Genomic DNA, 182,764 nt, shown 5'->3' with positions numbered 1-182,764 from the left:
GACACTCTCAAGGCCGGTCGCACCGACGACAACGTGCCGCCGCAACTTCAGGTGATTTTTCGCCCGAGCGTGCAGCCGTACCTGATTTCGCTGTTCCGCCAGGACCCGGCGGCAGCCTTCGCCAAATTGCACATGCCGGCGCTGATCATCCAGGGCAGCAACGACATTCAGGTGGGTGTCGATGACGCCAGGCTGCTCAAGGCTGCCAAACCCGATGCCGAACTGGCCTTGATCGACGGTATGAACCACGTCATGCGCATCGTGCCCAACGACGTCAAACGGCAATTGGCCTCCTATAAAGATCCGCAACTGCCCCTGGCGGCCGAGCTCGGATCGCGAATTCTGCGGTTTATTGACGGACTTCGCTCCAGTTAAGCGCTGTTTGGCCGATAAGCCTTTGTCGCCAGCGCCAAGACTGGCGGCAAGCAGAGCCTGACAGGACCGCGCCGTTATGATTGATACCCCGACTTCACCCGACACCACCGCTGAACAAGACGCACCGCCAGTGGTCGAGCTGCCGTGGGCGGACGTCCACGTCGAGCATCACAAGATGCTCCGTCTGGCGCCGTTGCAGACCGACCGCAACACTGGTGCGCGGCCACTGCGCTTTGTCGAATTCGGTTATGCCGAACGTAACGACAAGCAGCGCAGTCTGATGCGCATGAGCCTTTCACTGCCGGGCCAGCGGGTGCGCAAGGAACAGAATCACCTGGACGTGTGGGTCGATCACATCACCAAACGCGTGCGTTTCGGACCTGACAGCGGTTTACAGATCGAGCCGATGAACCGGGGTATCGGGCGGTATATGGCGGCTCAGGGCATTGGCTGGGCGAAAAAACGCTGGCCGGGTTACACCGTCGACGGCACCGACCTGAACAACAAGGATGCGCTGAACGAAAGCACGCGCCTGCGCCGCGATCACTTTCTGAAGGCGCATGGTTTTGAAGTGGCATACGCCGACGCCCAGCATCTCAAGGGCAGCGTCAAGGCGGTCACGGTCGGCGACCTGTTGGCGGAATGGAACACCGAGAAATTGCAACAGGTGGAAATTCTCGAGGCCGCGCAAATGCTGCAGCAGGCTGAGCAGAATCTGGCCGAGCAGGAAGTGAAGCTGAAGAAGCACGAAGAAAAGGTCAGCAAGTACAAGCGTGAAGACGCCGGCTTACGCTTCACCATCACCTGCCTGGTGGCGTTTTCGGTGTTTCAGGCGGGGTTATTGATCTGGATTGCCACGCACCGGTAGATCAAAAGATCGCAGGCTTCGCCAGCTCCTACAGGAATACGCGTTTCAACTGTAGGAGCTGACGAAGGCTGCGATCTTTTGCTTTAAGGGTCAGACGCGCGAAGCAAACAGTGCCTGATGCGCGCGGCACTGTTCTGCGCTCAGCATGAACACCCCATGCCCACCGCGCTCGAAGTTGAGCCAGGCGAAGTCGACTTCCGGGTACAACGTCTCAACGTGAACCTGGCTGTTGCCCACTTCGACAATCAGCAAGCCCTTCTCGGTCAGATGATCCGCCGCTTCGGCCAGCATGCGCCGCACCAGGTTCAAACCGTCGTCGCCGCAGGCCAGGCCCAGTTCCGGTTCGTGCTGATATTCCTGGGGCATGTCGGCGAAATCTTCGGCATCGACGTACGGCGGGTTCGACACGATCAGGTCGAAGCGCTGACCCGGCAAACCGTCAAAACCATCGCCCTGCACCGTGAAGACCCGCTCATCTACGCCATGGCGCTCGATGTTCTTGTTGGCCACTTCCAGCGCTTCGAACGACAGATCCGCCAGCACCACTTCGGCGTTCTGGAACTCGTAGGCGCAAGCGATGCCGATGCAGCCGGAACCGGTGCACAAGTCGAGAATCCGCGCAGGCTCGGCGTTCAGCCACGGTTCAAAACGCTTTTCGATCAGCTCGCCAATCGGTGAACGCGGAATCAACACGCGCTCGTCGACGATGAACGACATGCCGCAGAACCAGGCTTCACCCAGTAGATAAGCGGTCGGAATGCGTTCCTCGATTCGGCGCTTGAGCATGCGCTGCAGCTTGACCAGCTCATCGTCTTCCAGATTGCAGTCGAGGTAGCTGTCAGCAATTTCCCACGGCAGGTGCAACGCACCCAACACCAGTTGACGGGCTTCGTCCCAGGCGTTGTCGGTCCCATGGCCGAAAAACAGATCCTCCCCATGGAAGCGGCTGACGGCCCAACGGATATGGTCACGCAGGGTACGAAGTCGGGAAGTGATCACGAGGCAAACTCCAAAAAAAACGACTGGCGATTCTAACAGCCAAATCGCTCGACGACGACGCAGGAAAAACGCCGGCCCGAATGTAGGAGCCATCCATTTTTTGCGTTGGCTATTGAACAAAACGAGTATCTTGACAAAGCTACGGGCCAGCAACGACGGCCCCTGCGATGGTAGCGATTCACAGAAGCGCTCAGCCAGAGGACAATGTCGCAAAAGCCCCACTCCAAGGAGCCCCAGAATGTCCGTTCCAAAAACGATGTTTCAACTCAGCGGCCGCGGTTATGCAGCAGCCAATCTGAGCCATGCGACGCTTGTCATCATCGATGCCCAGAAAGAATACCTCAGTGGTCCATTGGCGCTGGTTGGCATGGACGCTGCCGTCGCGAACATCAAACAGCTGGTGAACGCTGCCCGCGCTGCCGGCCGGCCAATCGTGCATGTACGCCACCTGGGCACTGTGGGCGGGTTGTTCGACCCGCAAGGCGAACGCGGTGAATTCATTCCGGGCCTCGAACCGCTGAGCGACGAAACCATCATCGGCAAACTGCTACCGAGCGCGTTTCACGGTACCGAACTGCTGGAGCGCCTGCAAAACCTCGGCTCGCTGGACCTGATCGTCTGCGGTTTCATGAGCCACTCCAGCGTCAGCACCACCGTGCGCGCCGCGAAGAACCTGGGCTTCCGTTGCACCCTGGTTGAAGACGCCTGCGCCACCCGCGATTTGCCTTACAAGGGCGGTGTGTTGAGTGCCGATCACGTTCAACAGACCGAAATGGCGATCATGGCGGACAACTTTGCCACCCTCGCCCTCACCCACGATCTGATCTGATCGATGGCGGATGAGCGGTGCAGGCCGCCGCTCATCCGCAAAAGCCTCTCATTAGCTGTAATTGACTTAGCCTCAGGAACAACCCGGACAACTCCCGGTCGAAGGGCCGATACCCATTGAGGAAGGTCGGAATGAAGTTATCCGATGGTTTTGACGCACGCCGCTTGCGGCCCAAAGGCCAAAGCAACTGGCGTTTTCGATTCGGCGCAGCGTTCGCTGCCCTCCTGGCAACGCTTGGCGTGTTGCTGGCGATGGCCGGTGCCGCCAGCCTGCTGGGTCGCCCACCGGCGCTCGGCGAGCTGAACGCAAGCCCGCTCGGGTCGGCGATCATCTTGGCGGTCGGCCTGTTCCTGCTTTACCTGGGCGTGTGGTTGTGGCGCCGTTGCCGCCGCCGTGCGCGCCAGTCGCGAGCGTTGAACATGTCCCCGCACCTGATGAAAAAGCACGACTGAATTGAGGCCTGGCGTTTAGCCGGGCCCTCAATTGTTATCGATCATGTCCCGACTTGGGTAAACTGGCCGCCCTTCGCGGAGGCTGCCATGCAAGACGACGATTTTTCCCTGTTCAAAAGCGCCATCCAAGGCGTCAAGCCGATCAAGCACGATCGCGCCGAAACCGGTAAACCCAAAGCTGACCGCGCCCAGATCGCCAAGCTGCGCCAGGCCGCCACCGTGCGCACCGACGCCACCACCGTTGACGGGCTGTCCGATCAATTCGTTATCGACGTCGGCCCGGAAGACGAGTTGATGTGGGCCCGCGACGGCGTGCAGGAAAGCCAGATGCGCAAGCTGAAGATCGGGCAGATCCCATTCGAAGGCAGCCTCGACCTGCACGGCATGACCGTGGAAAAAGCTCGGGAAACCCTCTGGGCCTTCCTCGCCGAAGCGACCAAATTCGAAATCCGCTGCGTGCGCGTCACCCACGGCAAAGCCGTGCGTCTGGACGGCAAGCGGCCGATGATCAAAAGCCACGTCAACACCTGGCTGCGCCAGCATTCACAGGTACTTGGCTTCACCTCGTGCCAGGCCAGACATGGCGGTGCCGGGGCGGTTTATGTGATGCTCAAACGCACCATGATGGAAGGCCGCGACGAGTAAAGCTGTTGCGTCACGCTTGCAGCGCCGTGTTTGCCACCGTACCCTTGCCCTTTGCGAAAATCCCCACAGGTAGTTTCATGTCCCTGGAACAGAATTACACCGCGATTCTAAAGGGGTAAGGCAAAGTAACAATAGTCAATGAATCCGGGCACTTGCCTACTTAGGCATACCCGGTTTTCACCTGCTTTACACGGTAATTGGTACAAAAATTGGTACAAGCTTTACCCCCTCCCCCGGCTTCCTGCCGACCGTTCGTCACTTCAAAATTTACTGCTACGCTTTCCTCCATCCCCGGAGGAATTCCATGCCCAGCTCTGACCTACTCCCTTCCCTGCTCTACAAGATCAATGAAAATCAGCTAGCCCTCGAAGCCGCCATCCTCGAACTCTCCAATTGGGTCGAGCAGCGAGGCGGCGTCGAAGTCGCTGACAACGTGCGCGGCGCCCTGGAAGCCATCGACCGGAATGAGGAATTCATAAAGCTGACGCTGGCTGTGCTTATGTCGCCCGAATGAGCGTTGCAGGGCGCAATTTGGACCAAAGTAACCGAGCGCCAGCAGTTCTGTTCTTGTCCAAAGATCCGATTCTGCTTGCGCTAACCAGAAGTCTCATTTCGCCCTCACCTTGCAGCCTTATCAAAACTCCTTCGTTATGCGTTGCTCGAAAGCGCTTACACTGGAAGCCCTGCGCCCCCAGAGAAGGATTTCAAAGTGACTGTAAGTTTGTCTGAGTTTAAACCCCTTCCTGAGCCGGTAATCATCGTTGAGGATGAGCCGCTAATTCGGATCCTCTTGGAGGAAACGCTGGAGGAAATTGGCATTTCATCGACGACTTTCGATAACGCTGGTTCAGCTCTGATCCACCTCAAAAGTATTGATGGTAAGTGCTCCCTAATAATCGCGGATCATGGGCTTCCAGGAGGAATCCAAGGAATTGAATTTATTCGCCTGGCACATGAACGATGGCCATCGATTCCATCAATCCTCACCTCGGGTTATTCCATTGATAAGCAAGAGCTTCTGCCCGCGACAGTTTTTCTGCCTAAACCGTATACGCTTGTCGAATTAGAGGAAACCATCACTAACGCTCTTCGTCAGCGACATTCACCACCTCAACAATGACGAACGGCCGCTCACGTGGACCTGGCGAAAGCCGCGTGGGATCGATTCCAACCGTCTTCTTACCTCAATATCATGCAGCTCGTCGCCCTACCCTCGCCCCGTCGGCGCGCCTCGATTACTGTATATTCAAACAGTACCGATAAGGCATCACCGTGGACCCGTATGAAATCGAAGACACCAGCGACTGGCTTGGCTCACCGACCGAGCTGGAAACCTGTCGCCAGTTCCTGCGCATGACCGAGAACGAAATCCAGGAGCTCACCTTGCAAGTGCGCAAAGCCCGGCAGGACATCTTCGGCCTGGTGCAGATGCACGCCGAGGTGTCGGCGGAGCGCGACCAGCTTCGCGCCGAGTTGAGCCCCGCGCGCGCGGAGGCCGCCGATGCCAACCGCAAGGCGAACAGCATCGAGACGAAATCAAATTGGGAGCTGATGGCGCAGAACAAAGTGATCAGCGAGCTTCACGGAAAGCTTCGCGAGCTCACCGGCAAAGATCCGTTTACGAAGATTGAGTCGGCCTGATTGATCGGGCGTTTACCCCGGCGCCAGCTCTTTCAGGCGTTTTTCAAGCGCCGCCTCAAAGATCATGTAAAGGTTTTCCGCGTCTCCCGACCTCAGAGCGCCCACGGTTTCCATCCCCAAAACGAAACCGTCGGCCCGCGCGCCAGCCTTGACGGCGATGATCATCGAGTCCGCCTGGGCGATATGCGCAAGGAGCCGATCAGCTTCCCGCTTCATTTTTCCGTCTAAGACCACTTCTTCCACGATATTCACCTTCACTACGACAGCCAATACATCAACAGAACCACCAATGTCACCCATGCGACAGGCAAAAGGAGGGAAAGACCCGCTAGCCGCTTTTCCATATTGCCTCTTCATTCTGACGAATGCGGAAATGAATCAACCGCAATTTACCGACAAGAATAGCTGACGGCCAGCATCAACTGGATCACGGCACATTCTTGAAGAAGACGTGCCCGCCAAGCTTCAGCGTCTGTGTGGCCTTCGCCGCCCAACCCGGCGCCTTCTTCATTGCGATCGCGTAATAGTGCGTGGCGCCGCCGGTAGGGTCCGACACATGGCCGTCGATCACCTGGTCAGCGGCGATGCGCGCTCGGGCCAACTCGCGGAACGGGATCTGTCGAGCACCCGACAACTGGGGGTAGTTCGGGTCGTTCTTGTTCCAGCAGCTGAACTGCCAAGGCTTTAGGCACACGCCGGCGTAGCCCTCCCCCCACCATGATTTATCCTTTCCATCATCCACGCGGTTGCGGATGGTCCAAGCAACGGCGATCTGTCCGGTCAGACCTTCGCCGCGGGCCTCGCCCCACAGAGTGCGGGCGAAGATGTCACGGTCTTTTTCAGTGACGGTCATACTTTTCTCCAGGCAAAAAAAACCCCGAACTTGTCGGGGTTTGAAGTAGCTAAATAATCAATGGACTTTGACAAACCTCTTATAGTACTCGAGGGAGTCAGCCACCATATCTACATGACAATAATAGTTAGTCAACGCCAACCTTTCTTTGCCGCCAGCCTTTGGAGGTTGCCCAGCATGAACTGTAGAGGTATCAAACAATATCAGCGTGCCCGCAGGCGCAGAGAACTTAGCAACTCGACCTGGAGACAGAACATCGAACCTATCACCCGCGTCCTTCAGTCGCGTAGAAGCGACGCCCGACACCACCTTGTCTGATATCCAGCTGCCGATCTGTCGGACATCTCTAATGATCTGGCTAAATTTGTGCGATCTTGAGAGCACCGAAAACGGACCATCCATTGCGGTGACGTCAGTGAGGTAAATCATCGCCTTCATCTGCCGACGAAAGCCGTCACGGTGCCACTCACCGCCACTCCCGTAGGATTCATCATTTTTATATGAAACTCGGTTGGCCATGCAAAATAACAGGCGCTCATCAGATCTTGCATATTCCGAAGACAGTTTTTTCAAAAAAGCGTCTTGGGCGAATTCTTCGGCCCTTCCAGAAACTTTTTCAATTCCAAAAACTCTGTCATCTTCATCAGTGCGGGTCGCACGGTTTTCGTTACTCAAGGCCGACTTTAACTCTACAGCTGCCAACTCACACCAACCTTTATCTTTGAAATTAGGAATCATCACGAAACCGTTCTTTTCGATTTCGTTCAACAGACTCCTTTCAAGGTCATCAGCTGCTTTTGCCCTCGCCCAAAACCTTTTGGAGCGTAAATCAAAAAGAAGTCTCTGATTAAAAACAACATAAGCACTTTCAATATAAAAAGAATATTTACTAGGAATATGCTTTAGCCACTTTCTAATTAGAGTCTTCACCACCTTGTTACTCCTTTTCAGCTTCATGCCGGAAATTTAGGTAAATCGTATCATATACTAAAACTTTCAGAGGCGATCCTCTTCGTGCTGGATCTCAGAAAAAAATCCGATGCACCAACCCCAATCATGTAAGCCAACGCCCTCGCCGCCCTTTAATAGGAGGCGATTCCAAATATTGGAACTGGCCTACATCCCGGATAACTTCTCTTTGAGATAGCTAGATCTGATTGCTCTCCCTTCAATATTAAGGTGAGAGTCCGTATCAAAAAAGTACTTAGGATCAAAGAACACTGCGCTAGGGTCATCAACAAAAGACACCCCGTGCATCGCCGCGGTGGAGACCAGAACCGACAAATTACTTTTCACGATATCGATGTTATCCGTGATTACACCGCTTTTCATGATAGGAGCAAAGCCAAACAATAATTTTATATTATTGCTATCGCAGTATGCTTTGAACTCGCTGATCGCATCCCATGCTTCTGGACTCTGATGTAGGTTTCCTGTGAGTCCGTAATCGCTTGAAGCAGGAAAGTCAGAGCCAACGGTATTATTCATATCTCCATGGTCATTTAGATTATTATAGTAATACTGGAAAACCCTTCGCTCCGGAAAATTGGCGTCTCTTACGCCGATCCATCCAGCGCGAAACACTCCCATGGCCTCGGCTTCATTTACCGAAACCCTATGCGGAATTTTTTCAAGTATGCGCGCTTTAAGTATCTTCGCGGATAGCGCATTGTATAATTGAGAAACCGGGGTGTCTGCAACGAAAGTGAGTTTTTCACCCAGGCCGGCACTTCGATAAAACTCTGCATCCCATGCCATTACCTGGTTGATAAACCACGCTGTATTAGTATTGTCTCGCTGATAGTATCCATACTCTGGGATAACTATTGCAATGTCACCAGGGCGGAGAGCCTTTTTTGCAAAATTGAAATGATATTGAAGTGGCAGACCCGCATGCAGACCCATGTTGAATACCGGGCGGCCAAGATCTTTACTTATCTTCGCAGTGTCGATACTAAATAGAGTGCTGGACCCGCCTACAAAAAGAATTTTCGGCTCGGCCGACTCATTTGCCAAATTAAGCTTAACCAAAGCTGTACCCCGAAGCCAATACTCCGCGGCGATCGGAGAGCCCATAAGGAAGCTGAAGGCGGCTAAATATGCTAGCGCGAGGACAGCGGTAAGGGCACCAAAGCCCACGATAAACGATCGAGGAGACATAATAGGCCTTAGAAGTTAAAGTACAAAAATTCACCGGGCGGGGCGGCAATTAATGCAGCCAATCCCACCAGCAACGCCGCACTCGACAGAGGGAGCAAAATCCTCCGAGATGTCCATTCCAACGGTGCAGGAGCATCTTCCAGAGCAGAATCCCAAGGAGATTTTCTAAAAACCAGTTCCTGTGCGTTGCGAAACCCCCAAACGATTACAAACCCTGCAATTAGAGTGGCTACGGCGACATAGCTAGCGGATACCGACACACCAGCATCAATGGCCGCCTGAGGAACCATGATACTTGCCACCGATTTCGCGACAAGCGGTGAAAGGGTTTCCGGGACCGACGCCATCGCCGATAGCATTGATAATGCTGATGCCACTGAATCGGACCTAAAGAAGACCCAAGCAACGACAACGCATAAAAACGTCAAAATACGCCCCGCCCACTGCCCAATTAACGATTCACTGTTGCTCTTGAATAAAGTTCTCCAGAAGTGATTTATCATCAGGTATAGACCATGGAGCCCGCCCCAAATAATAAACGTCCATCCGGCCCCATGCCACAAACCCCCAATTAGCATGGTCAGCATTAAATTTATATATCTGCGGTAGTTGCCCCGTCGATTACCGCCAAGCGCTATGTATAAATAATCTCTGAGATACCGTGACAATGTCATATGCCATCTACGCCAGAACTCGATAATGCTTCTCGACTTGTATGGCGAATTGAAATTCAAGGGAATGTAAATTCCAAACATCAGAGACACACCAACTGCCATATCGCAATAAGCCGAAAAATCGAAATACAGCTGAAATGTGTAAGACAGCGCCCCCACCCAGGCATCCATCCCCGTTAGGGATTGATCTCCACTTGCGTATGCGGCGAAAATCGGCCTGGCAATGGCGCCAAATGTGTCCGCTATTACTACTTTTTTGAAAAGCCCAATTGCAAACATAGCAAGACCCGGGGCTATCCAGCACGCTTGAAGCTGAGTTCCTCGTTTGAATTGTGGAATGGTTTCATGGTGATGAAGGATAGGTCCCGCTATCAGATGGGGAAAGTAGGTTACAAACGCGAGGTATTGCACAAAATCAGGTTCGTCTGACTTGCCCTTGTAAGCATCAACTAAAAATGCTGTCTGTGTGAATGTGAAAAAAGAAATACCTAAGGGAAGAATTATATGCAACGCAAGAAATTGGGAATCAAAGACTTCGTTGATATTTTCTATAAAAAAATCAGCATACTTATAATACCCAAGTATTACCAAGTTTATTGAAATGCCGGCGATAAGTAGGAGCTTGGCCACCTTAGGTTTAGACAAGCATTTTGAAATAGCTCGACCGACAATGAAATTGAATAAAACCGAACCCAGCAGAAGCGGTAGGTATCTAAGATCCCACCCGCAATAAAAAATCAAAGACGCCAATGCGAGAATCGCAACTTGCGGTCGGGGGCCGAATCTGCTCGCAGCGTAGTACGCGACAAGGCAAAGGGGGAGAAACACACATATGAAAATGTACGAATTGAAAAGCACGTGATACAGCTCCAGTCCCTGAGATTTTGCGAGCATTTAACCACGTATTGCCGATTCACGCCTAATCCATATAGCAGCAGGATCTACCGCATGGACGCGATCAGCCGATGCTGAAGCGCTCTAAAGCTCCAGCTCCGGCCAAGAGGCCCTTAGGCCTGATCCGCCAGGTGGTAATTGTGCCCCCACTCCCAGGATAGATAGGCTGCACAAGCATTTTAGATGTTGTCTAGATCAGTTTTTCCAAGTCTCTGACTCTGTCGGACAACTGCTTTACCGCCTCAATGAGCACAACCGTCAAACGCTCGTAGTGCAGCCCCTCGACGTCACCATCATCGCCGTAGCTGATCAGGGGCCGCAATCCGTCGACATCGAAGTCATCGGCCGCCATGCCCACAAACAACCGCGCACCATCGCCGCCGTGTTTTTGTTGGTACATGAAGCCTGACAGGCCCATGACTTGATCAATCATATCCTGCGGAATCGGGCCTTTAACATCCTTGTACTTGAGTGCTGAGGTGCTTCGAGAAAAAGACCCATCAGAACCGATCGCGCAATTCGCTGGGCTTGCTGTGGTGAGCGCGTATATGGCGGGGGAAAACAGAACACCGTCGTTGCGACCTTCGAGCAACAATGTTCCTGAACCGCCTGCGAGGAAGCGAAAACAGGAACTAGCGCTGGTTGACCCTAAGCCCTGCGCACTGATCGAGCAGTTAGCTGCTCCGACCGCCGCACCGAATCCTGCTCTCAGAATTTTGTCTGGCATCGCGACACTGATCACCCCGGAGTTGTCTTCTTTGACGCAGCCGTAACTGGAATAAGTGCCAGGGCCTGTGATGCCAAGACCGGGGTCATCCGAAAAACGGCTCCCGTAGAACTTGGTGTCGTTGCTTGACGCCTGGAGGCGCACCGCTCTCAGGTTGCCGCCTTTGAATATCGTCCCTTCAGCATCCTGAACGTCATAGTTGAAGGAAGAACCAGACGACAGATTCTGGTTATTGTCGAACACGTTCCCGCGACCGTTGATTACCACGTCGCTATTGGCGCCGTTGTCTTCGTAGTCGATGTTGATGAACTGGTTAAAGTCGCAACCGACGTTGATGAAGATGCCGCGCGGATTACCTTCTGATGTGCCCCCAAGGAAGACGTTACCCGTCGCTGAGTTCAGACGGATGCCGTTACCTGTAACGTTTTCGGAAATTACGTTGATGAATGTACACCATGCCACGTAATCGCCGACACTTTGCTGGTCTAGGACAATCCCTTCGGCAGGCGCAAGACCAGGAGCACCGACGATACCGCCGACAGAAGTAGCGCGGATATTATCGTAGGTGTTGCACACGCCCGAGTTGATACGGATCCCCGAGTGGACGCAGTCCCACGACCGAACATTTCGGAGAGTCGAGTGGGAAATAGCACGCGTGTACAGACCTTCCTGTACCTGCGCGTTACCTTGAATGTTGAAGTTTTCGAAACCTATCCCGTAACGTCCGCCGCTAATCGACTGGTCAAGCGATACGACGGCGAGTACCGCACTGTCGCCGATGTACTGGATCGTCGGGAAACCTACCCCGAGGATCCTCATGTTATCGACAATTGGGACTTGCATCATCTGCCCGACCGCGTAGGAAACGGTAGGTTTAGGGAAGATAATGGTTTTACGGCCCGTCAAATTGGCAAAGGTGAAAGCCGCCATGATTGCCGCATAGTCGTCAGTTACACCGTCGCCTTTAGCGCCGCCTAGGGGTGCACCGTGGTCGTCAGTAACGTATACGGTATCGTCGAGCCGGTCGTTAACGTGGCGCCCCCGATACCCCACCACTGCTGAGTCGACTAGGGCAGTGGTTCCGTTGGCGAGCGCTTGGCGCAATGCAGCATCCCCAACCGCCTGGAGCTTTGGCGCATCCGTTGCCCAGGTGCCAGTCAACGTCAGTGGGGTATCCGAGGCGTTCATGACGCGATACAGCTCGCCGTCGCGCTGAACCAGCTGAGTTTGGCGTTCTACGACAACGCCAGCCCCGTAGGTCAGATAGATCGACTCGTAGCCTTGCGCAATCAGGTAGTCAGTCACCTGCTGCTCAATTCCGCGCCAGGTTTTGCGCGGCACACCCAAGCGATCCGGGGAAGACAGTTTGGTACGGTCAGTTGTCCAAACGTCGATGATCTGGGAGTTGTCGTACAGGTCGCGCGGATCGTCAGACCCATCATCACCAACCGCATTGCCGGTATTGAATCGCATGTTTTCTCCAGACACAAAAAAGCCCGCGCGGTGGCGGGCAATTCGTGGAATTGATTATTTAGGCGGGCGCTGAAGAGTCGTCGTATAGGTAGACCCTTTCGTCGTAGTTGAATCCTTGCACAGAGACGCTTTCGCTTCCCTTAGGTGAAACCTTACTGACCAGAACTCGGTGGCATTCTCGGCTGACCGGCCCGAAGAGCAGATGTGGAGGCTCCCTGCTCCAGCTGGTGTCAGGGACGAAATCAATGGCCGGGATGCTCAGGTGGTATTCGTTTACTCGTGTCGCTGGCCATGGTCCGCTGAGCGTGCCGTCGAGCCGGCGGATACCTACTGTGTGGCCAACGCCATCTGCCCAGATGAAGGGTTCAGAGCTTTCGAGGATGATCGCGCCAGCTACCGTTGTGTATTTCAGCATTAGCGCGCTCTGCCCTCTGCCCGGAGTGTCGTCAGAAACGCCAGCGAGGCCGAGGTAGTCGCTGTTGTTGCCATCGAGCTCTGTTTCAAATGAGTAGCTCCAGCGGCGGTATCGGGCCTCACTTGCTCGACGCATGCCGAGGCGATAGGCGCGGTCCCTGTCGCTTATCCCTACGGCCTGAACCTTCTCGGCCTTTAGACCGAGCTGGCCCGGCAGCCTGCACTTCACCGTTTCCGTCTGACGGGTGCGACGATCCTTGTACTCAACATCCACGCCGTCGTGATCCATCGCAGGATCTGGCGACTTAAAGCTGATCTTTAACGGGCCAAGCATGTTCTGCGCCGAGTAGCCCTGGGTTCCGGCTGGGAAGTACTCGCTGTCGAAACCGTCACGCTTCTGATCGCGCACGGGCCGTAACCGGCCACGACTGATGGTGAACTCTGCAAAGCCAGCGGCCAGCGCAGTGTTCAGCCCCTCCTTCACCGTCATCAAGGAATCAGCGGACAGGTCGAACTTGTCACCGCGGGCCTTGCAGATATTGTCAAACGCGATCAGCTCATCCAGATCAATATCGGCGGCTTCGTAGCCTGGCGCCTTGGCGATGTAGTTGAAGGCGGGAGCGATATCGCGGGTCACTCGGTTGTCTGCCGTCCAGGCGCCATCTACCAATATCGGTAGCTTTCGCGTGGCCACCACCGAAACCTTGTTCTCGCTCTGACTGGAAAGCTTGCCGCTGCCCGCCGCCGATATGGCGATGGTCGTCCACGGGTAGCTGGCAGGACTCGGCAGCAGCGCCCTCACGTCATACCACTGGACGTTGTCCAGAATGTTGGTTTCGGTGGACTTCGCGCCGATGCGGCGCATGCGCCCCTCGGGGCGAATCGCAGTGCCGGTGCTTACCTCCCTGGTAAATCCGACCTGATCCAGCGTGGACTGGGTTATCGTCTCCACGTAAGACGTCCATGCCCCGGCCGCGGCCATGTCCCTGAATTGGAATTCATAGGTTACGGACCACGGTACAATCACGCCTTTTTGCGTTACACCGGCGAGGCCGCTGGGGAACATTACGGTGAAGGAGATCTTGGTCGTCTTCTCCGCTGGCGGGCATAGCGCATATGGACCAGCCCAGTCGCCCTCAAGGTTCGAGTTGTCCAGTTTCAACAGCGCAGAGTTGCTCTCAATGAAGTCGTAGCCCGGCCAGTCGGCGTCGGTTGCTCCCGAGTGGGTAAGCCTGTCCACGCTGATCTGCGACGTGTTGGTCGCGGTGATCCGATAACGAAGGCCTGCATACCCAATGCCGGCCCAGCCAATACCCGACAGCAGTCCGGACACGGGCGCGCCGCTGGTGGTGTTCAGCGTCATGTGCGCGGGATCGCCACCGGCTGGTGGCGTGTAGTCGTTGACGATGTATAGCCCCGAGTTCGCCCCTACCACTTCGATCTGCATTCCAGGGAAAGCGCCAAGCTGCGCGAGTGGTCCCGATATGACATCCCGGCCGCCCGCACCGCCACCTGCCGTGACCATGTACTGGTACAAAACCTCAATTCTGATAATCATGCCGATCGCCCAGCCGGCCGGGAAAGACCCGGCGCCGGCGGGGATCGTTATCAAGTCTCCATTGAATTGGTAGGCCTGGGCCGTGGGAGCTTGGGGCACGGTCGTCGTGGTCTTGAGATCGATACCGGAAGTGCCCGTGGCCGTGACGCCAACTTCGGGCGCTTGATACCACCATTGCGCGGCTGGCTCGGCGCTCAGGTCTTCGCCGGGCCCGTAGACCCTGTAAGTGGCATTACTGCCCAGGGCAATCAGCGGCGTGTTGCCAATCTTTATGTCGCTCGGGTTGATCTGGCACTCACCGCGCGTCACGCACAGCATCATGTACTGCCATTCATCTCGCGGGCCTTTGAATACTCGGCGCGGCTCAACGATGTAGTCAGGGAATATCTCATCCTCGCCAAACAGCTCGCGCACTGGGTCGCCGTACCGTACCTGGTTCGCCTTGGCGTTGCCCCCCGAGAGGGAGTTGCCTTGCTTCTGAGTTCCCGTTTTCGGCAACTTGACGCGCGGAGTGATGAGTTTCATCACCGCCTGCAAGCCTTTAACCGCGGCGATGGTGATTGAGATGGGGTCGGTGCCTTTCGGCTCGACCCAGATTTGCACGCGCTCATCCGCGCCGAACTTCGCCTCAGGCCATGACTCTGGATTGGTCAAGCAGCCATTGATGGCGACGCTCATCGGCGGCACTTCGCGGCGCTCATAGCCTTTGACGTTGTCGATGAGCCACTGCTCTACAGTGGTCTCGGCTGTTACGCGGTACTCGCGCAACACATCCTGATCAAGCTTGTTCGCATAGATCTCGATCACGATAAAACACCACCGTCATGTAGTTGTCTTTGAATTCCTGGAGTCGAACGATCCGCGCCCCGCTGCCGGGGTTGATCTCCAGCACCTGAAGCCGGTCATCCTTGAGAACCACCAGCGCCACGTGCGCACAGATCCCGCCCTTCATGGCTGCGGCGATTGCGCCGGGGAACGGCTCACACCGTTCCAGCGCCCTGCCCACCTCGGCCTTGTAAGATCGTTGAACGGCGTGGATGCCGTGTCGCGTCACCTCTCCGAATGCGGAAAGCTCCGACATCCCGTACAGCTCGGACCTAGCGATAGTTGTCAGGCCCCAGCAATCCACGGACGGCAGTTCGCGCCCGCCGTCTTGGTAGATGGCAGTGAGGTATCTCGAAGGCATGGTTAGAGGTACTTAATGCAGGGGGCGTTGAGTGCGTTGAAAGTTTCGCGATTGAAGTTCGTGTCGATGAGGTTGAAATATCCACCGTCGATGCGAACCGTTGCGCCTTCAAAGCTTCCGCCGGAGGTTATGAGGTAGTACGGCCTTTGAGCTGGCTGGCTGAGGTCCGTGCTCAAATACAGCCGTAGCGTGGCGCGGATAACTGCGTCAACGTCCATCGCCTGTCTGATCAGGTTCTGAGCCTGCCCGGTCACGCCGTCGATCGCGAACGTCACTGACTGGCTGCCGGTGTTGTCCTTGGTCGGATATGAAACATCAATCCCGCCAGCCATAAACGTCACCACACGGCCGTCTTCAGTCCCGCATGTCTGATTTTCAAACCCGGCGCAAATCAGGATTGATTCGCTCCAGGCTGCACTGAAAATCTCGAATGTCGGGATAAGGACTTCCGTGCCCGGCGATGCGTAACAAATGTCGAGTGGATTCATGCCTCGGGCCACTCCTTGTTAATCGCCAGATCGATGATGTTTTTGCCGAACCATAGCTCGGGGAAATTCTCCCAGCCCGGCGCGATGAGCGGCCGATCGCGAAGCATGAGCGTGGCGGAGATTTCGAACCTGTTGAACTGCACCAGCTCCGGCCCGTCATACATGCCCTTAATCTTGCACTCATATTCCTTGATCCCGAGCGGCGTCTGAAGCGTCGCTTCAAACCACAGAGTGCCGTCCACCAACGTCCTGGCAAACCAGGACTCGAAGAACGCCATCTGCGCCGCATCCATGTTCCAGCGAGCCCTGATAGTCGTTGGAACAAAAGTGAATTTTCGCCGCTCTCTGAATCGGCCAGACTCAAACTGAGTTTCCATCTTCGGGTTTTCAGTGTTGAACTTGTAGCCATCCTGAAGAGGTCTAGGGAGCTGTTTTGGATACTTGATCATGAGCCCACCGTCGATAAGCCGTATTTTTCAACCATGAGCTGGTGCGCAGATCCATCATTGCTGACGTTTGCCACCCAAACATCAACGTCCACCTGATTCCCCTCGCGCCGACTTTCGGAGCGTCCCGCCTTCGAGGCGTCTTCATGAATGTGCACGGCAACGCTGATCTGTGATCCACCGCTTGATGATTCTGAGGTTTCTGCGCTCCTCTTGGGTCCGGTTGTGCTGAGCCCGGCAGGCATGGCATCGCCGCGGCGCATAGCCTCGACTGCTGCAACACCGCCTGACCGGCTGATGTCGGCCTGAGACCAGACCACCTCGCCTTTGTGGACGATGCCGGCCGGCTGATTGACGCCGCCGGGTCCGGTGTAACCACCCTCGGAGAATCCTTTGATCAGCGCGAAGGCTGCGAGCAGCGCCCCGCCACCGACAACAGCCGCTGCGCCGAACGTACCGATGGAAGCCACCAGAGCGGCAGGCAGCCAGGACGCCAATGTGGTTCCGGCGGCTGCGACTTGTGCCGTGGTTGTTGTGGCAGTAGCGGTCAGAGATGACGCCGTTGCGATGCCGTCTGCTGCGACCTTGGCTGCTGTGACGGTGCTGGTCGATGCGACTTCAGCGGTTGTCTCGGTGGCGATGCCGGCCATACGAGCAATGTGCATCGCCTGCTCGGTTTGTCCGAAAGCCATCTTAATGCCCTGCAGCACGAGCCACTGGACGCCCATCTGGCCAAGCCCATCGAGGACCGTCCGGGCAAGGCTGTCGAAGACGCCGCGAGTCACCTCGCCGAAGCTCTGTCCGTCCAGCGCCATCTTGCTGAATGCGCTTCCGTATCCCGCTGTGACCGTGTCCAGCGAGTCGGTCATGATCGTTTCGGTTTGGTAGGCCACGTCCGCGACCTTGGCCTGATAGTTCTCCCAGCCGGCCGTGATCCCGTTCATCCAGTTGGCTTGGGCGGCATCCACCTGGGCCCAGCCGTTCTCCATGATGGCGATCTGCTGGGGGAACATCTCGTTGGTGATGTCGATCTGCGCTTGTAGGGCTTGGCGCTGCTTCTCGCCTTGGGCGTTCGCCAGCTCGGTGCGAAGCTGGAGCAGGCGGTCGTTCGTGTCCTTCTCGAGCTTCAGCCGTTCTTGTGCTCTGGCTGCTTGTTCGCCTCCCATACCAACGGCTGCGGCCTGGGCGTTCGCTGCGTCCTGCTGATTCTGCAGCTGCTTCTGGATCTGGAGCCGGTACTGCTCAGCCTGGGTGAGTTCGCCGGTCTTGGAGATCACTGCGGAATAGTTGCGCGATGCCTGGGCCAGCGCCTCGCCGTACTGTTCCTGCGTGATCTTGCCCTTGCTGAGTGCGAACTCGAGCTGTTCCTGCTGCTTGGTCAGCTCACGCGCGGCAGCCGCTGCGGGGTCTGCCAACTTGTACAGGCTGGCGAACGTGGACTCAGCAGCACTCAGCGCGCCGGTGTCACTTTTCGGCTTGTTTTTCTTCCCTTCCCGCTCCTTGATATCGGCAATCTTCTGCTCGTATCCGGCCCGGGCCTTGGCATATTCCGCCTGCTGCTTTTCGCCAAATGCACCTGCATCGGTAGCAGTTTTTTTCGCGACGTCGAGCTCTTTCAACTTCTTCTGCAGCCTGTCCATCTCGGACATTGATTCAGAAGTGGCGGCGCGCAGCGTGTCCATAGCCGCTTTCGCAGCTGACTCGCGGGTGTTGGCGTAGGCTTTATCGAGTGCCTCAGCTCCATTTGTGGCAATGGATAGTTGTAGCCGGGTGATCTCAGTTTGTACGCCAGCCATCTGCTTCTTGAAGTCAGCAGAGTTTCCAACGATAGAGTTTTCGCCCTGCTTGTTCAGTTTTGACAGGGCCTCATAGGCGCTAGCGAGCTGCTGCCCAGGAGACTGCTGCCGCCCGATGTCAGCCATTGCATCCCAGGCTCCGCGAGCCTTTGCCCACACTGCATCCCAAGCAGTTTCTAAATATCCGAGGCTCTGTTTTATTTCTTCAGCGCGACGGCTTATTGCGCCAGAGTAGGCTTGTTCGGCCACCATGGCCGCCTGCTGCTTATCCCCTCGATCCTGAAGCGCTCGGATTTCCTCATACTGGGTTGCTGTGAGGATATTCAATTCTTTGTCCAGTTCACGAATAGCGTTCACTGGGTCTTTAGCGATTTTGTTGAAGTTGGCGATCACGTCATCTATTGATTCGCCCGTAGCACTCGACCACTTGACCGCCGCTGCGGCCATGCCCGAGTACATGATTGTGACCGGGTTGCCCGATGCTGCCAGCTTGACCAACGCATCTGCTGCTGCACCGACCGTAACGCCCATGCGCGAGGCTTGCTCGGCGGCATTGATCAGTTCGTCAGCGTTGGTGTTGGCCGCGTTTCCATTGGCAATCAATGCCTTATTGAAGGCTTCCGCCTCGCTGGAACCTTTGTAGTAAGCCAGGCCCAATGCCGCTGTTGCAGCGGCAGCCACAGTAAATGGGGTGACCAGGCCAGCGACGTAGCCGCCCACTGCCTTCAGTGCCGGCACCGCTCCGCCGAAGATGTCCTTCAGTTGTCCACCCTGCTGAAGGAACACCGTAAAAGGTGCCTGTCCGGTGGCAAGACCAACAGTGATGTCAGTGATCTGCGCGGGCAACATGTGCAAATTGTTTGCCGTTTGCGCTGCAGACATTCCTGTCTTCGACAGGGCCTGCGAGGTCTTATCAAGCGGCGCTGTAGTTTTCCCGGCAGACTTGCCAAGCTGCTCGACGCTTGTTGTAGCACCGCCAATAGATGCAGCGGCAGTCTCCCCGCTTTTGTCTACTCGCTTCAGAGCATCGCTCAGGCCGTCGGCATTCTTCTCGGCAGCTCGCGAATCAATGGTTATGACGAGGCGTGATTCTTGCGCCATTGCTTTTCTCCAGGCGTAAAAAAACCGCCAGGAGGCGGCTTCTTAAGATTATTTCCTCATCACTTTTCTAAATCAGATCCGCAATGTTTGCACTTGATCGCGGCCAATAGCACGTCCTCAGCGCAGAATGGACACACCTTGAACTTCTTTGCTTCGGCAGTGGCAAACATCGGCTCGTAAGGCTTCGTGAGTGGAGGAGTGACTTGCGGTTCAGCCTTTTTGAAAGCCCATACGACCGCGACAACCCAGCCAACGAGTGTCCAGCCAAGAAAGAAGTTTACTAGCGCTATGGATGCAATATTCGGATGGCTTTTGAGCCATGCCTCAATCGTTGGGAGCATGTAAAGGGCAGGCACGAAAACCACTGCAGCCATAGAAATGAAAACGCCAAATGCGTTCAGCTCATGAGACGGGATTTTCCCCATTGAGACGCTATAAGCCGCCAAAAACGAAAGGACCAACAGCCTCACCACAAACATGCGAATTTCCTTTTCTATAGCTGCAGCGCTGTAAATACGCGGCCTGAAGGAGGCAATTTACCATTGTCTGAACATATGCGCCAAAGCCCAAAAAACAGCCAGGAAAGTGCGGACCTAGGCTTACCCCTTGTCCTTCTTCCTTTCCTGCTCTTCTTCCCAGTGTTTGCGGAACACATCGTCCAGGGCGAAGATCGCCTCGTCGAATTCACGCCGATCGACTGAAGATCCGTAGGCCAGCAGGTACTCGGTGATCGCGCCCAGGGAGAGTGGAGCGGGCGCAGCGGCCATTCCAACATACTGCCGGCCACGACTGATCGAGTAGTAGGCGGTCAGCAGTTCGTCTCCCACCACATCGATCTCTGGCTGATCCGGTACCGCTACCCTCAGGCGCTCGCGGACTTTTCTTTTGCGGTCGTTCGACTCGCCCGCCCATTCGATCGCCCACCGGTAGGCTTCGATGGCTTTCCCAGGGTTTCCGCTGCCTGCTCCTTCTGGCGCATAGCAATGGCTTGGGCTGCCTGCATGACGACGAAATAAATCTCTGGCAGCTGTTCCATCAGCAGCACGCCTCGCTCCGGGGTGTACGGCGCTGGCTTGTCCGGGTCGTCAAACTCGGCAACGCCTTCCCATTCAATGACCAGGTGCTTGCACGCCAGCTCGACGAACAGCTTGTCCGAATCCAACGGCGGCAGGTCGCCCATTTTCAGCACGCTGAACCCTTCGGTACCGATGCCGTGCTGGCCAGACAGAGCCTGTACATGACGCATGATGACGCGGAAGTCGTTCTTGTAGCCTTCCTTCGCCGCCGATGCCACCTTGATGCGCAGGCCTGCAACCGGCTCAATCCAGCGGGTGCTGATCGCGTCGAGCAGCTCTTTCTTCTGCAGAATAAAGGTCATACGAATCCTTGTTGCCGCCCCGATGCAGGGCGGCGGTCGTGAGGTTTAAACAGTGACGGTGATGTTGCGGGTTACCGTCTTGGTCGGATCGGACACGCTGGTGGCAGTCGCTACGGCCGAGCCGGCGGCAATGCCGGTGACCAGTCCGGTAGGCGAGATGGTTGCCTTGGTCGGATCGCTGATCGACCAGGTGACAGCTTGATTCGCACCGGCCGGGCTGACAGTTGCGCTCAGCTGCTGAGTAGCGGCCACAGCAATCGACACGGAGGCAGGTGTGATCGACACGCTGGTAGGTGCCACATACGGCGCCCGGGTGATGGTTGGCGGCGTGCGGCGGGCTGCGACGTTCAGCTCAACCTCGATCACGTCGGTAGCGGCGCCGTCCGGCCAGTCACCGTTCACTTCCATTTCCGGAAGGCTGAAGGTGTATCGACCATCACTGTTTTCAAGCGTGAAGCTCAGCGCGATTGAGCCGCCGGTCTGCTGCTTGATCCACAGGGCATACGAGGCAGCGGACCACGCGACGGTGATCGAGCCGGTAGCACCGAAAATTGTCGGGATGACGTTGCCCACGAACGCGCCGTTGTTGATGCACCGCTGGGTCTGGACGTTGTTGTCGAACGTCAGGTCCATGGCGCTGATGCAGGTGCCGCTTTCCGGAGTGGCCTCGACGCCGTCCAGGGTCAGGCTGGTGAAGTTTTTGAAGTTGAACCGGTCGGCATTCGCCTCGGGCGCGGCGCTGGCGAAATACGGGGTAGCGTCAACCTTCCCTTCCCAGCCGATCGCCGTCAGGTTGGTGGCGATGGTGATGTCGTCGTCGGTACCGAAGGTGAAGGCCATGCTGGCGACTTGAGCTCCGCGAGCGATCGAGGACACCAGCACGTCACTGGCAAATGATGCCAGGGAGTAGCTGATGCGCTCATCACCCATCGTCAGGACGTTGCCACTCCAGCGGCTGCCAAAGCACGACTCGAGGAAGTCATCGATCGCACCGCCGTAGCGCCACTTCTGGCCGATCTCGCCGGCGACATCGACGGTGGTCGCCGACGTGCCTTGCGACATGCGGTTCTGCGAGATCTCGTTGTTCTCGGCGGTATTCTGGGTCGGGCCCAGACCGTACGAGGTGCGGATCAGTTCTTTCCAGCCGGTGGCCGGGGTAACGCCCTGCGTCACTTCTTCGACGTAGGCCGTTCTGTTCTTGGCGCCTGAACTCATTGGGTAGCTCTCCTGAAAGGATGTGGTGCTGGGCTCAGTGCGCCCGGTATGGGATCGAAACGTTTACTTGCCAGAAGCCGAGGCCGTCATCGCCGATCAGTGCCGACGATGCCGCGAAGCACTCGAATGCGCCCTGGCTGAAAAATTGGAAGTGCTCGACCAGCGTGTCAGCGGCCTTGGTGATGGCCAGCGTCCCCCTGTAGGTCGGAACAAACAGCTGAATCACGATGATCCCGGTCTTGCGTACATGAGGCGTCAGTCCGATCTCAGGCGTACTGGACAGGCCAGGGATGTTCGCCAACCGAGCCCAGATCGGCTTGCCGGCCGGGTCGAATGGCACGTTGTTGTTCGGGTAATCGACGCTGGCAGCTGGGATGCCGGCCCACTGCGTCATGCGGGTGATGACGATGCTGCGGATCTGTTCGAAGGTCATGAGCTATAGGCCTGTGAGACGCCGTGAAATGCAACCGCATAGATGCCGGCGGGCGCCTGGGTCGAGTGACCCTGCTCCAGCCTTTCAGCGTATGGGAGGTTGTTTTGCAGGTAGATGACCGAGTAAGGCGCTGCCGACCTGATGGCGGCACTCGCAGCAGCTATGGTTGCCGACCCGTTGGCGTCTACTCGATTCAGCTGGTAGTAGCCCGGCTCATCAATCGTGACGAAGTTGTTCCCGCGAAATGTGCCACCCACATAGCCGCGACCAGCAGCAAGGTCATTGACGTAGTAGTTCTGATCTCGCTCTTTCTTGGTCAGCTTCTTGTTGCCAAGGGTCGCCGCAATGGCGTCGTAAGCGTCGGCCGCCGCGACATTGCTGGACTTTCGCTCAAGGTTGGCTTTCCAGATGCTTGGGTTGCCGACCGGCGACTTGTAGACAATCTCCTGCATCATGGCCATGGCGATAACTCGCTGGCGGGTAGAAACAGAGTCGTCAATTTCTTGTTTGAAATCGCTCGGAGGCTTGCTCCACCCTCTGCTCTTGGCCATGTCACTTCCTCATCTGGATCTCGTAATGAGCAACTGCAGGGTCCACCCCTGGATTCACGATGGTGTAAACCGCAGGCTCGCCCGTCAGCAGGTCGGTGGTAGTGACCTTGTGGCCGATGGCAGGCTTGTCAGTGGTTTCGTTCGCGAGGCAGATCAGCAGCACGTCACCGACCTTGATGTTCACGTTGTCGATGCGCCGACTGTCGTAGTTGTCCAGCACGCCGCGCCCCGTATAGGTGACGGGCTGGGCGGTTGTCTCTTCGGTCACTGGGTCGTAAACGCCGGGTCCCAGGTACTCGCCTGTGAATGCCTGCACCGCATCGGCCAGGTCAGTGTCGAAGGCCTCGGCCAAGTCGCTCTGGATCTCGTCACGTAATCCCATGGGTCACCTGTACACGTCGAAGCTGTATGCGCTGCGCATCCATGGGTTGAGGAGTGCCAGTGCGAACTGGACATCACCCGGCTGCGCGATGAGTCTGCTGGTGTCGATCGAGGCGAACGTCTTGCTGGTGCTGACCGATCCGGCTTTCACGGTCTTGGCTTCCAGCGACCCTTCGGTCTTCTGCTGGTAGAGCTTTCCGTCCGCCGCCGTCTTGGCGAGCTCGGCGCCGGCCTGCTTCACCTCATCCGGAATACAATCCATATCAATGCACTCCAAGTTCAGCGAAGTCATGTACGCGTTGGCCTGCACGACCGCGCGCGCCTTCTTGTCATCGGCAGCCCATGTCGGCCCGAGGATGGCGTCAACGTCCGCCACGGTGATGTAGGTAGCCATCAGGCCTCCGCTTGAATGAATGGGGCCGAAGCCCCGGGTGTTACTGAGCTGCTTTCAGCAGTGCCAAGAGTTCAGGCTTCAGATCGCCCGACTTGTAGGCGATGCCCTTGGCGTCCAGCTGCTCCTTGAGTTGGGAGGCTGTCAGTTCAGCAAGGGAATCGGCGCCTTCATCGGCAAGCTTGGTCGCGGCAGCCTTGAGGCTCGCAATCTCGCCGCGCAGACCTTCTGCTTCAGTGGCAAGGCCGTCACGTTCAGCCTTCAGGCTGGTGATGCCCTGGTGAATGCCACTCAACGCATCGAACAGGCGGATCGGCAGCTCACCGGCCTCTGGCTGCACAAGCGGAGACAGGCCCTCCGCTGACTCGATCAGGGTGACGATCAGGTCACGCTCGATATTCAGGCGAGCGATCAGCTCTTCCAATTGGCCAGGGTCGCCGCCACCGACAATCACCACCTGGTGAGAATCGACATCGCGCAGCGTTACATCAGGCACATCGGCAGACTCGCCTTCACGACTTTCGGTTGCGTTCGCGTCGATGATGCGCAGCCCTGCTGCTTTGGCCAGCGCCTTCACGTCTTCCTGATACTGGTGAAAAGGTCCTGGCAGATACCAGATTTTGTTGCTCATGGACACGTCCTCGCCAAGCCGGGCGCGCTGCCCGGCTCAGCCTTCAGGGGTTACTTGGAGGCGTCACCGATCAGAGCGACACCGGCGGTGTGCTTGATGCTGGTGGCGGTCTTGTCCCAGTTGGTACCAGTCGCCAGTTCGGCGTCGGTTGGCGACTTGCCGCCAGTGGTGGTGTCCCATGTGTAACCTTTGAGGCCCAGACCGAAGGTGTAGTCGGTCTGCAGCGTGGTCTCGATGCGCTCCTTGCCGTTGACAGTCTGGACGTTGCTGATGATGTCGCGGCCGTCGTGGACCAGAGCGGCACCTTGCACCAGAGACAGGATGATTTCCTTGTTCGGGGTGCCAGCCTGCATCAGTGCAGGAGCGTCCGTAACAACGGAAATCTTGCCGAGGATGTCGACTACGCGAACGTTACCGGCTTGGAACAGCTGCTGCTGGTTCGCCAGGTTCTGGCCGACCAACTTGTGATAGCTGGTGCCCTGCATCACCTGGGTGACCAGGTTCTGGCTTGCGTCGCCGAACTTCGCGTGCGCGTTGTTCAGGCCAGCGTAGGTGATGCCAGCGGTAGCAGAGACGTCGTTGACTGCTGCAGCCTGGGAGGTGATAGCGGCCACCAGCGCAGCGATCGCAGTATTCAGCTGATCCTTCAGAAGGATTTCAGCGAACGCGCGACTCGCAACCTCGATGCCTTGTGCGGTTGGACGCTCAAGCCAGGTCATTTGCGATGGTTCGTAGCGGATCGGACCGAAGCCGCCGGCGACCTTCACCGAGGTGTTCTTCAGCTCGGTCAGGTCGGTGGCAGCGACAGCCGCGTTTGCGCTGTAGCGATCCACTCGACGCTGGGCGGCCGCGAGAGTTTGGAAGAACGACTCTTGCAGGAAGTCGCCAGTGAAGCCGTCAGGGGACAGCACGATTGCGCCGCGGCTCGCGGCGTTGAACGCGGCAAGATACTGATCCAGCGTCTCAAGAGTCGCCGGCATGATGTATTCGTTGAAAACCTGCATTTGCGACAGGGACATGGGTTATTTCCTTACGATTGAGGGAGATCTGGGAACCGGCTCGCGATTGCTGCCTGTCGTTCCTCTTTGGTGCCGCCGATTTTTCCTTTTGCGGCCCCGCCGCCTTTCCCAGCACCGCCAGCCCCGCCGCCCGATGCCTTGCTGCCAGCGATCAGCGGACCAAAGGCCGGATCGTTGGTGAACTCTGCTTTCAGCTCGTCCAGCGTTGCCGCCGAGAGCTTGCCGGAGGCGTCCAGCACAACGACGGTAGGTTTGCCGTCTCGTTGCTCGACGCTCAGTCGGCGTTCGATGTGAGGGAGCAATGCCTTGGCGCTTCCAGGGACGGCCAGAGTGGTCGCGATGTCAGTAGCGGTACGGCCGACAGTCAGATCCCGGATCTGCCCGCCCAGGCTGCCACGCTCCTGTTCCAGCAAGCCGTTCAGCTCAGCTTCACGACGGGCGTACTTCTCGGACCAGGAGCGTTCGAGCTCTTCGACGTTGCCGGACTTGCGGGCCAACTCTTCACGCTCCAAGCGTGCAGCCTCTTCAGCTTCGCGAGCTTTTTTCTCAGCAGCCTTCTTCTCGCCAAGCAGTTCGTCGACCTTGGCCTTGAGGCCTGTCACGTCTTCCGGCTGCGGCAAGCCTTCGATGTTCAGGACGTACTTACCGCCCTTCTCGACGTACATGGCTTGAGTGGCTTCGTCGACGCCTTCGAGGGTGTCCAGTTGGAATTTCAAGGTCATTGCTGTCTCCCAGAGACGTGGTGCAGGCCCTGCCTGCGGACATAAAAAAACCCCGCACCTGGCGGGGTTTGCATTGAAAGCGACTGCTGGAGTGCAGCCTTACTTCGGCTTGATCTGGCTCAACTCTTCATTCAGCCGCTCAACAAAGTAATCTGGAAGCGGAAACTTGAACTTTCCTACTGGCGTTGGAATTACCAGCGAAATTGCTCTCAGATCACGATTGCAGACAACGTGCACCCAAGACGCAACATTAAGCATTAGATGATCACCGTAGAGAAATGTTGTCATTTCACCAAAAGCCAATATGGTTTTCTCTTGCCTCTCGTCTTGGAGATCATGGCCTAACTCAAAGTCTCCATACTTGGATGATAGGTACAGCCACAGACCGCTAACCTCAACCGGCAAGCGTCCATAGTTCACCAACGAAATCTCATACAATCCGTCGATGCCTACCTTTAAATTTGGAAGGTCCTCTCGCCGCTGCCTGTCTGCTAGGTAGAGGGCGACTGCCGCGGCCGCTAAGGTCCCCAAACCAGAAACCCAATCACCGGTGGAACCCATCAGCTCCTTCAACGATTTGGCAGGATTCTCGTCGGCAGCCATATCCAGACTGAACACAATTCCGGCAGTAAACGCGATTGGCAAACCAAGTACACCAATCACAATCGCGGCGATCTTCCATTTCATAACAGCCATCCTGCAAAAAGCTGCAGATTCTACCTTAGAGACGTAACTTCACTCGCTAAGGCTTAATCCGGCTCGCTCAAACGCCATCGCCTCACGCTCGCGAAGTTGCTGAAGCGTCAGCGTCTTGCCGTTGTCATCGATGAATTTATCGAGGGTCAGCTCGCCCTTGCTGAACAGCGCGTACCGGTTCGGCCCAAGGATGTCGCGCTGAAACGATGCTGGCTGGCGAGCAAGCCATTCCTGATAGCTCGTCTTGCTCGATACCAGCGCCACCCCATCAGGACCGATTGAGGGCCGGGTTGAGCCAGCTATCTCGCGCGCAAACTCATCCTTCAGCACCGGCACGATTGTCGTGCGGCACCCCCAGTGATACGGCGGTCGCGGCCCATCCAGCGGGATGATCGTCTGATCAATGCTCATGCAGAACAGCGTGGTCTTGGAATCGAGCGTGGCAACCCGGCGCATTCCCTGAAGAATGTCGTCGTTGGCCTTGAGCGTTTCGACCCTCGCCGTGCTGGCGATGTGGTTGGTCATGGTGCGAACCAGCGACGACGCCTGATCATGCTGTAACTGATGAACGCTGGTGAGGCGCCGACCGATCTGCTGACTGGTTTCGCCCAGGCTTGAACCGATCTGGATCTCGCCGATGATCTCGGCGGCCTTCTTGGTCCCGAACTGGTCGAGCGCGCCGGCGATGCTGTTGCGCTGCACACCCTTGCGGGCTTCGAGCTGCAATGGATCAGCCAAGGCCGCAGCCGCGACCATCTCCGCCGATGGCACGCTGAGCTGAACAACGGCCTTCACAACCTTGCCCAGCATCGTGGCGTTGAACTCAGCCTCGTAGACCGCGAACTCGCCCAGGTCCAACTGTGCCCTGCCCTTCAGGTCGTCGTAGATGCCCCGCAAATCGCCTTGGAGCGTTTCTATCTGCGAGGTGTACCGTTGAGACCCGTATGCGCTCAGACCTGCTGCAACGCGAGCCTTTGCCGTGTTGATGGCTTTGCTGAGAAAGACCGCCACCCGCTTCAGGTTTCCGCCGGCATATCGCTGGACATAAATCTGGTGGCGAGTAGCCGCATCCTCAAGAAAGCCTTCATTACTCATCGTTTCCACCTACAGGAGGCGCATCCGCCAGCTCTTGATCGATCTTGTCGTCAGTACGATCAGCCTCAAGGACACCGCCCTGGCGCAGATTGGTCCGAACATCTGACTTCGCAATGAAGCCCTGCTGCCAAAGCTGGACTTGAGCAAGGATGTCTTGCGCGGTCATGGTCTCGTCGAAGAACGACTGGTTGAGCCAGAACACAGTGCCCTTTTCGTCGAACTCGCCAATCATGAAACGCTCAGCGTCGAGAATTGCTCGCTTGAGCGCCTCCGACACGTTGCCGGCGATGGTGCTCAGGACTGAGTTGTCAGAGCTGTATCGGATGCGAACAGCCTCTGCCGTCTCCGCGCCGCCGCCCTGCTGGACGATACGGGCACCGATCATAAGCATCTGCTCTTCCTTGTCCTTCATCAGGGTGCGAGCCAGCTGGCTTTCGTCTGCCTGAACCAAGGTTGCGGTACCGGATTTGCCGAGGTTGTAACCCCGTGTAGAGCCGATATGCATGCCGTTTGGGTTCAGCTTGATGAAGCTGTCCGGATCGATGTCGGTGGTGATGAACAGCGTTGGCTGGCTGCTGATAAACCCGCTTTCTTCAACCGTGGCGCTGTTGCCGTAATGCAAGATGTTCACGTCTGCCAGGTCTTCCAGCGGCGCCTTGTCGATACTGGCGTCGTTGTTCTGGGACCCGAAGAAACTGAACGGAATATGGTCGAAGGGTTGGCCAGACTTGTCAGTTGGCTGGGCTTCCGTGTAATCGGCCTCACCTTCCTTGTACACCCGCTGGTAGTAAACCCCATCAATCAGCAGAAGTACGCGGTTCTGGTTGTAGGTTTCCCTGGACAACTCAGCCGGATCGAACTCAGTTACGCGCTCTTGCAAGTTCACATATATCAGGCGCTTTACACCGTCGATAACCTGCTCATCCCAGTCGATAACCGAGAGAGCGTCGTAGAAGTGGATCAGGGCCCGCTTGGTGGCCAGATCAGCCATCGACGAGACACCGCTCTCAGCGACGACCGTCGGGAAGTCAACGAGAAACCCGCCGCGCCCAGTGTCCAGGCACTCGCCTACCGCCTCTTTCGAAAGCTGCTCAAGGCTTGTTCCGTCGCCGCTGGCGTTCTCTTTGAGGTAGTCCACTCCGGTCGGGATGGTCAGTTCAGCCGTCTTGCGGAACACCGCACCCAGCAGACCGGTACGAGTTCGCCCGGTCACATTGAGGAACATCGCTCGCTTCTTGTACTGCTTGTACCGCGACTGGTTCTCCGGCGATTTGTTCTCCGGGTCTGGCTGCGGCAGGTAATCGTCGTGCTTGCGGATTTCCCGGGCACCCGCCACGCAACGCTTCACCAGCAACCAGCCCGGCAAAGCATCTGCGTACTCTTTTCGAGTGTCGCTGTAATTCGCCATGAAAGGCCTCAGAAGGTGAAGGTGACAGGAATGTGGGTCATTGCTGCGCGCTTAGTTTTAGCGACAGCGAAGTAGCGGAAGGCGTCCGCCGCGTGGGACGACCAGTCATGAAGCGGCCGGTCTTTCCAGCAGCCCTTCTTGTCGTCCCACTCTTTGCGGTAGTTCTCCAGGCACGAAATCCCCTCTTCGCACTTGGCCTCATCGAAGGCGCAGTGCTGCAGGATCTCCCGGGCCTGATCGATACCGTCGTCTACGCCGATCTTTGGCACCACCGAGAAAGTCATCCGGTAATGCACGCCGTCGATCTCGTAGCCTTCCCGAGCCATCTCCCGCCGCGTCTTCGCATCACTGCTGAACTCGCGGTTGTCGATGTCGTGAGGCCCCCAATGGTCCGCGTATTGATAGTCGCGATCCTTCAGGACCTTCATGTAGTGCCTCAACCCTTCCCCGCTGTTCTGGTAGAAGTCGATGACGTGGTATTCCTCGCCGACGATCCGGACAAACCAGATCGCGGTGGAGTCGCCCACACCGATATCCCAGAACGTGTGCACCGGAAGGTGGCTGTTGTCTGGAAGCGGGCCGATGCGCTGGGCTGCATAGAGCTTGGTGAACTGGCGCGCGTAGTACGCACCCTCAATGGATTGTTGGAACGCTTCGGCAGGCAGAGACGGGTATTCCCGCTTCATATCGTCGCCGAGCGTCTTCTCCTTGGCCGCGTACCAGGCGCGCTGGCCTGGGTTCGTATCGATGCCGTGCTTGGCGAACAGCTCGTTGAAGTAATCGGTCAGGCGCTGCGGGATGACCGCCTCGGTCGGATCGAGCCAGTAGGCCTTGTTCTTCCACCAACTGAAGAAGAAAAACTTCCAGTCCAGCTTGCCGAGCGGCGTGCCTGACAGCAGTTGCTTCTCCGCGCTCTGCGAGTAATCGAAGAAGTAGCCGGCCCGGCCCTCCGCCGTCGACTCAATCGTGACGAAACAATCGGTGGCCACAGCCTCGAAGGCGCCGGTGACGATCTCTCTGGCTTTGTGGGGAAACTTAGCGCAGATCTTCCCGAATTCGGATACGTGCAGATACCGTAGAGTCCCGCCCCGAAAGGACGTGGACACGTAGAGCGATCCGCCCTTGCTGAACACAAGTTCCCCAGCAGCATCGTTAGAAGCAGGGTTGGCAGCGCGTATCTCAGTAGGCAGGTTGTCATAGGCATACTTGACCTTCTCCCGGAACAGGCGCTTGGCGTCGTTAAGGGTATGAGCGATCAACGCGCACTTGGCCGACTCAAACAGCGCCGCGTCCAGCTGGATGATGCAGCACTCAGTGGTGAAGCCGAGCTGCCGAGCCTTCAGGATGATGTTGCGCGTGTGCATCCCGTCGAAGTACTCGATCTGCTCGTCCGTCATCCGGAAGCGGACCTTCTTGCCCTGCTTGTCGGTGATGAAGTAGAGATTGTTCAGCCTCCAACGCTTGTCCCGGAGCAGCTTCAAGTGCTCGGGCTTCATGTCAGGCTTCCTTCGATAGATCGTCCATCAGGCTTGCAAGGTCGGAAACTGTCTTGTCGCCTTCCTCGGTGTCGAGGTTGTAGGCCTGTCGCTCGCCCTTGATGACCTTGAGCTGAGCGTCGACGCCTGCGTTCAGTGATCGAGCGAAGTCGCCAGCATTGTCAGCGTTCACATCCATGGCGACCAAAGCATCACTCAGCTTGTCAGCAATGCTGCGCCACTGTGCGAGTCCAGTGCGATGAGCCAGGATGACAGCAGCTGCTTGATCGGACGCCTCTTCGATGATCTCGGCATCAGTAACCACTTTCGACTGGTTACTTTTAGTGGTTACCGCCGTGGTTACTTTCTGCTTGGTTGCCGCTCGAACCCGATCAGTCAGGTCGCGCTTCCAATCTTCTTTCTTTGCTCGCTTCAGGATGGTCGCGTGGTTTACACCATGCGTCTCACCTATGGCGCGAACTGAAAGCAACCCGGCCCGGTAGGCTCGTTCGATCGCCTCCCAGTCGGGTTGCTTCGTTGTCATGGGGAATCCTTATGTTTCCAAACTGGCCTCATTCAGCGCTACTGGTCTATGGTTAGCAGTCTGATCAACTCAAAGAGGATATTAGAATGATCTCGCCCGTCACTGAGGGGTTGGTAGTGCAGGCAGCCAGAGAATGGGCGGCACGAAAAAACAAAAGCGATGCGGCTGCCGTAGCAAACGCTGAGGAAACGATGGTCGCTCTCAAGGCCAAGCTCGACGCTGAAGAATACGGTCACGCATTAGAAAAGCTCTATCGTGAATATAACGAGTCGTAGTGGCTCCTAATTCAACTCACCATAATGTTCGTTTGCATATGGGCGTGCCCGTGCAGGAGCGACACAACCAAGCCTTGAGGCAGGCCGGATGCTTTGGCGGCGTCTACAGCTTTGGCGATGGCGATATCCAGATCGGCGATGGCCTTGTTGATGTCCGGGCTCATCGGCAGCGCGTGGCGCAGGCGGGTCACATTGCTCATGCGGCCCACCCCAGGCTGACGTGTGAGAAAACCCAGATCGCGCCCTTGATGAGTGCCCACCATGCCAGCCCGGAACAAACGCTGAGCACGATGAAGCCCCGAGTGACACCAGGTAGTTGATTCATGGCGGCCCCTCGTCGCAGGTCGCGACACAGTTTGCTGATTCGCGAAACGTGTCGCGACCTACTTCGACTTCTGCGCGGCCGCATATGCAGCCTCACACGCGAAGCCAGCTATTCGACTTCGGTCAAGCGCTTCTGCCAGCCTTCCCGCTGTTTCGTCAGCGCTTCTACGCAGGTCGGCGAGCAGAACGGTAAGGCCTGCTCTTGCCTTGCTTCCGCTGGCAACCTCGGCAGTACAGGATTTTCGTTTGGCAATGAGGTCGGTGATTTGCTGCTGCAGGCTGCGAGCCCGGCCATCAGCAATAGCAACGGCAGCCGTAACGCTTTTGGTCTTGGCTTTCGCATCGTCGGAGACTCGGTTGATGTCTTCAGTGAGTTCGCGCTGTAGTCGCAGCGTGTTGGTGAGCGAGGCGACTCGGGCCGAGGCTGTATCGCGCTCGGTCGTCACCTGGTCCAGCGCAGTGTTCGCACTCTGGAGCTGCAACCACATCACCCCGAACGATATGGCCACCGCGAGCGCTACCCATACCCAGGCGGGCACCAGCTTGAGGGCGGTGATCACTCTGGATCTCCGTCATTCAGCTTCGGCTGCTTGATCACTCGCGATACCGCAACGGCGATGCCGAGCACCATGTTTACCGAGGCGTATACCAGGGGATCAACAGACCCTTGGAAGGACGACCAGCCAGCAGCGGCGGCATTCAGAACCACGCCGGCAATCGCCCATTGAACACTGGTCATGCGCCAGAACTTTCGCCATTCAGGGATTAAGGTCATGAACTTTCTTCGCTGCAGGTAGTTGCTCGAGGCTTTCGGCATAGCGCTTCCACTCATCGCGACTTTTCAGGGCCTGTCGCAGTGCCGCGCCTTGGTTATCAGCGGGAATGCATTGCCCGCTGGTGTATCGATAGACGGTTGTGCGTTGAACCTTCGGAGGCTCCTGGATCGTTTCTTTCTGCGCGCAACCAGTGAGCAGCATGAGGACGATCAGGAGAATCTTCATTTTGGCCTACCCATCTGGGCGAGCCCCTTGAGGCCGTCACCGAGCTGATTGATCTGAAACTCTTGGCGCTGGACTGAGGTGCGAAGGGAATCGACGAACTTGTCTGTCGACTCCCTTGAGCGCTCCAAAGAGTCAACCCTCTGGCCGATCAGGGCCTGATTGGTTTGGTAGGCGGCCAGCTGTACTTGAAGCGAGCCGAGTAATCCGACTACGTACACAAACGCGCCAATGGCACCGGCCGACAGGATCGTTTGCAGTATCGGGACAGCGACCTTGAATGTGGTGCTGTCTGCAACGCGCGAGACTTCAGTCATGGGCGGTACCGGAATAAAAATGGCCTGCGTGGCCTGGGCAGAGCCCAAAACGAAAAAGCCCCAGCAGATGCTGAGGCCCTCAATAGGTGCGCAGTCTTTCCCGCTGTCTGCCAAAGACCTTCGCTGCGTCGACGCCTTAATGCATCGATCTCGCTGATCCAGTCTCGCGCTACCCCATAAGCATGGTGAGGACGAGGTACGCGGGCTGCCGGTGTTTTGTCGTAGCACTGCACTTGCCGGCTTATCAGTGTCCAGGCCTTCCGTGAGGCCGCCCTGGCTGCGGTGAATCAGAAAGCTGGCGAGATAACGAAGTAGTAGTCCTTCCCTTCCTCGAAATGCTCAGCTCGATCGGCAGCCACGTTCACGGCGTATTCGCCGTACGGGGTGTACTTGCCGTAGATCGCATCCTCTTCGGCAGGATTGGCCGACCACACCGCACCAAAGTGCAAACGGGTCAGTGATTCCGATGAGCCCTGAACAGGCCCTTTGGAGCGAAGAGTTATTTTGCAGCGGGTGATGTGAGACATTGGCAGATCCTCTGGCGTCGATATGGCAGGAGGGTCTTTCCGGTCTTTCGCCTGCGGTGATGGAGTCGGCGACAGCAGCACTCCCAGCTCGGAGCGATGGGTGTGGTGGAGCCGAAAACGAAAAAACCCGGCGCGAGGGCCGGGTTCGTGGAGCAAGTTGCCGTAGGCAAAATACTCAATATGGCAAAATGATGCCCTCAGCCGCACGGGAAGTCAAGCGGCCTTTTTCATCTCGTAGATCACCGCTCCAATTGGGCTGAGAGCCATCCTGTCGACGTCTTCGCAGCAGTCGAAAGTGAGGCGCACACCCGTCTCCCAATCACGGTCCCAATTGAATGATTCGAGGCGTACGCCGTACTCGGCGAGCAGCCATGCTCGGAACGATTCCGGCTTGATCATCGGGTCATCGTTTGCCGACTGGCCGCCCTGGTGCATGTACCGGTACCGGCGCATCACCCCCTTCACCACATACTCCAACTTTTCCCGCTTCGCCGCGGTCATTCGCTTGGACTTCGAAATCACCATGCCAAAGATCATCTCCTCGGCCGCTTCCCGGATATCGTCGTCGCGATTTGCCGCGTACATGTACTCGCCGAACAGGCGGACCTGCGGGTGGAGCTTGGCGATTGCCGACTGGATGTGCCCGGCCAGCGCACTGTGCATGGCATGGTTCGCTGTCGGTCCGCGCTCCGTCGATTGAACTACCACTCCAAGCTGGACAACGTCCGATGTCTGGCCTGGTGCTGGGTTGTAGGTGCAGTCGTGCCACGCTTGACGTGCAGAGTTGATATTCATGCTGCTCTCCCCTTCAGCTCTCTTGTTTTTGCCCGGTAGTCGGCGGTCATCGCCTTCAACTCTTCGACGGTGTACTTCATGGCCTCATGAGGGCCTTCCAGCCAGTCCACGGCTTCGGCGCCGATCCGCTTCACCAGTGCTATGCGGTAGTTCACGATGTTCCCGGACAGCTGGGTGTTGCATGGCGAGCACTGGCGGTGGCAATTCAGCGGCTCGAAGCGCAACGCCGGATTGCTCCCCACAGTGCGGTAATGCCCTGCGTCGTACTTGCCTTGGTGGTGGCGGCCGCAGCTGATGCATGGAAGCTCGGCGTCACGCTCGCGCACCCAAGCGTTGAACGCCTGCTGCGTGTCCTTGAGATGCTCGGCCCGGCTCTTCAGCTTCTCCTTGCGGACCCGAATCTCCCGCCGTTCGACTTGGGCCAGCGACTTGCGCGCCTTCTCCTGATTCACTTCCTTGATGGCCAATCCGCAGGTGTAGTTGCACACCGCTTGCCCGAGGCGCTGAGGCACGAAAGAGACCCTGCATACTGGGTTCTTGCAGGTCTTGGCCTTCGGTTGTTTGGTGGCGAGCATCAGTAGCGGCCCTCCCACAAATCCTTCTGCGTCCAGCGAACATCGTGCTCGGCACCAAACGCGGCGATCCACTCCAACAGGCTTGCGCACTGCTTCACGGTTAGCTTCGACGTACGCTCGTAGATCACGTCGAACCCGTGGCCGTCGACTGCAGGAATCATCTGAGGCTGATCGCCGGCCTCGCGCAGCCACGCAGCAGTAAGCAGACGTTTCCAGATGAGCACGTCCCACTTGCGGCCGGCGTGCTCCACCTGGTTGGCGATGTCGGTCAAGCTGGCGTGGAGCTTCTTGTTCTGCTCCCCGCTGCGGTCGAGATCCTTGATGATGATCTTCTTCGGCTTGGTAAAATCCGTGCCGTCGAGGAAGCCATTAAGGCGGCTGGTGTCTGTGCGGTGACGCATGACTATCTCAACCATGGGAGCTCTCCTTGCCAATCGGCGCCATCGGCGTGATTCCCGGGATCATATTTGCGCGGCGGATCAGGACATTGGCGCGCTCATGCGGCACACCAGTCGCATCAGATACGCCATTGCGGTACCCGTGCATGTAGGCCGCGCTATGGCGCTGGGGCGGAAGGGAGTCTTTGCCACGCATGTAGCCTTGGACCATTTCCCAGTCGGCGGTGGTGTAGCTTTCCGGCTTGGCGTAGGTCATGACTGCTCTCCCTTTCCGATGGCGGCGCGATACCCTGAAATCTCCGCAACATCTCGGTCGTATTCACGGCGCGTGACCGGATGCATATCCTCCGGCAGTTGGCCGCCGAACTTCTGGAGCATTTCCCCTTGGAGAGAGTCGACGCACTCCATCAGCGCATTGCGCAGCGCCTCGTTCTCAGCCTTGAGCCCCTGCACTACCTGCTCATAGGCTTCGTAGCCGGTCTTGAGGCCTGCGTTCTCGGCCTTGATCTGGTCGCGCTCCCCTTCAAGCCTCTCGATCTCCTTCTTCAGGCGAATCGCACTCGAATGCTTCATGCCATTGCGCGCTTCGTCGAGATCAGTGATCAGGGCTAGGACTGCGGCAGGGTTCGCAGCGGCATAGAAACGAGCCAAGCGCCCAGCATCTTCAAGGGCGTCGTACTGCGCAGTGTTCACCTCAAGAACTGGGTATTTGTCATCATCATCGATGACCGCGCCGACGAACCAGTTCACCTCAAGGTCGCCATCTTCGGTTTCTTCAGGCCAGCAGCTCTTCAGGTTGTCCCAGCCTTTGGTGTCCTCCGCCAGCCGCTTCAATTCGCTGTAATCGCTCATGCCGTCACCGCCATTGTGATCAGGACGCAGAAAATACCGATGCCGAAGCCTGCAAGGGTTCCAATAGTTCCAGCCAGGAAGACTGCGCTCATGTCCGCTGCTCCGCTGCTTCTGCCATCAATGCCATGCGCTCAAGTCGCTCGGCGGCCTGGCTCGACAGGTTCACGCCGTCTGCCTCGTCCACCACCGGCATGCACACGAAGCGGATTCCGTACTTGACCAAGGAGTTGGCCACTTCTAGGGATTGGCGTAGCTGTGCTGGGTTTGCTCGTTTCATGATCGTGACTCCAATTCCTGCGCCTGCTTGATCAGCAACGCCCGGCGATCCGCCAACTCATTGGCCGCTTCAATCCGCATCTCAACCTTCCGTTCTTCGCTGGCCTTGCGCATCTCCAGCGTCGAGCTCTTCACCAGCTGCAGTTTCTTGCGGAGCACTGGGGTCGGCTGAGTGACGGTCCCTGTGAGCAGTCCTGCAATGGCTCGGCCGTCCTCCGTAATTGGCACGGCGCTCAGGTCGGCCAAGTACTTCTGTGCGTGCTCACGCGGGATGCGCTTGAGCTCCATGGCCTTGGTCACCGCTTGGATGCGGCGGCTTGCATCGAAGCCCACAGACACATACCAGTTGACCGCCTTGGCGTCCTCGCGAGCCCGGCTAACAAAACGCTCGTAAGCGCTGATGAAAGCCATGCGGGCGCCGATCTTGTCGCCGGCATCCAGCACCGGCTTGGCAGCGGCGAGGGCGAGCTGAATCTCGTCGGTCAGAACAACGGTCTCGAACTCGTCGTTCGTGGTCATGGCGATGGCCCATGCTTCGTCCTTGCCCGGACGCCCGTCGGCTGCCTGAACCCGTTGCAGGATGGCGGCCAGAGTCAGCTTGCCTGTCAACTCGCGGCGGCAGGCCCAAAGCGCATTGGCGATCACGTCCATAGGGTGCTCAGCCAAGTCTTCGGCCATCAGCTTGGCAGCGGGTGCGCTCAGCGTTTGCCCAAGGGTTTCAGCTGTGGCGCAGATAGCCATGCTCAGTTCAGCGGTTTCGGCGTAGGAAAGCATTGCTCTCACCCCTTTCCAAAATGCTGCGGCTGGCTTCTTGGGCGGCGTTGATGTTCGCCTGAGTGTTTTCCATCTGGCGTGCGGTCACGGCGTTGACTTGGCGGCCGGTGAGCCACTGGGTGCGAATGCCTTCAGCGCGAGCAACGAGAAGGCCCAACTCGTGCGAACTGCGGATGAAGAACGAGTCGTTGATAGTCACGTAGAACATCGCGACCTGCGGAGCCTCATCAGCCCCCAGGCGCTGAACAAGCTGGGCTATCTGGGCGTTGACCTTGGCATTACGCACAGGCTCGACGCCGTAACGCTCAAGGTAGGCAATTGTGTAGCCGTCCCATGTGGCAATGTTGGCGATCTGCGCGTCAGTCTTCTGCTTTGCCTTGGGTTTGAAGACTTGAACATTCGACGGCGCGGCCGGAGCTTCAGCGACTGGCAAGGGCTTTTGATCTTTGATCGGGAGATCAGAAGAGAGGGAATCAGGAATCAGGAATCCGGAATCAAGAGAGAGGGAATCAGCCGGGAAAGAACTGTTCTTGTCTGGTGCTTGCATGGTGCTAGCACCACTCTTTTCCGGGCAAGGCTCTACTGCGGGCTTTTCAGGGATAGTGCTCTTAGCTTCCTTGAGGTGTGGGTTCTGGTGCTTCGCCCAATTTACGACTTGGATGTAGTTCCGGCCATTGACGCTGTAACGGTCGATGAACTCCAAATCATGGAGGCTGTAGAGCATCGCATCGATGTCCACATTGTCTGCTGGGAACAAAGCCATCTTCAGCCGGCGAGGACGATCCTCAAGCCGCCCTTCGCGGTCCGCCTCGGTCCACATGCCAATGAAAAGAAGTCGTGTTGCAAAGTCGAGCTCGGCCAGGTGTTCGTTCGAGAAGAACCCCGGTTTAATATTTCTGGATCTGGCCATCATGCGGCCCCCTTGAGTGCTTTGTCGTGAGTGAACAGGCCATCCCACGTCTTCTTCATTGGAAGCTCGCCTGCGAGGTACAGGTCGTACAGCCGGATCGCGCCCTTCTTCAGCAGAACAGGCGTGAACGATACGAATGACTCTTTGCCGTGCGGAGTGACTTCGTGCTGGTGTTCAGTCATGTACTTGTCGCGAGCGTACGAGGCCACGCGAAAGCGCAGGCCGGACTTGCTCTCGTTGAACAGCCAGTTGCGGCCTTCGAGGAATTTGCCCACCTGCATGACGTTGACCCCATTGAGGCCCTTGCAGAATTGGGTATGGGTCATCCCTTCCTTGAACAGGTTCTCCAGGGAGTGGATTTTTGAAGCTTGCTGGTGGTTCTCGATCCGCAGGACTGCTGCCTGTTCGATCTGGTCGGCGTACAGCCTCAGCGCCTCCGCGTAGGAAGGCATCAGCGCAGGTTGAGCAGCTTGGATCTCCAAGTCCTGCCAGCGATCGATGACGCGGGCCCGGTGCTCGTCGCTGTATCCGGCGACCACTAAGTGCGTGTCACGCTCAATTAGGTCGTACACATCGACCGGCCGCCCACCTGTAGCCTCTCTTCGGGTTTTACGAGTTGATCGTAAAAGTCCTTTGCTGAAGAGACGCTCGATGGTGACGATCACGTCGTTATGGCGCGCCTCTACCAGATCGGCGATCTCGCGAGACGACATGGTTTTTTGCGACACGTTTTCAGAACCAGAAAAACGTGTCGCGACATTGGCCGAGGGGGTATTGATGTTTGTTGTGGTTTGCATATAATCGGTCCCACAGAGATGTTTAAGAGAGCCGGGTCACTACCCCGGCTTTTTTTCGTCTGGAATTTGGCAGAGGCCCTCCGTGTTACCCGGAAGAGTCCCTGCCTGAGGCCCTCATTGGGGTCACCAGTTGAAGGACCTTGGCCTTCTTGCGGCCTACTTCTGAGAGAGCTCCACTGGCAATGGCGAGCTCTGTCATTTCGTTGATGGTTTGGCTGAAGGTCCAGCCGTTGGCATGCATCAGTTCTTCCACCCTCTTCCGCGTCTGCGGGGGCAGCCTTTCAAGCTCTACGGTCATTTGGCCCTCCAAAGGGGCTTCAGCCCGCGATATCTTCTTGTTTGTCCTGCATGAGTTCCTCGATCACGCCGTTGGCAACTGCCCACTCGATGATTTCGTAGAGATACGTGGCGTGCTGCATACGAGTCTTCGTCGCAGCTCGGCGGAGAATCCGATCAAGAACTGGTTCGAAACGAACCTTCACCGGAATGGCGCGCTTTTGATTGGGGTCCATGTACATGCTTCGATGCTCCTGGCTTATGAATTGGGTTAAGCGGCGGATTTTTGAGATGGGAATGGGCGCTGCTCACTCGCGGAGTAAGTTCCGTCTTCATGGCACGCCACCGTTACGTCCCGGCCAGCACGAATTGCCTTGCTGAGGCCGCCTTGAGTCAGGCCGAGCAACTCCGCAGCCTTCGTATGGCCGTGTTTTTCAGCGAATTCGGTAAGGGTTAAATGACGCATGGGTGCGCCCTCAAAAGTGATTACACAACAACAGTATGACCGCCGGTATTGTTCGCAGTCAATACCGGCGATATTGGTTGATGGAATACCGCAGGTAATATGATTTGAGGATGACTAAAGACTCTCGAAGACTCCCTCTTGCCGATTGGCAATTGGAGGACAGTGACCGCCTGAAAGAGATCTTTCAGCGCAAGCGCGCGTCGCTAAAACTAACCCAGGAAAAAATTGCCGCCGAACTGGGTGATGGCGTGACGCAAGGCGCGGTCAGTCACTTCATGAATCGCCGTACAGCCTTGAGCCTGAAAGCAGCAGTGGTCTTTGCCAGAATGCTGCAGGTTCCTGTATCAGAGTTCAGTCCCGAGCTTGCTAAGCAGCTGGAATCGATGACGCTTCATTTGCCGCCTACCGACTACGGGCGGCTGGGGACCGAGGCGCAGGCAGTGCTGCTCAGGGGGCAGACTGATAACTCCCCTCTTCCAGCGGAAGGCGAGATTGGAAACGACCGCTATGCGTTCATTCCGCAGTATTCCGCGAAAGCCGCAGCCGGATTCGGCCATGAAAACCCTCACGTCGAATCAGTCGCTACCCTGGCATTCAAGCGGGAGTGGCTGCGCATCAAGGGCGTGAACCCGAAGAACCTGATCGTCATCTATGCAGACGGCGAAAGCATGTGGCCGACCATTGATGACCACGACGTGCTGCTGGTGGACAAGTCACGTGCGGAGCCGGCTGACGGGCAAATCTTCGTGATGGCGAGCGCGGATAAAGGTGCAATTGTTAAGCGCCTGGTGCAGAGCCCTCTGGGCGGTTGGATCATCCGCAGCGATAACGAAGACAAGGACGAGTATCCCGATCTACTGCTATCACGCAGCGAGATCAACGAGCACCGGATCATCGGCCGCGTCATATGGCGCGGTGGTGATCTCTAATGACCCCACCTCCGCTTGCTTTGATAACAGCGATGAACGGCACTGCTCGCCGAGCTAAACAGCTCGTGACATCCACACTGACTATTGACAAGTAGAAAACAAGCATGGAATGCATAGAAAAAACCAAGCAACCTGACTGTTTATCCTCTATACCCAAGTTAACCTATAGGTTAATGTTCGGTCCGGTCCTGTAGAGCCGTGAATCTCAAAATTCACTTCTCTCACCGTTGGCAGATCACGTCACCGATGGAACAGGACGGCCGGTCACAGGTCGAAATTTTCATGGATGAGGTAGGCCCGGGATTCGAGGCCAACATTAATGGCCTGATCGTCATGATGGAGCGGCACAGCAAGCTTGGTCCAGAAGCATTCAACACAGCTCAATGCCATTACGTCGATCAGGGTGAGAAGATTTACGAGTACATAAAGGGTCGGCTGCGGTTTTTTTGGTTTGAAGACGACGACAAAATCATCGTCTGCACCCATGGAGTCGTAAAGAAAAGCCAGAAGACCCCAAGGCGAGAAATTCAGAGAGCGATACGCGTCAAAGAGACTTACGCGCGGAGCAAGGCTCTGAATAGCCTTAAGTTCATTGAGGAGGAATAGAGATGGGCAAATCGTTCAAGGAAAGAATCGCTGAGCTCAGGAAGACCCGACTGTTCTGCCAGGAGCAGGCCAAGCTCGAATTCGTAGGCGGCATTACTCGCCTGATGAACGCGAAGGGCGTTAACAATGCCATGCTGGCCGAGCGCATGGAAACTAGTCCGGCGTACATTACAAAGGCAATGAGAGGCGATGCTAATTTCACCATCGAATCGATGGTTAAGATCACTCACTCTCTTGGCGGAAGGATACATATCCACGTGGCTGATGCTGAGGCAAGCGTACGGTGGCTCGAACATTTCAACTGTCTTCCTCAAGCACAAGCAGTACCTAAGCCCGTAGTACGGCCACAAGAGAGAATTGATATTTCAAGTTTTCTGGATGAGATGAAAAATGAAGCGCGCGAAATTTACGCTTAACCACTTGTTTTACCCAGAAATATCAATCAACTCGAATCCAGAATTTGATCCAAGGGCACTGGAATCACCTACTGAGCCCACCATCAAGATGCTGCTTCACAAGACTGACGATAACCAGTATCAGCTTGGGATGAGACTTAACTTGGATGGCGAGATTGCTGCAGATCGGTACACCATCTCTGCCTTTGGGGTTGCCAATTTCAGCGTAGACGCCGATCTCGATGAGGATGAGCAGGCGAGATTGATAACCCAAAGCGGGCCAAATATTGTGTACGGCGCAATGAGGGATCACCTTGCCACGGTTACTGGACGGTGCCCTTGGGGCGAATATTATCTCCAGCCGAAAATCATTGAGCCTGAAGATTACGTCCCTGACGGTGAGCCTTCTGATCTAGAGCTCGACTGATCCCATCGCCCGGCCAAGTGCCGGGCTTTTTACTGCCTGCGATTCGAAAGAGTACATATGTACTCTTTTCAGCTTGCCCTTCCGATGAGCATGAAATACTGTTTATCCGTACAGTTCATCAAGGAGGGTTACCCATGGCAAAGCAGAAGTCCCAGGCACCGAAAGAACCAACATCCTACGAATTGCTGGGCATGCGCATTCAGCGCGTGATCAACAATCCACGCTCGCAGGTGGCCAAGTCAGCCCTGCTGGAGCGATCAGCAAACGATTCACCAGAGGACTGGGATCAAATGCTTGCTGAGATCGCCGAAAACGACAACGTCACCCTCGCCCATCGCGACGACGGCCACGTCCACATCTTCTGGACCGTCCCCAAAGAAGATTAAGAACGCGCTGAGAGAGCCCGCCCATACGCGGGCTTTTTTACGCCTAATCAAAAATAAATTACCGGAGGTATTGACCTACTATCAATACCGGCGGTAATGTTCACCCATCGCAGCGACACACAACCACTGCGAAGGGCCTCGAAAGGGTCTGCGCTCTTTAACAGCTCAGCGAAATACAGAAATACCAACAGACCGCATTGCCTCTACCGGCGACCGGCGATCAGACGGGTCAGAAAGCCCGCCCACGACAGGAACACCCTGTACGGCTGATCGATGGTGAAACGCCTTAACCGAGTGAGTGACCCGGCAAGCAATGCAAACCGCGAATCCCAGCGGCAGAAGGGAGAGGCAACGAATTGAATTAGCGATCCCGATAGCCTCGGCTGGGAACGCCGGACCTCATGCACCCTGCCCACCTAACCGGGCAAACGAGCTGCAGCGTGCATGTTGTAGGGACCCGTGATCCAAGGCGAACAGATGCTGATTGACGCCATGGGGAGGAAGCTCACCGCCAACCAACGAAGACGATCGGCCAGCCCTGCAATCAGTAGCGGGCAACGGGCCAACACCGCTAACGCAATATCCCGACCTGTCGCCAGTAGCGAGGCCGGGCTCCACAGATTTACTGATGCCGCTTCGATGAGGCGGCATTGGAAATCAAAGGAGACAACAACATGCCCAAGTACATGCTCGACTACATCCGACTCTGCCGGGAATGCAGCCTTGATCTGCGCACGATCGGCAATATGCACAGCATCGTGATCCCTTCCTTGCAAAGCGAAGCAGGCGCGCTTCGCAGCGCTATTAGTGAGCTTGCAGGCAACTGCCCAGAGTTGGAGCAGGACGCCAACCTTCTTGAGTCAGCCATTGGCGCAGGCATCCAGCGCTGCACCCCTCAGCCGGGTCAGCAAGAGCTGTTCGCAGCATGACGGACCTTTTCCTGATGCACCTGGTGACGGGTGCATTGGGAAAACAACCGAGGGCAAGACGATGGGATTGGATATCACGGCTTACAGCAAGCTTGTGGAGGCGCCTGACGCCGATCGCGATAGCGATGGCGAGCTGGTCGATTATGACAACCACACCACGTTCTACAGCAACGAGGACTTTCCAGGGCGGACTGAAGGCCTTACTGAAGGAATGGCTTACCGCACCGACGGCGAGTGTTCAGGCCTCAGCACTGGCTACGGCACCTACAGCGCTTGGCGCGAGGATCTGGCGAAGCTCGCGGGTTACCCAGCTGAAATGCGCGAGCAGTACGGGAGTCAGGTTGAAAGCCACTGCGTTTCTTGCTGGGGTGGCGGCGAGGGACCTTTCGCTGAGCAGATCAACTTCAGCGACTGTGAAGGCACGATCGGCCCGGTGGTAAGTGCGAAGCTTGCCAAGGATTACGCCGAGTTCGCCGAAAGGGCTGAGGCAGTAGGTGGCTACTTCTGGGAGAAATACCAGGAGTGGCGAGTTGCTTTCGACCTCGCCGCAGATAACGGCGCCGTCGTATTTCACTGACCAGCCAGCGCCACGTCCGCCTGACGAAAACTGCCCTTATGCAGCGATGGTTGAGAGCGTGGGTGGTCACGCTGAAAGCTGCCTTGAACCCACCCGATCCTCTCTGAGAGAGCGCATCGGTCTGCACTCAGCGTTACTGCCATAACGTGGCTGGCAGGCCGCCCATAAGTAGCTTGGGTGAGTGCAGACCGATGCGGACGAATTCTGCACCGCGCAACGCGGCCCCCTGCATCAACGATTAAACGCATCACGGTGAGCCTTATGAGATTTAAGGCTCACCGCTCTCAACATTACCCACCGACACAGCTCGCGCCCAACGGCAACCAGCGGGAGGCATGAGTGTTGACGAATACAGGTGAACCCACAGAGGAAATACCCATGTGCAACTGCGCCAGTGAAGTTGAAGCATCAGCAAAGGAAAAGATTCGCGCCAAGCTGCCAGAAGGCTCACGCGACTTCTCTGTCGAGCTGCAAGGGTTCGCCTGGATCTTGGGCGGCACCGTGAGCATGAAGAACAAGTTGAACCTGCACATCGAGTACGAAGTGCCCAAGAAGAAAGGCGACGGGTTCCAGCGCAAGAAGCAGGACATGTCGATGCTCGGCAGCTACTGCATGTTCTGCGGCGAGGAGTACGACAAAGACGAACCGAAAGCCGCCTAACCCCAAACACTGGAGGTCGCCATGGCCGCAACAGTTGAAGTGAGTTGCGCATGGTGCAAAGGCACCTTCAGTGCGCGAATCGCTGACCGCAAACGAGGTTGGGCAAGGTTTTGCTCAAAAGCCTGCAAGGCGAGCAAGCAGCAGTTCGGTGGAGACAAGTCCTTCTGGGAGACAGCAAACCCTAATAACAAGCGCTCGAACATCGGTAAATACGCAGATCGTCTTATTGGTCGCGCAGACAGCTACGACGGTGTGCCAGCCAGTCGGAGGTCGGATAAAGACTGGGACGATAGAAACCCGCTTGATGACATTTCCGATTGGGAGTACGGCGCCAGCGATGGCGGCCTCAATTGCTAAGCCGCCCGGAGGCGACCATGACTTACGAAGTGATCATCGAGGACTACGTCCTCCAGTGCGTTATCACCCACTGCGTTTCAGTGAAGGGCGACCCGACCTCTTGGGCGAGTCCTGACGACTACTACGGCTATGAGGAAATGGAATTCGAAGTCGTCTCTGGCAACACCTGCGACGATGACGGCATCCCGCTGGACCTTGGCAAGAATGGCTGCGCGGCGGTTGCTGAGCTGCATGCCGAATTAATCGAGGAGCGTCTGTGGGAGCAAGTTGCCGCAGCCCGCGAGGACGATTGCGACTATGACGATCGCGATTACGGCGACTGGGAGGCGGCATGAGCACCAGCAACCATGACTTGGCGATCGGCATGCTTAACGGCTACGTCGAAAGCATGATCGACCCGCAATGCGCCGCCGTTGCGGTCAAGGCTTCGGCCAATACCGCGCTTCTGATCTTCCGCACGCTGAGTGTCATCTCGGCGACAGAGGAAGCCCACTACACCGAACGCCTGCGCCGTGTTTACGAGCGCCGACAAGGAAGGCCAGCATGACCACCTCACCGGTTAAATCGCTGATCGACGAGCAAGTCGAAGCGCTGGACGGGATTCTTAAGCGCCCACGTGAAACTCTTGTCAGCGAGCTGAAGTGTCCGGTCAAGGGCGATTGGCCTCTTCACGCCCGCGATAACGCCGCATTCATGGAAGGCGACTGGGGTTCCGACCTCAGAGGCCGACTGGTCGAGTTATGACCACCGGCCAGCGGTCCCGGCGCCGCGCCATCCGCTGGACCTCAGCCTTTGTCGGCTTCCTGTTCATCACCATCGTCCTTCTGGCCCCGGCACTCGGCGGCCTGATCACCCAATAACCCACACCTTCAAACGCTGCGTGCATCGCGGCAGGGATTCCTTATGTCCGCAGAACAGCAACTGGCGATCCTGCCAGCCAAAGAAGTAGCCCTCGCAGTATTCAGCGCGCCTAACGGTCTCGACCCCTACTTGCAAAGTGTCCGGGAAGAAATCGATAAGTTCAACGCCTCGGCGCCGGACGTCACCACCAAGAAGGGTCAGGCCGCGTATCGCTCTATCGCCTACGACCTGGCCGGATCGAAGACCAAGCTCGACAACCTGGGTAAAGAGCTGGTCGCCGAGCTGAAAGATGTGCCGAAGAAGATCGATGCCGAGCGCAAGCGGGTTCGTGAGTTGCTAACTGAATGGCAGGAAGAGGTCCGCAAGCCTCTTACCGACTGGGAGGCTGCAGAGCAGGCTCGCAAAGATCGCCAGGTGGATGCTGTTCAGGCAATTGCTGACTTCGCCCTGGATCTGGCCGGCATCAACGCTGCCGTTCTGCTGGAATCCATTGCTTCGGTCGAAGCCATCCAGATGGGCGAGCACTGGGAAGAGTTTGAAACCGATGCTGCACGGACCAAGGAATCAACCCTGACCAAGCTGCGCGCCGCCCTTGTCGCTCGCCAGCAGTACGAGGCGGAGCAGGCTGAACTGGTCAGGCTGCGCGCAGAAACAGAGGCGCAGGCTCAGCGCGAGCGTGACGCCCAGATCGTCCGGGAAGCAGAAGATCGTGCCCGCCAAGAAGCTGAACAGCGCGCCCAGGCCGAGCGTGATGCAGTAGCCAGGCGCGAAGCCGAAGCAAAAGCCGCCGCAGATCGCCGCGAGCTGGAGTTGAAGCTTGCCGCTGAACAGTCCGAGCGCGCCGCCGCCCAGGCTGCGCGGGACAAGATCGAATCCGAGCAGCGTGCGGTGCAACAGAAGATCGAAGACGAGCAGCGTCATCAGCAAGCAATGGCGCAGGCCGAGGCCAATCGCATTGCCGCCGAGCAGCGCGCCGAACAGGAGCGCGTCAACTCTGAAGCTCGCCAAGCAGAAGCTGCCGAGCGCGCCCGGCAGGCTGAAGTCGCCAGAGCCAACGCCGCCGCCGACGAGATTCTGCGCCAAGCAGCGGCCCGCGAGGCCGACAAGGCACACAAGATGAAAATCAACCGTGCCGCGCTGGACGCTTTTATTGCCGGCGGAATGCCTGAGGAATGCGCGAAGCAGGCCGTCATCCTCATCGCTCAGCGCAAGATTCCAGCAATCGCAATTACTTATTGAGGTCGTCATGAACGAGATCATTCAAATGCCGGCGCGCGAAAGTGCTGGGCTCACCGCCGCAGAGACTCATCGTTTCTCAGCGGTCGAGATTCGCCAGCGGGTGAACCTGGTGCAGGAAGTGATGCACGGCATTATGAAGCGCGAAACGCACTACGGCACCATCCCTGGCACGCAGAAGCCGACGCTGTACAAGCCGGGCGCCGAGGTGCTTTGCGTGACCTTCCGGGTTGCGCAGGAATACAAAATCGAAGACCTGTCTGTGCAAGGCGTGGCGCGCTACCGCGTCACCTGCGTCGGGCGCCATCAACTGACCGGCGTGGCCCTCGGTGAAGGCGTCGGAGAATGTTCATCCAGCGAAGAGAAGTACAAGTGGCGAGGCGTGATCTGCAAGGCAGAGCTCGACGCCACCCCGGAAAACTTACGCCGGAAGAAGTACTACAAAAACGGCAACACCGCCGACCAGATCCGCACCGAGCCGGCCGATCTGGCTAACACCATCCTAAAGATGGCCTGCAAACGGGCCATGATCGCCATGACGCTGAACGTCACCGCCGCTTCGGACATCTTCACGCAGGATATTGAAGACCTGCCGGAAGAGCTGCGACCTCAAGAGTCGACGCAAACCAGTAGCCAAAAGCCCGCCCCGGCGCCGCACGACCCGGCATTGGCGGCGCACTGGATCGCCCACGCCAACGCTGCGGCCACTCCGGAAGCACTCACGGAAGTCTGGAAGGCCGGCGTCTCGGCAATCAACGAGGTCAAGGACATGACCTCCTACGAAGCGTTCAAGGTGGCAGTCGGGGCTCGCGGCGTAACTCTGAAAACCGCAGAAATGAAACCTGAACCGACCATTGAAACCGCAGCCGCTGACGATACCGTCGCGGATGACGACGTCGAATTCGAAGAGGTGTCAGCATGATCATCGTAAATTGCGCTCAAGGGTCTGAAGCTTGGCATCAAGAGCGTGCGGGAGTTATTACAGCCAGTATGTTTGGCGATGCGCGGGCCCGCCTCAAGTCAGGGCCCAACAAAGGCGAGCCGACCGCCAAGGCTTTGGATTATGCGTTCCGTCTAGCGGTTGAGCGAATCGGCGGAAAGCCACTCGACAACGGATTCGAGACTTGGCAGATGCGCCGAGGGCATGAACTAGAGCCCGAGGCGCGGATGGAGCACGAAATCCAGACCGGCCTCATGGTTACTCAGGTCGGCCTAGTAAAGACCGACGATGGCGTGTTTGGCGCCAGTGCCGACGGCTTTATTGGCGAGGATGGTGGTGCGGAATACAAATGCTTCCTCGCCCCTGAAAAGCTTCGCTCCTTCCATATCGACAACGATGCCAGCGAGATCATGGACCAGGTTCAGGGCTGCATGTGGATTACCGGCCGCAAGTGGTGGCACATCGGTATGTACTGTCCAGACCTGAAGGTGGTCGGTCGCCAGCTCTGGTGGCAGGAATTCAAGCGCGACGATGACTACATCGAAAAGCTTGAGGAAGACTTGTGGCAGTTCAAGCTGCTGGTGGATGGGTATGAGGAGAAGCTGAGGAGCAAGGCAGCATGAGATGGGACGCCCACAAGGCCGAGGAGCCGGCCATTGCCAGAGCCCTGCATCAGTTCGCTGACGCGGGAATCTTCGCCGCGTCGAAGGCGCTGCATCGCTCCACCCGCTCTCTCAGCCGAATCGCCATCGAGCATGGCGTCGAGTTCTCGACCTGCACCGCCAAGACGATGGAAACCCGTCGCCAGAAGAGGGCCTCAATGGTCGCTCAGATCAAAGCGCTGGCCGGCACTCGATCCCAAGCTGAGATCTGCGCGGCACTGGGAATGACCCGGTTCGTGCTGCGCGAGCTCGCCGAAATCCATCACATCAACATCAACAGTCGCTCGAAGGGAGACTGACATGGACCCAGCTATCGAAAAAAGCACCGAGCGGCAGAGTGCGCTGGATGTCGCAAAGGCTGCGTTCTTCGCGGCGAACGGATCAATCCAGCACATACCCCGCGGCATCGGTAAAGACAGCCTACGGCCGCCAGATGTACCGCCGCCGCGCTATGGCTACGGGCGGATCGCTCCAGTCAAATCAAAGCGCGGTCGGATCATCACCGCCGCAGAGAAAGAAGCCCTGGCAGCGCGGCTGATGGAATGCAAGGCCGCTGGAATGTCTCGCTACAAGGCGAGCAAGCATCTGAAAATCAGCGAAACGCTGTGCCGAAAACTGATCGAGGCGCACTCGCTCGACTTCCCGGCGTCAGGCTGATGCGGAGGATGGCCCGAGTTCAGCAACGCAAACGACAGACCTGGCTGGGAATCCCGGCCAGCGGAATAGAAGAGGTAAGCCATGGCCAAATCTCCAACCGAGCGCAAACGCGACCAGCGCGAGCGGGACAAGATGAGCGAGGCCGACAAAGAAGCGGCTCTGCTGTCACGCCAGATTGTCACGAAGCTCTATCACAGCGATGACGCCGCCCTGAAGCGGGTCATGTCCAGGGCAAGGATCGACGAAGAGCAAGACCTAATTTCCCGCTTCATTCGTGGCGCCGACCGCATGACTGACGAGCAATTAGCGGCGCACATTCGTATCGCGTGACATGTCGCCGTGACGTCGAATATCAGATAGGCCGACCAGATCTCGCCACCGAGCAAGATCACCGATCAACTTGAGCCCGCTTCGAGCCTGAGCCTCTAACTGATCGTCGGGGAGAGTGAGCAGCCGCACAACCTCATCGCCGATCAGGCGTATCGCTTCCACATCGGTTTTCGTGCTCATCGCAATCACCGTCGAGCCATTACAGCTTCTGCGGACACTAACCTTTCTTGCCTGACGGAGCATTGCCCCTGGCCCCGCCAGAAGGGTTCTGGGTTGTGCTTGGCCAATTACCACCTGGTCCGGGATGACTCGAAGGTCCGCGAGAAGAGCTGCCAGATCCTTTACTCGATCCACCTGAGTTACTTGAGCTTTTACCACCGCCACCTTTGGACATGATGATTTCCTCGGTAATGGGAGCAGCCCATTGAGAATAGGTCATCACGGGGTCACTTATGGCCCGCCTGTCCGCACACACCACTTCAACGTCGGCCGTTTCCTCTCTATCTGCTGAGCGATATTCAAAAAAGGCATGTCCATCTGCGCCGCGCCGCCGAGCCGGGCTTCCGCAATCCGACCTCTAAGTGGCGTTAACTCCGCGTGTATTTGAATTTGCCAAACTCAATGTTGGTGCCCTTTTGAGTAAGGCGATAAATACAGTATCCAGCGCCTGCAGCAGCAGCAACGCCCAAGGCAATTTTCGGATTGGATACGATCGCACCAACTACAGCCGTGCCGGCGGAACCAATCATCTCTTTATGCTGCGCAACTTGATTTAGTAAATGTGCAGCCGCACCGACGGCACCAACACCCATGACAACGGTGCCCGCATCAAGTGGGCGACCGGACTCATGATCAATAGTGTCACTCATGTTGCTACTCCCGCTGGTTAGGCATCAAAACGCCATCTCTATAAAACACCAATTTCACCGCTTTGGCCACTGACGCCTTCAGTCAGGTCCACTCACTTCACTCAACGAATCACGCCAGCCGGCGAGGATCCTCTATGTCCGCACAACAGAAGAAACACCAGTTCATCCATGGCCAGCCGAGCATGGGCCTGCCGTTCGAAAAGGAACTGGTGGTGGACCTGTTCGCCGGCGGCGGTGGCGCCAGCACCGGCATTGCACGGGCTTACCGGGAGCCGGATGTCGCGGTAAACCACAACCCTATCGCCCTGGCTGTGCACCGCGCAAACCACCCGGCCACGGCCCACTATGTTGCTGACGTGTTCGAGGTTGACCCGGCGCTGGCCACCGGCGGCCAGCCGGTCGGCATCCTCTGGGCCTCGCCTGACTGCCGCCACCACAGCAAGGCAAAGGGTGGAGCTCCACGCGATCGAGGTGTTCGCGGTCTGGCTTGGGTGGTGGTGCGCTGGGCCCATGCAACTCGGCCGCGCCTGATGTTCTTAGAGAACGTTGAGGAGTTCTGCGACTGGGGGCCAATCGACGAATTCGGTCAGCCGATCAAGGCAGAGCGCGGGCGCACCTTCAAGTCATTCATTGCCGCGCTGAGCACCGGCCTTGCCGCTGATCACCCGGACATGGCCGAGATTATGGAATCGATCGGCGAGTTCGTGCCGGTGGAAGCGCTGGTGCGCGGGCTGGGCTACAACGTTGAATGGCGCGAGCGCATCGCCGCAAATGCGGGCGCCCCAACCATCCGCAAACGCTTGTACCTGGTGGCCCGCAGTGACGGCAAGGCCATCGTCTGGCCGGCGGCGAAGCGTCACAAAGTCCCGACGGGCAAACAGCAGCCATGGCGCAGCGCAGCTGAGTGCATCGACTGGAGCAACTTGGGGCGCACCATTTTCCGCGACAAGCCGATGGCTGTGAACACGATGCGGCGCGTGGCCAAGGGCTGCTGGCGACATGTGCTGACCAGCATGAAGCCCTTCATTGTCCCGATGCGGGGAACCTCGGCAGCGCACACCAGCACTCACGGCACGGATGAAGCACTTTCGACCGTCAGCGCCGGCGGCACGCACCACGCTCTGGTACAGCCTGTCGCCGCGCCATTCCTCACCGAGTGCGCCAACGGCTCAGCACAACGAAACTTCAGCGCGGCCGAACCGTTGCGCACGCAGGTCGCCCAAGTCAAGGGTGGACACTTCGCGCTGGCGGCATGTCACCTGACCCATCTCACACATCACGGCGAGCGCAGCGGTTACTCCCCGGACGATGCGTTCCGCACGGTTACTGGCGCCAACCGCGGCGAGCAAGCGCTTGTCGCCGCAAACATGGTTACCCTGCGGAAAGGATCGGTTGGGGCAGACGTTGCCAACCCGCTCGGGGTGGTAGCAACCAGCACCGGGCACCATGCGATATCGACTGCGTTCTTCGAGCAGGCGAACGGTGGTTCCTACGATGGTGATGGTCGCGCCGCCGACTCGCCGCTCTCAACCATCTGCCAATCCGGCGCCAACCAGCGACTGGTGAACGCCTACCTGGTGAAGTACTACGGCAACGAAAAGGACGGCATTTCGCTCACTGAGCCGATGCACACCCTGCCCACGAAGGACCGTGTTGCACTGGTCGAGGTTGTGCAGGTGCCGGACACGCTGACGCCGGAGCAGATGGAAGGCGCCCGCCGCTGCGCCGCCTTCATGCATGAGTACTTGCCGGAGCACTTCAAAGACCCAGCCGAGATGGTCATGGTCGGCGGCTATGTGCTGGTGGACATCACCCTGCGCATGCTGCAGCCGCCTGAGTTGAAGGCGGCGCAGGGCTTCGACAAAGGCTACATCATCGACCGCGGGCTGTTCGTTGACCCGGTCACCGGCGCCGAAGAGTGGCGTGACATCAACAAGACAGACCAGGTCCGACTGATCGGCAACAGCGTCTGTCCGGACGAAGCCGAAGCATTGGTCGCGGCCAACGCCTCCGACATCATCGAGCTTTATCAGCGCCTTGCAGCTTGAGCACAGACTCCAAATGAACTTACAACATATGAAATACGGCCTTCTCTAACGCTTCTTCTGGGGAGTCTGCAACGAACCAAACCGAAACCTCAGCATCTGGCGCCTTTAATTGCTCCCTTACCTCCATGGCCTTGTCATAGCTGTATGGCCCTTTCAGTACGATATTGCTACCGCCATCCTTAAGTCGAAATCCGAACCAATAGTTGTCTTTCAAATCAATCTCCTTGAGCCGACCTCGTGCCGACCTCATGCCGGCCTTTTGCGACTTACTGAGTCAAATGATAACTCCATAGCCCGGGCATGGCCCGGCAGGGATTCTCCATGAGCGAAGTTCATCGATACAAAGTCGTGAAAATGCTTTCCGGTGATGGAAACCGCATTAGCTACGACCCTCACGGGCCAGAGGTTGTGATGGCTGCCGAATTCGACCGTGTTACCGCCGAGCGTGACGCCCTGCAGCAGCGCCTGAACGCAGCGGATCAGCGGATTGATGAGCTGACCACCAATCACCATGCAGGCTCGGTTTGCAGGGGATCTGTCGCAATGGGTACCGCGTGCGGTAGGTGTGAGCGCTGTGCCACGTTGAAGATTGCAGCGTCAGCGAAGTCCGGCGGCGAAGTGAAGTTCAAGGGCATGATCGAGACTGCGTGCGGCACGTTCGCCATCATGATCGATGAAGCTAACGTTCACTACGGCTGGACGTTTCAACGCCATCCAGATGGCATGTGGGTGTCAGGGCGCAAAGCTACTGAGGCTGAAATGAACGCCGCCCGCGCTCACGCAAAGATTCTCGCCCTTTTTTGAATCTCCGCTATCTAAAGTCAGCTGAATCCTGACAGGAGTACATCTGTACTCCATCCGAGAAAATCTTAACACCGCTGCGAAAATCTTAATTTCCGACGCCCTCCCCTAAATTTCGTTAACCAACTCAAAGTCAGCCGCTATTGCGGCAAGGAGCCCCCATGCTTGATGCAAACATCCATCACTCACTGAACACGCTCACTGCAAGCCAGACGGCCAAGCTTCTGGTGATGCATCACGGAATCGATGCTTTCGGCTACAAGTACGACAGCGTGGGCGATGCACCAAATGGCCTCGTTACGCTTGAAGATTTGGCGTCCATGTCCGGCGAGGATCTGGATCAGCTTTACGATGAGAGCTCGCACGATGATGCGGTGAACGAGGTGCGTTACAGCGCAGTGGCCGCCCCTGGAGTTCCGTCTTGGTGCCACTACAGCTGGGAGCGAAACTACGATGTCGATGTGAAGGCCTTCATTCTGCCCGATGGCCGCGCGCTCGCCTTTTGTGAGATGAGCGGCGGTGGAAAGCATGGCGAGCCAGACGCGTACCCCTGGGTCGAAGAGGCAAAATTCATCAAGGTCTCCGGCGTCGAAGAGCGCGTCATCAAGACTTACAAGTTCGAGGATATTCCAGAGGCCTCAGAGGTGACGCCATGATCGCCCTCGCCTACATGGCCTGGCTCATCTACTCGGGGCCACGGCGATGACAGAACAGCACCGCATTCTGGTTGGTGATTGCATCGACATGATGCGGACGCTGCCAGACCAATCAGTCCAAACGTGCATTACCAGCCCGCCCTACTTCGGTTTGCGCGATTACGGTGTCGACGGGCAGATCGGCCTCGAGCAAACACCGGCCGAGTTCATCTCCCGTTTGGTCGACGTGTTCCGCGAAGTGCGTCGAGTACTCCGCGACGACGGAACGGCTTGAGTGAACATGGGTGACAGCTACGCCGGAAGCTGGGGCGCCCACGGCCGCGACGATATGGGCGTCGGCGTCTCAACTATCAGCCAGCGCCAGGTGATGGCATCACAGCGAAAAGCGAAAGCTACCACCCACGCAGAGTACAAGCCGAAGGATCTGATGGGCATGCCTTGGCGCCTCGCCTTCGCGCTACAGGACGACGGCTGGTATCTGCGTCAGGACATCATCTGGCACAAGCCGAACCCAATGCCTGAGTCGACGCGGGACCGGTGCACCAAGGCTCATGAGTACATCTTTCTGCTCAGCAAGGCGCGGCGGTACCACTGCGACATGGAGGCGATACGCGAGCCGGCGATTTATGGCGCCACGCCCACCGGCGTCGGTTTCGGTCACGGGTTCGACGCCGTGACGAAGCCGCGGGCAACGGTACCGACCGGCTGGGATACCTCAACCGGTGACGGTGGACACGGCGCTTTTCACAAAGAAGGCGCGGAGCGTGCTCGGCGCGATAGTTTCAAGCGAGAGGATTCGAAGCGAGAGCTGGCGATCCCCGGCCAGAACAAAGGCACGCACCGTCCCGACCGAAAGGAAAGCACATGGGACACCGCGACGAGGAACAAACGTAGCGTGTGGACCGTGGCAACCCACAGTTTCAAAGACGCTCACTTCGCCACCTTCCCCCCGGACCTCATCCGCCCATGCGTTTTGGCTGGGGCTCCTCGCGGGGGCGTAGTGCTGGACCCTTTCGGCGGCGCCGGTACCACAGCGGTGGTCGCCATGCAGGAGGGCCGCAAGTCGATCCTCTGCGAACTCAACCCAGACTATGCCGCCATGGCTGAACGCCGGATCTCGGCGGCCTGGCTCGACGGCGCGGCACAGATGGACGTGTTTCACGATTCAGCGCCAGCCGCATAACCCCTCTTCCACCTACCAGCCTGCCGGTGAACGGCGGGCGAGGATTTCAATGACAGAAACGCGAGGTTGTAGCAGTGAGTGGTAGCCAGCGCTTACGTATTCGAGCAATTAAGTGCCGGCTACCGATTAATTTTAAGCTGCAGATGTTCTCTGGGTCTGAGGAGTCAATGGAAGACCGGCACTTGGCGCACCTCCTATTACTACATTGCCGGACGCAACTGCACGTGCTCGACCAACACCCCAAGCAAGCGCAGTAGTCATAGTGTCGTTCGGCAGATGGTCGTGTGCTTCTTCAAATATCGCTAATCCACTTTTATCGTAAATTCCGATAAAAAGCTGTGTTCTTCCTCTCCTGGAAACCCTTGCCTGAACATCAATGATGGTGCCGTCACTAAGCACTTCGTCATGCATGCGGCAATGCAGCTCGCAGTCCGCCCAGATCCAATATTTGGAGCCTCTACGCATCATCTTTGCGGCCTCCTTCTGTTCGAGTTTCGATAAATCAGAGAAGAAATAATTAGTACAAAAACCAAGCAGTGTCAATTTCCAAAAGCGCCATTCGTCTGGCGCCTTTTGGCACGCAATTTCACCTTCTCCCCCACCTTCTGCCGCCACGCGCGGCATGGAGCATCATCATGGCATCAGCAGAACAGATACCGGTTGAGTACCTGTCCGACAAGGTCGCCGAGAAAAACTTCGCGGAGATGGTCGGGACCACCAGGCGCGCCCTCCAGGGTAAGCGCCAGCGCAACATCATCCCGAAAGGGGTGTGGAACGAAATCGACGGGCAAATCTATTACAGCATCAGGAGATATGAGGCATGGCTAGAAAGCCTATGGGATTGCCCGCCGGAGTTGAATTCGCAGGTCAATCAGTCCGCATTCGCTTCACCTGGCAATTCCGGCGGTGCGAGACCCTCGCCTATTCCCAAACGCCAAAAGGCATTAAAGCGGCCGCAGATCTACGCGCTACAGTAATCAGCCTCATTAAGCACGGCGTGATGGACGATCAGCGTTACGCCGAGCTTTTCCCGAACTCCACTTACTCAACCTACTCCGCGACGCCGTTGTTCGGTGGCTACGCGCAAACCTGGCTGGACAGTCGGGAAGTCGTCGGGGGCACTCGGAAAAACTACCGGATATCCCTAAACCTTTACTGGATGCCGCACCTGGCACTGCTTCCGATCGACCAGATCAATTCGGCGATGATCCGAAAGATCGCCGGCGAGACGAAGTGGAAGTCGTCGACCGTGAAGCGTTCGGCGATTCAACGGCTGCACACCATGTTCGAATGCGCTGTGAACGATGAGTTGATTACCCGGAATCCGGTCGGCTCGATTGAGCTGCCGGCGAAAGCGAAGAAACCGGTGGATCCTTTCGCGGTGGTAGAGGCGGACGTGATCATCGCGCACCTATATAAGGAGCTGACCGGTTCGATGCAGGTATACGCGGCCTACTTTGAATTCGCGTTTTATACCGGCATGCGGCCAAGTGAGATAGCGGCGTTGCGCTGGGATGAGGTGGATACAGAGGGGCGTGTCGCCAACGTATGCAGAATCGTGGCTGACTACAAAATAGAGGAGCGCACGAAAACCCGCGAGGCGCGGCGAGTCATGCTGAACAGCAGGGCATTAAATGCGGTTGAGGTGGCCAAGGGTGTGGCCGAATTGAGGGGTAAACAGAGCCGGCGCCAGCACAAACAATCGCCGTACGTTTTCCCACCGACCAAGAACTTTGAGTTCATCCAGCAGGCCAGCGTGACGGACAAACATTTCAAGGCGGCGCTGGTCGCCTTGAAGATCAGGGGTAGACGGCAATACAACTGCCGGCACACTTACGCTACCATGTGCCTAATGGCAGGCATGAACCTTGGGTTCATTGCGAATCAGCTCGGCCACAGCGTGCAAATGCTGCTGTCGACATACGCCCGGTGGATCAATTCCAGTGAAGACTGGAGCGAAGTCGGGAAGCTCGAACAAAGCCTGATTGGTACAAAATTGGTACAGACCGAAACCGTACCCCTCTAGAACCCATACGGAATAAAGCTCTGTGACATTGGAACAGAATTACACCGCGATTCTCGGCCAATTGGGCGAGGACGTTTCCCGCGAGGGCCTGCGCGACACGCCAAAACGTGCCGCCAAAGCCATGCAATACCTCTGCCGCGGTTACGAACAGACACTGGAAGAAGTCACCAACGGTGCCTTGTTCAGCTCTGACAACAGCGAAATGGTGCTGGTGAAGGACATCGAGCTGTACTCGTTGTGCGAACACCACCTGCTGCCGTTTATCGGCAAGGCGCACGTCGCTTACATTCCGAGCGGCAAGGTGTTGGGCCTGTCGAAAGTCGCGCGGATTGTCGACATGTACGCGCGCCGCCTGCAGATCCAGGAAAACCTCAGCCGCCAGATCGCCGATGCGGTCCAGCAGGTTACGGGTGCCCTGGGTGTTGCAGTGGTGATCGAAGCCAAGCACATGTGCATGATGATGCGCGGCGTGGAGAAGCAGAACTCGTCGATGATCACCTCGGTGATGCTCGGTGAGTTCCGCGAAAACGCCGCCACCCGCAGCGAGTTTCTCAGCCTGATCAAGTAATTCGCGACACAAGGAAAAACCGGCATTCATCGCCGGTTTTTTTTCGCCTGCGAAAATCAGGTAAGCTGCGCGCCTTCTTTCGCCCCGTGAGGCTTGTCCCGTGTTCGTTAAAGCGCTTCGTGTCGGCCTTGGCCAACTGATCATTCTCATCGACTTCATCACCCGCCCTGGCAAGAAGCAGCGCCCCGCTGCCGCCCAGGCGCAAGTGGAAGCGGCCGCCAGGGACCTGACGCTGTATCAGTTCCACGCCTGCCCGTTCTGCGTAAAAACCCGCCGCACCCTGCGCCGTTTGAATGTGCCGGTGGCGTTGCGTGATGCGAAGAACAATGAACAGGATCGTCAGACCCTGCTGGAGCAGGGTGGCAAGATCAAGGTGCCGTGCCTGCGCATTGAAGAGAATGGCCAGACGACCTGGATGTATGAGTCCAAAGTGATCATTGATTATCTGGATAAGCGGTTCGCGGCGGCCTGAGGTTTTTGCGGCGCTTGAACTGACGCTATCGCGAGCAAGCTCGCTCCCACAGTAGTTGGGTGTGTTCACAAAACCTGTGGGAGCGGGCTTGCCCCGGGCGGCGTTCCGACGATGGCCAGCACCCCCATTGCAAACCCCGAACAGAAGACAAACCGGCCGATCGCCGGTTTTTTTTCGTCCACAAACCGGCGGTAGACGGCTCGCCAAAGCATCCCACCCGCCGATATATCCCTATCGCCGAACTTATCGTCAACAATATCAAAAACATTATTTGCATTTTTTGTATACAAAAGCATAATCCACTGCGTGCGAGTTTCTGACCGTGCAGTCAACAAATTCGCAAATGCCTCAAAGGGTCGCTGCCACCCTCATGGGTCCGGCCCTGGAAATAACAATAAAACTCTTGAGGAGTATTCGCTGTGGAAAGCCGCAAATCCGAAGCCCCGACGCTCGAACTCTCGCCGCCGTTACGCAATGGCTGGCTGGAGCGCATCTTCAAATTCAGCTTGCATGGCACCACGGTGAAGACCGAGTTGATTGCCGGCCTGACCACCTTCATCACCATGGCTTACATCATCTTCGTCAACCCCAACATCATGGCCGACGCCGGGATCGATCACGGCGCCGCATTCGTTGCGACCTGCATCGCTGCCGCGCTGGGTTGCCTGTTGATGGGCCTCTACGCCAACTGGCCGGTTGGCCTGGCGCCGGGCATGGGCTTGAACGCGTTTTTCACTTACACCGTGGTCGGCACCATGGGCTACAACTGGGAAACCGCCCTTGGCGCGGTGTTCGTTTCCGGTGTGCTGTTCATGATCCTGACCTTTTCGCGGATTCGCGAGTGGCTGCTCAACAGCATTCCGGTGAGCCTGCGCTACGCCATGGGCGCCGGCGTGGGTTTGTTTCTTGGGCTGATCGGCTTGAAAACAGCCGGCATCGTCGTCGATAGCCCGGCCACGCTGATCAAGCTGGGCTCGTTGCGCGAACCGGGGCCGTTGCTCGCCGCCGTCTGTTTCCTGATGATCGCCGTGCTCAGCTACCACAGGGTGTTTGGCGCCATCCTCATCAGCATCATCACCGTGACTCTCGCCGGTTGGGGCCTGGGCCTCGTCCACTACGAAGGCATCATGTCGGCCCCGCCGAGCCTGGCGCCGACCTGGATGGCGATGAACGTTGCCGGCGTGTTCAACGTCAGCATGATCAGCGTGGTGCTGGCGTTCCTCTTCGTGCACATGTTCGACACCGCCGGCACCCTGATGGGCGTCGCCCAGCGCGCCAATCTGGTCAACGCTGACGGCCGCATCGAAAACCTCTCCCGCGCGATGAAAGCTGACAGTGCGTCCAGCGTATTCGGGGCCGTGGTCGGTGTGCCTCCCGTCACCAGTTACGTGGAAAGTGCCGCGGGGGTTGCTGCGGGGGGTCGCACGGGTCTTACTGCCGTGACCGTCGGTGTGCTATTTATCGCAGCCATGTTCTTCGCACCGCTCGCCGGCATGATCCCCGCCTACGCCACCGCCGGCGCGCTGATTTACGTGGCGATGCTAATGATGGGCGGCATGGCCCACATCGAATGGGACGAAGCGACCGACAGCATTCCGGCGATCGTCACCGCGATCATGATGCCGCTGACATTCTCGGTCGCCGACGGTATCGCACTGGGCTTTATCACCTACGTGGTGCTGAAGGCCTTCACCGGTAAGCACAAGGAAATTTCTGTCAGCTTGTGGGTGCTCTGCGCGATCTTCATCGCCAAGTTCATCTTCCTGTAAGCCGTCTACGATTTAAAAACAGTGATTCAAAACAGCCTCACCCGGTCGGGTGAGGCTTTTGTGCAAATGGAGGAAAGTGATGAGTCTGGAAACCTGGCTGCTGTTCAGCGGCGCTGCGCTGGTGGTGATCCTGATCCCGGGGCCGCTGTCTTTGCTGATGATCAGCAACAGTCTGAATTACGGTTTGCGCCGCTCTTATCCGGCGTTTCTCGGCGGCGTGGTTGCTTCGATCTGCTTGCTGAGCGCCTCGGCCCTGGGCCTGGGCGCGTTGTTGCTGGCGTCGGAACAGCTGTTCAGCGCGCTGAAAATCGTCGGAGCGCTGTACCTGTTCTATCTCGCCTGGCAGAGCTGGCAGCAATCGCGTCAACCCTCGGTCGGCGCTGAAGTACCGCAGGCTGCGCCGGTGCCGCGCTTTCGTGCGCTGTTCGGCCGCGCTTTCGTGCTGGGCGCGAGCAACCCGAAAGACATTCTGTTTTTCGCCGCATTCCTGCCGCAGTTCCTGAGCGCGCAACAGCCGTTCCTGCCGCAGCTGCTGGTGATGATTGCGACCTGGACCGTGCTGGATCTGCTGTGCAAATTGGCTTATGGACTTGGCGCGCATGGTGCGGCGCGGTATCTGCGCAGTGGCAAGGGTCAGAGTTGGTTCAATCGGGTGAGTGCGGGGTTGTTCAGTGGCGCGGGCGCTGCATCTTTGTTGAGCCGCTAACGGCAAGATCAAGAGATCGCAGCCTTCGGCAGCCCCTACAGGTGGACCCAAAACCGTGTAGGAGCTGCCGCAGGCTGCGATCTTTGGCTTTCCACAGGGCAAAAAAAAGCCCGCAGTGTGAGCGGGCGAAAGACCAAAGAAGCTATATGCGCAGTCGCTTCTCGGAGGGGGCAGCTGCTGGGGGATCAGCTGCCCCGGTACGTGGAATAGCTGTACGGCGAAATCAGCAGTGGCACATGGTAGTGATCCTGTTCCGCAGAGATGCCAAAGCGCAGCACCACGACGTCCAGAAACGCCGGTTCCGGTAGCTGAACGCCACGGGCGCGGTAATAGTCGCCCGCATGAAACTGAACCTGATAAACACCGCTGCGGTAGTCATCGCCTTGCAGCAGCGGTGCGTCGACACGGCCGTCGCTGTTGGTGATTGCGCTGGCGACCAATTCCAGCTGCGAGCCTTCAACGCGGTACAGCTCGACCTTGATCGAGCTGCCCGGGCAACCGTGTGCAGCGTCCAAAACGTGTGTTGTCAAACGTCCCATTGATTCTGCGCGCCTGCCTGCGTGGAGCAGTCAGGCCTCGCGCCTCCCGAAGTCAGTTGAAAGGAGACCGCACCGATTCGGAGCACGAAAAGCTGCGGCAAGCGACTGATTAAGACACTTTTACAAAAAATTGTACACAATAAAAACGACATTTTTACGGCAAGTGTCGTCATTCGAAGATTCCCATTGAATCTGATGCCAAACCATACGGTCAGCGGACCTTCCATCTATTAGCTGACCAGTCAGGCAGATTTCTTGCAATGGCGCTCTAAGATGACGGCTGATGAAAAATGCGAAAATTCAGGCTTACAAAGTTGATATAAAGTTGTATACAATCAGCCCATCGCTGTGACGCCAGCCTGTCTTCCCACTTCCAGGCACGCCACACAACCTGTTAACGAACAAGAAGGAAGACTGCAGTGAGCGCTGACTACCCACGCGACCTGATCGGTTACGGCAGTAACCCTCCTCACCCCCACTGGCCGGGCAATGCCCGCATCGCGTTGTCCTTCGTGCTCAATTACGAAGAAGGCGGCGAGCGCAATATCCTGCACGGCGATAAAGAATCTGAAGCCTTCCTCTCCGAAATGGTCTCGGCGCAGCCGCTGCAAGGCGCGCGCAACATGAGCATGGAATCGCTTTACGAGTATGGCAGCCGTGCCGGCGTCTGGCGGATTTTGAAGCTGTTCAAGGAGTTCGACATTCCGCTGACCATCTTCGCCGTGGCCATGGCCGCCCAGCGCCACCCGGACGTGATCCGCGCCATGGTCGATGCCGGCCACGAGATCTGCAGCCACGGCTACCGCTGGATCGACTACCAGTACATGGACGAAGCGCAGGAACGCGAGCACATGCTCGAAGCGATCCGTGTGCTCACCGAGATCACCGGTGAACGTCCGCTGGGCTGGTACACCGGCCGCACCGGCCCAAACACCCGTCGGCTGGTGATGGAAGAAGGCGGTTTCCTCTACGACTGCGATACCTACGACGACGATCTGCCCTACTGGGAACCGAACAACCCGACCGGCAAGCCGCATTTGGTGATCCCGTACACCCTGGACACCAACGACATGCGCTTCACCCAGGTTCAGGGTTTCAACAAGGGCGACGATTTCTTCGAATACCTCAAAGACGCGTTTGACGTGCTGTACGCCGAAGGCGCCGAAGCGCCGAAGATGCTCTCGATCGGCCTGCACTGCCGTTTGATCGGCCGTCCGGCGCGTCTGGCTTCGCTCAAGCGCTTTATCGAATACGCTAAAAGTCATGAACAGGTGTGGTTCAGCCGTCGCGTCGACATCGCTCGCCACTGGCATCAAACCCACCCGTACCAAGGGCCTGCACAATGAGCACCTTTCAAACCCTGAAACCTTCAAGCCTGAGCCGCGATGCCTTCGTCGCCGCTTTTGCCGACATCTACGAACATTCGCCATGGGTGGCCGAAAAGGCCTTCGACCTGGGCCAGGACGCTTCGATCGACCAGATTGAAACCCTGCACCAGCGCATGAGCGACATCCTGTTGAGCGCCGATCACGCCAGCCAGCTGGCACTGATCAACGCTCACCCGGACCTGGCCGGCAAAGCCGCCGTCCAGGGCCAACTGACCGAAGCCAGCACGAATGAACAGGCTGGCGCCGGTATTCACCAATGCACGGCCGAAGAGTTCCAGCGCTTCACCGAGCTGAACGACGCCTACAAAGCCAAGTTCAAGTTTCCCTTCATCATGGCGGTAAAAGGCAGCAACCGGCATCAGATCCTCGCAGCGTTCGAAACGCGCATTCACAACTCGGCAGACACCGAATTCAAATGCGCGCTGGCAGAGATCAACAAGATCGCCCTGTTCCGATTACTGACCCTATAAGCAAGCCTGGCCCGAGTGCTTTCGAACGCCAATAGCACCCAGGGCCTGGCAAGCATCCCAAGCCAACTTATTAAAGGCAGACAAGAAGAATGAAAGCTTACGCCGTACCTTTCGAGAAGTTCGTCAACCTGGCCGACGCCCGCCTGGGCACCAAAATCATCTCGGTCACTGATGACTGGTTTGCCGACGCCAACCGTCTGTTCCAGCCGACCCCGGCCGTATGGAAGGAGGGCGTGTTCGATGACAACGGCAAGTGGATGGACGGCTGGGAGTCGCGCCGCAAGCGCTTCGAAGGCTACGACAGCGCGGTGATCCGTCTGGGCGTTGCGGGTTCGATCAAAGGCGTGGACATCGACACTTCATTCTTCACCGGCAACTTCCCGCCTTCGGCTTCGCTGGAAGCCTGTTTCCTCGCGTCGGGCGAGCCGGACGAAAACACTCAGTGGACTGAAGTTTTGTCGGCCGTCGAGCTGCAAGGCAACAGCCATCACTACCACGAAATCAGCAACGAGCAGTCGTTCAGCCACCTGCGTTTCAACATCTACCCGGATGGCGGCGTGGCGCGTCTGCGTGTGTACGGCATTCCGTTCCGCGACTGGTCCGCGGTCGGCGACAACGAGCAGGTTGACCTGGCTGCAGCCCTGAACGGTGGCCGCGCCCTCGCCTGCTCCGACGAACACTTCGGCCGCATGAGCAACATCCTCAACCCGGGCCGTGGCATCAACATGGGCGACGGCTGGGAAACTGCACGTCGTCGCACCCCGGGCAATGATTGGGTGATCGTCGCACTGGGTCATGCCGGCGAGATCGAAAAAGTCATCGTCGACACCCTGCACTTCAAGGGCAACTACCCGGATACGTGCTCGATCCAGGGCGCCTTTGTGAAGGGCGGCACCGACAGCCAGATCGAAACCCAATCGCTGTTCTGGCGCGAACTGCTGCCGGCGCAGAAACTGGAAATGCACGCCGAACACACCTTCGCCGAGCAGATCAAGGCCCTGGGCCCGATCACCCACATCCGCCTGAACGTGTTCCCGGATGGTGGTGTAAGTCGCCTGCGGGTTCTCGGCAAGGTCGCGAAGTAATGCTGAGCCCGTAGGAGCTGCCGCAGGCTGCGATCTTTTGATGTTGATCTCGAAAAACAAGGTCAAAAGATCGCAGCCTGCGGCAGCTCCTACGGGGTATGCAGTGAACTGAACATACATTTCCAGGTAAGAAGACCAGCATGCGCACACTAACGATTGAACCGCTGACCAAAGAAGCCTTCGCCCCTTTCGGTGACGTCATTGAAACCGACGGCAGCGATCACTTCATGATCAACAACGGTTCGACCATGCGCTTTCACAAACTGGCGACGGTGCAAACCGCCACGCCAGAGGACAACGCGATCATCAGTATCTTCCGCGCCGACGCGCAGGACATGCCGCTGACCGTGTGCATGCTGGAGCGTCACCCGCTGGGCAGCCAGGCTTTCATTCCGCTGCTCGGCAACCCCTTTCTGATCGTGGTCGCGCCACTTGGCGATGAACCTGTATCAGGCTTGGTCCGCGCCTTCGTTTCCAACGGCAGGCAGGGCATTAATTACCATCGCGGCGTTTGGCACCATCCGGTGCTGACGATCGAAAAGCGGGATGACTTCCTGGTGGTTGATCGCAGTGGCACAGGCAATAACTGCGATGAGCATTTTTTCAAAGAGGATGAGCGGTTGATCCTTGCCCCCCACCAATAAGAGAAGGTCTGATCACTCGACAACAGAGTGACAGGCGAGAGGTAAAGACTGTGGAAGCACATCTGTTTGAATGGCTGAACCTGAGCGTGCGCTGGGTTCACATGATCACTGGCGTGGCCTGGATCGGCGCGTCGTTCTATTTCGTCTGGCTGGAAAACAACCTCAATCGGGTCAACCCGAAAAGTGGTCTGGCCGGCGATTTGTGGGCGATCCACGGCGGCGGTATCTACCACCTGGAAAAATACAAACTGGCCCCGCCGACCATGCCGGACAACCTGCACTGGTTCAAATGGGAAGCCTATTTCACCTGGCTGTCGGGGATCGCGCTGCTGTGCGTGGTGTTCTACTCCAACCCGACGCTGTACCTGCTGGCACCGGGCAGCGGCCTGACCGGCCCTGAAGGCGTGGCCCTGGGCATCGCCTCGTTGTTCGTCGGCTGGTTCGTCTACTCCTTCCTGTGCGACTCGGCTTTGGGCAAACGCCCTGCCCTGCTCGGTTTCATCCTGTTCGTGCTGATCATCGGCGCCGCTTACGGCTTCAGCAAAGTGTTCAGCGGTCGCGGTGCGTACCTGCACGTCGGTGCGATCATCGGCACCATCATGGTCGGCAACGTGTTCCGCATCATCATGCCGGCGCAGCGCGCACTGGTGGCGGCGATTGCCGAGAACCGCACGCCGGATCCGGCCCTGCCGGCCAAAGGTTTGTTGCGTTCGCGGCACAACAACTACTTCACCTTGCCCGTGCTGTTCATCATGATCAGCAACCACTTCCCGAGCACTTACGGCAGCCAGTACAACTGGCTGATCCTGGCCGGGATCGCGGTGCTGGCCGTGTTGGTCCGTCACTACTTCAACACCCGTCATGACAGCCACAAGTTTGCCTGGACCCTGCCCGTGGCAGCCGTCGGCATGATCTGCCTGGCGTACGTTACCGGCCCGGCGCAAATGCCGAGCGCACCGGAAGTGGCCAAGGCACCTGGCACCATCGAGTACCAGCCGCTGCCGGAAACCGCTGTCGGTGGCGGTGCCAAACCTGCCGCTGCGAAACCTGCCGAAGCACCGGTTCAGGCGTCAAACGCCGGCCCGAGTTTCGACAAGGTCCACAGCGTGATCCAGGAACGCTGCTCGGTGTGCCATTCCGCCAAACCGACCAGCCCGCTGTTCAGCGCGGCACCGGGCGGTGTGATGTTCGATACCCCCGAGCAGATCCGCCAGAACGCCGCCCGGATTCAGGCTCAAGCCGTCACCAGCCAGATCATGCCACTGGGCAACATCACCCAGATGACCCAGCAGGAACGTGACCTGATTGGCGCGTGGATTGTGCAGGGAGCTCCGACCAACTAGGCAACAAAAGCATCGCGAGCAAGCTCGCTCCCACAAGGATCACCTAAATCCTGTGGGAGCGGGCTTGCCCGCGATTGGCCGCACTGCGGTCTCCCCCTGATACAAAAATCACAAGAATAAAAAAGATCCGAGGTGTTGCATGTCCGAGCTATCCGAAGCGCGCATCCCCGACGCACCCGCCATTCAGCGTTTGCCCCTTTTGCAACTGATCCTGGTCGGTCTGCAACACGTACTGCTGATGTACGGCGGAGCCATCGCGGTGCCGCTGATCATCGGACAGGCCGCTGGCCTGAGTCGTGAAGAAATCGCCTTCCTGATCAACGCCGACCTGCTCGTGGCCGGCATCGCCACCATCGTCCAGTCACTGGGCATCGGCCCGATGGGCATTCGCATGCCGGTGATGATGGGCGCCAGTTTCGCGGCCGTCGGCAGCATGGTCGCCATGGCCGGTATGCCGGGCATCGGCCTGCAAGGCATTTTCGGCGCGACCATCGCTGCCGGCTTCTTCGGCATGCTCATTGCGCCGTTCATGTCCAAAGTCGTGCGTTTCTTCCCGCCGCTGGTGACGGGCACGGTCATCACTTCGATCGGTTTGTCGCTGTTCCCCGTGGCCGTCAACTGGGCCGGCGGCGGTGCGGGCGCCACGCAATTCGGTTCACCCGTTTACCTGGGCATCGCCGCGCTGGTGCTGGGCACCATCCTGCTGGTGCATCGCTTCATGCGCGGTTTCTGGGTGAACATTTCGGTGTTGATCGGCATGTGCCTGGGCTACGTGATTTGCGGGTTGATCGGCATGGTCGATCTGAGCGGTATGGCTCAAGCGCCGTGGGTACAGATCGTCACCCCGCTGCACTTCGGCATGCCGAAATTCGAACTCGCGCCGATTCTGTCGATGTGCCTGGTGGTGGTGATCATCTTCGTCGAATCCACCGGGATGTTCCTCGCACTGGGCAAGATCACCGGCCAGGAAGTCTGCCCGCGCATGTTGCGGCGCGGTCTGCTGTGCGATGCCGGCGCGTCGTTCTTCGCCGGCTTCTTCAACACCTTCACCCACTCTTCGTTCGCGCAGAACATCGGCCTGGTGCAGATGACTGGCGTGCGTTGCCGTTCAGTGACCATCGTAGCCGGCGGTTTGCTGATCGTCCTGAGCCTGTTGCCGAAAGCGGCGTTTCTGGTCGCCTCGATTCCACCGGCGGTACTGGGCGGCGCGGCGATTGCGATGTTCGGCATGGTCGCCGCCACCGGGATCAAGATTCTCCAGGAAGCCGACATCGGTGACCGTCGCAACCAGTTGCTGGTGGCGGTGAGCATCGGCATGGGGCTGATCCCCGTGGTGCGCCCGGAATTCTTCGCGCACCTGCCGTTGTGGATGAGCCCGATCACCCACAGCGGCATCGCCATGGCAACGTTGAGCGCCCTGGCGCTGAACCTGCTGTTCAACATCCTGGGTGGCAAAGAACGCGCCGCGATCAACAACTGCACCGCCCACCCGCACTGACTCACCAACGCCACGGACCCTGTGGGAGCGAGCTTGCTCGCGATGGACGCTAACGATAACGCGTGTTTGCTGGATAAACGCGGCGCTCTTGCGACCATCGCGAGCAGGCTCGCTCCCACAGGAGAACGGTTACCTGCGCCTCGCAAAAATAAAAACAAGAGGGAGCAACAGATGATTCGGACTCGGACAACCCTGCTGTTGAGCGGTGGTCTACTCGCCGCCAGCCAAGCCATGGCCGGCGATTTACTGCTGTGGCAGACCAACAGCCTGAGCTATTTGTACGGCAAGGATTTCGCGGTCAACCCGTCGATTCAGCAGACGATCACCTTCGAGCACGCTGATCGCTGGAAGTACGGCGACAACTTCCTGTTCGTCGACAGCACCTACTACAACGGCGAGCAAGACCGCAACAAAGGCGTTCACGCCTATTACGGTGAATTCAGCCCGCGCCTCTCCTTCGGCAAAATCCTCGACCGCCGTTTCGAATTCGGTCCGATCAAGGACGTGTTGCTGGCCATGACCTACGAGAATGGCGAAGACGACAGCGAGGCTTATCTGATCGGTCCCGGTTTCGACCTTGCGATTCCGGGCTTCAACTTTTTCACTTTGAATTTTTACTATCGCCAGACCGAAGGCTCGCGCCCCGGCGATGATGTCTGGCAGATCACACCGGCCTGGTCCTACACCGTCCCGCTGGGCAATTCGAGCCTGTTGATCGACGGCTACCTCGACTGGGTCGTGGACAACGACCAGAACTCGCGCGGCACCTATCACGCCAACTTGCACTTCAACCCGCAGATCAAATATGACCTGGGCAAAACCCTCGGTTGGCGGGAGAAACAGGTGTATGTCGGCGTCGAGTACAGCTACTGGAAAGACAAGTACGGCATCGAAAACAACGCCAACCTCGACACCCATGAAAGCACCACCAGCCTGCTGGTGAAGGTGCACTTCTAAGATGGCCCGCAACCGTGCCCCAAACCTGTCGTCGGTGCGCTGTTGCGGGGCACTTGAGAACGGGCCCTGGAGTCAGTATTCTCCGCGCCCGCCTGAATCCGCTTTAAAAAAAAGCCCGGATTTAATTCCTGACCAGAAAGCCAACTTATCCCGGCCCTGGACGGTACCAAGGCACTCCGACACTCCTCTCAATCGACGGTTCTTGAGCCGCCGAACGGGAGTTTTTTGGTTTTCGAAAGCCTTGGCGCAGCGCTTGCTATTAGCACTGAAGCTGACCGATTGGATGATTTTCTACCGCTACAGATAAAGGCGCCACACCAGAGCGCCGACCTTAAAAAAATAACGTGGAACACCTACTTTTTGGGAGCAACCGAATGAAACGTACGTGCACTAGCCTGATGCTGGCCGGATCCTTGCTGGCCGGGGGCCAGGCCATCGCCGGCGACTTGCTGCAATGGCAGAACAACAGCCTGACCTACCTGTATGGCAAAGACTTCCAGGTCAACCCGCGCATTCAGCAAACCGTGACGTTCGAACACGCCGATGCCTGGAAATACGGCGACAACTTCTTCTTCGTCGACAAGATTTTCTACAACGGCGAGAAGGATTTCAACGCCGGCCCGAACACCTATTACGGCGAGTTCCAGCCACGTATTTCCCTGGGCAAAGTGCTCGACCAAAAGATCGAGTTCGGCCCGATCAAAGACGTGTTGCTGGCGATGACCTACGAGTTTGGCGAAGGCGATACCGAGTCCTACCTGATCGGCCCGGGTTTCGATTTGGCGATCCCCGGTTTCGACTACTTCCAGCTGAACTTCTACCAGCGCCACACCGAAGGCCCGCGCGCGGGTGACAACGTCTGGCAGATCACCCCGGTCTGGTCCTACACCATCCCGGTCGGCGATTCGGACATCCTGATCGATGGCTTCATGGACTGGGTGGTCGACAACGACTCCAACTCCAAAGGCGACTACCACGCCAACCTGCACTTCAATCCGCAGGTCAAATACGACCTTGGCAAGGCGCTGAACCTGGGCGAGAAGCAGCTGTATGTCGGTGTCGAATACGACTACTGGAAGAACAAATACGGTATCGAAGACAGCCAGGGCTTCAAGACCGATCAGAGCGTGACCAGCTTCCTGGTCAAGGTTCACTTCTGATTTAAAGTCAAAAGATCGCAGGCTGCGCCAGCTCCTACATTGAAATGAGTTCCCCTGTAGGAGCTGCCGAAGGCTCCTACATTGGAATGAGTTCCCCTGTAGGAGCTGCCGAAGGCTGCGATCTTTGCTTTAGGTCAACCCCAGAAACCGGCGCAACTCAGCCTTCTTGGCCAACGCATCCCGCCGCCCCAGATCAATCAACTCGCTGCAATACCCCGCCTCGAACAGCAAATAACTCAACACCCCCGCCCCACTTGTCTTCGTCGCCCCCGGCCCACGCAGGAATAGACGCAGTGCCGCCGGCAATTCCTGGCGATGCCGCGCGGCAATTTCATCGATCGGCTGGCTCGGTGAAATCACCAACACCTCCACTGGCGCCACGCCGAGCGTGCGGGTTGGCGTTCCGTCGGGCAGCAGGTGGCTGAACTGATTGAGCCGCTGCAGTAATTCGATGTCGCTTTCCAGGCTGTCAATGAACGTGCTGTTGAGCATGTGCCCGCCGATCTGTGCAAGCGTCGGTTGCTGCCCGGTGTAGGCGCGTTGCAGCGGTTGTTCCGGATCGACCCCGCGCGGGTTGCCGCTGACGCCCACCACCAGCACGCGACTCGCGCCCAGGTGCAGGGCCGGGCTGATCGGCGCGGATTGGCGGACGGCACCGTCACCGAAATACTCTTCGCCGATTTTCACCGGCGCAAACAGCAGCGGGATGGCCGAGCTGGCGAGCAAGTGGTCGACGGTCAATTGGGTGGGCACGCCGATGCGCCGGTGACGCAGCCAGGCGTCGATGGTGCCGCCGCCCTGGTAGAACGTCACGGCCTGACCGGATTCGTAGCCGAACGCGGTGACCGCCACGGCCTGTAACTGCTTTTGTGCGATGGCTTCGGCAATGCCGGTCATGTGCAGTTTGTCGTTCAGCAACCCGCGCAACGGCGAGCTATTGAGCAACGCCACGGGCACCTGCGCGCCGATGCCAAGCAAACTGCGGCTGACGAATCGGCTCGCCTGATGAATCACGCCTGGCCAGTCGCTACGCAACACCAGATGACTGCGAAAACCCTGCCAGAAGGCGGTCAGGCGCTCGATCGCGCCCCGAAAGTCCATCGCGCCGCTGGCGAGGCTGACTGCGTTGATCGCGCCGGCCGAGGTGCCGACGATCACCGGAAACGGATTGTCGGCACCTTCAGGCAGCAGTTCGGCAATTGCCGCCAATACACCCACCTGATAGGCCGCCCGAGCCCCGCCGCCGGAAAGTATCAACCCTGTAACCGGTTCGCCTGGACTCATGCACAACGCTCCATGGTGCTGGATGGGATTTCATTGCCAACTTCTTCCCATGTGGGAGCGAGCCTGCTCGCGAAGGTCGTCAACGATGACGTTTGCAGCCTGATACCCCGCGGAGGTCTCAAGTTCTTCGCGAGCTCGCTCGCTCCTACAGGGGATAGGTGTTTCAACCGCGTTTTGCGTACAGCTTCGGTTCTCCCGGCGGACGGCTCTTGAAGCGGCGATGGGCCCAGAGGTATTGCTCCGGGCAGTCGCGCAAGACGCCTTCGACCCATTGGTTGATCCGCAGGCAATCCGCTTCTTCGCTCTCACCGGGGAAACCTTCGAGCGGCGGGTGGATCACCAGCCGATAACCGCTGCCGTCCGCCAGGCGCTCCTGGGTGAACGGCACCACCAGCGCCTTGCCCAGCCGTGCAAACTTGCTGGTGGCGGTGACGGTCGCGGCCTGAATGCCGAACAGCGGCACGAAAATACTTTGCTTGGCGCCGTAATCCTGATCCGGCGCGTACCAGATCGCGCGGCCGGCCCGCAGGAGCTTGAGCATGCCGCGCACGTCTTCGCGCTCCACGGCCAGTGAATCGAGGTTGTGCCGCTCGCGGCCACTGCGCTGGATGTAATCGAAGAGCGGGTTCTTGTGCTCGCGGTACATGCCGTCGATGGTGTGCTGTTGGCCGAGCAACGCCGCGCCGATTTCCAGCGTGGTGAAATGCACCGCCATCAGAATCACGCCTTTGCCGTCGCGCTGGGCTTTCTTCAGATGCTCCAGACCTTCGACATGCGCCAGTTTCGCCAGACGCTCGCGTGACCACCACCAGCTCATGGCCATTTCGAAAAAGGCGATGCCGGTGGAGGCGAAGTTTTCCTTGAGCAGGCGCTTGCGCTCGGCAGCGGACTTTTCCGGGAAGCACAGTTCCAGATTGCGCCGGGCAATGCGCCGTCGGTCGCCCGCCGCGCGATACATCAATGCGCCGAGGGCACGGCCAATAGACAGCAACGCCGGATACGGCAGCTGAACGATCAGCCACAACAGCCCCAAGCCACACCACAGCGGCCAGAAACGCGGCATAAGAAATGTTTTTCGAAAACGCGGGCGGTCCATTAAAGGTTCCGGAAAGACAATGGCCGCGCATTCTACATCGTTCGACCCGGCTTGCGGCTGGCGAGCGTTCTCGTTATAAGTCTCGGCACTTTTAGTGACAAGCCGTTGTATGCCGACCATGAGCCAAACCGAACCGCAAGACCAGGATCCCGTGTTCCAGTTGAAGGGCAGCATGCTCGCCATTACCGTGCTGGAACTGACCCGAAACGACCTCGAGTCCCTTGATCGGCAACTGGCCGCCAAGGTCGCCCAGGCGCCTGGCTTCTTCAGTAATGCGCCATTGGTGCTGGCGCTGGACAAGCTTCCGGCCAGCGAAGGCGCGGTCGATCTGCCCGGACTGATGCGCGTCTGCCGCCAGCACGGTCTGCGCACCCTGGCGATCCGTGCCAGCCGCATTGAAGACATCGCCGCCGCCATTGCCGTCGACCTCCCGGTGCTGCCGCCGTCCGGCGCCCGCGAGCGTCCGCTGGAAGCGCCCGTCGTGGCGAAGAAGCCGGAAAAACCGCCGGAAGCGACGATCAAACCGACCAAAATCATCACCTCGCCCGTACGCGGCGGCCAGCAGATATACGCCCAGGGCTGTGACCTGGTGGTGATCTCCTCGGTCAGCCCGGGGGCGGAACTTCTCGCCGATGGGAACATCCATGTATACGGCCCGATGCGCGGTCGTGTCTTGGCTGGGGTCAAAGGCGACACGAAAGCCAGGATTTTCTGTCAGCAAATGAGCGCTGAACTGGTCTCCATCGCAGGCCACTACAAGGTTTCGGAGGATCTGCGTCGCGACCCGTTATGGGGTGCGGGCGTACAGGTCAGCCTGTCGGGCGATGTGTTGAACATCATTCGGCTTTAACGGATACTGCCGCATTTTCCAAGCATCTCTAAAACGTAGCGAAAACGGCTCAAACGAAGTAGGAAAAAGGCCAAAAGCCGTGTTTACCCGAGGTAAGCGCCGTTCAGGACCGGATTCCAGCCAAGGCTGTCCGACTGCATCAGTTTTTTATAGAGATGTTTTTCAGGGGCTCAATGTCCTTTTTCCTTAGGGGTGAAACACCTTGGCCAAGATTCTCGTGGTTACATCCGGCAAGGGTGGTGTGGGTAAGACCACCACCAGTGCCGCTATCGGTACCGGCCTCGCACTGCGCGGTCACAAAACAGTTATCGTCGACTTCGACGTGGGTTTGCGTAACCTCGACCTGATCATGGGTTGCGAGCGTCGCGTGGTGTATGACTTCGTCAACGTGGTCAACGGCGAAGCCAACCTGCAACAGGCCCTGATCAAAGACAAGCGCCTGGAAAACCTTTACGTACTGGCCGCCAGCCAGACCCGCGACAAAGACGCGCTGACCGTCGAAGGCGTGGAAAAGGTGCTGATGGCGTTGAAAGAAGACTTCGAATTCGTGGTCTGCGATTCTCCGGCCGGCATCGAGAAAGGCGCCCACCTGGCCATGTATTTCGCTGATGAAGCGATCGTCGTGACCAACCCGGAAGTCTCCTCGGTACGTGACTCGGACCGCATGCTCGGCCTGCTGGCCAGCAAATCGCGTCGCGCCGAAAACGGCGAAGACCCGATCAAGGAACACTTGCTGCTGACCCGTTACAACCCGCAGCGCGTCAGCGATGGCGAAATGCTGGGCGTCGAAGACGTCAAAGAGATTCTCGCCGTGACCCTGCTGGGCGTGATTCCCGAGTCCCAAGCGGTACTCAAGGCGTCCAACTCCGGTGTGCCGGTGATCCTCGACGACCAGAGCGACGCCGGTCAGGCGTACAGCGATGCTGTCGACCGCCTGCTGGGCAAAACCGTGGAGCATCGGTTTCTCGATGTAACGAAGAAAGGATTCTTTGAGCGTCTGTTTGGAGGCCGGTAATGAATATTTTCGACTTCTTTCGTGCTAACAAGAAGCCAAGTACCGCCTCGGTAGCGAAAGAGCGTCTACAGATCATCGTGGCGCATGAACGCGGCCAACGCACAACACCGGACTACCTGCCTGCCTTGCAGAAGGAATTGGTCGAGGTGATTCGCAAGTACGTCAATATCGGGTCCGATGACGTGCATGTCGCCCTGGAAAACCAGGGTAGCTGCTCGATTCTGGAACTCAATATCACCCTGCCGGATCGCTAGTCGATCCTGCTGGAGCCACGGCGGCTCAGGCCCTTCGGCCTTTGTAGGAGCTGCCGCAGGCTGCGATCTTTTGATCTTGTTTTAACTCAAAATCAAAAGATCGCAGCCTGCGGCAGCTCCTACAGAGCGAGGAAGGCCTGAGTCGCCGTTGGCGTTTGTTACGAGGCTGTTTTAATGCCGCTGTCCAACATCCGCATCATCCATCAGGACGCCGCCGTACTGGTGGTGAATAAACCGACCCTGCTGCTCTCCGTCCCCGGCCGGGCCGATGACAACAAGGACTGCCTGATCACCCGCCTGCAGGAAAACGGCTACCCGGAAGCGCGAATCGTCCATCGACTGGACTGGGAAACCTCCGGCATCATTCTGTTGGCCCGTGACCCGGACACTCATCGCGAACTGTCCCGGCAATTTCACGACCGCGAAACCGAAAAGGCCTACACCGCACTCTGCTGGGGCCAGCCGGAGCTGGACAGCGGCAGCATCGATCTGCCCTTGCGCTACGACCCGCCGACCAAACCGCGTCACGTGGTGGACCACGAGTTCGGCAAAAACGCCCTGACCTTCTGGCGTGTGCTGGAACGTTGCGGCGACTGGTGTCGCGTGGAACTGACTCCGATCACCGGCCGCTCCCATCAGTTGCGCGTGCACATGCTTTCCATCGGCCACCCCTTGCTGGGTGACGGGCTCTACGCCCACGAGCAGGCGCTGCCCGCCTGGCCTCGACTGTGCCTGCACGCGAGCATGCTCAGCTTCACCCATCCGCAAACCGGCGAACGCCTGCGCTTCGAATGCCCGGCACCGTTTTAAGCGTTGCCTGCACGCATTCGCACGCTTTTGCATGAGGATTTCATCCGGATGAGTTGTACCGATTCCCTTGAAGCACCCGTCAAGAAAACCCGTCATCAGCTGCTTTACCTGATTTACGGCAATCAGGACGTTTACCGGCGCGAAGCCAAGTTCAGTATTTTGACGGCGCTGTCCCATGCGAAGGACGGCAAGCTGCCGAGCATCAGAATCCTCACGGATCGCCCTGAAGACTACGCCGGCTGGCCGGTTGAAACCGTACGCCTGCAACCGCAGACGTTGACCCTGTGGCAGGGCGAAAACGGCTATCACCATCGGCGCAAAGCCTGTGCCATGGCCGAGGGTCTGAAGCTCGCGGAAAAAACCCTGTTCGTCGATACCGACACGCTGTTTACCCGCGACCCGAACCAGATCTTCAAGCACATCAAGCCCGGGCACTACTTGATGGATCGCCTCGAGTATCACTGGCGGGACGTCTGCGAACGGCCTGAGTACCGCAAACTCGGCGACTGCCTGCGCGCTCACGGCGTCACGGCGGACAACGGCTTCAAGCTCTACAACAGCGGACTCTGCGGCGTGACCGACAGCGATGCGCCCCTGCTGCAAGCGTCGATCCGTCTTATCGACGAATGGACCCGGGACAGCTACGACGTCCATACGATCGAGCAAATTGCCCTGTCGTTCGCGATGCGCGACAAGCCGGTGCGCGAAGCGCGAAAATTCGTCTATCACTACTTCGCCGAAAAACGCTTCTTCCATGGCATGCAGGCATTTTTCTTCTCCCAGCACGGCGAGCAGTTCAGCCCGGAGCTGGTGGAATGGTGCCGCGACGTACCGCGAGTCAAACCGTACCCGTCCGCCTGGCAACGGCTGAAAATCAAATGGAAGCTGCGTAATAAAAAGGGCGCGTTGAAAAAAGTCAGTCGCGATTTGCTCTACGGCAGTGCAGCGCCCGATCATCCGTACTACACGGCATGCCGACACGAATGGTGGGAATCGGCCTCACGGGAAATACTCCGCTGGGACCATGACCGTCAGAAAGCGCTGCTGGGCGCTCATCAAAAAAGCTGGCCCAAGCAACTGCCCAAGCCGCAGAAGCAGGAAGATGAGCAGATCATCATGGCCTACCTGAAAAAACGCATGGCCGAGGCCCGCTGACGCCGCTTGCGAATGTGAGACCCAAAGGCCCGGACCAATACGTTAAACTGGCGCCACTGCTGTCTGGAGCTACTTATGCGCGAAGAGTTGAACCAAGGCCTGATCGATTTTCTCAAGGCCTCCCCTACCCCGTTTCATGCCACCGCCAGCCTGGTTCAGCGCCTGGAAGCGGCGGGCTATCAGCGTCTCGACGAACGCGAGACCTGGACCACCGAGGCCAACGGCCGTTATTACGTGACCCGCAACGACTCCTCGATCGTTGCCTTCAAGATGGGCCGTCACTCGCCGCTGCATGGCGGTATTCGTCTGGTCGGTGCGCATACCGACAGCCCGTGCCTGCGAGTCAAACCCCAGCCCGAACTGCAACGCCAGGGTTTCTGGCAACTGGGCGTCGAAGTCTATGGCGGCGCGCTGCTGGCCCCGTGGTTCGACCGTGACCTGTCCCTGGCTGGCCGCGTGACCTTCCGCCGCGACGGCAAGGTCGAGAGCCAGTTGATCGACTTCAAGGCGCCCATCGCGACCATTCCGAACCTGGCCATCCACCTCAATCGTGAAGCCAACATGGGCTGGGCCATCAATGCCCAGACCGAACTGCCGCCGATCCTCGCGCAATTTGCCGGCGACGAGCGCGTGGACTTCCGCGCCGTGCTGACCAATCAGCTGGCGCTGGAACATGGCCTCAACGCCGACGTGGTGCTCGATTACGAGCTGAGTTTCTACGACACCCAAAGCGCGGCGGTCATCGGTTTGCATGGCGATTTCATCGCCGGTGCGCGCCTGGACAACCTGCTGTCGTGCTACGCCGGCCTGCAAGCCTTGCTCACGGCTGAAACCGACGAAACCTGCGTGCTGGTTGCCAATGACCACGAAGAAGTCGGCTCCTGCTCGGCGTGCGGCGCTGACGGCCCGATGCTGGAGCAGACGCTGCGTCGCCTGTTGCCCGAAGGTGACGAATTCGTCCGGACCATTCAGAAATCTCTGCTGGTTTCAGCAGACAATGCCCACGGCGTTCACCCGAACTACGCCGAAAAGCACGACGCCAACCACGGCCCGAAACTCAATGCCGGCCCGGTGATCAAGGTCAACAGTAACCAGCGTTACGCCACCAACAGCGAAACCGCCGGGTTCTTCCGCCATCTGTGCATGGCCGAAGAAGTGCCGGTGCAGAGCTTCGTGGTGCGCAGCGACATGGGCTGCGGATCGACGATCGGCCCGATCACCGCCAGTCACCTGGGCGTACGCACCGTGGACATCGGCTTGCCGACATTCGCCATGCACTCGATCCGCGAACTGTGCGGCAGCCACGACCTGGCGCACCTGGTCAAAGTGCTGAGCGCGTTCTACGCCTGCCAGGAACTCCCGTAACCCTGTAGGAGCTGCCGCAGGCTGCGATCTTTTGATTCTGACTTAAAGATCGCAGCCTTCGGCAGCTCCTACCTGCATCCCCACGATGCCCAATAGACACCTAGACTTACATCATCCCTTTCGACAAGGTAGTCGCTCCATGATCACGATGTCTTCGTTTCACGCCATGCTGATCCCGATTCTGAGCGGGATGATCCTGCTGGCCATCGGCTTCAATTTCCGCGACAAGAATGCCGGTGTGTTCGCCATGTGGATCGGCATGCTGACCATCCTCGCCACGGTGGTTTTCAAGATCCTCGCCAAACTCAACGAATAAATCCTCGCCCCGGCTCGCATTGATTTTGGCGGGCTCGTACACTCGGTCGATCCGCTCCTTTGAAGGTTGACCGCCTAGTGTTCGCTCGTCTTTTCGCCCTGCCGTCTCTTTTCCTCGTCTGCCTGATGACGCTGCTACCGCTGGCGCCGGCCCAGGCAGCCGGTCTGCCGAGCCTGCTCAGCGGCTCCGCAAAAACCCAGCCCGAAGCGCAAGAACCTCTGGGGCAGTCCCTGGACGAAGTCATCAAGTCGCTGGAGAACGACCAGCAACGATCGAAATTGCTCGCAGACCTGAAGAAACTGCGCGACGCCACCAAGAAAGCCCAACCCGCCGCCGAACAAGGCGTGCTGGGTCTGATTGGCGGCACCCTGGCGACGTTCGAGAAACAGTTTTCCGGCGCCGACAGTCCGCTCACGCGCTGGTCCGACGAGTTCAATCTGGCCAGGGACGAACTGACAGCGCTGGCACTACCGGTCAATGAATGGCTGCCGATGATCTTTGCCTTCGCGATGATTCTGATGGTCTGGAGCCTGCTGGCCGCCGCGTTGATCTGGCTCGGGCACCGGGTGCGGATGCGCTTCGGCCTGACCGAGGAACTGCCGCAACACCCCAAGGCCCTCGACATGCTGCGCTTTGCCCTGCGCAAACTCGGTCCATGGCTGATTGCGCTGGTGATCACCGTGTACATGAGTTACGCCTTGCCCTCGTCACTGGGCAAAAGCCTGGCAATGGTGCTGGCCTATGCGCTGGTGGTCGGCACGTGTTTTTCGGCGATCTGCGTGATTGCCTTTTCCCTGCTGGACGGTCCGCACCGCCACCGCGCCTTGTACATCCTGCGCCATCAGGCCTTTCGGCCGTTGTGGCTGATCGGCAGTTTCGCCGCTTTCGGCGAAGCCTTGAGCGACCCGCGACTGGTTACCAGCCTCGGCACTCACCTGGCGCATTCCGCTGCCACCGTGGCCAACGTGCTGGCGGCGCTGTCCACCGGACTGTTCATCCTGCGTTTCCGCCGCCCCATCGCCCACTTGATCCGCAACCAGCCGCTGTCCCGACGCCTGACCCGCCGCGCGCTCAGCGACACCATCGATATTCTCGGGACCTTCTGGTACGTGCCGGCGCTGGTGCTGGTGGCCATTTCGCTCTTCGCCACGTTCGTCTCCGCCGGCGATACCAGCACCGCGTTGCGCCAGGCACTGATCTGCACCGTGTTGCTGGTGCTGTGCATGGTCATCAACGGCCTGGTGCGCCGTCATTCGCTGAAACCGCAACGCGGGGTGAAGCGTCATGCGCTGTATTCAGACCGCTTGAAAAGCTTCTTCTACACCCTCGTTCATTTAGTGGTGTGGCTGGCGTTCGTCGAACTGGGGCTGCGGGTCTGGGGCATGTCGCTGATTGCGTTTACCGAAGGCGAAGGACATGAAGTCAGCGTCAAACTGTTCAGCCTCGGCGGCACCCTGATTTTTGCCTGGCTGATCTGGATTCTCAGTGACACCGCCGTGCACCACGCCCTCACCCGTTCGCGCAAAGGCCTGGCCAATGCCCGCGCACAAACGATGATGCCGCTGATCCGCAACGTGTTGTTCGTGGCGATTTTCATCGTCGCGCTGATCGTCGCCCTGGCGAACATGGGCATGAACGTCACGCCACTGCTGGCCGGTGCCGGCGTGATCGGTCTGGCCATCGGTTTCGGCGCGCAATCGCTGGTGGCCGACCTGATCACCGGGCTATTCATCATCATCGAAGATTCGCTGGCCATCGACGACTACGTGGATGTCGGCGGTCACCTCGGCACTGTCGAAGGGCTGACCATCCGCACGGTGCGCCTGCGGGACATCGACGGCATCGTTCACACCATCCCGTTCAGCGAGATCAAAAGCATCAAGAACTACTCGCGGGAATTCGGCTACGCGATCTTCCGCGTGGCGATCCCCTCGAACATGGACATCGATAACGCGATCAAACTGATGCGCGACGTCGGCCAGAAGATGCGCACCGATCCGCTGCAGCGCCGCAACATCTGGTCGCCGCTGGAGATCCAGGGCGTCGAAAGCTTCGAGTCGGGCAACGCGATTCTTCGCGCCCGATTCAAGACCGCGCCGATCAAGCAGTGGGAAGTGTCCCGCGCCTTCAACCTGTCGCTCAAGCGCCATCTGGACGAAGCCGGCTTCGACCTGGCGACCCCACGCATGAGCGTGCAAGTGGTCACAGCGGGTGGCGGCCCGGCCACGGAATAACCCGCCCCTTGTAGGAGCGAGCTTGCTCGCGATGGACGTTCAGCCACCGCGCTCATTCAGGCAGCGCACGTAATCGTTCACGACCATCGCGAGCAAGCTCGCTCCCACAGGGTTCGCGGCAGTCGTGGGATGGGCAGCGCTCACAAAACGCAGGCAAAAAAAATCCCCGAACCAGTCGGGGATTTTTTATGTTCGATCAATCAGCCCGGGAGCGGATCAATCTTCGCGATAGCGACGCAGCTTCAACTGCTTACCGGCAACGCGAGTGTCCTTCAGCTTGGTCAGCAGACGCTCCAGACCATCTTCCGGCAGCTCGACGAGGCTGAAGCTGTCACGCACCTGGATGCGACCGATGGCTTCACGCGCCAGACCACCTTCGTTGAGGATCGCGCCCAGCAGGTTTTTCGCAGCGATACCATCACGCGCACCCAGCGCGGTACGGCAACGAGCACGGCCTTCGGCCAATGGAACCGGAGCACGACGCTCACGATCACCACGGTCCGGACGGTCGCCGGTACGCTCTGGACGATCGCCACGCGGTGCATTGTTCGGCACCAGTGGACGTTCTTTCTCGATGGCAGCCAGGGTCAGCGCCTGAGCGTTGGTGGCCTTGCGCAGCAAAGCAGCGGCGAGTGCACGCGGAGTGCAACCGATGTCGGCGGTCAGGCGATCGAGCAGATCACCGTGAGTCGATTCGGCATCGCCAACCAGCGGCGACAGGCTGTTGGTCAGTTTCTTGATGCGGGCATCGAGAACAGCCTGAGCGTCCGGCAGGCGGACTTCAGCAACCTTTTGACCGGTTACACGCTCGATCACTTGCAGCATGCGGCGCTCACGCGGAGTCACCAGCAACAGTGCACGACCTTCGCGACCGGCACGGCCAGTACGGCCGATACGGTGAACGTAGGACTCAGGATCGTACGGCATGTCAACGTTGAACACGTGAGTGATGCGCGGAACGTCCAGGCCACGAGCAGCAACGTCGGTCGCCACAACGATGTCCAGGCGGCCATCCTTGAGGGAGTCGATGACGCGCTCACGCTGGTTCTGGGCAATGTCACCGTTCAGCGCAGCGGCTTTGTAGCCTTTGGCTTCCAGGGCGCTGGCCAGGTCCAGGGTCGCTTGCTTGGTGCGCACGAACATGATCAGGGCGTCGAAGTCTTCGACTTCCAGCAGGCTCAATACAGCCGAGGTCTTCTGGTCAGCGTGAACCAACAGGTGAGCCTGTTCGATCGCGGTAACGGTCTGGGTCTTGGTCTGGATCTTCACGTGTTGCGGATCGCGCAGATGGCGCTCGGCAATGGCACGGATCGACTGCGGCAAGGTGGCCGAGAACAATACGGTCTGACGGGTTGCAGGCAGAGACTTGAAGATGACTTCCAGGTCGTCCATGAAACCCAGTTTGAGCATTTCGTCGGCTTCGTCGAGAACCAGGTGGTTCACGGTCGACAGGACTTTTTCGTCGCGACGCAGGTGGTCACACAGACGGCCCGGGGTGGCGACAACGATCTGTGCGCCGTTACGGATTGCTTTCAGTTGTGGGCCCATAGGCGCGCCGCCGTAAACGGCCACAACGGTAACGCCTGGCATTTGCTTGGCGTAGGTTTCGAAAGCGGTTGCTACTTGCAGCGCCAACTCACGGGTTGGCGCCAGGATCAGGGCTTGCGGTTCGCGCTTTGCAGGATCGATGCAATGGAGAATTGGCAGTGCGAACGCGGCGGTTTTACCCGTACCGGTTTGCGCCTGACCGATCATGTCCTGGCCGGCCATGATGATCGGGATCGATTGCTGCTGAATAGCCGAAGGCTCTTCGTAGCCAGTCGCGATGACGGCTGCAAGAATGTTCGGATTAAGATTAAAAGCGGCGAATCCGCCGGTTTCCTGGGTCATGGGTCTGCCTCTAAGTGCATCCGCAAAGACCCATGCTCCAAAGCTGCGCATGCCGTGTAAGACTCAAGAGTCGCCCTGGCAGCTTTGTCGGCGGGGATTTGCGAAAACGAATGAATGAAAAAGATTCGTCAAGGGAGAGTCCGCTGTGCGGACGTGCAGCCGAAGCTGACTTCGGGGAATTGCGCTACCTAAACGCGGCCCGGTTAAAGGCCGGCGCGCACTATACCGGAATTTGCCCAAAAAGGGAGCATTATTTGTCGGAAAACTGACGGATACACCGTTGTGTCACAGGCTTTGCGGATAATCGTGCAACGGTCTATTTTTCAAAGGCCCGGCCCTGCTGGCGATGGCGCTAAAACGGTTCATCGTGGTGACGCAAATCTGCACGCTGACCTGTCCCTTCCACCCCCCCTTCCCTCCCGAGGAGTTGCGCCATGAACCAGCCCGCTTGCAGTCGCGTCACCCGTGAGCGCCACGGCCACGTTTTAATGATCGGCCTTGATCGGGTGGCGAAACGCAACGCCTTCGACCTCGACCTGCTCAACGCGCTGAGCCTGGCCTACGGCGAGTTCGAGGCCGACAGCGAGGCGCGGGTGGCGGTGGTGTTCGCTCATGGCGAACATTTCACCGCCGGGCTCGATCTGGTCAGCGCCAGCGCAGCCCTGGCCGAAGGCTGGCAGGCGCCGCCCGGGGGGTGTGACCCATGGGGTGTGTTTGCCGGGCCGAGGGTCAGTAAACCGGTGATCGTCGCCGCGCAGGGCTATTGCCTGACCATTGGCATCGAGCTGATGCTGGCCGCCGACATCAACCTGTGTGCCAGCAACACCCGATTCGCCCAGAAAGAAGTGCAGCGCGGGATTTTCCCGTTTGGCGGCGCCACGCTGCGCCTGCACCAGGTAGCCGGCTGGGGCAATGCCATGCGCTGGTTGCTGACCGGGGATGAGTTCGATGCGCATGACGCGTTGCATCTGGGCCTGGTGCAGGAAGTCATGGCCAGCGAAGACCTGCTGCCGCGAGCGATGGAACTGGCCGAACGGATCGCCCGGCAGGCGCCACTGGGGGTTCGGGCCACGTTGATGTCGGCGCGACAGGCGCGCTATGAAGGGGAAACCGCGGCGGCGCTAGGGTTGCCGCCGTTGGTGAAGAAGTTGTTGGCGAGTGAGGATGCCAAAGAGGGCGTGCGGTCTCTGATCGAAAAGCGACCGGGAGTTTTCAAAGGCTGCTGAGCCATTTGTCACACCCATCACCGTGTAGGAGCTGCCGAAGGCTGCGATCTTTTGATCTTGCTCTTTTGGCGTCTTCAAATGCGCTGTAAATCAAGATCGAAAGATCGCAGCCTTCGGCAGCTCCTACGGGTGTTATCAGGTAGCCGGGCGAATCGCCTTGATCAGCGACTGCAATGAGTAGCCCAACTGCGGTGCCAGCCCTTCGGCACGCGCAATCAACCCCTCCATGTCCAACTCCTGATCCAGCTCGGAAGGCACGATCAGAATCACGTTGCCCTCCTTCACCGGCAGTTCCCAATAATGCCGGTGATACAGCCCGCGCAACAACGCCGCGCCCAACGGTTTGCCGTCGTCGGTGGCCCATTGATTGATCACCAGCCAGCCGCCCGGATTCAGGCGTTTCTGACAGTTTTCCAGAAAGCGCCAGGCCAGGTGCCCGACACCCGGGCCAACATCGGTATAAAGGTCGACGAAAATCAGGTCGGCCGGCTCGGCAGTGTCCAGCAACTCCAGCGCATCGCCAACGCGGATATACAATCGCGGATCATCATCCAGCCCAAGGTATTCGATGGCCAGGCGCGGCACGTCGGGACGCAGCTCGATGGCCTCGACGTCTTCCAGCGGCAAAAACTTCAGGCACGCCTGGGTCAGCGTGCCCGCACCGAGGCCGAGGAACAGCGCACTTTCCGGCTGTTCGTGGCACAACGCACCGATCAGCATCGCGCGGGTGTAGTCGTACTCGAGCCAGCTGGGATCAGCGGTAAACACGCAGCTCTGTTCGATGGCATCACCGAACTCGAGAAAACGGTAATCGGCCACTTCCAGCACGCGGATCACGCCGAACTCGTCCTGTACCTCGGCGAGCAGATGCTCGACGCGCTCCTCAGTCATTTCGTCTCCAGATCGTTGCCGGCCGCGCCGCAACATAAAGCGGCAAAGGCGCAATTGTCCGCGAAGCGACGGGAACAGGTCACGCACTAATTTGCTGATAACATGGCCGTCCGAGCGTAAAACAACCGAGACCGTGATGAGCCAACCCTGGAGCCCTGACAGCTGGCGCGCCCTGCCGATCCAGCAACAACCCCACTACCCCGACGCTGCGCATTTGCTGCAGGTCGAGCAAACCCTGGCGAGCTACCCGCCGCTGGTGTTTGCCGGTGAAGCCCGGGAGTTGCGCCGTCAGTTTGCCGAAGTGACCCAGGGTCGCGCGTTTCTGTTGCAGGGCGGCGATTGCGCCGAGAGCTTCGCCGAGTTCTCCGCCGCGAAAATTCGCGACACCTTCAAAGTACTGCTGCAAATGGCCATCGTCATGACCTTCGCCGCCGGTTGCCCGGTAGTCAAGGTCGGGCGCATGGCCGGCCAGTTTGCCAAACCGCGTTCGGCCAACGACGAAACCATCAACGGCGTGACCCTGCCGGCCTACCGTGGCGACATCGTCAACGGCATCGGCTTTGATGAGAAAAGTCGCGTGCCGGACCCGGAGCGCCTGCTCCAGTCCTATCACCAGTCCACCGCTACCCTGAACCTGCTGCGTGCTTTCGCCCAGGGTGGATTTGCCGACCTGCACCAGGTGCACAAGTGGAACCTGGACTTCATCGCCAACTCGGCACTGGCAGAAAAATACAGCCACCTCGCCGACCGCATCGATGAAACCCTGGCCTTCATGCGCGCCTGCGGCATGGACAGTTCGCCGCAACTGCGCGAAACCAGTTTCTTCACCGCTCACGAAGCCCTGCTGTTGAACTACGAAGAAGCCTTCGTGCGTCGCGATAGCCTGACCAACGATTACTACGATTGCTCGGCGCACATGCTGTGGATCGGCGACCGCACCCGTCAGCTCGACGGTGCCCATGTCGAATTCCTGCGCGGTGTGAACAATCCGATCGGGGTCAAGGTCGGCCCGAGCATGAATCCCGAAGACCTGATTCGCCTGATCGACGTGCTCAACCCGGACAACGATCCGGGGCGCTTGAACCTGATTGCGCGGATGGGCGCGAACAAGGTCGGCGATCATTTGCCGGCGTTGATCCGCGCGGTGCAGCGCGAAGGCAAGCAAGTGCTCTGGAGTAGCGACCCGATGCACGGCAACACCATCAAGGCCAGCAGCGGCTACAAAACCCGCGACTTTGCGCAGATCCTCGGCGAGGTGAAGCAGTTCTTCCAGGTTCACGAGGCGGAAGGCACCTATGCCGGTGGTATCCACATCGAAATGACCGGGCAGAATGTCACCGAATGCATCGGTGGCGCACGGCCGATTACCGAAGACGGGCTGTCGGACCGGTATCACACCCATTGTGATCCGCGGATGAATGCGGATCAGTCGCTGGAACTGGCATTTCTCATTGCCGAAACCCTGAAGCAAGTGCGACGGTGAATGTAGGAGCTGCCGAAGGCTGCGATCTTTTGATTCTGATTTGATTCGGGACCGCAAAAAGATCGCAGCCTGCGGCAGCTCCTACACGCGAATGCGTCAGCTCAATCACCATCGAATTGCGCCAATGCCACCCGCAACCGCCCCGCACTCTCCCGCTGACAATTCAACTGCACCCGTTCCAGCCCCAGCCAATCCGCCATCCGCCGCAAATTGCCCGCCAGCGCCAGCATCCCTTCGTCATCCAGCCCCGGTTCCTCTTCATGAACCGCATGAACCGCCAACCTGCTCAACACCCGCTCGGCACGCAAATCCACCCGCGCCGCAATCCGTTCATTGTGCAAAAACGGCAATACGTAATAGCCATAAACCCGCTTGTCCGGCGGCGTGTAAATCTCCAGCCGATAGCGGAAATCGAACAACCGCTCGGTGCGGCTGCGCTCCCAGATCAATGAATCGAAGGGTGACAGCAGCGCACTCGCTTCAACCTTGCGCGGCACTGTCGGATCGGGAAGACAAAACGCTGGTTGCCGCCAACCCTGCACGTCGCAGGTCACCAACTTACCCGCCTCGACCAGTTCCGCGAGACGCGGACGCGCATCGCCGGGGCTCAGGCGAAAGTAGTCACGCAGGTCCTTTTCAGTCGCTACACCCAAGGCCGTCGCGGCATGCAGCAACAGGCCACGTTGGGCCTCGGCCTCCGGGAGCAATGGTTGCTGGAGAATCGCCGAGGGAATCACCCGTTCCGGCAAATCATACAGCCGCTCGAATCCGCGGCGTCCGGCCACTGTCACTTCACCGGCGGCAAACAGCCATTCCAGCGCATGCTTTTCCGCACTCCAGTCCCACCATGGCCCGGCCCGTTCCTGACGGGTCGAAAGACTGCCGGCACCCAACGCACCCAGTTCCTGAACCGAGGCCAACACCCGGCGAATGACGTCCTGTTGTTCACGCCCGAAACGCGCCAGTTGCTGATAGATGTCCTCGCCTCGACTGGCGCGTGCCATGCGCCAGCGCATCAACGGGTACATCGACAATGGCAGTAACGAGGCTTCGTGCCCCCAATACTCGAACAGCGTGCGTCGCCGGCCCGAACTCCAGGCAGCCTGGTCAAGCACGGCGTGTGAGTAGTTGCCGAGACGGGAAAACAAGGGAAGGTAGTGCGAACGCACCAGCGCATTGACCGAATCGATCTGCAGAATGCCCAGCCGCTCGATCAGACGATTGAGCTGAAGCGCTTTTATCGTTGCTGGCGGCTGGCGCCCGTTGAACCCTTGGGCGGCCAGCGCCAGGCGTCGAGCCTGTTTGAGGGAAAAGGACAGCGTTGCGGGCATGAGCATCTCCTTGTCTGCTCGCAACCTACCTCACCGGGAGACGGTTTGTGTAGTTGTGGGTAACTCATTTGTGCATCGGGTCATCCCAGAATGGGCGGATGCTTTCGTGCTCGACATCCGCACGACTGAGCCCGATGTCCTTCAACGCTTCGTCGCTCATGCCCGCCAGCAATTCGCGCTCACGGTGCAGCTCGTACCAGCGGCTGATCTTGTGCAACAAATCGGACACGACGTGGATGGAATGTTTTTCGACGTCGACATAGCCTTTTTGACCTTTCATCTTGTTGCCCTCCGTTTGGGATGGCTCAAGTGTCGCGCCGGGGCTAAGATCAATCCAACGAATGTTTCTGATGCAACACATCTCGGAGATTGATGAATGTCCGCCTACCCGAGTATCGACACCGACGTGCTGCGCACCTTTGTCGCCATCGCCGATCAGGGCGGTTTTACCCGCGCCGGTGAGTTGGTCAACCGCACGCAATCCGCCGTGAGCATGCAAATGAAGCGGCTGGAAGAGGACGTGTTGCAGCGTCAGTTGTTCCAGCGCGATGGCCGGCAGGTGCGACTGACCGCTGAGGGCCAGGTGTTGCTCGGTTACGCCCGGCGCATCCTGAAATTGCACAGCGAAGTGTTCAACACGCTGCGCGAGCCGCACATGGTCGGCACGGTTCGAATCGGCACGCCGGACGATTACGTGATGCGTTTTCTGCCGGGAATTCTGCGGCGCTTTGCCCAGTCGTATCCGCTGATCCAGATCGAGGTTCACTGCGAATCATCAAAACAATTGCTGCTGCGTCAGGACCTCGACTTGTCCATCGTCACCCGCGAGCCGGGCAACGAGATCGGCCAGTTGTTGCGCAAGGAACGCTTTGTCTGGGCCGAGGCGCAATGTTTCAGTGTTCACGAGCAAACGCCGTTGCCGCTGGCGATGTTCAACAGTGACTGTTTCTGCCGGCTCTGGGCCTGCAACGCGCTGGACGCCATGGACCGTGATTATCGCGTTGCCTACAACAGTTCCAGCCTGTCGGCGATCATGGCGGTGGTCAGTGCCGGCCTGGCCATCACCGCGCAACTGGAAAGCCTGATCACCCCGGACTTGCGCATTCTCGGTGAAGCCGAGAACCTGCCGGTGTTGCCGGAGGCGAGCATCATGCTGCTGCGCAACTTGCACAACCCCTCGCCGATCACCGAATGCCTGGCCGAACACATCGTCGAAGGCTTCAAACTTTAAAGGCGAGCATCACCGCGCACAGCACCAGGAAGCCGCAGAACAAGCCGCGCAACAGCCGCTCCGGCAAGGCGTGGGCAATCTTCACGCCCCAACTGATGCTCAGCAGGCCACCCACCGCCAACGGCACGCCGATCATCCAGTCCACTTGATGATGCACGGCATACGTCACTAGCGTGACGCCGGTGCTGGGCAACGCCAGTGCCAGCGACAAACCCTGAGCAACCACCTGGGTGGTGCCGAACAGACTGGTCAGCACCGGCGTCGCCACCACTGCCCCGCCCACGCCAAACAATCCGCCCATGGTCCCGGACGCCGCGCCGAGCACCCCCAGCCACGGCCACGAGTAATTCATCTGCGTAGACGCCGGCGCTTTGGCAGAAAACATGCGCAGCAGGTTGTAGGCCGACAGTGCGACCAGGAAGGCGACAAATCCGATGCGCATGGTTTGCGCGTCAATGCCCACCGCCCAGATAGAACCGATCCAGGCAAAACAAAACCCCATCGAGGCCAGCGGCAATGCGTGGCGCAATTCAATCTTGTTGCGCTGGTGATAGCGCCATAACGCCAGCATGACGTTGGGAACCACCATCACCAGCGCCGTGCCTTGTGCAATCTGCTGGTCAAGACCAAACAACACGCCCAGCAACGGAATGGCGATCAAACCGCCACCAATGCCGAACAACCCGCCCAGGGTGCCGAGCGCTGCGCCGAACACCAGGTACATCAAAAACTCAATCACGGTCGAATTCCTATCCTTTCAGGCCCCTCATCCTACGCAGTCGAGGCTGGCGGGGAAACGCACAGCAACGCACAATGGCTGTGCCAACTTTGCACAAGCAACGGTAATAGCATGAACCCCAATCAATTGACCGACCAACTGGGCCTGTTTCTCGATGTACTGGAAACCGGCAGCTTTTCCGCCGCCTCGCGCCGTCACCCGCTGACCCCCTCGGCGGTAGCCCGGCGCATCGACAGCCTGGAAAACGCAGTTGGCAGCCAGTTGTTCATTCGCAGTACCCACGCAGTGCGCGCGACGCCGGCGGGCCTGGCATTTGCCGAGCGCGCGCGGCGGATCGTGGCGGAGCTTCAGCTGGCCCGGGCTGAAGCAGTGTCCCTGAGCAGCGCCCCGGAAGGGCTGATCCGGATCGACGCGCCGGCCGCTTTTGGCCGGCGGCATCTGGCACCGGTGATTGCCGATTTCTTGATGCTCTACCCCGGTCTCGACGTGCAACTGCACCTGATCGACAGTTTCGTCGACATGCAGGGTTTGAACCTTGGCAAGGTCGATCTGGTGCTGCGCGCCGGGCAAATGGCCGATACCCGGCTGGTGGCTACGCCGCTGGCGAGCATGCTGCGCATCGCCTGCGCCAGCCCCGAATACTTGCAACGTCGCGGCCTGCCGACCGCTCCTGCGCAACTCAATGAACACGATGGCCTCGACTGGGATGGCCTGGCCCCGCCGTTCGCCTGGCGCTTCGAACGCAATGGGCAGCTGCATTTACACCGCCCCGGACGCATCCGCATGAGCGCCAACAATGCCGAGGCGTTGCTGTGCGGCGCGCTGGCCGGGCTGGGTATCGCGCACTTGCCGACCTGGCTGACCAGCGAATACCTGTTGCGCGGTGAATTACTGCCGTTGTTCTGCGAAAACGGTTTGCCTGCCCCGGAAACCACCGGTATCTACGCCTTGCGTCTGGAGCAGCAACCCAATTCCCGCAGTCGCTTGCTGCTGGAATACCTGAAGACACGTTTCAGCCCGATTCCGCCGTGGGATCTGGCATTGCACGCCAACCTCGAACGCCACTAGTCGAGAATTATCTGGCGCATTAAACATTCGCCCGCTAGATTCATGAAATCACTGATCAAGGCTTCACCATGACCACCCAACGCAACACCCCGGATAACTGCGACGACCTGTTGCTGGACAATCAGGCCTGCTTCGCCCTGCACTCCACCTCACTGCTGCTGACCAAGGTCTACAAGCCCTTGCTGCAAGCGCTGGGGCTGACCTATCCGCAGTATTTGGCGATGATGGTGCTGTGGGAGCGGGACGGTTTGACCGTAGGCGAAATCAGCGCGCGACTGCTGACCGATCCCGGCTCGCTGACGCCGCTGCTCAAACGCCTCGAAGTCGAAGGCTTGCTCAGCCGCACCCGCAGCCGAGAGGACGAGCGCGTGGTGATTGTCGAACTGACTGAACAGGGCCGTGCGTTGCGAGAACAGGCACGCAGCGTTCCCCAGTGCATCCTCGGCGCCAGCGGCCTGACCCTTGAGCGGCTGCAGGCCTTGCAAGCGGAGCTGCAAGTGCTGCGCAGCAATCTGCAGGACAGCCTTTAACCTCGAGACAACTAAAAATCCCTGTGGGAGCGAGCTTGCTCGCGAAGACGCCGTGTCAGTCGCCATCATTGTTGAATGACACACCGCCTTCGCGAGCAAGATCGCTCCCACATTTGGTTTTGCGCTTCTCTTAAATGCCTGTCCCGGCAGTCCCGCCCAGTTGCGACGAAATAATTTGAAATTTTATCTTGCGCGCAAACTATTAGCGCGATACATTCATCTCGCCACTTACTTAGCGCGCAAACAGTTAGCGCGAACAACCAAGAACGAACGAGGCTCACATCATGCAAACTCTCTACACCGCAATCGCAACCTCCACTGGCGGCCGTGACGGTCGTGCGGTTTCCAGCGACAACATCCTCGACGTCAAACTCGCCACCCCGAAAGAACTCGGCGGTGCCGGCGGTGCAGCCACCAACCCTGAACAGCTGTTCGCCGCCGGTTACTCGGCCTGCTTCATCGGCGCACTGAAGTTCGTTGCCAGCCAGACCAAACGAACCATTCCGAACGACGCTTCGATCACTGCCCACGTCGGCATCGGTCAGATCCCTGGCGGTTTCGGCCTGGACATCGACCTGCACATCAGCCTGCCGGGCCTCGAACAAGCCGATGCGCAAACCCTGGTCGATGCGGCCCACCAGGTCTGCCCGTACTCCAACGCCACCCGCGGCAATGTTGAAGTGCGCCTGCACGTTACCGTGTAATCAAAAGATCGCAGCCTCGTTTTACTCGACAGCTCCTACAGAGATATGCAGAACCCATGTAGGAGCTGTCGAGTAAAACGAGGCTGCGATCCCTTGATTTTCAGGCACAAAAAAGCCCGACTCAATGGTCGGGCTTTTTCATTCCTGAAGCTGTGCTTATTTGGCACGGCCTTTATAGGAACCGCCTTCGCGGGTATCGATTTCGATTTTGTCGCCGATTTCGATGAAGTCAGCCACTTGCAACTCAGTACCGTTGCTCAGCTTGGCAGGCTTCATGACTTTACCGGAAGTGTCACCGCGAGCGGAGCCTTCGGTGTAGTCAACCACACGCACGATGGTGGTCGGCAGTTCTACGGAAACCAGACGCTCTTCGAAGAAGATCGCTTCGCAAACATCGGTCATGCCTTCTTCAACGAAAGGCAGAACGGCTTCGATGTCTTCAGCGTTCAGCTCGTACATGGTGTAGTCGGTGGTGTCCATGAACGTGTAGGTGTCGCCGCTGATGAAGGACAGAGTCGCTTCTTTGCGGTCGAGAATTACGTCGTCCAGTTTGTCGTCAGCGCTGTAAACGATCTCGGTCTTGTAACCGGTCAGCAGGTTTTTCAGCTTGGTCTTCATGATCGCGCTGTTACGACCGGATTTGGTGAATTCAGCTTTCTGAACCAACCATGGATCGTTTTCGAGACGGATCACGGTACCGGGTTTCAGTTCTTTACCAGTTTTCATTACGAATATCCGAATTTGGATGGGATTTACAAAAATCTAGGCCGCGTATCATATCCAATTTAGGTAAAACTGTACCAGCGCTGCGGCAAGATCTGCCTGCAAGGCCTGTTCCAGACACCACGCCTCGGCATGTTTTTGAAGTTCCGGCCAGTGATTACGGGTGGTCAACCAGTGAGCCGACACATCATGCCCGGCATTCCACGCCCGCCAAAGCCCGCTGATCGCCTCGCAGGCAGGTGCCGACAGACCTTTTGTGTACAGCGAGAGGAAGGCGTCGAGCTTGTCCAGATGAATGTCTTCGTCCTGGCGATAGATGTGCCAGAGCAGCGGGCGGCCCGCCCATTGCGCCCGAACAAAGGAATCTTCGCCACGCACGGCATTGAAATCACAGCACCAGAGCAACTGATCGTACTGATCCTGCCGGACGAACGGCAGCACTTGCACAGTTACTGAGCTGCGCACATGCACCGCGCCGGCGGCCATACTTTCAACGCCGAGCCAGCGCTCGACATCCCCGAGAATCCGCCCTTCGGGCACCAGCACATGCGTGGGCGCCGAATCCGCAGCCATAACGTCCAGCCAACTGGCCAGCCCGGCATTTTCGTAGGCAAACAGCGAGATCAGTTGCGCGCCTTGCACAGGATTGATCCCCAGGCCTCGCAAGAATAGTCGCTGAGCCTCGGGCCTTTGCTGAAATTGCCGGCGACGTTCAAGCAATCCGCTTTCACGCAGCAACCCACCTGTGCCCTTCTGGAAACCGGGAAAGAAAAAGATCTTCTGCACGTTTTTGTATTTCACCGACGGCAGCCCGTGGCAGCCGATCACCCAGTCCTCGGCACTCAGATAATCGAGGTTCATCCACAGCGGCGGCTTCTCCCGCGCGGCCATGGCGTCCATATAGGCACCGGGCAATTGGCAGGCGAACGCGGCGATCACCACATCAGCGGCGTCGGTGGGCAACCAGTCGGCAGGCCACTGGCGGACATCGACACCTTCCTGCCACTGTTGCCCGGCATGCACGTCAATGTCCGGGCACAGTCGCTCAAACGCCCGCAAGTCGTCGACCCACAGACGCACGTCCAGCCCGTGCTCGGCCACCAATTGGCGGGCCAGACGCCAGGTCACGCCGATGTCGCCGAAATTATCGACGACGGTACAAAAAATATCCCAGCGGGTGTTCAGTTCAGGCATTCCAGGCTCCCGTTGGCAAAGGCGCCGATTGTCCGCATAAATTACCCCGTGCAGAAGAGCCGACGGCGATTAATCTTCATGCGACAATCGCCACTCGCCCGCGACCACCCGCCAGGAGGCAGTCATGCCCTACCGTCCCAACCCGCGCCGCCCGCTGCCGATCCGGCTCAATGCGTTGCAACTGAGTGGCAGCATTGCCCTCGGAGTGTGGCTGGGATTCCTCGCCATCGCGCTGAGCTGCTGGATTGCCGCGCGCCTGTTGTTCAGCGAGCAATTGGCCCCGGTTGCACAAGCGGTCGAGCAACTGGCGAAACCGCCAGTGGTGGTGCAACCGGCGCCGGACATTCCTGCGCAGAGCCCACTGTTCGAGCAGTACGAGGAGAACCTGCGCAAGAACGAGCAGCAGCAGCGCCTGGATCAGGCCCGCAGCACCCGGCGCAATCAGGCCAATCCGAAATGCCAGTTCTGGCTGCAACAGGACCAGACCGCACCGAGCGAAAAAAGCCGCGCCAACGTCCTGCAATTCTGCGATTGATCATGAATAAGCAAACGGTCCACCAACTGATTATCGACAAGCTGCGGATCGATCTCGACATCGCCGAGCGTGCCGCGCAAACCGCCTACGAAACCGCGACCCACGAAGAAAACATCGCCGAGAACAAGTACGACACGCTGGGTCTGGAGGCGTCTTATCTGGCGGCCGGGCAGGCCCGGCGCGTTGAGGAAATCAAGCAATCATTGACGCTGTGCCAGAACTTGAATCTGCGGCCGTACGACGAACAGCGCGGCATCGAAGTCGGTGCGCTGCTTGGCCTTGAGGATGAAAAGGGTCGTGAGCAATGGTTGTTTCTCGCCCCTGATGCCGCAGGTTTGAAGGTCGATCTGGTGGGGCAATGGATTACCGTCATCACCCCTCGCTCCCCGCTGGGCAAAAGCTTGCTGGGCAAGTTCGAAGGGGACGAGGTGGAGATTCTGGTGGCCGGCGCCCGGCAACAGTTTTCTGTTACCGAGGTGATCTGACCAAGGCAGGACGCCCCTTAGTGGACGGGCAGTTCGACGCCGTCGAACAGCTCTTCCAGCTCCTGCTTGTTGTGGCATTGAATGGCTTTGGCCATGACTTCGCGGGTCAGGTGCGGGGCGAACTTCTCGATGAAGTCGCACATGAAGCCACGCAGGAAGGTGCCGCGACGGAAACCGATTTTGGTGATGCTGGATTCGAACAAATCGCTGGCATCGAGCATGACCAGGTCGCTGTCGAGTTTGGCGTCGACCGCCATTTTTGCCACAATCCCCACGCCCAGGCCCAAACGAACGTAAGTCTTGATCACGTCGGCGTCGGCGGCGGTGAACACCACTTTCGGCGTCAGGCCGCGGTGGCTGAAGGCTTCGTCGAGTTTCGAGCGACCGGTGAAACCGAACACGTAAGTCACGATCGGGTATTCCGCCAGCGCTTCGAGGGTCAGTTTCGACACCTTGGTCAGCGGGTGGCCCTGAGGCACGACCACGCAACGGTTCCAGCGGTAGCACGGCATCATCACCAGATCACCGAACAGCTCCAGGGCTTCGGTGGCGATGGCGAAATCGACGGTGCCGTCAGCCGCCATCTCGGCGATCTGCATCGGCGAACCCTGGTGCATGTGCAGCGCGACGTCGGGGTATTGCTTGATGAAATTGCTGATCACCGGCGGCAACGCGTAACGCGCCTGGGTGTGCGTGGTGGCGATCGACAGGGTGCCTTTCTTCTCGTTGGAGAATTCCTGGGCGATCTGCTTGATGCTCTCGACCTTACGCAGGATCTCGCCGGCGGTGGTGATGATGCGCTCGCCGGCCGGGGTGACGCGGGTCAGGTGCTTGCCGCTGCGAGCGAACACCTCGACGCCCAGCTCGTCCTCCAGCAGACGGATCTGTTTACTGATACCGGGCTGTGAGGTGTACAGGCTTTGGGCGGTAGCCGAAACGTTGAGGTCGTGGTGCGCCACTTCCCAGATGTAGCGCAGTTGTTGAAGCTTCATATGTATCCCTCAAAGCAGGTAGACGCCACGGGCATCAGCGACGGTATATAACTATATTAATGGTTTGAAGAATAAATCTAGAACTTTTTTATCAAACTGCCACCACTGCCGCGCTAGCGATCCCCGTGACGGCGACGCTCTACCAGCGGCACCAGATAAACCGGCACCCGAGACAACTGCAATACCCGCGCTGCGGTTCTGCCCAGAGGCGTTTCCGCGCCAGCACCATGGCTGTGACTTCCTACGATCAACAAATCCACGGAGAGTTTCTGTGCCTGGTCGAGAATCACCTGTGACGGATCGCCCTGAAGCACCCGCACGGCCTGAATCCGTTCCAGGTCCTGCTCGCCCTCCTCCCCCAGTTCTTCCCGAAAACTGTCGAGCACGCGCTGCTCGATATTCGCGATGACCGTGTTCAGCCCCTGACTGTGAAACTCATTCAACGCCTGCTCGTCAAGGTAGCTCTGAAGCACCGATTCGGCGAACAGCCCCATGGGTTCAACTGCATGCACCACGTACAGATCGGCATTGAATGTTCGCGCCAGCGCCAAGGCATGCTGCATCACCAAAGGGGCGTACAGGCCGAGGTCAGTTGCATACAGCATCGAACGAATCATATGACCTCCTCGTGCCAACATGGCGGAGATTGATTCAGCTTAGCAGTGCCTTGGCGAGTACGACGTCCCGCGTAACGCGTTGAACCGCGGGCTTAAACCTTTTGCTCGTTGCTTATGCCGTGGGGCACATGGCCGGTAGCGACCACCTCGCGGGCCAGCTCGCAATGACCGGCCTGGTCATCGAAAAACACGTCGGCGGCAAAGGCTTCGAGGAACGCGGATTTGGTCAGGCCACCGAGGAACAGCGATTCATCGAGACGGATGTCCCACTCGCGCAAGGTGCGGATCACCCGTTCATGAGCCGGCGCGGAACGTGCTGTCACCAGTGCGGTGCGGATCGGACAGGCGTCCTCCGGGAACTCGCGCTGCAGCAGATTGAGCGCCGCGAGAAAGCCTTTGAACGGTCCGCCGCGCAACGGCTCACGCGCACTTTCGCGCTCGCTGGCCTGAAACGCTTCAAGACCGCCGGACTGGTAAACCCGCTCCGATTCGTCGGAAAACAGCACCGCGTCGCCGTCGAAGGCAATGCGCAATTCATCGCTCGCGGCACGGCTGGCACCGCCCGACAGAATGGTCGCCGCGGCGAACCCGGCATCCAGTGCACTGCGTACGTCTTCGGCGTGGGTCGACAGAAACAGGTCGCAACCAAAGGCTTTGAGGTAAGGATAAGGACTGCGTCCACCGACAAACGCCGCGCGGGAGATCGCCAATCCGTAATGGTGAATCGAGTTGAATACGCGCAAGCCGGTGTCGGCGCTGTTACGCGACACCAGAATCACCTCGACCCTGGCACGGCCGAGGCTGGCGTTCAGGGCCAGGAGTTTTTCCACCAACGGGAATGCGTCGCCGGGCTCGAGGATTTCGTCTTCGTGCTCGATCTGATACTGCCGATAAGCCTCGACACCGCTCGACAGGTAAATCTTGTGGCTTTCGCTCAGGTCGAACAGCGCGCGCGAAGAAATCGCCAGGACCAGTTTGTCGTCAATCGTCTTTGCCATGCCCTTCCCCCTCGGTTGATCGACTCAAGTGTTACGTCGATCGATAAAACTCAAACTGCGGTACAGCGCCTCGATTCGCGGCAATTCGCAGCCGACGGCCTTGGCCGCTGCCAGTGGCCGGGCATAAATCGCCGCCAGTTCCAGCGGTCGCTTGTGCAGAAAATCGTGGTACATGCTCGGCCAGTAGTCCGGCATTTTCTCGGTCATCGTGAACAGGAAATCGGCATACCCGGCGGGCATGTCGTGACCGCAGGCCTTCGCGCCCTGAACCACTTCGGCCATCAACGCCTTGATCAGTTCCCGACTGTCGGCATCGGCCATCAACGGCGCCGTGCCCGCCCCGAGCAGTACCGAGAGGCCGTTATAAGGAATGTTCCAGACCAGTTTTTGCCAGCGTGCCTGATGCAGGTTCGGCATGGCCTGAGAGTCGATGCCGGCGCTGCGGAACAACCCGGCGCCCTCCTCGACGATCGCCATGCGCGCCGGATCATCGGCAGTCGGCCCGCTGTGGTAGCCGATATTCACCGCGCCAAGGGCTTGATGGGTGATCGCGCCCGGCCCGGTGCGATGGACGCAGATCAGGCACAGGCCGCCAAGAATATGCAGCGAATCGGGGAGCAGTGTGCGCAGGCTGTCTTCGACGTCCAGGCCATTCTGCAGCAGCAATACTTTGCCATTCGGCGCCGCGGCTTTCATGATCGCCGGCGCCAGATCGGCGTTGCTGGTGGTCTTCGCGCCAACCAGCAGCCAGTCGCAGGGCGGCATGTCCTCGGCGCACGAGTAAGCCTGCACCGGGTTCAACGTCAGCGTGCCATGCGGTGCGCTGTCGATGTGCAGTCCGCGCTCGGCGACCGCTGAAAATTCGCTGCGCAACAGAAAGTGCACATCGAAACCGGCCCGCGCCAGCATGACCCCGTAGAACCCGCCGATCGCCCCGGTTCCGATAATACCGATGGTCGGTTTGGTGATTGCAGCCGTCATGGCAACTCCTCTGCTGTTCTCGTCAACGCCTGTTCAACGGCTCGATTCAGCTCGGGGCCGGTCAGGCGGGAGTGTATTGGGCCGAAAAATTCACCGTCGCGCACCACAAACAGCGCCGGCAAATGAAACACCTGATAGCGCTCGACCACACCGCCATTGTCCCCGGCGTCGATCCAGCACAGGCGATCGACTGGCAGATCGAGCCTGGGCAATTGTTCTCGGGCAAACCGGCAACCGGAGCAGCCGACGCTGGTGAAAACAACCAGCGACACCCCGCTCATCGCCAGCAACCGTTGGTCGGCGTCGAAATCGGTCAGTTGTATTTCGACCACTATACTGGGGAAAACAATGTCAGATGGCCGACACATGGAGTCCGTGCTCATGGGACGCTTTATTCCTCATCCTGACGATGTGCCCGTCGAATTAACGTTGCTCAAACCTGAGTGTATTTCACGGCAACAGCTGCACACTATCAGCCTCGGGGGCATGGCTTGCAATTACCACCGCGCCTGGCGCCACGGTACGGCGCTGGAAGTGCGCATGCCGACCTTGAACCCCGACCTGCGCTATCTGGGCTACGTGGCCTGGTGCCTGCGGCGCAAACGCGGCTATCTGGTGGGCATTGCTTTTGTCGATGAGCAAATGATGTTCAGCGCCCGAATGGGTGAACAGGTGTGTCAGATCGACCGTTACTGTCGCTTGCACGACGCTCATGATGATTTGCAGGAAAGCCAGGCATTGGCCCTGGAATGGGTGCAACAGCACGCCGACGAGTTCTCTCATGACACGGTTCGCAAGGCCTTTGCCCAGGCTGTGCTGGACTAGGCGACGTTATCTATTAGTTGCAAATGGCCCTTAAACCGGTGTCTGCCCATTGTCGAGCCACGGTGTAACGCGCTAAGGTTCCGCTCCCCGACGCGCTTAATTTGCTGTGCTCCGCCGCGCGGGTTCGCTGGCGGCCGGCACCCGTGACCTGACGAGTAAACGATGGCTGATTTACCGATCAACGACCTAAACGTCGCCTCCAACGAGACGCTGATCACTCCTGACCAGCTCAAGCGCGATATTCCTCTGAGCGACGCGGCCCTGCGCACCGTCACCAAGGGCCGCGAAGTCATTCGTAACATTCTGGATGGCACCGACCACCGCCTGTTCGTCGTCATCGGGCCGTGCTCGATCCACGACATCAAGGCCGCCCACGAATACGCCGACCGCCTGAAGGCACTGGCTGCGGAAGTGTCCGATACCTTGTATCTGGTCATGCGCGTGTATTTCGAGAAGCCGCGTACCACCGTCGGCTGGAAAGGCTTGATCAACGATCCGTACCTGGACGACTCGTTCAAGATTCAGGACGGTCTGCACATCGGTCGCAAGTTGCTGCTGGACCTGGCCGAAATGGGCCTGCCGACTGCAACCGAAGCCCTCGACCCGATCTCTCCGCAGTATTTGCAGGACCTGATCAGCTGGTCGGCCATCGGCGCGCGCACCACCGAATCCCAGACCCACCGTGAAATGGCGTCCGGCCTGTCCTCGGCGGTCGGCTTCAAGAACGGCACTGACGGCGGCCTGACCGTCGCGATCAACGCCCTGCAATCCGTTTCCAGCCCGCATCGTTTCCTCGGTATCAACCAGGAAGGCGGCGTGTCGATCGTCACCACCAAGGGCAATGCCTACGGTCACGTGGTCTTGCGCGGCGGCAATGGCAAGCCGAACTACGACTCGGTGAGCGTCGCCCTGTGCGAACAAGCGCTGAACAAGGCGAAGATCAAACCGAACATCATGGTCGATTGCAGCCACGCCAACTCCAACAAGGATCCGGCCCTGCAACCGCTGGTGATGGAGAACGTCGCCAACCAGATCCTCGAAGGCAACCAGTCGATCATCGGCCTGATGGTCGAAAGTCACCTGAACTGGGGTTGCCAGGCCATCCCGAAAGACCTCGCCGACTTGCAATACGGCGTGTCGATCACCGATGCCTGCATCGACTGGTCTGCTACCGAGACGACCTTGCGCAGCATGCATGCCAAGCTCAAGGACGTGCTGCCGAAACGCGATCGCACCTGATCAGCGTTTTTCGCGCACAAAAAAACGCCGGGCTTAACCCGGCGTTTTTTTATGTGTACGTTTTACTGACTCAGCTTGGCCGCATGCCGCTGGTGGCGCTCCATGTAGCGCTCCACGTAGGAACACGACGGAATGACGGTGTATCCCATTTCCTCAGCGTACTCCAGCGCCTTCTCGGTCAAGGCTGCTGCAATACCGCGACCCCGCAGTGCATTGGGCACGAAGGTGCGGTAGATATCCAGAGTCTGTTTCCCCAGATCCATATAGGTCAGGTAGGCACGATGACCGTCCACATTGGTCTCGAACTGATGACCTGCCTGGTCATGGTTGATGGACAACGCCTCGCTCATCACAACTCCTCGCGGGTCTTGAATTCTGACCCCTACCTTACCGATGTTTTTCCGGCGAAGGAACATCTACGCCACCCCGTGCCTGAATGGACACCGAGAAGAGCTGCACCGATCTCGCGCAACCGAGCACGTATAAATAGTAGGCACCATTGGCAGAAATGCTCAAGGTACGCTCGTCATCACGCAAGGTTGGGCGGGTGCTGCTCCGGGTTTCGCAGGGACGGCTCGACCGAATAGCTGTGCGGGTCGATAGCCTGAACATTGCCGGATGTTGAGACTTAAGACGAGCGTCTCTCTTTTAAGTCACCTCAACTAGGAGAAAGAGTTGAGAGCTGCTGCGCAAATCCCGAACAAAAGTGTAGACGAATCCATATACACAGACTTTAGTCGAGACTGGAAAACAGTGCTGGCTTGCGGGAACTTTTTCGTGCCAACTCGCTCAGCTCGGGCCTTGCAGCTGGATATTTTTTAATCAGCGCAAGTAAAAGTTGCTCGAAAAAGAATCAACGCCTACAATTTTTTTTGCTTCTTGCTGTACGTCAGTTTACTTACGACAAGTAATGGGTAGTATGTACGCCGGCTATTTCCTCACTCTGAGGAGACAGCTACTTAATAGAAAGTCCTTGAAGGGGAACACGATGAACAACGTTCTGAAATTCTCTGCTCTGGCTCTGGCCGCAGTTCTGGCTACCGGTTGCAGCAGCGCATCGAAAGAAACCGAAGCACGTCTGACCGCTACTGAAGACGCAGCTGCTCGCTCCCAGGCTCGTGCAGACGAAGCTTACCGTAAAGCTGATGAAGCTCTGGCTGCTGCTCAAAAAGCACAACAGACTGCTGACGAAGCTAACGAGCGTGCTCTGCGCATGCTGGAAAAAGCTAGCCGCAAGTAATAGTCCTTCGGGATTATTATCAAGCCGACCCATTTTTGGGTCGGCTTTTTTATGGCCCGGTTTTTTGTCCAGGCCATAAAAAACCCGCCGATGCAGCCTGCATCGGCGGGTTCTGTGCACGTCTTACTGGAGTGGGTCGATCGGCGCACTCGATACCATCGGTGCATCCGTACCCGGCACGCCGATTTCCACCGGCAGTCCGTCTTCCGCGGCCACTACATCACGCACCACGTCCCAGTTCATGCGCAGGTTATTGGTGATGTCTTCACGCTTGAGCATCGCGTTGATCACCGCAGTGTGCTTGTCGACCACCGACGGGTTGCCCTTGTCGTCCAGCGGTGTATGCGCTTCCAGGTAGACCTTGCCGGCACTCACGCCAAATTTGTAAGGGTCGCTGAGGATGCGCACCGATGTACCCACCGGCACCATCCCGGCCATTTCCAGCACGTTGTTGTTAAACATGCGGAAGCAACCGTGGCTGGTGCGCATGCCGATGCCGAACTTCTTGTTTGAACCGTGGATCAGGTAGCCCGGTGTGCCCAGGGTGAACTTGAATGGCCCCAGCGGGTTGTCCGGGCCGGCCGGGACGACGTTCGGCAGCGGATCGCCATCCGCCAAGTGTTCGGCCTTGATCGACGCTGGAGGGGTCCAGGTCGGGTTCGGCGTTTTCGCAATGATGCTGGTGTGGGCAATCGGCGAGCCCCAGCCTTCACGACCGATTCCCAGCGGGAAGGTGTAAACCACGTCCCGGCCTTTCGGGAAGTAATAGAGACGGTATTCAGCCAGGTTGATCACGATGCCTTCGCGTGGGCCCGGCGGCAGGATGAAGCGCGTCGGCAGGACGATCTCGGTACCGGCGCCCGGCAACCATGGATCGACGCCGGGGTTGGCCGCGACCATTTCCGAATAGCCCAGGTCGTAGGTGGTACCAAGGTCAGCGAAGGTGTCTTCGTATTTGGCCTTGATCACTTGCACCTGGCCGACGATGTCTTCACCGGGCGGTGGCAGGGGCAACTCCAATGCTGCTACGGGGCCTGCCACACACAGGGCGGCAAGGGTCAGGCAGCGGGTGACGGCAGGAAAGCGCGGCAACATCCGGAAAATCCTATGATCGACTAGGTATAAGAACGCGATTGTACACTGGCGGTTCGGGATTCGGGGAGACGCGCCGATAGAGCGCTTTTTCGGCTGGGTTTTTAGGTGTACATATCCGTTGCTGCGGTGACGGCGGCTAATGGTTTCGCCCTTACGGCGAGTCACTTTGAAAAGCACAAAGTAACCAAACGCTCTTGCCCCACCACTCGGCACCTCGCTTGGGCTCGGTGTGCCCTCAACTCCGGCATTGCTCCGCGGGTCGCCGCGAAGGGCCATCCCTGGCCCAGCGCGGCTAAACCGGCATCCTTGCCGGTTTACCCGCTGCGCAATGCCTGCGTTCGGCCAGCGTGGTTTAACGGGGCGCTCAGGATCAACATCAACATCAAAACCTCGGCGGCCTCTGGGCCGACCGTGGCATCAAGCGGGCGCGCTTCGCTGGTTTGAGCGTGCACAACCTCTGACCTGATGCAAATCCCTGTGGGAGCGAGCTTGCTCGCGATAGCGGAGTGTCAGTCGCCATCAATGTTGAATGTCAGTCCGCCATCGCGAGCAAGCTCGCTCCCACAGTGGGGAATTTGGTGGGCGTGGCATTGGTGTTCAACTGCGATGACTTGGTCGAACTAACCGTCAGGTCGGCCCGAAGGCCGCCGCGGTTTTGATTTTGATGTTGATCCTGAGCGCCCCGTTAACCACGCTGGCCGAACGGAGGTATTGCGCAGCGGGTAAACCGGCATGGATGCCGGTTTAGCCGCGCTGGGCCAGGGATGGCCCTTCGCGGCGACCCGCGGAGCAATGCCGGAGTGAGGGCACACCGAGCCTAAGCGAGGTGCCAAGTGGTGGGGCAAGAGCGTTGGGTTACTTTGCGCTTTTCAAAGTGACTCGCCGTAAGGGCGAAACCAATAGCAGCCGTCACCGCAGCAATGGATATGTACACGACCCACAACCCACAACCTGAACATCCCCAATCGTGGCGCAACATGGAATCTCCCACAGGCGGAACACCGAGCCATCAAAGCTCAAACCGCAACTCAGGCCAGATCGGCGAAGTCCCGCGCTTCTGCGACTCCAGAATCGCCCGGCACAGCGAGCACAGGCGCTGGTCCTGGAACACCCGGCGGTCGACGCTCGACCAGCGCGGTTGTGCCGGCAGCAAGCTGCCACACAAGGTTCGATCAGCCGAGCCGCCCAGCTCCAGCTGACGCGTCACCAAATGCACCCGTACTTCCTGGCAGGCGAACAGATCCAGCTGTTCGTCAGGCTCGATCAGTTGGTAGGCAAAAAGGGACCAGGCAGGACGCGGCATCGGGGGCTCCAAATCGGGGGCGCCACCTTAGCCGAAACACCGCCACTAGAAAAGCGTCAAAGCAGCGGTTTCAGTGTCGGCCAGACATTTTCCAGCAACTTGTCCTGAGCCCCGACAGCCGGGTGCAGGCCATCGGCCTGCATCAGGTCCGGATGGCCGCCCACGCCGTCGAGAAAAAACGGCACCAGCGGGATCTTTTTCTCGTCGGCCAGCGTGCTGTAGACCTTCGCAAATGCCTCGGTGTAACGAACGCCATAGTTGGGTGGCAACTGCATGCCGAGCAAAAGCACCTTGGCGCCGCTGTCCCTGGAGCTGTCGATCATCGACGCAAGGTTTTGTTGCAAATTAGCAGGGGGCATTCCGCGCAGCCCGTCATTGCCGCCCAGCTCGAGGATCACCAGTTCAGGTTTATGCTCTGCAAGCAGCGCTGGCAGGCGCGCCTGGCCTCCTGCACTGGTGTCGCCGCTGATGGACGCATTGACCACCTTGTCGTCGAAACCTTCGCGTTTGAGCCGTTGTTCAAGCAACGACACCCACCCCAAGCGGGTATCCAGTCCGAAACCGGCGCTGATACTATCGCCAACGATCAGGACCGTACCCGCCGCTGCGTTCTGGGCCATGCACATCAAGGCCAGGCCAGCACTCAAAAACCACACTCGCATCGGATTCTCCATGGGCGCAAGCATTCTCACCGCGAAGAACCTCAGCAAAGTGGTTCCCAGCGCGGAAGGTGAACTGACTATCCTGCACGAACTCAGCCTGGAACTGAACAAGGGCGACAGCCTGGCCATCGTTGGCGCTTCCGGTTCCGGCAAATCCACCCTCCTTGGCCTGCTTGCCGGCCTCGACCTGCCGAGCAGTGGTGAAGTCACCCTCGCCGGCCAGGGCCTGAGCAATCTCGATGAAGACCAGCGTGCGCGCATTCGCGCCGAGCACGTGGGTTTTGTGTTTCAGTCATTCCAGCTGCTCGACAGCCTCAACGCGCTGGAAAACGTCATGCTGCCGCTGGAGCTCGATGGCCGCAAAGACGCCCGTGAGCGCGCCACAGAACTGCTGCAGCGCGTCGGCCTGGGCCAGCGCCTGGCTCACTCGCCGCGCCAGCTCTCCGGTGGCGAACAGCAACGCGTGGCGATTGCCCGTGCATTCGCCGCCGAACCTGACGTGCTGTTTGCCGATGAACCCACCGGCAACCTCGACAGCCACACCGGCGAGCGCATCAGCGATCTTCTGTTCGAACTGAACAAGGAGCGCGGCACGACCCTGGTGCTGGTGACTCACGACGAACGCCTGGCACACCGTTGCCGGCGCCTGATCCGACTTGAAGCCGGCCTGCTGGTCGCCCCTCTGGAGCCTTGATGGCACGCCTGCCGCTGTTGCGCCTGTTCAGTCTCGCCCTCCGCCAACTGCTGCGTGATGCCCGCGCCGGTGAGCTGCGGGTGTTGTTCTTCGCCTTGGTGGTGGCGGTGGCGGCGAGTACTGCCATCGGCTATTTCGGCGCCCGCCTGAACGGCGCCATGATGCTGCGCGCCACCGAATTTCTCGGCGCCGACCTGCTGCTCGAAGGCAGTTCACCGGCACGTCCCGAACAGATCAGAAGCGGCACGGACCTGGGACTCGAACACGCACAGGTGGTGGAGTTCTCCAGCGTCATCGCCACCGACAACGGCATACAACTGTCGAGCATCAAAGCCGCCGACGAGGTTTACCCACTGCGCGGCGAACTGAAAAGCGCCCCGGCGCCTTTCGCCCTGGAAGAAACCGGGGGCGGACCGAAACCTGGTGAAGCCTGGGTAGAAGCGCGGCTGCTGACCGCCCTGGATTTGAAGATGGGCGACAGCATCGACGTCGGCCTGCGCACCCTGAAACTGGCGCGGGTGCTGACCTATGAACCGGACCGCGCCGGCAATTTCTACAGCCTGACGCCCCGTGTGCTGATCAACCTCAGTGACCTCGCCGCCACGGGCGTGGTGCAACCCGGCAGCCGGGTCAGCTACCGTGAACTCTGGCGCGGACCGGCCGAAACGCTGGAAACCTATCGCCAACTGATCAAGCCTGGACTCGCTGCCAACCAGCGCATTCAGGACGCGCGCGACGGCAACCGACAGATTGGCGGCGCACTGGGCAAGGCCGAACGTTACTTGAACATGGCCAGCCTGGTGGCAGTGCTGTTGTCGGGTGTGGCGGTGGCGCTGTCGGCGACGCGCTTCGCCACCCGCCGCTTCGACGCCAGTGCGTTGCTGCGTTGCCTGGGATTGTCCCGTCGGGAAACCATGGTGCTGTTCAGTTTGCAGTTGACGGTGCTTGGCCTGCTGGCCAGCATCAGCGGTGCGCTGATTGGCTGGTTGGCGCAGCTCGGACTGTTCGCGCTACTGCACGATTTGTTGCCCACCGATGTGCCGCCGGGCGGCCTGTTTCCGGCCATCGCCGGGATCGGCACCGGGCTGGTGGCGCTGGCCGGTTTCGCCTTGCCGCCACTGGCTGCGCTCGGCCGGGTCCCGCCGTTGCGCGTACTGCGTCGCGACATGCTGCCGATTCCTTCCAGCACCTGGATGGTCTACGGCGCGGCATTGGGCGCACTTGGGCTGATCATGTGGCGCCTGAGCCTGGACCTGGTGCTGACGTTTGCCCTGCTCGGCGGTGGTGTGATTGCGGCGCTGGTACTCGGCGGTTTGCTGTTGTTGCTGCTAAAAAGCCTGCGCCGCATGCTCGCCCGCGCTTCGTTGCCGTGGCGCCTCGGTCTGGGGCAATTGCTGCGTCACCCACTCGCGGCGGCCGGTCAATCACTGGCCTTCGGGTTGATCCTGCTGTCCATGGCGCTGATCGCCCTGTTGCGCGGAGAGTTGCTGGACACCTGGCAGAATCAGTTGCCGAAAAACGCACCGAACTATTTCGCGCTGAACATCCTGCCGGCGGACAAACAGGCCTTCACCGATCGCCTGATCGAACTGTCAGCACAATCGGCGCCGCTTTACCCGGTGGTGCCGGGACGGCTGATCAGCATCAACGGCGAGCCGGTGCAGGAGATCGTCAGCAAGGACTCGGCCGGGGATCGGGCGATCCAGCGCGACCTCAGCCTGACCTGGGCGGCGGACCTGCCGACAGGAAACGCACTCACCTCCGGCAACTGGTGGAGCGAGCAGCCGGCAGATGACATTCCCGGCGTGTCGGTGGAAGGTAAAGTCGCCGAAAGCCTGAAACTCAAATTGGGCGATCACATGGTGTTTACCGTGGGCGGGGTCAATCGCGAAGCGAAGGTCACCAGCTTGCGAGACATCAACTGGGACAACTTCCAGCCGAATTTTTTCATGATCTTCCAGCCGGGCACACTCAAGGATCTGCCAGCGACCTACCTGACGAGTTTCTATCTGGCGGCAGGTCACGATCAGCAGATTGTCGACCTGTCCCGCGCCTTCCCGGCGGTCACCATCCTGCAAGTCGAAGCCTTGCTGGAGCAGCTGCGCAGCATCCTCGCCCAAGTCACCCTGGCGGTGGAATATGTGTTGTTGTTCGTGCTGGCGGCGGGGATGGCAGTGTTGTTCTCGGGCCTGCAAGCGACGCTCGATGAACGCATTCGTCAGGGCGCATTGCTACGAGCCCTGGGGGCCGAGCGACAATTGCTGGTCAAGGCGCGGCGGATCGAGTTCGGCCTGCTGGGCGCCGTCAGCGGATTATTGGCAGCGCTCGGATCGGAACTGGTGAGCCTGGTGCTGTACCGCTACGCGTTCGATCTGCCATGGCACCCGCACCCGTGGCTGTTGGTCCTGCCATTGATCGGCGCTGTGCTGATCGGCGGTGCCGGCGTCTTCGGCACACGCCGTGCCTTGAACGCCAGCCCCCTGACAGTGTTGCGCGAGGGTTGATAGACTTCAGCCTTCGCAACCACAAGAAGTCGCCATGAGCCGTTATCGCCCTCCCCGCACCGCCGGCACCGCGCTGATCACCCCGGAAGGTGAAGCGCGGATGCGCGCCGAGTTTCATGAGCTCTGGCACGTGCGCCGGCCGCAAGTGACGCAATCGGTCAGCGAGGCAGCGGCGCAGGGTGATCGCTCGGAAAACGCCGAATACACCTACGGCAAGAAAATGCTGCGCGAGATCGACAGTCGCGTGCGCTTTCTCACCAAACGGCTGGAAGCGCTCAAAGTGGTCAGCGAGAAGCCCAGCGATCCGAACAAAGTCTACTTTGGCGCCTGGGTCACCATCGAAGACGAGGACGGCAAAGAATCGCGCTACCGCATCGTCGGGCCGGATGAACTGGACCTGAAATCAGGCCTGATCAGTATCGACTCACCGCTGGCACGCGCCCTGATCGGCAAGGCGCTGGACGCTGAAGTCCGGGTCCAGACGCCGACTGGCGAGCAGTGTGTGTATATCGTGGCGATCGAGTATCCCTGAACCTCAGCGCCGGGTAATCAGCCCTTGGCGGGCAACGCGGGTCAGTTGTCTGATCATTTGCGGTGCGTCCTCGATGCTGGGCGACTGAATCACTGCCAGATCGAAACTGTCGCTGGCAAACCGGGCCAGCGATTCACCGTCTTCGACAAACTGGATCAGGAACGCTGCCGGGCCGCCGGTGCGACGTGGCCAGCCATCGAGGTAACGCAGGAGCGTCGGCTGATGTTTACCGCCAAGCAGGATTTTTGGATTGCGCTGGGTGAGGTGTGCCGTAATCGGCGCGGGGCGTACAACGGGGTTTAATGCATTCATCGTGTCGTGTCTCTGCCTCAAAAGTCTGCATGGCAGGTGAGAGGCAACACCGAACCAGCGCTTTAGCGGTATTTCGAAGCCTGTTTCAAGCTTCTATCGGTAACTGAAATGAGTCACCTGGCGCCCCGCAAGTAGCTGTTTAAATCGGCGCATGGGCAGCATCCTAGAGAAGCTGACCGGACAGTGTCAAGAATGACGCACAACAAAAAAGGCCCGCGCAATGCGGGCCTTTTCGTTGAGCCAGAGCGGTCAGCCTGCGATGGCGCGGTCCACCGACAGCTTGCCGGCACCTTCGATCAATACCGCGATGCTGCCACCCAACAGGGCCAGGGCAAACTCATAACCATTGTTGGCCATGAACAGACCGTGGCTGATGTGCACGGTGAAGATCGCGACCAGCGACAGGAATGCCAGCCCCAGCGCTGCGGGGCGTACCAGCAGACCGATGATCAGGGCCAGACCGGCGAAGAATTCAGTGCCTCCGGCCAAGGTGGCCATGACGTAGCCGGGCGTCAGGCCGAGGCTTTCCATGTACTGCGCAGTGCCCGCCAGACCATAGCCACCGAATGCACCGAACAACTTTTGCGATCCGTGAGCGGCGAAGATGATGCCGACGAAGATCCGCAGGACCGTGAGGCCGTAGCCAGCGCGGGTAAACAGTACCTTGTTGATCAGTGTGCTCATGCTGTGTCATCCATTTTGAGAGTTATGTGTTGGTTGGCCGCTATATTAATCAGTAAATCCAATCTTAAAAGCGCAATAATTCCGCCATAACGATCAGTTTAGTCGATCATTTACGTGAGGCAACCTTCTGCCCCTCGGGCTCCAACGACTCCCGCTCCCGATCGAACGCCAGGTAATACTTGTTCACGCTATTAACATAGCTGACCGGTCCCATTCCCACCTGCTCCATGGCAATGCGTTCGACTTGAAAGAACCACTGATTTGGATTGAGGCCTCGTCGCCGCGCCTCGGCGCGCATGCCCTGAACCCGCTCCGGTCCGATGTTGTAGGCCGCGAGCACAAACGCCATGCGCTCACGCTCGTTGAGTTTGGGGCTGGCAAAAAACTTGCGACGGATCATCGCCAGGTATTTGGCCCCGGCCTGCACGTTGGCATCGAGGTTCTGGATGTTATTGACCCCGACCCGCTGGGCCGCGGACGGGGTGATCTGCATCAGGCCGGTGGGCCCGCCACCGCTGCGTGCATTAGGTTGCAGCGCGGATTCCTTGAACGCCAGTGCCGCCAGGTTGAGCCAGTCCATGCCTTGGGCATCGGCATGCTTTTGCAGCACCGGGCGCAGTTTTTCCAGGCGCTGGCGATCGGCCTTGGCCAATGGGTAGTGGACTTGATATAGACGGCGATAAATCCGCAGGAATGCGACGTCCTGATCCGAGGGCTTTTTATAACCGGTGAGGAAGCGGTTGACGCTCGCGCGCAACATCGAGGCGTCGCGACGCACAAACCAGAACTCCTCCCCCGGCTCGCTGATGAGCACCTGCCGGTCAAAGCGCAGCTTGGGCAATATCTTGCCCCAGCGCTCGGCAATCGGTTGCTCGACGATGGTCAGGTGGAAGATGCCGCCCTGGACCATCTCCAGCACGTCTTCGACCGCGAGGCTAGGATCGACCCACTCGATCGTCACCGGTGCCAGTTTGCGCAGGGCGAGCTTTTGATTGATTTGACTGATGGCATCCCCGGCGGCGCTGCCGGTGGGCAATGCGAGGGTTTTACCGGACAGTTGTTCGAGACGGGTGTAGCGTTTCTCGCCTTTGATCCCGACCAGAACCAGCGGGATATTGCTGGAGATAGGCTCGCTGGTGCTGACGGCGAAACCCGGTTGCAGGTCGAGCAATTCCCCCGGCGCGACCAGATCTCCCTCCCCCCGTTGCAATGCACCGAGCAACTGATCCTTGGCTCGGGGGATGATCTTGAGGGTGACTGCCTGACCGTCACGGGCATGGCCGTTGAGGTACTGCTCGAAGGCACGCAAGCGATGGTATTCGACGCCGATCGCCTGGCCCTGAACCTCGCCGGAACTGTTGCGGCTCTGGTTGACCAACACCCTGAGCACGCGACTGCTGCGAATTTCCTGAAGGTCGCGCACCTTGGCGACCGGCACGGCTTGCAACGGACCGGCCAGACGCGCAACCGCCGGCATCGGCAGCAACAACGAACCACACAGCAGTAACAAAATCGAGGGACGTATCATCCACTCTCCGGAAAGAATACTGGGCCGAATTCAACAAACAGCGTGAAATCGAACGACAGAAACAGAGCGCCATGACCGCTGGCAAAGTGCGAAAGACTGGCACAGTGATGGCACCGTGACCACCCCAGCCTGTCTCGCGGCATCAAAAGACAGCTTTAACTCGTTGTAGTTCTTGGCTTTTCTTATAAATCTACAGCTCTGATATGCTTTCCGGCCTTTGGTCCGAGGTAGCACCATGCAACTCATCGATATCGGCGTCAACCTGACCAACCCCGGTTTTGCCGACAAACATCAGGCTGTACTCGACCGCGCCTATGCCGCCGGGGTCTGCCAATTGGTATTGACCGGCACCAGCGTTGACGGCAGCGAACAGGCGCTGGAACTGTGCCAGCAACTGGATGAAACGGGCCAACGACTGTTCGCCACCGCTGGCATTCACCCGCATTCCGCCAGCGACTGGAACGCCGACAGTGCACGGCGTCTGCGCAGTTTGCTCAAAGAGCCAAACGTGGTGGCCGTGGGTGAGTGCGGGCTGGATTTCAATCGCGATTTCTCGCCGCGCCCGCAACAGGAAAAAGTCCTCGAACAACACTTGGAGATGGCGATCGAACTGCAACTGCCGGTGTTCCTCCATGAGCGGGACGCCAGCCAGCGCTTGCTGGAAATCCTCCGGGATTACCGCGATCAACTCCCGGCCGCCGTGGTGCATTGCTTCACCGGCGAGAAGAAGGCGCTGTTCAGCTACCTCGACCTGGATTTGCACATCGGTATTACCGGCTGGATCTGCGACGAGCGTCGGGGCACACACTTGCATCCGCTGGTGAAAGAGATCAAACGCGGACGGCTGATGCTGGAAAGTGATGCGCCGTACCTGCTGCCGCGCAGTTTGCGGCCCAAGCCAAAGAATGGCCGCAATGAGCCGGCGTATCTGACGGAAGTACTGCGCGAAGTCGCGCTGCATCGCGGGGAAAGCGAGGAAGATCTGGCAGCCCACAGCACCGCATGTGCACGGGCGTTTTACGGGCTGCCAATAATCGACTGATGCCCCCAGCTACTGTAGGAGCGAGCTTGCTCGCGATGATCGTCAACGATAACGCGTGCTTGCTGGATGAACGCGGTGTCTGGGAGTTCATCGCGAGCAAGCTCGCTCCTACAATTAATGGCTGCGCAGCATTTCTTTCGGCACGTACTTGCCGATCTCGAACTTGCCAATGGCCGCGCGGTGCACTTCATCCGGGCCATCGGCCAGGCGCAGGGTGCGTTGCATCGCGTACATGTAAGCCAGCGGGAAGTCGTTGGAAACCCCTGCCCCGCCGTGAATCTGGATCGCCCGGTCGATGACCCGCAACGCCACGTTCGGCGCGACAACCTTGATCTGCGCGATCTCGCTCTTCGCCACTTTGTTGCCGACGGTGTCCATCATGTACGCCGCTTTCAGTGTCAGCAGGCGAGCCATGTCGATTTCCATCCGCGAGTCGGCGATCTTGTCGATGTTGCCGCCCAGACGCGCCAGCGGTTTGCCGAACGCCGTGCGGTTCACTGCGCGTTTGCACATCAGTTCCAGCGCGCGCTCGGCCATGCCGATCGAACGCATGCAATGGTGAATCCGGCCCGGACCAAGGCGACCTTGAGCAATTTCGAAGCCGCGTCCTTCGCCCAGCAGGACGTTTTCGTACGGCACCCGAACGTTTTCGAACAACACTTCAGCGTGGCCGTGGGGTGCATCGTCGTAACCGAATACCGGCAGCGGACGAACGATCTTCACCCCGGGAGCGTCCACCGGCACCAGAATCATTGAGTGCTGCGCATGGCGCGGCGCGTCAGGATCGCTCAGGCCCATGAAGATCAGGATCTTGCAACGTGGGTCGCAGGCCCCCGACGTCCACCATTTCTTGCCGTTGATCACCCATTCGTCACCGTCACGCACGGCGCGGGCGGCCATGTTGGTGGCATCGGATGAAGCCACGTCCGGCTCGGTCATGGCGAACGCTGAACGGATCTCGCCGCGCAGCAGCGGTTCGAGCCAGCGCTGTTTCTGTTCTTCGTTGGCGTAGCGCACCAGCACTTCCATGTTGCCGGTGTCCGGTGCCGAGCAGTTGAAGGGCTCGGGGCCCAGCAGCGAGCGGCCCATGATTTCTGCCAAAGGCGCGTATTCGAGGTTGGTCAGGCCGGCGCCGAGCTCGGACTCAGGCAGAAACAAATTCCACAGCCCTTCAGCCTTGGCCTTGAGCTTGAGTTCTTCCATGATCGCCGTCGGCTGCCAGCGGTCGCCTTCGGCAACCTGGCGCTCGAACACGGCTTCGGCGGGATAGACGTAGGTGTCCATGAACGCGGTCACGCGCTCACGCAGTTCCTGAACCTTGGGCGAATAAGCGAAATCCATGAGCAGCTACCTTCTTGGGAGAGGTTGTTTAGGTCATGCAATCGATGCTAGAACAGCTACGAAAATTTACCTAGCCTATTCTCGGCGTGTATTAACATTCATCACCGATATATGATCGACTGATTGCCAAGGCCCTCGGCCCGATCAAAAAGCCCCAACAATAAGAGTGCAGCGCAATGAATCTGAGCAAGGTCGACCTCAACCTTTTCATCGTCTTCGACGCGATCTACACCGAAGCCAACCTGACCCGCGCCGGGCAGATTGTCGGCATCACCCAACCGGCGGTGTCGAACGCGTTGGCGCGCCTGCGCGAGACCTTCAACGATCCTTTGTTCGTGCGGACCGCCCAGGGCATGGTGCCCACGCCGATGGCGCAGAACATCATCGGCCCGGTGCGCAACGCCCTCTCGCTGCTGCGGGTGTCGGTGCAGGAAAGCCGTATTTTCAACCCGCTGCAGGCGGTCAAGACCTACCGCATCAGCATGACCGACCTTACCGAAGCAGTGATCCTGCCGCCGCTGTTCCAGCGTTTGCGGCGTCTGGCGCCGACGGTGATCATTGAAAGTTTCCTGTCCAAGCGCCGTGAAACCACCAAGGAACTGGCGGCGGGCCGGCTGGATTTCGCGGTGGATGCGCCACTCAACACCGACCCGCAGGTACGGCACGTCAAGTTGATGGAAGACCGATACGTGTGTGCGATGCGCAAGGGGCATCCGCTGGCGGGCAAGGAAAAATTCTCCCTCGATGACTATCTGTCATTGACCCATATCCATATCTCCAGCCGCCGCAGCGGTCTGGGCCATGTCGACCTGGCCTTGGGGAAGATGGGCATCCAGCGCAAGATCGCCCTGCGGTCGCAGCATTACCTGATGGCTTCGCAAGTGTTGCAGCAGACTGACATGGTCATGACCGTGCCGGAGCGCTTTGCCCGGCGTAACGACCTGCACGCCTTCAGCCTGCCGGTCAACGATGTGCCTGCGGTGGAGACCCATCTGTATTGGCACGAGAGCACCGACCAGGACCCGGCCAATCGCTGGATGCGCGAGCAGATGATCGAGTTGTGCCAGCAGGTGACGGCGCATGAGAAGAAGCTCGACAAGGTGTAGGGCTTTGCACCGCGTCATCGTTTTTCGCGGGCAAGCCCGCTCCCACAGGGATCTCCAGTGAGCACGGCATTTGTGAACACCAAAAAATTCTGTGGGAGCGGGCTTGCCTGCGAAGAGGCCCGCACGAACACCGAAGAACCACGCCCCCTTGACGTAAACGTCAACCTGCCATTAGCTTAGCGCCATGACCTTTCTCGAGCGCGCCCATGAGCAGCCAGACCTATAGCATTTCCGATCTCGCCCGCGAGCTCGACATCACCACGCGGGCCATTCGCTTTTATGAAGAGCAAGGCCTGCTCAGCCCCGAGCGTCGTGGTCAGGAGCGCATTTATTCGCCTCGCGACAAGGTCAGCCTGAAACTGATCCTGCGAGGCAAGCGCATCGGCTTCTCCCTCGCCGAATGCCGCGAGCTGATCGAGCTTTACGACCCCACCGGCGGCAATCAGAAACAGCTGCAAACCATGTTGAACAAAATTTCCGAACGCCGCGAACAGCTTGAGCAGCAGATGCTCGACATCGAACAGATGAAGCTCGAACTGGACACCGCGCAGGAGCGCTGCACCCAGGCGCTGGAGCAGACGATGAAGAGTCAGGTGGTCGTTTAACGGGCAAACCCCGTCCACTGTGGGAGCGAGCCTGCTCGCGATGGCGGACGGTCAGTCAACATCTCTATTGAATGTCATGCCCTCATCGCGAGCAGGCTCGCTCCCACAGGGTTGCGTGAACATCCAGACAAACAGAAAAGGTCATTCCCATGTCCCTTCCCTCCCACGTTCGCCTGGTCGAAGTCGGCCCACGCGACGGTCTGCAAAATGAAGCCCGGCCGATCAGTGTCGCCGACAAGGTGCAACTGGTCGATGCATTGACCGCTGCCGGCCTCGGCTATATCGAAGTCGGCAGTTTTGTCTCGCCCAAATGGGTGCCGCAAATGGCCGGCTCTGCCGATGTCTTCGCGCAAATTCAGCGCAAACCGGGCGTGACCTACGGCGCCCTGGCCCCCAACCTGCGTGGCTTCGAAGATGCGATCGCCGCCGGGGTCAAGGAAGTCGCCGTGTTCGCCGCGGCGTCCGAAGCGTTCTCCCAACGCAACATCAATTGCTCGATCAGCGAAAGCCTGGAGCGCTTCGCGCCGATCATGCAGGCTGCCAAACAACACGGCGTCACCGTGCGCGGTTACGTGTCGTGTGTGCTGGGCTGCCCGTACGAAGGTAACGTCGCGCCGGAGCAGGTTGCCCGGGTGGCTCGCGAGCTCTATGCGATGGGCTGCTACGAAGTCTCGCTGGGAGACACCATCGGCACCGGCACTGCCGGCGCGACGCGCAGGATGTTCGACGTGGTGTCGGCAGATGTGCCGCGGGAGAAACTCGCCGGGCACTTCCACGATACCTACGGCCAGGCCATGGCCAATATCTATGCGAGCCTGCTCGAAGGCATCGCGGTGTTCGACAGCTCCATCGCCGGCCTCGGCGGCTGCCCATATGCCAAGGGCGCCAGCGGTAACGTGGCCACCGAAGACGTGGTGTATCTGTTGAATGGCCTGGGTATCGACACCGGGATCGACCTGGACGCGTTGATTGTTGCCGGCCAGCAGATTTGCACGGTACTGGGACGTCCCACCGGTTCGCGCGTGGCCAAGGCGCGTAACGCACAATGATTGCACCGGTGTGACAGGGTGTTACCGCTGCGGCGAAAATGTGGGGCGCAAGCGAGTAACACGGAAACAAATTGTCGGATTTTTCCTGAATGAAAAATCCTACAAAAACTCAACCTCTTGAATTTAAAGGGTTTTTAAAAGTTGGCACGGCTTCTGCTATCTCTATGGCATAACAAGAATAAAAAGCAGCAAACCAATAAAAATAAGACGAAACGACTCTGACATAACAAGAACAACACGGCAGAGACGCAGCTAACAGATTTTTTTGGAGAAGGTGTGCTTTTCAGGGTGCTTTTCGAAGTAACCCGCAACCGGGCAGAGAACAATAAAACTACCCTCAGGTAGCTCCCGAACTGGTTGGATCGCTCAGCGAAAAAGCAAATCAGCGCTCAAAAAAATACGTTTGCTCTTGATCCCGGATGGGGATCGATAAAAACAGCGGTAAAGGGTCACGGTTGCCAAAAACAAAAACAGACCGCCCCTTAATAATAAAAAAAGAGCACGCGCAACGACAAAATTAAAGGGGAGCTTCGGCTCCCCTTTGTGCTTTCTGCGATTCCTGAAAGAGCCTGAAGATGGATACAAATCCCCGTAGGAGCTGGCGCAGCCTGCGATCTTTTGATCTGAACCTTCTGCGCCAAGCCCAAAAGATCGCAGCCTTCGCCAGCTCCTACGGCATCGCTTTGAGCTCCTCGATGCTGATCTCGCGCATCCGGAATTTCTGGATCTTGCCGGTTACCGTCATCGGAAACTCTTCCACAAACTTGAAGTAACGCGGCGTCTTGAAGTGGGCGATGCGCTCCTTGCACCAGGTCTTCAGTTCTTCTTCAGTCGCGCTGTGGCCGGGGTGGAATTTGATCCAGGCGACGATTTCCTCGCCATAACGCGAACACGGAATGCCGATCACTTGCACATCCGCCACCGCCGGGTGGGTAAAGAAAAATTCTTCCAGCTCCCGCGGGTAAACATTCTCACCGCCGCGGATGATCATGTCCTTGTTGCGTCCGGCAATGCACACGTAACCCTCTTCATTCATGCTCGCCAAGTCACCGGTGTGCATCCAGCCGGCCTGATCGATGGCCTCGGCAGTGCCTTGCGGGTTGTTCCAGTAACCGAGCATCACGCTGTAACCGCGAGTGCAAAGCTCACCAATGATGCCGCGCGGTACCAGATTGCCCGCCTCGTCGATGATTTTGCTTTCCAGTTGCGGCTGGGTGCGGCCGACGGTGGTAACGCGCAATTCCAGTTCGTCTGACGGACCGGTCTGCAAGGACACCGGGCTGGTTTCCGTCATGCCGTAGGCAATCTGCACTTCGCTCATGTGCATTTCGCTGATGACCCGGCGCATCACTTCGATCGGGCAGGTTGCACCGGCCATGATCCCGGTGCGCAGGCTCGACAGGTCGAACTCGCGGCGATTGGGCTGATCGAGCATGGCGATGAACATGGTCGGCACGCCATACAGCGCGGTGGCTTTTTCTTCGGCAACGGTGGTCAGCGTCAGCAGCGGATCGAAGGCATCGTTCGGGTAGATCATGGTGCTGCCATGGGTAATGCACCCGAGGTTGCCCATGACCATGCCGAAGCAGTGATACAGCGGCACCGGGATCACCAGCCGGTCGTTGGCGGTCAGGCCAAGGCTTTCACCGACCATGTAGCCGTTGTTGAGAATGTTGTAGTGACTGAGGGTCGCACCCTTGGGGAAACCGGTGGTACCGGAGGTGTACTGGATGTTCACCGCTTGGTCGAAGTGCAGGCTGTCCTGACGTTCCTGCAACTGTTCAGCAGTGAGGCTGGCCGCCAGATCGCTCAGCTGTGACCACGGCAGAAAACCCGAGGGCGGCTGCGCATCGAGGCTGATCACACCGCGCAGGTCCGGCAGGCGCTCGCTCTGCAATTGACCGATGGACTGCTCCGCCAGCTCAGGCACAAGACCTTGCAGCATCGCGTGGTAGTTGGACGTCTTGAAAGCACCCGCGCAGACCAGCCATTGGCAGCCTGATTGCTTCAACACGTATTCCAGCTCGGAACTGCGATACGCCGGGTTGATGTTGACCAGGATCACGCCGATCTTCGCGCTGGCGAACTGGCTGATGCACCACTGGGCGCAATTCGGCGCCCAGATGCCCAGGCGATCACCGGTCTGCAAGCCCAGCGCCAATAAGGCTCTGGCGTGCAGGTCCACGGCGTCGGACAGTTGCTGCCAGGTGTAGCGCAACTGCTGATGGCGCACCACCAACGCCTCTCCGGTCGGGTACTGCGCGACAGTGTTGTCGAAGGCTTGACCGATAGTCATCGCCAGCAGGGCTTTGTCCTGAGAACCACGGGTATAGCTGCGCTGCGGGCTTGCACTGGGTTGATCCATGACGACCCCTATTGTCTTTATTGTAGGAGCGTGACTTGTATGGTGAGGGAGTTAGCTCCCTTGCCACAACGTCCGACGCTAGGCTGTAAGAACAGTCCTACTCTCGCTCAAGTTGACGTTAACGTAAAGGGTGATTGACAGCCATTCGTCACAGGCTTACGTTAACGTAAAGGTGAGAGCCAAATCGCTGCCCTCCCCGCCCAACAAAAAAGCCAAAAGGTGACCCATGAGCTACCCATCCCTGAACTTTGCCCTCGGTGAAACCATCGACATGTTGCGCGATCAGGTTCAGTCCTTCGTCGCCAAAGAGATCGCTCCGCGCGCCGCTCAGATCGACATCGACAACCTGTTCCCTGCCGACCTGTGGCGCAAATTCGGCGACATGGGCCTGCTCGGCGTTACCGTGCCGGAAGAGTACGGCGGTGCTGGCCTGGGTTACCTGGCGCACGTGGTGGCGATGGAAGAAATCAGCCGCGGCTCGGCCTCGGTCGCCCTGTCCTATGGCGCCCACTCCAACCTCTGCGTCAACCAGATCAACCGCAACGGCAACCACGAACAGAAAAGCAAATACCTGCCGAAGCTGATCAGCGGCGAGCACGTCGGCGCCTTGGCCATGAGCGAACCGAATGCCGGTTCCGACGTGGTCTCGATGAAATTGCGCGCCGACAAACGTGGCGACCGCTACGTGCTCAACGGCAGCAAAACCTGGATCACCAACGGCCCCGACGCCAGCACCTACGTGATCTACGCCAAGACTGACCTGGAAAAAGGCCCCCACGGCATCACCGCGTTCATCGTCGAGCGTGACTGGAAAGGCTTCAGCCGCAGCAACAAATTCGACAAGCTCGGCATGCGCGGTTCCAACACCTGCGAGCTGTTCTTCGATGACGTCGAAGTACCGGAAGAAAACATTCTCGGCGTACTCAACGGCGGCGTGAAAGTGCTGATGAGCGGCCTCGACTACGAGCGCGTTGTGCTCTCCGGCGGCCCGACCGGGATCATGCAGGCGTGCATGGACCTGATCGTTCCCTACATCCACGACCGCAAGCAATTCGGCCAGAGCATCGGCGAATTCCAGCTGATCCAGGGCAAGGTCGCCGACATGTACACCCAACTCAACGCCAGCCGTGCCTACCTGTATGCCGTGGCTCAAGCCTGCGAACGCGGCGAAACCACGCGCAAGGACGCTGCCGGCGTGATCCTCTACAGCGCCGAGCGCGCCACGCAAATGGCCCTCGACGCGATCCAGATTCTCGGCGGCAACGGCTACATCAACGAATTCCCGGCCGGCCGTCTGTTGCGTGACGCCAAGCTGTACGAAATCGGCGCCGGCACCAGCGAGATTCGTCGCATGCTGATCGGTCGCGAACTGTTCAACGAAACCCGCTAAACGGAGCTGTCCATGGCTATCCTGCATACCCAGCTCAACCCCCGTTCGGCGGAGTTCGCGAGCAACAGCGCGGCGATGCTCAAACAGGTCGACGCCCTGCACACCCTGCTCGCCCAAGTGCAGCAAGGTGGCGGCCCGAAAGCGCAAGAACGCCATACTTCGCGGGGCAAATTGCTGCCCCGTGAGCGGATCAATCGCCTGCTCGATCCAGGCTCGCCGTTTCTCGAGATCAGCCAACTGGCGGCTTACGAGGTGTACGGCGAAGACGTGCCGGCCGCAGGCGTGATTGCCGGGATCGGCCGTGTTGAAGGCGTCGAATGCATGATCGTCGCCAACGATGCGACGGTGAAAGGCGGTTCGTATTACCCGCTGACCGTGAAAAAGCACCTGCGCGCCCAGACGATCGCCCAGCAGAATCGCCTGCCGTGCATCTATCTGGTGGACTCTGGCGGCGCCAACCTGCCGCGTCAGGATGAAGTGTTTCCGGATCGTGAGCACTTCGGGCGGATCTTCTTCAATCAGGCGAACATGAGCGCCATGGGCATTCCGCAAATCGCGGTGGTCATGGGCTCCTGCACCGCCGGCGGCGCTTACGTGCCGGCGATGGCCGACGAAGCGATCATGGTGCGTGAACAAGCGACGATTTTCCTCGCTGGTCCCCCGCTGGTGAAAGCCGCGACCGGTGAAGTGGTCAGCGCGGAAGACCTGGGCGGTGCCGATGTGCACTGCAAGATTTCCGGGGTCGCCGACCACTACGCCGAGAGCGATGAACACGCCTTGGCCATCGCCCGACGCAGCATCGCCAACCTCAACTGGCGCAAGCTCGGCGAGGTTCAGCAGCGCACGCCGATTGCCCCGCTCTACGCCAGCGACGAGTTGTACGGCGTGGTCTCGGCCGATGCCAAACAACCCTTCGACGTGCGCGAAGTGATTGCGCGACTGGTGGACGGCTCGGTGTTCGACGAATTCAAGGCGTTGTTCGGGACGACGCTGGTGTGCGGTTTTGCCTACCTGCACGGTTACCCGATTGCGATCCTCGCCAACAACGGCATCCTGTTCGCCGAAGCCGCGCAGAAAGGCGCGCACTTCATCGAACTCGCTTGCCAGCGCGGCATTCCTTTGCTGTTCCTGCAAAACATCACCGGTTTCATGGTCGGCCAGAAGTACGAGGCCGGCGGCATCGCCAAGCACGGCGCGAAACTGGTGACCGCCGTGGCGTGCGCCAAGGTGCCGAAATTCACCGTGATCATCGGCGGCAGTTTTGGCGCCGGCAACTATGGCATGTGCGGGCGGGCCTACGATCCACGCTTCCTGTGGATGTGGCCGAATGCGCGCATCGGGGTGATGGGCGCCGAGCAGGCGGCCGGGGTTCTGGTCCAGGTCAAACGCGAGCAAGCGGAGCGCAGCGGCCAGGTTTTCAGCGCCGAGCAGGAAACTGACATCAAGCAGCCGATTCTCGATCAGTACGAAGAACAGGGTCACCCTTATTACTCCAGCGCACGGCTGTGGGACGACGGCGTCATCGACCCGGCGCAGACCCGCGACGTATTGGCTCTGGCCTTGTCGGCCTCGCTGAACGCGCCCATCGAACCGACCCGCTTCGGCGTGTTCCGGATGTGATTAGATTTTGTAGGAGCGAGCTTGTGTGGCGAGGGAGCTTGCTCCCGTTCGATTGCGAAGCAATCGTAAAACCGATATCGCTTTCGCGAGCAAGCTCGCTCCTACAAGTGCCGTGGAGACGGACGAATATGAGCGACTTCAACACCCTCGAACTGCAGACCGACCCCAGGGGTTTCGCAACCCTGTGGCTCAGTCGTGAAGAAAAAAACAACGCCTTCAACGCCGAGATGATCCGTGAACTGATCCTCGCGCTCGACAAGGTCTCGAGCGATGCCAGCCTGCGATTTTTGCTGGTACGCGGACGCGGCAAACATTTCAGTGCCGGCGCGGACCTGGCGTGGATGCAGCAGTCGGCCGAACTCGATTACCAGACCAATGTGGACGACGCCCGGGAACTGGCGGAGTTGATGTACAACCTCGCGAAACTGAAAATCCCCACCCTGGCCGTGGTGCAAGGCGCGGCGTTCGGCGGCGCGCTGGGCCTGATCAGTTGCTGCGACATGGCCATCGGCGCCGATGACGCGCAGTTCTGTCTCTCGGAAGTCCGCATCGGCCTGGCGCCGGCCGTGATCAGCCCGTTCGTGGTGCAAGCCATCGGTGAACGTGCGGCACGTCGTTATGCCCTGACGGCCGAGCGCTTCGGCGGGCAACGGGCGCGGGAAATCGGCCTGTTGTCGGAGCATTATCCAGCCGCTGAGCTGGAACAGAGAGTCGAACAATGGATCGACAACTTGCTGCTCAACAGCCCGGCTGCCATGCGCGTAAGCAAGGACTTGCTGCGTGAAGTCGGCAACGGCGCGCTGACCCCGGCGCTGCGGCGCTACACCGAAAATGCCATCGCGCGCATTCGCGTCAGCCCCGAAGGTCAGGAAGGCCTGCGCGCCTTTCTGCAAAAACGCCCGCCAAGCTGGCAAGCCGCAATCACTCCCAAGGAGCCGCGTTGATGAGCGCACCTGTTATTACCTCTCTGCTGGTGGCCAACCGTGGCGAAATCGCCTGCCGGGTGATGCGCACCGCCAAGGCCCTGGGCCTGACCACGGTCGCCGTGCACAGCGCCACCGACCGCGAAGCCCGGCACAGCCGCGAAGCGGATATCCGCGTCGACCTCGGTGGCAGCAAAGCCGCTGACAGCTATCTGCAAATCGACAAACTGATCGCCGCCGCCAAGGCCAGCGGCGCGCAGGCGATTCATCCGGGTTACGGCTTTCTGTCGGAGAACGCCGGGTTCGCCCGGGCGATTGAAGCGGCAGGCCTGATTTTCCTCGGCCCGCCCGCCTCGGCCATCGACGCCATGGGCAGCAAATCCGCCGCCAAGGCTTTGATGGAAACCGCCGGCGTGCCGCTGGTGCCTGGCTATCACGGCGAGGCGCAAGACCTCGACACCTTCCGCGACGCCTGCGAACGCATTGGCTATCCGGTGCTGCTCAAGGCGACGGCGGGCGGTGGCGGCAAAGGCATGAAAGTGGTCGAGGAGGTCAGTCAACTGGCCGAAGCCCTGGCCTCTGCCCAGCGGGAAGCGCAATCCTCGTTCGGCGATTCGCGGATGCTGGTCGAGAAATACCTGCTCAAACCGCGCCACGTGGAAATCCAGATCTTCGCCGACCAGCACGGCAACTGCCTGTACCTCAACGAACGTGACTGCTCGATTCAGCGTCGGCACCAAAAAGTCGTCGAAGAAGCACCCGCGCCGGGCCTGAGTGCGGAACTGCGTCGCGCCATGGGCGAAGCCGCCGTGCGTTCGGCACAGGCCATCGGCTACGTCGGCGCCGGCACCGTGGAGTTTTTGCTGGATGCGCGCGGTGAGTTCTTCTTCATGGAGATGAACACGCGGCTGCAAGTCGAACACCCGGTCACCGAAGCCATTACCGGCCTCGACCTGGTGGCCTGGCAGATTCGCGTAGCGCGCGGTGAAGCGCTGCCGGTGACTCAGGAACAGGTGCCATTGATCGGGCATGCGATTGAAGTGCGGCTGTACGCCGAAGACCCGGGCAATGATTTCCTGCCGGCCACCGGGCGTTTGGAACTGTATCGCGAATCCGCCGAAGGACCGGGGCGCCGGGTCGACAGTGGTGTCGAGGAAGGTGACGAGATTTCGCCCTTCTACGACCCGATGCTCGGCAAGCTGATTGCCTGGGGTGAAGACCGTGAGCAGGCACGTTTGCGCCTGTTGAGCATGCTCGATGAATTCGCCATCGGCGGGCTCAAGACCAACATCAACTTTCTGCGGCGGATCATCGGCCATCCTGCCTTCGCAGCGGCCGAACTGGATACCGGGTTTATCCCGCGGTATCAGGAACAACTGCTGCCGGCGCCCTCGGACCTCAGCGATGAATTCTGGCACGCGGCCGCACAGGCGTTTGCCCAGAGCCAGCCGAGCACCCTCCGCGCCGATGACCCGGGTTCGCCGTGGGGTATCAACAACGGTTTGCGCGTCGGACTGCCGAAGGAAATCACCCTGCATTTGAGCTGCGAAGGCCAGGACCGTGCGTTGACACTGGGCGAGGTGAGTAGCGCGCAACTCAAGGGTGAGCAGTTACTGACCGAGCACGACGGCGTGCGTCGCCAGCACCGGGCAATCCGTCGCGGTGGCATGGTGTATCTGCAATGGGACGGTGAGTTGCGCCGCATCGAGGCCTACGACCCGATCAGTGCGGTCGAAGCCAGCCACAGCCATCAAGGTGGGCTGACTGCGCCGATGAACGGCAGCATCGTGCGAGTGCTGGTGGAGGCCGGGCAAACGGTCGAAGCCGGGGCGCAACTGGTGGTGCTGGAAGCCATGAAGATGGAGCACAGCATCCGTGCGCCACACGCCGGGGTGATCAAGGCGCTGTATTGCCAGGAAGGCGAGATGGTCAGCGAAGGCAGTGCGTTGGTGGAGCTGGAAGAAGCCTGAAATGAAGATCGGTCCTACGCATTGCGAGGACCGGTCTGATCAAAATCTGGCCGTTGCCTGAACCACTACGCCGATGATTCGGCAGGCGTCAGTGTAAAGGGCTTTCGGATACGTCGGATTGAGCGGGACCAGATAACGCTGCCCGCCCTCTTCGATCAGCTTGCGAAACATCGCTTCAGCGCTATCCGGCCACTGGACGATCACCAGTTTGCCAGGCTCCGGGACAATCGCCGGGTCCACCAGAATCATCATGCCTTCGGCAATGCTGACACCGCTCGGAGCCGTCATTGCATCGCCCGTTACCCGCAACCAGAACGCCGCGCCCTGAGCGTGGTAATCGGTCAGTTCGAATCGTGCCGGGTCATACGCCGTCGCTTCGCCATCGCGCACCTCACAGCTTGCTCGCCAGTCGCTGACCGGGTAGCGGAAGTACGGGTTGTATTTTGTCAGCAGATCCTGGCTTTCGTCCGTCGAAGCGTCGGGCTCCCGGATGACCAGCGCCACTTCGAGGAAATCCAGGCCCAGCGCGTGCAGCACCCGGTTCATGTCATCGATGCCAGGCTGGCGACGTTTGTTCAGCCAATGGCCGATGCCGCCTTGGGACATCCCCAGGCGCTCGGCGAGTATCTCTTGAGTGACATTGAGTTCACTCATCTTGGCCTTGACCAATTCAATCCATTTATCCATGTGCGGCACGATACGTGGGCGCCTCCGCGCCGACAAAACACAAATTGTAGTATTTAAATTCTGGTGACAAATACAGTTCGTACTAGGATGGATTTACGGATCTGAATCTATCACGGAGTATGCCAGCGCCATGACCCTCCCCAATCTCGAACTGCTTGACCTGCAAATCGACACCTCCCTCACCTCGCCAAAAGGCTCGGCCGCTGCCCAGCGGGCGCTGGATTACTACTTGAAACCAACGGTGTCCGACGAGGCAGAAGAAGAACGTTTCTTTGAAGTGAATCGCAAGGTCAGCAGCGAGGAAGCGCTGGTGCGTGCGACCGAGCTGTTGCGTTGCGCCGCCGCCACGGCCTACGAGTCAGCCAGCCATCTGCACGGTAGCCACCGGGATCTGGCGTTTTCGACGGTTCACATGATTGATATGGCCAAGGCGTTACTGGATCGATCCCTCGACGGGGGCCAGCACGCTTAAGACAGGAAGAACATTTCGGCGGGCGCGCAGAAGACTTTTCCAATCGCGCCGATAAAATCGTTTGACTTGCAAACGAGAATGATTATTATTGCATGCAGCTGGTCGCGAGATCAGTCGATTGTCCAAGTGACCTTAGGTCGGTCTCCTGGACTATCTCCTCATCAGGCTAATCACGGTTTTTGACCCGGCTTTTTGCCGGGTCTTTTTTTGCCAGTTAATCTGGCTTGACCTTCAGGCTAATGAAGTCTTTTCGTGTTGCAAATTCGATGGCGCGGATAATATCAAAAGAATATCGGTTGGCAAGAGAAGCCCGGCAACATTGGGCCAAACTAACGAAAAATAGCACTTGAGAATCAATCGCACACTCTCTAAGCTGCCACGGCGTCAAGGAGGACGCCCCCCTTTTCCCCCGCAATTTCCCCCGGTTTTTCCCTCACCAGCGTGTAAAGTGACAGCCATAAAAATCATATTCAGGAATCGACTATGACCGTGGCTAAATCCTCCTTCGACATCAGTGCAAACTTCGACAGCGGCAACATTGAAGTACTGGATATCAGCAACCCGCTGCAAGCGCTGTTGGCGATCAGACCCGACACCCGCAGCCAGCATTTTCAGTGGTTTCACTTCAAGGCCAGTGGTTTGCACGTCGGTCAGGAGCATTGGTTCCGGCTGAACAACGCCAGCAAATCTTCGTATAACAAGGCCTGGGACGGTTATCAGGCAGTGGCGTCCTACGATCACGTCAACTGGTTCCGCGTACCGACCATCTTCGAAGGCGACTGCCTGCGTTTCAGCCTCGAAGCCACCGCCACCCACGCTTGGTTTGCCTATTTCGAACCCTACAGCCGTGGTCGCCATGACTGGTTGATCGAACAGGCGCTGACCAAGGCCGGCACCGAGCTGCTGGCCACCGGCAAAAGCGTCGAAGGTCGCGACATTCAGTTACTGCGCAAAGGCACGGGCGCTGAGGGTCAGCGCAAGGTCTGGATCATCGCCCAGCAACACCCCGGCGAGCACATGGCCGAATGGTTCATGGAAGGCGTGATCGAGCGCCTTGAAAAACACGACGATCCGGTGCTGAACAAACTGCTGACCAGCGCCGATCTTTACCTTGTACCCAACATGAACCCGGACGGTGCATTCCACGGGCATCTGCGCACCAACGCCATGGGCCAGGACCTCAACCGCGCGTGGCAGAGCGCCAGTCCGGAAGTCAGTCCGGAAGTGTTTTTCGTACAGCAGCAAATGGAAAAGTATGGCGTCGACCTGTTCATCGACGTGCATGGTGATGAAGAAATCCCTTACGTGTTCACCGCCGGTTGCGAAGGCAACCCCGGCTACACGCCGCGAATCGAAAAACTCGAAGAGCACTTCCGCAGCCATCTGAAGCACCTGACCAAAGACTTCCAGACCAAGTACGGCTACACCCGCGACGAACCAGGCAAAGCCAACATGACCTTGGCGTGCAACAGCGTCGGTCAGAAGTTTGATTGCCTGTCGCTGACCCTGGAAATGCCGTTCAAGGACAACAACGACAAGCCGGATGCGTTGACAGGCTGGTCGGGCAAGCGTTCGAAGCAATTGGGCAAGGATGTGTTGACCACCGTTGCCGAGATGATCGATACCGTGCGTTGAATGAGAGACAAATTGAAAAGATCGCAGCCTCCGGCAGCTCCTACGCAATCATGCCCGCGTAGGAGCTGCCGGAGGCTGCGATCTTTTCATCGTGAAGTCATTCAGGATCAAGCGCGATCCCTGCCCCGCAACATGCTGTCCAGCACCTCATCGCGCCGCACCCAACCGTGAAACAACGCCGCCGCCAGATGCAGCAATACGGTCAAAAACAGCAGATAAGCCAGATACCCGTGAGCCTTGCGCAGGAACGCAAACACCTGCGCATTCGCCGGCAGGATCGAGGGTAACTGCACCGAACTGCTGAGCATCACCGGATCGCCCGCCGCCGAAATCATCGCCCAGCCGAGCAGCGGCAAGACAAACATCAAGATGTACAGCAAGACATGCGAAGCCTTGGCCGCCAGTACCTGCCAACCGGGCAAGTCCGCCGGCAGCGGCGGTTGCCGGGTAGAAAAGCGCACGACCAGGCGCACGATCACCAGCAGCAGAATGGCGATGCCCAACGGTTTGTGCAGATTGATCAGCCATTCATGACGCTCTGATACAGAAGCGACCATCCCCGCGCCGATAAACAGCATGGCAATGATCATCACCGCCATCAGCCAGTGCAGCAGTCGCGCCAAGGGGGCGAAGTGATTCGGTTGAGCGCTCATTGTTGAGCCTCCTTTTTAGCGGCAGGCAACTGGCTGACTTCACTGGTGCGGCGCAAGTAGGAACTGGCGTAACCGGCTGAGCGAGCGGCGAGCAGCGGGTCGTCGGAACCTTCGATGCCGGCGGGCAATACCAGCGGGTCGTAGTTGATGTCGCGGCATTCGCCATTGAGCTGCGGCTGGGTGCTTTCGAGCACCAGCGTGCCGGCGTTCACCACTTTGCGGCCGTCGGGCCAGGCCTTGCTGGCGTCGTTGACCGGGTCACCGGCGTCGGCCAGGGTGATGTTCAACTGCCAGCGCAACGGACCGGCGGAAATCCGTTGAACCAGGTCTTTCTCAAGGAAATCTCCGCCCTCCGGCGCTGTGGCGCCTGCTGCATCCTGAGCCAGCGGAACCATGCTCCAGCGCACCGCTTGGCGTTGTCCGGCGGCGTTGACCAGGTAGAACGCATTGACGCTGTTGTAGGTTTCCGTCGCGTAACTGGCGGACGGCCTGGCGGTCTTGATCCAGGCCAGGAACGGCCCGGCTTCGGGGTGTGCACCGAAGAACGCCGGCACCGCTGCCGGGTTCGGTTTGCCGGTGGCAGGGTCCGGCGACTGGGCTTGTTGCAACTGGTAGAACGCCTCGGGCGTGCCCACCGGGAACACCGGCATGCTGTTCATCCCGGTGCGCCATTGCTGGCCGTTGGCCTGGGTGAAGCGCAGCGCCAGGCTGCGGATCGGCACGCTGCTGTCCGGCGCATACGGATTACCCGCGGGCAACGCGAGGCGTCCGACCACGGGGGTCCGCGCATCATTGAACACTTGAGCGCTGGAATAGCTGCGCGCTTCACCACTGCTCTCGAAGTGCCCGATCACGCACACGCCCTTGGAGTGATTGCGGCGAAAACCGGGGTGCACGCCGTTGTTGGTTTCCAGCACATTGATCAGCTTTTTCGGCGTCAGACGCTGTGGGTCAAAGGTGCCATTGACGTAGGCAAATGCCCCGGCCATGGCGGCAACTACCACGGCAATGCCGGCCAGACGCAACGTCAGGCTCGCGCCACTCAAGGGCGGCCGGGTGGGCGGTGATGAGCGATCTACCATGAAAGACTCCAGGGCCAGCGGCCACAAGTGAGAAGGATCAAGCAGACGAACCGCACGAAGGTTTATTCCATGGCGCGGTATTTATTTTTTCAGGCGTGGAATAACCTCGGGTGTCGGGCGTCTTCCTAGTCCACAGCGTAGTGACTAGACAGCAGTTCATGAATGATATTGACGAACAACTGAGAGAAATCATTCCCCGATTGCGCCGGTTTGCCGTGTCATTGACGCGCAACCCCAGCAACGCGGACGATCTGGTGCAGTCGTGCCTTGAGCGGGCGCTGTCGCGGTGGAGTGACAAACGCCCCGAGGGCGACTTGCGTGCCTGGCTGTTTTCGATTCTCTATCGGCAATTTCTCGACGCCCACCGGCGCTCCCGGCGCTATGCGCGGATGCTCGAGTTCTTCACCGGGCGGGACGACACCCAGCCATCGGTGGAACGCACCGTGATCGCGCAATCGACCTTGCAGGCCTTCGATCAACTCGGCACCGAGCAGCGCGCATTGCTGCTCTGGGTGTCGGTCGAAGGACTGAGTTACAAGGAGGTCGCCGACATCCTCGACGTCCCCGTCGGCACCGTCATGTCGCGTCTGTCCCGCGCCCGTCAGGCCTTGCGCCAACTCAGCGACGGCGAAATCACCCGCCCTTCCCTGCGGAGACTCAAATGATCAGCATGCCCCCCAGCGAACGTGACCTGCACGCGTATGTGGACCACCAACTGAACGACGACGACCGACATCTGGTTGAGACTTTTCTGGCGAGTAACGCGCCCATGGCTGAACAGGTTCGCGCCTGGCAGCAGGATGCCCAACACCTGCGCGCCGCACTCGGCGGCGCGTTGCAGCAACCGGCCAATCCGGAACTCGACCCGGCACTGATTCGCCAGCGCCTCAAACGCCAATCGCGGCGCCATCTGGCCAGCGCTGCGGTGTTACTGATCGCCGTGAGCATCGGCGGGTTCAGTGGTTGGCAGGCGCGGGAGATGACCCTTCTCAGCGCCGCGGCGCCGATGGCCGATGCGATGCAGGCCTATCGGCTGTTTGCCCAGCAGGGCTTTCTGCCGGCTGATTACAAGGTCAGTGACGATGGCGATATGCAGGGTTGGCTCGACCGTTATTTCACCCAGGCTAATCGCTTGCCGGACCTGTCCGGGGCAGGGTTCAATCCGGTCAGCGGGCGCTTGCTCAGTACCGAGCAAGGGCCGGCGGCGATGGTGGTTTACGAGGACCGGAGCGGGCATAAAGTCAGCTTCTACGTGCGCCCGCCGGGGCCGAAAAACTTCATGTTGCCAAGAGGCAGTCGCAGTGACGGCGAGTTGCAGGCCGAGTATTGGTCGGGCGGCGGTTACAACTATGCAATGGTCAGCCCGAGCGATACGCCGGCAGCGCAGATGCTCAAACAAACCGCGCAATTCTGACCCCACCTCGAAACCTGTGGGAGCGGGCTTGCCCGCGATAGCAATCTGTCAGTCACTACCCATGCTGGATGTACCACCGTCATCGCGGGCAAGCCCGCTCCCACAGGGATTTGAGTGGGCTTGCAGAGGGTGATTACCCCTGTCCAAACACCTGCGAAGGCCGCCTCAGCAACGGATCAAACGGATTGATTCGCGGCCCGATCAGCGCCGCTTCGCGCTTGAGCATCTCGACCACCGTCGGCAAGCGATCCGGCCCCAGGCGGTCACTCACGGTGGCAACACTCAATGCCGCCACCGCCCGCCCTTCGCGATCCAGAATCGGCACCGCCACCCCGGCCATACCTTGCAACACCCCGGTGTTACGCCCGGCGTAACCGAGCGCGCGCACGTTCTCGACTTCCGAACGCAGGAACACTTCGTCGTACAGGTGAAAATCCTTCAGCCGTGGCAGGTTGTAATGAATCACCGTTTCACGCTCTTCCTCCGGCAAGAACGCCAGAATCGCCAGGCTGCCCTGGCCCACACCCAGCGCCACGCGCCCGCCAATGTCGCCGGTAAAGGTGCGAATCGGGAACGGCCCTTCACTGCGGTCCAGGCAGATCGCATCAAAACCACAGCGCGCGAGCAAGAACAACGAATCACCCAGCGAGGCGGATAGCCGCAGCAGCGACGGTCGCACCAGTTCGCGCAAGTTTCCGCTGTTGCCGGCGCGGGCCGCCAGGGCAAAAAACTCCAGGCTCAGGCGATAGCGTTTGCTGCGTGCGTCCTGCTCGACCATGCCTTCGTCCATCAGGCTGCGCAGCAAGCGGTGCGTGGTCGGTTGCGACAAACCGATGCGCTGTGCCAGTTGCGTCACGCGCTCCCCACCCTCGACGGTGTCACCCAGACTGCGCAGCACAGCGAACAGCCTCGAGACCGCACCGACACCGACTTCATTTTTGTTTTCATTCCGCTCAGTGGAATCATTCATGTTATTTCTCGACAATTAATTTACTCATTGAATGAATCTAAAAATAACCATCGCTTCAGTGAAATAGACCATTGAGCCCATCCTAGTCTTCGTCCTAATCTGCGTCCACAGGGGCGATTCGAACAACAGCGGCAGCCGACCCACGTCGAGCGCCAACGCACCCCGCGACACCCTTTCGTATCTGCCCATACAAAAAAGCGCGACCTCAGGCCGCGTATAACAATCTCAGGTGGAGCGCAGTTATGGCTTTTGTGCAACTTGAAGGACTCGGCAAACGTTACGGCGCGATTGATGCTGTCGTTGCGACCAACCTCTCGGTCGAGAAAGGCGAGTTCGTGTCTCTGCTCGGCCCCTCCGGCTGCGGCAAAACCACCACCCTGCAAATGATCGCCGGCTTCGTCGAAGTCACTAGCGGGCGCATCCTGCTCGACGGTCGCGACATCACCCACGCCAAACCCGCCAGCCGTGGCCTGGGGGTGGTGTTCCAGAGTTACGCGCTGTTCCCGCACATGACCGTCAAGGACAACGTCGCCTTCGGCCTGCGCATGCGCAAAGTGCCCAATGGCGAGTTGCAGCAACGGGTGGATCGGGTGCTCAAACTGGTGCGCCTGGATCAGCACGCCGAGCGTTACCCACGGGAACTGTCCGGCGGCCAGCGCCAGCGTGTGGCACTGGCCCGCGCCCTGGTGATCGAGCCGCCGGTGCTGTTGCTCGACGAGCCGCTGTCGAACCTCGACGCGAATCTGCGCGAAGAGATGCAGTTCGAGATCCGCCGCATCCAGCGCGAAGTCGGCATCACCACGTTGATGGTCACCCACGATCAGTCCGAAGCGCTGTCCATCAGTGACCGCGTGGTGGTGATGCAGGCCGGGCGCATCACCCAGATCGACGCGCCGTACACCCTTTACGAACACCCGCGCACCGAGTTCATTTCCGGGTTCGTCGGCAAGGCCAATCTGCTGCCCGGTCAGCGTGACAGCGCTGGCGTTGTGCAAGTCAGCAGCGGTGGTGAGCTGACCCTGAGCCTGCGCCCGGAAAAAATCGACCTGCGAGACGCCGGCCACGGTCGCCTGCAAGGCCACATCGTCAGCCGCTTCTTCCTCGGCAGCCAATGGCTGTACAGCGTTTCAACGGCCCTCGGCGAACTCAGCGTAGTGCGCCGCAACGATGGCTCGGCACCGATGAATGAAGGCACGCCGGTCGGCCTCGACTGGGACGCGGCGCTGCTGCGAGTGCTGAGCGTCGACGAGGTGTCGGCATGAGTACGCTCACCGCCGTGCGCCAGGGACGTCAGGGTTATTGGCTGTCGGCGCCGGCCCTGGCGTTGTACGTCTGCCTGTTGGTGATCCCGTTGCTGCTGACGCTGGTGTTGTCATTCAACGTTTTCGACTACAGCTCGGGGATCAACAGCGACGCTTACACCCTCGACCATTACAGCAGCCTGCTGGGCGATCCGTACTTCTACGAAATCTTCCTGCGCACCTTCTGGATCAGTGCCCTGACCACCCTGCTGTGCGTGGTGATCGGCGTACCCGAGGCCTACATCCTCAGCCGCATGGGCGCGCCGTGGCGTTCGATTTTCCTGATTCTGATCCTCACGCCGTTGCTGATTTCGGTGGTGGTGCGCGCCTTCGGCTGGAGCCTGTTGCTCGGTGCCGACGGCCTGGTCAACCAGACCTTGCAAGCCTTCGGCGGCTCGCCGGTGAAACTGCTCTACACGCCGTTCGCGGTGGTGATTGCGCTGGTCCACGTGATGCTGCCGTTCATGATCATTCCGGTCTGGACCTCGTTGCAAAAACTCGACCCGGCCGCCGAGCAAGCGGCGATGTCGCTGGGCGCCAGTCACTTCACGGTGATGCGCAAAGTGGTGTTGCCGCAAATCATGCCTGGCGTGTTGTCCGGCACTTTGATCGTATTCGGCCTCGCCGCCAGCTCCTTCGCCATCCCCGGCCTGCTCGGCGGACGCCGGATCAAAATGGTCGCGACGCTGATCTACGACCAGTACCTGTCGGAGCTCAACTGGCCGATGGGCGCGGCCATCGCCGTCGCGCTGCTGTTGCTCAACCTGCTGATCATGCTGTCCTGGAACCGGATGATCGAAGGCCGCTACAAGAAGTCATTGGGATAACTCGTCATGTCCAAGAACGGTCCTTTCGCCCTGCTGTTCCATACCCTGGTGGTGGTGTTCATGTTGGCGCCGCTGGTGGTGGTGTGTCTCGTCGCCTTCACCCCGGAAAACACCCTGAGTCTGCCGACCACCGAATTTTCCCTGCGCTGGTTCCGCGCGGTGTTCGAGCGCGCAGACTTTGTCGATGCGTTTTACAACAGCCTGATCCTGGCGTTCACCGCGGCCAGTCTGGCGACATTGATTGCGGTGCCGGCGGCGCTGGCGATCACCCGCTTCGAGTTTCCCGGCCGGGATTTTTTCAACGGCCTGTTTCTGTCGCCGATCATCATTCCGCACCTGGTGCTGGGGGTTGCATTGCTGCGCCTGTTCGCGCTGATGGGGGTCAACGGCAGCTTCACCTGGCTGATCTTCGCCCACGTGCTGGTGATCACGCCGTATGTGTTGCGGCTGGTGCTGGCGTCGGCGATTGGCCTGGATCGCAGCGCCGAGCACGCGGCGCAATCGTTGGGCGCCGGGCGCTTCACGCTGTTCCGCCAGATCACGTTGCCAATGATTCTGCCGGGGGTTGCCGGTGGCTGGCTGCTGGCGTTCATCAACAGTTTCGACGAGGTGACGCTGTCGATTTTCGTCACCTCGCCGGCCACGCAAACCTTGCCGGTACGGATGTACGTGTACGCCACTGAATCCATCGACCCGATGATGGCGGCGGTGTCTGCGCTGGTGATCGGGCTGACGGCGCTGACGATGATTCTGCTGGACCGGGTATACGGCCTGGATCGGGTGCTGGTGGGTAAACAATGAGGGCGCCATGGCTTTGCTGAAACGACTGGCCGAGGGCGACCGCCCGGCCGTGAACTTTACCCTCGATGGCGTACCGGCCAGCGGCCTGCTCGGCGATACCCTGCTGACCGCGGTGCTGACCTGTAGCGATCACTTGCGCGGCAGCGATTTCAGCGCTGAACCGCGCGCCGGGTTTTGCCTGATGGGCGCTTGTCAGGACTGCTGGGTTCGGCTGGGCGACGGCCGACGCGTGCGAGCGTGCTCGACGTTGCTCGAAGACGGACAGGACATCAGCCGTGAACCGGGGCGCAGCGTATGACCATTATTTATCCGGTGCTCCCAAAAGATCGCAGCCTTCGGCAGCTCCTACGCCGTTCGCGATCCTATGTAGGAGCTGGCGAAGCCTGCGATCTTTTGATCTTGAAAACCAGGGTGGCGAGATGAGTTCGGTGATCATCATCGGCGCCGGCCCTGCCGGGATTCGTGCGGCGCAAACGCTGGTGGCGCATGGCGTTCGTCCGGTGCTGCTGGACGAAGCCGCACGCGGTGGCGGGCAGATTTATCGGCGTCAGCCGGCGAATTTCAAACGCTCGGCGGTCGCGCTGTATGGCTTCGAGGCGCGCAAGGCCCACGCACTTCATCAAACCATTGATGCTTTGCGCGAGCATCTCGAGTACCGTCCAGAGACACTGGTGTGGAACGCCGAAGACGGCGCGCTCGACACCTTGCATGAAGGTCACGCCGCACGGCTGGAGTTCTCCCGGGTGATTGTCGCCACGGGTGCCACCGACCGGATTTTGCCGGTGCCCGGCTGGACGCTGCCCGGCGTCTACAGCCTCGGCGCGGCGCAGATCGCGCTGAAATTTCAGGGCTGTGCCATCGGCGAACGCGTGGTGTTCGCCGGCAGCGGACCGTTGCTGTATCTGGTGGCTTATCAATACGCCAAGGCCGGTGCGAAGGTCGTGGCGGTGCTCGACAGTTCGCCGTTCAGCGCCCAGGCCCGCGCCCTCCCCGGCCTGCTGTCACAACCGGCCACGCTGGCCAAAGGCATTTATTACCGCAGCTGGCTGACCGCTCACGGCATCCCGGTGCATCAGGGCGCAACCTTGAAAAGCATCGATGGCGGACAGCGCGTTCGGTCGCTCATCTGGTCAAATTCCAGCGGCGACCATCCGCTGGATTGCGACGCCGTAGCGTTCGCCCACGGCCTGCGCAGTGAAACCCAACTTGCCGACCTGCTCGGCTGCACATTCAGCTGGAACCCGCTCAACCGTGCCTGGTTGCCGCAACGCGACAGCGCCGGTCGCAGCAGCATTCCCGAGGTGTACCTGGCCGGTGACGGCGCCGGCATCATGGGCGCGGACGCGGCGGAAATGGCCGGCGAACGGGCCGCCCTCGCGTTGCTTGAAGACATTGGTTACCTGATCCCGCCACAACGTGGCGCGCAATTGGAACAGGCGCTCGGGCGCATCAACACCTTTCGCCAAGGCCTGGAACGCGCGTTCATCTTCCCCGACAACTGGGCGGCCACTACACCTGACGACGTGATGATCTGCCGCTGCGAAGAAGTCCGCGCCGGTGACATCCGCAATGTGGTGCGCGAAGGCCATTGGGAGATCAATCGGGTCAAGGCCCATTGTCGGGTCGGCATGGGTCGCTGCCAGGGCCGTATGTGCGGTGCGGCGGCTGCCGAAATCATTGCCTGCGAAAGTCAGCGCGCCGTGTCTGACATCGGTCGGTTGCGCGCACAGGCACCGATCAAACCGTTGCCGTTTGGTCTGGAGATCGAGCCATGATCGAGGTCGACGCAGTGATCATTGGCGGCGGGATTGTCGGGGCCTCCGCCGCCCTTTTTCTCAGTCAGGCCGGCCGCCGCGTGGCGCTACTGGAGCGCGACTTTTGCGGTTCGCATTCCAGCGGCGTGAACTACGGGGGCGTGCGGCGTCAGGGTCGGCCGCTGTCGCAACTGCCGCTGTCGCAACGGGCCCACGAAATCTGGGGGCAGTTGCCGCAGTTGATCGGAATCGACGGCGAGTACCAGCGCAGCGGTCACCTGAAACTGGCGCGCAGCCTCGACGACCTGCGCGCCTTGCAGGATTACGCCGCCAGCAGTCAGGATTTCGGCCTCGATTTGCAGGTGCTCGATCGCGCTGAATTGCGCGCGCGTTTTCCGTGGGTCGGCGACGTCGCCGTGGGCGCCTCGTTTTGTCCAGACGATGGTCACGCCAACCCGCGTCTGGTGTCTCCGGCATTCGCCCGGGCGGCGCGGCAACAGGGCGCGCAGATTCATGAACAGTGCGCGGTCAGCGCGGTAGAACACGACGGCCGGCACTTTCGCGTCAGCACGCAAAATGGACTCGAATTGCAGGCGCCGTGGCTGTTGAACTGCGCCGGTGCATGGGCGGGAAAACTCGCCGAGCAATTCGCCGAAGCCGTGCCGATGCACGCCGGGCACCCGGCAATGCTGGTCACCGAGCCGCTGCCGCTGGTAATGAATGCCAGCACCGGCGTCGAAGGCGGCGGGATCTATGCGCGCCAGGTCGCGCGCGGCAATTGCGTGCTCGGCGGCGGCCAGGGGTTTGCCCTCGACGAAGCGCGCGCCCGACCCGGTCAACACGCGGTGATCGAGATCCTGCGACAAGCCGTCGAGCTCTACCCGTTTCTTCAAGGCGCCCAGGCGATTCGTACCTGGAGCGGCACCGAAGGTTACCTGCCCGACCGCCAACCGGTGATCGGCCACAGTGGCACTCAACCCGGTCTGTTGCACGCGTTCGGCTTTGCCGGCGCAGGTTTTCAGCTCGGTCCTGCGGTGGGCCAGGCGCTCACCGAGATCATCTGCAGCGGCGCCTCAACCACGTCGCTGGATGCGTTTTCCATCACCCGGTTTCACTCCATCTCCGTTGCTTGATAGAGGAAGGTCGCGCTTATGAATAACGTCAAACGCACTGCACTGCTCGGTTTGTCATGGCTTGGTTTTTCGAGCTTGGGTGCCCTGCTCCCGGTCACCCAGGCTCAGGCCGAGCCGACGCTTTATCTGGGCATGAACGGCGGGACCATGGAGCGGCTGTACGCCGACAAGGTGCTGCCGGTGTTCGAAAAAGCCAACAACGTCAAAGTGGTGATCGTGCCCGGCACTTCCGCCGATATTCTGGCCAAGGTCCAGGCGAGCAAAGGCAACCCGCAGATGCACGTGATGTTCCTCGACGACGGCATCATGTACCGCGCCATCGCCATGGGCCTGTGCGACAAGCTCGAAGACAGCCCGACCCTGGCGCAGATTCCGGCCAAGGGCCGAATCAAGGATCAAGCGGTGGCGGTCAGCCTCGGCGTCACCGGGCTGGCGTACAACACGCGGCTGTTCAAGGAAAAAGGCTGGAGCGCGCCGACCTCGTGGATGGACATGGCCGACCCGCGTTTCAAGGACAAACTGGTGTTCCAGTCGATGGCGTCGTCTACTTTCGGCCTGCACGGTTTCCTGATGTTCAACCGGATTCAGGGCGGCAGCGAAACCGACGTCGAGCCGGGTTTCAAGGCCTGGCCAAACACCGTCGGGCGCAACGTGCTGGAGTACATTCCCAGCTCGGCGAAGATTTCCGAAATGCTCCAGACCGACGAAGCGGCGCTGTTCCCGCTGACGCCGACCCAGGTCACCGCCCTGAAACTCAAGGGCATGCCGGTCGAATACGCCCAACCGAAGGAAGGCGCGGTGGTGCTCAACCTCGCCGAGTGCGCCATCGCCAACAACACCCAACCGGAACTGGCGCAGAAACTCGCCGCGTATCTGCTGACACCTGAAGCGCAAGCCGCCGCCCTTGAAGATGGAGACCAGATTCCGTCCAACCCGAACACCCCGACCACCGACAAGACCCGCGGTCAGGTCGAGGCGATGAAGAAATACCTGGAAACGGCGATCGCGGTCGATTGGGATCAGGTCAACGAACAGCGCCCGGCATGGAATGCGCGGTGGAACCGGAGCATTGAGCGGTAGGCCGCTGACACGGCACCATTAGGCAAGCAATGCACAACCCTGTGGGAGCGGGCTTGCCCGCGATGGCGGAGTGTCAGTCGAAATAATGTGGCTGATCGAGTGCCATCGCGAGCAAGCTCGCTCCCACAGGTTCTTCGACTCAACGTTGTGCAGGGCAAAAACCCCACCTCGAAAATCACTCAGTATCGACACAACTGGAAGCACATTTACCCCGTTGGTTACACTACGCCGCCGCAGCTCGGGGAGCCTGCCTGAAGATTAGGGGTGACATCAGTGGCCATTCAACCGCCCAACCGTTCGCGATTTGCACCACGCTGGGCTGCTCTGCGTCGCCTCTTTGCCAAGGCGTCGAGCGCTTCCGCCAGTCATTGCGCCACAGGACGGCTGGTGCACGACTACTTCCGCCACAAGGCGCATTCCCAGGGGTATACCCTCAGCCACAGCCAGCAACGTGTGATCGACTGCATGGCGCAACACGCGACGGCGCTGCTCGGCACCTCGGGCAAACCACTGCCCGGTCTTTACCTGCACGGCGCTGTAGGTCGGGGCAAGAGCTGGTTGCTCGACGGATTTTTCCAGGCACTGCCGATCGGGGAGAAACAGCGCCTGCACTTTCATGAGTTCTTTGCCCGACTGCATCAAGGCATGTTCAGTCATCGCGAACACCCCGATGCGCTGGCGACCACCCTGGATGAGTTGCTGGGCGATTGCCGGGTGCTGTGTTTCGACGAGTTTCACGTCCACGACATTGGCGACGCAATGCTCATTTCGCGCCTGTTCAAGGCTCTGTTCCGCCGCGGCATCCTGCTGCTGGTGACGTCGAATTACCCACCTGAAGGTTTGCTGCCGAATCCGCTCTATCACGCCCGTTTCAAACCGGTGATCGACCTGATCAACGCGCGAATGCAAGTCATGGAGGTCGGCGGCCCGCACGATTACCGCAGCCAGGCCAGAGCCCATACTCACCAACTGTTTACCCAGGGTCACTACATCTGGCCTGCCACGGTGTCACAGCGTCAGGCCTTGAACCTGCCAGAACCCGACGCGCCGGCCCTTGCCGTGCCCGTGGGCACCCGGCATCTTGCAGCCCGCTACTGCGAAGGACGAACCATCGGCTTCACGTTCGCCGATCTGTGCGACCAGCCCACTGCCGTCATGGATTACCTGGAATTGTGCCGGCGTTTCGATCACTGGATCATCGACCAGTTGCCCAACCTCGCCGACTGCTCAATTGCCGCGCAGCAGCGCTTCATCAATCTGGTCGATGTTTTGTACGATCAGGACAAGCACCTGACACTGCTGGGGCACAGGTCCCTGCGCGAAAGCCTGGGCGCAGATGCCATCGATCTGGCGCGCACTCGCAGCCGGTTGGGGCAGTTGGTGGAGGTCGATGACAGCCGCCAGCGTTGTTGACTGAACCACCGCCTCGCGGGCAAGCCACGCTCCCACAGGATTGGCGTCACTGCCCACCACACATTCCTGTGGGAGCGAGCCTGCTCGCGAAGGCGCTATCACTGCAAAAACAAATCAGCCAGCCAACCCGACAAACATGTCCTGCACGTCATCATGGTTATCGAGGCCTTCAAGGAACGCTTCGACTTCGGCCATTTGCTCATCGCTCAGGCCGCTGACCGGGTTTTTCGGTTTGTAGCCGAGCTTTGCCGACAACACGGTGAAACCCTGCTCCGGCAAGGCTTTCTGCACCGAGTCGAGGTCGCTCGCTTCGGTGATGAACAAAGTCGCGCCTTCTTCGCCCGCCTCGAAATCCTGCGCGCCAGCTTCGATAGCGGCCATTTCCGGGTCGGCATCCGGGCTGTCCGGGGATGCCTCGATCATGCCCACATGGTCAAAGTCCCAGGCGACGGAACCGGAAGCACCCAACTGGCCCTTGCGAAACGCCACACGGATTTCCGCAACAGTCCGGTTGATGTTATCGGTCACGCATTCGACGATCAGCGGCACCTGGTGCGGTGCGAACCCTTCATACGTCACGCGATGGTATTGCACGGTTTCGCCGAGCTGGCCGGAGCCTTTCTTGATCGCACGTTCCAGGGTTTCGCGGGGCATGGACGCCTTTTTCGCCTGCTCAACCACCAGACGCAGGTGGGCGTTGGTCGAGACATCGGCACCGTTGCGCGCAGCGATGGTGATTTCCTTCACCAGCTTGCCGAAGATCTTGCCCTTGGCGTTAGACGCCGCTTCTTTGTGTTTAACCTTCCACTGTGCGCCCATTACTCACTCTCTTGTCTGTGGCGCCGAGACATCTATTGGCCGGCGCTTTGTGCAAGTTTATACGGCCTAAAGTTGGCAATCGACCAAAAATTCCAACCTGCCGGATCGACATCTTCAACGGTAGTTGTAGGGCGATTCTGAAACATCAATTGAAGGTGACTATAAAGGGCCGCGGTTTCGTACCCTCTCTGCCCATTCCCATGGCAGAAGCGCGATCGATGCATAACGACAAGGAAAGTCCTTTCACCCTGACACTGCTGGACAGTGATTTGAGTTTGCAGATACTGCAGCTCAGCGGCCGTGAAGCCCTCAACCAGCCGTATCGATTCGATCTCGACGTGATCGGCCTGGCACCGGCCATCAACCTCGATCATGTGCTCCAACAGCCGGTATTTCTCAACCTCACGAATGGCCAGGGTGTCCACGGCATCGTCCACAGCGCCAGTCGCGAACATCGCGGCCAGCACCGGGTCGGCTACCACCTGGTGCTGGTGCCCTGGCTACAAAACCTCGACCGCCAGCGCACGCGCCGGGTGTTCCACCACCTCGCCGTGCCGGCGATCCTGCAACAGTTGCTCGCGGAAAATGCGTTGCCTGAAGACAGCTATCGTTTCGAACTGCCCAACGGCCGCTATCCCGTCAGGCCGTTCTGCATTCAGTTCGATGAGACTGACCTGGCATTTTTTCAACGGCTCTGCGAAGAAGAAGGCATCCACTATCACTTCGAACACCAACGCGAACGCCACGTGCTGGTGCTGGCGGATGACAGCCTGAGTTTTCCCGTGGAGCCGTTGCTGATGTCGGTGGATGCCGATGCGCCACACACGGCAAACGCGCCGGTGATCAGTGAACTGTTCCAGCGTCACACCGCGTCCCCGCTCTCCGAGCGCCCCGCAGCGCAACCCCTCGAGCGCGACCAGCTCAGTCGCCGCACTCTGGAGCGGCTGCGCTGCCGGCATCGACAGATACAAGGTCAAAGCAATCACAGCGAATTGCGCAGCGGACGCATCGTGCAGGTGTCGGAACATCCGTTGTCGAGCTTCAACGATCAGTGGTTGCTGACCGAGGTCCGCCATCAAGGCCAGCAGCCCTCGATACTCGCCCCGGACACGCCCGACCCCGCCCGGCGTTACAGCAATCGGTTTACCGCCATCCCGTGGTCAACGGTGTTCCGGCCCGCACTGACACAGGCCCGGCCCGGCATTCCGGGCTACCAGAAGGCGCGAGTGCTCGGCCCAGTCGGTGCACCGGCAGCGCTGGACGAGCAAGGCCGGATACTCGTCAGGCTGTGGCCGACGCCGGCGTCCGATAACGATCAGTCCAGCGGTTTGTGGCTGCCTGTCGCTGTTACTTCGCCGCACAGCCGGGTTGATCCTTCCAGGTTGCCGGTGGCCGGAACCGAGGTGCTCGTCAGTTTCCTCGACAGCGATCCGGACCGTCCGGTGTTATGCGCCGCTGCGAGCAATCCGCCCCCGCCCCGCCCCCGCCCACAGCCCCGTGGCGACGACCGCCTGTTGTTTGACTGGCTGATCAACCGCCAGGTCTGATCAACCCTTGTCGGCCTTGCCTGCCGCCGCCGCGAACTTCGCCAGGCGCACATCCAGATGCCGTGGCCGGTGCCCGCGATCCTCGGCGCGTTCCTTGCGGCGGATGGCGTTGCGCACCATCAACGAGCCCAGGTATCGAATCGGCTCCGGCGGAAAAAAGCCCAATGGACCGTTGACCAGCGGCGAGCGCGTCCACACGTTGTCCAGCCCCTGCACCATTGAGGCAAGAATCTGCCCGCCCATGTGGCACGGCCCGACCCCGCTGCCGGAGTAGCCGAAACCGTAAAACACATTGCCGTGGCCACTCATCTGGCCGAAGAACGGTAAACCGGTGACCGAGCGATCCGACGGTCCGTTCCAGGTCGCCTCGACCTTGATCTCGGCAAACGCCGGAAAAAAATCAGCGAGGCTGTGTTGCAACAGCCCGGCATAGGGCGAGGGTTGATCGAACACCGGCAACATCCGCCCGCCGTAAGCGAACGTGTTGCCGCCCTTGCCGAGCATGATTCGGCCGTCGGGAGTGTTGTGGTAGTAGTGCACGAAAATCCGCGAATCGAGCACCGTGACACCGCTGGTCAAACCGATGTCTTCGAGCAAATCCGGCCGTGGTTCGGTGATCAGCATGTCGCTGGAGACAATCGCCACGCTGCGTTCGAACTGCGGGAACGCGCGGGCCATCCATGCGTTCATGGCCAGCACCACCCGATCCGCACGGACGCTGCCGTGCGGCGTGTGAATCGTCGCTGGCTTGCCTTCCTCCAACCCGGTCATCGCGGTGTTTTCATGAATTCTCACCCCGAGTTGCAAGGCGACCTGACGCAAGCCGCGCACCAGTTTGCCCGGCTGCACGCTGGCGGCGGCCGGCGAAAACCAGCCTTCCAGGTGTCTGGTGGAGCCGGCCATGCGCTGCACATCCGCGACCGGCCGCTGGGTGAAGGAGTTGATGCCGTTGCGTTCAAGCGCCGCGATCACCGCGTCGGTCGAACCGCATTGCGCGCGGTTGGTCGCAGTGTAGAGCGTGCCGTCGAGGCGGTAATCGGCGTCCACGCCGTACTGTTCGCAGAAGGTGCCGATCGCATAAATACTGCGCTCGGACTCCTTGACCAGTCGCACCGCCTCTTCCACGCCGAACAACCTTTGCAGGGTGAAATATTTGGCCGACCACGACAGCGCACAACCGCCGTTGCGGCCACTGGCGCCAGCCCCGCAGATGTCGGCTTCAATCAGCAGCACATCCAGTTCCGGGTTTTGTTCCTTGAGCATGATCGCGGTCCACAACCCGGTGTAGCCACCGCCGACGATGCAGACATCGGCGCGGGTGTCCGCGGCTAAAGGTTCGCACGGCGCGCAGGATTCGGCCGCCAGCGCCTGTTCCAGCCAGAAAGGTCTCATCGGTATTTCCTCAGGTACGCAGGGGTTTGACGCTCATCGGCCGGTTCGGCACGAATGCACTTTTGGCCCGCAGGCCCGCCGGGCGACTGTTCCAGTAGGGGATCAGCACCAGCGCCGAAAACAAGGCACAGCCGGCGAAGATAATGAACACGGTGACCGAGTCGAAGTAGCCCGGCAGCAGACCGCCGAGAATCGCCCCGACCGAACCGCAGCCGTTGACGAAGCCGGCCGAGGTGGCGCCGGCCTTGGCGGTGCCGAAATCAATCGCTGCGGCGCCGCTGATCATCGAATCGGGTCCGTACAGGGTCAGGCCCATGAAGAACAACAGCGCCACCACCAGCGTCACACTGCCGGTGTTCAGGGCGCCCATGAACAACGCCAGCGAAACAGTCAGCGCCAGCAGGCTGATCACGCAGCCCGGCATGCGTCGGGCGCCAAACAGCTTGTCCGATGCCAGCCCAAGCAGGATCGGCCCGAGCAACCCGGCCAGTTCAAAAGCGGTCGGGATAATTGCCGCACCGACCTTGCCCACGGAAGGCATCTTTTCGAATACGATCACCGGGCCCCACAACAGGATCGCGTAGCGTGCCGGCTTCAGCAGAAAGTACGCGAGGCCGAGCACCAGCACGGTGCGGTTACGCAGGATTTCCTTCAGCGGCTCCAGCACACTGATCTTGCTTTGAGCGTGCGCCTCTTCAGCGGTCAGCTCAGGCTCCGGCTCCACCGCTGGCAGGCCCACATCTTCCGGTTTGTTGCGCTGGAAAATAAAAAACAGCACGGCGACCAGCCCAACCACTGCCGCACTGGAAATGAACGCCGCGTGCCAGGAACCGATGAGCGTGTACGCCCACCAACCGGCAAACGGCGAAGCCACGAGCCCGCCAAAGGCATAGCAGGAACTCCAGAGCCCGAGCACCCGCCCGCGCTGTTCGGATGGGAAGAAACTGCCGAGGTTTTTGCACAGCCCCGACCAGCCGGTGGACTGGGCCAACCCCTGAATCAGCATGCACGTGGCGAAAATCGGCAGCGTCGCAAAACTGCCCATGACCAGCGCCGCCGCTGCGGAAATCAGCAACCCGCCAAATACCACGACTCTGGGGCCATAGCGGTCGGCGAGGATGCCCCAGGTGAATTGTCCGACGGCGTAGGCCGCGAGGTAGATGGCGTCGAGGTTGGCCATGGTCATCTTGTCGAGCATGAACGAGGGGTCTTCACCGATCCCCAGTTTGGCCACGGAAAACGCTTTGCGGGTAAAGTAGAAAGCGGCGTAGGCGAGCCAGGTGATCGCGAAGATCTGCACGCGCCAACGCTTGATGGTGCCGATGTGCTTGTTCATTGTGGTTCTGACCTCAGGGTGTGAGTGTGCCGGCAGAAATTGAGAAATAACGCCTGTGTTTTTATTGTTGAGCACTTCGATACCGCTGCTTCCCTGAGGCGATACCGGTCAGATGAGTCCTGCTGTTGCACGCACAGGCTCATGGCCACCGACGCTGTTCGACTGACCAGTCACCGGGGCTGAGGCCGATAAAAACAATTACTGATTAATAAGTGAAATCGATTTATCGTATTTCCAATATAAGCCCAGCTTGTTACTGGAGGTTTCGATGTCGGTTTCCCACGCCCAGCTCAAAGCCTTCCACGCCGTGGCCGTTCACGGAAGTTTTACCAAAGCCGCCGAGCGGCTTTTTCTCACGCAACCGGCGATTTCCGACCAAGTGCGCAAACTCGAAGAGCGCTTCGGCGTGCTGCTGTTCCACCGCAATAAACGCTCGGTGCGCCTGACCGATCTGGGCGAACGCCTGCTCAGCATTACACAGCGATTGTTCGTGATTGAGGCCGAGGCACAGGAACTGCTGCACGACTCGCGGGCCTTGCAGACTGGCAGCCTGATTCTCGCGGTCGATGCGCCGGTGCATGTGTTGCCGCAAATCGCGCGGTTCTGCGAGCGCTACCCCGGCATCAGCGTGAAAATTGAAACCGGCAACACCGATGAATCGCTGTTTCGATTGTTCAACTATCAGGCTGATCTGGCGTTGCTCGGGCGCGAAGTCAGCGATGAACGCTTGATCTCGTTGCCGCTGCGCAACGACCCGATGGTGGCGTTCGTTTCGCGCAATCATCCCTGGGCGGACCGCGAATCAATCTGCCTGGCAGACCTCGACGACACGCCGCTGGTGCTGCGGGAAATCGGCTCGGTGACGCGCCAGACCCTGGAAGAGGAAATGGCCGGGGCCGGGTTCCGCATTCGTCCGGCGATTCAGGTCGAAGGCCGGGAAGCGGCGCGCGAAGCGGTGGTGGTGGGGATCGGGGTGGGGGTAGTGTCGGCCGCTGAATTCGGCGCGGATTCGCGGGTGTGCGCGTTGCCGATTACCGACTGCACACGACGGCTGACAGAGACGCTGGTGTGCTTGCGCGAACAGAGTTCACGGCGGGTGGTGGCGACGTTTCTGGAGATGGTGCGCGAGAGCCTGGACTGAACGCCCGGTCTCCTGTAGGAGCTGCCGAAGGCTGCGATCTTTTGATGTTGCTTTTAAAGGCGAAGATCAAAAGATCGCAGCCTTCGGCAGCTCCTACGGCGCCAAATCAAAAAACGCCTGGATCAAGCGCAAATCCCGCCGCCGCTCCATGCAACCGATCATGTGCCGGTTCACCAGCCCCTCGCCAATAATCGGCACCGCCGCCACTCGCGGGTCATGGCTGACCTCTACCGATGACACCACCCCCACGCCCAACTCTGCCGCCACGGCCTCGGTCACCGCCTCACGACTGTCCAGTTCGAGCAACACCCGCGGACTCACCTTCGCCTGAATACACGCCTGATCAAACGTGCGCCGGGTAATCGAGCTCGGTTCGCGCAACACCATGATCACTTGATCCAGCTCTTTTAAAGGCACCCCCTTAGATCGGTGCGCCCACGGATGACCCTCCGGCACCAGCGCGCAAATCCGCGACTCGCTCAAGGCCTGCAAATGCAAACCCTTGCGCGGTTCGACCTCGGTCAGCACCGCCACATCGGCATGCTCGGACAACAGCGCCGCGAGGGTTTCCTGTGCATTGCCCAGGCGCAGGTTCACGGTGATCCCCGGATAGCGCGCGCGCAAACTGGCGAGCATCGGCATGACCATGTGCGGCCCGTCCGCCGCCACTTCCAGTCGCCCAGTGAGCAATTGCCGATTGGCCTCGAGCATCACCTGCGCTTCTTCCGCCAGACCAAACATCGCCCGCGTGATCGCGGCGAGTTTGGTGCCCTCCTCGGTCAGTTCGACCCGACGCGCGGTGCGCCGCAGCAAGGTGATCTGGTAGTGCTCCTCCAATGCCTTGATGTGCCCGGTGACCGCCGGCTGGCTGATGAACAGCCGCGCGGCGGCACGGGTGAAGCTGCCCTCGCGGGCCACCGCATCGAAGGCGCGGAGCTGGAACAGGTTCATGAATAACCCTCACTGATGGCTGGCATAACAACAAACAATTTGATTGATAGCACGGCAAATTGCAATTTAAGCCCCGTAGCTTCATCCCATCGATTGCGAGGACACGCGAATGAGTACTGCCGAACCCATCCTGCTCACCCCCGGCCCGTTGACGACTTCGGCCCGCACCCGTCAGGCAATGATGGTCGACTGGGGTTCATGGGATGACCGCTTCAACCAACTGACTGCCAGCCTCTGCGAGCAATTGCTGGCGATCATCAACGGCGCTGCCACTCACCACTGCGTGCCCCTGCAAGGCAGCGGCACCTTCGCGGTGGAAGCGGCCATCGGCACACTGGTGCCGCGTGACGGCAAGATTCTGGTGCTGATCAATGGCGCCTACGGCAAGCGCCTGGCGAAAATCTGCGAAGTGCTCGGCCGCGCCTTCAGCACCTTTGAGACCGCCGAAGACGAACCGACCACCGCCGCCGATGTTGACCGCCTGCTGCAAGCCGACGCGAGCATCACCCACGTCGCATTGATCCATTGCGAAACCAGCACCGGCATTCTCAACCCGCTGCCGGAGATCGCCCAGGTCATTGCGCAACACGGCAAACGCCTGATCATCGACGCCATGAGTTCCTTCGGTGCGTTGCCGGTGGATGCGCAACAAGTGCCTTTCGATGCGCTGATTGCCGCCTCAGGCAAATGCCTGGAAGGTGTGCCGGGGATGGGTTTCGTCTTCGCTCGCAAAGAATCGCTGGCGACTGCCGCCGGCAATTCGCACTCGCTGGCGATGGACCTTTTCGACCAGCACAGCTACATGGCCAAGACCGGGCAGTGGCGCTTCACCCCGCCGACCCACGTGGTCGCGGCGCTGCATGAAGCCTTGCTGCAATATAACGAAGAAGGGGGCTTGCCGGCGCGGCATCAACGGTACGCCGACAACTGCAACGTACTGCTCGACGACATGGCCAAACTCGGTTTGCGCAGCTTCCTGCCCGCCGCGATTCAGGCACCGATCATCGTCACCTTCCACGCGCCGAAGGATCCGCGCTACCAGTTCAAGGAATTCTACGAACGGGTCAAGGCCAAGGGTTTCATTCTCTACCCCGGCAAGTTGACCCAGGTCGAGACCTTCCGCGTCGGCTGTATCGGCCACGTCAACCAAGCCGAGATGCACGCCGCCGTGGCGGCAATCGCCGACGTGCTACGCGAGATGGAAGTCCTGGAGATCTAACCCACACCCCCATCCCCCTGTGGGAGCGAGCTTGCTCGCGATGAGGCCTGCTCAGTCGACATCAATGTTGAATGAAAGACCGGCATCGCGAGCAAGCTCGCTCCCACAAATAAGCGGCTCTCCAACATTCAGTTATTACAGGAATTAAATCACCATGAACTACACCAATCCAACCAGACTCCAGGCCGCTATCCTCGATTGGGCCGGCACCGTGGTCGATTTCGGCTCCTTCGCCCCGACGCAGATTTTTGTCGAAGCCTTCGCCGAGTTCGACGTCCAGGTCTCCATCGAAGAAGCCCGCGGGCCGATGGGCATGGGCAAGTGGGACCACATTCGCACCCTGTGCGATCAGCCGGCCGTCGCCGAGCGCTATCGCAAGGCCTTCGGCCGCACGCCGACCGATGATGACGTTACCGCCATCTACAAGCGCTTCATGCCGCTGCAGATCGAGAAAATCGCCGAGCACTCGGCGCTGATCCCCGGCGCGCTGGACACCATCGCCAACCTGCGTCAGCAAGGGATCAAGATCGGTTCCTGCTCCGGCTATCCGAAACAGGTCATGGACAAAGTGGTCGAGCTCGCGGCCACCAACGGCTACGTCGCCGATCATGTGGTCGCCACTGATGAAGTGCCCAACGGCCGCCCATGGCCGGCTCAGGCGCTGGCCAACGTGATCGCCCTGGGCATCGACGATGTCGCCGCGTGCGTGAAGATCGACGACACCGTGCCGGGTATTCTCGAGGGACGTCGGGCCGGCATGTGGACCGTGGCACTGATCTGCTCGGGCAACGCGCTGGGTCTGGACTACGAAGGTTATCGCGCCCTCGACAGCGAGCAACTCGACAGTGAACGCAAGCGCATCCACGCGCTGTTCGAAAGCTCGCGCCCACACTACATGATCGACACCATTACTGATTTGCCGGCCGTGATCGCTGACATCAATCAGCGCCTGGCCAAGGGTGAAATGCCGCAGGCCAGCTGATCCACCTCAAAGCGCCGCTCTCCCCTGCAAGGGAAAGCGGCGTTTTTTTCTCAATCACCTGATCTAGAGCAGTGAACCTCTACTCGCCTCGGGCAAACACGGCGAAACAGGATTACAGTTAACGCACACCGTCGGCCAAGAACGGTGGCTTGACCCGACCTGTGAGGAACACTGTATGCCCTGGAAGAATTCCGACTCACGCTACAGCACCGTGTCGATCACGCTGCACTGGTTAATGCTGGTTTTGCTGGCGCTGGTTTACGCCTGCATTGAATTTCGCGGGATCTTTCCCAAAGGCAGTGGCGGACGCACGCTGATCACCGAATCGCACTTCATGCTCGGGCTGACGGTGTTTGTTCTGGTGTGGTTGCGCCTGTTCGCCCGCAGCCTCGGCCCGGCACCGCAGATCTTCCCGGCTTCACCGCACTGGCAGACGGTGCTGGCCAGGCTGATGCACTGGGCGCTGTACCTGTTCATGATCGCCATGCCGATTCTTGGCTGGCTGGTCACCAGCGCCAAGGGGCATCAGGTGATGTTCTACGGCTTCGACTTGCCGTTGCTGATCGCGGAAGACAAACCGCTGGGCAAACAAATGGAAGGCTGGCACGTGCTGGGCGGCACCATCGGCTACTGGCTGATCGGCCTGCACGCGGTCGCGGGGATTTATCACCACTATGTGGTGCGCGATAACACCCTGCTGCGGATGATGCCCAAGCGCGGCTAGACGTCTTTTATCGAAATCCGCGGCGGCCTTGCAGGCCGCCGGTGTGGATGAAAATCAGACGCGTACCCTGTGCGAAGCGCCCGGCTTCAACATGCTGTTTGAGCGCCAGCAGCGCTTTGCCGGTGTACAGCGGCTCGAGTGGAAGGCCGCTGGCTTGTTCGGTCTGCTCGATGAAGTCGAGTAGCAGTGGATCGACCTTGGCGAATCCGCCACGGCTGGCGTCGAACAGTTCGTAAGCCGGATTCTGCACACCCGCCTCGAGCACAATCGACTCGACCTGCTGCGCTACGCCATGATCGTCGGGCACCGCCAACGCGCCGTACACCGGATGATCCCCTGCCTCGGCCAGCACCAGGCCGGCCAGTGTGGTCCCGGTTCCGCACGCCAGCCACCAGCCGTCGTAATCGCTCCAGCCCAGATCGTGCAGTTGTTCGCGGACCATGGGCCGCAGTTGCAGGCAGCCCTTCGCACCCGGTAAACCGCCGCCCCCTTCCGGGACCGGATGCAGATCGGGATACTGCGCCTGCCATGGCTGCCAGAAACCCGCCTCGTGCCGCGCGCGATAACCGCCATAACCCAGCCAGTGCAACTGCATGCCAAACGCCTGCAAATCCTCCACGGTGGGGGTTTGTTGCGGATGACCGCGCAGCAACCCGACCGTGGCAAAACCGAAGCGTTTGCCGGCGGCCGCCAGTGCGTGGAGATGGTTGGAGTGAGCACCGCCCAGGCTGATGATGCCTTTGGCATTGGCGAGGTCAGCGGCTTTGAGGTGTTCGATGAGCTTGAACCACTTGTTGCCGCTGATCAGCGGGTCGATCCGGTCCAGGCGCAGGATCGCGACTTCGATGCCGGATTGGGAGAGCCAATCCAGGTGAAGGGGTTCGAGGGGGGCTGGGGGGAGCCAGTCACTGGAAGGGGAAAGCATCGATGCCGGCTCGGGGTAAGGAGCCAGCATATTAGCAGCGAACAGGACGCCTTCGCGGGCAAGCCCGCTCCCACAGGGATTTTATGTCGGTCAAAAAACCCGTGAACGGCAAGGAATCTGTGGGAGCGGGCTTGCCCGCGATGGCCATTGGCAGGCTGGACCTGCTGTTAAAGCTCAGCAGCCAACCGCGATCCCTGGTTGATCGCCCGCTTCGCGTCCAGCTCCGCCGCGACATCCGCGCCACCGATCAAATGCACATTCTGCCCCGCCGCCACCAGCCCGTCCTGCAACTCGCGCAGCGGATCCTGACCGGCGCAAATCACGATGTTGTCCACCGCCAGCACTTGCGGCTCGCCGGTTTCGCCGATGCGGATGTGCAAGCCTTCGTCGTCAATCTTCAGGTATTCGACGCTGTTGAGCATCTGCACCTGCTTGTTCTTCAGACCGGTGCGGTGGATCCAGCCGGTGGTCTTGCCGAGGCCGTCGCCGACCTTGGATTTCTTGCGTTGCAGCAGGAACACCTCACGCGCCGGAGCATGCGGTTCAGCCTTGATCCCGGCCACACCGCCGCGCGCTTCCAGATGCGTGTCAATGCCCCACTCTTTCCAGAACGCTTCGCGGTCCAGGCTGGTGGCCACACCTTGATGCACGAGGAATTCCGACACGTCAAAACCGATACCACCCGCGCCAATCACGGCGACGCGTTTACCCACAGGTTTGCGCTCCAGGATCACGTCCAGGTAGCTCAGCACTTTGGCGTTTTCGACACCCGGGATCGCCGGAGTACGCGGCGCGATACCGGTGGCGAGGATGATCTCGTCATAACCGCCCTCAACCAGTTTCGCCACATCGACGCGCGTATTCAGGCACAGCTCGACGTTGGTGGTCTGCAACTTGCGGTTGAAGTAGCGCAGGGTTTCAAAGAACTCTTCCTTGCCCGGCACACGCTTGGCGACGTTGAACTGGCCACCGATTTCACTGGCCGAATCAAACAGTGTCACTTGATGGCCACGCTCGGCCGCCACCGTCGCCGCCGACAAACCGGCCGGGCCGGCACCGACCACGGCAATTTTCTTGATCTGCTGCACCGGCAGGTAATTGAGCTCGGTTTCATGGCAGGCACGCGGGTTGACCAGGCACGTGGTCAACTTGCCACCGAACGTGTGATCGAGGCAGGCCTGGTTGCAACCGATGCAGGTGTTGATTTCATCGGCACGCCCGGCGGCGGCCTTGTTGACGAAATCCGCGTCGGCGAGGAACGGCCGCGCCATCGACACCATGTCGGCATCGCCCTCGGCCAGGATCTGCTCGGCCACTTCCGGGGTGTTGATGCGGTTGGTGGTGATCAGCGGAATGTTCACCGAACCCCGCAGTTTCGCGGTGACTTTGCTGAACGCCCCGCGCGGCACTTTGGTGGCGATGGTCGGGATCCGTGCTTCGTGCCAGCCGATGCCGGTGTTGATAAGGGTCGCACCGGCCTGCTCGATGGCTTTGGCCAGCATCACGATTTCTTCCCAGGTGCTGCCGCCTTCCACCAGATCGAGCATCGACAGACGGAAGATGATGATGAAGTTCGGGCCCACGGCTTCGCGCACACGGCGCACGATTTCCACCGGCAGGCGCATGCGGTTTTCGTAGCTGCCGCCCCAACGGTCGGTGCGGTGGTTGGTGTGGGCCGCGAGGAACTGGTTAATGAAATAACCTTCGGAACCCATGATCTCGACGCCGTCGTACTCGGCGGTTTGCGCCAGGGTCGAACAGGTCACGAAATCGCTGATCTGCTTTTCGATGCCCTCTTCATCCAGTTCCTTGGGCTTGAACGGGTTGATCGGCGCCTGAATGGCGCTCGGCGCAACTTGTTTCGGGCTGTAGGCATAACGACCGGCATGAAGAATCTGCATGCAGATCTTGCCGCCCGCCTCGTGCACCGCACGGGTCACGATCTGGTGCTTGAGCGCTTCTTCCTCAGTGGTCAGCTTGGCCGCGCCGGAATACACACCGCCTTCGTCGTTCGGACCGATACCGCCAGTGACCATCAGGCCAACGCCGCCACGGGCGCGCTCGGCAAAGTACGCCGCCATGCGCTCGAAGCCGCCGGGTTTTTCCTCAAGACCGGTGTGCATCGAACCCATCAGGGTGCGATTGCGCAGTGTAGTAAAACCCAGGTCCAGCGGGGCCAGCAGGTGCGGGTAATGAGCGGCGGTCATCGGTAACTCCACAACGATCAATCACGGAAAAGTGTGGGCACTCTTTGGCACCCCTCTGTCATGTGTAACAGACTATGAGCACTCTCTCGGCCGCTCAATGACCGAAACTGACAACTTAATGATCCAAATGCGCAACAACTCGTGCGTCGGACGCACTGAGCCCAACGAAAATTCGTATACCATATCTCCACCTCAACCCGAACGACTGCCGCCGTGACCCTACCCAAATTCAATGCTCCAGACTTGGGCAATGCGCCTTCGACGTCTGAAATCATCACCCGCCATCTGCGTGACGCCATCGTCGCCGGGCATTTCGCCGAGGACGAGCCGATTCGCCAGGACGACATCGCCCGGCAGTTCAACGTCAGCAAGATCCCGGTGCGTGAGGCCCTCAAGCGCCTGGAAGCCGAAGGTCTGGTGATGTTCCAGCGCAATCGCGGGGCGATGGTCACACGGGTGTCCGATGCCGAGCTGGCGCAGATGTTCGAAGTGCGCATGTTGCTCGAAGACAAGGTGCTTCGCCTGGCCATTCCCAACATGACCGAAGACACCTTCGCCCGCGCCGAACGCATCTGCCAGGAATTCGTCGGCGAAGATGATGTGGGACGTTGGGCCGAGCTCAATTGGGAACTGCATGCCTGCCTCTATGAGCCGGCACAACGTCCGTTTCTGGTGAGTCTGATCCGTTCGGTCAACGACAAACTGGAACGTTACCTGCGGATGCAGATGAGCCTTTCCGCGGGTAAGGAGCGCGCCGATCACGAACACCGGGAGATCCTCGAAGCCTGCCGCGCTGGTGACGTCGATCGAGCGGTGAAACTGCTCGACGAACACATCGCCGGCGTCTGCAAAACGCTGTTTGAGCACCTACCCCACCACCACTGATCGCTCGAAGCACTGTGCCGATTTCGTCATCGGCACCGGGTAAATCCATCAAGCCTGCAAGCCCCCGCACGGGCCACTCTTGCGTTCACTCATCTGAACGGACGTGGCCCATTCATGAAACGAATCACCGTGATTGACTCCCACACCGGCGGCGAACCCACCCGCCTGGTGACCTCCGGTTTTCCCGAGCTGGGCACCGGCAGCATGGTCGAACGTCTGCAACGACTGGCTGAACACCATGACCAATGGCGCACCGCCTGCGTACTCGAACCGCGGGGCAGTGATGTGCTGGTCGGCGCGCTGTTGTGTGAGCCGGTTGACCCGGCGGCCTGCGCCGGCGTGATTTTCTTCAATAACGCGGGCTACCTGGGGATGTGCGGCCACGGCACCATCGGCCTGGTGGCATCGCTGGCCCATCTGGGTAAAATCGGACCGGGCGTGCACAGCATCGAAACGCCGGTGGGTACGGTGCAGGCGACTTTGCACGACGACCGCTCCGTCAGCGTGCGCAACGTGCCGGCCTACCGTTATCGCAAAGCCGTGTCGTTGCAGGTGCCGGGGATCGGCCAGGTGGTCGGTGATATTGCCTGGGGCGGCAATTGGTTTTTCCTGATCGCCGAGCATGGTCTGCGCGTCGCCAGCGACAACCTTGATGCATTGACCGCTTATACCTTCGCCGTGCAGCAAGCACTGGACGTTCAGGGAATACGTGGCGAAGACGGCGGGTTGATCGACCACGTCGAGCTGTTCGCCGAGGATGAGCAGGCCGACAGCCGCAACTTTGTGCTCTGCCCCGGTAAGGCTTACGATCGCTCGCCCTGCGGTACTGGCACCAGCGCAAAACTGGCTTGCCTGGCGGCCGATGACAAATTGCAACCGGGCCAGATCTGGCGGCAGGCCAGCGTCATCGGCAGCGAGTTCGAAGCCTCCTACGAACAACACGGCGAGCGCATCGTACCGACGATTCGTGGCCGTGCTTTCATCAGCGCCGAGGCCAGCCTGATTATCGAACAGGACGACCCGTTCGCCTGGGGCATTCGCCCATGAACCAAGGCCTGGTGGCCGATGTCATCGTGATCGGTGCCGGCATCATCGGTGCCGCGTGCGCTCAGGCGCTGGCCCGGCGCGGCTTGCGCGTGCTGGTGCTGGACGCTGGCCTGCAGGGTGCAACGGCTGCCGGAATGGGCCACTTGCTGGTGCTCGACGACAACCCCGCCGAGCTGGCCCTGAGTCAATACTCGCTGCAACGCTGGCGCGAACAGGCGCCGGGTTTGCCGGAAGGCTGCGCTTACCGCAACAACGGGACGTTGTGGCTGGCCGCCAATGCCGAAGAAATGGCCGTGGCCCACAGCAAATATCTGGACCTTCAGACCCAGGGCGTTGCCTGCGAGTTGATCGCTCGAAACGCTTTGCGTGTCCGTGAACCTGAACTGCGCGAAGGCCTCGAAGGCGGTTTGTTGATCAACGGTGATGGCATTCTTTATGCCCCGGCGACCGCCAACTGGATGCTCGACACCGCCGGCATCGAACAACGCAGGGCGCGAGTCAGCGAGGTCGACGGCAACCGCGTGTGCCTCGATGACGGCCAGTGGCTGAGCGCCGAGGCCGTCATATTGGCCAACGGCATCCAGGCCAGCGACCTGTGCCCCGAGTTGCCGATCGAGCCGAAAAAAGGCCACTTGCTGATCACCGACCGCTACCCCGGCAAGGTCACCCACACGCTGGTGGAGCTCGGCTATGTCACCAGCGCCCACAACGCCACAGGGCCATCAACCGCCTGCAACATTCAGCCCCGGCCGACCGGGCAACTGTTCATCGGCGCCTCGCGACAATTCGGCACCACCGACCCGCAGGTCGAAGGCTGGATGCTCGCGAAAATGCTCAAGCGCGCCGCCGAGTACATGCCAGGCCTGGCTCAGCTCAACGGCATCCGGGCCTGGACCGGTTTTCGCGCCGCCAGCCCGGACGGACTGCCACTGATTGGTGAGCACCCATCACGCAAAGGTTTGTGGCTGGCGGTCGGTCACGAAGGCTTGGGGGTCACCACGGCCCCCGGCACCGCCGATTTGCTGGTCGCGCAACTGTTCAATGAGACGCCGCCATTAGCGGCGCAAGACTATCTGCCGCAACGCTTTCTCGGGGAGGCCGTGTATGCCTGATTTGGTCCTGGACGGTCGCGCCCTGCGGGTGGCCGAAGGCACGACGGTCGCCGCGGCATTGGCGTTGGCCGACGACGGGTGCACTCGCACCTCGGTCAGCGGCCAGCGGCGTGCACCGCTGTGCGGCATGGGCATCTGCCAGGAATGCCGGGTGACCATCGACGGCCGTCGCCGACTGGCCTGCCAGACGCTGTGTCAGGACGGCATGCAGGTAAGGACCCGAGCATGAACGAATACGCCGACTTGCTGATCATCGGTGCCGGCCCTGCTGGCATGAGCGCCGCCCTCGCCGCCGCACCCAGTGGCGCACGCATTATCGTGCTTGACGATAACCCGTTGCCCGGAGGCCAGATCTGGCGCGACGGGCCTCTGGCCCGCCTGCCAAATCAAGCACGGAAGATGCGCGAGCGCCTGCACACCCACAGCAATATCCACCACCACGCCGGCACTCGCGTGATCGCCTGTTCCGGCCCCAGACAATTGTTGGTGGAAGACGCCGATCACGGCTGGCTGATCGGCTACGACAAACTGATTCTGTGCACCGGAGCCCGCGAATTGCTGCTGCCCTTCCCCGGCTGGACATTGCCAGGGGTGACGGGGGCGGGAGGACTTCAGGCGCTGATCAAGGGCGGCCTGCCGGTGCAGGATCAGCGCGTGGTGATCGCCGGCAGCGGGCCGTTGTTACTGGCCACCGCGGCCACTGCGAAACACAGCGGTGCCGATGTGTTGCACATTGCCGAGCAAGCCTCGTCATCTGCGGTCGCCGGCTTCGCCCTGCAACTTCCACGCTGGCCGGGCAAACTGTTGCAATCCTTCAGCCTGTTTGACCGCCATTACCACACGGGCTCCCACATCGTGGCCGCCTTGGGTAATGAACGGCTGGAAGGTGTGCGTCTGCGCAAACAGGGCAAAATCGTCGAACTGGCCTGTGATCGCCTGGCCTGTGGTTTCGGCCTGATTCCCAATACTCAACTCGGTCAGGCGCTGGGCTGCGCACTCGATGGCACGGCGCTCGCGGTCGATGTCTGGCAAGCCACGGGCCGGGCCGACCACTACGCGGCAGGTGAATGTACCGGTTTTGGCGGCAGTGAACTGGCGTTGGTCGAAGGTGCAATTGCCGGGCATGCCGCCGTCAACAACACCGCAGCGGCACGCCACTTGTGGCCACGTCGGGCGCGCTGGCAGCGTTTCGCCACGGCATTGAACCGTGCCTTCAGCCTTGACCCGCAACTCAAGTCGCTGGCACAGGCCGACACGCTGGTCTGTCGCTGCGAAGACGTGCCCTATGCGGCATTGGCCGGGCACACTGAATGGCGCGCGGCCAAGCTGGCCAGCCGATGCGGCATGGGCGCCTGTCAGGGCCGAGTGTGTGGCGGCGCCTTGCAGTATCTGTTCGACTGGCAACCCTCGGCCCCGCGACCGCCGTTCAGCCCGGCCCGTATCGAAACCCTGATGTGCCTGGACGATACCCCGCCCGCGTAAATCGCTTTGGGGTTTCGGGGGCGCTGCCGAGTCTTTATGATCCCGGTAGTTGCCCCCAGGCCCCAGCGCTATGTTCCCCTCACTCAAACAATTCAAACCCTGCGATTTGCCGACGCTGCTGAGCAGTCTGCAACCCATCGCGACGTTGCTCGACACCTTGGCGGACGTGGTGTTCTTCATCAAGGACAGCGACGCGCGCTATGCCTTCGTCAACCAGACCCTGGCTCGACGGTGTGGTCTCAAGCACAGCGAGCAACTGCTCGGGCTGACGGCGGACCAGGTCTTCCCGGCACGATTTGGCCCGCTGTATACCGAGCAGGATCGGCGCGTGCTGGCCACGGGGCGAGAACTGGCGGATCAACTGGAACTGCACCTGTATTTCGGCAACCAGCCAGTCTGGTGCCTGACCCACAAGCTCGCTCTGCATGACGAACAGGGGCGGATCGTCGGTCTCGCGGGCATTTCCCGCGACCTGCAACTGCCCCAGTCCAACCATCCGGCGTTCCAGAAACTGGCAGCGGTGGACGCACACATCCGCCGTCATTTCGCCCGACCGATCAGCCTTGCCGAGCTGACGGCCATCGCCGGTTTCTCTGTGGCGCAACTGGAACGCCATTGCAAACGGGTGTTCCAGCTCACGCCACGGCAGATGATCCACAAGTCCCGCCTCGAAGAGGGCTCGCGTCTGTTGCTCGACACCGACCTGCCCATCACCGAAATCGCTCTACGCTGTGGGTACACCGACCACAGTGCTTTCAGCCGCCAGTTCCGCGCCCTCACCAGTCTTTCGCCCAGCCAGTACCGCGACAGCCGTCGGTAAAATGTTCCTTTAAGGGGCGCTGCGCACCGAGTGTGCTCCCTTCCGTAACACCTCATTGACCGACACCGTCGCGCTGTTGCGCCCGTCGCTTGCGCTGAGCCGCCCTGCTTCAAGGATCGGCAAAAAAAATGCGGTAAAAGCAGAATCGGCACGGCCATTGCTATGATTAATATCGTATACGAAATCCCCAATACGATATTCAACAGCACTTTCCCAGAACGAGGCCTCTATGAAAAACCCCGCATTTGCCGTAGCCCTCAGCGCTGTTCTCAGTACCTCCTTCATGGCCACCGCCCACGCTGACAAGCTCGACGACATTATCGGTTCCGGCAAGCTGCGCTGCGCTGTGACCCTGGACTTCCCGCCCATGGGTTTCCGCGATGCCAGCAACGCGCCTGCCGGTTTCGACGTGGACTATTGCAATGACCTGGCGAAGATCCTCGGGGTCGACGCCGAAGTGGTGGAAACGCCGTTCCCCGACCGCATTCCAGCGCTGATCTCCGGACGGGCTGACGTGATCGTTGCCTCGACCTCCGACACCCTTGAACGCGCCAAGACCGTCGGCCTCACCGTGCCGTACTTCGCCTTCCAGATGGTCGTGCTGACACGCGACAACACCGGCATCAACAGCTTCGACGACATCAAGGGCAAAGCGCTGGGCAACACCAGCGGCACGTTTGAAGCCATTGCGCTGGAGGGCGATGTGAAGAAATGGGGCAGCGGCACCTTCCGCGCCTACCAGTCACAAAGCGACACGCTGCTGGCGGTGGCCCAGGGTCACATCGACGCCACGGTGGTGACCAATACCGTGGCCGCCGCGACGATCAAGTCGGGCAAATACAAAAACCTGAAAATCGCCGGCAACGCGCCTTACACCATTGACTTTGTGTCCCTGGGCGCCAAACGCAACGAGTACGGACTGCTCAACTACCTCAATCTGTTCGTCAATCAGCAGGTACGCAGCGGTCGTTATAAAGAGCTGTTCGTCAAATGGGTCGGCACCGAGATCCCGCCGACCGACCTGACCGTACCGCGGGTTTACTACTAAGGTGTCCGGCATGCCTGGGTCCACTGCTCTCATCGGTCGTAACCTGGTTTCGGGCTCCGCCCAGGGCGCGCTGCTGTTTGCCGATGTCGGGCTGAGCTTCTGGGGCGGTGTCGACCCTTACACGGGTGAAGTCATCGACCGTCACCATCCGCTCAGCGGCGAACATCTGAGCGACCGTGTGCTGGCCATTCCCAGTGGTCGCGGTTCGTGTACCGGCAGCAGCGTGCTGATGGAGCTGATCAGCAACGGTCATGCACCGGCGGCGTTGGTCCTGGCCGAAGCCGATGAGATTCTGACCCTGGGCGTGCTAGTGGCGCAGACCATTTTCGAGCGTTCACTGCCGGTGCTGTGCATCGGCCAGGAGGCCTTTGCTACCTTGCGCGGCAAAGCCTTCGCCCGAGTCGAAGGCGCCTCGCTGGAGCTGTTCGATCACCTGCCCGTCGATGGCTGGCAGCCAACCGAAACACTGACGCACACAGGCGAACCCCACGCGTCGATCGAGCTCACCGGGTTCGACCGTTCGCTGCTCGATGGCGAGCACGGCAAAGCTGCGCAGGTGGCCATGCAAATTGTCCTGCGCATGGCCGAACTGCAAGGCGCCCGACAATTGGTGGACATCTCGCAGGCCCACATTGACGGCTGCATTTACACCGGACCGGCGAGCCTGCGCTTTGCCGAACAACTGGTGCACTGGGGCGCAAAGGTTCGCGTGCCCACCACCCTCAATTCAATTTCCGTGGACCAGCGCCGCTGGCGAGCGTTGGGCATCGACCCGTTGCTCGGCGAACCGGCCAGTGCCTTGGGCGATGCCTACATGGCGATGGGTGCGCAGCTCAGTTTCACCTGTGCCCCCTACTTGCTCGACACCGCACCGAAGGCCGGCGAGCAGATCGTCTGGGCCGAATCCAACGCGGTGGTCTACGCCAACAGCGTGCTCGGTGCACGCACCTTGAAGTACCCGGATTACCTGGATATCTGCATCGCCTTGACCGGCCGCGCGCCGCTGATCGGTTGTCATCTGGACGCGCCACGCAAAGCGCGCCTGCGCGTTGAATTACCGGAATTGGGCGAACTTGACGATGCGTTCTACCCATTGCTCGGCTACCACATCGGTGCCCTCGCGGGCAGCCGGATCCCGCTGGTGTTCGGGCTGGAACAGCGCCAGCCCGACCTCGACGATCTGAAAGCCTTCGGCGCGGCGTTCGCCACTACGTCGGCCGCGCCGTTGTTTCATATTGCCGGAGTCACACCCGAAGCACTCGACCCTGCCCAAGCGCTGGACGCCGACGTCCCGGTGCCTGTGGAAACCATCCGCCTGGTGGACCTGCTGGGCAGTTGGCGCGAGCTTAACAGTGCCCGTGACAGCCGCGTGGACGTGGTCTCGCTGGGTAATCCGCACTTCTCGCTCAGCGAGTTTGCTCACCTCGCACGGCTGTGTCGCGGCCGGCACAAACACCCCGAGGTGGTGCTCGCCATCACGTGCGGTCGTGCGGTGCTGGAACAGGCGCGTGACGCCGGACACATCGGCGTGATTGAAGCCTTCGGCGCCACCCTGGTGACCGATACCTGCTGGTGCATGCTCGGCGAGCCGGTGATCCCGCCGGCCGCCACAACCTTAATGACCAACTCGGGCAAATACGCCCATTACGCACCCGGTCTGGTCGGGCGCAAAGTGCACTTCGCCAGCCTCGCCGAGTGCGTTGATGCCGCTTGCACTGGCAGCGCCAGCGGGCGACTGCCGAGCTGGTTGCAACCCGCCTTGCTGATGGAGAGCCTCGCGCATGTTTGATTACACCTTCCAATGGCGCGCCACCCTGCGCGCCTTGCCGGACATGCTCGCCGGCGCCTGGGTCACGTTCGAGACGGCCGCGTTGTCGATGATTTTCGGCGTACTGATCGCCCTGGCCCTGACCGTCATGCGCGAAACCAGACACCCGCTGCTGCGCGGCATTGGCAACGGCTGGGTGTCGATTGCCCGTAATACCCCGTCGCTGTTCCAGATCTACGTTCTGTACTTCGGCCTCGGTTCACTGGGCCTGCACGTCAGTTCCTGGTTCGCGCTGCTGGCCGGGATCACTTTCAACAATGCCGGCTATCTCGCGGAAAACTTCCGCGGCGGGCTCAAGGCGGTGCCTGGCACGCAAGTGCGGGCCGCGCGTTCGCTGGGCATGAGTGCTTTCCAGACCTACCGGATGATCGTCGTCCCGCAGCTGTTGCGGATCGTGTTCTACCCGCTGAGCAACCAGATGGTCTGGGCGGTGTTGATGACGTCGCTGGGGGTGATTGTCGGGCTCAACAACGACCTCACCGGCGTGACCCAGGACTACAACGTCAAGACGTTCCGCACCTTCGAATATTTCACCATCGCGGCGGTGCTGTATTACCTGATTGCCAAGGCGATCGTCGCGACGGCCCGGCTGATGGCCTGGCGGCTGTTCCGTTACTGAGGACGTGACTATGTTTTCCACCAGTTTTTCCTGGAACGACCTGCTGTTCCTGCTTAATGGCGCCTGGATCACGTTGCAACTGACTTGCTGGGCGATCTTGCTCGGCACGTTCGCCGGGCTGGTATTCGGCCTGCTGCGAGCGCTGTTGCCACGGGCCAGCTTGCCACTGGCGTGGGTGCTGGACGTGTTTCGCAGCGTGCCCCTGCTGATCCAGTTCGTGCTGTTCAACTCGCTCAAGAGCATCGTCGGCCTGAACATCAGTGCGTTCAGCGTGGGCTGCATCGTGCTCGGGGTTTACGCCGCCGCGTACTTCACCGAGATCGTGCGCGGCGGTGTGCTGTCGGTACCGCTGACCGTGCGCCGGGCCAGCCGTTCGCTGGGCCTGAGTTTTTTCCAGGACCTGCGCTGGATCGTCCTGCCGATGGCTTCGCGGGTCGCCTTTCCCGGCTGGCTGAACCTGGTGCTCGGCGTGATGAAAGACACCGCGCTGGTGATGTGGATCGGCATCGTCGAACTGCTGCGCGCCTCGCAAACCATCGTGACCCGCATTCAGGAACCGCTGCTGGTGCTGTGCATCGCGGGCCTTATCTACTACATCATGAGCCTGGTGGTCGCACGCCTCGGCGCTCGTCTGGAAAGAAGGTGGCAAGAAAATGATTGAGATCGACAACGTACACAAATCCTTCGGCGACCTTGATGTGGTCAAGGGTGTCAGCCTGACCGTGAACAAGGGCGAAGTGGTGTCCATCATCGGCGGCTCCGGCTCGGGAAAATCGACCCTGCTGATGTGCATCAATGGCCTTGAACCGATCCAGAAAGGCAACATCCGCGTGGATGGCGTCGAGGTGCATCACCGCGCAACCGACCTCAATCACCTGCGGCAGAAAATCGGCATCGTGTTCCAGCAATGGAACGCCTTCCCGCACCTGACCGTGCTGGAAAACGTGATGCTCGCCCCGCGCAAGGTCCTGGGCAAAAGCAAGGCCGAAGCCGAGGCCCTGGCCGTGCAGCAACTGACTCACGTTGGCCTGGGTGACAAACTCAAGGTGTTCCCCGGCAAGCTTTCGGGCGGTCAGCAACAACGCATGGCCATCGCCCGCGCCCTGGCCATGTCACCGGACTACATGCTGTTCGACGAAGCCACCTCGGCCCTCGATCCACAGTTGGTCGGCGAAGTGCTGGACACCATGCGCATGCTCGCCGAAGACGGCATGACCATGGTGCTGGTGACGCACGAGATCCGCTTCGCCCGGGACGTATCCGACCGCGTGGCGTTCTTTCGCAACGGCCTGGTGCATGAGATCGGCTCGCCGGATCAGGTGATCGGCAACCCGGTGCACGCCGAAACCGCGGCGTTTCTCAAATCGGTGAAATAACTGACGGCCTCATCGCGAGCAGATGCTTACCCCCGTAGGAGCTGTCGAGTGCAACGAGGCTGCGATCTTTTGATCTTGCCTTTAAAAAATCAAAAGATCGCAGCCTCGTTGCACTCGACAGCTCCTACAGGGTTAAGCATTTGTCCACGAGAGGGCCCTGACAGATGATAGAAGGAACAGACAATGCGCTCATCGAAAGTGATTCATGTCGTCAGCTGCCACGCCGAAGGCGAGGTCGGCGACGTGATTGTCGGCGGGGTCGCACCACCGCCCGGCGCCACGGTGTGGGAACAATCACGCTGGATAGCCAAGGATGAAACCCTGCGCAACTTCGTGCTCAACGAGCCGCGTGGCGGGGTGTTCCGCCACGTCAATCTGCTGGTACCGGCCAAAGACCCGCGGGCGCACATGGCCTGGATCATCATGGAACCGGCGGATACCCCGCCGATGTCCGGCTCCAATTCCTTGTGCGTGGCCACCGTGTTGCTCGACACCGGTATTGTGCCAATGACCGAACCGCAAACCCGGCTGGTGCTCGAAGCCCCTGGCGGCCTGATCGAAGCCGTGGCCGATTGCCGTGACGGCAAGGTGGAACGGGTGGAAATCAAAAACGTGCCGTCCTTCGCCGATCGCCTCGACGCGTGGATCGAAGTAGAAGGTGTCGGCACGCTCAAGGTCGACACCGCCTATGGCGGCGACAGTTTTGTGATCGCCGATGCCATGGAACTGGGCTTTTCAATCCGCCCCGATGAAGCCGCCGACCTGGTGGAGGTCGGTTTGAAAATCACCCGTGCCGCCAACCAACAATTGGGCTTTGTTCATCCGTTGAACCCTGAGTGGTCGCACATTTCCTTTTGCCAGATCGCGGCACCCGTCGTCCACGAGAACGGCATCGCCACCGGCGCCAACGCGGTGGTGATCCAACCGGGCAAGATCGACCGCTCGCCGTCCGGCACAGGTTGCTCGGCGCGCATGGCGGTGATGCACGCCAAGGGTTTGATGCGCGTCGGCGAGCGCTTTATCGGTCGCTCGATCATCGGCTCCGAATTCCACTGTCGGATTGACTCACTGACCGAAGTGGCCGGGCGCCCCGCTATCTACCCGTGCATTTCCGGCCGGGCCTGGATCACCGGCACCCATCAATTGCTGCTCGATCCCAGCGATCCGTGGCCACAAGGCTACCGACTGTCAGACACCTGGCCCGGTGCCTGAATACACGCAATACAGAACACCCCGACCGGCGGCTGAAAAAAACCACCAGAACCTGAAAAAACCACTAGCCGATTTTTTTCATTTTACATATCGTATACGAAATACAATAAACAACCTGGAGGCAACAATGAGCAAGCGCATTAACTGGAGTGGCGTCTTCCCAGCGGTGACCACTCAATTCAACGATGACTTTTCGATCAACCTGGAAAAAACCCATCAGGTGATTTCCAACGTGATCCGCGACGGCGTGTCGGGCCTGGTGGTTTGCGGCTCGGTAGGCGAAAACACTTCGTTGACCGCTGCAGAAAAAATCGCCGTGACGGAAGTCGCAGTCGATGCCTCTCGCGGCCGTGTGCCGGTAATTTGCGGCGTGGCGGAATTCACCAGCGTGGAGGCGGCCAAGGTCGCCAATGCAGTGCGCAAGGTCGGAGTCGATGGCGTCATGCTGATGCCGGCACTGGTCTACGGCTCCAAGCCGTTCGAAACCGCCGAGCATTACCGCTATGTGGCAAAAAACGCCGACGTGCCGTTGATGGTCTACAACAACCCGCCGATCTACAAAAACGACGTGACCCCGGACATCCTGATTGCCTTGGCCGACTGCGACAACGTGGTGTGCTTCAAGGATTCCTCAGGTGACACCCGCCGCTTCATCGACATTCGCAACGAAGTGGGTGACCGTTTTGTGCTGTTCGCCGGCCTCGACGATGTGGTGCTGGAAAGCCTCGCCGTGGGCGCCGAAGGCTGGGTGTCGGGCATGTCCAACGTGTTCCCGAAAGAAGGTGAAACCATCTTCCGCCTGGCCAAGGCCGGACGCTTCGCCGACGCCATGCCGATCTACGAATGGCTGATGCCGATCCTGCACCTCGACGCTCGTGCCGACCTGGTGCAGTGCATCAAGCTGTGCGAAGCCATCGCCGGGCGCGGCAGCGCGCTGACCCGTCCGCCACGCCTGGCCCTGCCGGAAGCCGATCGCGTCTTCGTCGAGCAGATCATGGCCAAGGCCTTGGCCAACCGTCCGCATCTGCCGGACGTCGGTCTCTGAGTGATTGCCGGGCGGGCCTTTGCGGACCCCGCCCGGCTACCTGTTTTTGCGCCCCTACAGGAAACGCCAGCATGCCCAACGCTCAACACACTCAAAGCGCAACCACACCCTCGGGACTCAAGCGTGTCGTGGCCGCCGCCATGGCCGGTACCGTCGCCGAATGGTATGAATTCTTTCTTTATGGCACCGCGTCGGCACTGGTCTTCGGCCAGTTGTTCTTCCGCCAGACCGACAGTCCTATCGACGGCATCATCGCCGCTTTCGCCCTGTACGCCGTGGGCTTTCTCGCCCGCCCGCTGGGTGGCCTGGTGTTCGGTCACTACGGCGACAAATACGGCCGCAAGCGCCTGCTGCAATTGAGCCTGGTGGTGGTCGGTATCACCACCTTTTTGATGGGCTGCCTGCCCGGTTTCAACCAGATCGGCTATGCCGCCCCCGTGTTGCTGGTGCTGTTGCGGCTGATCCAGGGTTTCGCGTTTGGCGGCGAATGGGGCGGTGCGATTCTGTTGGTGTCCGAGCATTGCCCGGACAATCGTCGAGGTTTCTGGGCCAGCTGGCCGCAAGCCGGTGTGCCGGCCGGTAACCTGGTGGCGACGGTGGCGCTGTTGCTGTTGTCGTCGAACCTGTCGGAGGAGCAATTCCTCGCCTGGGGCTGGCGCGTGGCGTTCTGGTTCTCGGCTGTCGTGGTGCTGATCGGTTACTGGATTCGCACCAGCGTCGATGACGCGCCGATTTTCAAGGAAGCCCAGGCCCGCCAGGCGCAGACCAAGCAACAGCAACTGGGCGTGGTCGAAGTACTGCGCCACCACTGGCGCTCGGTACTGGTCGGGATTGGCGCGCGGTTTGCCGAAAACATCCTCTACTACACCGTCGTGACGTTTTCGATTACTTATCTGAAACTGGTGGTGCACAAAGACACGTCCGAGATTCTGCTGCTGATGTTCGGCGCGCACCTGCTGCACTTCTTCATGATTCCGTTGATGGGTTATCTGTCTGATCTGGTCGGGCGCAAACCGGTGTACCTGACCGGCGCGATCCTCACGGCGTTCTGGGGTTTCATCGGGTTCCCGATGATGGACACCGGCAACAACTGGCTGATCATGGCCGCCATCACCCTGGGTCTCGCGATCGAGTCGATGACCTACGCGCCCTATTCGGCCCTGATGGCGGAAATGTTCCCGACCCATGTGCGCTACACCGCGCTGTCCCTGTGCTATCAGGTGGCGCCGATCTTCGCCGGCTCCCTCGCTCCGCTGATTGCGATTACCTTGCTCAACAAGTATCACAGCTCGACACCGATCGCGTTCTACCTGGTCGGTGCGTCGCTGATCTCCATCATTGCGGTGGGCTTGACCCGTGAGACGCGTGGCAAGTCGCTGCACCTGGTCGACAGCGAGTCCGCCGCGCGCATCGCCGCCCTGACCGACGCCGAACCGGTGGCCGCACGCCGCAGCGATTCACTGGCCTGACACGGTTTCCTGTTGGAGCCGCCCGCAGCAAGCCGGCTCCTACAGGACATCTACATCCCAAACGGAGTTTTTCATGCCCCGGATCATCGGACACAACTACATCGGTGGTGCGCGCAGTGCCGCCGGCGAGATCACCGTGCGTAGCCACGACGCCACTACCGGTGAAGCGCTGCCCTACGCGTTCATGCAGGCCACCGACGAAGAAGTCGACGCTGCCGCCCAGGCCGCCGCAGCCGCCTACCCGACCTTTCGCACGTTGTCGGCCCTACGTCGCGCGGAGTTTCTCGACGCCATCGCCACGCAACTGGAGGCACTGGATGATGATTTCATCGCTCTGGTGACCCGCGAGACGGCGCTGCCGAACGGACGCATTCTGGGTGAACGTACTCGCACCAGCAGCCAGATGCGCCTGTTTGCCCAAGTCCTGCGCCGTGGAGATTTTCATGCTGCACGCATCGACCGAGCCCTGCCCGAGCGCAAGCCGCTGCCACGGGTTGATCTGCGCCAATACCGGATCGGCGTCGGTCCGGTTGCGGTGTTCGGTGCGAGCAACTTCCCGTTGGCTTTCTCCACCGCCGGTGGCGATACCGCTGCTGCGTTGGCCGCCGGTTGTCCGGTGGTGTTCAAGGCCCACAGCGGGCATATGGCGACTGCCGAACTCGTGGCCGACGCGATCATCCGTGCCGCCGAGCAGACTGACATGCCCAAAGGTGTGTTCAACATGATCTACGGTTCTGGCGTAGGCGAAACTCTGGTCAAACACCCGGCGATTCAGGCGGTTAGTTTCACGGGGTCACTCAAGGGTGGGCGTGCGCTGTGCGACATGGCTGCGGCACGACCGCAGCCGATTCCCGTGTTCGCCGAAATGAGCAGCATCAATCCTGTGGTGGTATTGCCCGAAGCACTGCAAGTGCGGGGCGAGAAAATTGCCAGCGAACTCGCCGCCTCCGTGGTGCTTGGTTGTGGCCAGTTCTGCACAAATCCGGGACTGGTGATCGGTATTCGCTCGCCAGCATTCAGCGCCTTTACCCAAATGCTGAGCACCTTGATGGCCGGGCAACCGGGGCAGACCATGCTCAACCTCGGCACGCTCAAAAGCTACGCCAACGGTGTGCAGGCGTTGCACGCGCACCGCAACATCACTCACCTGGCCGGCCGCGATCAACAAGGCACACAGGCGCAGCCGCAACTGTTCAAGGCTGACGTCAGTCTGTTGCTCGAGGGCGACCCACTGTTGCAAGAAGAAGTGTTCGGTCCGGCGACAGTGCTGGTGGAAGTGGCCGACAAAGCCGAACTGCAACGGGCACTTCAGCACTTGCACGGGCAACTCACAGCCACGCTGATTGCTGAAGCCGGCGACCTGCACAGTCACCCTGAGCTGTTACCGCTGCTGGAGCAAAAAGTCGGACGGGTGTTGTTCAACGGTTACCCGACCGGCGTCGAAGTCTGCGATGCGATGGTGCATGGCGGCCCCTATCCGGCCACCTCCGATGCTCGCGGCACCTCGGTCGGCAGCCTGGCCATTGATCGATTCCTGCGCCCGGTGTGTTACCAGAACTGCCCGGACGCGCTCTTGCCAGACCCGTTGAAAAACGCCAATCCGCTGGGTATCGACCGGCTGGTGGATGGCATCCACCAACGGGACCCGCTGTAAAAAAAAGCGCCACCGGTTTGCGGTGGCGCATTCTTTCACTCATTCCAATAGTGCTTTCAGATCGTTGTACAACGCCTCGGGAATCTCCACCCCCTCCACCAGGCTACGCACTCGCGCTTCATAGCGCCTTTGCGAGGGCAATCGTGCACCCTGCCCTTGAATGTTCTCGAACAAGGCTTCGGCACGCGCCAGATGTTGCTCGGTGGAGTCGCCGAGAAAACGTCGTGGATCAAGCGCGATGATCAACTCGCCATGGTACGGCGAGGATTTGCTCCCGGCGTCGTAAACCAGTGACTCGGCACTGGTCAGGTCACCGATCAGCGGTCCGGCGATCAGCTCCACCATGGCTGCCAGCGCCGAGCCTTTATGCCCACCGAACGTCAGCATCGCGCCCGTATCGAGCACCACGTTGGCATCGGTGCTTGGCTGGCCCTGCGCGTCCACACCCCAGCCCTCGGGAAGCGCTTTGCCGGCGCGCCGGTGCAACTCGATATCGCCACGGGCAATCGCACTGGTGGCGAAATCGAACACAAACGGGTCCTTGCCCCGGCGTGGCCAGCCGAACGCAATGGGATTGGTGCCAAACACTGGCTGGCTGCCGCCCGCGGGCGCCACCCAGGCATGACTGGGATTGCAGGCCAATGCCACGAGCCCGACCGCCGTCAGTTGCTCGATCTCGACCCACAGCGCAGAGAAATGCACGCAGCGATTGATTGCCAGCGCAGCAATACCGTTTGCCCGGGTTTTCTGCACCAGCAACGGCAGCCCCGCCTGGTACGCCAATTGTGAAAAACCACTCGCCGCATCCACGCGCACGATCGAAGGCGCCTGATCAATGACCAGCGGCTCGGCATCGGCCGACACTTTACCGGCCCTGAGTGAGTTGACGCAGCCCAGAATCCGATACAAACCATGGGAGGCGCAACCATCGCGCTCGCCGGCAATCACTGTGGCTGTCACCGCCTGAGCGTGGGCAAGGTTGAAACCGTTGTGCAGCAAGATCGATTCGGCCAGCTCGCGAGCTTCGGCCAGGGACAGACGGATCATAATCACCTCCTTGAACAGACCGTCCAGACTGTCCCACCCCAATCCCCACGGCTTGATCGCTTTAGGCCGCAGCGATGACGAATTCGGCACATATCGATCATGGCGACATGGCTTTGCGTTGGTTCGACGTCATTAGTCCTCATTCAGGTCAAAACCGTAAAAAAATAAAAAAACAGCCCCCCAACGGGTTGTTTTACCGTAGCCTCGTCCCCCATCCAGAACGCCAATCATGAACCCTGAACACGGCCACTAACTGTTTCCCCATGCGCAAACTTCTGTACCTGACTTTCTCCATGGCATTGATTGCCGCCCTGACGACCTACGCCATGTGGGCCGCGGATCGCCCGGCGGGCCATTACCTGTCGGACCTGCGCATCGATCTCGCCATCGATCAGGGAACGCCGGCCGATCGCGGCAACCTTCTGGGCATTCAGCCGGAACTGTTCCCCACCGACTATCAAAGCACCGAGCGCTTGCACCGCAAACTCGCGGCCTATCTGCAAAAAGCCCAGGAACAGGGGCTGTTGAACGAGAAAACCATCGTCGTGCTGCCGGAACATGTCGGCACCTGGCTGATGGTCAGCGGCGAAAAAGACGAGTTGTACCAGGCCCCGACCATCAAGGAAGCGATGAACTGGCTGGCGGTGAGCAACCCGGTGAAGTTCGTCCGCGCGCTGATCAGCGCCAGAGGCGACAACCGCCTCGACGATGCCCACCTGCGCATGAAAGCCAAAGGCATGGCCAAGGATTACCAAAGGTTGTTCGGCGGTCTGGCGAAAGAGTTTCACGTGACGCTGGTCGCGGGCTCCATCGTGCTGCCCGAACCGAGCATCATCGACGGCACCCTGAAAATCGGCCGCGGCGCGTTGTTCAACAGCAGCGTGGTGTTCGGTCGCGACGGCCTGCCGATCGGGCAGCCCCAACGGCAGATGCACCCGATTTTCGACCAGCGTGAAGTGATCCAGGCCAATGGCGAACATACCCTGAGCGTGGTCGACACGCCGGCGGGTCGCCTCGGGGTGCTGATCGGCAGCGACAGCTGGTACCCGGACAACTACCGTAAACTCGATGATCAAGGCGCGCAGCTGGTCGCGGTTCCGGCCTTTGTCAGCGGTCGCGGTACGTGGGACAAGCCCTGGCGCGGTTTCAAGGGATTGTCGACACCCGGTTCGGTCAGTCTCAAGGCGGGCGAACTCAGTGAAGGCCAGGCCTGGCATCACCTGACATTGACCGCGCAACCGCCCAGCAGCCAGGCCATCGCGGGCATGAGCGTGTTTCTGCGGGGGCAATTCTGGGACCAGGGTAGCGCCGGGCAAAGTTTTCTCAGCAGCAACGGGCAACATTTCGCCGGCGGCAACGTGCGTGGCGCGCGCTTGCTGAACATCTGGTTGTAGACCATGAAACCGCTGCCGATGCGTCTGGGTGATTTGTCGGTGGGCTTTGTACACAGCCTGGCCGATGCAGTTCGCAGCCACGGTGTAGATCCTCAGTCCCTGCTCGACCAGTATGGCCTCGACCCGGCTCGCCTGGGCGAAGCCGGCGCGCGACTGTCGATTCCGCGCTACATGCGCCTGGGCCACGGCGCCATTCAACTGACCGACGACCCGGCCCTGGGTTTACGTATGGGCCAGCTCAGCCGCCTGAGCCAGGCCGGCCTCGCCGGAGTCACTGCCGCGCAGGCGCCGACAGTGCGCGAAGCGGCGCGCTGCCTGATTCGCTTTGAAGCCTTGTACGGGTCCAACTATCGCGGCCAATCGAGCTTTCACGAAGACGCCCAGGGTGCCTGGCTGCGGTTCTACTCCATCAGCCCCTACAACGCCTACAACCGCTTCGTGGTGGATTCGATCATTGCCGGCTGGTTGCAGCAATTGTCCAGTGTCAGCGCCGCTCCGTTGCGGGCCGAACGCATCGACATCGAATTCGCCGAACCGGATTACCGTGAGGCGTATTCGGTGCTGGGCGATTGCCCGATCCAGTTCGGCGCCGAACAGAATCAACTGCGCCTGAGCCTCGCGAGTCTCGCTCAGCGCAACCCGCTGCACTGCCCCAGCACCTGGCGGCACCTGCTGCAACTGTGTGATCGCGAACTGGAGCAACTGACACGCACCCGCAGCCTGCGTGAACGCATCACTCAGTTGCTGGGGCCGTTGCTCAATGGTGGCCGGGAACCCGACCTGGAAGAAGTGGCGGCACGCCTGAAGCTGCCGACCTGGACCTTGCGTCGCAAACTCGCCGAGGAAGGCACGCAATTTCGCGCCATTCTTAATGACACCCGTCGCGATCTGGCCATGACCTACATACGCGACACCGAACTGGCGTTCGGCGAAATCGCCTACCTGCTGGGCTTTGCCTCAGCCGAAGCGTTTCAACGCGCCTTCAAACGCTGGAGCGGTCAGACACCCGGCGAGTTTCGCCGCAGTCACCGCCAATCAGCCTGACGCTTACAGCTCGGTCGCATCTTCCGCAGGTTCCAGCGGGTCCAGTTCAAACGCCTGGAACTCGAGCAGCTCTTCTTGATAATCGTCCATTTTGAATCCCCCACAGCTGATTGAAAAACGCTTGAGTAAATGACCAGCGCCTTGAGCATAAAGTGCCCGCGTGAAAGAAAAATGACGCGGGCACGACACTTCATCGCCCTGAATAAAACGTAGCAGGCGATGAGGAATTTATCAGAGGATTTTTTCGATACAGGCCGCAGGACCACGGCCCGGGTTGACACAGGTCAATCTAGAGGGCTGTTCCGGGATCGATTAGTACAAAGGCCGATCCCGGAACGTCAGGGGCTGATTACTCACCGCTGACGGGTATGGACTGAATCGGTTCGGTCGGTGGCGGCAGGTTCGATTCGGCCGGTGGCGTGCCGTTTTCCGTGGCGGGTGGCGATTCGGTAGTTTCGGCCGGGGTCACCGGGGCCGGCTCAGGTGGCGGCGCGAGCGGTTCTGCGGCAGGTGCTGGTGCAGGCTCCGCTGCGGGGGCCGGTGCAGGCGCGGCGGTCGGCGCCGGCGCAGGCACCAATGCAGCCGGTGCGGGCTTGGTTTCAGGCACGCCGAGATCGGTTTTCGGCTTCTCGACGATGTGCGCGGCTTTCTTCGCTTCCGCCGGCAGGAACAACTCAACCAACGTGAAGAAGCGCTCGTAGAATTTCGCCGACGACACGGTTTCACTCGCCACCTTGACCATCGAATCGTCAGACGAGCCGATCGGCATCGATACCGAACCCAATACGCCAACCCCCACGCTGGCAGAGTTGTTTGTCTTCTTCAGCGCATAGCGATCCTGCAGCGCGTTGGCAAACATGGTCGCGTGACGCCCATCGCTGCCATCATCGGCACAGACCACACTGAAGCTGATCTCCAGGTGAGTCTCGCCAGTCTGCTGGAAGCTCTTGTGGCCGCTGATCAGTTTCGGGTCGTTGCTGGTAATGATGTAACCCTGGCTGAGCAATGCCCGACGGGCGGCTTCACACGATTGCGCGTCGGTCACCGGGTAGCTACGCGAAAACGTTCCGGAGTCAGCGAAATTCTCATGCTCATAGATCGGGACTTTCTTCGACGAGCAACCGGCCGCAACGGCCAGCACCAACGCCAGCCCGACGACCCGCACGGGAAATGATTTAAACATTGAACATCCTGAGGAAAACGGTCCGGGGCGTATTGTGCAACAGATCGATGCTTAGCGTGGCACCGATTAGTGTCTTGAAACAGTTACAGGTGTAGTGACTGCCATTTGCCGGGAAAAGTCCCAATCGGTGAAGATCAAAAGATCGCAGCCTGCGGTGGTACTCGATCCTGTAGGAGCTGCCGCAGGCTCGGGCCGCGTTCGGACGATCTTTTGATCCTGCCCACAAAAAACCCCGGCTGTTCGGCCGGGGTTGTTTATGTCGCAGAAAACTCAGCTAAAAATCAGAAACGCTTGATCTCTGCTTCAGCTTCCAGCTGCTTGCGATACGCCGCGAAGTCTTGCTGGCCGATGCGCGAAGCGAGGAAGCGACGGTATTGCGCCTTCTCCTCTTCGGTCGGTGCAGCCGCTTCGTTGACACCGTTCAGACGCACGATCACCAGGCTACCATCGGCCAGGGTCACGCTGCTGAAGGTCGGCTTGTCTTTGGCCGCAGGCTTGGGCATGCGGAACAGCGCTTGCAGCACAGTCGGGTCGATCCCTTCCTGAGCGCGAGTCGCCGCTGCGGTGACTTTCCAGTTCTGGCCATCGATGGCCTTGTCCAGCGGTGTCTTGCCGTCGCGCAGGCTGGCGATCAGTTCATCAGCCTTGGTCTTGGCGGCAGCACTGGCGTGCTCCTTGGCCAACTGTGCACGAATGGCAGCGGACACGCTTTCAAGCGGCAGTTGCGCAGGCTTCAGGTGTTCCTTGGCGCGCAACACGATCACGGTTTCCGGATCGAGCTCGATGGCGGTGCTGTTGGCACCCTCATCCAGCACTTCAGGACTGAACGCGGCAGTGATCACGGCACGGCTGGCCGCAACACCCTCGCCACCTTCCCGGCCGAACGGCTTGGACGTGTGAACCGTAAGTTTCAGGTCCTGAGCCGGCTGGGCCAGGTCGGAGGATTCGAACGACGAGTCTTCCAGTTGCTTGGTCGCCTCGACAAAACGCTGCTCGACCTGCTGGGTTTTCAGCTCTTTGGTCAGTTTGTCTTTCAGGCTGGCCAGCGTCGGCACTTCCGGCGCTTCGACACCCAACAACTTGATCAGGTGGAAACCAAAGTCAGTACGAACCGGTGCGGAAACCTGATCCTTCGCCAAACCGTACAGCGCTGTTTCGAACGCTGGATCGTAGACGCCAGGACCTGCGAAGCCGAGGTCACCGCCGTTGTTCGCCGAACCCGGGTCCTGGGAGAATTCCTTGGCCAGGGCCTCGAACTTCTCGCCTTTGGCCAGACGTGCCTGAACGTCTTCGATTTTCGCCTTGGCTTGCGCCTCGGTCACCTTGTCGTTCACTTCGATCAGAATGTGCGCAGCCCGGCGTTGCTCGGACAGGTTCGCGATTTCTTTCTGATACGCCGCCTGCAGGTCTTCGTCCTTGACGGCAACCTGATCAAAGAAGGAGGACTTCTTCAACTCGAGATAATCAATGATCACCTGATCCGGCGTCATGAATTCCTTGGCGTGTTCGTCGTAGTAAGCCTTGACCTCATCGTCGGTCACCTTCACAGCCGTCGGGTCAACCTTGACGTTCAGGGAAGCAAAGTCGCGGGTCTGTTTTTCCAGACGGGCGAAGGCCAGAACCTGTGCATCGGTGACGAAACCACTGCCTGCCAAACCCGCGCGCAACTGACCGATCAGCATTTCCTGAGCCAGCATCTGGCGGAACTGCATGCGGCTGTAGCCGAGTTGACGGATAACCTGATCGAAACGCTCGGGGCTGAACTTGCCATCCACCTGGAATTCAGGGGTTTGCAGGATCACCTGGTCCAAAGCCGCTTCGGAGAACGCGAATTTTGAATCTTCTGCGCCTTGCAGCAGCAGTTTGCGATCGATCAAGCCTTTGAGGGCCGATTCGCGCAGCATTTTTTCGTCGAGCAAGGAAGCATCGAAGTCCTTGCCCAGCTGTTGCATGAGCTGACGACGTTGCATGTCGACCGCCTGGCTCAGCTCGTTCTGGCTGATTTCTTCGCCGTTGACCTTCGCCGCGTCCTGGCTATTGGTCGTCGCCTGAAATATGGCCTCGATACCGGTGAAAGCCATCAATACAACGATGATTCCGATAATGGTCTTGGCAATCCAGCCTTGTGAATTGTCCCTGATATTCTGCAGCATGCGTCCCCCAGAAACGGTTGAACTTCAAAATTAGGCAACCGTGGAGCGTGGGTAGAATCCGGATAGAAGAAAGGCGCATCCGAGGATGCGCCTTCTCGTAACTGACGGAGCGGACCAAGGGTTCGAACTTGCGACCCTCGGTGTCACGGACCGGCGACTCGCCGACTGGACTACCGCTCCGCTGCCAGGTCAGGCATGACCCCGACCCGGATAGGCAAAAACCTGAATCGAACTTAGTTGACAGCTTCTTTCAGTGCTTTGCCGGCTTTGAAACCTGGTTTTTTGGCTGCTGCGATTTCCAGTGTCTTACCGGTCTGTGGGTTACGACCAATGCGAGCTGGACGATCAGTCACGGAGAACGTACCGAAACCAACCAGAACAACAGAGTCGCCAGCCTTGAGAGCGCCAGTGACGGATTCGATTACAGCGTCCAGCGCACGGCCAGCAGCAGCTTTCGGGATATCAGCGGATGCAGCGATAGCATCAATCAGTTCCGACTTGTTCACTCTAAGTCCCCTTATATCTATTTGAGTATGATTCTAAGTTTTTTGGTGAAAGCAAAAACGAGTGCTGAATGGCCTACAGACACTTAAGAGCCGCTTTATAACAAGGGCTCTAAAAAGCTGTCAACAAGCCCCCCAGGCAAATACGTATTAATGCGTGCTAATTCTTTCCTTAGAGTCAGACTCGCGTTTTTCATCCTTTGCAACTATCTCCGGAGCTACATCGGGCAAGGGCTCCGGCGCGTATTGCAGCGCAATTTGCAGGACCTCGTCAATCCATTTAACCGGTTTAATCTGCAGATCCTGCTTGATGTTGTCCGGAATTTCCTTCAGATCGCGTACGTTCTCTTCCGGAATGATCACAGTCTTGATGCCGCCACGGTGAGCCGCGAGCAGTTTTTCCTTCAGACCGCCGATCGCCAGTACCTGGCCACGCAAGGTGATTTCACCGGTCATGGCCACATCTGCGCGTACCGGAATCCCGGTCAATGCCGATACCAACGCCGTGCACATGCCTACACCGGCGCTAGGGCCGTCCTTCGGGGTCGCCCCTTCCGGCATGTGGATATGCGTGTCGCGCTTCTCGTGGAAGTCCAGGGGGATGCCCAGGCTCTTCGCGCGGCTGCGGACAACGGTCAGCGCTGCGGTGATCGATTCGACCATCACGTCACCCAGGGAACCGGTCTTGATCAACTGGCCCTTGCCCGGCACGACAGCCGCTTCGATGGTCAGTAATTCGCCGCCCACCTGAGTCCACGCCAGACCCGTCACCTGACCAATCTGGTCTTGCGATTCAGCCAGGCCGTAACGGAATTTACGCACGCCGAGGAAGTGTTCGAGCATGTCGGCAGTGACTTTCACCGAGAAGCGTTTTTCCATTGCGTGCTCTTTGACCGCCTTGCGGCAAACCTTGGCAATCTGCCGCTCCAGCCCACGTACACCGGCTTCGCGGGTGTAGTAGCGGATGATGTCGCGGATCGCTTCGGCGTCGAATTCCAGCTCGCCTTTCTTCAAACCGTTGGCCGTGATCTGCTTCGGCGAAAGGTACTTGACGGCAATGTTGATCTTCTCGTCTTCGGTGTAGCCCGGCAGACGAATCACTTCCATCCGGTCGAGCAGCGCCGGCGGAATGTTCATGGAGTTGGAGGTGCACAGGAACATCACATCGGACAGGTCGTAGTCGACTTCCAGATAGTGATCGTTGAAGTTGTGGTTTTGCTCTGGATCGAGCACTTCCAGCAACGCCGACGCCGGATCGCCACGCATGTCGCTGCCCATTTTGTCGATTTCATCGAGCAGGAACAGCGGGTTGCGAACGCCCACCTTCGTCATCTTTTGAATCAATCTTCCTGGCATCGAACCGATGTAAGTCCGGCGATGACCACGGATTTCCGCTTCATCGCGCACGCCACCGAGGGCCATACGGACGAATTTGCGGTTGGTGGCGTGAGCAATCGACTCCGCGAGGGAGGTTTTACCCACACCCGGAGGACCGACCAGACACAACACCGGACCGCGAATTTTCTTCACGCGTTTTTGCACGGCGAGGTATTCGAGGATCCGTTCTTTGACTTCTTCCAGCCCGTAATGGTCGGCGTCGAGGATGTCCTCGGCACGCGCCAGGTCCAGACGAACCTTGCTCTGCGCCTTCCAGGGCACCTGAACCAGCCAGTCGATGTACGAACGCACGACGGTGGCTTCCGCCGACATTGGCGACATTTGCTTGAGCTTGTTCAGCTCGCCCTGGGCTTTGGCCAGGGCGTCTTTCGGCAGGCCGGCGGCATCGATGCGCTTTTTCAGCTCTTCGATTTCGTTGTGCCCTTCGTCGCTGTCGCCCAGTTCTTTCTGAATGGCCTTCATCTGCTCATTCAGGTAGTACTCGCGCTGACTGCGCTCCATTTGTTTCTTGACGCGACCGCGAATGCGTTTTTCGACTTGCAGCAGATCGATCTCGGCATCCAGCAACGCCAAGACGTGCTCGACCCGGGCCGACAAATCGATAATCTCGAGGATTTCCTGCTTCTGCTCGATCTTCAAGGCCATGTGCGCGGCCATGGTGTCGACCAGGCGGCCCGGCTCGTCGATGCTGTTGAGCGACGACAGGACTTCAGCCGGGACCTTCTTGCCCAACTGCACATATTGTTCGAACTGAGCCAGCAGGCTGCGCACAAACACTTCCGACTCGCGCTCAGGCGCGTCGACTTCGTCAATCAATGAGACTTCGGCACGGCAGTGGCCGTCCACTTCGCTGAAGCGCTCCACAGCGCCCCGCTGCTCACCTTCGACCAAAACCTTGACCGTGCCGTCCGGCAGCTTCAGCAGTTGCAGAACGGTAGCGATCGTACCTACGCGATAGAGTGCATCTTCACCGGGATCGTCGTCAGCGGGGTTTCGCTGAGCCAGCAGAAGGATCTGCTTGTCGCCCGTCATCGCTGACTCGAGAGCTTCGATGGATTTCTCGCGCCCCACGAACAGCGGGATAACCATGTGCGGATAAACCACGACATCACGCAATGGCAGGAGAGGCAATTCGATGGTTGTCTTCATGATTTCGCCTCTACGGCGGCCATAAGGCCGTAAACAGATGGAAGTAAGCTTGAAACCAAGATGGGGGCTGCCTTCAAAAAAAACAAGCGCAAAGACAGTGTTAAAACCGGCAAAAAGGAAAGGGGCCCGAAGGCCCCTTCTTTATTCCAGCTGCGTGACGCTTAAGCGTCTGGCGCGGCCTTGGCAGCCGGCTCACTGTTTTCGTAGATATACAGTGGCTTGGACTTGCCTTCTATAACGCTTTCATCGATCACTACTTTACTCACCTCGGACTGCGAGGGGATTTCGTACATAGTGTCGAGCAACACACCTTCGAGAATCGAACGCAGTCCACGGGCACCGGTTTTGCGTTCCAGGGCACGTTTGGCGACCGATTTCAGCGCGTCGGCCCGGAATTCCAGGTCTACGCCTTCCATCTCGAACAGCTTGGCATACTGCTTGGTCAGGGCGTTTTTCGGCTCGGTGAGAATCTGCATCAATGCTGCTTCATCGAGCTCGTCCAGCGTGGCAAGGACCGGCAGACGACCGACAAACTCCGGGATCAGACCGAACTTGACCAGATCGTCAGGCTCGACTTCACGCAGGGACTCACCGACTTTCTTGCCTTCTTCCTTGCTGCGCACTTCTGCGTTGAAACCGATGCCGCCTTTGGTGGAACGGTTTTGAATCACCTTTTCCAGACCGGAGAACGCACCGCCGCAGATGAACAGGATGTTGCGCGTGTCGACCTGAAGGAATTCCTGCTGCGGATGCTTGCGACCACCTTGAGGCGGAACGGAAGCGACCGTGCCTTCGATCAACTTGAGCAGGGCCTGCTGCACGCCTTCACCGGAAACGTCCCGGGTGATCGACGGGTTGTCAGACTTGCGTGAAATCTTGTCGATCTCATCGATATAGACGATGCCCATCTGGGCCTTTTCCACATCGTAATCGCACTTCTGCAGCAGCTTCTGAATGATGTTCTCGACATCTTCACCCACGTAGCCCGCCTCGGTGAGGGTGGTTGCGTCAGCGATGGTGAACGGAACGTTCAGCAAACGGGCCAGTGTTTCGGCAAGCAGGGTTTTACCCGAGCCTGTCGGGCCGATCAGCAAGATGTTGCTTTTGCCGAGTTCGACGTCGTCATTCTTTTTGTCACGCTGGTTCAGACGCTTGTAGTGGTTGTACACCGCTACGGCCAGAACCTTTTTCGCACGTTCCTGACCAATCACGTACTGATCAAGGATGCCGCTGATTTCTTTAGGCGAAGGCAATTTATGCGCGCTGCTTTCGGCCTGGGCTTCCTGCACCTCCTCACGGATGATGTCATTGCACAGGTCGACGCACTCGTCGCAGATAAAGACCGAGGGGCCGGCAATCAATTTGCGCACTTCATGCTGGCTTTTGCCACAGAAGGAGCAATAGAGCAGCTTGCCGTTGTCCTCGCCGTTGCGGGTGTCAGTCATTCGTTCGATCCAAATCCGATAGGCTTGCAACACAAGATGAAGGCTATTGCGGGCTTTTTCAAGCCCGCCGCTGATCAGACGGGCCGACCAAGCCTATTTTGAGCTGCTTATTTTAAGCGGGGCGCTGGTTGATCACTTCGTCGATCAAGCCATATTCCTTCGCTGCTTCTGCACTCATGAAATTATCGCGGTTGGTATCACGCTCGATCTCTTCAAGCGTGTGCCCGCTGTGCTTGGCCATCAGTGTATTGAGACGCTCACGAATGAAGAGGATTTCCTTGGCATGGATTTCGATATCCGACGCCTGCCCCTGGAAACCGCCCAGTGGCTGGTGAATCATCACGCGTGAGTTTGGCAGGCAGAAACGCTTGCCAGGGGCACCGGCCGTCAGTAGAAACGCGCCCATGCTGCACGCCTGACCAATACAGGTGGTCGACACGTTTGGCTTGATGAACTGCATGGTGTCGTAGATCGACATGCCCGCTGTCACCGAACCGCCCGGGGAGTTGATATAGAGATGGATGTCCTTGTCCGGGTTTTCCGCTTCAAGGAACAGCAGTTGCGCACAAATCAGGTTGGCCATGTAGTCCTCTACCGGGCCAACCAGAAAGATCACTCGCTCCTTGAGAAGACGCGAATAGATGTCGTAGGCGCGCTCGCCGCGAGCGGACTGCTCGACAACCATCGGGACCAGGCCGCCTGCGGCCTGGATATCAGAGTTCTGCTGAATATACGAATTACGGAACATGCTCTGCAGTCACTCCCAAATAGTTATGTCTTGAATACGCATAAGCCAGCGCGAAGGCTGGCTTATGGTGTGTACTTCTTAGCGCAAAAACAATCAGTCGGCTTGTGGAGCTTCTACCGGCTTGACCGCTTCTTCGTAAGAGACCGATTTGTCGGTCACGTTAGCCTTCTGCAGAACAGTATCCACAACTTGTTCTTCAAGCACAACCGAACGGACTTCGTTCAACTGCTGGTCGTTCTTGTAGTACCAGGACACAACCTGCTCAGGCTCTTGGTATGCCGAAGCCATTTCCTGAATCATTTCACGAACGCGGGTTTCGTCAGGCTTGAGGTCGAATTGCTTGACCACTTCAGCCACGATCAGACCCAGCACAACGCGGCGCTTGGCTTGTTCTTCGAACAGCTCGGCCGGCAGTTGGTCAGGCTTGATGTTGCCGCCGAACTGCTGAACAGCCTGCACGCGCAGACGGTCAACTTCGTTGGACAGCAGAGCCTTCGGCACTTCGATCGGGTTGGTGGCCAGCAAGCCGTCCATCACCTGATTCTTGACCTTGGATTTGATCGCCTGACGCAGTTCACGCTCCATGTTCTTGCGAACTTCGGCGCGGAAGCCTTCCAGACCGGTTTCCTTGATGCCGAATTGAGCGAAGAACTCTTCGTTCAGTTCTGGCAGTTTTGGCTCGGAAACAGTGTTCACGGTCACGGTGAACTCAGCCGTTTTACCGGCCAGGTCGAGGTTCTGATAGTCCTCTGGGAAGGTCAGGTCCAAAACGCGCTCTTCGCCGGCTTTAGCGCCAACCAGACCGTCTTCGAAACCAGGGATCATGCGGCCGGAACCCAGAACCAGCTGAGTACCTTTGGCAGAACCGCCAGCGAACACTTCACCGTCGACCTTGCCGACGAAATCGATGTTCAGCTGGTCTTCGTTCTGGGCAGCGCGATCGGCCACTTCAAAACGGGTGTTCTGCTTGCGCAGGACGTCGAGCATTTTGTCCAGATCGGCATCAGCCACGTCAGCGCTCAGGCGCTCGACAGCGATACCGTCGAAACCGGCAACGGTGAACTCCGGGAACACTTCGAAAATAGCGACGTATTCCAGATCTTTGCCAGCTTCCAGGGATTTCGGCTCGATAGAAGGCGCGCCAGCCGGGTTCAGCTTCTGCTCAACGACAGCTTCGTAGAACGAGGACTGGATAACGTCACCGACGGCTTCCTGACGGGCATCAGCACCAAAACGGCGCTTGATTTCGCTCATAGGCACTTTGCCTGGACGGAAGCCAGCAATCTTGGCCTTTTGGGCGGTCTGCTGCAGACGCTTGTTGACCTGAGTCTCGATGCGCTCAGCCGGCACGGTGATGCTCATGCGGCGCTCAAGAGCAGAAGTATTTTCAACAGAAACTTGCATGGATATTCCTCGTTGCACAGACGTTGGCCGGCCGTTTCCGACCCCAGAATCAAGGGCATGCATTCTAGTAGGTCAAACTCAAGAAGTCACCCTACTGAAAACGGGTAAAAACGCAGCAGGCAATTTATAGGTGCGAATGCGCGAAAGCATCTCGCCCCGGTGACAAATACAGCTGATCACGCCAGAGCTCTGCGCCAACCCTTCTATATATAGAAGAGGCTGCCAATCATCACCCTGGCGGCCGACCTTGCGAGCACGGCCGGCGGGCAGCGCAGTATCATCGAGAAACATAAATACGACGAAACGCCCTGCCCTGCGACCCGGAACCTGCAGCCGCTGAACATTCAAAACCCTGAAACAAAAAAGGCGCCAGACTGTTAAATCTGGCGCCTTTCGAAATATGGGGTGGACGATGGGGATCGAACCCACGACAACGGGAGTCACAATCCCGTGCTCTACCAACTGAGCTACGCCCACCATATTGCGTGACAAAGAAGCCAAACAACTTCTTTGTCGAGCTCCAATCAGACCCTGCGGCATGAGTGAAGCTTTATTTGGTGCGGATGAAGAGACTCGAACTCTTACACCTTGCGGCGCTGGAACCTAAATCCAGTGTGTCTACCAATTCCACCACATCCGCGTGTAGCCGTTAAAGCAAAGGCGCCAGACTGTTAATCTGGCGCCTTTCGAAATATGGGGTGGACGATGGGGATCGAACCCACGACAACGGGAGTCACAATCCCGTGCTCTACCAACTGAGCTACGCCCACCATATTGCGTGACAAAGAAGCCAAACAACTTCTTTGTCGAGCTCCAATCAGACCCTGCGGCATGAGTGAAGCTTTATTTGGTGCGGATGAAGAGACTCGAACTCTTACACCTTGCGGCGCTGGAACCTAAATCCAGTGTGTCTACCAATTCCACCACATCCGCGTGTAGCCGTTAAAGCAAAGGCGCCAGACTGTTAATCTGGCGCCTTTCGAAATATGGGGTGGA

202 protein-coding genes, 5 tRNA genes and 1 pseudogene are annotated in these 182,764 nt (G+C 59.4%); 109 read left to right on the top strand and 99 right to left on the bottom strand.

The window, feature by feature from the left end; genetic code table 11:
* Together F8N62_RS22535 and F8N62_RS22530 are read left to right on the top strand one after the other, a co-directional pair.
* Nucleotides 1-375 (top strand): alpha/beta fold hydrolase (locus F8N62_RS22535; protein ID WP_412071981.1); only part of this gene is annotated, 375 nt, incomplete at its 5' end.
* Between the two features lie 76 nt (nt 376-451).
* Nucleotides 452-1,243: a hypothetical protein gene (locus F8N62_RS22530; protein WP_150712747.1), complete on the top strand. Its 792-nt coding sequence runs from the start codon at nt 452-454 to the stop codon at nt 1,241-1,243.
* A gap of 90 nt (nt 1,244-1,333) precedes the next feature.
* On the opposite strand, the gene prmB is transcribed toward F8N62_RS22530, so the two are convergent.
* Nucleotides 1,334-2,242, bottom strand: a complete 909-nt coding sequence (prmB, locus tag F8N62_RS22525) for a 50S ribosomal protein L3 N(5)-glutamine methyltransferase (protein ID WP_150712746.1) — start codon at nt 2,240-2,242, stop codon at nt 1,334-1,336.
* A gap of 238 nt (nt 2,243-2,480) precedes the next feature.
* Between prmB and F8N62_RS22520 the strand changes: the two genes are divergently transcribed.
* The 6 genes from F8N62_RS22520 to F8N62_RS22495 all read left to right on the top strand — a co-directional run bounded on the left by F8N62_RS22520 (nt 2,481) and on the right by F8N62_RS22495 (nt 5,809).
* On the top strand, nt 2,481-3,071 hold the full coding sequence (locus F8N62_RS22520; protein ID WP_150712745.1) for a cysteine hydrolase family protein: 591 nt from the start codon (nt 2,481-2,483) through the stop codon (nt 3,069-3,071).
* 131 nt (nt 3,072-3,202) lie between these two features.
* Nucleotides 3,203-3,523 (top strand): hypothetical protein, encoded by a 321-nt coding sequence (locus F8N62_RS22515; RefSeq protein ID WP_150712744.1) that lies wholly within the window; start codon nt 3,203-3,205, stop codon nt 3,521-3,523.
* An 87-nt stretch (nt 3,524-3,610) separates the two neighbouring features.
* Nucleotides 3,611-4,168 carry a Smr/MutS family protein gene (locus F8N62_RS22510; RefSeq protein ID WP_150712743.1) on the top strand — a complete coding sequence of 186 codons (558 nt, stop codon included), beginning with the start codon at nt 3,611-3,613 and terminating at the stop codon, nt 4,166-4,168.
* A 304-nt stretch (nt 4,169-4,472) separates the two neighbouring features.
* Nucleotides 4,473-4,682: a hypothetical protein gene (locus F8N62_RS22505; protein ID WP_150712742.1), complete on the top strand. Its 210-nt coding sequence runs from the start codon at nt 4,473-4,475 to the stop codon at nt 4,680-4,682.
* Nucleotides 4,683-4,877: 195 nt separating this feature from the next.
* Complete coding sequence (locus F8N62_RS22500) at nt 4,878-5,288, top strand: response regulator (protein WP_191632420.1); 411 nt, start codon at nt 4,878-4,880, stop codon at nt 5,286-5,288.
* Nucleotides 5,289-5,440: 152 nt separating this feature from the next.
* Complete coding sequence (locus F8N62_RS22495) at nt 5,441-5,809, top strand: hypothetical protein (protein ID WP_224791399.1); 369 nt, start codon at nt 5,441-5,443, stop codon at nt 5,807-5,809.
* Between the two features lie 12 nt (nt 5,810-5,821).
* On the opposite strand, the gene F8N62_RS22490 is transcribed toward F8N62_RS22495, so the two are convergent.
* The 27 genes from F8N62_RS22490 to F8N62_RS22360 form a co-directional block, all read right to left on the bottom strand.
* Complete coding sequence (locus F8N62_RS22490; RefSeq protein WP_150712739.1) at nt 5,822-6,052, bottom strand: hypothetical protein; 231 nt, start codon at nt 6,050-6,052, stop codon at nt 5,822-5,824.
* Nucleotides 6,053-6,236: 184 nt separating this feature from the next.
* Nucleotides 6,237-6,662 (bottom strand): cell wall hydrolase, encoded by a 426-nt coding sequence (locus tag F8N62_RS22485; protein ID WP_150712738.1) that lies wholly within the window; start codon nt 6,660-6,662, stop codon nt 6,237-6,239.
* Nucleotides 6,663-6,719: 57 nt separating this feature from the next.
* Nucleotides 6,720-7,592 carry a phytanoyl-CoA dioxygenase family protein gene (locus F8N62_RS22480; RefSeq protein WP_191632419.1) on the bottom strand — a complete coding sequence of 291 codons (873 nt, stop codon included), beginning with the start codon at nt 7,590-7,592 and terminating at the stop codon, nt 6,720-6,722.
* Between the two features lie 186 nt (nt 7,593-7,778).
* The gene (locus F8N62_RS22475; RefSeq protein ID WP_150712736.1) at nt 7,779-8,801 is read right to left on the bottom strand and encodes a hypothetical protein; all 1,023 of its coding nucleotides are present in this window, start codon (nt 8,799-8,801) and stop codon (nt 7,779-7,781) included.
* Nucleotides 8,802-8,830: 29 nt separating this feature from the next.
* Nucleotides 8,831-10,246 (bottom strand): MBOAT family O-acyltransferase, encoded by a 1,416-nt coding sequence (locus tag F8N62_RS22470; RefSeq protein ID WP_224791398.1) that lies wholly within the window; start codon nt 10,244-10,246, stop codon nt 8,831-8,833.
* Nucleotides 10,247-10,580: 334 nt separating this feature from the next.
* Nucleotides 10,581-12,590, bottom strand: coding sequence for a right-handed parallel beta-helix repeat-containing protein (locus F8N62_RS22465; RefSeq protein WP_150712734.1), 2,010 nt, complete (start codon nt 12,588-12,590; stop codon nt 10,581-10,583).
* A gap of 58 nt (nt 12,591-12,648) precedes the next feature.
* On the bottom strand, nt 12,649-15,369 hold the full coding sequence (locus F8N62_RS22460) for a host specificity factor TipJ family phage tail protein (protein ID WP_150712733.1): 2,721 nt from the start codon (nt 15,367-15,369) through the stop codon (nt 12,649-12,651).
* Nucleotides 15,341-15,643 carry a hypothetical protein gene (locus tag F8N62_RS22455; RefSeq protein WP_224791397.1) on the bottom strand — a complete coding sequence of 101 codons (303 nt, stop codon included), beginning with the start codon at nt 15,641-15,643 and terminating at the stop codon, nt 15,341-15,343. The genes F8N62_RS22460 and F8N62_RS22455 overlap by 29 nt, the downstream gene beginning before the upstream one ends.
* A 107-nt stretch (nt 15,644-15,750) precedes the next feature.
* Nucleotides 15,751-16,236 carry a DUF1833 family protein gene (locus F8N62_RS22450; RefSeq protein ID WP_150712731.1) on the bottom strand — a complete coding sequence of 162 codons (486 nt, stop codon included), beginning with the start codon at nt 16,234-16,236 and terminating at the stop codon, nt 15,751-15,753.
* Nucleotides 16,233-16,685 (bottom strand): transposase, encoded by a 453-nt coding sequence (locus F8N62_RS22445; protein ID WP_150712730.1) that lies wholly within the window; start codon nt 16,683-16,685, stop codon nt 16,233-16,235. The genes F8N62_RS22450 and F8N62_RS22445 overlap by 4 nt, the downstream gene beginning before the upstream one ends.
* Complete coding sequence (locus tag F8N62_RS22440) at nt 16,682-19,579, bottom strand: phage tail length tape measure family protein (protein ID WP_150712729.1); 2,898 nt, start codon at nt 19,577-19,579, stop codon at nt 16,682-16,684. Before F8N62_RS22440 ends, F8N62_RS22445 begins: the two co-directional genes overlap by 4 nt.
* A 59-nt stretch (nt 19,580-19,638) precedes the next feature.
* The gene (locus F8N62_RS22435; protein WP_224791396.1) at nt 19,639-20,058 is read right to left on the bottom strand and encodes a superinfection immunity protein; all 420 of its coding nucleotides are present in this window, start codon (nt 20,056-20,058) and stop codon (nt 19,639-19,641) included.
* Nucleotides 20,059-20,178: 120 nt separating this feature from the next.
* Nucleotides 20,179-20,406, bottom strand: coding sequence for a hypothetical protein (locus F8N62_RS22430; protein ID WP_150712728.1), 228 nt, complete (start codon nt 20,404-20,406; stop codon nt 20,179-20,181).
* Nucleotides 20,407-20,441: 35 nt separating this feature from the next.
* Entirely contained in the window at nt 20,442-20,957 is a 516-nt protein-coding gene (locus F8N62_RS22425; RefSeq protein WP_150712727.1) for a hypothetical protein, read from the bottom strand.
* A gap of 45 nt (nt 20,958-21,002) precedes the next feature.
* The gene (locus F8N62_RS22420) at nt 21,003-22,172 is read right to left on the bottom strand and encodes a phage tail tube protein (protein WP_150712726.1); all 1,170 of its coding nucleotides are present in this window, start codon (nt 22,170-22,172) and stop codon (nt 21,003-21,005) included.
* A gap of 34 nt (nt 22,173-22,206) precedes the next feature.
* Nucleotides 22,207-22,605: a phage tail terminator-like protein gene (locus tag F8N62_RS22415; RefSeq protein ID WP_150712725.1), complete on the bottom strand. Its 399-nt coding sequence runs from the start codon at nt 22,603-22,605 to the stop codon at nt 22,207-22,209.
* Nucleotides 22,602-23,156: a hypothetical protein gene (locus F8N62_RS22410; protein ID WP_150712724.1), complete on the bottom strand. Its 555-nt coding sequence runs from the start codon at nt 23,154-23,156 to the stop codon at nt 22,602-22,604. The genes F8N62_RS22415 and F8N62_RS22410 overlap by 4 nt, the downstream gene beginning before the upstream one ends.
* Before the next feature lies 1 nt (nt 23,157).
* The gene (locus F8N62_RS22405) at nt 23,158-23,538 is read right to left on the bottom strand and encodes a glutamate 5-kinase (RefSeq protein WP_150712723.1); all 381 of its coding nucleotides are present in this window, start codon (nt 23,536-23,538) and stop codon (nt 23,158-23,160) included.
* Between the two features lie 3 nt (nt 23,539-23,541).
* A complete protein-coding gene (locus tag F8N62_RS22400) occupies nt 23,542-23,931 on the bottom strand; it encodes a protein singed (RefSeq protein ID WP_150712722.1) in 390 nt (129 codons plus the stop codon).
* Between the two features lie 40 nt (nt 23,932-23,971).
* Nucleotides 23,972-24,559 carry a hypothetical protein gene (locus F8N62_RS22395; RefSeq protein WP_150712721.1) on the bottom strand — a complete coding sequence of 196 codons (588 nt, stop codon included), beginning with the start codon at nt 24,557-24,559 and terminating at the stop codon, nt 23,972-23,974.
* A gap of 50 nt (nt 24,560-24,609) precedes the next feature.
* Nucleotides 24,610-25,578: a major capsid protein gene (locus F8N62_RS22390; RefSeq protein ID WP_150712720.1), complete on the bottom strand. Its 969-nt coding sequence runs from the start codon at nt 25,576-25,578 to the stop codon at nt 24,610-24,612.
* 11 nt (nt 25,579-25,589) lie between these two features.
* Nucleotides 25,590-26,300, bottom strand: coding sequence for a hypothetical protein (locus F8N62_RS22385; RefSeq protein ID WP_150712719.1), 711 nt, complete (start codon nt 26,298-26,300; stop codon nt 25,590-25,592).
* A gap of 99 nt (nt 26,301-26,399) precedes the next feature.
* A complete protein-coding gene (locus F8N62_RS22380; protein ID WP_150712718.1) occupies nt 26,400-26,987 on the bottom strand; it encodes a hypothetical protein in 588 nt (195 codons plus the stop codon).
* Between the two features lie 48 nt (nt 26,988-27,035).
* Nucleotides 27,036-28,091: a phage head morphogenesis protein gene (locus F8N62_RS22375; RefSeq protein ID WP_150712717.1), complete on the bottom strand. Its 1,056-nt coding sequence runs from the start codon at nt 28,089-28,091 to the stop codon at nt 27,036-27,038.
* Nucleotides 28,084-29,499, bottom strand: a complete 1,416-nt coding sequence (locus tag F8N62_RS22370) for a DUF4055 domain-containing protein (protein WP_150712716.1) — start codon at nt 29,497-29,499, stop codon at nt 28,084-28,086. The genes F8N62_RS22375 and F8N62_RS22370 overlap by 8 nt, the downstream gene beginning before the upstream one ends.
* An 8-nt stretch (nt 29,500-29,507) precedes the next feature.
* Nucleotides 29,508-30,995, bottom strand: a complete 1,488-nt coding sequence (locus tag F8N62_RS22365) for a terminase (protein ID WP_150712715.1) — start codon at nt 30,993-30,995, stop codon at nt 29,508-29,510.
* 1 nt (nt 30,996) lies between these two features.
* Nucleotides 30,997-31,518 (bottom strand): hypothetical protein, encoded by a 522-nt coding sequence (locus F8N62_RS22360; protein ID WP_150712714.1) that lies wholly within the window; start codon nt 31,516-31,518, stop codon nt 30,997-30,999.
* 86 nt (nt 31,519-31,604) lie between these two features.
* On the opposite strand from F8N62_RS22360, the gene F8N62_RS22355 reads away from it, so the two are divergent.
* On the top strand, nt 31,605-31,793 hold the full coding sequence (locus tag F8N62_RS22355; protein WP_150712713.1) for a hypothetical protein: 189 nt from the start codon (nt 31,605-31,607) through the stop codon (nt 31,791-31,793).
* Nucleotides 31,794-31,804: 11 nt separating this feature from the next.
* Here the strand turns inward: F8N62_RS22355 and F8N62_RS22350 are convergent, their stop codons facing one another.
* From F8N62_RS22350 to F8N62_RS22270, 18 genes are all read right to left on the bottom strand, one after another.
* Entirely contained in the window at nt 31,805-31,993 is a 189-nt protein-coding gene (locus F8N62_RS22350) for an alkaline phosphatase family protein (protein WP_150712712.1), read from the bottom strand.
* The gene (locus F8N62_RS32085; protein WP_263597229.1) at nt 31,990-32,118 is read right to left on the bottom strand and encodes a hypothetical protein; all 129 of its coding nucleotides are present in this window, start codon (nt 32,116-32,118) and stop codon (nt 31,990-31,992) included. Before F8N62_RS32085 ends, F8N62_RS22350 begins: the two co-directional genes overlap by 4 nt.
* Nucleotides 32,119-32,176: 58 nt before the next feature.
* Complete coding sequence (locus F8N62_RS22345) at nt 32,177-32,677, bottom strand: DUF2514 family protein (protein ID WP_150712711.1); 501 nt, start codon at nt 32,675-32,677, stop codon at nt 32,177-32,179.
* Complete coding sequence (locus F8N62_RS22340; RefSeq protein WP_150712710.1) at nt 32,674-32,892, bottom strand: hypothetical protein; 219 nt, start codon at nt 32,890-32,892, stop codon at nt 32,674-32,676. The genes F8N62_RS22345 and F8N62_RS22340 overlap by 4 nt, the downstream gene beginning before the upstream one ends.
* Nucleotides 32,876-33,118 carry a hypothetical protein gene (locus F8N62_RS22335; protein WP_150712709.1) on the bottom strand — a complete coding sequence of 81 codons (243 nt, stop codon included), beginning with the start codon at nt 33,116-33,118 and terminating at the stop codon, nt 32,876-32,878. The genes F8N62_RS22340 and F8N62_RS22335 overlap by 17 nt, the downstream gene beginning before the upstream one ends.
* Nucleotides 33,115-33,432 carry a hypothetical protein gene (locus F8N62_RS22330; RefSeq protein WP_150712708.1) on the bottom strand — a complete coding sequence of 106 codons (318 nt, stop codon included), beginning with the start codon at nt 33,430-33,432 and terminating at the stop codon, nt 33,115-33,117. The genes F8N62_RS22335 and F8N62_RS22330 overlap by 4 nt, the downstream gene beginning before the upstream one ends.
* 287 nt (nt 33,433-33,719) lie before the next feature.
* Entirely contained in the window at nt 33,720-33,959 is a 240-nt protein-coding gene (locus F8N62_RS22325; RefSeq protein ID WP_150712707.1) for a hypothetical protein, read from the bottom strand.
* 213 nt (nt 33,960-34,172) lie between these two features.
* Nucleotides 34,173-34,754, bottom strand: a complete 582-nt coding sequence (locus F8N62_RS22320) for a hypothetical protein (RefSeq protein WP_150712706.1) — start codon at nt 34,752-34,754, stop codon at nt 34,173-34,175.
* Nucleotides 34,751-35,329: a recombination protein NinG gene (locus F8N62_RS22315; RefSeq protein ID WP_150712705.1), complete on the bottom strand. Its 579-nt coding sequence runs from the start codon at nt 35,327-35,329 to the stop codon at nt 34,751-34,753. The genes F8N62_RS22320 and F8N62_RS22315 overlap by 4 nt, the downstream gene beginning before the upstream one ends.
* Nucleotides 35,329-35,745 (bottom strand): recombination protein NinB, encoded by a 417-nt coding sequence (locus F8N62_RS22310; RefSeq protein WP_150712704.1) that lies wholly within the window; start codon nt 35,743-35,745, stop codon nt 35,329-35,331. Before F8N62_RS22310 ends, F8N62_RS22315 begins: the two co-directional genes overlap by 1 nt.
* A complete protein-coding gene (locus F8N62_RS22305; protein WP_150712703.1) occupies nt 35,738-35,983 on the bottom strand; it encodes a hypothetical protein in 246 nt (81 codons plus the stop codon). Before F8N62_RS22305 ends, F8N62_RS22310 begins: the two co-directional genes overlap by 8 nt.
* Nucleotides 35,980-36,579 carry a hypothetical protein gene (locus F8N62_RS22300; protein WP_150712702.1) on the bottom strand — a complete coding sequence of 200 codons (600 nt, stop codon included), beginning with the start codon at nt 36,577-36,579 and terminating at the stop codon, nt 35,980-35,982. The genes F8N62_RS22305 and F8N62_RS22300 overlap by 4 nt, the downstream gene beginning before the upstream one ends.
* Nucleotides 36,580-36,667: 88 nt before the next feature.
* The gene (locus tag F8N62_RS22295) at nt 36,668-36,856 is read right to left on the bottom strand and encodes a DUF1382 family protein (protein WP_150712701.1); all 189 of its coding nucleotides are present in this window, start codon (nt 36,854-36,856) and stop codon (nt 36,668-36,670) included.
* Nucleotides 36,853-37,629: a hypothetical protein gene (locus F8N62_RS22290; protein WP_150712700.1), complete on the bottom strand. Its 777-nt coding sequence runs from the start codon at nt 37,627-37,629 to the stop codon at nt 36,853-36,855. The genes F8N62_RS22295 and F8N62_RS22290 overlap by 4 nt, the downstream gene beginning before the upstream one ends.
* Entirely contained in the window at nt 37,604-38,542 is a 939-nt protein-coding gene (locus F8N62_RS31555) for a hypothetical protein (RefSeq protein WP_191632418.1), read from the bottom strand. Before F8N62_RS31555 ends, F8N62_RS22290 begins: the two co-directional genes overlap by 26 nt.
* Nucleotides 38,539-39,252 (bottom strand): Rha family transcriptional regulator, encoded by a 714-nt coding sequence (locus F8N62_RS22280; protein WP_150712749.1) that lies wholly within the window; start codon nt 39,250-39,252, stop codon nt 38,539-38,541. The genes F8N62_RS31555 and F8N62_RS22280 overlap by 4 nt, the downstream gene beginning before the upstream one ends.
* A gap of 401 nt (nt 39,253-39,653) precedes the next feature.
* Nucleotides 39,654-39,854, bottom strand: coding sequence for a hypothetical protein (locus F8N62_RS22275; protein ID WP_009048020.1), 201 nt, complete (start codon nt 39,852-39,854; stop codon nt 39,654-39,656).
* Between the two features lie 29 nt (nt 39,855-39,883).
* Complete coding sequence (locus F8N62_RS22270; protein WP_150712699.1) at nt 39,884-40,078, bottom strand: Cro/CI family transcriptional regulator; 195 nt, start codon at nt 40,076-40,078, stop codon at nt 39,884-39,886.
* A gap of 110 nt (nt 40,079-40,188) precedes the next feature.
* Between F8N62_RS22270 and F8N62_RS22265 the strand changes: the two genes are divergently transcribed.
* The 18 genes from F8N62_RS22265 (at nt 40,189) to F8N62_RS22180 (ending at nt 50,030) form a co-directional block, all read left to right on the top strand.
* Nucleotides 40,189-41,007: a S24 family peptidase gene (locus F8N62_RS22265; RefSeq protein WP_150712698.1), complete on the top strand. Its 819-nt coding sequence runs from the start codon at nt 40,189-40,191 to the stop codon at nt 41,005-41,007.
* Nucleotides 41,008-41,205: 198 nt separating this feature from the next.
* Nucleotides 41,206-41,613 (top strand): type II toxin-antitoxin system RelE/ParE family toxin, encoded by a 408-nt coding sequence (locus F8N62_RS22260; protein WP_150712697.1) that lies wholly within the window; start codon nt 41,206-41,208, stop codon nt 41,611-41,613.
* A 2-nt stretch (nt 41,614-41,615) separates the two neighbouring features.
* Nucleotides 41,616-42,029, top strand: a complete 414-nt coding sequence (locus F8N62_RS22255) for a helix-turn-helix domain-containing protein (protein ID WP_150712696.1) — start codon at nt 41,616-41,618, stop codon at nt 42,027-42,029.
* Nucleotides 42,004-42,435, top strand: coding sequence for a hypothetical protein (locus F8N62_RS22250; RefSeq protein ID WP_150712695.1), 432 nt, complete (start codon nt 42,004-42,006; stop codon nt 42,433-42,435). Before F8N62_RS22255 ends, F8N62_RS22250 begins: the two co-directional genes overlap by 26 nt.
* A gap of 134 nt (nt 42,436-42,569) precedes the next feature.
* A complete protein-coding gene (locus F8N62_RS22245) occupies nt 42,570-42,821 on the top strand; it encodes a DUF1654 domain-containing protein (RefSeq protein WP_150712694.1) in 252 nt (83 codons plus the stop codon).
* Nucleotides 42,822-43,495: 674 nt separating this feature from the next.
* A complete protein-coding gene (locus tag F8N62_RS22240; protein WP_150712693.1) occupies nt 43,496-43,750 on the top strand; it encodes a hypothetical protein in 255 nt (84 codons plus the stop codon).
* 61 nt (nt 43,751-43,811) lie between these two features.
* Nucleotides 43,812-44,327 carry a hypothetical protein gene (locus tag F8N62_RS22235; protein WP_150712692.1) on the top strand — a complete coding sequence of 172 codons (516 nt, stop codon included), beginning with the start codon at nt 43,812-43,814 and terminating at the stop codon, nt 44,325-44,327.
* Nucleotides 44,328-44,705: 378 nt separating this feature from the next.
* The gene (locus F8N62_RS22230; RefSeq protein WP_150712691.1) at nt 44,706-44,987 is read left to right on the top strand and encodes a hypothetical protein; all 282 of its coding nucleotides are present in this window, start codon (nt 44,706-44,708) and stop codon (nt 44,985-44,987) included.
* A gap of 21 nt (nt 44,988-45,008) precedes the next feature.
* Nucleotides 45,009-45,344, top strand: a complete 336-nt coding sequence (locus F8N62_RS22225) for a hypothetical protein (protein WP_150712690.1) — start codon at nt 45,009-45,011, stop codon at nt 45,342-45,344.
* Between the two features lie 17 nt (nt 45,345-45,361).
* The gene (locus F8N62_RS22220; RefSeq protein WP_191632416.1) at nt 45,362-45,679 is read left to right on the top strand and encodes a hypothetical protein; all 318 of its coding nucleotides are present in this window, start codon (nt 45,362-45,364) and stop codon (nt 45,677-45,679) included.
* Nucleotides 45,676-45,891, top strand: coding sequence for a hypothetical protein (locus tag F8N62_RS22215; RefSeq protein ID WP_150712689.1), 216 nt, complete (start codon nt 45,676-45,678; stop codon nt 45,889-45,891). The genes F8N62_RS22220 and F8N62_RS22215 overlap by 4 nt, the downstream gene beginning before the upstream one ends.
* The gene (locus tag F8N62_RS22210; protein WP_150712688.1) at nt 45,888-46,088 is read left to right on the top strand and encodes a hypothetical protein; all 201 of its coding nucleotides are present in this window, start codon (nt 45,888-45,890) and stop codon (nt 46,086-46,088) included. Before F8N62_RS22215 ends, F8N62_RS22210 begins: the two co-directional genes overlap by 4 nt.
* Nucleotides 46,089-46,247: 159 nt before the next feature.
* The gene (locus F8N62_RS22205; RefSeq protein ID WP_150712687.1) at nt 46,248-47,444 is read left to right on the top strand and encodes a hypothetical protein; all 1,197 of its coding nucleotides are present in this window, start codon (nt 46,248-46,250) and stop codon (nt 47,442-47,444) included.
* A 7-nt stretch (nt 47,445-47,451) separates the two neighbouring features.
* The gene (locus F8N62_RS22200) at nt 47,452-48,363 is read left to right on the top strand and encodes a hypothetical protein (RefSeq protein WP_150712686.1); all 912 of its coding nucleotides are present in this window, start codon (nt 47,452-47,454) and stop codon (nt 48,361-48,363) included.
* Nucleotides 48,360-49,004, top strand: a complete 645-nt coding sequence (locus F8N62_RS22195; protein WP_150712685.1) for a lambda exonuclease family protein — start codon at nt 48,360-48,362, stop codon at nt 49,002-49,004. Before F8N62_RS22200 ends, F8N62_RS22195 begins: the two co-directional genes overlap by 4 nt.
* Nucleotides 49,001-49,342 (top strand): hypothetical protein, encoded by a 342-nt coding sequence (locus tag F8N62_RS22190; RefSeq protein ID WP_150712684.1) that lies wholly within the window; start codon nt 49,001-49,003, stop codon nt 49,340-49,342. Before F8N62_RS22195 ends, F8N62_RS22190 begins: the two co-directional genes overlap by 4 nt.
* A 1-nt stretch (nt 49,343) precedes the next feature.
* A complete protein-coding gene (locus tag F8N62_RS22185; RefSeq protein ID WP_150712683.1) occupies nt 49,344-49,700 on the top strand; it encodes a hypothetical protein in 357 nt (118 codons plus the stop codon).
* Between the two features lie 81 nt (nt 49,701-49,781).
* A complete protein-coding gene (locus F8N62_RS22180) occupies nt 49,782-50,030 on the top strand; it encodes a hypothetical protein (protein ID WP_150712682.1) in 249 nt (82 codons plus the stop codon).
* Here F8N62_RS22180 and F8N62_RS22175 read toward each other — a convergent pair.
* Nucleotides 50,004-50,210, bottom strand: a complete 207-nt coding sequence (locus tag F8N62_RS22175; protein ID WP_150712681.1) for a hypothetical protein — start codon at nt 50,208-50,210, stop codon at nt 50,004-50,006. The two genes, F8N62_RS22180 and F8N62_RS22175, sit on opposite strands and share 27 nt — an antisense overlap.
* 407 nt (nt 50,211-50,617) lie before the next feature.
* Nucleotides 50,618-50,899, bottom strand: a complete 282-nt coding sequence (locus F8N62_RS22165; RefSeq protein WP_150712679.1) for a hypothetical protein — start codon at nt 50,897-50,899, stop codon at nt 50,618-50,620.
* 134 nt (nt 50,900-51,033) lie between these two features.
* Here F8N62_RS22165 and F8N62_RS22160 point away from each other — a divergent pair, with 134 nt between their 5' ends.
* A complete protein-coding gene (locus tag F8N62_RS22160; protein ID WP_150712678.1) occupies nt 51,034-52,947 on the top strand; it encodes a DNA cytosine methyltransferase in 1,914 nt (637 codons plus the stop codon).
* A gap of 19 nt (nt 52,948-52,966) precedes the next feature.
* Here F8N62_RS22160 and F8N62_RS22155 read toward each other — a convergent pair whose 3' ends face one another.
* Nucleotides 52,967-53,161 carry a hypothetical protein gene (locus tag F8N62_RS22155; RefSeq protein WP_150712677.1) on the bottom strand — a complete coding sequence of 65 codons (195 nt, stop codon included), beginning with the start codon at nt 53,159-53,161 and terminating at the stop codon, nt 52,967-52,969.
* Nucleotides 53,162-53,268: 107 nt separating this feature from the next.
* On the opposite strand from F8N62_RS22155, the gene F8N62_RS31550 reads away from it, so the two are divergent.
* The 3 genes and pseudogenes from F8N62_RS31550 to F8N62_RS22140 all read left to right on the top strand — a co-directional run bounded on the left by F8N62_RS31550 (nt 53,269) and on the right by F8N62_RS22140 (nt 55,587).
* Nucleotides 53,269-53,751: a hypothetical protein gene (locus F8N62_RS31550; RefSeq protein ID WP_191632422.1), complete on the top strand. Its 483-nt coding sequence runs from the start codon at nt 53,269-53,271 to the stop codon at nt 53,749-53,751.
* A gap of 158 nt (nt 53,752-53,909) precedes the next feature.
* On the top strand, nt 53,910-54,404 hold the full coding sequence (locus F8N62_RS22145; RefSeq protein WP_150712676.1) for a hypothetical protein: 495 nt from the start codon (nt 53,910-53,912) through the stop codon (nt 54,402-54,404).
* Between the two features lie 46 nt (nt 54,405-54,450).
* Nucleotides 54,451-55,587: pseudogene (locus F8N62_RS22140) on the top strand (DNA-methyltransferase).
* 132 nt (nt 55,588-55,719) lie between these two features.
* On the opposite strand, the gene F8N62_RS22135 reads toward F8N62_RS22140, so the two are convergent.
* The gene (locus tag F8N62_RS22135; RefSeq protein ID WP_150712748.1) at nt 55,720-56,055 is read right to left on the bottom strand and encodes a hypothetical protein; all 336 of its coding nucleotides are present in this window, start codon (nt 56,053-56,055) and stop codon (nt 55,720-55,722) included.
* 167 nt (nt 56,056-56,222) lie between these two features.
* Between F8N62_RS22135 and F8N62_RS31955 the strand changes: the two genes are divergently transcribed.
* The 4 genes from F8N62_RS31955 (at nt 56,223) to F8N62_RS22120 (ending at nt 58,653) form a co-directional block, all read left to right on the top strand.
* Nucleotides 56,223-56,564, top strand: a complete 342-nt coding sequence (locus tag F8N62_RS31955; RefSeq protein ID WP_224791394.1) for a hypothetical protein — start codon at nt 56,223-56,225, stop codon at nt 56,562-56,564.
* Nucleotides 56,468-57,613 carry a site-specific integrase gene (locus F8N62_RS22130; RefSeq protein WP_224791401.1) on the top strand — a complete coding sequence of 382 codons (1,146 nt, stop codon included), beginning with the start codon at nt 56,468-56,470 and terminating at the stop codon, nt 57,611-57,613. The genes F8N62_RS31955 and F8N62_RS22130 overlap by 97 nt, the downstream gene beginning before the upstream one ends.
* Nucleotides 57,614-57,635: 22 nt before the next feature.
* A complete protein-coding gene (gene folE, locus F8N62_RS22125; RefSeq protein ID WP_085701133.1) occupies nt 57,636-58,181 on the top strand; it encodes a GTP cyclohydrolase I FolE in 546 nt (181 codons plus the stop codon).
* 100 nt (nt 58,182-58,281) lie between these two features.
* Nucleotides 58,282-58,653 (top strand): glutathione S-transferase N-terminal domain-containing protein, encoded by a 372-nt coding sequence (locus F8N62_RS22120; protein WP_150712674.1) that lies wholly within the window; start codon nt 58,282-58,284, stop codon nt 58,651-58,653.
* Between the two features lie 65 nt (nt 58,654-58,718).
* Here F8N62_RS22120 and F8N62_RS22115 read toward each other — a convergent pair whose 3' ends face one another.
* Nucleotides 58,719-58,949 carry a hypothetical protein gene (locus F8N62_RS22115; protein WP_150712673.1) on the bottom strand — a complete coding sequence of 77 codons (231 nt, stop codon included), beginning with the start codon at nt 58,947-58,949 and terminating at the stop codon, nt 58,719-58,721.
* A 123-nt stretch (nt 58,950-59,072) separates the two neighbouring features.
* Here F8N62_RS22115 and F8N62_RS22110 point away from each other — a divergent pair, with 123 nt between their 5' ends.
* Nucleotides 59,073-60,422 (top strand): NCS2 family permease, encoded by a 1,350-nt coding sequence (locus F8N62_RS22110; protein ID WP_150712672.1) that lies wholly within the window; start codon nt 59,073-59,075, stop codon nt 60,420-60,422.
* 79 nt (nt 60,423-60,501) lie between these two features.
* On the top strand, nt 60,502-61,128 hold the full coding sequence (locus F8N62_RS22105) for a LysE family translocator (RefSeq protein WP_150712671.1): 627 nt from the start codon (nt 60,502-60,504) through the stop codon (nt 61,126-61,128).
* A 185-nt stretch (nt 61,129-61,313) separates the two neighbouring features.
* On the opposite strand, the gene uraH is transcribed toward F8N62_RS22105, so the two are convergent.
* Entirely contained in the window at nt 61,314-61,667 is a 354-nt protein-coding gene (gene uraH, locus F8N62_RS22100; RefSeq protein ID WP_010456673.1) for a hydroxyisourate hydrolase, read from the bottom strand.
* A 419-nt stretch (nt 61,668-62,086) separates the two neighbouring features.
* Here uraH and puuE point away from each other — a divergent pair, with 419 nt between their 5' ends.
* The 8 genes from puuE (at nt 62,087) to F8N62_RS22060 (ending at nt 70,212) form a co-directional block, all read left to right on the top strand.
* Nucleotides 62,087-63,013 carry an allantoinase PuuE gene (puuE, locus tag F8N62_RS22095; RefSeq protein WP_150712670.1) on the top strand — a complete coding sequence of 309 codons (927 nt, stop codon included), beginning with the start codon at nt 62,087-62,089 and terminating at the stop codon, nt 63,011-63,013.
* Nucleotides 63,010-63,525 carry a 2-oxo-4-hydroxy-4-carboxy-5-ureidoimidazoline decarboxylase gene (uraD, locus tag F8N62_RS22090; RefSeq protein WP_150712669.1) on the top strand — a complete coding sequence of 172 codons (516 nt, stop codon included), beginning with the start codon at nt 63,010-63,012 and terminating at the stop codon, nt 63,523-63,525. The genes puuE and uraD overlap by 4 nt, the downstream gene beginning before the upstream one ends.
* Before the next feature lie 89 nt (nt 63,526-63,614).
* A complete protein-coding gene (gene alc, locus F8N62_RS22085; RefSeq protein WP_150712668.1) occupies nt 63,615-64,610 on the top strand; it encodes an allantoicase in 996 nt (331 codons plus the stop codon).
* Nucleotides 64,611-64,750: 140 nt separating this feature from the next.
* The gene (locus F8N62_RS22080) at nt 64,751-65,254 is read left to right on the top strand and encodes an ureidoglycolate lyase (RefSeq protein WP_150712667.1); all 504 of its coding nucleotides are present in this window, start codon (nt 64,751-64,753) and stop codon (nt 65,252-65,254) included.
* A 50-nt stretch (nt 65,255-65,304) separates the two neighbouring features.
* Complete coding sequence (locus tag F8N62_RS22075; RefSeq protein ID WP_150712666.1) at nt 65,305-66,597, top strand: urate hydroxylase PuuD; 1,293 nt, start codon at nt 65,305-65,307, stop codon at nt 66,595-66,597.
* 139 nt (nt 66,598-66,736) lie between these two features.
* On the top strand, nt 66,737-68,095 hold the full coding sequence (locus F8N62_RS22070) for a nucleobase:cation symporter-2 family protein (protein WP_150712665.1): 1,359 nt from the start codon (nt 66,737-66,739) through the stop codon (nt 68,093-68,095).
* A gap of 171 nt (nt 68,096-68,266) precedes the next feature.
* Nucleotides 68,267-69,052 carry an outer membrane protein OmpK gene (locus tag F8N62_RS22065; RefSeq protein WP_150712664.1) on the top strand — a complete coding sequence of 262 codons (786 nt, stop codon included), beginning with the start codon at nt 68,267-68,269 and terminating at the stop codon, nt 69,050-69,052.
* A gap of 374 nt (nt 69,053-69,426) precedes the next feature.
* Nucleotides 69,427-70,212 carry an outer membrane protein OmpK gene (locus tag F8N62_RS22060; RefSeq protein ID WP_150712663.1) on the top strand — a complete coding sequence of 262 codons (786 nt, stop codon included), beginning with the start codon at nt 69,427-69,429 and terminating at the stop codon, nt 70,210-70,212.
* Nucleotides 70,213-70,341: 129 nt separating this feature from the next.
* Here the strand turns inward: F8N62_RS22060 and F8N62_RS22055 are convergent, their stop codons facing one another.
* Both F8N62_RS22055 and F8N62_RS22045 read right to left on the bottom strand, forming a co-directional pair.
* On the bottom strand, nt 70,342-71,496 hold the full coding sequence (locus tag F8N62_RS22055; protein WP_150712662.1) for a patatin-like phospholipase family protein: 1,155 nt from the start codon (nt 71,494-71,496) through the stop codon (nt 70,342-70,344).
* A gap of 163 nt (nt 71,497-71,659) precedes the next feature.
* Nucleotides 71,660-72,592, bottom strand: coding sequence for a lipid A biosynthesis lauroyl acyltransferase (locus tag F8N62_RS22045; protein WP_150712660.1), 933 nt, complete (start codon nt 72,590-72,592; stop codon nt 71,660-71,662).
* A gap of 118 nt (nt 72,593-72,710) precedes the next feature.
* Here F8N62_RS22045 and minC point away from each other — a divergent pair, with 118 nt between their 5' ends.
* The 8 genes from minC to F8N62_RS22005 all read left to right on the top strand — a co-directional run bounded on the left by minC (nt 72,711) and on the right by F8N62_RS22005 (nt 80,591).
* Entirely contained in the window at nt 72,711-73,442 is a 732-nt protein-coding gene (gene minC, locus F8N62_RS22040; RefSeq protein ID WP_150712659.1) for a septum site-determining protein MinC, read from the top strand.
* Nucleotides 73,443-73,644: 202 nt separating this feature from the next.
* Complete coding sequence (minD, locus tag F8N62_RS22035) at nt 73,645-74,457, top strand: septum site-determining protein MinD (RefSeq protein ID WP_028624193.1); 813 nt, start codon at nt 73,645-73,647, stop codon at nt 74,455-74,457.
* A complete protein-coding gene (gene minE / locus F8N62_RS22030; protein ID WP_150712658.1) occupies nt 74,457-74,711 on the top strand; it encodes a cell division topological specificity factor MinE in 255 nt (84 codons plus the stop codon). The genes minD and minE overlap by 1 nt, the downstream gene beginning before the upstream one ends.
* A 174-nt stretch (nt 74,712-74,885) precedes the next feature.
* On the top strand, nt 74,886-75,521 hold the full coding sequence (locus tag F8N62_RS22020) for an RluA family pseudouridine synthase (RefSeq protein WP_150712657.1): 636 nt from the start codon (nt 74,886-74,888) through the stop codon (nt 75,519-75,521).
* A 48-nt stretch (nt 75,522-75,569) separates the two neighbouring features.
* A complete protein-coding gene (locus tag F8N62_RS22015; RefSeq protein ID WP_150712656.1) occupies nt 75,570-76,676 on the top strand; it encodes a hypothetical protein in 1,107 nt (368 codons plus the stop codon).
* A 75-nt stretch (nt 76,677-76,751) separates the two neighbouring features.
* Nucleotides 76,752-78,041: a M18 family aminopeptidase gene (locus F8N62_RS22010; RefSeq protein ID WP_150712655.1), complete on the top strand. Its 1,290-nt coding sequence runs from the start codon at nt 76,752-76,754 to the stop codon at nt 78,039-78,041.
* Nucleotides 78,042-78,180: 139 nt separating this feature from the next.
* Nucleotides 78,181-78,357, top strand: coding sequence for a hypothetical protein (locus tag F8N62_RS31545; RefSeq protein WP_191632415.1), 177 nt, complete (start codon nt 78,181-78,183; stop codon nt 78,355-78,357).
* 77 nt (nt 78,358-78,434) lie between these two features.
* Nucleotides 78,435-80,591: a mechanosensitive ion channel family protein gene (locus F8N62_RS22005; RefSeq protein WP_150712654.1), complete on the top strand. Its 2,157-nt coding sequence runs from the start codon at nt 78,435-78,437 to the stop codon at nt 80,589-80,591.
* A 216-nt stretch (nt 80,592-80,807) separates the two neighbouring features.
* Here the strand turns inward: F8N62_RS22005 and F8N62_RS22000 are convergent, their stop codons facing one another.
* A complete protein-coding gene (locus tag F8N62_RS22000) occupies nt 80,808-82,481 on the bottom strand; it encodes a DEAD/DEAH box helicase (RefSeq protein ID WP_150712653.1) in 1,674 nt (557 codons plus the stop codon).
* A gap of 434 nt (nt 82,482-82,915) precedes the next feature.
* Between F8N62_RS22000 and F8N62_RS21995 the strand changes: the two genes are divergently transcribed.
* Nucleotides 82,916-83,707 (top strand): crotonase/enoyl-CoA hydratase family protein, encoded by a 792-nt coding sequence (locus F8N62_RS21995; protein ID WP_150712652.1) that lies wholly within the window; start codon nt 82,916-82,918, stop codon nt 83,705-83,707.
* A 135-nt stretch (nt 83,708-83,842) separates the two neighbouring features.
* Here F8N62_RS21995 and F8N62_RS21990 read toward each other — a convergent pair whose 3' ends face one another.
* Nucleotides 83,843-84,598, bottom strand: a complete 756-nt coding sequence (locus F8N62_RS21990; RefSeq protein WP_150712651.1) for a spermidine synthase — start codon at nt 84,596-84,598, stop codon at nt 83,843-83,845.
* Between the two features lie 136 nt (nt 84,599-84,734).
* On the opposite strand from F8N62_RS21990, the gene F8N62_RS21985 reads away from it, so the two are divergent.
* Nucleotides 84,735-86,081 (top strand): class II 3-deoxy-7-phosphoheptulonate synthase, encoded by a 1,347-nt coding sequence (locus F8N62_RS21985; protein ID WP_150712650.1) that lies wholly within the window; start codon nt 84,735-84,737, stop codon nt 86,079-86,081.
* Nucleotides 86,082-86,182: 101 nt separating this feature from the next.
* Here F8N62_RS21985 and F8N62_RS21980 read toward each other — a convergent pair whose 3' ends face one another.
* Both F8N62_RS21980 and F8N62_RS21975 read right to left on the bottom strand, forming a co-directional pair.
* The gene (locus F8N62_RS21980; RefSeq protein ID WP_150712649.1) at nt 86,183-87,412 is read right to left on the bottom strand and encodes a winged helix-turn-helix domain-containing protein; all 1,230 of its coding nucleotides are present in this window, start codon (nt 87,410-87,412) and stop codon (nt 86,183-86,185) included.
* Nucleotides 87,413-87,476: 64 nt separating this feature from the next.
* Entirely contained in the window at nt 87,477-87,692 is a 216-nt protein-coding gene (locus tag F8N62_RS21975) for a DUF1127 domain-containing protein (protein ID WP_150712648.1), read from the bottom strand.
* 96 nt (nt 87,693-87,788) lie between these two features.
* Between F8N62_RS21975 and F8N62_RS21970 the strand changes: the two genes are divergently transcribed.
* Complete coding sequence (locus F8N62_RS21970; protein WP_150712647.1) at nt 87,789-88,643, top strand: LysR family transcriptional regulator; 855 nt, start codon at nt 87,789-87,791, stop codon at nt 88,641-88,643.
* Here the strand turns inward: F8N62_RS21970 and F8N62_RS21965 are convergent.
* Nucleotides 88,633-89,382: a sulfite exporter TauE/SafE family protein gene (locus tag F8N62_RS21965; protein WP_150712646.1), complete on the bottom strand. Its 750-nt coding sequence runs from the start codon at nt 89,380-89,382 to the stop codon at nt 88,633-88,635. The genes F8N62_RS21970 and F8N62_RS21965 overlap by 11 nt on opposite strands.
* Nucleotides 89,383-89,493: 111 nt before the next feature.
* On the opposite strand from F8N62_RS21965, the gene F8N62_RS21960 reads away from it, so the two are divergent.
* The 3 genes from F8N62_RS21960 (at nt 89,494) to F8N62_RS21945 (ending at nt 91,684) form a co-directional block, all read left to right on the top strand.
* Nucleotides 89,494-90,450: a LysR family transcriptional regulator gene (locus F8N62_RS21960; protein WP_150712645.1), complete on the top strand. Its 957-nt coding sequence runs from the start codon at nt 89,494-89,496 to the stop codon at nt 90,448-90,450.
* A gap of 68 nt (nt 90,451-90,518) precedes the next feature.
* Nucleotides 90,519-90,980: a MarR family winged helix-turn-helix transcriptional regulator gene (locus F8N62_RS21955; RefSeq protein WP_150712644.1), complete on the top strand. Its 462-nt coding sequence runs from the start codon at nt 90,519-90,521 to the stop codon at nt 90,978-90,980.
* Nucleotides 90,981-91,264: 284 nt separating this feature from the next.
* Nucleotides 91,265-91,684, top strand: a complete 420-nt coding sequence (locus tag F8N62_RS21945; protein WP_133838258.1) for an organic hydroperoxide resistance protein — start codon at nt 91,265-91,267, stop codon at nt 91,682-91,684.
* A gap of 156 nt (nt 91,685-91,840) precedes the next feature.
* Here F8N62_RS21945 and F8N62_RS21940 read toward each other — a convergent pair whose 3' ends face one another.
* Both F8N62_RS21940 and earP read right to left on the bottom strand, forming a co-directional pair.
* Nucleotides 91,841-92,410: an elongation factor P gene (locus tag F8N62_RS21940; protein ID WP_028619992.1), complete on the bottom strand. Its 570-nt coding sequence runs from the start codon at nt 92,408-92,410 to the stop codon at nt 91,841-91,843.
* A gap of 48 nt (nt 92,411-92,458) precedes the next feature.
* Nucleotides 92,459-93,601, bottom strand: a complete 1,143-nt coding sequence (earP, locus tag F8N62_RS21935; protein WP_150712643.1) for an elongation factor P maturation arginine rhamnosyltransferase EarP — start codon at nt 93,599-93,601, stop codon at nt 92,459-92,461.
* Nucleotides 93,602-93,725: 124 nt separating this feature from the next.
* Between earP and F8N62_RS21930 the strand changes: the two genes are divergently transcribed.
* Both F8N62_RS21930 and F8N62_RS21925 read left to right on the top strand, forming a co-directional pair.
* Entirely contained in the window at nt 93,726-94,136 is a 411-nt protein-coding gene (locus F8N62_RS21930; protein ID WP_150712642.1) for a hypothetical protein, read from the top strand.
* A 2-nt stretch (nt 94,137-94,138) separates the two neighbouring features.
* Nucleotides 94,139-94,621 carry a GreA/GreB family elongation factor gene (locus tag F8N62_RS21925; protein ID WP_150712641.1) on the top strand — a complete coding sequence of 161 codons (483 nt, stop codon included), beginning with the start codon at nt 94,139-94,141 and terminating at the stop codon, nt 94,619-94,621.
* Nucleotides 94,622-94,638: 17 nt separating this feature from the next.
* On the opposite strand, the gene cysB is transcribed toward F8N62_RS21925, so the two are convergent.
* From cysB to F8N62_RS21900, 5 genes are all read right to left on the bottom strand, one after another.
* A complete protein-coding gene (gene cysB, locus F8N62_RS21920; RefSeq protein ID WP_010461327.1) occupies nt 94,639-95,613 on the bottom strand; it encodes an HTH-type transcriptional regulator CysB in 975 nt (324 codons plus the stop codon).
* A gap of 113 nt (nt 95,614-95,726) precedes the next feature.
* On the bottom strand, nt 95,727-96,230 hold the full coding sequence (locus F8N62_RS21915) for a universal stress protein (RefSeq protein ID WP_150712640.1): 504 nt from the start codon (nt 96,228-96,230) through the stop codon (nt 95,727-95,729).
* Between the two features lie 92 nt (nt 96,231-96,322).
* On the bottom strand, nt 96,323-97,228 hold the full coding sequence (locus F8N62_RS21910) for a 5'-nucleotidase (protein WP_150712639.1): 906 nt from the start codon (nt 97,226-97,228) through the stop codon (nt 96,323-96,325).
* Nucleotides 97,229-97,252: 24 nt separating this feature from the next.
* The gene (locus F8N62_RS21905) at nt 97,253-98,209 is read right to left on the bottom strand and encodes a putative 2-dehydropantoate 2-reductase (protein WP_150712638.1); all 957 of its coding nucleotides are present in this window, start codon (nt 98,207-98,209) and stop codon (nt 97,253-97,255) included.
* A complete protein-coding gene (locus tag F8N62_RS21900; RefSeq protein ID WP_150712637.1) occupies nt 98,206-98,592 on the bottom strand; it encodes a thioredoxin family protein in 387 nt (128 codons plus the stop codon). Before F8N62_RS21900 ends, F8N62_RS21905 begins: the two co-directional genes overlap by 4 nt.
* Between F8N62_RS21900 and F8N62_RS21895 the strand changes: the two genes are divergently transcribed.
* Together F8N62_RS21895 and F8N62_RS21890 are read left to right on the top strand one after the other, a co-directional pair.
* A complete protein-coding gene (locus tag F8N62_RS21895) occupies nt 98,591-99,034 on the top strand; it encodes a PilZ domain-containing protein (RefSeq protein WP_150712636.1) in 444 nt (147 codons plus the stop codon). The two genes, F8N62_RS21900 and F8N62_RS21895, sit on opposite strands and share 2 nt — an antisense overlap.
* A gap of 162 nt (nt 99,035-99,196) precedes the next feature.
* Nucleotides 99,197-100,273 (top strand): 3-deoxy-7-phosphoheptulonate synthase, encoded by a 1,077-nt coding sequence (locus F8N62_RS21890; protein ID WP_150712635.1) that lies wholly within the window; start codon nt 99,197-99,199, stop codon nt 100,271-100,273.
* 62 nt (nt 100,274-100,335) lie between these two features.
* Here F8N62_RS21890 and F8N62_RS21885 read toward each other — a convergent pair whose 3' ends face one another.
* Nucleotides 100,336-100,623, bottom strand: coding sequence for a GNAT family N-acetyltransferase (locus F8N62_RS21885; RefSeq protein WP_008031384.1), 288 nt, complete (start codon nt 100,621-100,623; stop codon nt 100,336-100,338).
* A 638-nt stretch (nt 100,624-101,261) separates the two neighbouring features.
* Between F8N62_RS21885 and oprI the strand changes: the two genes are divergently transcribed.
* Entirely contained in the window at nt 101,262-101,513 is a 252-nt protein-coding gene (oprI, locus tag F8N62_RS21880) for an outer membrane lipoprotei OprI (protein WP_003183784.1), read from the top strand.
* Nucleotides 101,514-101,636: 123 nt separating this feature from the next.
* Here oprI and F8N62_RS21875 read toward each other — a convergent pair whose 3' ends face one another.
* From F8N62_RS21875 to F8N62_RS21865, 3 genes are all read right to left on the bottom strand, one after another.
* Nucleotides 101,637-102,608 carry a L,D-transpeptidase family protein gene (locus tag F8N62_RS21875; protein WP_150712634.1) on the bottom strand — a complete coding sequence of 324 codons (972 nt, stop codon included), beginning with the start codon at nt 102,606-102,608 and terminating at the stop codon, nt 101,637-101,639.
* Between the two features lie 1,009 nt (nt 102,609-103,617).
* A complete protein-coding gene (locus tag F8N62_RS21870) occupies nt 103,618-103,911 on the bottom strand; it encodes a hypothetical protein (protein WP_003226812.1) in 294 nt (97 codons plus the stop codon).
* Between the two features lie 56 nt (nt 103,912-103,967).
* Nucleotides 103,968-104,573 carry an arylesterase gene (locus F8N62_RS21865; RefSeq protein ID WP_150712633.1) on the bottom strand — a complete coding sequence of 202 codons (606 nt, stop codon included), beginning with the start codon at nt 104,571-104,573 and terminating at the stop codon, nt 103,968-103,970.
* Between the two features lie 10 nt (nt 104,574-104,583).
* On the opposite strand from F8N62_RS21865, the gene F8N62_RS21860 reads away from it, so the two are divergent.
* Genes F8N62_RS21860 through greB form a run of 3 tightly spaced genes read left to right on the top strand, consistent with a single transcriptional unit; the run spans nt 104,584 to nt 108,303 of the window.
* A complete protein-coding gene (locus tag F8N62_RS21860) occupies nt 104,584-105,267 on the top strand; it encodes an ABC transporter ATP-binding protein (RefSeq protein WP_150712632.1) in 684 nt (227 codons plus the stop codon).
* On the top strand, nt 105,267-107,771 hold the full coding sequence (locus F8N62_RS21855) for an ABC transporter permease (RefSeq protein WP_150712631.1): 2,505 nt from the start codon (nt 105,267-105,269) through the stop codon (nt 107,769-107,771). Before F8N62_RS21860 ends, F8N62_RS21855 begins: the two co-directional genes overlap by 1 nt.
* Before the next feature lie 34 nt (nt 107,772-107,805).
* Nucleotides 107,806-108,303 (top strand): transcription elongation factor GreB, encoded by a 498-nt coding sequence (greB, locus tag F8N62_RS21850; protein WP_150712630.1) that lies wholly within the window; start codon nt 107,806-107,808, stop codon nt 108,301-108,303.
* Between the two features lie 3 nt (nt 108,304-108,306).
* Here greB and F8N62_RS21845 read toward each other — a convergent pair whose 3' ends face one another.
* From F8N62_RS21845 to F8N62_RS21835, 3 genes are all read right to left on the bottom strand, one after another.
* Nucleotides 108,307-108,615 (bottom strand): class I SAM-dependent methyltransferase, encoded by a 309-nt coding sequence (locus F8N62_RS21845; protein ID WP_150712629.1) that lies wholly within the window; start codon nt 108,613-108,615, stop codon nt 108,307-108,309.
* A gap of 249 nt (nt 108,616-108,864) precedes the next feature.
* Nucleotides 108,865-109,299 carry a DoxX family protein gene (locus F8N62_RS21840; RefSeq protein WP_150712628.1) on the bottom strand — a complete coding sequence of 145 codons (435 nt, stop codon included), beginning with the start codon at nt 109,297-109,299 and terminating at the stop codon, nt 108,865-108,867.
* A 106-nt stretch (nt 109,300-109,405) separates the two neighbouring features.
* The gene (locus F8N62_RS21835; RefSeq protein ID WP_150712627.1) at nt 109,406-110,827 is read right to left on the bottom strand and encodes a transglycosylase SLT domain-containing protein; all 1,422 of its coding nucleotides are present in this window, start codon (nt 110,825-110,827) and stop codon (nt 109,406-109,408) included.
* Nucleotides 110,828-111,062: 235 nt separating this feature from the next.
* On the opposite strand from F8N62_RS21835, the gene F8N62_RS21830 reads away from it, so the two are divergent.
* Entirely contained in the window at nt 111,063-111,869 is an 807-nt protein-coding gene (locus F8N62_RS21830) for a TatD family hydrolase (protein WP_150712626.1), read from the top strand.
* A 114-nt stretch (nt 111,870-111,983) separates the two neighbouring features.
* On the opposite strand, the gene F8N62_RS21825 is transcribed toward F8N62_RS21830, so the two are convergent.
* Nucleotides 111,984-113,210, bottom strand: a complete 1,227-nt coding sequence (locus F8N62_RS21825; protein ID WP_150712625.1) for an acyl-CoA dehydrogenase — start codon at nt 113,208-113,210, stop codon at nt 111,984-111,986.
* 176 nt (nt 113,211-113,386) lie between these two features.
* Between F8N62_RS21825 and F8N62_RS21820 the strand changes: the two genes are divergently transcribed.
* The 3 genes from F8N62_RS21820 to F8N62_RS21805 all read left to right on the top strand — a co-directional run bounded on the left by F8N62_RS21820 (nt 113,387) and on the right by F8N62_RS21805 (nt 115,970).
* Entirely contained in the window at nt 113,387-114,316 is a 930-nt protein-coding gene (locus F8N62_RS21820) for a LysR family transcriptional regulator (protein ID WP_150712624.1), read from the top strand.
* Between the two features lie 206 nt (nt 114,317-114,522).
* Nucleotides 114,523-114,921 carry a MerR family transcriptional regulator gene (locus F8N62_RS21815; RefSeq protein WP_150712623.1) on the top strand — a complete coding sequence of 133 codons (399 nt, stop codon included), beginning with the start codon at nt 114,523-114,525 and terminating at the stop codon, nt 114,919-114,921.
* Nucleotides 114,922-115,070: 149 nt separating this feature from the next.
* A complete protein-coding gene (locus F8N62_RS21805; RefSeq protein ID WP_150712622.1) occupies nt 115,071-115,970 on the top strand; it encodes a hydroxymethylglutaryl-CoA lyase in 900 nt (299 codons plus the stop codon).
* Nucleotides 115,971-116,640: 670 nt separating this feature from the next.
* Here F8N62_RS21805 and F8N62_RS21800 read toward each other — a convergent pair.
* Nucleotides 116,641-118,335, bottom strand: a complete 1,695-nt coding sequence (locus tag F8N62_RS21800) for an AMP-binding protein (RefSeq protein ID WP_150712621.1) — start codon at nt 118,333-118,335, stop codon at nt 116,641-116,643.
* A 226-nt stretch (nt 118,336-118,561) separates the two neighbouring features.
* On the opposite strand from F8N62_RS21800, the gene F8N62_RS21795 reads away from it, so the two are divergent.
* The 4 genes from F8N62_RS21795 (at nt 118,562) to F8N62_RS21780 (ending at nt 124,238) form a co-directional block, all read left to right on the top strand.
* Entirely contained in the window at nt 118,562-119,725 is a 1,164-nt protein-coding gene (locus tag F8N62_RS21795) for an isovaleryl-CoA dehydrogenase (protein WP_150712620.1), read from the top strand.
* A gap of 12 nt (nt 119,726-119,737) precedes the next feature.
* A complete protein-coding gene (locus tag F8N62_RS21790) occupies nt 119,738-121,345 on the top strand; it encodes a carboxyl transferase domain-containing protein (protein WP_150712619.1) in 1,608 nt (535 codons plus the stop codon).
* Nucleotides 121,346-121,473: 128 nt separating this feature from the next.
* Entirely contained in the window at nt 121,474-122,289 is an 816-nt protein-coding gene (locus F8N62_RS21785; protein ID WP_150712618.1) for a gamma-carboxygeranoyl-CoA hydratase, read from the top strand.
* Nucleotides 122,289-124,238 (top strand): acetyl/propionyl/methylcrotonyl-CoA carboxylase subunit alpha, encoded by a 1,950-nt coding sequence (locus F8N62_RS21780; RefSeq protein ID WP_150712617.1) that lies wholly within the window; start codon nt 122,289-122,291, stop codon nt 124,236-124,238. Before F8N62_RS21785 ends, F8N62_RS21780 begins: the two co-directional genes overlap by 1 nt.
* 39 nt (nt 124,239-124,277) lie before the next feature.
* Here the strand turns inward: F8N62_RS21780 and F8N62_RS21775 are convergent, their stop codons facing one another.
* Nucleotides 124,278-124,925: a LexA family protein gene (locus tag F8N62_RS21775; protein ID WP_150712616.1), complete on the bottom strand. Its 648-nt coding sequence runs from the start codon at nt 124,923-124,925 to the stop codon at nt 124,278-124,280.
* A 130-nt stretch (nt 124,926-125,055) separates the two neighbouring features.
* Between F8N62_RS21775 and F8N62_RS21770 the strand changes: the two genes are divergently transcribed.
* Together F8N62_RS21770 and F8N62_RS21765 are read left to right on the top strand one after the other, a co-directional pair.
* Nucleotides 125,056-125,397 (top strand): DUF6124 family protein, encoded by a 342-nt coding sequence (locus F8N62_RS21770; RefSeq protein ID WP_150712615.1) that lies wholly within the window; start codon nt 125,056-125,058, stop codon nt 125,395-125,397.
* Between the two features lie 483 nt (nt 125,398-125,880).
* A complete protein-coding gene (locus tag F8N62_RS21765) occupies nt 125,881-127,032 on the top strand; it encodes a M14-type cytosolic carboxypeptidase (protein ID WP_150712614.1) in 1,152 nt (383 codons plus the stop codon).
* Nucleotides 127,033-127,139: 107 nt separating this feature from the next.
* On the opposite strand, the gene F8N62_RS21760 is transcribed toward F8N62_RS21765, so the two are convergent.
* Together F8N62_RS21760 and F8N62_RS21755 are read right to left on the bottom strand one after the other, a co-directional pair.
* A complete protein-coding gene (locus tag F8N62_RS21760) occupies nt 127,140-127,685 on the bottom strand; it encodes a cytochrome b (protein WP_150712613.1) in 546 nt (181 codons plus the stop codon).
* Nucleotides 127,682-128,767 (bottom strand): catalase family peroxidase, encoded by a 1,086-nt coding sequence (locus tag F8N62_RS21755; protein ID WP_150712612.1) that lies wholly within the window; start codon nt 128,765-128,767, stop codon nt 127,682-127,684. Before F8N62_RS21755 ends, F8N62_RS21760 begins: the two co-directional genes overlap by 4 nt.
* A 158-nt stretch (nt 128,768-128,925) precedes the next feature.
* Here F8N62_RS21755 and F8N62_RS21750 point away from each other — a divergent pair, with 158 nt between their 5' ends.
* Nucleotides 128,926-129,432, top strand: a complete 507-nt coding sequence (locus F8N62_RS21750) for a sigma-70 family RNA polymerase sigma factor (RefSeq protein ID WP_150712611.1) — start codon at nt 128,926-128,928, stop codon at nt 129,430-129,432.
* A complete protein-coding gene (locus F8N62_RS21745) occupies nt 129,429-130,181 on the top strand; it encodes an anti-sigma factor family protein (protein WP_150712610.1) in 753 nt (250 codons plus the stop codon). The genes F8N62_RS21750 and F8N62_RS21745 overlap by 4 nt, the downstream gene beginning before the upstream one ends.
* 133 nt (nt 130,182-130,314) lie before the next feature.
* Here F8N62_RS21745 and F8N62_RS21740 read toward each other — a convergent pair whose 3' ends face one another.
* Nucleotides 130,315-131,151, bottom strand: coding sequence for an IclR family transcriptional regulator (locus F8N62_RS21740; RefSeq protein WP_150712609.1), 837 nt, complete (start codon nt 131,149-131,151; stop codon nt 130,315-130,317).
* A gap of 242 nt (nt 131,152-131,393) precedes the next feature.
* Here F8N62_RS21740 and F8N62_RS21735 point away from each other — a divergent pair, with 242 nt between their 5' ends.
* From F8N62_RS21735 to zapE, 8 genes are all read left to right on the top strand, one after another.
* Nucleotides 131,394-132,413: an ABC transporter ATP-binding protein gene (locus F8N62_RS21735; protein ID WP_150712608.1), complete on the top strand. Its 1,020-nt coding sequence runs from the start codon at nt 131,394-131,396 to the stop codon at nt 132,411-132,413.
* Nucleotides 132,410-133,279, top strand: a complete 870-nt coding sequence (locus tag F8N62_RS21730) for an ABC transporter permease (protein WP_150712607.1) — start codon at nt 132,410-132,412, stop codon at nt 133,277-133,279. Before F8N62_RS21735 ends, F8N62_RS21730 begins: the two co-directional genes overlap by 4 nt.
* Before the next feature lie 6 nt (nt 133,280-133,285).
* Complete coding sequence (locus F8N62_RS21725) at nt 133,286-134,080, top strand: ABC transporter permease (protein WP_150712606.1); 795 nt, start codon at nt 133,286-133,288, stop codon at nt 134,078-134,080.
* 7 nt (nt 134,081-134,087) lie between these two features.
* Nucleotides 134,088-134,378, top strand: a complete 291-nt coding sequence (locus F8N62_RS21720; RefSeq protein ID WP_150712605.1) for a (2Fe-2S)-binding protein — start codon at nt 134,088-134,090, stop codon at nt 134,376-134,378.
* Between the two features lie 121 nt (nt 134,379-134,499).
* Nucleotides 134,500-135,855, top strand: a complete 1,356-nt coding sequence (locus F8N62_RS21715) for an NAD(P)/FAD-dependent oxidoreductase (RefSeq protein WP_150712604.1) — start codon at nt 134,500-134,502, stop codon at nt 135,853-135,855.
* Entirely contained in the window at nt 135,852-136,967 is a 1,116-nt protein-coding gene (locus tag F8N62_RS21710) for an NAD(P)/FAD-dependent oxidoreductase (RefSeq protein WP_150712603.1), read from the top strand. The genes F8N62_RS21715 and F8N62_RS21710 overlap by 4 nt, the downstream gene beginning before the upstream one ends.
* An 18-nt stretch (nt 136,968-136,985) precedes the next feature.
* Nucleotides 136,986-138,047: an ABC transporter substrate-binding protein gene (locus F8N62_RS21705; RefSeq protein WP_150712602.1), complete on the top strand. Its 1,062-nt coding sequence runs from the start codon at nt 136,986-136,988 to the stop codon at nt 138,045-138,047.
* Between the two features lie 273 nt (nt 138,048-138,320).
* A complete protein-coding gene (zapE, locus tag F8N62_RS21700; protein ID WP_150712601.1) occupies nt 138,321-139,460 on the top strand; it encodes a cell division protein ZapE in 1,140 nt (379 codons plus the stop codon).
* Nucleotides 139,461-139,574: 114 nt separating this feature from the next.
* Here zapE and F8N62_RS21695 read toward each other — a convergent pair whose 3' ends face one another.
* The gene (locus tag F8N62_RS21695; RefSeq protein ID WP_150712600.1) at nt 139,575-140,279 is read right to left on the bottom strand and encodes a YebC/PmpR family DNA-binding transcriptional regulator; all 705 of its coding nucleotides are present in this window, start codon (nt 140,277-140,279) and stop codon (nt 139,575-139,577) included.
* Nucleotides 140,280-140,497: 218 nt separating this feature from the next.
* Between F8N62_RS21695 and F8N62_RS21690 the strand changes: the two genes are divergently transcribed.
* Nucleotides 140,498-141,826, top strand: coding sequence for a type VI secretion system Vgr family protein (locus tag F8N62_RS21690; protein ID WP_150712599.1), 1,329 nt, complete (start codon nt 140,498-140,500; stop codon nt 141,824-141,826).
* Here the strand turns inward: F8N62_RS21690 and F8N62_RS21685 are convergent, their stop codons facing one another.
* Nucleotides 141,827-143,224 carry an FAD-dependent oxidoreductase gene (locus F8N62_RS21685; protein ID WP_191632421.1) on the bottom strand — a complete coding sequence of 466 codons (1,398 nt, stop codon included), beginning with the start codon at nt 143,222-143,224 and terminating at the stop codon, nt 141,827-141,829.
* Between the two features lie 4 nt (nt 143,225-143,228).
* The gene (locus tag F8N62_RS21680; protein WP_150712597.1) at nt 143,229-144,554 is read right to left on the bottom strand and encodes an MFS transporter; all 1,326 of its coding nucleotides are present in this window, start codon (nt 144,552-144,554) and stop codon (nt 143,229-143,231) included.
* Nucleotides 144,555-144,822: 268 nt separating this feature from the next.
* Between F8N62_RS21680 and F8N62_RS21675 the strand changes: the two genes are divergently transcribed.
* Nucleotides 144,823-145,695 carry a LysR family transcriptional regulator gene (locus F8N62_RS21675; RefSeq protein ID WP_150712596.1) on the top strand — a complete coding sequence of 291 codons (873 nt, stop codon included), beginning with the start codon at nt 144,823-144,825 and terminating at the stop codon, nt 145,693-145,695.
* Between the two features lie 93 nt (nt 145,696-145,788).
* Here F8N62_RS21675 and F8N62_RS21670 read toward each other — a convergent pair whose 3' ends face one another.
* A complete protein-coding gene (locus F8N62_RS21670; RefSeq protein ID WP_150712595.1) occupies nt 145,789-146,646 on the bottom strand; it encodes a LysR substrate-binding domain-containing protein in 858 nt (285 codons plus the stop codon).
* Nucleotides 146,647-146,755: 109 nt separating this feature from the next.
* Between F8N62_RS21670 and F8N62_RS21665 the strand changes: the two genes are divergently transcribed.
* The 3 genes from F8N62_RS21665 to F8N62_RS21655 all read left to right on the top strand — a co-directional run bounded on the left by F8N62_RS21665 (nt 146,756) and on the right by F8N62_RS21655 (nt 149,571).
* Nucleotides 146,756-147,865 carry a 2-aminoethylphosphonate--pyruvate transaminase gene (locus tag F8N62_RS21665; RefSeq protein ID WP_150712594.1) on the top strand — a complete coding sequence of 370 codons (1,110 nt, stop codon included), beginning with the start codon at nt 146,756-146,758 and terminating at the stop codon, nt 147,863-147,865.
* 154 nt (nt 147,866-148,019) lie between these two features.
* Entirely contained in the window at nt 148,020-148,847 is an 828-nt protein-coding gene (gene phnX / locus F8N62_RS21660; protein ID WP_150712593.1) for a phosphonoacetaldehyde hydrolase, read from the top strand.
* A 175-nt stretch (nt 148,848-149,022) separates the two neighbouring features.
* Nucleotides 149,023-149,571 carry a cytochrome b gene (locus F8N62_RS21655; protein ID WP_150712592.1) on the top strand — a complete coding sequence of 183 codons (549 nt, stop codon included), beginning with the start codon at nt 149,023-149,025 and terminating at the stop codon, nt 149,569-149,571.
* Between the two features lie 7 nt (nt 149,572-149,578).
* Here F8N62_RS21655 and F8N62_RS21650 read toward each other — a convergent pair whose 3' ends face one another.
* Both F8N62_RS21650 and F8N62_RS21645 read right to left on the bottom strand, forming a co-directional pair.
* Nucleotides 149,579-150,496 (bottom strand): 1-aminocyclopropane-1-carboxylate deaminase/D-cysteine desulfhydrase, encoded by a 918-nt coding sequence (locus F8N62_RS21650; protein ID WP_150712591.1) that lies wholly within the window; start codon nt 150,494-150,496, stop codon nt 149,579-149,581.
* A gap of 167 nt (nt 150,497-150,663) precedes the next feature.
* Nucleotides 150,664-152,703, bottom strand: a complete 2,040-nt coding sequence (locus F8N62_RS21645; RefSeq protein WP_150712590.1) for an FAD-dependent oxidoreductase — start codon at nt 152,701-152,703, stop codon at nt 150,664-150,666.
* A 213-nt stretch (nt 152,704-152,916) separates the two neighbouring features.
* On the opposite strand from F8N62_RS21645, the gene F8N62_RS21640 reads away from it, so the two are divergent.
* From F8N62_RS21640 to F8N62_RS21570, 15 genes are all read left to right on the top strand, one after another.
* Nucleotides 152,917-153,588: a GntR family transcriptional regulator gene (locus tag F8N62_RS21640; protein ID WP_008029632.1), complete on the top strand. Its 672-nt coding sequence runs from the start codon at nt 152,917-152,919 to the stop codon at nt 153,586-153,588.
* Nucleotides 153,589-153,702: 114 nt separating this feature from the next.
* Nucleotides 153,703-154,635: a 4-hydroxyproline epimerase gene (locus tag F8N62_RS21635; protein ID WP_150712589.1), complete on the top strand. Its 933-nt coding sequence runs from the start codon at nt 153,703-153,705 to the stop codon at nt 154,633-154,635.
* Entirely contained in the window at nt 154,632-155,747 is a 1,116-nt protein-coding gene (locus F8N62_RS21630; protein WP_150712588.1) for an NAD(P)/FAD-dependent oxidoreductase, read from the top strand. Before F8N62_RS21635 ends, F8N62_RS21630 begins: the two co-directional genes overlap by 4 nt.
* A complete protein-coding gene (locus F8N62_RS21625; RefSeq protein WP_150712587.1) occupies nt 155,740-155,976 on the top strand; it encodes a 2Fe-2S iron-sulfur cluster-binding protein in 237 nt (78 codons plus the stop codon). The genes F8N62_RS21630 and F8N62_RS21625 overlap by 8 nt, the downstream gene beginning before the upstream one ends.
* Nucleotides 155,973-157,229: an FAD/NAD(P)-binding oxidoreductase gene (locus F8N62_RS21620; RefSeq protein ID WP_150712586.1), complete on the top strand. Its 1,257-nt coding sequence runs from the start codon at nt 155,973-155,975 to the stop codon at nt 157,227-157,229. Before F8N62_RS21625 ends, F8N62_RS21620 begins: the two co-directional genes overlap by 4 nt.
* 70 nt (nt 157,230-157,299) lie before the next feature.
* Nucleotides 157,300-158,049, top strand: coding sequence for an AraC family transcriptional regulator (locus tag F8N62_RS21615; RefSeq protein WP_150712585.1), 750 nt, complete (start codon nt 157,300-157,302; stop codon nt 158,047-158,049).
* Between the two features lie 229 nt (nt 158,050-158,278).
* A complete protein-coding gene (locus F8N62_RS21610; protein ID WP_150712584.1) occupies nt 158,279-159,097 on the top strand; it encodes a transporter substrate-binding domain-containing protein in 819 nt (272 codons plus the stop codon).
* Between the two features lie 10 nt (nt 159,098-159,107).
* The gene (locus F8N62_RS21605; protein ID WP_150712583.1) at nt 159,108-160,886 is read left to right on the top strand and encodes an aconitase X; all 1,779 of its coding nucleotides are present in this window, start codon (nt 159,108-159,110) and stop codon (nt 160,884-160,886) included.
* A complete protein-coding gene (locus tag F8N62_RS21600) occupies nt 160,879-161,544 on the top strand; it encodes an amino acid ABC transporter permease (RefSeq protein WP_150712582.1) in 666 nt (221 codons plus the stop codon). Before F8N62_RS21605 ends, F8N62_RS21600 begins: the two co-directional genes overlap by 8 nt.
* A 10-nt stretch (nt 161,545-161,554) precedes the next feature.
* Nucleotides 161,555-162,205, top strand: coding sequence for an amino acid ABC transporter permease (locus F8N62_RS21595; RefSeq protein ID WP_150712581.1), 651 nt, complete (start codon nt 161,555-161,557; stop codon nt 162,203-162,205).
* A complete protein-coding gene (locus F8N62_RS21590; RefSeq protein WP_008042626.1) occupies nt 162,198-162,920 on the top strand; it encodes an amino acid ABC transporter ATP-binding protein in 723 nt (240 codons plus the stop codon). Before F8N62_RS21595 ends, F8N62_RS21590 begins: the two co-directional genes overlap by 8 nt.
* 183 nt (nt 162,921-163,103) lie before the next feature.
* Entirely contained in the window at nt 163,104-164,132 is a 1,029-nt protein-coding gene (locus tag F8N62_RS21585; protein ID WP_150712580.1) for a trans-3-hydroxy-L-proline dehydratase, read from the top strand.
* A gap of 127 nt (nt 164,133-164,259) precedes the next feature.
* Nucleotides 164,260-165,177, top strand: coding sequence for a dihydrodipicolinate synthase family protein (locus F8N62_RS21580; protein WP_150712579.1), 918 nt, complete (start codon nt 164,260-164,262; stop codon nt 165,175-165,177).
* 71 nt (nt 165,178-165,248) lie between these two features.
* Nucleotides 165,249-166,646 (top strand): fosfomycin efflux MFS transporter AbaF, encoded by a 1,398-nt coding sequence (abaF, locus tag F8N62_RS21575; RefSeq protein ID WP_150712578.1) that lies wholly within the window; start codon nt 165,249-165,251, stop codon nt 166,644-166,646.
* A gap of 73 nt (nt 166,647-166,719) precedes the next feature.
* Nucleotides 166,720-168,300 (top strand): aldehyde dehydrogenase (NADP(+)), encoded by a 1,581-nt coding sequence (locus tag F8N62_RS21570; protein WP_150712577.1) that lies wholly within the window; start codon nt 166,720-166,722, stop codon nt 168,298-168,300.
* 39 nt (nt 168,301-168,339) lie between these two features.
* Here F8N62_RS21570 and F8N62_RS21565 read toward each other — a convergent pair whose 3' ends face one another.
* Nucleotides 168,340-169,347, bottom strand: a complete 1,008-nt coding sequence (locus F8N62_RS21565) for an Ldh family oxidoreductase (protein WP_150712576.1) — start codon at nt 169,345-169,347, stop codon at nt 168,340-168,342.
* Nucleotides 169,348-169,610: 263 nt separating this feature from the next.
* On the opposite strand from F8N62_RS21565, the gene F8N62_RS21560 reads away from it, so the two are divergent.
* On the top strand, nt 169,611-170,741 hold the full coding sequence (locus tag F8N62_RS21560) for a carbon-nitrogen hydrolase family protein (RefSeq protein WP_150712575.1): 1,131 nt from the start codon (nt 169,611-169,613) through the stop codon (nt 170,739-170,741).
* Nucleotides 170,742-170,744: 3 nt separating this feature from the next.
* Nucleotides 170,745-171,785 (top strand): AraC family transcriptional regulator, encoded by a 1,041-nt coding sequence (locus F8N62_RS21555; protein WP_150712574.1) that lies wholly within the window; start codon nt 170,745-170,747, stop codon nt 171,783-171,785.
* Nucleotides 171,786-171,788: 3 nt separating this feature from the next.
* Here the strand turns inward: F8N62_RS21555 and F8N62_RS21550 are convergent, their stop codons facing one another.
* The 13 genes from F8N62_RS21550 to F8N62_RS21490 form a co-directional block, all read right to left on the bottom strand.
* Nucleotides 171,789-171,974, bottom strand: a complete 186-nt coding sequence (locus F8N62_RS21550; RefSeq protein ID WP_150712573.1) for a hypothetical protein — start codon at nt 171,972-171,974, stop codon at nt 171,789-171,791.
* 160 nt (nt 171,975-172,134) lie between these two features.
* Nucleotides 172,135-172,968, bottom strand: coding sequence for a DUF2242 domain-containing protein (locus F8N62_RS21545; RefSeq protein WP_150712572.1), 834 nt, complete (start codon nt 172,966-172,968; stop codon nt 172,135-172,137).
* Between the two features lie 281 nt (nt 172,969-173,249).
* Nucleotides 173,250-175,121: a SurA N-terminal domain-containing protein gene (locus F8N62_RS21540; protein ID WP_150712571.1), complete on the bottom strand. Its 1,872-nt coding sequence runs from the start codon at nt 175,119-175,121 to the stop codon at nt 173,250-173,252.
* Nucleotides 175,122-175,226: 105 nt separating this feature from the next.
* Nucleotides 175,227-175,301 (bottom strand) — tRNA-His (locus tag F8N62_RS21535).
* A gap of 53 nt (nt 175,302-175,354) precedes the next feature.
* Nucleotides 175,355-175,627, bottom strand: a complete 273-nt coding sequence (locus tag F8N62_RS21530; RefSeq protein ID WP_002552737.1) for an HU family DNA-binding protein — start codon at nt 175,625-175,627, stop codon at nt 175,355-175,357.
* Nucleotides 175,628-175,774: 147 nt separating this feature from the next.
* The gene (lon, locus tag F8N62_RS21525; protein WP_150712570.1) at nt 175,775-178,171 is read right to left on the bottom strand and encodes an endopeptidase La; all 2,397 of its coding nucleotides are present in this window, start codon (nt 178,169-178,171) and stop codon (nt 175,775-175,777) included.
* A 161-nt stretch (nt 178,172-178,332) separates the two neighbouring features.
* Entirely contained in the window at nt 178,333-179,616 is a 1,284-nt protein-coding gene (gene clpX / locus F8N62_RS21520; RefSeq protein WP_007946893.1) for an ATP-dependent Clp protease ATP-binding subunit ClpX, read from the bottom strand.
* Nucleotides 179,617-179,728: 112 nt separating this feature from the next.
* A complete protein-coding gene (gene clpP, locus F8N62_RS21515) occupies nt 179,729-180,364 on the bottom strand; it encodes an ATP-dependent Clp endopeptidase proteolytic subunit ClpP (RefSeq protein WP_150712569.1) in 636 nt (211 codons plus the stop codon).
* 93 nt (nt 180,365-180,457) lie between these two features.
* Complete coding sequence (gene tig, locus F8N62_RS21510; RefSeq protein WP_150712568.1) at nt 180,458-181,768, bottom strand: trigger factor; 1,311 nt, start codon at nt 181,766-181,768, stop codon at nt 180,458-180,460.
* 401 nt (nt 181,769-182,169) lie between these two features.
* Nucleotides 182,170-182,245 (bottom strand) — tRNA-His (locus F8N62_RS21505).
* Between the two features lie 78 nt (nt 182,246-182,323).
* Nucleotides 182,324-182,408: transfer RNA gene (locus F8N62_RS21500), tRNA-Leu, on the bottom strand.
* Nucleotides 182,409-182,462: 54 nt separating this feature from the next.
* Nucleotides 182,463-182,538, bottom strand: a tRNA-His gene (locus tag F8N62_RS21495).
* 78 nt (nt 182,539-182,616) lie between these two features.
* Nucleotides 182,617-182,701: transfer RNA gene (locus F8N62_RS21490), tRNA-Leu, on the bottom strand.
* Nucleotides 182,702-182,764: the final 63 nt, after the last annotated feature.

It is taken from the genome of Pseudomonas fluorescens (genome assembly GCF_902497785.1).
GTDB lineage: Bacteria > Pseudomonadota > Gammaproteobacteria > Pseudomonadales > Pseudomonadaceae > Aquipseudomonas > Aquipseudomonas fluorescens_BO.
Note: the sequence above shows the minus strand (reverse complement) of the source record. Positions and strands in the feature narration are given on the sequence as shown.

Coding starts and splice junctions, on each gene's coding strand:
- F8N62_RS22530 (WP_150712747.1), top strand. CDS start 452: ATGATTGATACCCCGACTTCACCCGACACCACCGCTGAACAAGACGCA.
- F8N62_RS22520 (WP_150712745.1), top strand. CDS start 2,481: ATGTCCGTTCCAAAAACGATGTTTCAACTCAGCGGCCGCGGTTATGCA.
- F8N62_RS22515 (WP_150712744.1), top strand. CDS start 3,203: ATGAAGTTATCCGATGGTTTTGACGCACGCCGCTTGCGGCCCAAAGGC.
- F8N62_RS22510 (WP_150712743.1), top strand. CDS start 3,611: ATGCAAGACGACGATTTTTCCCTGTTCAAAAGCGCCATCCAAGGCGTC.
- F8N62_RS22505 (WP_150712742.1), top strand. CDS start 4,473: ATGCCCAGCTCTGACCTACTCCCTTCCCTGCTCTACAAGATCAATGAA.
- F8N62_RS22485 (WP_150712738.1), bottom strand. CDS start 6,662: ATGACCGTCACTGAAAAAGACCGTGACATCTTCGCCCGCACTCTGTGG.
- F8N62_RS22465 (WP_150712734.1), bottom strand. CDS start 12,590: ATGCGATTCAATACCGGCAATGCGGTTGGTGATGATGGGTCTGACGAT.
- F8N62_RS22455 (WP_224791397.1), bottom strand. CDS start 15,643: ATGTCGGAGCTTTCCGCATTCGGAGAGGTGACGCGACACGGCATCCAC.
- F8N62_RS22450 (WP_150712731.1), bottom strand. CDS start 16,236: ATGAATCCACTCGACATTTGTTACGCATCGCCGGGCACGGAAGTCCTT.
- F8N62_RS22445 (WP_150712730.1), bottom strand. CDS start 16,685: ATGATCAAGTATCCAAAACAGCTCCCTAGACCTCTTCAGGATGGCTAC.
- F8N62_RS22440 (WP_150712729.1), bottom strand. CDS start 19,579: ATGGCGCAAGAATCACGCCTCGTCATAACCATTGATTCGCGAGCTGCC.
- F8N62_RS22435 (WP_224791396.1), bottom strand. CDS start 20,058: ATGTTTGTGGTGAGGCTGTTGGTCCTTTCGTTTTTGGCGGCTTATAGC.
- F8N62_RS22425 (WP_150712727.1), bottom strand. CDS start 20,957: ATGACCTTTATTCTGCAGAAGAAAGAGCTGCTCGACGCGATCAGCACC.
- F8N62_RS22420 (WP_150712726.1), bottom strand. CDS start 22,172: ATGAGTTCAGGCGCCAAGAACAGAACGGCCTACGTCGAAGAAGTGACG.
- F8N62_RS22415 (WP_150712725.1), bottom strand. CDS start 22,605: ATGACCTTCGAACAGATCCGCAGCATCGTCATCACCCGCATGACGCAG.
- F8N62_RS22410 (WP_150712724.1), bottom strand. CDS start 23,156: ATGGCCAAGAGCAGAGGGTGGAGCAAGCCTCCGAGCGATTTCAAACAA.
- F8N62_RS22405 (WP_150712723.1), bottom strand. CDS start 23,538: ATGGGATTACGTGACGAGATCCAGAGCGACTTGGCCGAGGCCTTCGAC.
- F8N62_RS22400 (WP_150712722.1), bottom strand. CDS start 23,931: ATGGCTACCTACATCACCGTGGCGGACGTTGACGCCATCCTCGGGCCG.
- F8N62_RS22395 (WP_150712721.1), bottom strand. CDS start 24,559: ATGAGCAACAAAATCTGGTATCTGCCAGGACCTTTTCACCAGTATCAG.
- F8N62_RS22390 (WP_150712720.1), bottom strand. CDS start 25,578: ATGTCCCTGTCGCAAATGCAGGTTTTCAACGAATACATCATGCCGGCG.
- F8N62_RS22385 (WP_150712719.1), bottom strand. CDS start 26,300: ATGACCTTGAAATTCCAACTGGACACCCTCGAAGGCGTCGACGAAGCC.
- F8N62_RS22380 (WP_150712718.1), bottom strand. CDS start 26,987: ATGAAATGGAAGATCGCCGCGATTGTGATTGGTGTACTTGGTTTGCCA.
- F8N62_RS22375 (WP_150712717.1), bottom strand. CDS start 28,091: ATGAGTAATGAAGGCTTTCTTGAGGATGCGGCTACTCGCCACCAGATT.
- F8N62_RS22370 (WP_150712716.1), bottom strand. CDS start 29,499: ATGGCGAATTACAGCGACACTCGAAAAGAGTACGCAGATGCTTTGCCG.
- F8N62_RS22365 (WP_150712715.1), bottom strand. CDS start 30,995: ATGAAGCCCGAGCACTTGAAGCTGCTCCGGGACAAGCGTTGGAGGCTG.
- F8N62_RS22360 (WP_150712714.1), bottom strand. CDS start 31,518: ATGACAACGAAGCAACCCGACTGGGAGGCGATCGAACGAGCCTACCGG.
- F8N62_RS22355 (WP_150712713.1), top strand. CDS start 31,605: ATGATCTCGCCCGTCACTGAGGGGTTGGTAGTGCAGGCAGCCAGAGAA.
- F8N62_RS22350 (WP_150712712.1), bottom strand. CDS start 31,993: ATGAGCAATGTGACCCGCCTGCGCCACGCGCTGCCGATGAGCCCGGAC.
- F8N62_RS32085 (WP_263597229.1), bottom strand. CDS start 32,118: ATGAATCAACTACCTGGTGTCACTCGGGGCTTCATCGTGCTCAGCGTT.
- F8N62_RS22340 (WP_150712710.1), bottom strand. CDS start 32,892: ATGACCTTAATCCCTGAATGGCGAAAGTTCTGGCGCATGACCAGTGTT.
- F8N62_RS22335 (WP_150712709.1), bottom strand. CDS start 33,118: ATGAAGATTCTCCTGATCGTCCTCATGCTGCTCACTGGTTGCGCGCAG.
- F8N62_RS22330 (WP_150712708.1), bottom strand. CDS start 33,432: ATGACTGAAGTCTCGCGCGTTGCAGACAGCACCACATTCAAGGTCGCT.
- F8N62_RS22325 (WP_150712707.1), bottom strand. CDS start 33,959: ATGTCTCACATCACCCGCTGCAAAATAACTCTTCGCTCCAAAGGGCCT.
- F8N62_RS22320 (WP_150712706.1), bottom strand. CDS start 34,754: ATGAATATCAACTCTGCACGTCAAGCGTGGCACGACTGCACCTACAAC.
- F8N62_RS22315 (WP_150712705.1), bottom strand. CDS start 35,329: ATGCTCGCCACCAAACAACCGAAGGCCAAGACCTGCAAGAACCCAGTA.
- F8N62_RS22310 (WP_150712704.1), bottom strand. CDS start 35,745: ATGGTTGAGATAGTCATGCGTCACCGCACAGACACCAGCCGCCTTAAT.
- F8N62_RS22305 (WP_150712703.1), bottom strand. CDS start 35,983: ATGACCTACGCCAAGCCGGAAAGCTACACCACCGCCGACTGGGAAATG.
- F8N62_RS22300 (WP_150712702.1), bottom strand. CDS start 36,579: ATGAGCGATTACAGCGAATTGAAGCGGCTGGCGGAGGACACCAAAGGC.
- F8N62_RS22295 (WP_150712701.1), bottom strand. CDS start 36,856: ATGAAACGAGCAAACCCAGCACAGCTACGCCAATCCCTAGAAGTGGCC.
- F8N62_RS22290 (WP_150712700.1), bottom strand. CDS start 37,629: ATGCTTTCCTACGCCGAAACCGCTGAACTGAGCATGGCTATCTGCGCC.
- F8N62_RS31555 (WP_191632418.1), bottom strand. CDS start 38,542: ATGATGGCCAGATCCAGAAATATTAAACCGGGGTTCTTCTCGAACGAA.
- F8N62_RS22280 (WP_150712749.1), bottom strand. CDS start 39,252: ATGTCGTCTCGCGAGATCGCCGATCTGGTAGAGGCGCGCCATAACGAC.
- F8N62_RS22275 (WP_009048020.1), bottom strand. CDS start 39,854: ATGTACATGGACCCCAATCAAAAGCGCGCCATTCCGGTGAAGGTTCGT.
- F8N62_RS22270 (WP_150712699.1), bottom strand. CDS start 40,078: ATGCGTCATTTAACCCTTACCGAATTCGCTGAAAAACACGGCCATACG.
- F8N62_RS22265 (WP_150712698.1), top strand. CDS start 40,189: ATGACTAAAGACTCTCGAAGACTCCCTCTTGCCGATTGGCAATTGGAG.
- F8N62_RS22255 (WP_150712696.1), top strand. CDS start 41,616: ATGGGCAAATCGTTCAAGGAAAGAATCGCTGAGCTCAGGAAGACCCGA.
- F8N62_RS22250 (WP_150712695.1), top strand. CDS start 42,004: ATGAAGCGCGCGAAATTTACGCTTAACCACTTGTTTTACCCAGAAATA.
- F8N62_RS22245 (WP_150712694.1), top strand. CDS start 42,570: ATGGCAAAGCAGAAGTCCCAGGCACCGAAAGAACCAACATCCTACGAA.
- F8N62_RS22240 (WP_150712693.1), top strand. CDS start 43,496: ATGCCCAAGTACATGCTCGACTACATCCGACTCTGCCGGGAATGCAGC.
- F8N62_RS22235 (WP_150712692.1), top strand. CDS start 43,812: ATGGGATTGGATATCACGGCTTACAGCAAGCTTGTGGAGGCGCCTGAC.
- F8N62_RS22230 (WP_150712691.1), top strand. CDS start 44,706: ATGTGCAACTGCGCCAGTGAAGTTGAAGCATCAGCAAAGGAAAAGATT.
- F8N62_RS22225 (WP_150712690.1), top strand. CDS start 45,009: ATGGCCGCAACAGTTGAAGTGAGTTGCGCATGGTGCAAAGGCACCTTC.
- F8N62_RS22220 (WP_191632416.1), top strand. CDS start 45,362: ATGACTTACGAAGTGATCATCGAGGACTACGTCCTCCAGTGCGTTATC.
- F8N62_RS22215 (WP_150712689.1), top strand. CDS start 45,676: ATGAGCACCAGCAACCATGACTTGGCGATCGGCATGCTTAACGGCTAC.
- F8N62_RS22210 (WP_150712688.1), top strand. CDS start 45,888: ATGACCACCTCACCGGTTAAATCGCTGATCGACGAGCAAGTCGAAGCG.
- F8N62_RS22205 (WP_150712687.1), top strand. CDS start 46,248: ATGTCCGCAGAACAGCAACTGGCGATCCTGCCAGCCAAAGAAGTAGCC.
- F8N62_RS22200 (WP_150712686.1), top strand. CDS start 47,452: ATGAACGAGATCATTCAAATGCCGGCGCGCGAAAGTGCTGGGCTCACC.
- F8N62_RS22195 (WP_150712685.1), top strand. CDS start 48,360: ATGATCATCGTAAATTGCGCTCAAGGGTCTGAAGCTTGGCATCAAGAG.
- F8N62_RS22190 (WP_150712684.1), top strand. CDS start 49,001: ATGAGATGGGACGCCCACAAGGCCGAGGAGCCGGCCATTGCCAGAGCC.
- F8N62_RS22185 (WP_150712683.1), top strand. CDS start 49,344: ATGGACCCAGCTATCGAAAAAAGCACCGAGCGGCAGAGTGCGCTGGAT.
- F8N62_RS22180 (WP_150712682.1), top strand. CDS start 49,782: ATGGCCAAATCTCCAACCGAGCGCAAACGCGACCAGCGCGAGCGGGAC.
- F8N62_RS22175 (WP_150712681.1), bottom strand. CDS start 50,210: ATGAGCACGAAAACCGATGTGGAAGCGATACGCCTGATCGGCGATGAG.
- F8N62_RS22165 (WP_150712679.1), bottom strand. CDS start 50,899: ATGAGTGACACTATTGATCATGAGTCCGGTCGCCCACTTGATGCGGGC.
- F8N62_RS22160 (WP_150712678.1), top strand. CDS start 51,034: ATGTCCGCACAACAGAAGAAACACCAGTTCATCCATGGCCAGCCGAGC.
- F8N62_RS31550 (WP_191632422.1), top strand. CDS start 53,269: ATGAGCGAAGTTCATCGATACAAAGTCGTGAAAATGCTTTCCGGTGAT.
- F8N62_RS22145 (WP_150712676.1), top strand. CDS start 53,910: ATGCTTGATGCAAACATCCATCACTCACTGAACACGCTCACTGCAAGC.
- F8N62_RS22135 (WP_150712748.1), bottom strand. CDS start 56,055: ATGATGCGTAGAGGCTCCAAATATTGGATCTGGGCGGACTGCGAGCTG.
- F8N62_RS31955 (WP_224791394.1), top strand. CDS start 56,223: ATGGCATCAGCAGAACAGATACCGGTTGAGTACCTGTCCGACAAGGTC.
- F8N62_RS22115 (WP_150712673.1), bottom strand. CDS start 58,949: ATGCTTTTGTATACAAAAAATGCAAATAATGTTTTTGATATTGTTGAC.
- F8N62_RS22105 (WP_150712671.1), top strand. CDS start 60,502: ATGAGTCTGGAAACCTGGCTGCTGTTCAGCGGCGCTGCGCTGGTGGTG.
- uraH (WP_010456673.1), bottom strand. CDS start 61,667: ATGGGACGTTTGACAACACACGTTTTGGACGCTGCACACGGTTGCCCG.
- uraD (WP_150712669.1), top strand. CDS start 63,010: ATGAGCACCTTTCAAACCCTGAAACCTTCAAGCCTGAGCCGCGATGCC.
- alc (WP_150712668.1), top strand. CDS start 63,615: ATGAAAGCTTACGCCGTACCTTTCGAGAAGTTCGTCAACCTGGCCGAC.
- F8N62_RS22080 (WP_150712667.1), top strand. CDS start 64,751: ATGCGCACACTAACGATTGAACCGCTGACCAAAGAAGCCTTCGCCCCT.
- F8N62_RS22070 (WP_150712665.1), top strand. CDS start 66,737: ATGTCCGAGCTATCCGAAGCGCGCATCCCCGACGCACCCGCCATTCAG.
- F8N62_RS22065 (WP_150712664.1), top strand. CDS start 68,267: ATGATTCGGACTCGGACAACCCTGCTGTTGAGCGGTGGTCTACTCGCC.
- F8N62_RS22060 (WP_150712663.1), top strand. CDS start 69,427: ATGAAACGTACGTGCACTAGCCTGATGCTGGCCGGATCCTTGCTGGCC.
- F8N62_RS22055 (WP_150712662.1), bottom strand. CDS start 71,496: ATGAGTCCAGGCGAACCGGTTACAGGGTTGATACTTTCCGGCGGCGGG.
- F8N62_RS22045 (WP_150712660.1), bottom strand. CDS start 72,592: ATGGACCGCCCGCGTTTTCGAAAAACATTTCTTATGCCGCGTTTCTGG.
- minC (WP_150712659.1), top strand. CDS start 72,711: ATGAGCCAAACCGAACCGCAAGACCAGGATCCCGTGTTCCAGTTGAAG.
- minE (WP_150712658.1), top strand. CDS start 74,457: ATGAATATTTTCGACTTCTTTCGTGCTAACAAGAAGCCAAGTACCGCC.
- F8N62_RS22020 (WP_150712657.1), top strand. CDS start 74,886: ATGCCGCTGTCCAACATCCGCATCATCCATCAGGACGCCGCCGTACTG.
- F8N62_RS22015 (WP_150712656.1), top strand. CDS start 75,570: ATGAGTTGTACCGATTCCCTTGAAGCACCCGTCAAGAAAACCCGTCAT.
- F8N62_RS22010 (WP_150712655.1), top strand. CDS start 76,752: ATGCGCGAAGAGTTGAACCAAGGCCTGATCGATTTTCTCAAGGCCTCC.
- F8N62_RS31545 (WP_191632415.1), top strand. CDS start 78,181: ATGATCACGATGTCTTCGTTTCACGCCATGCTGATCCCGATTCTGAGC.
- F8N62_RS22000 (WP_150712653.1), bottom strand. CDS start 82,481: ATGACCCAGGAAACCGGCGGATTCGCCGCTTTTAATCTTAATCCGAAC.
- F8N62_RS21995 (WP_150712652.1), top strand. CDS start 82,916: ATGAACCAGCCCGCTTGCAGTCGCGTCACCCGTGAGCGCCACGGCCAC.
- F8N62_RS21990 (WP_150712651.1), bottom strand. CDS start 84,598: ATGACTGAGGAGCGCGTCGAGCATCTGCTCGCCGAGGTACAGGACGAG.
- F8N62_RS21985 (WP_150712650.1), top strand. CDS start 84,735: ATGAGCCAACCCTGGAGCCCTGACAGCTGGCGCGCCCTGCCGATCCAG.
- F8N62_RS21980 (WP_150712649.1), bottom strand. CDS start 87,412: ATGCCCGCAACGCTGTCCTTTTCCCTCAAACAGGCTCGACGCCTGGCG.
- F8N62_RS21975 (WP_150712648.1), bottom strand. CDS start 87,692: ATGAAAGGTCAAAAAGGCTATGTCGACGTCGAAAAACATTCCATCCAC.
- F8N62_RS21970 (WP_150712647.1), top strand. CDS start 87,789: ATGTCCGCCTACCCGAGTATCGACACCGACGTGCTGCGCACCTTTGTC.
- F8N62_RS21960 (WP_150712645.1), top strand. CDS start 89,494: ATGAACCCCAATCAATTGACCGACCAACTGGGCCTGTTTCTCGATGTA.
- F8N62_RS21955 (WP_150712644.1), top strand. CDS start 90,519: ATGACCACCCAACGCAACACCCCGGATAACTGCGACGACCTGTTGCTG.
- F8N62_RS21945 (WP_133838258.1), top strand. CDS start 91,265: ATGCAAACTCTCTACACCGCAATCGCAACCTCCACTGGCGGCCGTGAC.
- F8N62_RS21940 (WP_028619992.1), bottom strand. CDS start 92,410: ATGAAAACTGGTAAAGAACTGAAACCCGGTACCGTGATCCGTCTCGAA.
- earP (WP_150712643.1), bottom strand. CDS start 93,601: ATGCCTGAACTGAACACCCGCTGGGATATTTTTTGTACCGTCGTCGAT.
- F8N62_RS21930 (WP_150712642.1), top strand. CDS start 93,726: ATGCCCTACCGTCCCAACCCGCGCCGCCCGCTGCCGATCCGGCTCAAT.
- F8N62_RS21925 (WP_150712641.1), top strand. CDS start 94,139: ATGAATAAGCAAACGGTCCACCAACTGATTATCGACAAGCTGCGGATC.
- cysB (WP_010461327.1), bottom strand. CDS start 95,613: ATGAAGCTTCAACAACTGCGCTACATCTGGGAAGTGGCGCACCACGAC.
- F8N62_RS21915 (WP_150712640.1), bottom strand. CDS start 96,230: ATGATTCGTTCGATGCTGTATGCAACTGACCTCGGCCTGTACGCCCCT.
- F8N62_RS21910 (WP_150712639.1), bottom strand. CDS start 97,228: ATGGCAAAGACGATTGACGACAAACTGGTCCTGGCGATTTCTTCGCGC.
- F8N62_RS21905 (WP_150712638.1), bottom strand. CDS start 98,209: ATGACGGCTGCAATCACCAAACCGACCATCGGTATTATCGGAACCGGG.
- F8N62_RS21895 (WP_150712636.1), top strand. CDS start 98,591: ATGGGACGCTTTATTCCTCATCCTGACGATGTGCCCGTCGAATTAACG.
- F8N62_RS21900 (WP_150712637.1), bottom strand. CDS start 98,592: ATGAGCACGGACTCCATGTGTCGGCCATCTGACATTGTTTTCCCCAGT.
- F8N62_RS21890 (WP_150712635.1), top strand. CDS start 99,197: ATGGCTGATTTACCGATCAACGACCTAAACGTCGCCTCCAACGAGACG.
- F8N62_RS21885 (WP_008031384.1), bottom strand. CDS start 100,623: ATGAGCGAGGCGTTGTCCATCAACCATGACCAGGCAGGTCATCAGTTC.
- oprI (WP_003183784.1), top strand. CDS start 101,262: ATGAACAACGTTCTGAAATTCTCTGCTCTGGCTCTGGCCGCAGTTCTG.
- F8N62_RS21875 (WP_150712634.1), bottom strand. CDS start 102,608: ATGTTGCCGCGCTTTCCTGCCGTCACCCGCTGCCTGACCCTTGCCGCC.
- F8N62_RS21870 (WP_003226812.1), bottom strand. CDS start 103,911: ATGCCGCGTCCTGCCTGGTCCCTTTTTGCCTACCAACTGATCGAGCCT.
- F8N62_RS21865 (WP_150712633.1), bottom strand. CDS start 104,573: ATGCGAGTGTGGTTTTTGAGTGCTGGCCTGGCCTTGATGTGCATGGCC.
- F8N62_RS21860 (WP_150712632.1), top strand. CDS start 104,584: ATGGGCGCAAGCATTCTCACCGCGAAGAACCTCAGCAAAGTGGTTCCC.
- F8N62_RS21855 (WP_150712631.1), top strand. CDS start 105,267: ATGGCACGCCTGCCGCTGTTGCGCCTGTTCAGTCTCGCCCTCCGCCAA.
- greB (WP_150712630.1), top strand. CDS start 107,806: ATGAGCCGTTATCGCCCTCCCCGCACCGCCGGCACCGCGCTGATCACC.
- F8N62_RS21845 (WP_150712629.1), bottom strand. CDS start 108,615: ATGAATGCATTAAACCCCGTTGTACGCCCCGCGCCGATTACGGCACAC.
- F8N62_RS21840 (WP_150712628.1), bottom strand. CDS start 109,299: ATGAGCACACTGATCAACAAGGTACTGTTTACCCGCGCTGGCTACGGC.
- F8N62_RS21835 (WP_150712627.1), bottom strand. CDS start 110,827: ATGATACGTCCCTCGATTTTGTTACTGCTGTGTGGTTCGTTGTTGCTG.
- F8N62_RS21830 (WP_150712626.1), top strand. CDS start 111,063: ATGCAACTCATCGATATCGGCGTCAACCTGACCAACCCCGGTTTTGCC.
- F8N62_RS21825 (WP_150712625.1), bottom strand. CDS start 113,210: ATGGATTTCGCTTATTCGCCCAAGGTTCAGGAACTGCGTGAGCGCGTG.
- F8N62_RS21820 (WP_150712624.1), top strand. CDS start 113,387: ATGAATCTGAGCAAGGTCGACCTCAACCTTTTCATCGTCTTCGACGCG.
- F8N62_RS21815 (WP_150712623.1), top strand. CDS start 114,523: ATGAGCAGCCAGACCTATAGCATTTCCGATCTCGCCCGCGAGCTCGAC.
- F8N62_RS21805 (WP_150712622.1), top strand. CDS start 115,071: ATGTCCCTTCCCTCCCACGTTCGCCTGGTCGAAGTCGGCCCACGCGAC.
- F8N62_RS21800 (WP_150712621.1), bottom strand. CDS start 118,335: ATGGATCAACCCAGTGCAAGCCCGCAGCGCAGCTATACCCGTGGTTCT.
- F8N62_RS21795 (WP_150712620.1), top strand. CDS start 118,562: ATGAGCTACCCATCCCTGAACTTTGCCCTCGGTGAAACCATCGACATG.
- F8N62_RS21790 (WP_150712619.1), top strand. CDS start 119,738: ATGGCTATCCTGCATACCCAGCTCAACCCCCGTTCGGCGGAGTTCGCG.
- F8N62_RS21785 (WP_150712618.1), top strand. CDS start 121,474: ATGAGCGACTTCAACACCCTCGAACTGCAGACCGACCCCAGGGGTTTC.
- F8N62_RS21780 (WP_150712617.1), top strand. CDS start 122,289: ATGAGCGCACCTGTTATTACCTCTCTGCTGGTGGCCAACCGTGGCGAA.
- F8N62_RS21775 (WP_150712616.1), bottom strand. CDS start 124,925: ATGGATAAATGGATTGAATTGGTCAAGGCCAAGATGAGTGAACTCAAT.
- F8N62_RS21770 (WP_150712615.1), top strand. CDS start 125,056: ATGACCCTCCCCAATCTCGAACTGCTTGACCTGCAAATCGACACCTCC.
- F8N62_RS21765 (WP_150712614.1), top strand. CDS start 125,881: ATGACCGTGGCTAAATCCTCCTTCGACATCAGTGCAAACTTCGACAGC.
- F8N62_RS21760 (WP_150712613.1), bottom strand. CDS start 127,685: ATGAGCGCTCAACCGAATCACTTCGCCCCCTTGGCGCGACTGCTGCAC.
- F8N62_RS21755 (WP_150712612.1), bottom strand. CDS start 128,767: ATGGTAGATCGCTCATCACCGCCCACCCGGCCGCCCTTGAGTGGCGCG.
- F8N62_RS21750 (WP_150712611.1), top strand. CDS start 128,926: ATGAATGATATTGACGAACAACTGAGAGAAATCATTCCCCGATTGCGC.
- F8N62_RS21745 (WP_150712610.1), top strand. CDS start 129,429: ATGATCAGCATGCCCCCCAGCGAACGTGACCTGCACGCGTATGTGGAC.
- F8N62_RS21740 (WP_150712609.1), bottom strand. CDS start 131,151: ATGAATGATTCCACTGAGCGGAATGAAAACAAAAATGAAGTCGGTGTC.
- F8N62_RS21735 (WP_150712608.1), top strand. CDS start 131,394: ATGGCTTTTGTGCAACTTGAAGGACTCGGCAAACGTTACGGCGCGATT.
- F8N62_RS21730 (WP_150712607.1), top strand. CDS start 132,410: ATGAGTACGCTCACCGCCGTGCGCCAGGGACGTCAGGGTTATTGGCTG.
- F8N62_RS21725 (WP_150712606.1), top strand. CDS start 133,286: ATGTCCAAGAACGGTCCTTTCGCCCTGCTGTTCCATACCCTGGTGGTG.
- F8N62_RS21720 (WP_150712605.1), top strand. CDS start 134,088: ATGGCTTTGCTGAAACGACTGGCCGAGGGCGACCGCCCGGCCGTGAAC.
- F8N62_RS21715 (WP_150712604.1), top strand. CDS start 134,500: ATGAGTTCGGTGATCATCATCGGCGCCGGCCCTGCCGGGATTCGTGCG.
- F8N62_RS21710 (WP_150712603.1), top strand. CDS start 135,852: ATGATCGAGGTCGACGCAGTGATCATTGGCGGCGGGATTGTCGGGGCC.
- F8N62_RS21705 (WP_150712602.1), top strand. CDS start 136,986: ATGAATAACGTCAAACGCACTGCACTGCTCGGTTTGTCATGGCTTGGT.
- F8N62_RS21695 (WP_150712600.1), bottom strand. CDS start 140,279: ATGGGCGCACAGTGGAAGGTTAAACACAAAGAAGCGGCGTCTAACGCC.
- F8N62_RS21690 (WP_150712599.1), top strand. CDS start 140,498: ATGCATAACGACAAGGAAAGTCCTTTCACCCTGACACTGCTGGACAGT.
- F8N62_RS21680 (WP_150712597.1), bottom strand. CDS start 144,554: ATGAACAAGCACATCGGCACCATCAAGCGTTGGCGCGTGCAGATCTTC.
- F8N62_RS21675 (WP_150712596.1), top strand. CDS start 144,823: ATGTCGGTTTCCCACGCCCAGCTCAAAGCCTTCCACGCCGTGGCCGTT.
- F8N62_RS21670 (WP_150712595.1), bottom strand. CDS start 146,646: ATGAACCTGTTCCAGCTCCGCGCCTTCGATGCGGTGGCCCGCGAGGGC.
- F8N62_RS21665 (WP_150712594.1), top strand. CDS start 146,756: ATGAGTACTGCCGAACCCATCCTGCTCACCCCCGGCCCGTTGACGACT.
- phnX (WP_150712593.1), top strand. CDS start 148,020: ATGAACTACACCAATCCAACCAGACTCCAGGCCGCTATCCTCGATTGG.
- F8N62_RS21655 (WP_150712592.1), top strand. CDS start 149,023: ATGCCCTGGAAGAATTCCGACTCACGCTACAGCACCGTGTCGATCACG.
- F8N62_RS21650 (WP_150712591.1), bottom strand. CDS start 150,496: ATGCTTTCCCCTTCCAGTGACTGGCTCCCCCCAGCCCCCCTCGAACCC.
- F8N62_RS21645 (WP_150712590.1), bottom strand. CDS start 152,703: ATGACCGCCGCTCATTACCCGCACCTGCTGGCCCCGCTGGACCTGGGT.
- F8N62_RS21635 (WP_150712589.1), top strand. CDS start 153,703: ATGAAACGAATCACCGTGATTGACTCCCACACCGGCGGCGAACCCACC.
- F8N62_RS21630 (WP_150712588.1), top strand. CDS start 154,632: ATGAACCAAGGCCTGGTGGCCGATGTCATCGTGATCGGTGCCGGCATC.
- F8N62_RS21625 (WP_150712587.1), top strand. CDS start 155,740: ATGCCTGATTTGGTCCTGGACGGTCGCGCCCTGCGGGTGGCCGAAGGC.
- F8N62_RS21620 (WP_150712586.1), top strand. CDS start 155,973: ATGAACGAATACGCCGACTTGCTGATCATCGGTGCCGGCCCTGCTGGC.
- F8N62_RS21615 (WP_150712585.1), top strand. CDS start 157,300: ATGTTCCCCTCACTCAAACAATTCAAACCCTGCGATTTGCCGACGCTG.
- F8N62_RS21610 (WP_150712584.1), top strand. CDS start 158,279: ATGAAAAACCCCGCATTTGCCGTAGCCCTCAGCGCTGTTCTCAGTACC.
- F8N62_RS21605 (WP_150712583.1), top strand. CDS start 159,108: ATGCCTGGGTCCACTGCTCTCATCGGTCGTAACCTGGTTTCGGGCTCC.
- F8N62_RS21600 (WP_150712582.1), top strand. CDS start 160,879: ATGTTTGATTACACCTTCCAATGGCGCGCCACCCTGCGCGCCTTGCCG.
- F8N62_RS21595 (WP_150712581.1), top strand. CDS start 161,555: ATGTTTTCCACCAGTTTTTCCTGGAACGACCTGCTGTTCCTGCTTAAT.
- F8N62_RS21590 (WP_008042626.1), top strand. CDS start 162,198: ATGATTGAGATCGACAACGTACACAAATCCTTCGGCGACCTTGATGTG.
- F8N62_RS21585 (WP_150712580.1), top strand. CDS start 163,104: ATGCGCTCATCGAAAGTGATTCATGTCGTCAGCTGCCACGCCGAAGGC.
- F8N62_RS21580 (WP_150712579.1), top strand. CDS start 164,260: ATGAGCAAGCGCATTAACTGGAGTGGCGTCTTCCCAGCGGTGACCACT.
- abaF (WP_150712578.1), top strand. CDS start 165,249: ATGCCCAACGCTCAACACACTCAAAGCGCAACCACACCCTCGGGACTC.
- F8N62_RS21570 (WP_150712577.1), top strand. CDS start 166,720: ATGCCCCGGATCATCGGACACAACTACATCGGTGGTGCGCGCAGTGCC.
- F8N62_RS21565 (WP_150712576.1), bottom strand. CDS start 169,347: ATGATCCGTCTGTCCCTGGCCGAAGCTCGCGAGCTGGCCGAATCGATC.
- F8N62_RS21560 (WP_150712575.1), top strand. CDS start 169,611: ATGCGCAAACTTCTGTACCTGACTTTCTCCATGGCATTGATTGCCGCC.
- F8N62_RS21555 (WP_150712574.1), top strand. CDS start 170,745: ATGAAACCGCTGCCGATGCGTCTGGGTGATTTGTCGGTGGGCTTTGTA.
- F8N62_RS21545 (WP_150712572.1), bottom strand. CDS start 172,968: ATGTTTAAATCATTTCCCGTGCGGGTCGTCGGGCTGGCGTTGGTGCTG.
- F8N62_RS21540 (WP_150712571.1), bottom strand. CDS start 175,121: ATGCTGCAGAATATCAGGGACAATTCACAAGGCTGGATTGCCAAGACC.
- lon (WP_150712570.1), bottom strand. CDS start 178,171: ATGAAGACAACCATCGAATTGCCTCTCCTGCCATTGCGTGATGTCGTG.
- clpX (WP_007946893.1), bottom strand. CDS start 179,616: ATGACTGACACCCGCAACGGCGAGGACAACGGCAAGCTGCTCTATTGC.
- clpP (WP_150712569.1), bottom strand. CDS start 180,364: ATGTTCCGTAATTCGTATATTCAGCAGAACTCTGATATCCAGGCCGCA.
- tig (WP_150712568.1), bottom strand. CDS start 181,768: ATGCAAGTTTCTGTTGAAAATACTTCTGCTCTTGAGCGCCGCATGAGC.